This window comes from Allostigmatella hybrida (assembly GCF_020103775.1).
Classification (GTDB): Bacteria; Myxococcota; Myxococcia; order Myxococcales; family Myxococcaceae; genus Hyalangium; species Hyalangium aurantiaca.
On record NZ_JAHXBH010000007.1, the window covers coordinates 1 to 227,483 of the forward strand.

192 protein-coding genes, 1 other RNA gene, 3 pseudogenes and 1 riboswitch (1 of these 197 running past the window's edge) are annotated in these 227,483 nt (G+C 69.1%); of the genes and pseudogenes, 122 read left to right on the forward strand and 74 right to left on the reverse strand.

The annotated features are described in order from the left end of the window. From KY661_RS14240 to KY661_RS14265, 6 genes are all read left to right on the forward strand, one after another. A partial coding sequence (locus tag KY661_RS14240; protein WP_225410722.1) for a hypothetical protein occupies positions 1–2,093 on the forward strand: 2,093 nt, incomplete at its 5' end. A gap of 18 nt (positions 2,094–2,111) precedes the next feature. Further along, entirely contained in the window at positions 2,112–3,056 is a 945-nt protein-coding gene (locus KY661_RS14245; protein WP_225410723.1) for an ExeA family protein, read from the forward strand. A gap of 5 nt (positions 3,057–3,061) precedes the next feature. After that, positions 3,062–6,967: a translocation/assembly module TamB domain-containing protein gene (locus KY661_RS14250; RefSeq protein WP_225410724.1), complete on the forward strand. Its 3,906-nt coding sequence runs from the start codon at positions 3,062–3,064 to the stop codon at positions 6,965–6,967. An 8-nt stretch (positions 6,968–6,975) separates the two neighbouring features. Next, on the forward strand, positions 6,976–10,017 hold the full coding sequence (locus KY661_RS14255; RefSeq protein WP_317987259.1) for a POTRA domain-containing protein: 3,042 nt from the start codon (positions 6,976–6,978) through the stop codon (positions 10,015–10,017). 13 nt (positions 10,018–10,030) lie between these two features. Then, a complete protein-coding gene (locus KY661_RS14260; RefSeq protein WP_225410725.1) occupies positions 10,031–10,567 on the forward strand; it encodes a hypothetical protein in 537 nt (178 codons plus the stop codon). Between the two features lie 38 nt (positions 10,568–10,605). Further along, complete coding sequence (locus KY661_RS14265; protein ID WP_225410726.1) at positions 10,606–11,931, forward strand: 1-acyl-sn-glycerol-3-phosphate acyltransferase; 1,326 nt, start codon at positions 10,606–10,608, stop codon at positions 11,929–11,931. On the opposite strand, the gene KY661_RS14270 is transcribed toward KY661_RS14265, so the two are convergent. Both KY661_RS14270 and KY661_RS14275 read right to left on the reverse strand, forming a co-directional pair. Next, complete coding sequence (locus KY661_RS14270) at positions 11,928–12,377, reverse strand: hypothetical protein (protein ID WP_225410727.1); 450 nt, start codon at positions 12,375–12,377, stop codon at positions 11,928–11,930. The genes KY661_RS14265 and KY661_RS14270 overlap by 4 nt on opposite strands. 1 nt (position 12,378) lies before the next feature. Continuing rightward, positions 12,379–14,235 (reverse strand): cytochrome c3 family protein, encoded by a 1,857-nt coding sequence (locus tag KY661_RS14275; protein ID WP_225410728.1) that lies wholly within the window; start codon positions 14,233–14,235, stop codon positions 12,379–12,381. Positions 14,236–14,621: 386 nt separating this feature from the next. Here KY661_RS14275 and KY661_RS14280 point away from each other — a divergent pair, with 386 nt between their 5' ends. Together KY661_RS14280 and KY661_RS14285 are read left to right on the forward strand one after the other, a co-directional pair. Next, on the forward strand, positions 14,622–20,282 hold the full coding sequence (locus KY661_RS14280; protein WP_225410729.1) for a S8 family serine peptidase: 5,661 nt from the start codon (positions 14,622–14,624) through the stop codon (positions 20,280–20,282). A 133-nt stretch (positions 20,283–20,415) separates the two neighbouring features. Then, positions 20,416–20,787 (forward strand): hypothetical protein, encoded by a 372-nt coding sequence (locus KY661_RS14285; RefSeq protein WP_075010570.1) that lies wholly within the window; start codon positions 20,416–20,418, stop codon positions 20,785–20,787. 15 nt (positions 20,788–20,802) lie between these two features. Here the strand turns inward: KY661_RS14285 and KY661_RS14290 are convergent, their stop codons facing one another. The 7 genes from KY661_RS14290 to KY661_RS14320 are packed head-to-tail and all read right to left on the reverse strand — an operon-like array spanning position 20,803 to position 27,451. After that, complete coding sequence (locus KY661_RS14290) at positions 20,803–22,065, reverse strand: spinster family MFS transporter (protein ID WP_225410730.1); 1,263 nt, start codon at positions 22,063–22,065, stop codon at positions 20,803–20,805. Between the two features lie 2 nt (positions 22,066–22,067). Continuing rightward, complete coding sequence (locus KY661_RS14295; protein WP_225410731.1) at positions 22,068–22,991, reverse strand: Ppx/GppA phosphatase family protein; 924 nt, start codon at positions 22,989–22,991, stop codon at positions 22,068–22,070. Between the two features lie 14 nt (positions 22,992–23,005). Continuing rightward, positions 23,006–24,193, reverse strand: a complete 1,188-nt coding sequence (locus KY661_RS14300; protein ID WP_225410732.1) for an aminotransferase class V-fold PLP-dependent enzyme — start codon at positions 24,191–24,193, stop codon at positions 23,006–23,008. Beyond that, entirely contained in the window at positions 24,190–25,464 is a 1,275-nt protein-coding gene (locus KY661_RS14305) for a DPP IV N-terminal domain-containing protein (RefSeq protein ID WP_225410733.1), read from the reverse strand. Before KY661_RS14305 ends, KY661_RS14300 begins: the two co-directional genes overlap by 4 nt. Next, on the reverse strand, positions 25,461–26,240 hold the full coding sequence (locus tag KY661_RS14310; RefSeq protein ID WP_225410734.1) for an energy transducer TonB: 780 nt from the start codon (positions 26,238–26,240) through the stop codon (positions 25,461–25,463). The genes KY661_RS14305 and KY661_RS14310 overlap by 4 nt, the downstream gene beginning before the upstream one ends. Positions 26,241–26,243: 3 nt before the next feature. Next, positions 26,244–26,729, reverse strand: coding sequence for a protein TolR (gene tolR / locus KY661_RS14315; protein ID WP_225410735.1), 486 nt, complete (start codon positions 26,727–26,729; stop codon positions 26,244–26,246). Positions 26,730–26,743: 14 nt separating this feature from the next. Beyond that, positions 26,744–27,451, reverse strand: coding sequence for a MotA/TolQ/ExbB proton channel family protein (locus tag KY661_RS14320; RefSeq protein WP_075010577.1), 708 nt, complete (start codon positions 27,449–27,451; stop codon positions 26,744–26,746). Positions 27,452–27,599: 148 nt separating this feature from the next. On the opposite strand from KY661_RS14320, the gene KY661_RS14325 reads away from it, so the two are divergent. Further along, positions 27,600–28,598: a hypothetical protein gene (locus KY661_RS14325; protein WP_225410736.1), complete on the forward strand. Its 999-nt coding sequence runs from the start codon at positions 27,600–27,602 to the stop codon at positions 28,596–28,598. A gap of 111 nt (positions 28,599–28,709) precedes the next feature. Further along, positions 28,710–29,522: a glutamate racemase gene (gene murI / locus KY661_RS14330; RefSeq protein ID WP_225410737.1), complete on the forward strand. Its 813-nt coding sequence runs from the start codon at positions 28,710–28,712 to the stop codon at positions 29,520–29,522. Here murI and carF read toward each other — a convergent pair. Continuing rightward, the gene (carF, locus tag KY661_RS14335; protein WP_225410738.1) at positions 29,519–30,364 is read right to left on the reverse strand and encodes a plasmanylethanolamine desaturase; all 846 of its coding nucleotides are present in this window, start codon (positions 30,362–30,364) and stop codon (positions 29,519–29,521) included. The two genes, murI and carF, sit on opposite strands and share 4 nt — an antisense overlap. Positions 30,365–30,601: 237 nt before the next feature. Between carF and KY661_RS14340 the strand changes: the two genes are divergently transcribed. The 12 genes from KY661_RS14340 (at position 30,602) to KY661_RS14395 (ending at position 42,844) form a co-directional block, all read left to right on the forward strand. Continuing rightward, positions 30,602–31,150 (forward strand): hypothetical protein, encoded by a 549-nt coding sequence (locus KY661_RS14340; protein ID WP_225410739.1) that lies wholly within the window; start codon positions 30,602–30,604, stop codon positions 31,148–31,150. 117 nt (positions 31,151–31,267) lie between these two features. Beyond that, positions 31,268–31,675 carry a PAS domain-containing protein gene (locus KY661_RS14345; RefSeq protein ID WP_225410740.1) on the forward strand — a complete coding sequence of 136 codons (408 nt, stop codon included), beginning with the start codon at positions 31,268–31,270 and terminating at the stop codon, positions 31,673–31,675. A gap of 95 nt (positions 31,676–31,770) precedes the next feature. Beyond that, on the forward strand, positions 31,771–32,466 hold the full coding sequence (gene ftsE / locus KY661_RS14350) for a cell division ATP-binding protein FtsE (protein WP_225410741.1): 696 nt from the start codon (positions 31,771–31,773) through the stop codon (positions 32,464–32,466). After that, positions 32,463–33,365: a cell division protein FtsX gene (locus KY661_RS14355; protein WP_225410742.1), complete on the forward strand. Its 903-nt coding sequence runs from the start codon at positions 32,463–32,465 to the stop codon at positions 33,363–33,365. The genes ftsE and KY661_RS14355 overlap by 4 nt, the downstream gene beginning before the upstream one ends. Next, on the forward strand, positions 33,362–34,474 hold the full coding sequence (locus KY661_RS14360; protein WP_225410743.1) for a murein hydrolase activator EnvC family protein: 1,113 nt from the start codon (positions 33,362–33,364) through the stop codon (positions 34,472–34,474). The genes KY661_RS14355 and KY661_RS14360 overlap by 4 nt, the downstream gene beginning before the upstream one ends. Before the next feature lie 93 nt (positions 34,475–34,567). Next, on the forward strand, positions 34,568–35,368 hold the full coding sequence (locus tag KY661_RS14365) for an alpha/beta fold hydrolase (RefSeq protein ID WP_225410744.1): 801 nt from the start codon (positions 34,568–34,570) through the stop codon (positions 35,366–35,368). A gap of 63 nt (positions 35,369–35,431) precedes the next feature. Further along, positions 35,432–36,292, forward strand: a complete 861-nt coding sequence (locus KY661_RS14370; RefSeq protein WP_225410745.1) for an alpha/beta fold hydrolase — start codon at positions 35,432–35,434, stop codon at positions 36,290–36,292. A 45-nt stretch (positions 36,293–36,337) separates the two neighbouring features. Then, positions 36,338–37,666, forward strand: coding sequence for a S41 family peptidase (locus tag KY661_RS14375; RefSeq protein WP_225410746.1), 1,329 nt, complete (start codon positions 36,338–36,340; stop codon positions 37,664–37,666). A gap of 65 nt (positions 37,667–37,731) precedes the next feature. Next, on the forward strand, positions 37,732–39,597 hold the full coding sequence (locus tag KY661_RS14380; RefSeq protein ID WP_225410747.1) for a PEGA domain-containing protein: 1,866 nt from the start codon (positions 37,732–37,734) through the stop codon (positions 39,595–39,597). A 2-nt stretch (positions 39,598–39,599) separates the two neighbouring features. Continuing rightward, positions 39,600–39,878, forward strand: coding sequence for a hypothetical protein (locus KY661_RS14385; RefSeq protein ID WP_225410748.1), 279 nt, complete (start codon positions 39,600–39,602; stop codon positions 39,876–39,878). A gap of 189 nt (positions 39,879–40,067) precedes the next feature. Continuing rightward, positions 40,068–41,048, forward strand: a complete 981-nt coding sequence (locus KY661_RS14390; protein WP_225410749.1) for a D-alanine--D-alanine ligase — start codon at positions 40,068–40,070, stop codon at positions 41,046–41,048. Positions 41,049–41,326: 278 nt separating this feature from the next. Then, positions 41,327–42,844, forward strand: a complete 1,518-nt coding sequence (locus KY661_RS14395) for a cellulose synthase family protein (RefSeq protein WP_075010591.1) — start codon at positions 41,327–41,329, stop codon at positions 42,842–42,844. Between the two features lie 9 nt (positions 42,845–42,853). Here the strand turns inward: KY661_RS14395 and KY661_RS14400 are convergent, their stop codons facing one another. Continuing rightward, positions 42,854–43,408 (reverse strand): hypothetical protein, encoded by a 555-nt coding sequence (locus tag KY661_RS14400; protein WP_225410750.1) that lies wholly within the window; start codon positions 43,406–43,408, stop codon positions 42,854–42,856. An 83-nt stretch (positions 43,409–43,491) separates the two neighbouring features. Here KY661_RS14400 and KY661_RS14405 point away from each other — a divergent pair, with 83 nt between their 5' ends. Next, positions 43,492–44,457, forward strand: a complete 966-nt coding sequence (locus tag KY661_RS14405; protein WP_225410751.1) for a PEGA domain-containing protein — start codon at positions 43,492–43,494, stop codon at positions 44,455–44,457. Here KY661_RS14405 and KY661_RS14410 read toward each other — a convergent pair. From KY661_RS14410 to KY661_RS14420, 3 genes are all read right to left on the reverse strand, one after another. Further along, on the reverse strand, positions 44,449–45,669 hold the full coding sequence (locus KY661_RS14410; RefSeq protein ID WP_225410752.1) for an OpgC family protein: 1,221 nt from the start codon (positions 45,667–45,669) through the stop codon (positions 44,449–44,451). The two genes, KY661_RS14405 and KY661_RS14410, sit on opposite strands and share 9 nt — an antisense overlap. Before the next feature lie 170 nt (positions 45,670–45,839). Continuing rightward, on the reverse strand, positions 45,840–46,487 hold the full coding sequence (locus tag KY661_RS14415) for a GNAT family N-acetyltransferase (RefSeq protein ID WP_225410753.1): 648 nt from the start codon (positions 46,485–46,487) through the stop codon (positions 45,840–45,842). A gap of 49 nt (positions 46,488–46,536) precedes the next feature. After that, complete coding sequence (locus KY661_RS14420) at positions 46,537–47,865, reverse strand: sensor histidine kinase (RefSeq protein ID WP_225410754.1); 1,329 nt, start codon at positions 47,863–47,865, stop codon at positions 46,537–46,539. Between the two features lie 184 nt (positions 47,866–48,049). Here KY661_RS14420 and KY661_RS14425 point away from each other — a divergent pair, with 184 nt between their 5' ends. From KY661_RS14425 to KY661_RS14450, 6 genes are all read left to right on the forward strand, one after another. Continuing rightward, positions 48,050–48,916, forward strand: a complete 867-nt coding sequence (locus tag KY661_RS14425; RefSeq protein WP_225410755.1) for a MaoC family dehydratase — start codon at positions 48,050–48,052, stop codon at positions 48,914–48,916. A 40-nt stretch (positions 48,917–48,956) separates the two neighbouring features. After that, on the forward strand, positions 48,957–49,622 hold the full coding sequence (locus KY661_RS14430; protein ID WP_225410756.1) for a GNAT family N-acetyltransferase: 666 nt from the start codon (positions 48,957–48,959) through the stop codon (positions 49,620–49,622). A gap of 107 nt (positions 49,623–49,729) precedes the next feature. Further along, complete coding sequence (locus KY661_RS14435; protein WP_225410757.1) at positions 49,730–50,980, forward strand: putative DNA modification/repair radical SAM protein; 1,251 nt, start codon at positions 49,730–49,732, stop codon at positions 50,978–50,980. Further along, positions 50,980–52,401 carry a UdgX family uracil-DNA binding protein gene (locus tag KY661_RS14440; protein ID WP_225410758.1) on the forward strand — a complete coding sequence of 474 codons (1,422 nt, stop codon included), beginning with the start codon at positions 50,980–50,982 and terminating at the stop codon, positions 52,399–52,401. Before KY661_RS14435 ends, KY661_RS14440 begins: the two co-directional genes overlap by 1 nt. Further along, positions 52,391–53,212, forward strand: a complete 822-nt coding sequence (locus tag KY661_RS14445) for a phytanoyl-CoA dioxygenase family protein (RefSeq protein ID WP_225410759.1) — start codon at positions 52,391–52,393, stop codon at positions 53,210–53,212. The genes KY661_RS14440 and KY661_RS14445 overlap by 11 nt, the downstream gene beginning before the upstream one ends. Before the next feature lie 113 nt (positions 53,213–53,325). Continuing rightward, positions 53,326–57,252 (forward strand): Dyp-type peroxidase, encoded by a 3,927-nt coding sequence (locus KY661_RS14450; RefSeq protein ID WP_225410760.1) that lies wholly within the window; start codon positions 53,326–53,328, stop codon positions 57,250–57,252. A 26-nt stretch (positions 57,253–57,278) separates the two neighbouring features. On the opposite strand, the gene KY661_RS14455 is transcribed toward KY661_RS14450, so the two are convergent. After that, entirely contained in the window at positions 57,279–58,103 is an 825-nt protein-coding gene (locus tag KY661_RS14455) for a LysR family transcriptional regulator (protein ID WP_225410761.1), read from the reverse strand. A 298-nt stretch (positions 58,104–58,401) separates the two neighbouring features. Between KY661_RS14455 and KY661_RS14460 the strand changes: the two genes are divergently transcribed. Beyond that, complete coding sequence (locus tag KY661_RS14460; RefSeq protein ID WP_225410762.1) at positions 58,402–59,718, forward strand: SBBP repeat-containing protein; 1,317 nt, start codon at positions 58,402–58,404, stop codon at positions 59,716–59,718. A 127-nt stretch (positions 59,719–59,845) separates the two neighbouring features. After that, positions 59,846–62,773 (forward strand): CHAT domain-containing tetratricopeptide repeat protein, encoded by a 2,928-nt coding sequence (locus KY661_RS14465; RefSeq protein WP_225410763.1) that lies wholly within the window; start codon positions 59,846–59,848, stop codon positions 62,771–62,773. Here KY661_RS14465 and KY661_RS14470 read toward each other — a convergent pair. Beyond that, a complete protein-coding gene (locus KY661_RS14470; protein ID WP_225410764.1) occupies positions 62,745–63,119 on the reverse strand; it encodes a VOC family protein in 375 nt (124 codons plus the stop codon). The two genes, KY661_RS14465 and KY661_RS14470, sit on opposite strands and share 29 nt — an antisense overlap. 81 nt (positions 63,120–63,200) lie before the next feature. Between KY661_RS14470 and KY661_RS14475 the strand changes: the two genes are divergently transcribed. Continuing rightward, on the forward strand, positions 63,201–63,974 hold the full coding sequence (locus KY661_RS14475; protein ID WP_225410765.1) for a tyrosine-protein phosphatase: 774 nt from the start codon (positions 63,201–63,203) through the stop codon (positions 63,972–63,974). A 98-nt stretch (positions 63,975–64,072) separates the two neighbouring features. Here the strand turns inward: KY661_RS14475 and KY661_RS14480 are convergent, their stop codons facing one another. From KY661_RS14480 to KY661_RS14505, 6 genes and pseudogenes are all read right to left on the reverse strand, one after another. Beyond that, positions 64,073–64,795, reverse strand: coding sequence for an immunity 52 family protein (locus KY661_RS14480; protein ID WP_225410766.1), 723 nt, complete (start codon positions 64,793–64,795; stop codon positions 64,073–64,075). Between the two features lie 7 nt (positions 64,796–64,802). After that, positions 64,803–65,373, reverse strand: a pseudogene (locus KY661_RS14485) (AHH domain-containing protein); the annotation flags it as partial. Positions 65,374–65,574: 201 nt separating this feature from the next. Then, positions 65,575–67,815, reverse strand: a complete 2,241-nt coding sequence (locus tag KY661_RS14490; protein ID WP_317987260.1) for an RCC1 domain-containing protein — start codon at positions 67,813–67,815, stop codon at positions 65,575–65,577. 955 nt (positions 67,816–68,770) lie between these two features. Then, a pseudogene (locus KY661_RS14495) lies at positions 68,771–70,160 on the reverse strand (IS1380 family transposase). 95 nt (positions 70,161–70,255) lie between these two features. Then, on the reverse strand, positions 70,256–70,825 hold the full coding sequence (locus tag KY661_RS14500; RefSeq protein WP_225410968.1) for a hypothetical protein: 570 nt from the start codon (positions 70,823–70,825) through the stop codon (positions 70,256–70,258). A 19-nt stretch (positions 70,826–70,844) separates the two neighbouring features. Next, positions 70,845–72,197 carry an AHH domain-containing protein gene (locus KY661_RS14505; RefSeq protein ID WP_225410767.1) on the reverse strand — a complete coding sequence of 451 codons (1,353 nt, stop codon included), beginning with the start codon at positions 72,195–72,197 and terminating at the stop codon, positions 70,845–70,847. A gap of 786 nt (positions 72,198–72,983) precedes the next feature. On the opposite strand from KY661_RS14505, the gene KY661_RS14510 reads away from it, so the two are divergent. Next, entirely contained in the window at positions 72,984–74,171 is a 1,188-nt protein-coding gene (locus KY661_RS14510; protein WP_225410768.1) for an exo-beta-N-acetylmuramidase NamZ family protein, read from the forward strand. A gap of 76 nt (positions 74,172–74,247) precedes the next feature. Here KY661_RS14510 and KY661_RS14515 read toward each other — a convergent pair whose 3' ends face one another. Continuing rightward, positions 74,248–76,389: a hypothetical protein gene (locus KY661_RS14515; RefSeq protein WP_225410769.1), complete on the reverse strand. Its 2,142-nt coding sequence runs from the start codon at positions 76,387–76,389 to the stop codon at positions 74,248–74,250. A 207-nt stretch (positions 76,390–76,596) separates the two neighbouring features. On the opposite strand from KY661_RS14515, the gene KY661_RS14520 reads away from it, so the two are divergent. The 3 genes from KY661_RS14520 (at position 76,597) to KY661_RS14530 (ending at position 81,943) form a co-directional block, all read left to right on the forward strand. Continuing rightward, positions 76,597–77,616 (forward strand): Rieske 2Fe-2S domain-containing protein, encoded by a 1,020-nt coding sequence (locus tag KY661_RS14520; RefSeq protein WP_225410770.1) that lies wholly within the window; start codon positions 76,597–76,599, stop codon positions 77,614–77,616. Between the two features lie 83 nt (positions 77,617–77,699). Beyond that, positions 77,700–78,491 carry an SDR family NAD(P)-dependent oxidoreductase gene (locus KY661_RS14525; RefSeq protein WP_225410771.1) on the forward strand — a complete coding sequence of 264 codons (792 nt, stop codon included), beginning with the start codon at positions 77,700–77,702 and terminating at the stop codon, positions 78,489–78,491. A gap of 74 nt (positions 78,492–78,565) precedes the next feature. After that, on the forward strand, positions 78,566–81,943 hold the full coding sequence (locus KY661_RS14530; RefSeq protein WP_225410772.1) for a ferritin-like domain-containing protein: 3,378 nt from the start codon (positions 78,566–78,568) through the stop codon (positions 81,941–81,943). 50 nt (positions 81,944–81,993) lie between these two features. On the opposite strand, the gene KY661_RS14535 is transcribed toward KY661_RS14530, so the two are convergent. Both KY661_RS14535 and KY661_RS37560 read right to left on the reverse strand, forming a co-directional pair. After that, positions 81,994–83,802, reverse strand: coding sequence for an SMP-30/gluconolactonase/LRE family protein (locus KY661_RS14535; RefSeq protein WP_225410773.1), 1,809 nt, complete (start codon positions 83,800–83,802; stop codon positions 81,994–81,996). A gap of 40 nt (positions 83,803–83,842) precedes the next feature. After that, the gene (locus tag KY661_RS37560) at positions 83,843–84,655 is read right to left on the reverse strand and encodes an Fpg/Nei family DNA glycosylase (RefSeq protein ID WP_225410774.1); all 813 of its coding nucleotides are present in this window, start codon (positions 84,653–84,655) and stop codon (positions 83,843–83,845) included. A gap of 213 nt (positions 84,656–84,868) precedes the next feature. Here KY661_RS37560 and KY661_RS14545 point away from each other — a divergent pair, with 213 nt between their 5' ends. Both KY661_RS14545 and KY661_RS14550 read left to right on the forward strand, forming a co-directional pair. Beyond that, positions 84,869–85,807 (forward strand): DMT family transporter, encoded by a 939-nt coding sequence (locus tag KY661_RS14545; RefSeq protein WP_225410775.1) that lies wholly within the window; start codon positions 84,869–84,871, stop codon positions 85,805–85,807. A gap of 32 nt (positions 85,808–85,839) precedes the next feature. Next, positions 85,840–86,511, forward strand: coding sequence for a DUF2231 domain-containing protein (locus tag KY661_RS14550; protein ID WP_225410776.1), 672 nt, complete (start codon positions 85,840–85,842; stop codon positions 86,509–86,511). Between the two features lie 21 nt (positions 86,512–86,532). On the opposite strand, the gene KY661_RS14555 is transcribed toward KY661_RS14550, so the two are convergent. Together KY661_RS14555 and KY661_RS14560 are read right to left on the reverse strand one after the other, a co-directional pair. Next, positions 86,533–87,318 (reverse strand): class I SAM-dependent methyltransferase, encoded by a 786-nt coding sequence (locus tag KY661_RS14555; protein ID WP_225410777.1) that lies wholly within the window; start codon positions 87,316–87,318, stop codon positions 86,533–86,535. A gap of 46 nt (positions 87,319–87,364) precedes the next feature. Then, positions 87,365–88,849 carry a hypothetical protein gene (locus tag KY661_RS14560; RefSeq protein WP_225410778.1) on the reverse strand — a complete coding sequence of 495 codons (1,485 nt, stop codon included), beginning with the start codon at positions 88,847–88,849 and terminating at the stop codon, positions 87,365–87,367. 160 nt (positions 88,850–89,009) lie between these two features. Here KY661_RS14560 and KY661_RS14565 point away from each other — a divergent pair, with 160 nt between their 5' ends. Continuing rightward, positions 89,010–90,113 carry a GspE/PulE/PilB domain-containing protein gene (locus tag KY661_RS14565; protein WP_225410779.1) on the forward strand — a complete coding sequence of 368 codons (1,104 nt, stop codon included), beginning with the start codon at positions 89,010–89,012 and terminating at the stop codon, positions 90,111–90,113. A gap of 14 nt (positions 90,114–90,127) precedes the next feature. On the opposite strand, the gene KY661_RS14570 is transcribed toward KY661_RS14565, so the two are convergent. Continuing rightward, a complete protein-coding gene (locus KY661_RS14570) occupies positions 90,128–90,715 on the reverse strand; it encodes a hypothetical protein (RefSeq protein WP_225410780.1) in 588 nt (195 codons plus the stop codon). Between the two features lie 53 nt (positions 90,716–90,768). Here KY661_RS14570 and KY661_RS14575 point away from each other — a divergent pair, with 53 nt between their 5' ends. Next, positions 90,769–92,535 carry a M1 family aminopeptidase gene (locus tag KY661_RS14575; RefSeq protein ID WP_225410781.1) on the forward strand — a complete coding sequence of 589 codons (1,767 nt, stop codon included), beginning with the start codon at positions 90,769–90,771 and terminating at the stop codon, positions 92,533–92,535. Positions 92,536–92,567: 32 nt separating this feature from the next. Here KY661_RS14575 and KY661_RS14580 read toward each other — a convergent pair whose 3' ends face one another. The 3 genes from KY661_RS14580 to ftsY all read right to left on the reverse strand — a co-directional run bounded on the left by KY661_RS14580 (position 92,568) and on the right by ftsY (position 97,147). Next, a complete protein-coding gene (locus tag KY661_RS14580; protein WP_225410782.1) occupies positions 92,568–93,491 on the reverse strand; it encodes a DUF2381 family protein in 924 nt (307 codons plus the stop codon). A gap of 104 nt (positions 93,492–93,595) precedes the next feature. Continuing rightward, positions 93,596–95,458: a serine/threonine protein kinase gene (locus KY661_RS14585; RefSeq protein ID WP_225410783.1), complete on the reverse strand. Its 1,863-nt coding sequence runs from the start codon at positions 95,456–95,458 to the stop codon at positions 93,596–93,598. A gap of 111 nt (positions 95,459–95,569) precedes the next feature. Next, on the reverse strand, positions 95,570–97,147 hold the full coding sequence (gene ftsY / locus KY661_RS14590) for a signal recognition particle-docking protein FtsY (RefSeq protein WP_225410784.1): 1,578 nt from the start codon (positions 97,145–97,147) through the stop codon (positions 95,570–95,572). Positions 97,148–97,216: 69 nt separating this feature from the next. On the opposite strand from ftsY, the gene KY661_RS14595 reads away from it, so the two are divergent. Next, positions 97,217–97,768 (forward strand): hypothetical protein, encoded by a 552-nt coding sequence (locus KY661_RS14595; RefSeq protein ID WP_225410785.1) that lies wholly within the window; start codon positions 97,217–97,219, stop codon positions 97,766–97,768. 4 nt (positions 97,769–97,772) lie between these two features. Here the strand turns inward: KY661_RS14595 and rnpB are convergent. Further along, positions 97,773–98,168, reverse strand: an RNA gene (gene rnpB / locus KY661_RS14600) — RNase P RNA component class A. 261 nt (positions 98,169–98,429) lie between these two features. On the opposite strand from rnpB, the gene hsdR reads away from it, so the two are divergent. The 6 genes from hsdR (at position 98,430) to KY661_RS14630 (ending at position 107,984) form a co-directional block, all read left to right on the forward strand. Then, complete coding sequence (hsdR, locus tag KY661_RS14605) at positions 98,430–101,819, forward strand: type I restriction-modification system endonuclease (RefSeq protein ID WP_225410786.1); 3,390 nt, start codon at positions 98,430–98,432, stop codon at positions 101,817–101,819. Then, on the forward strand, positions 101,816–103,252 hold the full coding sequence (locus tag KY661_RS14610; RefSeq protein WP_225410787.1) for a class I SAM-dependent DNA methyltransferase: 1,437 nt from the start codon (positions 101,816–101,818) through the stop codon (positions 103,250–103,252). Before hsdR ends, KY661_RS14610 begins: the two co-directional genes overlap by 4 nt. Then, positions 103,249–104,853, forward strand: a complete 1,605-nt coding sequence (locus KY661_RS14615; protein ID WP_225410788.1) for a restriction endonuclease subunit S — start codon at positions 103,249–103,251, stop codon at positions 104,851–104,853. Before KY661_RS14610 ends, KY661_RS14615 begins: the two co-directional genes overlap by 4 nt. Before the next feature lie 2 nt (positions 104,854–104,855). Further along, positions 104,856–105,773 (forward strand): restriction endonuclease, encoded by a 918-nt coding sequence (locus KY661_RS14620; protein WP_225410789.1) that lies wholly within the window; start codon positions 104,856–104,858, stop codon positions 105,771–105,773. Between the two features lie 276 nt (positions 105,774–106,049). Beyond that, entirely contained in the window at positions 106,050–107,411 is a 1,362-nt protein-coding gene (locus KY661_RS14625) for an AHH domain-containing protein (protein ID WP_225410790.1), read from the forward strand. A 9-nt stretch (positions 107,412–107,420) separates the two neighbouring features. Next, the gene (locus KY661_RS14630; RefSeq protein ID WP_225410791.1) at positions 107,421–107,984 is read left to right on the forward strand and encodes an imm11 family protein; all 564 of its coding nucleotides are present in this window, start codon (positions 107,421–107,423) and stop codon (positions 107,982–107,984) included. Positions 107,985–108,067: 83 nt separating this feature from the next. Here KY661_RS14630 and KY661_RS14635 read toward each other — a convergent pair whose 3' ends face one another. Together KY661_RS14635 and KY661_RS14640 are read right to left on the reverse strand one after the other, a co-directional pair. After that, positions 108,068–108,694 (reverse strand): ribonuclease HI family protein, encoded by a 627-nt coding sequence (locus tag KY661_RS14635; RefSeq protein WP_225410792.1) that lies wholly within the window; start codon positions 108,692–108,694, stop codon positions 108,068–108,070. 4 nt (positions 108,695–108,698) lie between these two features. Beyond that, entirely contained in the window at positions 108,699–109,427 is a 729-nt protein-coding gene (locus KY661_RS14640) for a zinc ribbon domain-containing protein (protein WP_075007012.1), read from the reverse strand. A gap of 165 nt (positions 109,428–109,592) precedes the next feature. On the opposite strand from KY661_RS14640, the gene KY661_RS14645 reads away from it, so the two are divergent. Both KY661_RS14645 and KY661_RS14650 read left to right on the forward strand, forming a co-directional pair. Next, positions 109,593–110,366: a cupredoxin domain-containing protein gene (locus KY661_RS14645; RefSeq protein WP_225410793.1), complete on the forward strand. Its 774-nt coding sequence runs from the start codon at positions 109,593–109,595 to the stop codon at positions 110,364–110,366. Between the two features lie 184 nt (positions 110,367–110,550). Beyond that, complete coding sequence (locus tag KY661_RS14650) at positions 110,551–110,718, forward strand: hypothetical protein (protein WP_225410794.1); 168 nt, start codon at positions 110,551–110,553, stop codon at positions 110,716–110,718. A gap of 88 nt (positions 110,719–110,806) precedes the next feature. On the opposite strand, the gene KY661_RS14655 is transcribed toward KY661_RS14650, so the two are convergent. Continuing rightward, positions 110,807–111,094 carry an FYDLN acid domain-containing protein gene (locus KY661_RS14655; RefSeq protein ID WP_225410795.1) on the reverse strand — a complete coding sequence of 96 codons (288 nt, stop codon included), beginning with the start codon at positions 111,092–111,094 and terminating at the stop codon, positions 110,807–110,809. Positions 111,095–111,250: 156 nt separating this feature from the next. Here KY661_RS14655 and KY661_RS14660 point away from each other — a divergent pair, with 156 nt between their 5' ends. Beyond that, positions 111,251–113,008, forward strand: a complete 1,758-nt coding sequence (locus KY661_RS14660; RefSeq protein ID WP_225410796.1) for an AgmX/PglI C-terminal domain-containing protein — start codon at positions 111,251–111,253, stop codon at positions 113,006–113,008. Here KY661_RS14660 and KY661_RS14665 read toward each other — a convergent pair. The 3 genes from KY661_RS14665 to KY661_RS14675 are packed head-to-tail and all read right to left on the reverse strand — an operon-like array spanning position 113,005 to position 115,701. Further along, entirely contained in the window at positions 113,005–113,241 is a 237-nt protein-coding gene (locus KY661_RS14665; protein WP_225410797.1) for a DUF3006 domain-containing protein, read from the reverse strand. The genes KY661_RS14660 and KY661_RS14665 overlap by 4 nt on opposite strands. Before the next feature lie 19 nt (positions 113,242–113,260). Beyond that, complete coding sequence (locus KY661_RS14670; protein ID WP_225410798.1) at positions 113,261–114,601, reverse strand: ComEC/Rec2 family competence protein; 1,341 nt, start codon at positions 114,599–114,601, stop codon at positions 113,261–113,263. Next, positions 114,598–115,701, reverse strand: a complete 1,104-nt coding sequence (locus KY661_RS14675; protein ID WP_225410799.1) for a ComEC/Rec2 family competence protein — start codon at positions 115,699–115,701, stop codon at positions 114,598–114,600. The genes KY661_RS14670 and KY661_RS14675 overlap by 4 nt, the downstream gene beginning before the upstream one ends. Before the next feature lie 145 nt (positions 115,702–115,846). On the opposite strand from KY661_RS14675, the gene deoC reads away from it, so the two are divergent. From deoC to KY661_RS14695, 4 genes are all read left to right on the forward strand, one after another. After that, positions 115,847–116,641 carry a deoxyribose-phosphate aldolase gene (gene deoC / locus KY661_RS14680; protein WP_225410800.1) on the forward strand — a complete coding sequence of 265 codons (795 nt, stop codon included), beginning with the start codon at positions 115,847–115,849 and terminating at the stop codon, positions 116,639–116,641. A gap of 48 nt (positions 116,642–116,689) precedes the next feature. Continuing rightward, positions 116,690–117,058: a TraR/DksA family transcriptional regulator gene (locus tag KY661_RS14685; protein ID WP_075007006.1), complete on the forward strand. Its 369-nt coding sequence runs from the start codon at positions 116,690–116,692 to the stop codon at positions 117,056–117,058. Between the two features lie 48 nt (positions 117,059–117,106). Then, the gene (locus KY661_RS14690) at positions 117,107–118,834 is read left to right on the forward strand and encodes a phospho-sugar mutase (protein WP_225410801.1); all 1,728 of its coding nucleotides are present in this window, start codon (positions 117,107–117,109) and stop codon (positions 118,832–118,834) included. 77 nt (positions 118,835–118,911) lie between these two features. Then, on the forward strand, positions 118,912–119,568 hold the full coding sequence (locus tag KY661_RS14695; protein WP_225410802.1) for a hypothetical protein: 657 nt from the start codon (positions 118,912–118,914) through the stop codon (positions 119,566–119,568). A gap of 6 nt (positions 119,569–119,574) precedes the next feature. Here the strand turns inward: KY661_RS14695 and KY661_RS14700 are convergent, their stop codons facing one another. The 5 genes from KY661_RS14700 to KY661_RS14720 form a co-directional block, all read right to left on the reverse strand. Further along, the gene (locus KY661_RS14700) at positions 119,575–120,141 is read right to left on the reverse strand and encodes a sensor histidine kinase (RefSeq protein ID WP_225410803.1); all 567 of its coding nucleotides are present in this window, start codon (positions 120,139–120,141) and stop codon (positions 119,575–119,577) included. 275 nt (positions 120,142–120,416) lie between these two features. Next, positions 120,417–121,346, reverse strand: a complete 930-nt coding sequence (locus KY661_RS14705; protein ID WP_225410804.1) for an ABC transporter permease — start codon at positions 121,344–121,346, stop codon at positions 120,417–120,419. After that, entirely contained in the window at positions 121,339–122,451 is a 1,113-nt protein-coding gene (locus tag KY661_RS14710) for an ABC transporter permease (RefSeq protein ID WP_225410805.1), read from the reverse strand. The genes KY661_RS14705 and KY661_RS14710 overlap by 8 nt, the downstream gene beginning before the upstream one ends. After that, positions 122,444–123,895 (reverse strand): ABC transporter ATP-binding protein, encoded by a 1,452-nt coding sequence (locus KY661_RS14715; RefSeq protein WP_225410806.1) that lies wholly within the window; start codon positions 123,893–123,895, stop codon positions 122,444–122,446. The genes KY661_RS14710 and KY661_RS14715 overlap by 8 nt, the downstream gene beginning before the upstream one ends. Before the next feature lie 53 nt (positions 123,896–123,948). Then, positions 123,949–125,160: a BMP family lipoprotein gene (locus tag KY661_RS14720; protein ID WP_225410807.1), complete on the reverse strand. Its 1,212-nt coding sequence runs from the start codon at positions 125,158–125,160 to the stop codon at positions 123,949–123,951. A gap of 92 nt (positions 125,161–125,252) precedes the next feature. Between KY661_RS14720 and KY661_RS14725 the strand changes: the two genes are divergently transcribed. The 9 genes from KY661_RS14725 to KY661_RS14765 all read left to right on the forward strand — a co-directional run bounded on the left by KY661_RS14725 (position 125,253) and on the right by KY661_RS14765 (position 133,568). Continuing rightward, positions 125,253–126,557, forward strand: a complete 1,305-nt coding sequence (locus tag KY661_RS14725) for a thymidine phosphorylase (RefSeq protein ID WP_075006999.1) — start codon at positions 125,253–125,255, stop codon at positions 126,555–126,557. Between the two features lie 83 nt (positions 126,558–126,640). After that, positions 126,641–127,507, forward strand: a complete 867-nt coding sequence (locus KY661_RS14730; RefSeq protein WP_075006998.1) for a hypothetical protein — start codon at positions 126,641–126,643, stop codon at positions 127,505–127,507. A 64-nt stretch (positions 127,508–127,571) separates the two neighbouring features. After that, entirely contained in the window at positions 127,572–128,402 is an 831-nt protein-coding gene (locus tag KY661_RS14735; protein WP_225410808.1) for a purine-nucleoside phosphorylase, read from the forward strand. A gap of 17 nt (positions 128,403–128,419) precedes the next feature. Next, positions 128,420–128,785 carry a PilZ domain-containing protein gene (locus KY661_RS14740; RefSeq protein WP_225410809.1) on the forward strand — a complete coding sequence of 122 codons (366 nt, stop codon included), beginning with the start codon at positions 128,420–128,422 and terminating at the stop codon, positions 128,783–128,785. A gap of 30 nt (positions 128,786–128,815) precedes the next feature. After that, on the forward strand, positions 128,816–129,220 hold the full coding sequence (locus KY661_RS14745; protein ID WP_225410810.1) for a cytidine deaminase: 405 nt from the start codon (positions 128,816–128,818) through the stop codon (positions 129,218–129,220). A gap of 32 nt (positions 129,221–129,252) precedes the next feature. Further along, complete coding sequence (locus tag KY661_RS14750) at positions 129,253–130,584, forward strand: 5'-deoxyadenosine deaminase (RefSeq protein WP_225410969.1); 1,332 nt, start codon at positions 129,253–129,255, stop codon at positions 130,582–130,584. 196 nt (positions 130,585–130,780) lie between these two features. Beyond that, positions 130,781–131,515 carry a PspA/IM30 family protein gene (locus KY661_RS14755; RefSeq protein WP_225410811.1) on the forward strand — a complete coding sequence of 245 codons (735 nt, stop codon included), beginning with the start codon at positions 130,781–130,783 and terminating at the stop codon, positions 131,513–131,515. Positions 131,516–131,542: 27 nt separating this feature from the next. After that, on the forward strand, positions 131,543–132,730 hold the full coding sequence (locus tag KY661_RS14760; protein WP_075006992.1) for an ABC transporter substrate-binding protein: 1,188 nt from the start codon (positions 131,543–131,545) through the stop codon (positions 132,728–132,730). A gap of 28 nt (positions 132,731–132,758) precedes the next feature. Beyond that, a complete protein-coding gene (locus KY661_RS14765; RefSeq protein ID WP_075007064.1) occupies positions 132,759–133,568 on the forward strand; it encodes a hypothetical protein in 810 nt (269 codons plus the stop codon). Positions 133,569–133,575: 7 nt separating this feature from the next. Here the strand turns inward: KY661_RS14765 and KY661_RS14770 are convergent, their stop codons facing one another. Then, positions 133,576–133,794 carry a hypothetical protein gene (locus KY661_RS14770; RefSeq protein WP_075006991.1) on the reverse strand — a complete coding sequence of 73 codons (219 nt, stop codon included), beginning with the start codon at positions 133,792–133,794 and terminating at the stop codon, positions 133,576–133,578. Positions 133,795–133,913: 119 nt separating this feature from the next. Between KY661_RS14770 and KY661_RS14775 the strand changes: the two genes are divergently transcribed. From KY661_RS14775 to KY661_RS14800, 6 genes are all read left to right on the forward strand, one after another. Continuing rightward, positions 133,914–135,551, forward strand: coding sequence for a hypothetical protein (locus KY661_RS14775; RefSeq protein WP_225410812.1), 1,638 nt, complete (start codon positions 133,914–133,916; stop codon positions 135,549–135,551). Continuing rightward, entirely contained in the window at positions 135,548–136,249 is a 702-nt protein-coding gene (locus KY661_RS14780; RefSeq protein WP_075006989.1) for an ABC transporter ATP-binding protein, read from the forward strand. Before KY661_RS14775 ends, KY661_RS14780 begins: the two co-directional genes overlap by 4 nt. After that, complete coding sequence (locus tag KY661_RS14785; RefSeq protein ID WP_225410813.1) at positions 136,246–137,526, forward strand: ABC transporter permease; 1,281 nt, start codon at positions 136,246–136,248, stop codon at positions 137,524–137,526. Before KY661_RS14780 ends, KY661_RS14785 begins: the two co-directional genes overlap by 4 nt. After that, complete coding sequence (locus KY661_RS14790) at positions 137,523–138,281, forward strand: hypothetical protein (RefSeq protein ID WP_225410814.1); 759 nt, start codon at positions 137,523–137,525, stop codon at positions 138,279–138,281. Before KY661_RS14785 ends, KY661_RS14790 begins: the two co-directional genes overlap by 4 nt. A 107-nt stretch (positions 138,282–138,388) precedes the next feature. Beyond that, positions 138,389–140,863 carry a protein kinase domain-containing protein gene (locus tag KY661_RS14795; RefSeq protein WP_225410815.1) on the forward strand — a complete coding sequence of 825 codons (2,475 nt, stop codon included), beginning with the start codon at positions 138,389–138,391 and terminating at the stop codon, positions 140,861–140,863. 64 nt (positions 140,864–140,927) lie between these two features. Further along, positions 140,928–142,685, forward strand: a complete 1,758-nt coding sequence (locus KY661_RS14800; protein WP_225410816.1) for an ATP-binding protein — start codon at positions 140,928–140,930, stop codon at positions 142,683–142,685. A 19-nt stretch (positions 142,686–142,704) separates the two neighbouring features. Here KY661_RS14800 and KY661_RS14805 read toward each other — a convergent pair whose 3' ends face one another. The 3 genes from KY661_RS14805 to KY661_RS14815 form a co-directional block, all read right to left on the reverse strand. Next, positions 142,705–144,633 carry a LysM peptidoglycan-binding domain-containing protein gene (locus KY661_RS14805; RefSeq protein ID WP_225410817.1) on the reverse strand — a complete coding sequence of 643 codons (1,929 nt, stop codon included), beginning with the start codon at positions 144,631–144,633 and terminating at the stop codon, positions 142,705–142,707. A 152-nt stretch (positions 144,634–144,785) separates the two neighbouring features. Beyond that, entirely contained in the window at positions 144,786–146,309 is a 1,524-nt protein-coding gene (locus tag KY661_RS14810; protein ID WP_225410970.1) for a multiheme c-type cytochrome, read from the reverse strand. After that, positions 146,309–146,692, reverse strand: a complete 384-nt coding sequence (locus KY661_RS14815) for a response regulator (RefSeq protein WP_002612280.1) — start codon at positions 146,690–146,692, stop codon at positions 146,309–146,311. The genes KY661_RS14810 and KY661_RS14815 overlap by 1 nt, the downstream gene beginning before the upstream one ends. Positions 146,693–146,869: 177 nt before the next feature. Here KY661_RS14815 and KY661_RS14820 point away from each other — a divergent pair, with 177 nt between their 5' ends. From KY661_RS14820 to KY661_RS14850, 7 genes are all read left to right on the forward strand, one after another. Further along, positions 146,870–148,483: a mechanosensitive ion channel family protein gene (locus tag KY661_RS14820; RefSeq protein ID WP_225410818.1), complete on the forward strand. Its 1,614-nt coding sequence runs from the start codon at positions 146,870–146,872 to the stop codon at positions 148,481–148,483. Positions 148,484–148,593: 110 nt separating this feature from the next. Next, entirely contained in the window at positions 148,594–149,160 is a 567-nt protein-coding gene (locus KY661_RS14825; protein ID WP_225410819.1) for a hypothetical protein, read from the forward strand. A 2-nt stretch (positions 149,161–149,162) separates the two neighbouring features. Next, the gene (locus tag KY661_RS14830; protein WP_225410820.1) at positions 149,163–149,987 is read left to right on the forward strand and encodes a hypothetical protein; all 825 of its coding nucleotides are present in this window, start codon (positions 149,163–149,165) and stop codon (positions 149,985–149,987) included. A 22-nt stretch (positions 149,988–150,009) separates the two neighbouring features. Continuing rightward, entirely contained in the window at positions 150,010–150,615 is a 606-nt protein-coding gene (lpoB, locus tag KY661_RS14835) for a penicillin-binding protein activator LpoB (protein ID WP_093516606.1), read from the forward strand. A 29-nt stretch (positions 150,616–150,644) separates the two neighbouring features. After that, positions 150,645–151,898 carry a COG3014 family protein gene (locus tag KY661_RS14840; protein ID WP_225410821.1) on the forward strand — a complete coding sequence of 418 codons (1,254 nt, stop codon included), beginning with the start codon at positions 150,645–150,647 and terminating at the stop codon, positions 151,896–151,898. 59 nt (positions 151,899–151,957) lie between these two features. Continuing rightward, positions 151,958–152,704: a ZIP family metal transporter gene (locus KY661_RS14845; RefSeq protein WP_225410822.1), complete on the forward strand. Its 747-nt coding sequence runs from the start codon at positions 151,958–151,960 to the stop codon at positions 152,702–152,704. Positions 152,705–152,717: 13 nt separating this feature from the next. After that, entirely contained in the window at positions 152,718–153,503 is a 786-nt protein-coding gene (locus KY661_RS14850; protein WP_225410823.1) for a class I SAM-dependent methyltransferase, read from the forward strand. 257 nt (positions 153,504–153,760) lie between these two features. Here KY661_RS14850 and KY661_RS14855 read toward each other — a convergent pair whose 3' ends face one another. After that, positions 153,761–154,681, reverse strand: coding sequence for an alpha/beta fold hydrolase (locus KY661_RS14855; protein WP_225410824.1), 921 nt, complete (start codon positions 154,679–154,681; stop codon positions 153,761–153,763). Between the two features lie 118 nt (positions 154,682–154,799). Here KY661_RS14855 and KY661_RS14860 point away from each other — a divergent pair, with 118 nt between their 5' ends. From KY661_RS14860 to KY661_RS14900, 9 genes are read left to right on the forward strand one after another with little or no spacing between them, the layout of a single operon-like run. Continuing rightward, complete coding sequence (locus KY661_RS14860) at positions 154,800–155,789, forward strand: AAA family ATPase (RefSeq protein WP_225410825.1); 990 nt, start codon at positions 154,800–154,802, stop codon at positions 155,787–155,789. 33 nt (positions 155,790–155,822) lie between these two features. Beyond that, complete coding sequence (locus KY661_RS14865; protein WP_075006973.1) at positions 155,823–156,704, forward strand: DUF58 domain-containing protein; 882 nt, start codon at positions 155,823–155,825, stop codon at positions 156,702–156,704. Then, on the forward strand, positions 156,701–157,729 hold the full coding sequence (locus KY661_RS14870) for a hypothetical protein (protein WP_225410826.1): 1,029 nt from the start codon (positions 156,701–156,703) through the stop codon (positions 157,727–157,729). Before KY661_RS14865 ends, KY661_RS14870 begins: the two co-directional genes overlap by 4 nt. Next, positions 157,704–158,714, forward strand: a complete 1,011-nt coding sequence (locus tag KY661_RS14875) for a vWA domain-containing protein (RefSeq protein ID WP_225410827.1) — start codon at positions 157,704–157,706, stop codon at positions 158,712–158,714. Before KY661_RS14870 ends, KY661_RS14875 begins: the two co-directional genes overlap by 26 nt. Further along, on the forward strand, positions 158,714–159,772 hold the full coding sequence (locus KY661_RS14880; protein WP_225410828.1) for a VWA domain-containing protein: 1,059 nt from the start codon (positions 158,714–158,716) through the stop codon (positions 159,770–159,772). Before KY661_RS14875 ends, KY661_RS14880 begins: the two co-directional genes overlap by 1 nt. Next, the gene (locus KY661_RS14885) at positions 159,769–160,788 is read left to right on the forward strand and encodes a tetratricopeptide repeat protein (protein ID WP_225410829.1); all 1,020 of its coding nucleotides are present in this window, start codon (positions 159,769–159,771) and stop codon (positions 160,786–160,788) included. The genes KY661_RS14880 and KY661_RS14885 overlap by 4 nt, the downstream gene beginning before the upstream one ends. Then, positions 160,772–162,634, forward strand: a complete 1,863-nt coding sequence (locus KY661_RS14890; protein ID WP_225410830.1) for a BatD family protein — start codon at positions 160,772–160,774, stop codon at positions 162,632–162,634. Before KY661_RS14885 ends, KY661_RS14890 begins: the two co-directional genes overlap by 17 nt. After that, positions 162,631–163,380: a tol-pal system YbgF family protein gene (locus KY661_RS14895; protein ID WP_225410831.1), complete on the forward strand. Its 750-nt coding sequence runs from the start codon at positions 162,631–162,633 to the stop codon at positions 163,378–163,380. Before KY661_RS14890 ends, KY661_RS14895 begins: the two co-directional genes overlap by 4 nt. Positions 163,381–163,425: 45 nt before the next feature. Beyond that, the gene (locus KY661_RS14900) at positions 163,426–163,824 is read left to right on the forward strand and encodes a response regulator (RefSeq protein ID WP_225410832.1); all 399 of its coding nucleotides are present in this window, start codon (positions 163,426–163,428) and stop codon (positions 163,822–163,824) included. Between the two features lie 12 nt (positions 163,825–163,836). On the opposite strand, the gene KY661_RS14905 is transcribed toward KY661_RS14900, so the two are convergent. Next, a complete protein-coding gene (locus tag KY661_RS14905; RefSeq protein ID WP_075006966.1) occupies positions 163,837–164,163 on the reverse strand; it encodes a PilZ domain-containing protein in 327 nt (108 codons plus the stop codon). Positions 164,164–164,382: 219 nt separating this feature from the next. On the opposite strand from KY661_RS14905, the gene KY661_RS14910 reads away from it, so the two are divergent. The 11 genes from KY661_RS14910 to KY661_RS14960 are packed head-to-tail and all read left to right on the forward strand — an operon-like array spanning position 164,383 to position 173,019. Beyond that, positions 164,383–164,826 carry a hypothetical protein gene (locus KY661_RS14910; RefSeq protein WP_225410833.1) on the forward strand — a complete coding sequence of 148 codons (444 nt, stop codon included), beginning with the start codon at positions 164,383–164,385 and terminating at the stop codon, positions 164,824–164,826. Positions 164,827–164,838: 12 nt separating this feature from the next. Further along, positions 164,839–165,231: a type III secretion apparatus protein gene (locus KY661_RS14915; protein ID WP_225410834.1), complete on the forward strand. Its 393-nt coding sequence runs from the start codon at positions 164,839–164,841 to the stop codon at positions 165,229–165,231. Between the two features lie 11 nt (positions 165,232–165,242). Then, a complete protein-coding gene (locus KY661_RS14920) occupies positions 165,243–166,046 on the forward strand; it encodes a flagellar M-ring protein FliF (RefSeq protein ID WP_225410835.1) in 804 nt (267 codons plus the stop codon). 17 nt (positions 166,047–166,063) lie between these two features. Continuing rightward, the gene (locus KY661_RS14925) at positions 166,064–166,606 is read left to right on the forward strand and encodes a hypothetical protein (protein ID WP_225410836.1); all 543 of its coding nucleotides are present in this window, start codon (positions 166,064–166,066) and stop codon (positions 166,604–166,606) included. A gap of 30 nt (positions 166,607–166,636) precedes the next feature. Further along, positions 166,637–167,740 carry a FliM/FliN family flagellar motor switch protein gene (locus KY661_RS14930; RefSeq protein WP_225410971.1) on the forward strand — a complete coding sequence of 368 codons (1,104 nt, stop codon included), beginning with the start codon at positions 166,637–166,639 and terminating at the stop codon, positions 167,738–167,740. Between the two features lie 17 nt (positions 167,741–167,757). Continuing rightward, positions 167,758–168,159, forward strand: a complete 402-nt coding sequence (locus tag KY661_RS14935; protein WP_225410837.1) for an MFS transporter — start codon at positions 167,758–167,760, stop codon at positions 168,157–168,159. Next, positions 168,156–168,851, forward strand: coding sequence for a type III secretion system export apparatus subunit SctR (sctR, locus tag KY661_RS14940; protein ID WP_225410838.1), 696 nt, complete (start codon positions 168,156–168,158; stop codon positions 168,849–168,851). Before KY661_RS14935 ends, sctR begins: the two co-directional genes overlap by 4 nt. Positions 168,852–168,855: 4 nt before the next feature. Further along, the gene (locus tag KY661_RS14945) at positions 168,856–169,125 is read left to right on the forward strand and encodes a flagellar biosynthetic protein FliQ (protein ID WP_225410839.1); all 270 of its coding nucleotides are present in this window, start codon (positions 168,856–168,858) and stop codon (positions 169,123–169,125) included. Beyond that, positions 169,122–169,916 (forward strand): EscT/YscT/HrcT family type III secretion system export apparatus protein, encoded by a 795-nt coding sequence (locus KY661_RS14950; protein ID WP_225410840.1) that lies wholly within the window; start codon positions 169,122–169,124, stop codon positions 169,914–169,916. Before KY661_RS14945 ends, KY661_RS14950 begins: the two co-directional genes overlap by 4 nt. Next, positions 169,913–170,935 carry an EscU/YscU/HrcU family type III secretion system export apparatus switch protein gene (locus KY661_RS14955; protein ID WP_225410841.1) on the forward strand — a complete coding sequence of 341 codons (1,023 nt, stop codon included), beginning with the start codon at positions 169,913–169,915 and terminating at the stop codon, positions 170,933–170,935. The genes KY661_RS14950 and KY661_RS14955 overlap by 4 nt, the downstream gene beginning before the upstream one ends. Further along, the gene (locus tag KY661_RS14960; protein ID WP_225410842.1) at positions 170,932–173,019 is read left to right on the forward strand and encodes a flagellar biosynthesis protein FlhA; all 2,088 of its coding nucleotides are present in this window, start codon (positions 170,932–170,934) and stop codon (positions 173,017–173,019) included. Before KY661_RS14955 ends, KY661_RS14960 begins: the two co-directional genes overlap by 4 nt. A gap of 7 nt (positions 173,020–173,026) precedes the next feature. Here the strand turns inward: KY661_RS14960 and KY661_RS14965 are convergent, their stop codons facing one another. The 6 genes from KY661_RS14965 to ligA all read right to left on the reverse strand — a co-directional run bounded on the left by KY661_RS14965 (position 173,027) and on the right by ligA (position 180,978). Continuing rightward, positions 173,027–173,368, reverse strand: a complete 342-nt coding sequence (locus KY661_RS14965) for an HU family DNA-binding protein (protein WP_075006955.1) — start codon at positions 173,366–173,368, stop codon at positions 173,027–173,029. Positions 173,369–173,510: 142 nt separating this feature from the next. Next, positions 173,511–174,881, reverse strand: a complete 1,371-nt coding sequence (locus KY661_RS14970) for a YhjD/YihY/BrkB family envelope integrity protein (protein WP_225410843.1) — start codon at positions 174,879–174,881, stop codon at positions 173,511–173,513. 108 nt (positions 174,882–174,989) lie between these two features. After that, positions 174,990–177,692 (reverse strand): Rne/Rng family ribonuclease, encoded by a 2,703-nt coding sequence (locus KY661_RS14975; protein WP_225410844.1) that lies wholly within the window; start codon positions 177,690–177,692, stop codon positions 174,990–174,992. A gap of 528 nt (positions 177,693–178,220) precedes the next feature. Beyond that, a complete protein-coding gene (locus tag KY661_RS14980) occupies positions 178,221–178,667 on the reverse strand; it encodes a DUF3052 family protein (RefSeq protein WP_002619878.1) in 447 nt (148 codons plus the stop codon). Further along, a complete protein-coding gene (locus tag KY661_RS14985; RefSeq protein ID WP_225410845.1) occupies positions 178,664–178,960 on the reverse strand; it encodes an acylphosphatase in 297 nt (98 codons plus the stop codon). Before KY661_RS14985 ends, KY661_RS14980 begins: the two co-directional genes overlap by 4 nt. Before the next feature lie 2 nt (positions 178,961–178,962). Then, positions 178,963–180,978 (reverse strand): NAD-dependent DNA ligase LigA, encoded by a 2,016-nt coding sequence (ligA, locus tag KY661_RS14990; RefSeq protein ID WP_225410972.1) that lies wholly within the window; start codon positions 180,976–180,978, stop codon positions 178,963–178,965. 606 nt (positions 180,979–181,584) lie between these two features. Here ligA and rho point away from each other — a divergent pair. Then, a complete protein-coding gene (rho, locus tag KY661_RS14995; RefSeq protein WP_075006950.1) occupies positions 181,585–183,204 on the forward strand; it encodes a transcription termination factor Rho in 1,620 nt (539 codons plus the stop codon). A 10-nt stretch (positions 183,205–183,214) separates the two neighbouring features. Further along, complete coding sequence (locus tag KY661_RS15000; protein WP_225410846.1) at positions 183,215–183,520, forward strand: hypothetical protein; 306 nt, start codon at positions 183,215–183,217, stop codon at positions 183,518–183,520. 6 nt (positions 183,521–183,526) lie between these two features. Here KY661_RS15000 and KY661_RS15005 read toward each other — a convergent pair whose 3' ends face one another. Continuing rightward, the gene (locus tag KY661_RS15005; RefSeq protein WP_225410847.1) at positions 183,527–184,714 is read right to left on the reverse strand and encodes an AI-2E family transporter; all 1,188 of its coding nucleotides are present in this window, start codon (positions 184,712–184,714) and stop codon (positions 183,527–183,529) included. 287 nt (positions 184,715–185,001) lie between these two features. Here KY661_RS15005 and KY661_RS15010 point away from each other — a divergent pair, with 287 nt between their 5' ends. The 3 genes from KY661_RS15010 to KY661_RS15020 all read left to right on the forward strand — a co-directional run bounded on the left by KY661_RS15010 (position 185,002) and on the right by KY661_RS15020 (position 190,989). Next, entirely contained in the window at positions 185,002–188,418 is a 3,417-nt protein-coding gene (locus KY661_RS15010) for a kelch repeat-containing protein (protein WP_225410848.1), read from the forward strand. Then, complete coding sequence (locus KY661_RS15015; RefSeq protein ID WP_225410849.1) at positions 188,415–189,893, forward strand: OmpA family protein; 1,479 nt, start codon at positions 188,415–188,417, stop codon at positions 189,891–189,893. Before KY661_RS15010 ends, KY661_RS15015 begins: the two co-directional genes overlap by 4 nt. A 103-nt stretch (positions 189,894–189,996) precedes the next feature. Beyond that, positions 189,997–190,989, forward strand: a complete 993-nt coding sequence (locus tag KY661_RS15020) for an SDR family oxidoreductase (protein WP_225410850.1) — start codon at positions 189,997–189,999, stop codon at positions 190,987–190,989. Between the two features lie 40 nt (positions 190,990–191,029). Here the strand turns inward: KY661_RS15020 and KY661_RS15025 are convergent, their stop codons facing one another. Then, on the reverse strand, positions 191,030–191,173 hold the full coding sequence (locus KY661_RS15025; RefSeq protein ID WP_225410851.1) for a hypothetical protein: 144 nt from the start codon (positions 191,171–191,173) through the stop codon (positions 191,030–191,032). 453 nt (positions 191,174–191,626) lie between these two features. Between KY661_RS15025 and sitA5 the strand changes: the two genes are divergently transcribed. Both sitA5 and KY661_RS15035 read left to right on the forward strand, forming a co-directional pair. After that, the gene (sitA5, locus tag KY661_RS15030) at positions 191,627–193,060 is read left to right on the forward strand and encodes a SitA5 family polymorphic toxin (RefSeq protein WP_225410852.1); all 1,434 of its coding nucleotides are present in this window, start codon (positions 191,627–191,629) and stop codon (positions 193,058–193,060) included. Between the two features lie 14 nt (positions 193,061–193,074). Further along, positions 193,075–193,797 carry an immunity 52 family protein gene (locus KY661_RS15035; protein WP_225410853.1) on the forward strand — a complete coding sequence of 241 codons (723 nt, stop codon included), beginning with the start codon at positions 193,075–193,077 and terminating at the stop codon, positions 193,795–193,797. 17 nt (positions 193,798–193,814) lie between these two features. On the opposite strand, the pseudogene KY661_RS15040 reads toward KY661_RS15035, so the two are convergent. Further along, a pseudogene (locus KY661_RS15040) lies at positions 193,815–194,609 on the reverse strand (IS5 family transposase). A 232-nt stretch (positions 194,610–194,841) separates the two neighbouring features. Between KY661_RS15040 and KY661_RS15045 the strand changes: the two are divergent. Both KY661_RS15045 and KY661_RS15050 read left to right on the forward strand, forming a co-directional pair. Beyond that, positions 194,842–195,024 carry a hypothetical protein gene (locus KY661_RS15045; RefSeq protein ID WP_225410854.1) on the forward strand — a complete coding sequence of 61 codons (183 nt, stop codon included), beginning with the start codon at positions 194,842–194,844 and terminating at the stop codon, positions 195,022–195,024. Next, complete coding sequence (locus KY661_RS15050) at positions 195,014–195,712, forward strand: hypothetical protein (RefSeq protein ID WP_225410855.1); 699 nt, start codon at positions 195,014–195,016, stop codon at positions 195,710–195,712. Before KY661_RS15045 ends, KY661_RS15050 begins: the two co-directional genes overlap by 11 nt. 184 nt (positions 195,713–195,896) lie before the next feature. Here KY661_RS15050 and KY661_RS15055 read toward each other — a convergent pair whose 3' ends face one another. The 3 genes from KY661_RS15055 to KY661_RS15065 are packed head-to-tail and all read right to left on the reverse strand — an operon-like array spanning position 195,897 to position 197,663. Beyond that, positions 195,897–196,367, reverse strand: a complete 471-nt coding sequence (locus tag KY661_RS15055; RefSeq protein ID WP_225410856.1) for a hypothetical protein — start codon at positions 196,365–196,367, stop codon at positions 195,897–195,899. 53 nt (positions 196,368–196,420) lie between these two features. Then, the gene (locus KY661_RS15060; protein WP_225410857.1) at positions 196,421–196,867 is read right to left on the reverse strand and encodes a hypothetical protein; all 447 of its coding nucleotides are present in this window, start codon (positions 196,865–196,867) and stop codon (positions 196,421–196,423) included. Positions 196,868–196,883: 16 nt separating this feature from the next. Further along, entirely contained in the window at positions 196,884–197,663 is a 780-nt protein-coding gene (locus KY661_RS15065) for a glutamine amidotransferase (RefSeq protein WP_225410858.1), read from the reverse strand. A 145-nt stretch (positions 197,664–197,808) separates the two neighbouring features. On the opposite strand from KY661_RS15065, the gene KY661_RS15070 reads away from it, so the two are divergent. Both KY661_RS15070 and KY661_RS15075 read left to right on the forward strand, forming a co-directional pair. Further along, positions 197,809–199,266 (forward strand): glutamine synthetase family protein, encoded by a 1,458-nt coding sequence (locus KY661_RS15070; RefSeq protein WP_225410859.1) that lies wholly within the window; start codon positions 197,809–197,811, stop codon positions 199,264–199,266. 33 nt (positions 199,267–199,299) lie between these two features. Continuing rightward, positions 199,300–200,484, forward strand: coding sequence for an iron-containing alcohol dehydrogenase (locus KY661_RS15075; protein ID WP_225410860.1), 1,185 nt, complete (start codon positions 199,300–199,302; stop codon positions 200,482–200,484). Positions 200,485–200,579: 95 nt separating this feature from the next. On the opposite strand, the gene KY661_RS15080 is transcribed toward KY661_RS15075, so the two are convergent. Continuing rightward, positions 200,580–201,011, reverse strand: coding sequence for a CBS domain-containing protein (locus tag KY661_RS15080; protein WP_225410861.1), 432 nt, complete (start codon positions 201,009–201,011; stop codon positions 200,580–200,582). A gap of 191 nt (positions 201,012–201,202) precedes the next feature. On the opposite strand from KY661_RS15080, the gene KY661_RS15085 reads away from it, so the two are divergent. The 6 genes from KY661_RS15085 (at position 201,203) to KY661_RS15110 (ending at position 206,299) form a co-directional block, all read left to right on the forward strand. Further along, positions 201,203–201,739 carry a WbuC family cupin fold metalloprotein gene (locus tag KY661_RS15085; RefSeq protein WP_225410862.1) on the forward strand — a complete coding sequence of 179 codons (537 nt, stop codon included), beginning with the start codon at positions 201,203–201,205 and terminating at the stop codon, positions 201,737–201,739. After that, positions 201,723–202,508 carry a SitI6 family double-CXXCG motif immunity protein gene (gene sitI6 / locus KY661_RS15090; RefSeq protein ID WP_225410863.1) on the forward strand — a complete coding sequence of 262 codons (786 nt, stop codon included), beginning with the start codon at positions 201,723–201,725 and terminating at the stop codon, positions 202,506–202,508. Before KY661_RS15085 ends, sitI6 begins: the two co-directional genes overlap by 17 nt. Before the next feature lie 119 nt (positions 202,509–202,627). After that, on the forward strand, positions 202,628–203,311 hold the full coding sequence (locus KY661_RS15095; protein WP_225410864.1) for an HAD family hydrolase: 684 nt from the start codon (positions 202,628–202,630) through the stop codon (positions 203,309–203,311). Next, positions 203,302–204,111, forward strand: coding sequence for an STM4013/SEN3800 family hydrolase (locus KY661_RS15100; RefSeq protein WP_225410865.1), 810 nt, complete (start codon positions 203,302–203,304; stop codon positions 204,109–204,111). The genes KY661_RS15095 and KY661_RS15100 overlap by 10 nt, the downstream gene beginning before the upstream one ends. Further along, positions 204,108–205,424: an STM4012 family radical SAM protein gene (locus KY661_RS15105; protein ID WP_225410866.1), complete on the forward strand. Its 1,317-nt coding sequence runs from the start codon at positions 204,108–204,110 to the stop codon at positions 205,422–205,424. Before KY661_RS15100 ends, KY661_RS15105 begins: the two co-directional genes overlap by 4 nt. Then, on the forward strand, positions 205,421–206,299 hold the full coding sequence (locus tag KY661_RS15110; RefSeq protein ID WP_225410867.1) for an STM4011 family radical SAM protein: 879 nt from the start codon (positions 205,421–205,423) through the stop codon (positions 206,297–206,299). The genes KY661_RS15105 and KY661_RS15110 overlap by 4 nt, the downstream gene beginning before the upstream one ends. A 4-nt stretch (positions 206,300–206,303) precedes the next feature. On the opposite strand, the gene KY661_RS15115 is transcribed toward KY661_RS15110, so the two are convergent. Both KY661_RS15115 and KY661_RS15120 read right to left on the reverse strand, forming a co-directional pair. After that, the gene (locus KY661_RS15115; protein ID WP_225410868.1) at positions 206,304–207,437 is read right to left on the reverse strand and encodes an STM4014 family protein; all 1,134 of its coding nucleotides are present in this window, start codon (positions 207,435–207,437) and stop codon (positions 206,304–206,306) included. Between the two features lie 6 nt (positions 207,438–207,443). Next, complete coding sequence (locus KY661_RS15120) at positions 207,444–208,796, reverse strand: WGR domain-containing protein (RefSeq protein ID WP_225410869.1); 1,353 nt, start codon at positions 208,794–208,796, stop codon at positions 207,444–207,446. Between the two features lie 174 nt (positions 208,797–208,970). Here KY661_RS15120 and KY661_RS15125 point away from each other — a divergent pair, with 174 nt between their 5' ends. Next, a complete protein-coding gene (locus KY661_RS15125) occupies positions 208,971–209,819 on the forward strand; it encodes a hypothetical protein (protein WP_225410870.1) in 849 nt (282 codons plus the stop codon). A 42-nt stretch (positions 209,820–209,861) separates the two neighbouring features. On the opposite strand, the gene KY661_RS15130 is transcribed toward KY661_RS15125, so the two are convergent. From KY661_RS15130 to KY661_RS15170, 9 genes are all read right to left on the reverse strand, one after another. Then, positions 209,862–210,446, reverse strand: a complete 585-nt coding sequence (locus KY661_RS15130) for a protease (RefSeq protein WP_225410871.1) — start codon at positions 210,444–210,446, stop codon at positions 209,862–209,864. A gap of 98 nt (positions 210,447–210,544) precedes the next feature. Continuing rightward, positions 210,545–211,645: a M35 family metallo-endopeptidase gene (locus KY661_RS15135; protein WP_225410872.1), complete on the reverse strand. Its 1,101-nt coding sequence runs from the start codon at positions 211,643–211,645 to the stop codon at positions 210,545–210,547. 440 nt (positions 211,646–212,085) lie between these two features. Then, positions 212,086–213,501: an adenosylhomocysteinase gene (ahcY, locus tag KY661_RS15140; protein WP_225410873.1), complete on the reverse strand. Its 1,416-nt coding sequence runs from the start codon at positions 213,499–213,501 to the stop codon at positions 212,086–212,088. A gap of 70 nt (positions 213,502–213,571) precedes the next feature. Continuing rightward, a riboswitch (S-adenosyl-L-homocysteine riboswitch) is annotated at positions 213,572–213,639 on the reverse strand. Between the two features lie 95 nt (positions 213,640–213,734). Further along, entirely contained in the window at positions 213,735–214,292 is a 558-nt protein-coding gene (locus KY661_RS15145; RefSeq protein WP_225410874.1) for a hypothetical protein, read from the reverse strand. Positions 214,293–214,399: 107 nt separating this feature from the next. Continuing rightward, a complete protein-coding gene (locus tag KY661_RS15150; protein ID WP_225410973.1) occupies positions 214,400–216,238 on the reverse strand; it encodes an ArnT family glycosyltransferase in 1,839 nt (612 codons plus the stop codon). Then, entirely contained in the window at positions 216,238–217,188 is a 951-nt protein-coding gene (locus KY661_RS15155) for a hypothetical protein (protein ID WP_225410875.1), read from the reverse strand. The genes KY661_RS15150 and KY661_RS15155 overlap by 1 nt, the downstream gene beginning before the upstream one ends. After that, positions 217,175–217,687, reverse strand: coding sequence for a hypothetical protein (locus KY661_RS15160; RefSeq protein ID WP_225410876.1), 513 nt, complete (start codon positions 217,685–217,687; stop codon positions 217,175–217,177). The genes KY661_RS15155 and KY661_RS15160 overlap by 14 nt, the downstream gene beginning before the upstream one ends. A 20-nt stretch (positions 217,688–217,707) precedes the next feature. Further along, positions 217,708–218,628, reverse strand: a complete 921-nt coding sequence (locus KY661_RS15165) for a CarD family transcriptional regulator (RefSeq protein ID WP_225410877.1) — start codon at positions 218,626–218,628, stop codon at positions 217,708–217,710. 73 nt (positions 218,629–218,701) lie between these two features. Continuing rightward, a complete protein-coding gene (locus KY661_RS15170; protein WP_225410878.1) occupies positions 218,702–218,905 on the reverse strand; it encodes a hypothetical protein in 204 nt (67 codons plus the stop codon). 119 nt (positions 218,906–219,024) lie between these two features. Here KY661_RS15170 and KY661_RS15175 point away from each other — a divergent pair, with 119 nt between their 5' ends. Next, a complete protein-coding gene (locus KY661_RS15175) occupies positions 219,025–220,032 on the forward strand; it encodes an App1 family protein (RefSeq protein WP_225410879.1) in 1,008 nt (335 codons plus the stop codon). Continuing rightward, a complete protein-coding gene (locus KY661_RS15180) occupies positions 220,029–220,820 on the forward strand; it encodes a hypothetical protein (protein ID WP_225410880.1) in 792 nt (263 codons plus the stop codon). Before KY661_RS15175 ends, KY661_RS15180 begins: the two co-directional genes overlap by 4 nt. A gap of 3 nt (positions 220,821–220,823) precedes the next feature. Here KY661_RS15180 and KY661_RS15185 read toward each other — a convergent pair whose 3' ends face one another. Beyond that, on the reverse strand, positions 220,824–221,543 hold the full coding sequence (locus KY661_RS15185) for a PilZ domain-containing protein (RefSeq protein ID WP_075006915.1): 720 nt from the start codon (positions 221,541–221,543) through the stop codon (positions 220,824–220,826). Between the two features lie 306 nt (positions 221,544–221,849). On the opposite strand from KY661_RS15185, the gene mraZ reads away from it, so the two are divergent. The 6 genes in view from mraZ to KY661_RS15215 are tightly spaced (at most 50 nt apart) and all read left to right on the forward strand, a layout consistent with a single transcriptional unit that may run on beyond the window. Next, entirely contained in the window at positions 221,850–222,299 is a 450-nt protein-coding gene (gene mraZ / locus KY661_RS15190; protein WP_075006914.1) for a division/cell wall cluster transcriptional repressor MraZ, read from the forward strand. A gap of 46 nt (positions 222,300–222,345) precedes the next feature. Continuing rightward, complete coding sequence (locus tag KY661_RS15195; protein WP_225410881.1) at positions 222,346–222,729, forward strand: STAS domain-containing protein; 384 nt, start codon at positions 222,346–222,348, stop codon at positions 222,727–222,729. 15 nt (positions 222,730–222,744) lie between these two features. Further along, entirely contained in the window at positions 222,745–223,650 is a 906-nt protein-coding gene (rsmH, locus tag KY661_RS15200; protein WP_225410882.1) for a 16S rRNA (cytosine(1402)-N(4))-methyltransferase RsmH, read from the forward strand. Beyond that, entirely contained in the window at positions 223,647–224,045 is a 399-nt protein-coding gene (gene ftsL, locus KY661_RS15205) for a cell division protein FtsL (protein WP_225410883.1), read from the forward strand. Before rsmH ends, ftsL begins: the two co-directional genes overlap by 4 nt. After that, positions 224,042–226,057, forward strand: coding sequence for a penicillin-binding protein (locus KY661_RS15210; protein ID WP_225410884.1), 2,016 nt, complete (start codon positions 224,042–224,044; stop codon positions 226,055–226,057). Before ftsL ends, KY661_RS15210 begins: the two co-directional genes overlap by 4 nt. A gap of 50 nt (positions 226,058–226,107) precedes the next feature. Next, on the forward strand, positions 226,108–227,483 hold the 5' portion of the coding sequence (locus KY661_RS15215; protein ID WP_225410885.1) for a UDP-N-acetylmuramoyl-L-alanyl-D-glutamate--2,6-diaminopimelate ligase. Its footprint extends 148 nt past the window's final position; 1,376 of the gene's 1,524 nt are visible here — the first part of the coding sequence; it begins with the start codon at positions 226,108–226,110; the stop codon falls past the right edge of the window.

Here is a 227,483-nt window from a genome sequence, read left to right on the forward strand (position 1 = left end):
GCCCCCGGGCGGCCCCCGCGCCCCCACCAACCCCCGCGACCCCGGCCCCCGTGCCACGGCCTGCCCCCGCCGCGGCGGCCCCGGCAACCCCGGCCCCCGTGGGGCTCACCCGGGATCAGCTCGCCAAGCTGCTCACGGAGACCGACGTCTACGTCAAGTACGGGCTCCACGACAAAGCGCTCGAGCACCTGCGGAAGATCTTCGCCGTCGATCCCGAGAACCTCGACGCGCACGAGAAGGCGTACAACATCTACGTCGCCGCGGGGAACACCGCGCAGTCCTCCGAGCAGCTCCTCAACGTGCTGCGGCTGTGCACGCGCCGCGCGGACGTGCAGCGCGCGCAGCCCTACCTGGCCACCATCCTCCAGCAGAACCCCTCGCACCCCGAGGTGCCCGCGTTCCTCGTGGTGCTCCGGCTGGAGCCGCAGGAAGTGCAGCAGGCGGCCCACGTGGAGTCCGTGGGCGAGGACGCCATCCTGGTCGAGTCCAACGACGAGGAGATCGTCGTCGCGGATCCGCCGGATGACGCGCTCGCGCAGCCTCCTGGGGACGATCTGGCGCTGGCCACCCTGTCGGGGGTGGACTCCGACGAGATCGTCGACGAGGGCCACGAGTCCACGATCATCAGCGACGAGGCGCTGGTGGGCGAGACCATCGTCACGGGAGAGGACTCCTTCTACGGCTCCGATGACGAGATGCTGTCCCCCGACGCCAGCGACGAGACGCTGGCCGGTGGGGTGGTGGTGGACGACGAGCCGTCGTCCACCTTCGTGGATGAGCCCCTCGTAGAGGGCAGTGAGGACGACACCTCCTTCGCCGACGTGAGGCCCGAGTCCTCCGAGTACCTGGTGGAGGAGCCCGCCGAGGACGATGAGCCCATCGTCTCCGAGACGGGCCTGGAGGGCATGGCCCTCGGCGATGAGGACGAGCCGCCCCCCACGCGTCCATCCATGCCGTCGGCCGATCTGCTCCAGCATGCCTCCGGGCAGCCCCTGCTGGGGGATGACGACGAGGAGCTGCCCACCCGCGTCGCGGCGCGTCCGCTGGACGACGAGCCGTTCGACAGCGAGCCCGAGGTCTCCGTCTCCACCGGCCTGGACTACCCGGACGAGCCGGAAGAGGCCACCACCGTCGTGGGCGCCGTGCTGGCCATGGAGCCGCCCGCGGACGAGCCCTTCGCTCCGGAGGACGAGGCGCCTGCCGCCGAGCCCGTGGCGGAGGACGAGCCTGCGTCCGAGGAGTGCGACGAGGCGAGCTTCTTCCTGGATCAGGGGCTGACCGAGGAGGCGCGGGAGATCCTCGAGACGGTGATGATCGCCTTCCCGGGCCACGCGCGCGCCAGCGAGTTGATGGCGCGGCTGGAGGCGCTGGAGGCGGGCGGCGAGGCCTCGACGACGCAGGAGACCGAGACGGCCGAGTCGGCGGTGCCCGCCGTGCAGCCGCTGGGCGAGGAGTCCGAGGGGCGCGACGCGTTCGACCTGGCGGCGGAGCTGGCCGGGGAGATCGACAACCTGGGCGGGACGCCCGCCCCGGCGGCGGAGGACGACTTCCAGTACTCGGTCGAAGAGGTGTTCGCCGAGTTCAAGAAGGGCCTGGAGAAGGTGGTGAAGCCCGAGGACGTGGACACCCACTACGATCTGGGCATCGCCTACAAGGAAATGGGGCTCTCCGACGACGCGCTCGGGGAGTTCCGCGTGGCGCGCCAGGGCTGCGTGGGCAAGAAGCGCGAGCTGGACTGCATCACCATGCTCGGCATGCTCCACGGCATGCGGGGCGAGCACGTCGAGGCGGTGGAGATCTTCCGCGAGGGCCTGGCCCATCCGCACGCCACGGGCGAGGCCGCGAAGGCGCTGGGCTTCGAGCTGGCCACGGCCTACGAGGGCACGGGAGAGAACGGCAAGGCGCTCTACCACTACCAGCACGTGGCCGCGCTCGACCCGAAGTACCGTGATGTCTCCTCCCAGGTGGCGCGTCTGGCGGAGCTGACCGAGCCCGAGGAGGACCCCCTGACGCCGGCTCCGGCCGCCGTCCCCCCGCGAGCGGCCACTTCCGGGGTGGGCGCCCCCAAGGCGCGCAAAGTAGGCTACGTTTAGTTCAGTCCGGCGGAGCCTATGACGACCTACATCGATTTCTTCGAGCTCACGACGGAGCCGTTCTCCAACGCGCCGGTGAGCCGGTTCTATTACAACTCCGTCCAGCACTCGCAGGCCCTCACCCGGCTGATGCACGCCGTCAGCTACATGAAGGGCCTGTCCATCCTCGTCGGCGACATTGGCGCGGGGAAGACGACGCTGGCGCGGCGGATGCTCGATTCGCTGCCGGAGGCCGAGTACGAGGCGGCGCTGCTCGTCATCATCCACTCGGGCATCACCGCCAACTGGCTCCTGCGCCGCATTGCCCTCCAGCTCGGCGTGGAGAACCCCGCCCAGGAGAAGCTGGCGCTCCTGTCCCAGCTCTACCAGCGGCTCCTGCAGATCTACGAGTCCGGCAAGAAGGCCGTCGTCCTCATCGACGAGGCGCAGATGCTGGAAACCCGCGAGCTGATGGAGGAGTTCCGGGGGCTGCTGAATCTGGAAGTGCCCGAGCGCAAGCTCATCTCCTTCGTGTTCTTCGGGCTGCCGGAGATCGAGAAGAACCTCAAGCTGGACCCGCCGCTCGCCCAGCGGGTGGCCTTCCGCTACAAGCTGGAGCCGTTCACCGCCGAGTCCACCGAGGCCTACATCAAGCACCGGTTGCGGCTCGCGGGCTGCCCCCGCATGCCCTTTACACCGGAGGCCCTGCTGGCGGTCCATCAGGCCTCGGGGGGCACCCCCCGCGTCATCAACACCCTGTGCGACAACGCGCTCTTCGAGGCGTTCCTGTCGCGCCAGGAGTCCATCTCCGAGGAGTTGATTCGCCGGGTGGCGGACAATCTGGGCCTTCAGGGCTCGGTCAGTCCGGCCACGGAGGGGGTGTCGAAGCCCACCGCCTCCCTGGCGCCAAGCAGCCGGCCAAGCGGCTCCAAGGTGGACCTCGCGGAGATCGACCGCTACCTCGAGGGTCTCGGTAAGCTGTAGCGGTTTTGGCCACTCCGAGCCGTCAGGGCGCGCGCAAGGCGCTGCTGGGGATCCTCCTGCTCTTGCTGGGGGCCGTCCTGGTGCTGCGCACGTCCATGGCCTGGGATGCGGCGTGCACGCTCGCGCGGCGGCAGTTGCCCGCGCTGCTCGGGCTGGATGTCGGCATTGGCCAGTGCGAGTTGGACCCGCTGGGCCAGCGGGTCATCCTGCGGGGCCTGTCCCTCTTCACCCCCGGCACGGACACGCCGCTGTTCGCCGCGGACATGGCCGAGGTGCGGCTGGGGTTCATCCGCCCCCTGTCCGGCAAGCTGAACCTGGAGCTGGTCCGCGTGCAGCGGCCGCGGGTGGCGCTGGATCTCTCCCGTTCCTCGGACGGGCCGAAGGAGGCGTCCTCATGCGGCCTGGGCCCCCTGGGGCGGCTGCGCATCTCCCGGCTGGCGCTCACGGGCGCCCAGGTCCGGCTGGCCCTGCCCGGCGGCAAGCGGGTGGAGGTGACGGACCTGGATGTGGAGTGGCGGGACCGCTGGGGCGTCGCCGAGTTCGACGTGGAGGCGCAGCGGGGCAAGGTGTGGCTGGGGCCGGACAGCGGGGAAGTGCCCCTCCGGCGCCTGGTGCTGTCCGGCGGCCTGGATGTGGACTCGGAGCTGGTGGAGTTCAACCGCGCCGAGGTGGCCCTGGATGAAGTCAGCGTGAACCTCTCGGGCCGCGTGGAGTCGTTCTGCGAGCCGCAGCTCGCGCTGGACGCGCAGGTGTTCTTGCCGCTGAGCGCGCTGTCGCGCACGGGCGTGTTGCCGCAGCCCGCCTCGGGGCACCTCTGGTCCCGGCTCACGGTGAATGGGCCCCCGGCGGCGCCCCACGTGAGCATGGAGCTGTCGGCGAGCAACCTCGCCTATGACCGGTTCGGGCCCTCCTCGCTCTCGGCCCGGCTGCTCTATTCGGGGGAGCAGCTCCGGGTGGAGCAGCTGACGGTGCCCGTGGGCAATGGGCGGGCCGAGATTCGTGGCCTGGTGCGGCTCGTGCCGGGCTTCCCCGTGCAGGTGGAGGTGGCGACGTATGACGCGTCGCTGGGCCGCATCCTGGCGCAGGCGGGGCTCAAGGGCTCCTGGGTGGACTTCCCGGCCACCGCCAGTGGGAAGCTGTCGGGCTCCCTGTTTCCCCGCTTCCAGCTCGCGGGGGACATGGATGTGCGCACCGGGCGCTTCGTGCTGGCCACACATGCCTTCGATGCTCCGGAGCGCGACGGGCTCACGCTGCTGGCGTTCGAGAAGGGCAGCGTGCAGACCCAGCTCAAGATCCTCCCGGACCGCGTGTCCTTCACCGGGGCCCAGGTGGAGTCAGGCCACTCCCGGCTGAACGCGGACGTGACGCTCTTCTACGACACGTCGCGGGGGCTGGAGGTCCGCGGGCAAGGGGAGGTGGACCTGTCGGACTACGGGGCCATCGCCGAGCTGGCCTGGGCGGGCAAGGGGACGGCGGGCTTCTCGGTGGTGGGGCCGTACAACGACGTGCGCGTGGATGCGAACCTCTCCCTGCGCGACCTCACCTTCTGGGGCTTCGGGCTGGGCGTGGTGCAGGGCAAGGTGACGTACGAGGACGGGGTCCTCGGCTTCCCGTCGCTGTCCGGGCAGAAGGGGCGCACGCCGTACTTTGGCAAGGCGGCGCTGACCTTTGGCACGTCGCTGCACGCCCGGGCCGAGGTGAACGTGCCGCAGGGGCGGACCGAGGACCTGCTCGACATCATCGCGGGCCTGCACCCGAACATGGCCCTCTTGCAGGGCACGCTCGCGGGCGCGGCCTCGGGGCGGGTGGAGCTCGACAGCCCGGTGGATCGCTTCGAGGGGCTGGTGGCGCTCGATTTCAAGGACACCACCTACTACGGGCGCCGGGTGGGGGATGGCTCCACCCGGCTGCGCTTCGTGGATGGCAAGGCGATGGTGCTGGAGCGCACCGTGCTGGAGGGGCCGCTCGGGCGGAGCTGGGCCGAGGGCACCTTCACCTTCGCGGGAGATTTGGACTACCGCTTCGGGATTGAGAACCTCTCGCTGGCGGAGATGGTGGGGCCGGAGCTGGCGGCGCAGATGGGCATGCAGGGCGTGCTCACGCTGGAGGGCCGGGTGGAGGGCAACTCCGAGCTGCCGGTGACGGTGGCCTCCCTGCACAGCCCCCGCGTGACGTTCGCGGACCGGGACCTCGGCGAGCTGTTCCTGGAGGGCAAGCTGGAGGGCCGGGAGCTGGAGATCTCCGGCAAGCCCTTCCAGGACGCCAGCGGCGTGCTGGCGATGAAGGTCAAGGAGCCGTTCCCCTTCGAGGCCTCGGTGACGCTGGCGCTGCCGGAGATCCGCCCCCTGCTGCCCCAGCGGGTGGTGGCCCAGGGCGTGTCCGGCGCGCTCTCGGCGTACCTCAGCGCGCAGGGCAACCTGCGCAACCTGGAGGCCATGCAGGTGAGCGGCACGGTGGACAAGCTCTCCCTGTCCCAGGGGCCCTTGGGCGGCCAGAACGAGGGCCCCATCATCCTGAGCTACGCGGGCGGCCGGCTGGAGGTGCAGTCCTTTGCCTTCCGGGGCCCGGACACGGAGCTGTCGGCCTCGGGTTGGATGGGGCCGCGCGCGATGGACCTCAACCTGCGCGGCGCGGTGGACTTGCGGCTGATCGAAGCGGTGAGCCCCGAGCTGGAGCGCACCGCGGGCAAGATGGCCTTCCAGCTCCAGGCCACGGGCCCCCTGGAGAAGCCCTCCCTCGCGGGAGACGCGGAGCTCACCGACGTGCGGCTCTCCCTGCGGGGCCGGCCGCTGACGCTGCGCAACGTGTCCGGCCGGGCCACGTTCACGGACCAGTGGGTGCTGCTCAAGGGCTTCCGCGGCATGCTCAACGAGGGGACCATCACCGCCAGCGGCGAGCTCGTCCTCAAGCAGCTCCAGCTCGACAAGGTGTCGCTGGTAGCGGAGCTGGAGAACGCCACATACCGCGTCCTGGACGACCTGCCCGTCACGCTGTCCGGCGCGCTGCAGCTCACCGGCACGCCCGACGCGCTGCTGCTCGCGGGAGATGTGGACGTGCTGCGGCTGCGCTACCAGAAGGGGCTGGACCTGGATGGCCTCCTCAAGAACGCCGGGCGGCGCAGCGTGCTGCCCACCTCGGCGGAGAAGCCCCGGGAGTTCCTCTCCTTCGATGTGCGCACGCACCTGAAGGACGTGCGGGTGGACAACAACCTGGCGCGGGCGCGGCTCCTGGGAGACTTGCGGCTGACGGGCACCAACGTGCGGCCGGGGCTCCTGGGCCGGGTGGAGGCCGCCGAGGGCAGCCAGGTGTTCTTCCGCAACAACCAGTTCGCCCTGAGCGAGGGGCAGGTCGAGTTCCGGGAGCGCTACGGCATCGACATGGTCTTCGACGTCCGGGCGCAGACCCTGGTGCGCGAGTACACCGTCAAGGTCCACGCTTTCGGCCGGCCCGCGGACCCCCAGGTGCTCTTCTCCTCGGAGCCCTCGCTGGCCGAGGGGGATGTGCTCTCGCTGCTCACCCTGGGCGTGACGAGCACGGACAAGGAGACCGCGGCCTCGGCCAGCGCGGGCCTGGCCGCGGAGGCGCTCTTCAATGCCTCGGGGCTGGACCGGCAAGTGAAGCGCTTTTTGCCCAGCAACTCCATCTTGAAGGACCTGTCCTTCCAGATCTCCACCACCTACAACGACGCCACCCGTCAGGCGGAGCCGACCGCACAACTGGAGTCGAAGATCCTCAGTGACCAGCTTAAGATCGGTGTGACACAACCGGTCAGCGGGCGCGGGACGCGCGCCCGTGCCGAGTATCGCTTCGACAACCGCCTCTCCGCGCAGGCTCAGTGGGACAACGAGAACAACGAAGCCGCCCTGGGCAACCTCGGTCTCGAGCTCAAATTGAGCTGGGAGGTCGATTAGCGCTCGCGGTGTGCCTGCTCGCCGCCTGTGGGGCCCTGGCGAGCCCTCCCGTCCCCGGGGAGGCGTTCGCAGCTCCCCCCAACGTGGTGGCGGTGGAGCTGGTGTTGCCCGAGGGCTCGGACACGCAGGGGCTGGCGGGGCTGGTGGAGGTGCGGCGCGGCCAGGTGCTCTCGCCCCGGGCGGTGCGCCAGAGCGTGGAGGGGCTGTGGAACACCGGCCGCTTCACCGACGTGGTGGCCCGGACGGTGGAGGTGCCCGGAGGGGTGAGGCTGGTGTTCCACCTCACGCCGGTCCAGCGGCTCACGCGGCTGGTCATCGAGGGGAACGTCGTCCTGAGCGACGAGGAGATTCGCGAGGCCAGCGGCCTGCAAGAGGGCACCCCGCTGGATCCCGATGCGCTGGATGCGGCCAAGGAGGCCATCGTCGCGGCCTACCGCCACAAGGGCTACCACCAGGCGCGGGTGGAGGACACCCAGGAGTCCGTGCTGGAGGGGGTCGTCCTGGTGTTCACGCTGGAGGAGGGCGAGCCGCTGCGCATCGGCCGGGTGACGTTCACGGGAAGCCCCGGCCTGGCCCTGCCCCGGCTGATGGAGTCCCTGGGGCTGGAGCTGGGCATGGTGTTCGACCAGGCGCGGCTGGAGGCCAGCCTGGAGCGGCTGCGGCGGCTGCTGCGGGAGCAGCGCTACTACCGCGCACGGGTGGGCGCCCTCCAGGTGACGCAGGAGGACGGCCGCGCGGCGGTGACGGTGCCCCTGTCTGCGGGCCCGCGCTACGCCTTCCACTTCCATGGCAACCACCACTTCCCCTCCCGGGTGCTGGAGCGGGTGCTGGCATATGACGGCTCGGAGCCGCTGGACCTGGGGATGACGGAGCAGCTCGCGTGGCGGGTGGCGAACTTCTACCGCTACCGGGGCTACCACTTCGTGCGCGTCACGCCCCGGGAGGTGCGCAGGCCCGACCAGGAAGAGGCCGTGCTGGCCTTCGACATCGAGGAGGGCCAGCGCCTGGCCGTGAAGGAGGTGCGCTTCCACGGCAACCGGGCCCTGCCGAGCGGCGTGTTGCGCGAGGTGCTCGCCGAGCGCGTCCGCGCGAACGAGCCCGTCCCCGACCTGGAGCTGCCCCTGCAGGACGACCCCCTGCGCATCGACGGGCGGGAGGAGCTGGGGCTGGGCACCGTCCCGCCGGTGCCGGATCCGCACACCGTCTTCGTGGAGGAGGCCTACCTGGACGCGGCCGAGGTGCTGACGGAGGCCTACCGCGAGCGCGGCTTCCCGGATGCGCGGGTGAGCTTCCTGCGCCTGACGCTGGAGGAGACGGGCCAGACGGCGGTGGCCGAGTTCGAGGTGGTGGAGGGCCAGGAGCGGCGGGTGGGCGACGTGGAGGTCGACGGGATGCCCCCCGAGGTGTCCTCCGAGGACGTGGAGCTCTACCCCGGGGACTCGCTGAGCGAGGAGGCCGTCGATCGGGCCCGGCGGGCGCTGGAGCTGAAGCTGGCGAGGGCGGGGTACCTGTTCGCTCGCGTCGAGATGGAGGCCACCGCCGGTGAGGAGGACCCGAGGGACATGCTCGTGCGCCTGCACGTGGAGCCCGGCCCCCGGGTCCGCGTGGGCCGCATCATCCTCCAGGGCCAGGTCCGCACGGATGAGCGCACGGTGCGCGGCCACCTGGACGTGGAAGTCGGCCAGGTGATGGACCTGGAGAAGCTGGCGGAGGGGCGGCGCCGCCTGGCGCGCCTCAACATCTTCCGGCAGGTGGAGGTGCAGCTCCGCGAGCCGGGCCGGCGGGAGGAAATCAAGGACGTCCTGGTGACCATCCAGGAGCGGCCGCGCCTGGACGGGGAGGTGTCCGGTGGGTACTTCCTGGTGGATGGGCCCCGGCTCACGCTGGATACGGCCTTCCCGAACGTCAACGGCCGTGGGCTCAACGTGCTGGCGCGCGGGAAGATCAACTACGTGGGCCTGAGCGCGGATGCGTTCTCCGGGCGGTACTCGGAGGAGAACGAGGAGGACAGCGCGCTCTATGGCTGGGCGGGGCTCGGCGGACGGGGCAGCGTGTCCTTCACCTATCCGCGCCTCAACACCTGGTTGTCCCGGGAGGTGGGCGCGCGGCTGGACTTCATCGGCGAGCGCGTGCACCGTCCCTCCTACCTCTCCACGCGGTTCGCGGCGGTCGCGGGGCTCGACTGGGCGGCGACGAAGTGGCTGAGCGTGTCGCTCCAGTACGAGCTGGAGCACAACCGGCTCCGCTCGCGCGGCGGCGTGCTGAGCGAGCTGAACCGGGCGGACCAGGAGCGGCTGCGCTTTCCGTACGGCGTGTTCTCGCTGCACTCGCTGCGGCCCGCCGTCACGCTGGACTTCCGGGACGATCCCACCAACCCCCGCCGGGGCCTGTGGGTGTCCGCGAGCACGGAGTTCACCCGGGACTTGAGCGTGTCGCCCACCGATGCGCGGGGCACGCCGGTGCCGGACTTTCCCATCGACGGGGTGAAGCTGGCCGCCAACGTGACGGTGTACGCGCCCCTGGGACGCCGGGCGAGCCTGGCCCTGTCGGCCCGGGGCGGCACCATCCTGCCCCTGTCCGAGGGGGCGCAGTCGATTGGCTCCAAGCTCTTCTACCTGGGCGGCTCGTCGAGCCTGCGCGGCTTCCGGGAGGATGGGGTGCTGCCGCAAGACCAGCGCACCGCCGTCCGGCCCCAGCTCCAGTCCTGCCGCTCCCTCGTCAATCCGGCGGCCTGTCCGCCCGAGCTGAGGGCGCTCCTGGATGGGCAGGCGCCCATCAGCCCGGGCGGCGAGCTGTTCACGCTGGGCAAGGCGGAGCTGCGCCTGCCGGTGTTCAGCTCGTTGGACCTGGGCCTCTTCTTCGAGGCGGGCAACCTGTGGGGAAACCGGGCGAACTTCGAGCTGGGGGCGCTGCGGTACACCTCCGGGGTGGGCCTGCGCTATGTCACGCCCGTGGGGCCGCTGGCCTTCGATGTGGGCTACAACCTGGACCGGGACGACGACTTCAACGAGCCCACCACCCAGTTCCACTTCAGCATCGGTGTCTTCTGAGGAGGCCGCACGCATGTCCGGGGGCCGTCACATCGGGCTGATTCTGGTGGCCGCCGGGGGGCTGGGCCTGGGGTGCGCCGGCAAGCCGGCCGTGGTGGCCGAGTCCCAGCGTCCCTCCTGGATGCCCCCGGAGATGAAGTGTCCGCAGGAGGCCTCCGAGCAGATGAAGAAGATGGGGCTGGTGCTGGGAGACCGCATCCCCGTCGTCGTGGACGAGACGCAGAACCGGCCCGGCTCGGCCCGCTACAAGAGCCGCTTCGTGATGTCGGTGCCCAAGGTGGACGAGGGCGAGCTCAAGGACGTGAGCATCGCGGGCTACCTGTACGTGGCCAACCACCGCGTCTTCGGGCGGTATGACCGCGCCTACGTCCGGTACTACGAGGACGGCAAGGTCCGCGACTTCTACGAGGTGCCCTTCTGCGGGGTGCTGCTGGATCCGCGCTGGGACAAGGACGGCGAGGGAATCGTCTCCTATCCGGGGCCGGAGCGGGGCACGGCCGTGGTGCAGGATGCCCGGGGCATCATCCTGGTGGTGGATCGCTTTCCCTGAGCCCGGCGTGGCCGGCGGGACGGTGTAGAGTCCCGCCCGTGTTCTACGCGTTCATCCATGGTCTGGTGTCCCTGGCGCTGCGGCTCTTCTACCGGGTGAAGGTGCAGGCGCCGGCCGATGGGTTCGACGGGCCGCTCATGTTCGTGGGCAACCACCCCAACAGCCTCATTGATCCGGCGCTCGTCTTCATCCTCACCCGGCGCCACGTCACCTTCCTGGCCAAGGAGCCGCTCTTCCGGATGCCCGTCATCGGGTGGATCCTCAAGGGGCTGGACGCCTTGCCCATCTACCGCAAGCAGGACCATCCCTCGCAGATGACGAAGAACGAGGGGACGCTGGATGCGGCGCGGGCGGCGCTCGCCGAGGGGCGGGCCATCACCCTGTTTCCCGAGGGGCGCAGCCACTCGGAGCCCTCGCTGGGGGAGCTGAAGACGGGGGCCGCGCGGATCGCCCTGGGCGCCGCGCGCCAGGGGGCCCCCGTGCGCATCATTCCGGTGGGCTTCACCTATGAGGAGAAGAACGTCTTCCGCAGCGAGGCCCTCGTGGAGGTGGGCCCCGCCATCGAGGTCCTGCCCTTCCTGCGGGGAGAAGGGGAGGAGGCGGAGCGGGAGGCCGTGCGCGCGTTGACGGCGCGCATCGCGGCGGAGCTCAAGGCCCTCACCGTCAACCTGGACCGGTGGGAAGATCTGCCGGTCATCCAGCTCGCGGAGCGGCTCTACGCCTTTCGCCAGGGCGAGAAGGTGGGCTCCGAGCGTCTGAAGCACTGGGCGCGCGGACTGCAACTCCTGCAGGCCGGGCAGCCGGAGCAGTTCGAGCAGGTGCGCTCGGCGCTGATGTCGTACCACCGGCGGCTCGCGGTGGTGCAGGCCACCCCGGAGGATGTGGCGCTCACCTACCATCCCCGGGGGGTGTTCACCTTCATCGTGAAGAACCTCGCAGTGGTGTGCCTGGGGCTGCCCCTGTTCCTGGCGGGGCTCGTGCTCTTCGGACTGCCGTACCAGGTGCCGCCGCTGGTGGCCCGTAAGAGTGAGCTGGACCTTCAGGGCACGGTGAAGTTCCTGGTGTCGCTGGTCCTGGTCTTCGTGTGGTGGCCCGGCCTGGTGGCGGTGTTCTGGGCGCTGGGCGGATGGGGCTGGGGCGTGGGGGCCCTGCTGGGCCTGCCGCCGCTGGCGCTCTTCACCCTGTACTTCTCCGAGCGGTGGAGCGTGCTGTGGCATGACATCACCGTGTTCTTCGCGCTCGGCAACCGCTCCCGGTTGAAGGCCCTGCTGCAGGCGGATGGGGCGCAGCTGGCCGCCGAGCTGGAGCAACTGGCCAGTGAGTACAGGGGCCAGCTGGAACGGTCCTCCGCCTCCGGGGCCTAAGCGGGGCCGCGCCAGGCCGCGTAGGTCTGCGCGGCGACGGTGTAGAGCACGAGCAAGGCCCCCAGGGGCGCCAGGAAGATTGCCAGGGACGGATCTCCCTCCGGGTGGGCAATGCCTCCCAGCAGGAAGCCCAGGGGCAGGGCGGTGCTGCCCATCAGGAGGGAGTGGGAGGCGCGCCGCCGGGCCGCCTCGCCGAGCGCCCGCGGGTTCTCCCACCGGACGTAGACGAGGTTGAGCAACCCGAGCGCGGCCCCATGGAAATGGGCGAGCGCCCACAGCCGGTGCTTCAAGACATCCGACATCAGGGGGGCCCAGCGGAACGCCTCCAGCGCTTCGAGGAGGGTCCCAAACGTCAGGGAGACGAGCAGCAGGGTCCATCCGAAACGGGCGTGGGCTCGGGCCGGGCCTGCTTCCGGGGCTGCCGGTGTTTTCGGGTGCGTGCTCACATCACTCGCCGATCTGGATGGGAGGTTGGGTGGCGCGCCGCCGCAGGAGGTGCTCGATGGCGGGTTCGAGCGGCTCCATCGCGGCATCCAGGGGAACCTCCGGGCCAGGCCGGGGAATATCACCCGTGGCCGTGGCCGCCCACCACTGCCGCCACTGCCGCGCCACCCGGTGGCGTTCCTCCTCCGGAGCCTGGAAGTCGAAGCGGGGGAGGCGCTGGGCGGACGCCGCGAGCCCGGGCCGGACCTGGCCCGCGCGGGCCACGAGCGACTCGAGCGAGCGCCACGAGAGGCGCCGGATGGAAGGGTAGTTGTCGTCGAGGGCCCGCAGGAGGAACGGCACGGCCCACAGCCGCGCAAGCGGCTCGGACAGGGCGCTGCGCTCGTCGCCCAGCGCCGCGGCGGCCACGGCGCGCTGCACCACATCGCCCGAGAGCAGGCTGCGCACGCTCTCGGCCAGCGCGAAGTCCGGGTCCTCGGGCAGCTCCCCGGAGGGGGGCAGGCCCTGCTGCTGACGCAGGGTCTGCGCGGCCCAGCGCGCGCTGCGGTCGGTGTGGCAGAGCGTGCAGGCCTCGGGCATCTCGTGGCGCCAGGCGCGGGAAGGGTCGGGGTTCTGAATGTGGTGCGTGGGGTGCACCGTCCCGATGCCGTAGGTGATTTTGGGCATGTGGCAGGCGTAGCAGTCGGTCCCCGCCGAGCCCTCCCGGTGCCGGCTGTGTCCGGCCGCGCGGGCCACGAGGGCCGGGTGGCAGCCCTGGCACGCGGCGGGCCCGCGCATGGCCTGGGTAATCATCCCCTTGGGGTCCCCCCCGTGCATGGAATGGCAGTGCTGGCACGTCAGCCCGCCGCGCTGGAAGTCCTTGGACATCAGCAGCCCCTGGTACTCGTAGGCGCTGAGGCGGGGCGTCCCGTCCTTCCAGAAGCGCAAGGACACGTCCACGCCCGCCAGGTGGCTGTCGCGCTGGAGCGGCTGGGTGTACGCGGAGAGGTTCTCGCCCGCGGTGTAGGGGTCTCCCTCGGAGAGAAATTGGCGGATGCGGCCGATGGGCTCTGGCAGGCGCTGGCCATGGCAGTGGCCGCAGATCTGCACCTGCTGAAGCGCCCCCAGGCGCGAGGGATTGACGATCGACGGATCCGCCCGGTCCGAGTAGTGCAGGAGGTAGCGCCGCAGGGGCTGGGTGTTGCGCGCCACGTGCTCGGTGCCCGGGCCATGGCAGGCCTCGCAGGCCACCCCCAGCTCCGCCACGTGGCTGTCGAACCGGGCCTGGTCCCAGTCGTAGCCGGGACGGGCTTTGACGTTGTGGCAGAAGATGCAGTTGGCATCCCAGACGGCGCGGTGGGCGTTGAAGTCCGTGCCGTCGGGATCCAGGAACCCGCCGGTGAGGTGGAACCAGCGCCGCTCCTCGATGTTCCAGGCCACGGGCAGGCGGATGTACCGGTCTCCTTCCCGCACGAGGTACTGCTGCACGCGCCGCGAGCCCACGGTGCGCGCCACCGTCTGCCGGCGCAGGCGGCCTTGCCCATCCAGCGTCTCGATGACGAAGTGCGCGCCCTCGCGCAGGAAGCGGGAGGTGACGCCCGCGTAGGTGAAGCTCGCACCGCCGAAGTCCCCCTGCACCGCGTCCGCGGAGGCCTCCTGCGTCATCGTCCGGTGGAAGGTGCGCCGCCAGCTCGCGGAATGATCCGGATGGCAGGCCTGGCAGGACGCGGAGCCCGTGTAGGCCACGGGGGCCAGGACCACGGGTGTGGCCACCTCGGCCGCGGTGGCCCGGAGCGCCAGGCCCACGGCGCCCCCCAACACCAGCAGCCCCACGGCCCATGCGAGCAACGGGCGGGGAGGGCGCGGGCCAGCGGACTTCATGCCCTCTCCATAAAGGGTCCGCCGGTCCGCGTCGATGCCTGGCTTTCGAGGAATGCTTGCCTGGATGCTACGGGCCGGTGCAACACGTGTGTTCCCGTACGTCTGGTTTAACGGCCAAGACCCGTTATTCCAATTTCAAGCATCACGGATTATTGGTGACGATTTGAAAACAGAGGGCCGGTCGTGCTACCCCTAGTGAACCGGCCAGCGTGACGACTCTTCAACAGAAGCGAAGTCACATGGCTGGTTCTACATCGAGCGCCTTCTGGGCCCTCCCTGGAAGCGCGCTCGTTTCTCGGGGCTAAACGATGACGAAATCAGTAACCCGTCCGCTCGGAACGGGCATTCGTGCGCGCAGCGCGAAGACCCTCGGAGCGGTATGGATCATGGCTGCTCTGGCTTGTGAAGGGCCGGGCACCTCCTCCACCTCCCAGCAGACCGATGGCTATCAGGCCAACACCGCGGCCCACAAGGTGCAGCTCAGCGCGGCGCAGGTTGCCCAGCTGGAGAAGAGCGGCGCCAAGTTCCAGGTGATTGGCGACTACGGCTCCTTCAAGCTCGTGCAGGCCGATGATCAGGCCCTGTCGGCGCTGCCCGCTTCGTCCGTGGAGCTCCGCGACAACTACAACGAGATCCTGCTGAACGCCGGTGTCATCCACACCGCGACGGAGCACGGCCAGTCCCTGCGCGGCATGCGCCCGCTGGCCTTCAGCAAGGGCCTGCACATCGTGCAGTTCGCCGGTCCCGTGAAGCCCGAGTGGTACAAGGAGCTCGAGAAGACGGGCGTCCGGATCGTCACCTACATCCCCAACAACGCGTACATCGTCTACGGGGACGCGGCGGCGCTCAGCAAGCTGGACTCGCACGTGCGTGCCTCGCGCGTCATCCAGTGGAACGGCGACTACCTCAACGACTACAAGCTGGATCCGACCGCGTACAAGTCCGAGACGCCGACGTTCGCCATCCAGCTCGTGAAGGACGCCGAGGTCAACCAGGCCACGCTGGCGCTCATCAACAAGCTGCAGTCGCGTGATGGGAAGATCCGCGAGAGCCAGGGCTACGTGAACGTCGTGGCCCACCTGACGCGCGAGAACCTGTTCGCCCTCGCCGAGCGGCCGGACGTCATCTCCATCCAGCCGTACTTCACGCCGCGCAAGTTCGACGAGCGGCAGAACATGATCGTCAGCGGGAACCTGTCCGGCAACGGCATCACCGGCCCGGGTTACCTGCAGTGGCTGCAGTCCAAGGGCTTCAACACGAACCAGATCGCCGACTTCGGCGTGGACGTGTCGGACAGCGGCCTGGACAACGGCTCGCAGACGCCCAACCACTTCGCGCTCTACGCCGGTGGCAGCGTCTCCAACACCAGCCGCGTCGTCTACAACCGCCTGGAAGGCTCGCCGAACTCCGGCAGCACCATTCAGGGCTGTGACGGCCACGGTACGGTGAACTCGCACATCGTCGGCGGCTACGCCGCGCTGTCCGGTGCGCCGCACACGGACGCGTCGGGCTATGCCTACGGCCTGGGCGTGGCGCCCTTCGTGAAGCTGGGCTCGTCGGTGGTCTTCGACCCGGGCTCGTTCACGGACCCCGTGTACGAGGACCTGCAGTCGCGCGCCTACAACGATGGCATGCGCGTCAGCAGCAACAGCTGGGGCGCCAGCTCCAACGCGTACAACGTCGACGCGCAGGCGTACGACGCGCTGGTGCGTGACGCGCAGCCCGAGGGCTCCGCGCAGGCCAACCCAGGCAACCAGGAGATGGTCATCCTGTTCGCCGCAGGCAACAGCGGCTCGGGGGCCAACACGGTCGGCACGCCGGGCACCGCGAAGAACATCATCACGGTCGGCGCCTCCGAGAACGTCCACCCCTTCGGTGGTCCGGATGCGTGCTCCACGGGTGACAACGAGGCGGACTCCGCGAACGACATCGTGGGCTTCTCCAGCCGCGGCCCGACCTCCGACGGCCGCAAGAAGCCGGACATCGTGGCGCCGGGTACCCACGTCTCGGGCGGTATGGCCCAGACCGAGGGCCAGCGCAGCGGCACCCCGGCCAATCCGCTGGGTGACGCGCTGCCGTGCTTCGACGCCTCGGGCGTGTGCGCGGGCTACAACAGCGACTTCCACCCGCCGGGCCAGGAGTGGTACTCGGCCTCCTCCGGCACCAGCCACTCGACCCCGGCCGTGGCCGGCGGCGCGGCGCTGGTCCGCCAGTACTTCATCAACAAGGCCCTCACGCCCCCCAGCGCGGCGATGACCAAGGCCTACCTGATGAACTCCGCCCACTACATGACGGGCACGGGCGCCAACGACAACCTGTTCTCGAACAACCAGGGCATGGGTCTCATGGACCTGGGCTTCGCGTTCGATGGGACGCCGCGTCTGCTCAACGACCAGACCGAGGCGAACCTCTTCACCGCGACGGGCCAGACCCGCACCTTCGAGGGCACGCTCGCCGACACCACCAAGCCCTTCCGCGTCACGCTGGCGTGGACGGACGCGCCGGGTGCCACGAGCGGCAGCGCCTGGAAGAACAACCTGGACCTGTCGGTCACCATCGGCGGCGTCACCTACAAGGGCAACGTCTTCGACAAGGGCGCCTCCATGGCCGGCGGTACGGCCGATGAGCGCAACAACGCCGAGAGCGTGTTCGTGCCGGCCGGCGTGACGGGCAACTACACCGTCACGGTCACGGCGACCAACATCAACTCGGACGGCGTGCCGGCCAACAGCACGGCGCTGGACCAGGACTTCGCGCTCGTCGTCTACAACAGCTGCGACGACGCGGGCGAGGTTCCCACCGGTGTGACGGCCACCGTCTCGGGCGACAACAAGATCGACGTGGCGTGGACGACCAACAGCTCCGCCAGCTACGCCATCTACCGTGCCACCACCGCGGGCGGCCCCTACACCCGCGTGGCCACGGCGACGTCCTCTCCCTACACCGACACCACCGTCTCCGGTGGCACCACGTACTACTACGTCGTTCGCGGCGTGGAGTGCGCTGAGTCGGCCAACTCCAACGAGTCCTCGGCCACCGCCACCGGCGTGTGCACGCTGCTGCCCACGTTCGCGGGCGTCACCTCGGTGACCAACGCGGCGGAGGCCACGTGCGGCACCACGGTGAACTGGGCCGCGGGCAGCGCCTCGTGCGGCGGTACCCTGAGCTACAACGTCTACCGCAGCACCACGGCGAACTTCACCCCGTCCGAGGCCAACCGCATCGCCACGGGCGTCACCGGCACCAGCTTCTCCGACACCCTGAACCTGACCCAGGGCACCACCTACCACTACGTGGTGCGCGCCGCTGAGTCCGGCATCGCCCCCACCCCGGTCGAGGAGCAGAACACCGTCCAGAAGTCCGCCGCCCCCACGGGTGTCATCACCCCGGGCCTGAACTTCTTCGACGACCTGGACGGCAACCGTCCGGCGACCCCGGCCGCGTACTGGATCGCCACGGCCACGGCCGGCAACGCGAACACGATCAACCTCGTGTCGGGCTGCCACTACCAGTCGGCGACCACCGCGTACCGCTTCGGCGCGCCGAACACCTCGTGCGGCGGCACCTACCCCATCAGCACGGACGCCACCCTGTCGCTGGGCGGCAACGGCTCGGTCTCGCCCTCCATCAATGGCTTCACCATCGATGCGTCGGCCACCGAGGCGAAGATGACCTTCAACCTCTGGTACAACTTCGAGAAGGACTACGACGGCGCCTACCTCGCCTACAGCACCACCGCGGCGACGGGCCCCTGGACGGCCATCTCGGACGTTGTGTCCGCCACCCAGCCGTACGTCTCGGCGGGCGGCTATGACGGCGCGCTCAAGAGCAGCACGACCACCCGCATCTGGACGACCCAGAACCAGGGTGCGAACGGCTCGCTCAAGGCGGTCACCGTCGACCTGAAGGCGCTGGCGGGCAAGAAGGTGTGGTTCGCGTTCCGCTTCTACGCCGACAACCTCTACAACTACGAGGGTGTCTACATCGATGACGTCCGCCTCAAGGCCGACAACATCGCCGCCTGCACCACCAACACGCCTCCTCCGGGCCCGGCGGTGGGCTACAAGATCACCGACCTGCCGGCCTCCGCGATGGCGGGCTCCCCGGTCACCTTCACGGTCACGGCGCTGGATGCCGTGGGCCAGACGGCGACGGGCTACACGGGCAGCGCGTCCTTCACCAGCTCGGATCCCCAGGCGGTGCTGCCGGCTCCCGCGGCCTTCACGGCCGGTGTGGCCAGCAACGTGAGCATCACCTTCAAGACGCTGGGCAAGCAGACCGTGACCGCCAAGGACACGGTGACGGCCTCCATCATGGGCACCGGTAGCACCACGGTGACCCCGGGTGCCCCCGCGGGCATCGCCTTCACCGTGCAGCCGGCCACCGTCGGCGCGGGCGTGTCCATCGTGCCGGCCGTCAAGGTCGGTCTGGTGGATCAGTTCGGCAACCCGGTCACCACGGGCACGAACAAGATCACCGTGGCCCTGGGCAACAACCCGACGGGCGCCACGCTCGGCGGTACGCTCACGGTGACGGCGGTCAACGGCGTCGCCACCTTCAGCAACCTGACCCTGGACAAGGTCGGCACCGGCTACACGCTGGTGGCCACCGCCGAGGGCATCACGGGCGTCACCGCCACCAGCGCGGCGTTCACGGTGACCGCGGGTCCTGCGGCCAAGCTGGCCTTCATCAAGCAGCCGTCCAACGGCCCCGTGGGCATCCTCAACGAGGTCCAGGTCGCGGTGCAGGACAAGTTCGGCAACATCAACACCACCTCCACGGCGGAAGTCACCCTCGCGCTGGATGCCAATCCGGCTGGCGGCACGCTGACCGGCACCACCAAGGTGGCGGCGGTGGCGGGTGTGGCCACGTTCAAGAACCTGCGGATCACCAAGCTCGGCACCGGCTACACGCTGGCGGCGACCTCGGGCACGCTGACCAAGGCGGTCAGCAGCCCGTTCGATCTCGGCGCGGCGCCTCCGTTCCGGGCGCGCTTCACCACCCAGCCGAGCAACACCACCGCGGGCACGCCGATCAGCCCGGCCGTGCAGGTCACCCTGTACGACGAGTTCGACAACGTCTCCACGGGTGCGACGACCCCCGTGTCCATCGCCCTGGCCAGCAACCCGAGCGGCGCCTCGCTGAACGGCGTCACGACGGTCATCCCGGTCAACGGCATCGCGGTCTTCGACGACCTCGAGGTGGATCGCGCCGGTTCGAACTACACCCTGGTGGCGGGCGCCAGCGGCCTCTACCCGGACACGAGCAAGGGCTTCAACGTGGCCCCGGGCTCGGGCACGTCGGTGACCAAGCTGGTCTTCCGCGCGGCCCCCACCTCCGTGGTGGCTGGCGAGACGCTGGCTGAGGTCCAGGTGGAGCTGCAGGACTCGCAGGGTCGCGTCATCACCAACGGCACGCACACTGTGACGCTGTACCTGGGCACCAACCCGACGGGGGCGTCGCTGCTGGGCGCCACCTCGGCCTCCACGGTCAACGGCGTGGCGACGTTCACCGACCTGTCGGTTCGCAAGGCGGGCGAGGGCTACACGCTGCGCGCGAGCGCTCCGACGTTCCAGAGCGCGGTGAGCGCGGCGTTCACGGTGACGCCGGCCGCGGCGGCCTCCTACAAGCTGGCGCTCCCCGCGAGCGTTCCGGCCGGTACGGAAGTGACGCTCACGGCCACGGCCTACGATGCGTTCCGCAACGTGGCCACCCCGTACGCGGGTGCGGCCAAGGTGACCAGCTCGGATGCGGCGGCGACGTTCCCCGCGACCGTGCAGTTCGCCGGCGGCAAGGCCAGCTTCACGGTGAAGTTCGCCACGGGTGGTCTCAACACCATCACCGTGACGGATGCCACCACGGAGAGCCTGTCCGCGTCGATCCAGACCAACACCACGACGTCCTCCGGCGACGGTGGCGGCGACGACGATGACGACGATTCTGGCTGCAGCGCCACGTCCGGCACTGACGCCAGCATCTACCTGGGCCTCCTGGTCCTGGCGAAGTACGCGCTGGGCCGGAAGCGCCGCGGGCAGCTCGCGGCCTAAGGGCTGACGCAGCCCCAGGCGCCCCTCGCGGGGGGCCTGGGGTGTGCCGGGCGCAGCCGCCTGGCGGATGAATGAACGCGCTGGTGGGAACGTCTCCCGCCAGCGCGTTTTCTTTTTGGGAAGGAGCGTCCCGATGGTGCTGGCAGGCCGTGTGTGGGTGGCCCTCATGCTGGTGGCGAGCCCGGCGAAGCCGGCGTCCACCGAGGCCCTGAAGCAGAAGGCGGAGCGGCTCGAGGCCGAGGCGCGGGCGCTGGTGAACCCGGAGGGTTGCTCGAAGGTGGAGGAGTGCGAGCTGGCGGGGCTTGGCCAGAAGGCCTGCGGCGGGCCGCGCACCTTCGTCGTCTACTGCTCCCGGACGACGGATGCGAAGGCCCTGCAGACCAAGCTCGAGGCCCTGCTGAAGGCCGAGCGGGAGTGGCAGGAGGCCGCGGGCATCATGTCCAACTGTGCCCTGACGCGGCGGCCGCGCCCCCAGTGGGTGGAGGGCGTCTGCCGCATCCGGTAGGCCCCGCGGGACGGCTCAGCGCGGCGCGGGCGCCGCCACGCGGAAGAGCTTGGCGCCCACGAGCAGGGCGAAGCCGCCGAACAGCACCGGCAGCGCGTTCCACTCGATGGCGGCGCTCAGACTGGACATGTCGGCCACGATGCCGATGAGCGTGGGGGAGATGGCGTCGCCCAGCATGTGAATGCAGAGCACGTTGAGCCCCATGGCGAAGGCGCGGAAGGCGGGCGGCACGCAGTTGACGATGGCCGCGTTGATGGGGCCGCTGTTGAGGAAGATGAAGAACTGCGCCAGGGCGATGGTGGCGAACATCGCCGGCTCCGACTCCAGGTTGACCGCCACGAACATGCACGGCGCGGCGATCAGCAGCCCCACGCCGGACATCCCCAGGCCGCCGCCCTCGCGCTTGCGGTCCAGCCGGTCTCCCAGCCAGCCTCCCGCCAAGGTGCCCAGCAGGCCCGCGGTGGCGGTGATGGCGCCGAAGATGAAGCTGGCCCGGTCCCCGGGCATGCCCCGGGCCTTCTCCATATAGGTGGGCATCCAGAAGCCCAGGCCGCCAATGGAGAACGTCATCAACGTGTAGCCCAGCGTGGTGGCCCAGAAGGCCTTGTTGCTGGCCAGGCCCGCCAGGCCCTCCTTGAAGGGCATCTTCGTCCGGGCGCCCGGCTCGTCCATGGCCCCGCGCTGGGGCTCGGGCATGAAGAAGGCCAGGGCGCCCAGGAGCAGGCCGGGCACGCCGCCCGCGTAGAAGGCCACGTGCCAGGAGTAGCTCGCCGTAAGCCAGCCGCCCAGGCCGTAGCCCATCGCCGCGCCCACGGGGATGGCGATGTAGAAGAACGAGAGCATCCGCGTGCGCTGCTCGCGGGGGTAGAGGTCCGAGATGATGGAGGGGGCCACGGCCCCGTACCCCGCCTCGCCGATGCCGATGAAGGCGCGCGCCACGAGCAGGGCCGTGAAGGACGAGGCCAGGCCCGAGGCGCCCGTGGCGAGGCTCCACAGCAGCACGCCCCCGGCCACCAGCAGCTTCCGGGGCACCCGGTCTCCCAGGTAGCCCCCCAGCGGGGAGGCCAGCATGAACACCACGATGAAGACGGTGCCCAGCAGGCCCGACTGGGTGTTGTTGATGCCGAACTCCGACTGAATGGCGGGCAGCGCGCTGGAGACGATGTACCGGTCGAGGTAGTTGACCAGGTTGATGAGCGTGAGGACGAAGAGGGCGTAGCCCGCGCGGACCGGGGGGGCCGGTGCGGCGGGAGGGACCACCACCGAGGGGAGGCTCATGGTCAGGCGGCTCCGAACCGGTGCGCCAGCAGCCCCCAGCGCAGGCCGCGGTCGCTCACGCGGCAGCCGCTGGCCTTCAGGGCGCGCATCGCCTCCAGCAGGATGAGCGCGCCCGCGGGGATGACGTCGGCGCGCTTGGGTTGCAGCCCCGGCAGGGCCCGGCGCTCCGCCAGCGGCAGCCCGCAGAGCCGGTCCGCGAGCCCCTCCACCTCGGAGCGCGTCAGCGTGCCGCCCTGGACGCGCTGGGCGTCATAGGGCTCGATGCGGTTCTGCACCGTGAAGAGGGTGGTCACCGTGCCGGCCACGCCCACCAGCGTCGAGCCCGGGGGCGGCGGGGGCAGGGAGGCGAAGGTGGAGCGCAGGAAGGCGGTGAGCTGCTCGCGCTCCCCGGCGGCGAGCGGATCCGCGTGGAGGAAGCGCTCGGTGAGGCGCACCGCGCCCACGTCGTAGCTGTGGCGGAAGTCCACCTGGCCCGCCGGGTTGCCGTAGATGAACTCGGTGGAGCCGCCGCCAATGTCGATGACCATCAGGGGGCCTGCCGCCTCGTGGGCGAAGTCCATGTGGACCGAGGCGAACGAGAGCTGGGCCTCCAGCGCCCCGGAGATGATCTCCACCGAGACGCCCGCGCGCTGCTGGGCGGCCTCCAGGAACTCGTGGCCATTCTGGGCATCCCGCGCGGCGCTGGTGGCGGACACGGCGATGCCCTGGGCGCCCAGGGCGCGGGCCTCCTGGGCAAAGGCGGTGAGGACCTCCAGCGTGGCCTCCATGCCCTCGGGGGACAGGCGGCGGCTCTGGTCGACGCCGCGGCCCAGCCGGGTGATTTCGGCACGCTCGAGCACGGCCTCGAAGCGGCCTTCCGGGGTGCGTTCCGCCACGAGGAGAAGAACGGAGTTGGTGCCCACATCAATGGTGGCAAAGCGAGGCATTGCCACCACACTACTCAACGCAAGAGCGCTTCCAAAGCCTCCGCGAGGCGCTGGTACTCCGTGTGGGTGTTGTAGAGCTGCGCGGACAGGCGCAGGTGGCGCTGGGGCGCCTGGGGCCAGGGGATGATGGGCACCTCGATGTGGTGCTCGGTGATGAGCCGGTCCTGGAGCGGATCCCGGTAGTAGGGGGGCGGGGGCGAGGTGGGGTAGCCGTCCGGCAGGGCCACGGTGGCCATCGAGCCCACCATCTCGTCCGGACAGTGGGGCTGTACGCCGAGCCGCTCGCACAGCAGCTTCCGGGCGGCGAGGGCCTTGGCGTGGTTGTCGGCCATGATCGCGGGCCAGCCGCCGGGCAGCATTCGCTCCAGGGTGCGCAGGGCATGGGGAACGCAGAGCGCGGGGGTGGGGTCCGCCGTTCCGGTCCAGTCAAAGTCCAGCCGGAAGCGCGAGCGGTCCTGGCGCGTCGAGTTGTGGCCGTGGCTCACCGACAGGGGCTTGAGGTCCTCCTGGAGATCCCTGCGGACGTGGAGGAAGGCGGCGCCCTTGGGGGCACACAGCCACTTGTGGCAGTTGCCGGTGTAGTAGCCGGCGTTCAGGGTCCGCAGGGACAGGGGCACCTGCCCGGGGGCATGGGCGCCATCGACCAGCGTCTCCACGCCCCGCGCGCGCAGGGCCTGGACGAGCTCCTGCAGGGGAAGGAGGAGCGCCGTCTGGCTGGTGATGTGGTCGACGAGGAACAGCCGGGTGCGGGGCGTCACGCGCGCGAGCACGGCCTCCACCACGGCTGCGGGGGTGGGCGAGGGCCAGGGCAGCGCCGCGGTTACCACCTGGGCGCCGGAGCGGCTGGCCACCCAGTCCAGCGCGTTGCGGGAGGCGTTGTACTCGTGGTCGGTGGTGAGCAGCTCGTCCCCGGGGGCGAAGCGCAGCGAGCGCAGCACCGCGTTCACCCCGGAGGTGGCGTTGCTCACGAAGCTGAGGTCATCCGGGTCCGCGTCCAGGAAGGAGGCCAGGGCGGTGCGGGCCTCATCGAGCCGCCCCTCGTACTCCCGGACGAAGAAGCGCATGGGCGAGGCTTCCAGGTGCGCGCGCAGCTCGGATTGCACCTGGAGCACGGCGGTGGGGCAGGCCCCATACGCGCCGTGGTTGAGGTAGACGATTTCGGGGGCGAGGGACCAGTGGGCGCGGAAGGGCGAGACGCTCATGGCGCCCAGTCTGGGGTGAGTCCGCCTCCTTTTTCCATGGGAAGCGCGAGCGGATTGTTGCCCTCGGCCGTCATCACGAAGAGCTGGCCCGCCCCGTTGCGCGTGGAGCTGAAGAGGATGAGGCGCCCGTTGGGGGAGAAGACCGGCTCCTCGTTGTTGCCCTGGTCCTGCGTCAGCCGGGAAATCTTGCCCGTGTCCACGTTCACCGTGAACAGGTCGAAGGCGTTGCGCTCATCGCGCGCGGTGAAGGCGATGAGATCGCCCCGCGGAGACCAGTCCGGGGTCTGGTTGTAGTTGCCCTGGAAGGTCAACCGGCGGGCGTTCGTCCCATCCGCGTTCATCACGTAGATCTGCGGCGAGCCGCCCCGGTTGGACACGAAGGCGATGCGCTTGCCGTCCGGCGACCAGGTGGGGCTGGAGTTGATGCCGTAGGGGGTGTCGGTGATGCGCTTGGGCTCGCTCCCGTCCACGTTGGCCAGGTAGATCTGCGTGCTCTCGCCCTGCGCCTGCGCGTAGGCGATGCGCTTGCCATCCGGGGAGAACGCCACGCCGGTGGCCATCTGCCCGTTCTGGACGATGGCCTGGGCCTGGCCCCCGGTCTTCTGGAGGTAGAGGTCCGGTTGGCCCTTGCGGTACGAGGTGTAGGCCACGGTGCCGTCGGTGCCCAGGGCGGGCAGCAGGTTGATGCCGCCGCTGGTGAGGGCGCGCGCGTTGTGGCCATCCCAGTCGGCCGTCCACACGTCCCGGTTGTCGCGCGCCTTGCGCACGAACACGATGCGGGACAGGAAGGGGCTCGGCTCCCGGGTGAGGTGGCGGTAGAGGGCATCGGCCAGGAAGTGCGCGAGCTGCCGGGGCTCGGAGGCGGGCACGGCGTGGCTGGCCTTGAAGTCCTCCCGGCCGGAGCCCACGTTGAACAGGCGCAGCTCGCCGCGCAGCGTGCCGCCCTCGGCGCCGAGCTGCACCTTCACGAGCGACTCGGCGCCCACGTCCGCCCAGCGCGCGAAGTTGATGCTGCCCGCGGTGATGCCCTCCTTGGCATCCGCGGTGAAGCTGGCGCGGTCCAGCACCTGGAACAGGCCCGAGGCCCGGAGGTCGAACAGGAACGGGGCGTCGAAGTCCGCGGTGGCCTTCTTGCCCCCGTCATCCACGGACTGGGGGGCGGGGTAGGCGAGCGGCAGGGGGCGGAAGTTGGCGCCGGAGATTTGAATGACCGGGGCCTGGGCGAAGGCCGCCAGGGGCAGGAGCAGCAGCGACAGCAGCAGGGCTTTCATGGACGGAACTCCAGGACGACGCCCTGTTTCTGGAGCGCGTCACGCAGATGGGCGGGGGGCGGCGAGAACGGAGAGGCCTTCTTCACCGCGGCCAGTACGGAGGAATCGAAGAGATCATTCCCGCTGGAGGCCACCAAGCGCGTCTCCAGCACCTCCCCGGTACGGCCCAGGCGCATCTGCACCTGGGCCTTGAGGTGGAGGCGCTCGGACTCGGGGATGGTGTCCGCGACGTTGTAGTTGCGGCGCACCTGGGTGGACAGGAGCGCGTAGTAGCGCTCGCCCTCGGCGATGGCCGAGTCGCCATCCGGGTCGCCATCCTCGGCGCCCTCCAGCTCCTCGGGCTCGGTGGGCTTCTGGGCGGTCTTGTCGAAGGCGCCGAAGAGCCGCTTGCGCCGGTCCTCGCCCGTGGCCTCGCCCTTCTGGGGCGCGGGGGGCGGCGTGGCGGGCTTCAGCCCAGGCACGGGCACGGCCACCTTCTCCACGGGCGGGGGAGGGGCGGGGGTTGGCGCGGGCGGCGCTTTGACTTCCTTGGGCGGCGGCGGGGGCTGCTCCTTGCGGGGCAGCAGCTTGGGGTCGCGCGGCTTGCCCTGGCGCACCAGCGTGGCGCGGATGACCGGAGGGTTGGGGGCCACCTTCGGCTGGGCCGTCAGGTGCGTGTAGAGGGCCGCGACGGCCAGCAGCAGGACGTGGCCTCCCACGGACAGCCCGATGAACAGTCCTGCCCGCGACGGGCGGGCCGCAAGCATGCTCTGGGAGACGGCCGGGTGCAGGGTCATGGGCTAGCGCTTCGCTTCCTTCTTTCCCCCTTTGGACGCCGGGGGCGGGGGCGCCGGGTCCGTGCGGTTGCCCTTGGCGGAGGGGTCGGTGATCATCCCCACGTTGGTGATGCCCGCGCGCTGGGCGGCGGCCATGACCTCCACGACGACGCCGTAGGGCACGTCGCGGTCCGCGTGCAGGTAGACTTCCTTCTCGGCCTGCGCCTTGGCGTTGGCGGCCAGCTTCGTCTCCAGCTCCTCCAGGAGCACCTCCGCATCCCCGATGAAGACGCGCCGGCCGGCGTCGATGGAGAGCACGAGCTTCTTCTCGGCGGCCTCCACCGGGGCGGCCTTCGCCTCGGGCAGGTTGACCTTGACGCCCTGCTGGATGAGCGGCGCGGTCACCATGAAGATGATGAGCAGCACCAGCATCACGTCCACCATGGGCGTGACGTTGATCTCGCTCATGGTGACGCGGCCCTGGCCCTTGTTGCCTCCACCCATGCCCATGGCGCGCCCGGCTCCTACTTGAAGAAGTGCCGCTTGATGATGTTCAGGAAGTCGGCGGAGAAGTTGGACATCTCCGTGTCGAAGATCTTGATGCGGCTGACGAACGAGTTGTAGGCGACCACCGCGGGAATCGCGGCGAAGAGGCCCGCGGCCGTGGCGAACAGCGCGTTGCCCACGGGGGCGGCCACCGTGGACAGCGTGGCGTTGCCCTTGTCGGCGATTTCATTGAAGGCGTTGAGGATGCCCACCACCGTGCCGAACAGCCCCACGAAGGGGGCCGCGGCGCCCACGGTGCCCAAAAACGGCACGCGCGCCTCCAGTTCGGTGATTTGCGCCGTGGCGGCCCGGTGCAGCGCCCGCTCCACGTTCTCGATGCCCCCGAGCTTGTCGCTCATGGCCCCCTCGGGGCCTTCCTTGGCCTGGGCCAGCTTGGACAGCTCCTCGTAGCCCGCGCAGAACACCTTCGACAGCGGCGAGCCCTCCAGCCCCCGCGCCGTCTGGTAGATGCCCTCCAGCCGCGTGGCCTTCCAGAAGGTGTCTAGAAAGGTAAGCGACTGTGTGCGGGCCCGGGAGAGCTGGGTGGCCTTCATGACGATGAGGCCCCAGGACGCCACGGAGACGCCCATGAGCAGGATGAGCACGGCCAGCTCGATGAAGGACGCGCCGCGGAGAATCTCCACGTAGTTCATGGCGCCGAGCGCCAGGGGCAGGCGGAACATCATGGGTGCAGGCCGTAGCACTCCGATCCGGGGTGGTCAAACAAAGCAAAGGGGCTCGTCAGGCTGCCTGAATAAAACGCGGGGGGCGGCGTCCGAGAAGACACAACGGCCTGAACGCCCGGCCGCCTCTTCGAACGCCTGGACGCACCCCATGAACTCCCGACTGCTGCTCGCATTCCTCTGTCTCGCCTCCTTCTCCACGGGCTGTATCGTCGTCGACGATGACGATCGCGGGTACCCGGGGGATGTCTCGTTCCTGTGGACCTTCCAGGGGCTGCGCTGCGATCAGGCCCGCGACGTGTTCGGCGTGAACGTGGAGATTCCGGGCGAGCGCCTGCACAACGGGGGGCGCTTCGCCTGCAACACGGGCGGCGTGGATGGCATCACCCTGCACGACTTCCGGGCCGGTACGTACCCCTTCGTCCTTCGGGCCGTGGATGTGCACAACGTGGTGATTTACGAGGCCCAGGGCACCTTCCGCATCGACGGTAACACGACGGTGCGGGCCGACCTGATGGGCCAGGGGGACCCGGCCTCCTACGCGCTGCTGAACTGGACGTTCCCGGGCAACGCGAGCTGCGGCCAGGCCGGCGTGGCCTCGGTGGACATCACCCTGGATGAGCGGGATCCGGTGAACTTCCCCTGCATCGAGGGCCAGCGCTCGCCGGGCCTGGAGACGCCGGAACTGGAGCCGGGCTCGCACTTCATCGAGTTCATCGCCCGGGACTACGACGGCAACCCCCTCTACTACTTCAATGGGGAGCTGGTGACGCAGGCCTACAACCCGGTCTCCGCCTCCTTCAACCTGTACGCGGTGGGCGGGGCGGCCATCTCGTGGAAGTTCTCGGACGGCTCGGTGACGATGGACTGCAACCAGATCGACCCGTCGGGCTCGCTGGAGGTGAACGTCAACTTCCAGGACACGGCGACGGGCGAGTGGGTGTACGGGGCGCTGGGAGACTGGCAGGAGTGCCGCGCCAAGCCCATCACCTACAGCTTCCTGCGGCCGGGCTCCTACAAGGTCTCCCTGTACGCGAAGAAGGGCACTACCGAGTACCGCTCCAACAGCAACATGGCCCCCATCCTGGTCCGCGCCCACCAGTTCCCGCCCCCCAACCAGGCGCTCGAGGTGACGATGTTCCGCCGCTAACGGGCCGCCGGGCGGAGGGAAGAGGCGGGAGGGCTGGGGCGCAATCCCCGGCCCTCTTCGCTTTGCGGGGGAGGGTGGGGGTTGGCATCAAACGTGATAGGGAGCCCGGACATGCGGCAAAGCAGCCACGGTCCCATCGGGGTGTTCGACTCGGGCGTCGGAGGACTCACCGTCCTCAAGGCGCTGATGGAGCGCCTCCCTCACGAGAGCACCCTCTACCTGGGCGACACGGCGCGCGTGCCCTACGGCACCAAATCCGGCGAGGTGGTGACGCGCTACTCGCTCAAGAACGCGCAGTTCCTCCTGGAGAAGGGCATCAAGCTGCTGGTGGTGGCCTGCAACACGGCCTCCGCGGTGGCCCTGCCCGCGCTGGCGGCGGCGCTGCCGGTGCCGGTGATGGGCGTCATCGCGCCGGGGGCCCAGGCGGCCCTGCGCCGGACGAAGGGCGGCGGCGTGGGCGTCATCGGCACGCCGGGCACCATCCGCTCCGGGGCCTACCAGCGGGAGCTGCAGCGGGCGGACCCCCACGTGCCGGTGAAGGCGCGGGCCTGTCCGCTCTTCGTGCCCCTGGCCGAGGAGGGGTGGACGCAGGGAGACGTGCCGGCGCTGGTGGCGCGCGAGTACCTGGCGGACTTCGCCCGGGAGGGCGTGGACACCCTGGTGCTCGGGTGTACTCACTACCCGCTGCTCAAGGACGTCATCGCCCAGGTGGTGGGCCCGCGCGTGGCCCTGGTGGACTCGGCGGAGGCCACGGCGGAGGCGGTGGCCGCGCTGCTGGAGCGCACCCAGGAACTGGCACCGCCGGGTGGGGTGCCCGCTCACGGCTACTTCGTGACGGATGTGCCCGAGCGCTTCGTGGAGGTGGGGGCCCGCTTCCTGGGGCGCCCCATCGCCTCGGCCGAGCAGGTGGACCTGAGCTTCTAGCGGGGCAGGGCGCCGGGGGCGATCTGCTCCGGCTTCTCGGTGCTCTCCAGCAGGGCCTTGGCGGCCTGGACGACGGAGGCCTCCGCGTCCGTGGTCTTCAGCACGGCCTTGGCCGCCTCCGTGCCGATGTCGTCCTGGCGCGGCAGCATGCCGGTGGTCCACGTGACGAGCCGCTCCAGCGTGGGGAAGAAGCGGATCATCGTCAGCGGCTTGTTCAGCCAGCCCACGGTGATGCAGTAATACTTGTGGAAGGGCGCGGTGTGGTGGATGCCGTGGTGCGCGGGCGGCAGGATGAGGTGCACGCGCTGCAGGAAGCTCACCACCGGGCCCGGCGTGTCCAGGTGCGACCACTTGTGGAACTGGTTGGTCGCCATCACCCAGAAGATCATCGAGCCCAGGAACGCCGCGAGGAACACCCACGCCGGGCTGCTGTGCGGCATCACCAGCGTGGCGATGCCCACGGGGATGGAGATGGCACAGTTGTTGCCATTCGTCTCGATGAAGTCGTGACGGGTGATGGCCTTCTGGTCCACGTGGTGCTCACGGAAGGGCCGCACGAAGGCCTTGCCCAGCACGGGCATGGTGGTGGAGCCCCAGGTGTCCGCCATCCAGTGCACGAAGCCCGAGACGAAGTCCGCCGCCAGGTACCCCAGGAGGATGGCGCTCAGCAGCAGCCAGGGGCCCACGTGGGGGTTGCCCCACAGCAGGTACGCCAGCGTGAGCTCCAGTGCGAAGAAGATGGCGATGCTGCCGATGTCCATCAGGCGGATGGCGCGCGAGTAGCCCTGGGCCAGCGCATGAGCGTCCTGCTGACGCAGTTGATTTTGGAGGTTGTTCTTCATCGGACACCCAAGGCGCGGTCAACGCAGGAGGACACCACTGTTCACGGCCAGACGTACGTAGCCCAGGGGCCTTCAGGTTTTCAAGAACGTGCCCGGGGCTCGGACGCTCGGCGGGGGGGCACGGTTCCCATGCCCTGGAGGGCGGAAATCCGTCGTCCGGGGAGGGTAATGCGCACGAACTGTGTGACGCTAACTTGTCTCCCCGGGGGGGCGCTGCTAGCTTCCGCCGCCTTCGGCATGTCGAAAACCTTCGAGAAAGCCGTCACCGGCTTCAACCACAACATCAAGCACAAGGGGAAGGTTTACCACGTCCAGACCGAGGATTCGGGCGTGAACAATCCCCACATCATCACCCACCTGTTCGTGGGTGGGAACATCCTCGCCTCGAAGAAGACCTCCTACGCCGACATCCTCAACGCCGAGAATCTCGCCGAGGTCGTCCGTGAGCTGATGGAGGAGCAGCACAAGGAGATGCTGCGCAACCTCATCAACGGCGTGTACGACAGCTACGAGGCGGGTGCGCGCCACTACCAGCCCGGGCAGCTCGCCACCGATGACCCTCCCCCGGTGAAGGCCCCCGCCCAGGTGGCCCCGGTGGCCAAGCCGCCCCCACCGGCCGCCGCCGCCGCCCTGCCACCGGAAGTGGCCGCCGCCCGCGCGATGAAGATCCAGCCGAAGATCAACGAGGTGGGGGTAGAGACCCTCTTCGGCGAGGATCTCATCTCCGAGAAAAGCCTCGACGAGGTCATCCTCAGCTACCTGGCCGGCGAGGGCGATCCCCCGTAAGGCCCCTGCCTCTGCCCCGCAGGGCGGAGGCGTGACAAGCCCTGAACAGACTCTGTACAATTTCAGGGTGGTCATCCCGTCCCCGGCGGAGGGAGGCCCGTGGGGGGGGCTCGCCGCATGCGGCATCTGGTTCTGAGCGCGGAGTCTTTATCGGAAGAGCGTCTGAGCCGGCTGTCGCCCGAGGAGTTCGATGCGCTGCCGTTCGGGGCCATCAAGCTGGACGCCCAGGGGCAGGTGCTGGCCTACAACGCCGCGGAGTCCGCGTTCTCCCGGCGGACGGCGCCGTCCGTGCTGGGGCGGCGCTTCTTCGAGGACATCGCTCCGTGCACCAACGTGGCCGACTTCCGGGGGCGCTTCGATGCGCTCGTCGAGCGCGGGCGGGGCACGGAGAGCTTTGACTTCCAGTTCCGCTTCCGGTGGGGAACCCGCCATGTGCGCATCCGGCTGATGTTGCTGGGAGACGGCTCCCGCTGGGTGTTCGTCACCTCGCTGCTGGCCCCGATGTTCCTGCCCATGGAGGGGTAAGCGGGCCTCGGGCTCGGGCTCCCGTGCCCGGGGGCAGGCAGGGGAGCGCCACGGAGTGGAGCCAGGGGCCAGTTGGGGCCACAATCCCCGGGCCGATGATCCAGATCTTCCATGTGTACAAGTCGTATCCGGGGGACCCGCCGGTGCTCTCGGACGTCAACCTGCACGTCGAGAAGGGCGAGTTCATCTTCCTGACGGGCCCCTCGGGCGCGGGGAAGACCACGCTGCTGAAGCTCCTGTTCTGCGCGGAGAAGGCCACCAAGGGGCAGATCCTCGTGGGGGGCAAGAACATCGCGCGCATCCGCGAGTCGGCGGTGCCCTACCTGCGGCGCAACATCGGCGTGGTGTTCCAGGACTTCAAGCTGCTGCCCCACCGCACGGTGGAGGACAACGTCGCCTTCACCCTGGATGTGCTGGGCGTGCCCCGGGACGAGGCGCGCGACAAGGTCCACCGCATGCTCAAGCGGGTGGGGCTCGAGCACAAGGCCCGCTCGTACCCGCTGCGCCTGTCCGGTGGAGAGCAGCAGCGCGTCGTCATCGCGCGCGCGCTCGTCAATGATCCGACCATCCTCCTGGCCGACGAGCCCACGGGCAACCTGGACCCGGCGCTCACCGTGGAGATCATGGACCTGCTCAACCAGGTGAACATCCGCGGCACCACCGTGATGGTGGCCACGCACGACAGCACGCTGCTGGCGCGCTACCAGAAGCGCACCGTGCGGCTGGAGCGCGGCTTCATCGTCTCGGATGAGGACGGGGTGAAGGCGGCCCGGCGGATGGCGGCGGTATGACCGCGCTGGCCAAGGTCTCCTACTTCTGGCGCTCGGCGGCCGGAGGGCTGAAGCACTCCCCGTTCGTCCACTTCATCGCCATCACCACCATCGCCATCGCGCTGTTCGCCGCGGGGCTGACCCGCACCGCGGGCCATGCCCTGGATGGGCTGCTCGCCTCGCTGGGCGGGGAGGTGGAGGTGACGGTGTACCTGGCGCCCGAGCTGGCCCCGGAGCAGGTGGAGGCCATGCGCGGGACGCTGGAGGCCGCCAGTGGCGGCCGTGCCGTGCTGGTGAAGCCGGACGAGGCCCTGGACCGGCTGGCGCGGGAGCTGGGGGACCTGGGCGGGGCGCTCGCGCAGCTTCCCGAGAACCCGCTGCCGCCCTCCCTGGAACTGGCGGTGGCGCCCGAGCGCCGCACGCCCGAGGGGCTGGAGGCGCTCGCCCAGCAGGTCCGCACGCTGCCGGGAGTCACCGGCGTGGACTATGGCCAGGAGGCGGTGGAGCGGCTGACGGCCATCGCCCGGGCGCTGCGGTACGGCGGGGTGGTGGCCTTCGCGGTGGTGCTCTTCGCCACCATCATCATCGTGTCCGCCACGCTCCAGCTCGCCATCTACGCGCGGCGCGAGGAGATCGAAATCCAGAAGCTCGTGGGCGCCACGGACCGCTTCGTGAAGGCCCCGTTCCTCATTGAAGGGCTCCTTCAGGGGCTCCTGGGCGCCGGGGTCGCGCTCGCGGGGCTGTGGCTCTTCAGCCAGCTCGTGGGGCCCTCGTTGGCGTCGCTGTTCTCCTTCCTGCTGGGGCCTGCCTCGGGCGAGCCGCTGGTGAGCCCAGGGCTGGCGCTGGAGCTGGTGGCGGCCGGTGGCGGGCTGGGGCTGGTGGGCAGCTTCATCGCGGTGGGGCGCTTCCTGCGGGTATGAGCCGGGCACTTCTTCTCCTGCTGCTCCTGTCCCTTCCCGCGCTCGCCCAGGACGAGGCCGTGGAGCGGGCCACCGTGCGCGAGCAGCTCGCCGCGCAGCGGGCCACCGTGGCCCTCATCGAGTCCAAGCGCGTCTCCGTGCTGGAGGGCGTGGAGCTGCTGGAGCAGATGGTGAGCCTGTCGCGCCGGCGCGTGCAGGTGCTGGAGAAGGACCTGGCCGTCTTCCGCAAGCGCGTGGCGGTGGCCGAGCGCGAGGAGGCGGTGGCGCGCGAGGTGCTCCGGCAGCAGCTCCACCGGCTCTCGCCCCGCCTGCGCGCCATGTACCGGCTCACGCGCCGCGAGCCCCTGGAGGTGCTGCTGTCCTCGCGGGACTTCTCCTCGCTCGTCTGGCGCGCGCGGACGCTGGAGGCGACGATGAAGAGCGACCTGGAGCTGCTGCGCGCCGTGCAGCACGTGGCGCGGCTCCAGGGCCGGGCCCTGCGGGAGCTCAAGCGGCTCCAGGCCTCACTCACCTCGCGCATGGCCTTCATCAAGGAGCAGTCCGCGCTGGCCGAGCGGCAGCAGGAGTCCCTGCAAGAGGTGGTGGCCAACCTCGCGGGCGAGGCCGAGCTGGCCCGGCGCGTGGTGCGCGAGCTGGAGCAGGCGGACGCGGACCTGACGCGCATCATCGACGACATGGAGGCGGGGATTCCGGCCACCGGCTTCCGCTCGTTGCGCGGCAAGCTGCCCTTTCCCACCCCGGGCCTGGTGGAGGTGGGGTTCGGCCGGGTGGTGAACCCCCGCTTCAACACCGTCACCGTGCAGAAGGGGCTGGACATCCGGGCCCCCGCGGGCGCCCCGGTGCGCGCCGTGGCGGCCGGCAAGGTGGTCTACGCGGGCTGGCTGCGCGGCTATGGCAACCTGCTCATCCTCGACCACGGGGGCGGCTACCACTCGCTCATGGCCCACCTGGAGAACGTCTCGCCCGAGGTGGGCGCGGAGCTTCAGCCCGGGGATGAGGTGGGCACCGTGGGCGACACGGGTTCCTTGAAGGGGGCCTACCTCTACTTCGAGATTCGTCAGGACGGGCGGGCCGTGGACCCGAAGCCGTGGCTGCTTCCGGCCCCCTGAGAGGGAGCGTGGGGAGTTTCGGTTGTTGTGGAGGGGCACGGCGGTTACTCACGCCGGCGTGTTCACCCCGCACTGTCCTCACAGGGATGTCCCATGAATCGCGAGGGGCTTGTCGATACCGGCACTGGACCGGCCGTCGTGTTGCTGCACGGCTTCCCGCACACGCCGCGGCTGTGGGACGCGGTGCTGCCCCGGCTCGCCCAGACCCACCGGGTGATCGCGCCCAACCTGGTCGCTGGCGGCGATGGGCAGGCCCTCGCGGCCGCTGTCGCAGACCTCCTCGACGGACTGGGCATTGAGCGGGCCGACGTCGTCGGCATCGACGCAGGCGCACCGCCATCCTTCATCCTGGCCCTCTCACGGCCGGAGCGGGTGCGGCGGCTCGTGCTGATGGAGTCGTTGCTGGGACGGCTTCCGGGCGCGGAATCCTTCCTCGCCAACGGCCCGCCGTGGTGGTTCGGCTTCCATCAGGCACCCGGCTTGGCCGAGACGGTGCTGGAGGGGCACGAGCGGGAGTACATTGAGTGGTTCCTCCGCGCTGGCACCCACGGTGGCCGGGGCGTGGCGCCGGAGATTCGTCATGCCTTTGTCTCCGCCTACACCGGACGCACGGCACTGGCCAGCGCCTTCGCGCATTACCGCGCGCTGCCCGTCACGGCGGCGCAGATCGCCTCGCTCGTCGTCGAACAGGGCAGACGGCTGTCGATGCCGGTGCTGGCGATCGGCGCGCATCCCATCGGTCCTGCGCTCGCGGCCCAGTTGCGGCCCGTCGCCAGCAATCTGACCGAGGTGCAGCTGGAGAACTGCGGGCACATCATCCCGCTCGATGCGCCGGGGCCGCTGCTGGAGGTGTTGGTGCCGTTCCTGCTCACGCCCGGACTCAAAGATTCTTAACGCGCTGCGCAAATCCACGGCCGCCATTATCCTGGCGGTACAGCTTTCCCAGGAGCGAGCACCGTGGACTTGATGGGTGGAGTGCAGAAGATGACGCGCCAGATGCTGGTGGCGCGCGGGGCGAAGTCGGTGGTGCGCAGCGTGGCGGGCCGGTCGGTGCACTCCTACGAGCTGAAGGGGCAGGGCAAGGGGCCTCCGGTGGTGCTGGTGCACGGGCTGGGCGGCTCGGCCAATGGCTTCTCCCGGGTCCTCTTCCCGCTGGGCAAGCGCTTCTCGCGGGTGCTGGCGCCGGACCTGCCGGGGCACGGCTTCTCCAGCGACTTTTGTGCGGGGCCCGGGTGTGTCCAGGGACAGTTCGACACGCTGCGCGCCTGGGTGGAGCAGGTGGTGGGCGAGCCTGCCTTCGTGGTGGGCAACTCCCTGGGCGGGGCCATGTCCGTCAACCTGGCCGCCGAGGCGCCTGCCCTGGTCCGGGCCCTGGGGCTGGTGGCCCCCGCCGGGGCAGCCCTGCCGGAGGAGGTGTTCAATGCGCTGCTGTCCTCCTTCGCCGTCGAGACGGCCGAGCAGGCACGCGCGCTCACCCGGCGCCTCTTCCACAAGGCGCCGTTGCCCCTGCTGCTGCTCTCCCAGGAGATGCGGAAGTTCTATGCCACCCCGGCCGTGCAGGCCCTGACGGAGGATGCCCGGGCCACGCGCGCCTGCCTGGCGCCGGGGGCGCTCCAGGGGCTCACCATGCCGGTGCTCCTCCTGTGGGGGGGCAGCGAGCGGCTGTTGCCCTCCGAGACGCTGGACTACTTCCGGACCCACCTGCCCGCCCATGCCCAGGTCCAGGTGGTGAAGGGCTTCGGGCACGTGCCCCAGATGGAGCGGCCGGACGAGCTGGTCGCCCGCCTGGTGAGCTTCGCCGACAAGGCAGGGTTGTAGGCCTGGGTGTAGAGTGTCCGGGTAACTCGGGAAAGGACGCTCGACGTGAACCACCAGCCCTCCTCGTGGCGCACGGCGCTCGCGGTGGCCCTGTGGCTCGCCGCCCCCGCCGCGCTCGCGGACCGCGAGGACGACACCTATAAGAACCTGGAGGTGTTCGCCCGGGTGCTCTCCTACGTGGAGAACAACTACGTGGAGCCGGTGGACAACACCCGGCTCCTGCAGGGCGCCATCAAGGGGATGCTCGAGACGTTGGATCCCCACACGCTCTACATGCCGCCCGAGGTCTTCAAGGAGATGAAGATCGACACCTCGGGGGAGTTCGGGGGGCTGGGCATCGAGATCGCCCGCAAGGGCGAGCGCATCATCGTCGTGGCCCCCATCGATGACACGCCGGCCGCGCGGGCGGGCCTGCGCGCGGGCGATGAGATTCTGCGCATCGACGAGCAGAGCATCCAGGGGTTGGATGTGGCCGCGGTGCTCCAGAAGATGCGGGGCCCCGCGGGCAAGCGCGTGCTGCTCACCCTCATGCGCGAGGGCTTCAGCGCCCCCCGGGACATCGCCATCATCCGGGACCACATCCGCATCGTGGCCGTGGAGGGCGCGCTCTACGGGGGCATCGGGCACGTGAAGGTGAAGAACTTCCAGGACCGCACGGACCTGTACCTGCGCAAGGAGCTGGACCGGCTGCGGGGCCTCAACGGGGGCAAGGAGCTGAGCGGGCTGGTGCTGGACTTGCGCAACAACCCCGGTGGCCTGCTGGACCAGTCGGTGGCGATGAGCGACCGGTTCCTGCCGGGCAATCTCCCCATCGTTAGCACGCGCGGGCGCAACGGGCGCAACGCCACCGAGGAGCGCAGCAAGGACCGCGACACCGAGCCCAACTACCCCATGGTGGTGCTGGTGAACTCCGGCAGCGCGTCGGCCTCGGAGATCGTGGCCGGGGCGCTCCAGGACCACGGGCGCGCGGTCATCATGGGCGCGCAGACTTTCGGCAAGGGCAGCGTGCAGACCGTCATCGAGCTGGAGGATGGCTCGGGGCTGAAGCTGACGATTGCCCGGTACTACACGCCCCTGGGCCGCAGCATCCAGGAGCGGGGCATCACCCCGGACTTCCTCGTGCCCGATGAGCCCGGCACCAAGCCCGGCCCGGAGGCGCCGCGCGAGAAGGACCTGAAGCGGCACTTCAAGGCGGAGCCCGGGGTGGCGGCGGCCTCCGGGCAGAGTGCCGGGGCACGCACACTGCCAGCGAACCTCACCCCCTGGGACGTCACCGCGAAGCTCAAGGACTACCCGCTCAAGGTGGCCCTGGACTACCTCCACTCGGTGGGAGGAGCCCCGGAACGCCCTTCGGCGGGGGCGGGACCGCAGTAGTTGCGTTCCCAACTGGCTTTTCGCCGGGCAGTCCGGGTAATGCTCGTTGAATGGCAGCAAGAGTGATGCGACGACCCTGGATCCGCGTCCTGGACGCGGCGCTGAGTGGCCTGCTGGTGGGCCTGCTCGCCGCCGGTCCTGCGTTCGCGCAGCAGCCCCCGCTGCGACTGCTCCCCCGAGCGCTTCCGGCCGCGGCCGCCCCCCGCCTCACCGTGGTGGTGGTGCCGCTGGACGCGGCGGCCCGGACACAAGTGCCCCGCCTGACGTACCTGGCCGAGCAGGCCGCGGCGGGCACGGGCCGCTTTGAGGTGGTGCGCCTGGCCGATGCGCTGGAGGCCGATGCCGCGCGGGCCCGCGAGGAGAAGGCGGCCCAGGCAGCCACCGCGTTCGCCGAGGGCCAGAAGGCCTACGATGAGCTGGACACCCAGAAGGCGCTCCAGCAGTTCGACGCGGCGGTGCAGGCCTACGAGGCCAGCGACCTGTCCCGGCACTTCACGGACATGAGCCGGGCGCGGGTGATGAAGATCGCCTCGCACGTGGCCAACGGTGACAACAAGGCCGCGGCGCGGGAAATCTCGGACGTCCTGGCCCGGAACCCCCAGGCGGAGTTCTCCCCCAACTACTTCCCCGCGGACGAGCGCAACCTGGTGGAGAAGACGCGCAAGTCCGTGCTGGCCCAGGCGGACAAGACCCTGGAGGTCAAGACCCAGCCCGTGATGGCCCAGGTCTTCCTGGATGGGCAGTTCCAGGGCAGCTCCCCCTTGCAGCTCTCCGGCCTGTCGCGCGCGGACCACTTCATCACCCTGGTGGCGCCGGGCTATGCGCAGGAGCAGCAGCGGGTGAGCGGCGCCGAGGTGGCCTTCACCCTGCAGCCCACGGTCCACGCCCCTCGCCTGCGGGAGCTGGTGGAGCGCATCGAGGATGGGCCCGAGTCGAAGGGCCGGGACGAGGCGCTCAAGGCGCTGGGCACGCTCGCGGGCACCCAGCAGGTGCTGGCGCTGCTCATCCGGGGAACGCCGGGCGCGGGGGCGCAAGATGCCATCGTGCTCCGGCTGGAGACGCGTGACGGCCACAACCTGGGCTACGCGGCGGGGCCGGTGACCGCCTCGGGCGAGGCGATGGAGGCGGGCGTCCAGTCGCTCCTGGCCAACGTGCTGACGGGGGATGCGCCGCGCAAGGGAAGCAAGCCGGTGAACCACTTCAGCGCCGGTGCGCCCAGCGCCAACCGCCGGACGGCGGGGTATGTGCTGCTCGCCACGGGGGCCGCGTTGCTCGCGGGCGGAATCTATTTCGGCCTGGAGGCCTCCTCGAAGTCGGATCAGTTCAAGGAGACGCCCCAGACGTCCGCGCGCGGCGAGGCGCTGAAGTCCGATGGCAAGACGTTCGCGCTCATCGCGGACCTCGGCGTCCTGGCCGGACTGGCCTCCGCGGGCGCGGGGGCCTGGCTGGCCTTCTCCGAGGGCGGAGGCGGCGGGCAGAAGGCGGCCCCCGCGAGCCGTACGCCCGAGCCCCCCGCCGAGGCCGCGCCCACGGAAGCGCCCGCAGAAGCGCCCGCGCCCGCGCCGGAGCCTGGGGTGGCCCCGCCAGAGAAGGCCGTGGAGCCGGCCCCGGAGAAGCTGTCCCCGAAGAAGCGGGCCGAGGAGGAGCGGCGTGCCCGGGAGGAGGCGGCCAAGCAGGAGCGTCAGGCCCGCGAAGAAGCCACGAAGCAGGAGCGGCGCAACCGCGAAGAGGCGGCCAAGAAGGAGCGCGAGCGCGAGGAGGCCGAGCGGCGCGAGCGTGAGGATGCGGCGCGGCGCGAGCGCGAAGAGGCCGAGCGGCGCAAGCGTCAGGAAGAGGAGCAGCGCAAGCGCGAGGAGGCCGAGCGGCGCAAGCGCGAAGAAGAGCGGAAGAAACGGCCTGCACTCGACGAAGACGATCTCCGGAACTACTGACCATGCGCTTCCTTCGCACTCTCTGGTTGCCCGCGGCCCTGGCGCTGACCGCGTGCAGCCTGCTCGTTGATTTCGACGCCGAAGGGCAGCCCTGCGACGCGCAGAACCAGTGCCTGGAGGGCTACGTCTGCGAGAACGGCTCCTGTGTCTCGGGGCAGGCCCCCCCTCGCGCGGATGGCGGGCTCCCGGATGGTGGCCCGGACGCGGGGGATGGGGACGCGGGGCAGGAGCCGGACCCGGATGGGGGCACCGATGGTGGCCTCCCGCTCGATGGCGGGTAGGTGAGCAGGCGGCGGTGCGGCGCGTGGCTGTCCGCCCGCGCCGTGGCCCGTGAGCCACGGGAGGGTCCCCCGTAGCCCCGTGAAATGACAGGGTTACGGGCACTCCCGGCGGCAGTTTTCGTGACCTGTAGCACAAGTGGTGTTGGCATCCGGCGTGCTGAGGGACTGACCCAGGAGGAGTTGACCAACATGGGCAAGCGCGTCGGAGTGCTGATGGGTGGGTGGGGCGAGGAGCGGGAGGTGTCGTTGAAGACCGGTGAGGCCGCCGTGGCCGCGCTGGAGGCGGAGGGCCACACCGTCACCCGCGTCTTCGCCGGACCGGGGCTGGACCGGGTGCTGCGCACCGCGGAGCTGGACGTGGCGTTCGTCGCGCTGCACGGGCGGATGGGCGAGGACGGCAAGGTGCAGGGGCTGCTGGAGCTGCTGGAGCTGCCGTACACGGGCTCCGGGGTGCTCGCCTCCGCGCTGGCGATGAACAAGCCCTTCGCCAAGAAGCTCTTCCGGCTGCACAACCTGCCCACGCCCCAGGGCTACCGGATTGGCCGGGAGGAGCTCGCGCTGCTCCAGGAGCGCCACGGGGACCTGGGCTTTCCGTGCGTGGTGAAGCCTGCCTGTGGCGGCTCGTCCCTGGGCCTGGCCCTGGTGCACGATGCCGAGGCCCTGGCCCCCGCGGTGTCCAATGCCTGCCGTTACGGTGGTGAGGCGTTGGTGGAGCGCTTCGTGAGCGGCCGTGAGGTGACGGTGGGCATCCTCGGCGGCGAGGTGCTCGGCAGCTGCGAGATCGCCACGCCCCGGGAGGGCTTCGACTACGACGCCAAGTACAAGGGGGGCACGAACTACTTCCTGCCCCCGCGGCTGTCCGCCACGCGCCTGGCCAACGTGGAGTCGCTGGCGCTGGCCGCCTGGCGCGCCCTGGGCTGCCGCGGCTATGGCCGGGTGGACCTCATCTGCACCGAGGAGCAGAACGACTTCGTCCTCGAGGTGAACACGCTGCCGGGGCTCACCCCCACGAGCCTGCTGCCGAAGATCGCCGCGCAGCGGGGCATCAGCTTCTCCCAACTCGTCGAGCGCATCCTCGGCCTGGCCACGCGGGACGAGGCAGGGGTGGCGGAGCTGCCCGCCCTGGCCTCTCCCGCGCAGCCCACGCAGCGCCGCGCCGTCGTCGGCTGACACGGGCGGAGGCTGCCTCCGTTCTTACGTAGACATACAAGCGCCCAGGACCGCCCCGGGAGGGCCTCTTCCCGGGGGGTTTTGTTTGACAGGCCCTTGACGCCTCCCTATTGTCCGGCGCCATTGGGTGCCATTGCTGTAAAAAGACAGTAATTCCGGGCACATACGTGGCGGGGGCTCAGCGGATCCGGTAGCGGCGGTCAGCGTGAGTCGCAGTTTCTCGGCCGCGCATGGAAGGACCGCGAGGCGGAACTCGCGGTAGGGGTTGAGCGTCACCGATGACCACTGTCGAGATCATCTTCTTGGGGGTGTACTTCACCGTCCTGTGCGTGCTGGCCGTCTATGGCTCACACCGGTACCGGATGGCGTACCTGTACTACCGCCACAAGTTCAAGCTGCCCACGCCCAAGGGCGTGCTGCCCGCTTTGCCCCGCGTCACCATCCAGCTGCCCATCTTCAACGAGATGTACGTGGTGGAGCGGCTGGTGGACTCGGTCTGCCGCATCGACTACCCCCGGGAGCTGCTGGAGATCCAGGTGCTGGACGACTCCACCGACGAGACGTGCGGCATTGCTCGCGCGTGCGTGGAGCGCCACCGCAACAAGGGCCTCAACATCGTCTACATCCACCGGACGAACCGGCAGGGCTTCAAGGCGGGCGCGCTGGAGCACGGGCTGAAGGTGGCCTCGGGTGAGTTCGTGGCGGTGTTCGACGCGGACTTCGTGCCCAGCCCGGACTTCCTGCAGCGCACGGTGCCGTTCTTCTCGGACGCGAAGGTGGGCATGGTGCAGGTGCGCTGGGGCCACCTCAACCGCGAGTTCTCCATCCTGACGCAGGCCCAGAGCATCTTCCTGGATGGGCACTTCATCATCGAGCACACGGCGCGCAACCGCTCCGGGTGCTTCTTCAACTTCAATGGCACGGCGGGCATCTGGCGCCGGAGCACCATCGAGGACGCGGGCGGCTGGCAGCACGACACGCTCACCGAGGACCTGGACCTGAGCTACCGCGCGCAGCTCAAGGGCTGGCAGTTCATCTTCCTGCCCGAGGTCATCTCCCCGGCGGAAGTGCCGGTGGACATGAACGCCTTCAAGAGCCAGCAGCACCGCTGGGCCAAGGGCTCCATCCAGACGGCGAAGAAGCTCCTGCCCACCATCCTCAAGAGCGACTTGCCGTTCGTGGTGAAGCGCGAGGCGTTCTTCCACCTCACCAACAACATGGCGTACCTGTTGATGGTGCTCCTGTCGGTGCTGATGCCGCTGTCCATGGTGGTGCGCTTCCACCACGGGCTCTACGGGACGCTGTTCCTGGATCTGCCCTTCTTCGTCACCGCCACCGCCAGCGTGTGCGTCTTCTACGTGGCCACCCAGCGCGAGCAGGGCGTGAGCGGCTGGGCGCGGCTGAAGTACCTGCCGTTCCTGATGAGCCTGGGCATTGGCCTGGCCATCAACAACGCCAAGGCGGTGCTGGAGGCGCTGCTCAACCAGCAGTCGGGGTTCGCGCGGACGCCGAAGACGGGCTCCGAGGGCAAGAGCATCAAGCGCATCCAGAAGAGCTACCTGGGCACCAAGACGCTGATGCCCCTCGTGGAGCTGCTCTTCGCGGCGTACTTCACCGGGGCGCTCTGGTTCGCCATCGACGCGCGCATCTACACCTCGGTGCCCTTCATCATCCTGTTCCAGGCGGGCTTCCTGTACGTGGGGCTCTCCAGCCTGCTCCGGGGCCGGCTGAAGTCCACCGCGGCCTCGGCCGCGGCGCTCAAGCCCCCCGAGGAGCAAGCCCGCCGGGTGGCCTGAGCCTTCCGCTCACGTCCCCGCGTCGGGCGTGCCCGCATCCGGCGCGCCCGGGCTGGGCGCGGCCCGGCGCAGCACGTGCTCCACCCGCTGGGGCACTGGGCCGCTCGAGGGCGGCTGGCAGGCCTCGTCGATGGCGGTGCTGGACACCGTGCGCAGCGTGAGGCTGCCGCTGTCGCAGGCGGTGAGCTCCGTGGGGAATGTGACGGGGCAGGGTGTGCCGGAGACGTTGAAGCCCGTGGCATGGGTCTGCCCCCGGAAACCGTCCGGGGTCCGGTTCAACACCAGGGAGATGGCCCCGGGATCGGGCGCCTGCTCCACGCCGCCATCCGCGCGGGTCCGCAGCAGGGTGAGTGACAGCGTGCGCCCGTCATCCTGGGCCAGGTAATGGAACGCGGCGTTGGCCGCGTGGTGGTACTCGCCCGACAGGTTCTGGGCGCAGCCCGGGGGAATGCGCACGGGAGGCTCGGTGGGAGCCGTGGGAGTGGGAGGGTGGGAAGGGCAGGCGGCGAGGCCCGACAGGGCCAGGGCGCCGAGCACCAGGGCCGGGGAAGCGGTTCGAGACATGGGGGGCGCATCTTTCACCACGCCCGGCCGGGGCGGTACGGTGTTTGACCCTCCAATTACGACTCTCTAACCTTCTGTTCCTCATGGTCCATCGCCGCTTCGCCGTCCTCGCCGTCCTGGCCACCCTGCTGGCACCTGGGGCCTATGCCCAGGACGATCTCTTCGTGCCGCTGGAGCCGGCCAAGCCCGCCGCCAAGCCCAAGCCGAAGCCGGCCAAGCGGCGTGCCAAGAAGCCGCCGGCGAAGAAGCCCGTGGCGGCCCCGGCCCCCGAGGCGGACGACGATCTCGCCGTCCCCATGGTGGAGCAGAAGGGCCGGCTGCTGGTGAAGCTGGGGGGCGGCATCAAGGGCGCGCGCCTCTTCGTGGACAGCACCGAGGTGGGCGCGCTGCCGGTGGACGCGCTGGAGGTGACTGCCGGCGAGCACACGGTGGCGGTGCGCAGGCCCGGGTATGCGGACTTCGTCCGCCGCATCCCCGTCGCCGTGGGAAAAACGGCCGAGGTGACGGTCTCGTTGACGCCCGTGGCGGGCGTGGTGGCGGTGAACTCGGATGTGGCCTCTGCCCAGGTGTCCATCGACGGGCAGCCCCGGGGCCCGGTGCCGCTGACCGGCATCGTGCTCAAGCCGGGCTCCCACGAGATTGTCGTCAGCCGCGAGGGCTTCGAGCCGGACAAGCAGCGCATCGCCGTGAGGGCGGGCAAGGACTACACGGTGACCGCCAACCTGCGGCCCCTGCCGGGTACGGCGAGCGCGTCCGTGGCCCGCACGGACACCCCCAAGGAGACGAACCTCTTGCCGCCTGAGCCTGCCGTCACGGCGAACCCCTCGCCGCTGGCGCCCCTGCCCACGGAGACGGAGGCGAGCGCGTCCCGTCCCTGGTTCAAGCGCTGGTATGTCTGGGCGGGTGTTGGCGCCGTGGCGACCGCCGCGGCGGTGGGGGCGGTGATGGCGACGCAGGGCTCGGGTGGGGATCCGCTGGATCCAGGCACCGTGTGCGGCGGCCAGGGGTGCGACGCCGTCATCAACGCGGGCCGTGCCCGTTCATTCTGAGGCGCGCGAGGGACCTTCCGGAAGCGGGGGCGAGGCCCCCACGGCGGCCTCCGGGGCAGACCTGGATTCCTGAAGCAGGGCAGGGAGGGCAAGGGACGCAACGGCCGCGACGGCGATGGCGGTCTTGGTCAGCTCGTTGAAAGGCCCGTGGTGGTAGTCCACCGCCTTCAACAAGTAGATGACGAGCACGTGCCACACGTAGGCCTGAAGGGAATGCCTGCCAATCCGCCGCAGGAAGGGCAGGGTGAAGAGGGCGCGCAGTCCCTCCCCGGCCCGGCGGACGAAGCGGGACTCCGAGCGCTCCCCCGCCACGAGGAGCCAGCCCACCAGATAGGCCATGGCCGCGAAGTTCAGCAGGAACATCAGGCTGAACTCGGCCCGGATCTCCACGGCCCGCACGCGCGCCTGCATGGCCTCGGGGAGCAGCCCCCAGGTCATGCCGAGCCGGCAGAGCATGAAGAAGCCGGTGATGCAGAGCGCCGCCTGAACGAGCCCCCTGCGGGAGGGATCGAAGACGCGCTGCCAGTTCAGCTGGCCGGTCGAGGCCAGGCATCCCAGGACCATCCCCGCAGTGAAGACGAGCTGCCAGGCGAGCACGTTGAAGTGCGCGCGCAGGACGAGCCCGGAGTGCAAGGCGCCCATCACGGCGTCGATGGCACTGGCCAGGGGCAGGTGGACGCCGAACTGCACGCCGAGCCAGAGCATCATCGAGCCGAGCGCCACCGGCACCCAGCGGCCCGTCACGCATAGCCACACGAGCGGGGGCGACAGCGCGAGGTAGACGATGTACTGGGGCAGGATGTCCAGATACGTCGGCTGGTAGAGCAGCGCCGCCGCGGCCAGCGCGAAGCCCCAGTCATTGCGCGCCAACTGCCAGAGCCACGGCTCCCAGTACACGGAGGACTCGGACAGCAGGAAGCCCAGGCCGATGATGGCCAGGAGGCAGCCCACGGTGTACCGGTAGAGCTCGAAGACGCGCTGGTAGATGCGCGAGGCGCCGGCGCGGTAGCCCTGCTTCTTCATGCGCGTGCCGTGGACCTGGCCCATGAGCAGGCCGGACAGAAACACGAACCCGGGAGCGTCTTGGACGTAGCCCAGCTCGCCATGGTTGAGCTTCACGAGCAGGTAGCCGCCCTCGAAGCTCAGGTGGTTCAGCACCATGAACACGAGGAAGTAGCCCCTCAGTCCGTCGAGAACTTCCAGCCGTCGCATCTCCCACCGGGCCTCAGCCGGGGAGGTGTCCCCTGCGTCCGTCTGGCCGGGAGCAAGGCACATGCCTTCCTGGCGCTGCCCCGGAACGGCCGGTGCGCGCGGGCAGGACCGTGGCAGAACGCCACGCGGAGCCGCGCGAATTGCCACACCGCCCGGGAGTCACCCGAGCGTCAGGGGAGGGGCTGCCCGAGGAAGTCGAAGCACTGAAGGGGAAGCTGGCGCGCGGGGGAGTGGGGATATTCGGAAGCCAGGAGGGTGAAACACAGCAGGTCCCCCCTCTCGTGGTAGGGCGCGAGCTGCCGGTCGCGCAGCCGCCCTTCAAAGGTGAACCCCAGGCGGCGGGCCACCGCGGCGCTGCGCACGTTGTCCGGCGTGCACATCACATCCATGCGCTTCACCTGATCGCGCTCGAAGGCGGTCTTGACCAGGGCAGAGGCCATCTCGGTGGCGAAGCCTTGACCGGCCGCATCCCGGCGCAGCCAGTAGGACAGCTCCAGGGCCCCGATGCCGGCGCGCCGGAGCAGGCCGGTCTCGCCCAGCATGCGCCCGGTGCTGGGCTCGAAGACGCCGTAGAAGCGGTCTTGATCCAGATCGAAGCTGCCGCGGCTCTTCCGCACGGCCGCGACGTGGGTCTCCAGGGGAATCGGGCGGCCGTCGGGGCGGCGAAACATGAAGTCCAGGTGCGCCCCGCTGGAGTCCACCGCCTCCTGGCGACGGACGGCATCCTCCGGCTCCAGGCACCGCAGGACGAGCCGGGACGTTCGCACCAAGTAAGGGGGAGAAGGGGCTGCGGCGGGACTGGGGGCACTGGCGCTCATAAGGCAGGTCTACACCTGGGGCCGGAAGGGCGGCAACGAATGCCAGGGCTCAGGCGGCTGCCTCGGAGGCCGAGGCCCGGGGCAGCCACAGGATGAAGCGGGCGCCCCCCTCGGCGCGGTTCTCCGCGTGCAGGGTGCCGCCAGCCCGCGTGACGTAATCCTTGCACAGGGCGAGTCCCAACCCCGTGCCCTTGCCGGGAGGTTTGGTGGTGAAGAAGGACTCGAAGATCCGGGGCAGCACCTCGGGGGGAATGCCCGGTCCGTTGTCCTCCACCCACAAGCTCACGCCCCCCTCCTCCCGCCGTGCCCGCACCGAGATCTGGGGCTGGCGGGGGGGCTGTGCTTGCTCCACCGCGTCCGTGGCGTTGAGCAGCAGGTTCACCATCACCTGCACCACATGCCGCTGGCTCAGCCTCACCTCGGGCAAGCCGGGGTCGAGCACCAGCTCCACGTGACCGCTCCCTCCCAGCCGCACGGAGGCCAGGCGGCTCGCCTCGCGCAAGGCCTCCTCCAGCGGCCCCCGCTTCTCGTCGTCCAGGACCCCTGCCCGCGAGAAGTCCTTCAGGTCCTTGATGATCTGCTGGATGCGCAGCAGCCCCTCTTGCGTCTCGCGCAGCACGCTCTTGAGCTCCTCCCGGTCCAGGGGAGGGCCCTGGCGGCCCGTCTGCCGCTCCAGGAAGCTCAGGTTGGCCATCACGAAGGCCAGGGGATTGTTCACCTCGTGAGCAACCCCGGCGGCCAACTGCCCCATGAGCACCAGGCGCTCCACCTCGGCGCGCTCCCGCTCGGCGCGGCCCCGCAGCCGCTCGCTCTCCGCGAGCTGCTCCACCGCCTGGAGCCGTGCCTGGTGGGCCTCGCTCTGCGCGTGGATGAAGCGCTGGTACACGCGGGAGCCGGAGAACGCCAACGCCAGGACCACCAGGCTCGAGAAGGCCTGGAGCACCATCTGCCGGGGCGGCATGCCGCTGAGCGCACTCACGAGCGACAACGAGAGGAGCGAGGCCCCTCCACTCACGAGCGTGGGCTGGCTGCTGCCCGGGGTGAACAGGGCCAACATGAAGGGCAGGGCGCCGAGCATGTGAATGTATGGGCTGAGCGGTCCGCCGCTCCAGTGAATGAAGAGCACGGCGGCCACCAGGCCCAGACATCCCCCAATCACTCCCACGTGAACGGGGGAAAACCCCTTCACGCCAATGCTGATGCCCAGCAGGACGAAGAGCCCCGCGAGGACGAGTTCGCTCACCACGAGCCCGGGAGGCCACGTCCCCGACACCAGGCAGTGGAAAGCCAGACCACAGAGCAAGTAAACCGCCCCGGTGAGATAGCTCCGCTTCTGAACCTGGATCAGGGTCTTCGCGCCGGAAGGGTCGAGAGCCATTGTTGGGGGATCCTACCTGCCCTCTGGCAGGGCAGGCGCGAAGTCCGGGCGGCTGCCGCGAACTGGACATCCGGACTCAAGCCATCCGGCCCTGCCGCGATGCAGCAAGACATGGAGCACCCGCGGATGCTTACTGGGCTCTTTCCATGCGAGCGGGGCCCTCATCCTTGATAAGGGCTGCGGCATGTCTCTGCCCGTCTCGCTCGAACTCGACGCATTGCCCTCGCTCGGTGTTCAGCTGGTGCGCGCCGCCGTGGCCCGGAAACCCGCCCGGGCCGCCGAGGTGCCCCGGCTGGAAGTGCGCGTGCGGCACGTGGTGGCCGAGCCCCAGCGGCTCGCGCGCTATCGCGCCGTCTGTGGCTTCGAGGCCGATGGCTTCTTGCCCGCCACCTATCCCCAGGTGCTGGCCACGCCCCTGCACATGGCCCTGCTCAACCGCCCGGAGTTTCCCTACCGGTTGCTGGGGATGATTCACATCCGCAACGTCATCCGGCAGCTGCGCCGGTTGCCAGACGATGCGCCGCTGGCGATCTCCTGCTTCCTGGAAGGGCAGCGCGAGGTGCGCCTCGGCCGGGAACTCGATTTGTCGACCCACGTGGACGTGGACGGAGTACGGGTCTGGGAAGCCGTCACCACCATGCTTCGCCGGCTGCCGGGAGGGGAGTCCTCGCGCAAGGGCCGAAAGGCCCCCGAGGAGGAGGGAACCGCGTTTCGAGACAGCCGGCCCGCCCGCTGGACGGTGCCCGCAGGCATGGGGCGGCGTTATGCCCGGGCCTCGGGGGACTACAACCCCATCCACCTCTCGGCGCTTGCCGCGCGCCCCTTCGGGTTCCCGCGTGCCATCGCCCATGGCATGTGGACGCTGAGCCGGTGCCTGGCGGAGATGGGGGAGGCTGGGGAGGCACCTGCCCTCACGCTGACCTGCGAGTTCCGGCGTCCCCTGTACCTGCCCTCGCGGGTGCGGTTCCAGACCGCACGGCAGGAGGAGGCCATCGCCTTCCGCGTCTCCGCGGAGGAGGGCGAGGTCCACCTGGAGGGCTCCTTGCGTTGAGCATTGTCCCGGCTGCCCGGGCGGTTCAGACTCGCCGTCCATGACGGCTCACGAAGCCTCCCTGCGTGCCGATCCCGCGCTCGTCGAGATCTGGGTGAACGGCTGGACCCTGACGCGGGGCACGCCTCCGCCCGTGCGTGAGGGAGAGTCGCTGCGGGTCGATGTTGGTCTGCCTGACCAGCGGGTGCGCTACGTGTACGCGCGGTGGTCCGAGGAGGTGACGCGGCGGGCCCAGGAGATCGACGCGCCCTGGTGCTTCCTGAAGGTCTGTGCTCCCGCGGAGGTGGTGCGTCCTGGGCTGCCGCCGGCATGGGAGATCCGCCCGCCGGGTTTCATGATGCGCTGTGACGGGCCCATGCGGGGTAACGCCCCGCTCCCCGCGGGCTATGCGCTGGAACTGGCCGGTGGTGCGCCAACGACGGTGGCGCGGATCACCACCGCCGATGGCCAGGAGGCGGCCTGCGGCCGGATGGTCTGTGTGGGCGACGTCATCATTTATGACCGGATCGCCACGGAGCCCGGGCATCGCCGCCGGGGCCTGGCGCGGGCCCTGCTCCTGGCCCTGGAAGCCGCCGCGCGGGCCCAGGGAGGCCGTCAAGGCCTGCTGGTGGCCACGACGGATGGACGCGCCCTTTACGAGACGCTCGGTTGGAGCCTGCACTCGCTCTACACCACCGCCGTCATTCCTGGCCCGGAAGGCGGATGACTGGCTCGCCGGGCTGCGGTCCGTCACGCCACCGGATGTCCGCCTGCCTGCTGATCCACGCGCCGCGCGTGCTCTCCGGAGTCAGGGACGGTGCGTAGGATCCGCCCATGGACGTGCGCAAGAAGCTGGAGATTCTCGCCGATGCGGCCAAGTACGACGCCTCGTGTTCGAGCAGCGGCGGCAAGCGCAAGGCTTCAAAGGAGGGACTCGGCAGCGTCGAGGGCATGGGTATCTGCCACAGCTACACGCCGGATGGCCGGTGCGTGTCGTTGCTGAAGATCCTGCTCACCAACCTCTGCATCTACGATTGCCAGTACTGCATCAACCGCATCTCCAGTGACACGGCCCGTGCGCGCTTCACCCCGGCGGAGGTGGTGCTGCTCACGCTCGACTTCTACAAGCGCAACTACATCGAGGGCCTGTTCCTGAGCTCCGGGGTCATCAAGAGCCCGGACTACACGATGGAGCAGCTCATCGAGGTGGCGCGCTCCCTGCGCGAGGTGCACCTGTTCCAGGGCTACATCCACCTCAAGGCGGTGCCGGGCGCGTCCAAGGAGCTGATCGACGAGGCAGGCCGGTACGCGGACCGGCTGAGCGCCAACATCGAGCTGCCGACGGACGGGGACCTGCGCAAGCTCGCGCCGGAGAAGAGCTTCGCCGTCACGGGCGAGACGATGAAGGAGATCTCCACGCGGGTGGAGCAGTCGAAGGCCGAGCGGAAGGAGAGCCCCAAGGCCCCGAAGTTCGCCCCGGCGGGACAGAGCACGCAGATGATCGTCGGCGCCACGCCCACGCCGGATGCCACCATCCTCGACACCGCGAGCCGACTCTATTCGCGCTTCGGGCTCAAGCGCGTGTACTACTCGGCCTACAGCCCCATTCCCATCGTGGACGCGCGGCTGCCCGCGAAGTCCCCGCCGCTCGTGCGCGAGCACCGGCTGTACCAGGCGGACTGGCTCCTGCGCTTCTATGGCTTCCGTGTGGACGAGCTCGCGCCGTCCGAGGCTCCGGACCTGTCGCTGGAGATGGATCCCAAGCTGGCCTGGGCGTTGCGCCGGCGCGAGCTGTTCCCGGTGGATGTGAACCGGGCACCGCGTGAGATCTTGCTCAGGGTGCCGGGGATGGGGGTGCGCACGGTGGACCGGCTGCTCCGCATCCGTCGGTGGCACCGCGTGACGCTCGCGGACCTGGCGCGGCTGCGGGTGCCGCTCACGCGCGTGAAGCCCTTCATCCAGACGGCGGACCACCGGCCCACGGGGCTGTTGGACTCGGCGTATCTCTCCGAGCGGGTGAAGGCGCCCGCCACGCAGCTCTCCCTGTTCACCTCCGCGCAAGAGGCGCTCACGGGAGAACTCTGATGCGGGTGGAGGTGGGCGGGGACCTGGAGTCCTTCCGCGCGGCGGCACGGGGGCTGCTCGCGCGGGGCATTCCCCCCGGGCAGGTCCACTTCACGGAGGAGCAGGGGCGGCAGGGCTCTCTGCTTGCGCCCGAGGCGGTGCCGGCGAGCGCTCCCGGGACGGGGCTAACCGTGCCTCCAGCGTTCCTGGAACTCGCGGAGCGGGCCGCCTGCCACCGCTCGCCCGACCGCTGGAGCCTGCTCTACCGGGTGCTGTGGCGGCTCACCCACGGCGAGCGCAAGCTCTTGGAGGTGGAGAGCGACCCGGATGTGTACCCGGTGCTCATGCTCTCCAAGGCGGTGCAGCGCGACGCGCACAAGATGAAGGCGTTCGTGCGCTTCCGGAGGGTGGAGCGGGAGGGCGAGGAGTACTTCATCGCGTGGCACCGGCCGGAGCACCTCATCGTCCGGTACGTGGCGCCCTTCTTCGCGCGGCGCTTTCCCGCCATGCGCTGGAGCATCCTCACGCCGGAAGCGAGCGTGTCCTGGGACCTGGAGCGGCTCACGTTTGGGCCGGGAGTTCCACGCTCGGAGGCGCCCGAGGCGGACGTCCTGGAGGAGATGTGGGGGACGTATTACGCCTCGGTCTTCAATCCCGCGCGGCTTAACGTGAGGGCCATGCGCGCGGAGATGCCGAAGAAGCACTGGGCGACGCTGCCCGAGGCCCGGCTCATTCCAGAGCTGGTGCGCCAGGCGCCGGAGCGCACGGAGCGCATGGTCCAGCCGCGCATCGAGGTGTCCGCCGCCAGCCTCTTTCTGCCCGGACAGCGAGACCTCGCCTCCCTGGCCCAGGCCGCGCAGGGGTGCCGGGCCTGTCCCCTGCACGAGCGGGCCACGCGCACGGTGTTCGGCGAAGGGCGCGTGGGGGCGCGGCTGATGCTCGTGGGCGAGCAGCCGGGGGACACGGAGGACCGGGAGGGAAAGCCGTTCCTCGGTCCGGCGGGCCAGCTCCTGGACGAGGTGCTCGCAGGGGTAGGGCTGAAGCGCGAGGAGCTCTACGTCACCAACGCGGTGAAGCACTTCGGGTGGACGGGGGACGAGAAGCAACGGCTGCACGCGAAACCCGGCCGGCGCGAGGTGCTCGCGTGCAAGGCTTGGCTGGACGCGGAGGTGGCGCAGGTGAAGCCGAAGATGATCGTCTGCCTGGGAGCCACGGCGGCCCAGTCCTTCCTGGGGCCGGGCTTCCGCATTAACCTGAGCCGGGGACAGATTTTCGAGACGCCCTGGGCGAAGGCGTGGATGGCGACGTTCCATCCCTCGGCGCTCCTGCGCATGCCGGATGAGCGGGCCCGGGCTCAGGCCCGCGTCCATTTCGAGGAGGACCTGCGCAAGGCTGCGGCCACCGTGCGGGGGCTCGTGGAGGGAGGAGCACATGCCGAATGATGGCAAGAAGCCGGGAACTCTGACCGGCGAGCAAATCGAGCGGTTCATTCAGGAAGGGTTCGTCCGGGTGGACCATGCCTTTCCGAGCCACTTGGCGGACGAGGCGCGGGCGATCCTCTGGCGGGACACGCGTTGCGATCCCACCCAGCCAAGCACCTGGAACCGGCCGGTCATCCGGCTGGGCATGTATACGCAGCAGCCCTTCATGGATGCCGCCAGCACGGCGGTCTTGCATGCGGCGTTTGATCAGCTCGTGGGAGAAGGCCGCTGGCTGCCTTGCCGCAGCATGGGGACGTTTCCCGTGCGCTTTCCCTCTCCGGACGATCCGGGAGATGCGGGCTGGCACATCGATGTGAGCTTCGGATGGGAGAACCCGGACTTCATGTCGTGGCGGGCGAACGTCACGTCCAAAGGGCGTGCGCTGTTGATGCTGTTCTTGTTCTCGGATGTGAGCGAGGCCGATGCGCCCACCCGCCTCCGGGTGGGCTCGCACCTTCACACGGCCCGCATGCTGGCGCCTGCGGGAGAGGACGGCCTCTCGTTGCGAGAGTTGGCCGCGAATGGGTTCAATGAAACCGCCGGGTGCCCGGAAGCACTGGCCACGGGGGAGGCGGGCACGGTCTATCTTTGCCACCCATTCCTCGTTCATTCCGCGCAGCCCCATCGCGGCTCACAACCGCGGTTCATGGCCCAGCCCCCCCTCCTTCCCCGGCATCCTCTGGACCTATCCCGGAAGGACGGCGGCGCTTCCCCTGTCGAGGTGGCCATCCAGCGTGCCCTGGGGCTTCCTGGAGGGGCTTCGGCGTTCTAGATGTCTGGCTTTCGAGCCTGGGCGGTGACACTGCGGGTGAAAATCTGGTAGAAGGGGAGCCAGGGGGGGGCTTGACAGCGTTCAGGCCCCACGTGTCCATCCGTGAGGCCTACATGAGAACGCCGTCTGTCTTGGCTCAAGCGCACCAGTCCGCGAAGTCTCTGTCCACCCGTCAGGGAAACCAGCTCAGCCATGATCTCTGGTCATTGGTTCAGCGGGGCTTGGTTTATCCCTCGCCGTATGCCGTCTTCGCCACGTTCTGGCGCGTGCCCCAGGGAACCGGCAAGCCGGTGACCAAGGCGGTGCTCCAGCGGTTGATGAAAGACGTCCGCGAGGAGATCCATACCCATTATGGGAGCGCCAACACCTCCGCCATCGTGGGGGTGGGCTTCCGGCTCTGGCAGGAGTGGTGCGCCGAGGAGGGCACCGAGCCGCCCGAGGGGATGAAGCTGGCCTTCCCCGCGCCGGAGTCCCCGGCCTCCCGGTCCGCTGTGTTCGCGCGCTCGCATGGGACATTCGTCGATTCCCAGGGCGACCTCTGGTTTCACATCAAGTCCGACGAAGAGACCCACTGCGATGCGGTCTTCGCCTTCATCCGCAAGCGGCTGGAGGACGAGGAGCAGTGCATGCGCTCTGGCCCGATGGACCACCAGAAGGCCGCGACCAAGTCCACGCGCCCGGACAAGCGCGGCGGCAAGGTGCTCGGCTGCCGCTTCTCCGAGAACCTCAACAACCCGTCGGACCCCGTCTCCATTCAAGAGCAGACGCTCGTCGGGTTCGAGGACCCCGTGCACATGGGCGCCTCGTTCGTCATCGCGCAGCGCTTCGAGATCAACTGGGAGCACATTCTCGACATGAGCCCCCAGCAGGTCGAGGACCTCGTGGGGCGCACCACGGCGGACATCCTCATTCCCACGCAGGACAGCCGCAGCCACATCAAGAGCGCCCGTGTCCAGGACGAGCAGGGCAACACCCAGCAGGTGCTCCGGCTGGGATTGCCCTTCGGCCACGCGAACACGGTGGAGAGCGCGGAGCTGCGCGCCAAGGGCGCCAACCTCCGCGATGAGGCGGGCATCTACTTCGCCGGGTATGCGCGGAGCGTCCGCGCGCTCGAAACCATCATGATGCAGCAGATTGGCGACAAGCCCGGCTTTATGCGGGACCGGCTCCTCTCGGAGGTCCGCTCCAACCTGGGTGGCTTCTATTACATCCCCAGCCAGACGGACCTCAACCTGGAGCCCGTGCCGCTCCAGTCCCACGAGACGCAGAACTGGAAGCGCTTCCCGGGTGTGGACTGGACCCGCCTGGACCGGCACTTCGACGTGTCCTCGTCCAACGGGTACATGCATTACAACCACAAGAACTACCTGTTCCAGATGGCCACGATGAGCGGCGAGAAGCGCCGGACGCACCTGCCCCCGTCCAACCGGGTGCTGCAGCTGCTCTCGGACGCCTTCGCCCGGTGGCAGGACAACTGGTACTTCAGCCGGGCGCAGCAGGAGCTGGAGCACCTGTGTGCCTACGTGGCGCGCCAGTATGGGCCCGCGAAGGCCCGGGAGGTGATGGGGCTCTCCGTCGTCGAGCGCATGGGGTGGGCCATCAAGGTCAGCCTGGGGAGCGTCTTCGCCAGCGAGGCCTATGGTTTCCGGGGCCGGCGCCAGGACGCGCAGGGCAACTGGATCAACGGCGCGGACACCTACCGCATCCACCCCGTGGAGCTCATTGTCGGCGCGCTGCCCAACCTGGGGCTCGGCCAGGGCCGCTACGTCATCGACTACGCCCGGCAGGAGGAGCAGATCGGCAACTTCTTCGCCGGGCTGAGCCATGCCTCCGGCGTGGGCCACCTGGTGCCCGGCTTCCAGCGGGCGCTGGACAGCGGCCTCGGCGGCCTGATGGCCGAGGTGCAGGCCCGCCACGACACAGCCACCGGCGAGACCAAGCGCCAGTTCTACCGGGGGGTCCTGCTCGCGCTCGAAGGTGTCCGGGACCACTGCGTGGCCTACGCGGCCCTCGCGGGCAAGCTGGCCGAAGGCCTGCCGTCCGGGCAGCGCCCCGAGCGGGACAACCTGCTGAAGATCCAGGAGCGGATGAAGCGGCTGTCCACCGAGCGGCCCCAGACGCTGCTCGAGGCCACCCAGCTCCTCTTCACGCTGCACTCGTGCCTGCACCTGGTGGGGGAGCCCACCGCCATTGGCCGGCTGGATCAGATGCTCTTCCCCTTCTACGAGCGGGATGTGGCCGCGGGCACCCTCGATGACGAGCAGGCGCAGGAGATCATCGACTGCTTCTGGATCAAGCTGGGCGAGAAGGTGCAGCTCAACCGCCAGTTCGTCGAGGACCACCAGCCCTTCGGCAACCTGGCCATGGGGGGTATGAGCGGCAATTACCCCCAGGGCGCCGCGAACAACCAGTGGATCCAGCAGGTGACGGTGGGCGGCACCGTGGCGGACGGCTCTCCCGGCGAGGGCAAGCCCGCGTACAACAAAATCACGCTGTTCTGCCTGCGCGCGGCCCGGCGGCTGCCGCTCAACGCGCCGTGCCTCTCGTTGCGCGTGCGCAAGGACATCCCCGCCGAGTACCTGCACGAGGCGGCGCTCGCCCTGCTCAGCGGTGGAGCCCACCCGATTCTGCTCAGCGACGAGAAGATCATCCCCGGGCTGCTCCACAGCGGGGATGGCGTGGGGCAGGGCACCCAGCTCACGGCCTTCACGCCCGTGGCGCAGAAGGCCGGACGCGCGTGGCGCAGCGAGGTGGTGCTCCAGGCTGCCCGCGACTACGCGTGCGATGGTTGCTACGAGCCGCAGATCGTCGGCCAGAACTGGTTCACCCTGGGGGGGATGACGGCCGTCACGCCGCTGGAGGCCGCGCTCAACCAGGGCAAGAGCTGGAGCACGGCGGGCCCCATGTACTTCCGCGGCCAGCGGGTGTCCTTCACCTCGCCCCCGCCCACGGAGATCCGCAGCTTCGAGCAGCTCCAGGAGATCTTCTTCCAGCACCTGAGCTGGATGTACGCCAAGCAGGTGGACGGGCTGGTGGCCGTGTTCGGCACGATGAGTGCCGTGTGCCCCTCCCCGCTGCTGTCGATGTTCATCGACGACTGCATCGACAAGGGGTTGGACCTCTACGAAGGCGGTGCGCGCTACAACATGGTCGCCCCGTGCTTCACGGGCCTGTCCACGGTGATCAACTCGCTGTACGCCATCCGGAAGATGGTGTTCGAGCCGGACACCGCGGTGACGTCGCTCCCGGAGCTGGTGGAGGCGCTCATCTGTGACTGGGGCTTCACGATGGACGAGCCCTTCATCAGCACCCTGGCGGGGCAGGCCCGCATCGAGGCCAAGTCCGAGCGCTTCCAGGAGCTGCGCCGGGTGGCCCTGGCGCTGCCCCGGTACGGCCGCGGCAATGAAGAGGTGGATCGCTTCGGCAGCGACCTCCTCCAGCGTGTGGCGGAGACGGCGGTGCGGGTCTTCACCGAGCCGGCCGAGCCGACGGCCGCGAAGATGGTAGCCCTGGCCCAGCGGCTCGGGACGCCGGAGAAGCCTTTTGGCGGCTTCCAGGTGCAGCCCGGCGCGGGGACCTTCGAGAACTACGTCGAGTTCGGCGCCACCTGCGGGGCCTCTGCGGATGGCCGGCGGCTCGGGGAGACGCTGGCCTCGGACCTGAGCCCCTCGCCCAGCTTCGCGGACCAGCCCGTGAACCATCAGGAGGTGGCCATGCTCCAGGCGCTCTCCGGCTACACGGGGAAGGGCGTCGAGTCCTACACGAGCGGCGCCCCCACGGACTTCAACATCCGCGAGGACTTCCCGGTGGAATCGCTGGAGCGGGTGCTGGCCGCGTTCGCCCAGGGGCACGGCTCCAACGTCCTCACCATCACCTGCGCCAATCCCGAGACGTTCAAGCAGGCGGCGCTGGAGCCGGAGAAGTACGACGTGGTCCGGGTGCGCATGGGAGGCTGGTCGGAGTTCTTCGTGGCCATGTTCCCGCAGCACCAGGCCCAGCACCAGCGGCGGCCGCTCAGCACCCCTGGCGCCGAAGGCTGAGTGCCCCGGGAAACGGACGCGCGGCGCTACCTGGAGCGGCCCGGGCTGCGGAATTCCTGGGCCATGAAGTCGCGGAACGCGCGGATCCTGGCGGGGACCAGGGGGGCAGCCGGATGCAGCAGATACAAGGCAAACCGGTGCCCACTGTCCTGCTCTGGCATCAGCCGGACCAGCCGGCCCTGTTCCAGGTCCGGCTCGGCCACGGCCAGGGGGAGGAAGGCAATCCCCGTTCCCGCCAAGGCCAGGGAACGGAGGAACGCACCGTCTTGCGCCACGACGCTTGGCGTGAGGCGAATGCCGCCGGGACCGTTGTCGTGACGCATCATCAGGACGCGATGCTTCGCGAGGTCCGCCAGGTGGCGCGGAGAGCCCTCCCGTTCGAGGTACGCCGGGGAGGCGACAAAGCCCATCCGCACATCGAGAAGCCGATGGGCGATCAGCGAAGAGTCGCGAAGGGCCGGGGCCATTCGAAGCGCGACATCCAATTGATGTGCATCAAAATCGAGCTCCCGGTCGGTCAGCAGCAACTCCAGGGTGTTGGCGAAGTCTGGCGGAGCCGTGACGCGAATCCGCCCGCGCGGGTGCCCCCGTGTTTCGATGAGTGCATCCGTTGCGTCCTCGAGCAGTTCGAGCGCCTGCCCGACACGCTGCCGGTAGAGGACGCCATCCTCCGTAAGTTGCACGAGCCGGGGGCTGCGGCGGACCAGCGAAACACCGAGGCTTGATTCCAGGCGGGTGAGTCTCCGGCTCACCGAGCCCTTGGTCTCACGGAGCAGCCGCGCCGTGGCGGTGAGCGAGCCGTGGTCCACGGCCAGACAGAAGGCACGAAGGTCGCGCAGGTCCGCTGGCATGCGAGGCCAACAGCCAGTACCTGAAGGATCTGGTGAAGGCGGGCCTCAACCCCAGCGACGCTAGCACCTTCCCGCCGGACATGCTTCAGCCGAAGTCTTGAGCGAGGCGCGTCTGCACATCCTCCGTTTTCGTGGATGTGTCCGGAATTCCGGTTTGTTCAAAAGCCTATAAATTCTCTGCATCATTTTCTGGCGCGGCGGCTCCTCACTGGCGGTGCGAGTTCCTCTTTCTCGCCAGCCAAGGAGACGTATGTTTCGGTCGCCAGTTGCTTTGAATCTTTTTGCTGTGGTTGCACTGATGTCTGGCTGCGCGGGTGAAGACACCGGCACCTACGACTTGCTCCCCACGGAGCATGGGACGCTCCACCAGGTGCGGGACAGCCAGCTGGCCACGGCGAAGCAGCGGATCGCGAGCCTTGGGTACTCGACGTATCTGGGGTTCTCCGGCGAGGAGTTCGGCAACGCGATCGCCGTGGACACCGCGGGCAATTCCTATATCACGGGGACGACCACCACCTTCGGTGGGGTCCCCAACGTCTTCGTCGCGAAGATGAGCCCCACGGGCACCAACCTGTACTTCACGTACATTCCTGGCACGCAGAGCCGGGGCATCGCCGTGGACAGCGCGGGCAATGCCTATGTGGTGGGAACCCTGAGCGCAGGGCCGGCCCTCTTCAAGGTGAACCCGGCGGGGAACGCGCTGGTCTACTCCGTCACCCTCGGCTGGGATGAGCTTTCGGGCGTTGCCGTGGACACCGCGGGCAACGCGTATGTGACCGGAAGCGTCAACAATGGTATTCCGGGCATCGATGTGGCCGTGGGGAAGATCAACCCCACGGGCACGGCGTTCATCTACGCCCTGGCCTTTGGCGGCACGGGGGTCGACCGGGCCCATGGCATCGCCATCGACAGGTCTGGCAATGCCTACGTCACGGGCACCACCGATTCGGCCAACTTCCCGATCGCCAGCGCCTTCCAGGCCTTCCTGAAGGGCCCCCAGGATGCCTTCATCACGAAGCTGAACGCGACGGGCTCCGCCCTGGTCTATTCGACGTATCTGGGTGGGAATACGTTTGATTCTGGCAATGCCATCGCCGTGGACCCCTCGGGCAATGCCTACGTCACCGGCTCCACGGCCGCGCTCAATGGCATCCAGAGCTTCCCGGTTACCACCAGCGCTGTCCAGTTCGCGCCGGGAGGCGCGGGAGATGCCTTCGCGGTGAAGTTCGGCACCACGGGCGCCCGCATCTACGCCACGTACATCGGCGGAAACGCCGCAGAGTCCGGCGCGGCCATCGCGGTGAGCAGCACGGGCGTCGCCTACATCACCGGCTACACCTCCTCGGCCAACTTCCCCACGACGAACCTCGCCTACCAGCGGTTTGCCCCGCCGGATTCCAACGCCTTCGTGGTGCAGTTGACCGCGACGTTCAATGCCTACACGTATTCGACCTATCTGGGCGGGAACAGCTCGGACGTGGGCTCGGGCATCGCGGTGAACACGTCGGGCGCGGCGTTCGTGACGGGCAGCACCTACTCGGCCGACTTCCCGGCGAACGTCTACGGTCCGGGCGGGGGACACGACGCGTTCGTGACGAAGTTCAACGGCCCGTGAGTTGAGCGCAGCATGCTCATCCCAGGAGTCCCTTCTGGGGTGAGCGCCTCCCACCGAAAGGAGCAGTGTCCGCAGCATGCGCCGGCACAGAGACTGTGAATGGCAGGTTTCCCGATGGATGCGGTGGATGACGGTGGCACTCCTGTGTTGCTCCGTTGGAGCAGCGGCCGGGGAGGGGACACCCTCCGATGCGCGGTTGCAGGAGTCGCAGACGGCCTATGACGGGGCGAAAGCGCTCCAGGCGGCAGGCAAATACGCCGAGGCCGCCGTGCAAGCAGCGCGTGCCCTCGCGCTGAGGGAGGCGCTGCTCGGAGGTCTGCACCCCGAGACCGCCAATGCCCTGAACCTGCTCGGCGAGTTGCACCAGGTGCAGGGGGACTTTGTCCGGGCCGAGCCACTGCTCCAGCGGGGGCTCGCCATCCAAGAAGCGGCCCTCGGCAAGCACCATCTCAGCGTTGCCCAGTCGCTCAACGCCCTGGCGACCCTCTACAAGGTTCAAGGGTTCTATGACCGGGCGGCGCCGCTCTGCGAGCGTGGGCTCGCCATCCGGGAGGCGGCCCTCGGCAAGAACCATCTCGACGTGGCCCAATCACTCAATACCCTGGCCAACCTCTTCCGGGCCCAGGGGATGTACGGCCGGGCCGAGCCGCTGTATGTCCGCGCGATTGCCATCCGGGAAGAGGTCCTTGGCGGGAGCCATCCCGCCACTGCCGCCTTGCTCAATAACCTCGCATCCCTCTATTTCGAGCAGGGGATGTATGGCCGGGCGGGGCCCCTGTACGAGCGCGCACTCGCCGTGGCGGAAGAGGTTCTTGGCAAGCATCACCGCACCACGGGCCAGTTCCTTAACAACCTTGCCAATGTCTACAAATCCCAAGGGTTGTACAGCCAGGCCGAACTCCTGTACGCGCGTGCGCTCGCCATCATGGAAGAGACCTTTGGCGGGAATCATCTCAACGTTGCCCAGGCGCTCAGCAACCTGGCTTCGCTCTTCTGGGAGCAGGGGATGTATGACCGGGCAGAGCCGCTGTGCCAACGCGCGCTCGCCGTGGCGGAAGCGGCCCTTGGCAAGAATCATCCCGAGGTGGCCGCCTCGCTCAACATCCTCGCCAGCATCTACCGGGAGCAGGGCCGGTATGACCAGGCCGAGTCCCTGTTCGAGCGCTCACTCGCCATTCAGGAAAAAGCCCTTGGCAAGGGCCATCCCGAGGTGGCCTCCTCCCTCAATGATCTCGCTGTGCTCAAGCTGGCTCAGCGCCGTGTGAGTGTGGCCGTTCCCCTTTTCGCGCGCGCGTTCGCCATCTCCGAATTGCGCCTGCGCAATGAGGCACTCGACTTTTCCGAAGCGCGCCTGGCCAGCTTTCTCCAGTATCTGCGCATCAACGAGGAGCGGCTCTATTCGTTGGTACGCGCCTATCCAGACAATGCTCAAGTGAGGGAGCTGGCCCTGGGTGCGGCCCTGCTGCTCAAGGGACGTTCCGCGGAGGAGACGGCCGGTATTTCCCGTGCCGTCTACCGGAGCCTGGGCCCTGAGGAACAGGGGACCTTCTCGCGGCTGCGAGGGCTGCGCAATCAGCTGGCCACCCTCTCGCTTCACGGTCCTGGCTCGCTCTCGTCTACGGCCTACCAACGCCGGCTCCAGGAACTCGCCGGGCAGGGCAATGCCCTCGAAGCCGAGCTGGCCAAGCGCTCCGCCCCCCTGCGCGCGCTGGCCGCGCTGCCACCGCTTTCCCGCATCACCGGCCGCGTCGCCGCGGCCTTGCCCCAGGAGGGGGCCCTCATCGAGTTCATTGCCTATGAGGACCGCCCGCTCGTGCCCAAGTCCGGCATCTCCATGAGCCAACAGGCCCACCCGATGCGCTACCTGGCTTTGGTGCTCTTGCCGGACGCCACCATCCGGGTCTGTGATCTGGGACCCGCCGGGCCCATTGACTCCGTTGCTGCTCGCCTGCGGGATGCCCTGGCGAGCCGGGATGCGGACTTTCAACCGCATGCCCAGGCGCTCTACCAGCTTGTGTTCCAGCCGCTGTTGCCGTTGCTGGGAAAGGCGCACCGTCTTTTCCTCTCACCGGATGGCCAGCTGGGATTGGTGCCTTTCGCCGCCTTGCACGATGGCCACCGGTTCTTGGTGGACGCCTTCGACTTTACCTCCGTCACCTCCGGGAAGGATCTGCTGCCCCGTCCCCAGAAGACGGCCCCGGCCACTTCCATCGTTGTCCTGGCGGATCCGGATTTCAGTGCCGCGCCTTCCGCCCAGCCCTTCTCCGTGGCAGGGGCTTCCGCACAGACCGAGCGTTCTGGCGCGCGGGGGGTGGCGCTCGGCCCACTGCCCGGCACCCGCCAGGAAGCGGAGGCCATCCAGCGGCTGCTTCCCCATGCCAAGCTCTTCCTGGGCCCCGAGGCCACCAAGGAACGCCTGCTGCACCTGCCGGAGGCCCCCGGCATTCTCCACCTGGCGACCCATGGCTTCTTCTTGGAAGATGTCTCCGGGCCTTCACAGTCCCGCGCCGTGGGCCACTTTGGCGCTTTGGGCGAAGACGTGTTCGCCGAGAGCCCGCCGGATCCGCTGCTGCGCTCCGGTCTCTTCTTCGCGGGGGCAAGCGCTCCGGTGTCTGGCGCCTCCAGCGGAATCCCCTCTCCGTTGGACAGCTCGCTCGTGACCGCGCTGGAACTGGCGGGCCTCAACCTGTGGGGCACGCAGCTGGTCGTCCTGTCCGCCTGTGACACGGGCCGGGGCGACGTCCGGCTGGGGCAGGGGGTCTACGGGCTGCGCCGCGCCTTCATCGTGGCGGGGGCGGAGACCGTGGTGATGAGCTTGTGGAAGGTGAACGACGACTCCACCCAGCAGCTGATGGAGGCCTACTACCGCAACCTGCTGGCGGGGCGGGGACGGGCCACCGCCATGCGCGAGGCCATGCGCGGGCTGCGTGCCACCCAGCCCCATCCCTACCATTGGGCGCCCTTTATCGTCTTGGGCCGGGATGCTCCGCTGCGCGGGTGGGAGCCCCGTCCACGGGAGCCATCGCTCACGAGCCCATCGGCTCGGCGACGATGACCTCGATGCCCGTCGGATCGACAAGGCGGGCAATGCGCTCGCCCCAGGGCTGGTTCTCGGGAGGGGCGGTCACGGGGGCTCCCACGGCGATGGCCTTCTGGACGGTCTCATCGACACTGTCGACGTAGAACCACAGGGAGACCTGGCTCGGGCCACGGGGAGGGTTGGCGTGAGTGCCCAGCCCCAGCTCCGCGGCCCCGATGCGCAACGAGAGATAGGCCGGTTGCTCCTCCGGAAACTGGTAGACCACCTCGCCGCCCAGCACGTCACGATAGAACGCCAGCACGGGGGGGAGTTCGCGGACGGCCAGGATGGGAAATCCCGTGCGCGGTTTCGTCTGTTCCATGCCTCGCCTTTCGAGCGCCGTTTCAGCGCACTCTACCAAGTCCACTTGTCTCCCCTGGGCGTTGATGGGAGACGGGGGGCCATGGTTGTTCATCCCTTCCAGAGGCTGTCGAATTTCCGCGACGTTGGCGGCCTGAAGACGGCGGACGGACGGACGTTGCGAACCGGTGTGCTGTTCCGCTCGGACGAGCTGTCCCGCCTGAACGCGGAAGACTGGGTCAAGCTGCGCGGGCTCGGCATCCAGCTGATCTGCGATCTGCGTTCTCCCGGGGAGCGCCAGAAGCGGCGGCTGCGCCTTCCGGACGAGTCGATCCGGGTGGTCAACATCCCGCTCCACGAGCAGGCGACCCAGGACGGCAGCCGCAGGAAGCTGCTCGGCTTCCTGTTCGGGAAGACCGGCGGCGAGCGGTTCCGGGAGTTCAGCAGAGCCTATTACCACCACATCGCATTCGAGCAGACAGCCCGCATTCGCGAGGTCTTCACCTTGCTTGCCGAGGAGCAGAACCTCCCGGCGGTGATCCACTGCACTGCGGGCAAGGACCGTACTGGCTTCTTGGCGGCCCTGATTCAGTGGCTGGCAGGCGTCCGCTACGAGGAGGTGATGGAGGGCTACCTGCGGACCAATGACTACTTTGCGCCTCGCCTGGAGAAGTTCCTCAAGGTGATGCGGGTCTTGACGCTGGCTCAAGTCTCGTCGGAGCGCATGCGGTTGATCCTGATGGCGCACCCCGATTTCCTGGAGGAGGTGCACGGCACCCTCATGAAGCGGCATGGCTCGGTCGAGACCTACCTCCGCGAAGCCTGCGGGATTGAGCAAGACACGTTGCGGAAGCTCAAGGATCGTCTCCTGGCGTAAGCCCACGAGTACAGTGAGGGGGCTGTCACTTGGAGAATGGGGAGGAGGAGTGGCGGCGGGCACTGACGAGCGGGATCGACAGCCCTACGGCCATGCAGTCACCCTGCTGGCCAGGGCTGCGACTTCCGCAGCAGCCCGGCCGAGTCCAGCAGCTCGTGGACGCGTGCGGCCAGCGCGACGTGCTCTGAGTTGGACGCGGTGAACCGCTCGGGAGTGAGGATGACGATGGGGCCCTTGTCCTCCAAGGGCTCGATACGCACGGGAGCAGGCAGTGGAGGCACCGTGCCGCGCAGCCGCGAGAAGTACATCACCCAGCCCATCGAGGTGCCTGCGGGCATGACCTGCTCTGAGATGAGGCTGTCGTACTGGTGTGAGGTGACCACTCCCCACTCTGGCTCCCAGGTCAGGGCCATGGCGCGCAGCACCTCGGTCATGACAGGAGCGGTCAGCACCCTCTCGCTGATCGGCCCCTCATCGTAAGGCTTGAGCACGCAGGTGGACGGAAGGTGGAGGGAGGAATGGCCGCAATTGCCATCAACGAGGGAGGTCTCCTCCAGATTATCACCCGTCCACAGGTGGAATGAGAAGCCAGCAGCGACCTGGTTCTCTCTCTGTGCAAACAGCTTCTGGAAGCTCGCGGCGTCCATGGCGAACTGAAGTTTGCGCGCCTCCTCGAAGGAATCTGCCTTCTCATACCAGCAGCTCCACGCCGGGTCGCAGCGACCCAGGAGTTGGAAGAAACGCTCCGCGCGTCGTGCACATGCCTCAGCGGATTCACGCCGGGCGAGCCAGTAGGCGCCCGCGTAATAGGTCTCGATCATCGAACCTCTACTCCTCACGGAGTTGGGGAACAGGGGGAACAGGGACGACCTCAATCGGGAGGCGCGCATCCCGGAACATCTTCTTGAGTGCACCTGCGAGTTTCTCTTCAGCGACGATCCACCGGATAGGCGCTCCATTGGCGGCTGCGAACTGGTGCTGCGCCTGAGCAAGCAGCTTTGACGCGGTAGGCGTAGCCCTTGGGCGCCCCCGTCCTCTGGGCTTGATAGGTCCGGGCGCTCTCGGACATGGACTCGTTCGCCTCAACCCATTCACCCGGCCCACCGGAGCTGGGCAGCGCAGCCTGCGCGCCCGCCTTGCCGCCCGAGTTATCGCGTGCCGCCATGGCGACTGCGTTGGGGGCCAGCGCGATGGTAACGCCCTCGGCATTGATGGCGACCGATCCCACCTGAGCCAGAGCTGGGGCCGTGAAACGGATGCCCAGCTGTGCTTCGGCTACCACCGCCGCCTGCCCGGCTCCCGGCAACTTGGGCAGCGCCGCCGCCATGCCCGTCGCCGTGTTGCCCGTCGCTACCATCGCCAGCATGACGAAGGCTCGGGCCGCCTTCTCCCCCATCGTTCCATTCACCTCCCGCGCACGTATCAGTGCCCCTGTCCCTCCTATGCGTTTGCGTTTGGCGAGCACCACCAGACGCCCCAGTATCGCTCCTGCACGAAAACCTACTGGCGAGGTGTGCCAGCCGAGAGCCGGTCACTGTCACGGAGTTCCTCAGGGGTCCTCGGACAATGACCAGTTCTCCGTGTTTGAACCCGCGCCGCGTCAGTAGAGAAAGGAGCGAAGTGGAAAGGTCGAATACTGGGCAGGTCCATGCCCGAATTGACCGTCGGAGTTGGAGCCCCATGCCCACACGGTGCCGTCTGAGCGCACCATCAGCGAGTAGCCATAACCCGAACCGATGGCGGCCACCTCACTCACACCTTGCGTTTGCACCGGTGAAAGACGCCTCGCCGTGGTTCCATCCCCCAAGTGACCGTAGGAATTATCGCCCCAGGCCCACAGGGTACCGTCGGAGCGCAGTGCGAACGACTGAGAGGTGCCCGCACCCATGGACACAGTGTCACTCAATACTTGAACGGGTTGCGTGCGTTTCGTTGTGGCTCCATCACCCAACTGGCCAGCGCCGTTCTCGCCCCAGGACCACAGGGTGCCATCAGAGCGCAATGCCAACGAGTGGGAATAGCCTGCTTCAATGTCAACGACTCCGGTGAGCACTGACACCTGCAGAGGCGTGGCACTTCCATTCAAAGTTCCGTTTCCGAGCTGGGCGGAGTGATTGTTGCCCCAGGCCCATACGGTTCCACCTGAACGCAGTGCCAGCTGGTGAGAGCCTCCAGTGGCAATGGCCAAGACGCCACTGAGCCCTTGCACCTGGACTGGCGTGGATTGCGTGTGGCCTTGATAGCCATCCGGTCCGGTGTCTTTGTCAAAGATAGCACCCCAGACCCAGACGGTGCCATTGGAGCGCAATGCTGTCGATTGAGAACCACCTGCAGTGATGGCAACGACTTCAGTCAAACCCAAGACCCGGACGGGGGCGGTGCGGATATTCTGGGTTCCATCTCCAAGCGCGCCATCCGTGTTCCCACCCCAAGCCCATACCGTACCGTCATAGCGCAACGCAAGCGAGTGGCTTGAAGCGGCGGCCACGGCAACGACCCCGTCGAGCCCTTGCACCCGCGTCGGCTCGGTTCGATTGTTTCGAGTGCCATCTCCCAACTGACCGTGGTAGTTCTGGCCCGAGGCCCAGACGGTTCCGTCGTAGCGAAGGAAGAGGGCGTGGTTCAAGCCCGCTGCCACCGCCGTGATTCCCTCCAATGCTTGAGTTTGCTCGGGTGTGGAACGAGCGCTCGTGGTCCCATCGCCCAGTTGGCCATAGCGATTGTCGCCCATGGCCCAAAGAGTACCATCAGAGCGCAGAGCGAGCGAATGGCCATAATTTGTCGCGATGGCCACGACTCCACCAAGTCCTACGATTGGAGCCGGCGTGAATTGGCCCACCCTCGCTCCAGTTCCGAGCTGACCCGAGGAATTCCTTCCCCAACCCCAGACGGTACCATCGGAGCGCAGCGCCAGTGTATGGTCTCCGCTCACTGCAATCGCCGTCACTTCGCTCACGCCTAATACCTGCGTGGGGGTGGTCTGCACGATAGTGGAGATACTGCTCAAATCGTACTCTCCGACGACGGATCGTCCCCAGATCCAGACAGTGCCGTCGGAGCGCAGCGCCGCCGACTTGGCGCTGCCTGCGGATATGGCCACGACTCCACTCAACCCCTGGATCTGTACTGGTGTGGTGTGTCCAACCTTTGTCCCGTCTCCCAATTGGCCGGAAGTGTTGTCTCCCCAAGACCAGACAGTGCCATCTGAGCGCAGCGCCAGCGAATGTCCGCTGCCCGCGCTGATGGCCAGAACGCCACTGAGTCCTTGCACCTGCACGGGTGTGGTCCGGTTGATGGTAGAGCCATCCCCGAGTTCGGCGGAGCTGTTCATACCCCAAGCCCAGACCGTGCCGTTCGAACGCAATGCCAACGAATGGTAGCTTGCGGATGCTATGGCCGTGACTCCGGTAATGCCTTGCACTTGCGCTGGAGTCGACCGGCTGCCAGAACTGGTTCCTAGCTGTCCGTAGCTATTGCTTCCAGTCGTCCAGACCGTGCCATCATAGCGCAGCGCCAATGAATGGCTGTAGCCCGCTGCGACGGAGACCACGCCACTGAGTCCCTGCATCGGCACCGGCGCCGTGCGAGAAGTCGTGGACCCATCACCGAGCTGACCATAAGCGTTGTAGCCCGTAGCCCAGACAGTACCATCGGCGCGTACGGCCAGGGAATAGTTTGAGCCTACTGCGACACGGCTTCTTGCTTGTTGAGCGCCCAGTGCGGAATCGCGCGAGGCGGATGGAGTTTCCCACTCAGTGGCTTTTCCGCAGCCGACCAGAATCAATGCGCCCAGCCAAACCCGCAGAATTAATTCCATTCTCAGTCGTGTGTCTCTGTTCAATTCGTTTCTCCTGTGTCTGTCCCATGGCCTAAGCCAGTGGAGGCAAGTGTGGTCAGGGGGCTGTTCGGCGGAGCACCGATTTCTCGGCTTCAGCGACGCTGCCCCCTGACAGAACTTACTTCCCTCGGCTTAGAAACACTCATGCGTTTGTCTCCTCGGATCGTGCGCTTGGAGTTCCTCACCAGGCAAGTCCACCAGCGAAGATGAAGGAGCGCGGGTTTCCTACCGCTGTGCTGCAACCGGACTGGAGCCTCTGTCGATGCGCCTCGCCTTTGAATGGCGCAATTCGCAGCATCTCAAAGCGATGCACTCTGTCCTGCGAGAGTCTTGTCAAACTCGTCTCTCATTCCGAGTGAATATTGTCAAGTGCAACATCGCCCTGATGCGTCAGCCTGCAAACGCTATGAAGAGGGTGTACTCCGCGAGCGGGTCCTCGGTGGTGTGAGCTTCCTTCTTGTGGGACTGAGCGGTGTGGCGGGCTTTGGCGTACGTGAAGGAGCTATTAGCGCAGAACGACTATTTCGATGTGAACATGGGTGCGGTCGGACCCAAGGGAGAGGCCGGGACGCGAGGTCCTCAGGGCGCGCTGGGACCGCAAGGCCTCAAGGGAGACATCGGAGCGCCGAGGCACAAGGGGGACACCGGACCGCAAGGGCCTCAAGGCGTGCAGGGCCCGCCAGGGCCCAAGAGGGCCACCGGTCCTCAAGGCATCCAGGGCATTCAGGGCGTGCCGGGCCTGGCCAAGGCGCTGTCCTGCCGTTATCCGGTCGGGGCATCGGTGAACAGCTAACCCGGATCGGTCACACCGGGCACGGCCATTGAGCTGGCGTCGCAGCGTAGCCTGCTGGTGGCCTCGTGCTTGGTCTCGCGCTGGTTCTGACTTCGGCAACGGCAAAGCTCGGCCATCTCCGGCCGGAGATGGGACCCGCGCGAGGGTGTCAAAGAGCAGCGGACGTCAGGATGGAGCGGAGGCAGTGCGCAGTTGCTCCGCGATGCGCACGAAAAGGTCTCGCACCGGGGCGGCGGCACTCAGTGACTGAACGACTCGGCGGACGCTCACACGGACGAGGGCGGCGACCTTCAGCAACTTGAGCCGAAGGGTGCCCGTTTGGGCACGCTCAAGCTCCGTGCCTTTCAGGCCGAAGTGCCGCAGCAGGTTGAGCAGCACGTAGGCCACGGAGGCGAACCACAGGCGCAGCTGGTTGGCACGCATCGTGTGGGCGCTGGTCGGGTCAGCGAACAAGCCCAGCTGCTGTTCCTTGATTCGGTTCTCCATGTCACCGCGTGCGCAGTAGAGCTCCTCGTAGAGCGCCTGGGAGGGGTGCTGCTCCTCGGAGAAGGAGGTGACAACGAAGCGAGGGTTGTGCTTGTCGCCCAGCCACTCGGCCTTGGCCACCACGCGGCGCTCGCGCGTCCAGGAGTCACGTGTCCGGTAGCGCAGTTCCCGGTAGGCACGCGTCGGTACGCCGTCGCGCTCCTCCCGCGACACTGCTCGCCCCAGCTCTATGTCCGTGGCAATCATCTGCTGCAGCCGCTTGCTGCGGGCCAAACCAAAGACGTAGTCAACGCCGTTCTCCTCGCACCACGTCATGAGACCATCGCGTGCGAAACCCGAGTCGGCACGCACCACAATACGAATGGCAGGCCAGCGCGCGCGGAGGCGAGCTACAATCCGCTGGACCTCCTCCAGCGCGCCCGCAGCCGCGTCGATGTCGGAGGTGCGCAGCCTGGCGACCAGCAGGAAGTCACCCGCGACGATGTAGAGCGGCAGGTAGCAGTAGTTGCCGTAGTAGCCGTGGAAGAAGCGGCCTTCCTGGGTGCCGTGGATGGGCTCGTCGGTGGCGTCCAGGTCCAGCACCACCTCGCGCAGCGGTCGGCGGTGCGCATCAAGGAGGGCGTCGACGAAGAAGGCTTCCACCGCCTGCGCGTCGTAGACGACCTTGCGGTAACGCGCGTCACAGGTGGCCTTCGCTGGCGTCAGCTCCAGCCGATTGAGCGTGCTCGGGCTGGCCAACTGCTGCGCCGGGTCTGCCTTGCCGACCACTGCCGCGAGCAGTGGGTCATTGCGCAATGTGGCATGGTCCACAAAGTCCTCGTAGTCGCAGGCGAGGGCGAAGACGCGCTGGCGCACCAGTTCCTCCAGGGAGTGGTGGATGAGGTCCGGGGCGCGAAGGTCGCGAAAACAGGCGGCGAACTTGCGCATCAGCCCGAATCTCCGGCCGGTCCGGTGCAGCAGAATCAGTCCGCCGTCCGAGGAGATGTGGTCCGCATCGAACGTGACCACCAACTTCCGCCCCCCCGACGCCGTCGAACTCCAGCTGATTCGGGGTACACTCTGTTTTCACCGCGTAGCTCCTGTCGATAGGTGGAAAGCCTTGAGAACTCTCCAGTTATCGGTCGGTCGCTACGCGGTGTCCCCTCTACCCGTGATCGATCCGGGCTAAACCTCTTCAAACTTCATTCCCGTGGCGCCCAGGCGCTCTAGCGCATCGCGGATTTCCTCACGGACGATCAATGCGATGTGCCATCCCCAGGTACGGAACACCTTAGCGTCGCCCACCTTGGAGGTGTCAATGCGCAAGCCCCATATATCCCGGTACTGTCCGACCTTCTCAGGTCGCCCATCCTCTGGCGTCCATACCTGGACCTCTTCGCAAGCCCCGTCATCAATGCAGCGAATCAACTTGTTGGCCACGAGGACACAGAACAGCTCGGGTTGGCCCTCAATCCCCACAGGGAAGAGCTGTACGTCCTCGGGAGCGAGCTGAGCGAAGACGGACGCGACCCTGGGATGTACCACCGGAGTAGCGATGCCCCCGTAACTGAAGTCCACCGCCCTTCCCGGGTTGGTAACGGGAAGCGTCAAGCGTCCCGGGTCAGGAAGGGGTCTTCCATCCGTGAACGCCCACGGGTCGTTCACCTCCTGGCCCCGGAACTCAGCGAGCATTCCGAGCGACCAACGCGCCTTAACAGACATGTCGACGGCAAGCTTGAAGTACCGCTTAGGCATGTTGACCATTGTGGCCCTACTAGGTTCTCGTCACCAGCCTGTTGAATCTGGTGCCTGGAGTGGCGATTTCCTGCCCCAACTTGCGGAGTTCCGCTGTCAGCGCATCGCGGCATTGCTGCATGGTGCGGCACCCTCGTGTCGCATCAGTCAGCCGCTCGAAAACTCGCTCATGATACTCCGTCGGGTGAGGCCCCTTGTGGCCCTTGACGCGAACGATGTTGGAAGAGTCGTCCAGCGACATGCCTGCCTTGTCGAAAATCTTCTGAAACTCGGGCGACCACGGGCCGTCATTGTGGGTGGACTTCCACCACTTGTTCGTCGCGATGTGGTGGTCATGGCCCTCCGCGTCCACCGGGGCGGCAGTCGCGCCCCCCATGGCCTGTGCCAACATGGCCACCGCGTTAGGCGCCAGCGCCACGGTGACAGCCTCGCCCGACACAACCACCGCGCCCACTTCTCCTACGGCGACAAGGCGGATGCCCGCTCGGCCCCCAGCCAGTGCCGCCGCCTGGGCGGAGCCAGGCAGCGTGGGCACCGTGCTGGCGAATCCCGTCGCCGTGTGGCCCACGGCCACCGTCGCCAGCAGCGCGAAGGCTCGCGCCGCGTTCCGGCCCATGACCTTTCCGTAACGCTCGCCCGCGTCGCGCAGTTCGTCAAACGTGGTGGCCCGGTCGGCTGCTTCCACCAACCGTTTGAAGCCCGCTATCAGCGTCCAAAAGGTGTCCACCCCCAGGTAGACGATGGCTGTTGCCGTCATGACGGCAGCCAGGCCCTTGCTCACCGGCTCGGGTACCGACCAGATGACCAGGTAGATCGTCATGGTCCACAGCGCCGCCGATAGCGCCGCGTGCGGGTCGGCCATGTCTCGGAAGGCATCCAGCATCTCTTCGCGGACGATGCCTTGAGCCAGGGCCATGGCCAGCGTGTAGCGCCCGTCTCCGGTGACGCCGGGGCTATCCACCAACAGGCGCAGACAGTCGCCCTTGCGCCCGGTGCGCTCGCACCAGCGCAGGTACGCCCGCGTCAGTTCCACCTCCGCTGGCGGCATGTCGGAGGCCACCAATGCAGTCCCGTCCAGCGGCGTGAGCTGCCGGGTCCGCTGGTTGAAGAAGTACGCACCGCCTCGGGCATCCGCTCCCATCAGGTGCCGCGCGGCTTGCTGGGGATTGGCTGGGGGCCGCATGTCCCGCGCCAGCCGCGCTACGGCTTCCTTGAACTCGCGCCGCTCCACCTCCACCGGCTCGGCATCGCCGCTGTCAGGCGTGAAGACGACTGGCGGCCCCCGGCCCGTCTCCAAGCGCACCACGCGCCCCGAGGCACAACCTGTCACCAAAGCCAGCAGCAGCAGCGCGGCAGCGCGATGCACCCTCATCAAGCCCCCCGGTGGGAATGGGGGCCATTCTCCGGGGCGCGGACGGCCCACGGCCAGGACTCAGCGGATTGGGCTTTCCCATACGCCACCTCGGGACGTGGCGCCTCCTCCGAGCGCGGCGGCAGCCAGCACCCGTGCCGAGCACCACCTCGGCGCCGTGGAGTCCTCCAGGTACGTGGTGACCGCGCGTCCGTGCCGCGCACCGCCTCGGGCCGTGGCGCCTTCCCGCGCCCAGCACCGCCTCGGCGGCGTGAATAGCTGGGACCACCGCGCTCGCTTCTTCCGCGTGCTGGGCCGCATGTTCGCCGCCCCCCATGCCAGCGCTCGTACTGCACGAGGATGGAGGAAGAACACACGCCGCATGAGGCGGCGCACCTTCGGCACACCGACGTGGCCTTGGGTTCTCCGGCACTCGTCAGCAGCCCTCCTCTGCCTCTCTGCCCTCGCCCGTTCCCTTCAACTCTGCCCCTCTCCTTCTGATGCGCTATATCAGGCCATCATTTCCAACTCATTCACCTCGGCTGCCTTTCCCTCTCTCGACTCCATCGAGCCTGGCATTGGCACCGTGTCCTGGTGCGTCTTGTCGGCGCTCTGGCCGCCGACTACCCTCCCGGCGAAAATCGAAACTGGAGAGGTGTTATGGAGAGAGTTCCTGGACGGCTGAGCCGCCGAAGCGTTCTCGCCCTGGGCGGTGGGGCCGCCGTCAGCGCCATCGCCTGTGGTGATACGGACGTCGACAGGGAGAGCCCCGCGCCGGAAGAACCCAGCCTGCGACCCCGATTTCCGGTGCGCACCGGCCTGGATCGCCTGGTCGAGGGCGGTTTCGCGGCGCTCGCCGGTCAGCGGATCGGCATCATCTCCAACCCGACCGGCGTGAACGGCAGGTACAGCCACCTGGTCGACCTGCTGCATGCGCACGCCCAGGGCACCGGGGGGCTGACCATTGGAGGCGTCTTTGGTCCCGAGCACGGCTTCCGCGGCTCCGCGCAGGCCGGCGACACCGAGGGCACGGGGACCGATGCACGCACCGGGCTGACCGTCTACGACGCGTACAACGCCAGCCAGGCCACCTGGGAGGGCCTCTACGAGCGGGCCGGCGCGCAAACCCTCGTCTTCGACATCCAGGACGTCGGCAGCCGGTTCTACACCTATATCTGGACGCTCTACGACTCGATGGCCGCCGCCGCCCGGCGCGGGCTGCGCTACGTCGTGCTCGACCGGCCCAATCCGGTGGGCGGCAAGGCGTACGGGCCGATGATGACCCCCCGCTTCACCACCGCCGTCGGCAAGAAGGAGATCGTCCAGCAGCACGGGATGACCATCGGAGAGCTGGCCCGCTTCTTCAACGGCGAGTTCCTGCCGGCCGAGGCCGGGCGCCCGGTCGAGCTGGAGGTCATCGAGTGCAGCGGATGGGCGGCGGACATGATGGGCGGCGACACGGACGTTCCGTGGGTCATGCCGAGCCCCAACATGCCGACCCAGGACACCGCGCTGCTGTACCCCGGCACCGGCATGTTCGAGGGGGTGTCGAGCCTGTCCGAGGGGCGCGGCACCACGCGTCCGTTCGAGCTCATCGGCGGGCCCGGGTTCGACTACCACTGGAGTGACCGGCTCAACGCCGCGAACCTGCCCGGGGTGTCCTTCCGGGAGGCCTACTTCACGCCGACGTTCAACAAGTTCGTCAACACGCTGTGCGCGGGCGTCGAGGTGAAGGTGACCCACCCCCAGGTCTTCGATCCCATCCGGACGGCCGTCGCGATGCTGGTGGAGGCGCGCAAGTACCCCGCCTTCGCCTGGCGGGCCGACGCCTGGGATTCCGCGCGGCCGCACTGGATTGACAAGCTGAGCGGGTCCGAGCGGCTGCGCACGATGATCGACGCCGGGGCGTCCACGGACGACATCATCGGCGCGTGGCAGGAAGAGCTGGCGGCGTTCGACGCCCAGCGCCGCCCCTACCTGCTCTACCCACGCTGACGGGCCTCGGTCTGGCGCCGCATCCCCCCCGAGGAGCGCTGCTCGAGGGGGATGTGCCGGGCCTGCGCGGCGTGTGCTACCGCTCGCGCACGGCCGCGAGGTACGCGCTCAGACCGCCGCCCCGGAGCTGCGCGAGCGCTTCATCGAGGGGAACGCTTCGGTTCTGCCGCAGCGACTCGAGGATGCGCACGATCGACACGGCGACCTCGGCGGCGGCCTCGTCCCCCTGGGCCTTCTTCTCGGCGACGAAGGGGAGCACCTCGAACAGGACCGCGTTGGCCTCGGCATAGGTGATGGGCTCGCGCTCGCCGTGCAGCTTCTTCCATCCGCCGTTCATGAGCATGTCATTGACGTGCAGTTGGATCAGATAGGTCGCGCGTCCAATCAGCTTGAGATTCGTCGGGCTGACGTTGGTCATGGTGTTGCCGACGATCTTGCCCAACCGGCCCATGATGGCGGTGGAGTGCGCGTTGAGCAGGATCTTCAGCGCGATCTGCTGATCCACCCCGAATGGATCGGCCATCTTCGCGATCCGCAAGTGGACGAACGGCGCGCCGGAAGCGGAACCCCGCCAGTCCGGCGTTGGGCCACCGCTCACCAGCACGAGCCCCAGCTTCGCGCCCCGCTCCTGGAACAGGGTGGCGAAGCGCTCGTAGTCGGACGAGGCGTCCGCGAGGAGCGCGGCCTCGGTCTCCAGGGCGATCATCACGCCGAGATCGTTGGCCTTGGGCCCGACCCGCTGGACGTTCGCGCCGGAGAACGAGAAGTCATAGAGGTTCTGTTGCTCGTTGCCCGCCTTGTCCAGGCTCGTGAGCGCGGCCTTGCGGAGGAACTCGTCCTGGATCTGGGTCGAGAACGGCTCGCGGTAGAGCTCCGGCTGGAGCCCGCGGAACGGACGCCCGAGGAAGGTCTGCCACGCGGCCTGGCGATCCGTCGCGGACGTCCAGACCTGGAACAGCGCCTTGCGCGCGGGCTCGTCGACCGTGTCCAGGGGGAAGAGGCGGAAGGTGGGGCTGCGCTCCGTGCCGTCGGTGAAGGTGGTGATCAGGCCGATGTTCGCGAAGTACGTGGAGAAGTGACCGGCCGCGTACGTGTCCGCCTCCAGCCGTGTGAGCTTGGCCAGCTCGGGGACCGCCTTCTTGACCTCGGTGAGCACGGGGGCGAACCGGGAGAGGCGCTGCTCGAGCGTCACGTCCTCCGCGAAGCCGAGCTGGGCCAGGTCCCCGGCGGTGAGGATCTGCTGGGCGGCGAGTCCCTTGAAGACGCGGCCGAGCGCGTCCTCGACCGCATGCGCCAGGACGAACGTCTCGATGGTGGTCGCCTGCATGCGCGTGGAGCCGGTGATGGCCTGCGGACCGGTCGTCAGGTTGACCTTGGTGATGCCGGCCTCCTGGATGACCGACCGGCTGCGCTCGAACGGCAGCAGGACCTCGTCCGGGTTGTTGTAGACGAAGAAGAGGTGCTTGCTGGCCTCGGCCACGTCGTAGCCCCCGGCCTCCTTCCATTGATCATGGGCGCCGAGGATGGTGCCGATGCCCGCGGAGGTCTCGCCCCCCTCGGTGACCTCGATCACCACGTCGCCCTTGCGGATGCCCCGCTCCTTCAACTGGAGCCGGCCAATGAGCTGCAGGTCCTCGAAGCCCTCCAGGGAGCTGATGAGGGCGCGGTCGGCGCCGGTCATCTCGCCGATCAGCGACTCCTCCAGTGCGCCGCCGAGGTGCGGCTCGAGCTTGGACTTGAGCGCGTTGTCGACGCCACGCCAGTACGGGCGCCAGAAGGCGCTCTCCATCTGCTTGGCGAGCCGGCCCGTGGCACCGGTCCCGTAGACGTAGATCTTCCGGCGCTCCAGCAGCGCCTTCTCGATCGCCGCCGAGAGCGTGCGCACCGGTCCGGGGTCCTGGGAGAGCGCGGCGAGCCGGGCCGCGACGTCCTCGTCCACGGAGAACAGCATGTCGAGCCCGGCGGAGGTCTCCTCGACGACCTTCTCGCTCAGCGTCCAGGTGCGCGGGTGGCGCTGCTCGGTGGTCAGCGTGTGGAGTTGGAACTGGGTCTTCTCCTGGACGTAGTCGGAGGACTCCGCCGAGGGGGAGATCGCCAGGAACTCGAGGAGGTTCTGGGAAGCGGGGGGAGGGGGATTGTTCTTGCCGCCGCACGCGCTGGAGACGAACACGCCGCACACGAGCAGCATCCCGAAGGGGTTTCGGAGCACGCTATACATTTGGATTATTCCCGTCGCACTGGAGTTGGACTGTACCGCCAGGTGACACCCATCAAAACGCAGCGCGCGGGTAGCGTGACGCGCGAGAGGTGTCAATCTCAGACGGGCTTTCCGTTCAGCCCGTCAATCGGGGAGGCAGAGGGGGCTGGTCTTTTCCGGGCCTCTTTTTGCGATTATCCTGAATTCCTTCGATTACAGGAGGACGTCGTGAAAGAACTCGACTTCTGGCATCCCGTGCTGGCCAGTGACGAATTGAAAAACAAGCCCCTGGCCATCACCGTGGCAGGGCGTCAGATCGCCCTGTTTCGGACCGCTGACGGGCAGATCGGTGCGTTGGAAGATCGCTGTCCCCACCGGCGGATGCGGCTGAGCAAGGGCCGGGTGGAGGGCAACCGCCTGGTGTGTCCCTACCACGGGTGGAGCATCGATCGGGGGGGCGAGGTCCGGGCGCCCATCCATGACAACGAGCCCATGCGCTCCTGCGCCACGCACTATTCCGCCACGGAGTTGCATGGGGCCATCTGGGTCAAGAATGCCGGCTCAGAGGCGAGCATGCCCGAATTCCACAACCCCGAGAACCGCTGTGCCTTCGTTCTGCGTCACCGGATGGAGGTGCCCCTGGAGGTGGTGCTCGACAACTTCGCAGAGCTGGACCACAGCATCACGACCCACTTGCTCTTCGGCTTCGAGAACGTGGCCCAGGCCACCTCCGAGGCGTCGATAGAGGAGGACGTCCTGCGCATCTTCCACCGGGGCCCCCAGAAGCAGGTCTCGCTTCCGCTGAGGCTCATCTTCGGGATCCGGCGGGGAGACTGGGTCGAGATGCCCACCCAGATGCGCTTCGCCCCGCCCCACATGCTCTCCGAGCAGCGGTGGTGGAACGACAAAGCGCCCGGCAAGATCCGGACCTCTGGCATCCAGATGAGCATCTTCTTCACCCCGGTGACGGAACAGGTCACGGACGTGCTGTCGTTCGCCTTCCTCTCGCCCGCGATGGCCAGGACGTTGAAGCGCCTGCCCATCATCGGATTCAAGCTGCTCCGAGGCATCGTCGACTACGAGACCCGATTGGACCAGCGGATGCTGAGTCAATTGGCGGACAAGAGCCCAGATCTGCGCGGGATGAAGCTCGCCCGTCTCGACAAGCCCCTGGGACAGGTCCGGGCGATGGTCAACCGCGTCTACCGCGGCCAACTCCAGCCCGTTCGCGCCGTCGAATCGGCCTGAGGTGGGCCCGAGGCCGGTTGCCATTGGCGTCCCTGCGAGGGGGAGGATAGGGTCCCCTCGGTTCTTCCCATTTCGAGGTTTCCATGACCCCCCGTCCCCGCGCGCTGATCACGGGTGCTTCTGCTGGTATCGGGCGCAGCTATGCCGAGCAGCTCGCCAGAACCGGCCATTCCCTTGTGTTGGTCGCCCGCCGGGCGGACCGGCTGAATGCGCTCGCCGATGAGCTGCGGCGGGGCCATGGCGTTGAGGTAGAAGTGCTCCCGGCGGACCTTTCGACCGCCGAGGGTGTGGGTGTGGTCGCCGCACGGATCGGCGGCGAGCCGCCCATCGACGTTCTCGTCAACAATGCGGGCTACGCGGCGCGCGGCCGGGTCGCGGAGCTGAACGCGGACGCGCTCGAAGAGATGCTGCGCGTCAACATCATTGCCCTCAGCCGCCTCTCCGTGGCTGCGATGAAGCACATGGTGGAGCTGGGACGCGGCCGGATCATCAACGTGGCGTCGGGGACCGTGTTCATGCAGTTGCCCGGCAATGCCGGCTACGGCGCGTCCAAGAACTACGTCATGGGCTTCACCCGGACGATGCAGGCGGAGGCCCAAGGCACTGGCGTGCAGGTGCAGCTCCTGATTCCAGGTGTGATCGCCACCGATTTCCACGAGATTGCTGGCAACCGCCTCTCCAACTTTCCGCCGGAGCGGGTCATGCAAGCCGGCGACCTGGTCGCAGCCTCGCTGCGTGCGTTGGAGATGAACGAGCCTGTCTGCATCCCCTCGTTGCCCGACATCAAGGATTGGGACGCTTATGTCGCCGCCGAGCGTACCCTCAACCCTCAGGTCTCACGTGACCGCGTGGCGCCCCGCTATCAAGGCGCTTGAGAACGCGCGATCGGTACGGCCCCTTCCATCCCAGGCGCAGCAGTTTTCTTCCCGTTGCAAAGGAGCACCATTCCATGGCTGAGAGCGATCCGAACCGGCAACTGCTCGTGGACATGCTGCAGGAAGCCGCGCAACTCGAACACAGCCTGCTGGACTCGTATCTTTATGCCGCGTGCTCACTGAAGAGCACGCCTCAGGAGTTCGCGCAGCTCAGCGGCAAGCCCAACCTGCGCCGGGGCATTCAGTTCGAGCGGGTGAGGCGCTGGAAGCAGGCCCTCCTGACGGTGGCTCACGAGGAGATGCTTCACCTCCACTTCGTAGAGTGCATGCTCCGTGCGCTGGGAGAGCGGCCCTACTTCGGGTTGCCGAACCGCAACGCAAAGGGCGCCTGGGTCATTCCCAATTGGCAGGCCCGCATGGGGGCAAAGGCCGCCGATCCGGAAGGCACTGAGGTACCCATCTCTCCGCTGACGCCAGAGTACGCGAAAAGCTTGGTGATGTTCGAGTCGAGCGACTCGCTTCAGCTCGAGGATCCATTTGGTCCGCAGACGATGAAGTTGATGACGTCCCTCCACGCGTTCGAGATGCAGCTCCAAGTGGAAGGGACCGTGAGCAAGGTGCAAGACCCAGCCCAGGCTCAGCAACTGCGCCAGTCGCTGCTCGAACTTTACACCACCACCCCGGCCGTGCTCGAGGAGCAGCCCCTCGACCTGATTGTGCAGGCAGGGCTCGCGGCCCCTCAGTTGCCGCCGCTCGAGAAGCTGCACTTTCCCTCGATCGCGGACTTCTACGAGAAGGGCATTCTGCCGCTCTATGAGCAGGCTTTCGCCTTCGGCTGGGTGACGAACACCAATTTCGAGCTGTTGAATGAACAGCAGGATCCGAACTATGGCGCAGAGGGTTTTCTGCCCATCCCGATCCCCCCGCGCTCCGACCACTCATTCCAGCGGAACAAATCCAACACGCTGAAGCCGTATACGGCCTTCAAGCACGTGCGCGACATCGTCGAAGAAATCGTGGAGCAAGGAGAGGGGGTCAAGCGCTTCTTCCGCCGGGCCGTAGCGATGATGGAGAAGGTCGAGGAACTCGGTGGCGCCGCCCAGTACCTGGCTGCGGTGAACAGCGATCTGTCTCAGATCGAGACGCCAGACTACGAGACGCCGGAGTGGCTTGCCGATGCCCAACTGCTGCGCGGGTCGCACCTCTATCAGTTCGCCATGATCCAGGTGGAGTTCGCGCAAGAGCGTGAGCTGGCTGCCCGGTCCGGCGTGCAGTTCGTGCCGGCGCGTGAGCCGGAGCCGCTGAACAACAGTGGAGTGCTGACTCAGCTCACGCAGGAACTCCCAGGGCAGTTCAATGCCTGCTACCTCGTCATGCTGGCGTGGCTCTCGCGCATGTACGAGATCAAGGACTGGGCTGCGGACCAGCGCGAGCGCAGGCCCATCGAGTCGCTGGCCACCTGGCCGCTGATGTCCATGGCGATCCGGCCCATGCTGGAGCTGGCCTCGTGCCTGCCGATCAATCCGGTGCAGCTGTTCCAAACGGGAACCGATGCGCTGCCGGTGCTGCCTGTCCTGGCCCAGCAGTTGCGTGTCCTCTACGAGGGGACGGAGCGGTCCGAGAAGATCAACGGCCGGATGGATTACCTCGCGCTGAGAGTGCTGACCAGCGTGGCCGGCTGGGCGCAAGAGCAATTCCTGTCGATCCAGGAGGCGGGCCTCCCGTCTGGGGTGGAGACGCTCGTGCTGGACCGGTTGCGCTCACTCATGATGCTGTCTGACTTCGAGAAGCAGTTCAGCTTCCGGGTGCATGGAGGCTATTCGTCGAATCAGCCCGACGAGGAGTACCAACGCACCCACCAGGACAGGGAAGACTACGTCGAGGACCCCACGTTCTTCGATCCCCAAAAAAATCATCCACCTTTGTACCAGGACTCGCTGGTGCTGAGGATGCGGTTCTGTGGTTGGGGGCTCGTCCAACTCGCCACGGATCCCGATCCGCCGAACGATGAAGTGGGATGCACGGGCACGCTGATGTTCCATCCAGCGGATGGTAATCGCCGCTTCGACCGGGCGCTGGTCTGGCAGCCGCGAGACCCGGCGCGGGACATCGTGCGAGAGCCCAAGGATGCGCTTCCCCCTCTTGGGGTGCAGGTGGTGGACCTGACGGTGATGGCCGCCAACAGGGGCGGAGCCACGGCCGGCTATGTGCCAGTTTCGGTGATGAGTTCGCTGGGCGCCGTTCAGGCTCAGGGGGCCCAGATGGATCTCCGGGTGCTGAACCTGGCCCCCGTCTTCAGATTGACTCCCAAGGAACTCCTGGGCAGCTCCAAGAAATTGTTGATGAACCTTGAGGAGAAGAACGGCATCAGACCGTTCCTGAACGGAAACAACCATCTGACGTGGCGCGATGGTGAGCCGATTGATCCCTTCATCCTGTCGGTGCTTGAGGATTCAGGGGACGGACTGCCATCGCTCCTGTTCCAACGGGAAGTTTTCAATGGAAAATTGTCTTTGATGGAGATGTCGCCGATTCAGCGAGCCATGTCCATGCGGGGCCCTGTGGGGTTCGACAGCGTGAACAACTTGCCCAAATGGGCTGTGTCCAGCGCAATGCGCCAGATGTTCAACCAGCCTGATTACCCTCGCAGCTATCTCTCCGATCGCGCCAACGCATTGGCTGCCTGTCTCGTCCAAGTGCTGCGGGAGGCACGGACCCAAGAGAGCGTCGACGCGGCGGTCTCCTTCGCGGAGCGAATGTATTGGGTCTCGCAGCCGAAAGGGACCACCCTCGGGTGGAGCAAGGCCACGCTGCACTACGGCCACACGGTCAGTGGCCCATTGTCCGCCGGCCAGGGGCCCAACACGCTTCTCGACAACCTGGGGCAGCGCCTGGGGCTCCAACTGGGGCTGGCCGATGGGAAGGACCGGAAGGCCGCCGACTCGCGCTGGCTCGCCCACTACACACTGGGGCCCATGGACACGGACGCGCTCTCGCACTTCATCAGCGGCGAGATCTTCGTGCCGCTCACGGTGGTCTTCAGCGGCAATCCGCTGAGCACTTCCCAGGAGTGGCGCTTCCCGGCCTTCTTGCGCGAAGCGCTGGCCGAGTATGCGCTGCGCTTCGACAAGCCCTTCTGGGCACCCTTTAAGGTGGAAGGCAACACGCGAACACTCGACGTTTCTGGGATGTACACCCTCGTCGAGACCCTCTCGGGTCCGAAGACCGGTCAGTCCTACCACTACACGATCGAGGGAATCCCTGGCGTATCCGACTGCTCGGGTTTCCTCGGACTGGAGCCCGTGGAGGGGGAGCCTGGGGAGATCAAGCTGGTCTGGGCCTGTAGGTTCCAGGCGGAGGGCATGGGCGCCGCCGTATCGGCGTTTGCGCTCTTGGCAAACACCGCACAGGGAATGTCGGAGGAGCTCTCCAGGGCTTTCGCGCCGCGCTGACCTTCAAGGGGCAGGTCCGGCTCCGGCTCATGAGGCAGGTGGATGGTCTTTTAATGCGAGAGCCGGACTTGGAGCAGGCCATGGCCGTAGATGCTGGCCAGGTACAGCGCGCCCTTCGATTCGGTGACACCGGTGGCGCCGTAGAAGTCGTCACGCTGCGTTTGAAGGTCCGCGAGGAGGCGCCCTTGCTCATCGAACGCCAGGGCCCAGACGGTCTTGACGGGCCCAGGCTGGAGCGCATTGGGAACCCGCCACAACGCCTTCCGAATCCAGCCTGGGGTGGTTCCCAAGCGGTCCAGCAGCGGGTTCCGGGGCGTCACGAGGGCCACCCAGAACTTTCCGTCCCGGCTTCTCGAGAGGTTGTCCGGGAAGCCGGGCAGGTTGTCGGCGAGGATGTCCCGCTGTCCTCGCTTCGGCCCCTTCAGCCAGTAGCGCGACAGCCGGTAGCCGTCGGTCTCGGCGAAGATCAGCGCGGATTCGTCCTCCGTCAGGGTGACGCCGTTCGCGAAGAACAGGTCTTCGAGCACGGTCTCCACATGGCCGTCCGGGTCACGGCGGAACAGCCGCCCCGACGGGCGATGCTCGTACATCGCGCCCACGAAGTGCTCGAAGTCGAAGCGGTGCGTTGACTCGGTGAACCAGAGTGTCCCATCACGCGCCGCGGTCACGTTCGAACAGAATCGCAGGGGGGTATCCCCGACGAATTGCACCAGGGGTTCGATGGACGCGGTGCGCGGGTCGAGCTTCAGCAACCCGCGATGGGCGTCGCAGACGAGCACCGTCCCATCCGGGAGCAGCTCCAGGCCGAGGGGGCGTCCGCCCGTGTTGCCCAGCACCTCTTCCTTTCCGGTGACAGGGTCGAGCCGGAGGATCCGGCCGCCTCTTACCCCGCACACCAGCCGTCCCTCACCGTCCGCCACGACATCTTCCGGGGACTCCCCGCTCAAGGGGAACAGCCGCGCCTCGGGAAAGGGATGGGGCCCGGCCGTCCGGGCGGCCCGGGGGGGCGGCGCGGGAAGGACACGTTTGAGGGGCGCGAGGGAAGGCTTCCGCTCCGGTTTGACCTGAGGCAGCGCCGGGCGCCCCTCCACCACATAGGTATAGGTGTGTGAGATCCGGTAGGCATGGATGGCGGTGCAGTGATGCCTCAGTTCCTCCGCCAGGCCGCTGACCTGCGGTGAGGCGAAGAACGCCCCCAGGGCCTCCTCGCTGGCAAAGCCCAACACGAGCAGGGCATCGAAGCGCTCCTCGGGCGGGTGGTCATGGGCCCCTCCCGGGGGGGGCCAGCGTGCCTTCAGCCACGGCAGGAGCACCTGGCTGCGCAGCTCCTTCACCTGAGGAAGCCCGGCGAGAGAAGGCCCCAGCGTGTGGTTCACGAACTGGCGGAACGCGAGACGGCGGAGACCGGGCCTGCGCCGCAACAGCACCGCGCACCGGCAGCCCACCCTGTCGCCGTTGCCGCTGCCGTACCAGCGGCCTCCACCCGGTCCGCTCAGGGAGCGGAGGGTGCGCTGGAACACGTTCGCTTCGTCCCGGTGCGCCCGCCTGTTCTGCCTGGCGCCCCTCAGCGGTCCCAGCGTCCCGGTAAAGGTGAGCTCCTGCATGCCGTCGATGCGTCTTGTCTCGGGAAGGGTGGTCTCGACCTCCGGAATGCCGGGCCACAGGCCCTGGCCCCCGGCGGCGAAGGGGTGCTGCCGGTACTCGAACAGGCCCGGCGTTCTTGCCACCTGTTGCGCGTGGGGGCCTCGCCAGTATTCCAAAGCCGATTCGCGTGAGAGCTCCGGGCGCAGCCACAGCAGGACGGACGCAGAAGAGACGGCCTGGGCCATCGGCTTGGGCGCCTGGGTGGGTTCATTCATGGGGTTTTGTCTCCTGTCTGGAGCCCCATGATGGGGGAACTCAGCGCTTCTTGCCGCGAGGCGCCTGACAGGACGGGCAAAAGAACAGTCCACGCCCGGAGAGCGCCAGGCGGACAATGGGGGTGGCGCACCGGGGGCAGGGCTGTCCCTCGCGGTCATAGACGGTGAACCGGTCCTCGCGCCGCTTGCCGGGAAGGGTGAGGGCGGTGGGCGGTGCATGGGGAGTGACGATGCGGCCATCGCGCGCCGCGTCCTCCAGCAGCAGGCGGAGCGCCGCCCACAGGCGCTCGAAGTCCTCGGGCCGCAGCTCGGAGGCAAGGAGCTGGGGCGGCAGGTGCGCCAGGAAGAGCGCCTCGGCACGCAGGATGTTGCCCACGCCCGAGATGCGCTCCTGGTCCAGCAGCACGGTGGCCAGCGGCGCACGGCTCCGGCGCAGCGCCTCGAAGGCGCGTGCCGGGGATGCCTCGGGCCGCAGCGGATCCTCCCCCAGCCGGGCGCGCAGGGCCCGCTCGGCCTCCGGGCTCAACAGCTCACAGGACTGGGGACCCGAGAGGTGAAGGGTGGCATGGGGGGACGCCAGCCGCAGCCGGCACGCGGCGGAAGGGGGCGGGGCCCCGGCGCGGAAGTGCCGGATGTTGCCGAAGAGCCCCAGGTGCAGATGGAGGTGCACGCCCCCTTCGAAGTGGTGGAAGAGGTGTTTGCCGTGCGCCTCCACGGCCAGCAGCGTCCGCCCCGACAGCCGCCGGGCGTCCTGGGAGAAGCGCCCCTGGGGCGAGTCGGCGGTGAACTGGCGGCCCGCCAGCCAGCGATGGTGGACGCGCGCGAGCCGGTGGATGATGTTTCCTTCGGGCACCCCGAGGAGTTAATGCGGTGGGAGCCAACCTGCCACGTTCGATGGGGGGCGCGTGACGTGGCGGAGCGGAAGCCGCGTGGGCAAGGCGGGCCGCAGGGGAGGCAGGAGGCCGTGCGCCAGCGTGCGTTGACGGAGGGGGGTGTTTGGGAGAGAAGCCGCCCTCGTGACTCCCGCTTTCCCCCGTCCCGTCCCGTCCGTTGAGGCCATCCGTCCATGAGCGCTCTCCGGCGGGGGGCCGATGCCTTCCTGTTTCAGGTGATGCTCGGCCTGTGCACCTTCTGGGGCGTGCAGCAGGTGGCCATCAAGGCCGCGGCACCCGACATCGTGCCGATGATGCAGGCCATGGCCCGCTCCGGCATCGCCGCCTTGCTGGTGGGGCTCGTGATGAGCTGGCGCGGGGACTGGAGGCGCGCCGCGGGCACGGTGCCCGCGGGACTGCTGACCGGCGGGTTGTTCGCCCTCGAGTTCCTCTGCATCGCGCTGGGCCTGCAGTACACCCTGGCGTCGCACATCTCGGTGTTCCTCTACACCTCGCCCATCTTCTCCGCGCTCGGTCTGCACCTGCTCTTGCCCAGCGAGCGCCTGCGGCGGTTGCAATGGATGGGCATCGCCCTGTGCTTTGGCGGCATCGCGTTGGCCTTTAGCGGCGGGGTGTCGCTGGCGCAGATGGATGCGCGGATGCTCCTCGGGGATGCGCTGGGCATTCTGGGGGGCGCGGCCTGGGGCGCCACCACCGTGACCATCCGGGCCTCCCGGTTGTCCGAGGCTCCGCCCACCCTGACGCTGTTCTACCAGTTGGCCATCGCCTTCGTGGGGCTGCTGGGCCTCGCCGCCGTGAGCGGGCAGATCCACCAGGTGACGCTCACCCCCCTGGGCGTGGGCAGCGTGCTGTTCCAAGGCGTGCTGGTGTCGTTCGCCAGCTACCTCATCTGGTTCTGGCTGATGCGCCGCTACCTCGCGTCGCACCTGGCGGTGTTCTCCTTCATGACGCCCCTGTTCGGCGTCACCTTCGGCGTGGTGTTGCTGGATGAGCCGCTCAGCCTGAACTTCGTCGCCGGCGCCGTGCTGGTGTTGCTGGGCATCTTCCTCGTCAACTCGGAGCCGTGGATCCGCCGGCTACTCGGGAGGGCCGAGCAAGGAAGCGAGCCGTGAACGCTGGGACACAGCGTGCATAGCCTTCTGGCATGAAGATGCTCCTTCACGAACTGCATCCTTCCGTGGTCCATGCCCCCCTGGCCCTGTTGCCCACGGCGGCGGTGGCGGACCTGATCGCGGTCACGAGCGGGGACCGGGCCTGGGCCAAAGTGGGCCGCCGGTTGTGGATAGCCGGCTCCCTGAGTGGCCTCTTCGCGGGGCTGGCGGGGCTGGCTGCCTCCCAGGAGGTCAAGCTCGATGAGCCCCGGGCGCGCGACATGGTGTTCCTCCATGGGCTGGGCAATGCCTTCATCCTGGCGGGAGCCGTGGGCGTGACGCTGTGGCGGTTGCGCCGCCCGCCGTCGACTGGCCAGGTTGTGCTCGCGCTGCTCGCCAATACGGCGGCGCTCTACACCGCCACGCTCGGAGGGAAGATGGTCTACGAGCTGGGCGTGGGCATCAACCCGATGCCCGTGGACGCGGTGTCGGGGACGTCGAAGGGGCCCGCGCTTCTGTCCAAGGAAGCGCCCCGGGCGCTCGTGAGCGACGCGCTCCAGGGCGTGCGCTGGCTGTTCGGCAGGGCGAAGCGCCTCATCGCGGGGACACAGCCGCTGGAGCCCGGCGCCCAGGGCTTTGGCCCAGGGTACGAGGGCCCCTCGGTGGGCCTTGAGGCTTTGTCGCAGAAGGCGTCCGTCCAGAACTTCGAGATCGTCCGGTCCTAAAGCGTCTGATGCAGCACCGTGTCAGTGGGCCAGGAACTCCACGATCCGTCCAATGCAGGCCCGGCGGATCACCAGCAGGTTGAGCCTCCCGGGGGGCATTCGCTGAAGGTCCACGGGGGCCAGGGCGGGGCGCAGGCGCACGTGGGTCCGGGAGGGCCGTTCGCTCACCTGGAAGTGGGCATACTCTTTCAAGGGGAAGTGCGGCACCAGAAGTCCGGCCGGGACGGCGCCGGGCCCCACCTCGGTGAGCAGGGCCTGGATGCGGTGCGAGCCGAACAGCTCCGGCGCATTCTCGAACACCTGGGGTGCCCATTCCGCTCCCTCTACCCTGAGCAGCTCGATGGGCGCCGAGCCCTGCGCTTCGTGCAGGGCCTCCAGGGGGTGGACGACCGTCACCTGGGGCAGCTCGCGCGTATGCGCCAGGAGCCGCTCGCGGTCAGGGGCGGAGGGCTCGAAGGCGGTGACCCGGCCTTGAGGGCCCACGCGTGCCGCCATCAGCACGGTGTACAGGCCGATGTGCGCCCCCAGGTCGATGCCATGCCCTCCGGGCGTCAGCAACCGGGAGGCGAGGAGCAGCCCATTCTGCTCCGCGCCCTGGTACATCCGCCGCTCGGCCTGGGTCTCCAGGTTCAAGCGCAGGGGGAGCCGCTCGTGGATGAGCAGGCCGGCGGCGCCAGGCGCTGGGGTCAACGCCTGGGCGAGCTTCCAGTACACCTGGGAGTGATTGAGGCCCCAGCTCGCCAGCTCATGAACGAAACGGTGGAGCCGGGGGGCATCGGAGGACAGCCGGGTCAGGGGGCGGCGCATGGCGGCTGAACGATGCCATGCGCCCCGGAGACCGCCGAGGTTTTCCCTACGGGGCGATCTTCCAGCGGCCTTCCACGTCGCGGTCCGTGAAGTTCAGCCAGACGTCCTCGTTGCCAATCCGCTCCCGCAGCTTCCGGTTCTCGTAGCCGTTTTGCGGCACGCCGAAGGCGTAGCCCTGGGGGCAGGCCGTCAGCCCGGCGGACCAGACGCCCGCGGAGGACGACAGGGTCCAGTAGTCCGAGGGGCACGAGGCCGCGTCACACGTGGTGTCCTTCTTCTTGCACGCATGGCGGCGAGAGGCGCCGCCACAGGACAGGTCGTTCCAGCGGCCGTCCGGCCGCATCTGCGCGCAATCCTCGTCGCCGCCCGCGTCGTTGGGCTCTCCCTCGGCGAAGCTCCAGATGGCCTGCTTCAGGGTGCGGGAGTAGTAGTCGTACCCCTGGCCCTTGTAGCCCGGGTCTCCCTCGGCCTGGTCCATCGCCACGCTGAAGCCGCAGTCCACGGCGGCTTTGACGTCGAGCCGCTTGCTGAAGAGGCTCGTGTCATACAGGCCCGAGCACGTCTCGAAGTGATCGCAGATCTTCAGCTCCTCGAACTGGGTGAACTGGAGCCCCAGGGGCTGCACGTTGCCCGCGCCGTCCCGGATGTCCGCCGAGCCGCAGCGCGCCCCGTCGAACGAGGGCGCGAAGTTGGCGCTGTACCAGGGGTATTGCACCGAGGGATAGCCCACGCTGTTGACCGAGAAGAGCCAGTCCTTCATGGGGCCCGCGTAGCCCTCGGCGCTCAGGGACACCTCGTACTTCGAGCGGTCCTTGACGGCGATGACGATGCGCTTGCCCTGCTGGACCAGCTCCGCTGGGGTGGGCCACCGGGACGGGAACAGGCGCTCCTTGTCCACGGGGCGGAAAATCAAGTCTCCCGAGGTGGTGCTCACCGGCGCGCCGGGCGCGTAGTCCCGGTCGAGGCGGTACCGGAGCTCGCTGAAGAACCGGCGCTTGTTGGCGTCGTCGTTGAAGTAGTCCTCCAGGATGAGGAACAGCACCTCGTCCTGGTTCTGCGGCGCGTTGAGCCACTGGGCGATCTCGTCCTCAAGCGACACGCTCCACTGGACGAACTGCTCGCCCTCGTGGCCAAAGCACACGCTCCAGCCCCACTGGCAGCCATGGTCGTAGACGTCCAGCATCAGGGTCCGGATGCCCATGTCGAGCTGGGCCGAGAGGCTCCGGTGCTGGTTGGCGCGCGCGTAGTAGCAGAGCCCCGCGCCGCACTTCGTGTACGGGGTGCTGACGTGGGAGTTGTGGGTGCCCAGCCGCTGCCAGCGGTTGAGCGGGACGTTGGACTGGAGATCCCGCTGCTGGATGCGCGCGGCCTTCGCGGCCCAGGTGTCCGCCAGCGCCAGGGGCTGCTCCTGGAGGCCGAGCGAGGACAGCTCGGCCTCGCCCGTCACCCCACAGGCGCCGAGCACGAGAAGGGCCGTGAGGCCGGGCAGGAGCCGCGCAAACCGCTCCGGACGGGGACTGGACGTTGCCATGGAGACCTCCCTGGGAAAGGGACGGCGCTTAGCATGGCTCCCCAAAAGAGCTTTCACGGCATTCTTGGGAAAAAGGGTGGTGACGGCTGTCACCACACTGTAGGCAACAGTCACCACCCTGGGTGCTTGAGGGGGGATGTAAACCCTTGAGCGCTGGTGTATGAAGAGCGCCCAGCGCTGGCACGTGGCGCGCAATGGCGTGCCCGCGGCGGTAGCACCCGAGGGCACGGTCATGCGGAAGAAACGGCTGGGAGATCTGCTTCAGGCGGTGGGGCTCGTGGACGAGCTGCAGCTTCGCGCGGCCCTGGGGTTCCACCACAAGTGGGGCACGCCGCTGGGCCAGGTGGTGGTGGACCTGGGGTTCTGCACCGCGCAGCAGGTGCTCGAGGTGCTGGCCGATCAGGCGCAGCTTCCCTCCGTGGACCTGGAGGCCGAGCCGCTGGATTCCCAGCTCATCGAGGTGCTGCCGGTGTGGGCCGCCGAAAACTACCGCGTCATCCCCCTGCGCCAGGAAGGGCCGCGGGACTCGGTGCTGGTGGTGGCCACCGCGGCGCCCGGCCACCCGGACGCCCTGGACGAGGTGGCCCGGCTCACGGGCAAGGCGCGCGTGGTGTCGCTGCTGGCGACCGATGCGGCCATCGCCCAGGCCATCGAGCGGCTCTATTACCCGCACCTGGACGGCGCGCATCGCCCGGTGGAGCCCATTCCGCTTCCCGAGGCCGACGAGGCGCTGCCGCTGGTGACCGAGCGCGCGGAGTGCCTGATGCTCGATGGGCTCCTGCGGCGCCGGGACTCGGCGTACACCTTCAAGAACGGGCTGCCCGTGATGAAGCCCCTGACGGAGGAGCTGCCCGTGGCCGCCCGCACCACCGAGCGCGAGGTGCCGGTGGTGACGCGGGTCCTCAAGCCCGCGAAGCCGGCCGAGCCCGAGGTGTGGGTGTATGGCTGGGGCCGCCAGGCCACGCAGGGGCTGATGGAGCTGCTGGAGCACGCGGGCGTGCGCGCCCAGGTGGCGCGCACCGAGGATGTGCGCAAGGCGAGCGCGCACACGGTGGTGCTGGCGCCGGTGCAGTCCGTGGAGAGCGTGAAGCGGCGCGGCGTCCAGGCCCGGCTGCTGCTGGCGGGCCGCTCGCGCGAAGCGGACCGGGCGTGGGCCCTGGGGGCCCAGGAGTACCTGTCCGGTCCCCTGCGCGCCGACTGCTTGATTGACGCGGTCCACGAGCAGCTTCGCGCCGGCCGCGAGTCCCTGCGCCAGGTGGGCTGAGGCGCTGCGGGGAGTCAGTGGCCGCGCAGGTCGTCCTCGACGCCCGGGCCGCGGGGCTCGAGCCGCAGGAAGACGGGGCTCACCCGGCCCACGCCGGAGTAGTCCAGCACCGTGGCGCGCAGCTTGAACGGCAGGCTCTCGGGCAGCAGGGAGGTGAGGTCCACCTCTCCGGGCTCGAAGGCGAAGGACATCCGCCCCACGCTGTCCACCTGCTCCTTGCCGATGTGCACGCTGTCGGTGAAGCCCACCGCGCCCCGGTTCAGCACCTGGCCGCGCTCGTCGAGCACCTCCAGCAGGATGAAGTTGTCCACCGAGAAGCCCACCGTGCCCGCCGCGTCACCCGCCAGGCGCGCCCGGGAGCCCTCCAGGCGCAGCAGCGGCGTCTCCCCCGTGGCCACCACGCGCGGGGTGCGGTCGAAGTTGCGCGTGTCGATCTCCACGTCCTCGCGCCGCTGCGCGAGCTGCTCGGTCTCTTGCTCCGGCGTCTCCGCCAGCAAGGGCACCGCCTGGACGCTGGAGCGTGTAGGCGGAACGGGCACCTGCTTCACGCAGGCGAGGAATGATGCAGCGGTGATGGCCAGAAAGAGTCGGCGAGGCAGCATGCGCCTCTGGGTTGTAGCGAGCGGCTCGTGCGGGGGTCAACTAGCATGGCCTCATGGCAATCGCTCCCCGGTGGTTGGTCCTGGTCCCGCTGCTCCTGGTGGCTCCCGCGCTGGCGGCCACCCCGCCCGAGGTGCAGCTGTGCGTGCAGCACCTCAAGCCCGCCGAGAGGGAGCGGGCCGTCAAGTTGCTCGGGCCCCTGGAGGAGCTGCCGCTGTACCGGGTGCAGCTCGACGCGGACCCCGCCAAGCGCGAGGTGAAGGGCAAGGTGCAGGTGGAGCTGACGGTGAAGGGGCGCACCCGCTCCGAGCTGTTCCTGCGCGCGACGCCCAATGCGCAGGGGCGGCAGGTGACGCTCTCGGAGGCGAAGTTCAACGGCGAGCCGGTGAAGCTGGAGCGGCCCGAGCCGACGCTGTTCCGGATTCCCCTGGAGCCCCCCGCGGAGCCCGGCACCGTGGTGCGCATCGAGGTGGCGCTCCAGGCCAGGCTGCCGCAGGGCAAGAAGAACGCGAGCTCACTGCTGGGGGCCCTTGGCGCCTCCGGGCCCGCGGGGGACTACGGGGCCTTCGCCGCGTCGCCGGACTTCCTGAGCCTGGTGGGCGTGGTGCCGATGATGCCCCCGCTGAATGAGGACGGCCAGCCGTGGGCGGGCCCCTCGGGCATTGGAGACCTGGCGCTCTATGAGCCCTCGAACGTGCTGGGCTCCATCGGGGTGCCGTCCGGGTGGCAGGTGCACGCCACGGGCGAGGCGCTGGGCGAGGTGCCCGGGAAGGATGGCCGGCCGCGCTACTCGTTCGCCGCGGCGCTGGTGCGCGACTTCCCCGTGTTCGTCTCGCGCGGGTACCAGATGGCCTCCACGTCCGTGAATGGCATCACCATCGAGAGTATCTACGCGGCCCAGGACGCGGCGGTGGGCAAGCGTGTGCTGAAGTACACCGCCTCGGCGCTCTCGGAGTTCGAGCAGCGGCTCGGGCCACTGCCCTACCGGTCCTTCCGCGTCCTGGAGGCGCCGCTGTCCGATGGCGCCGGCGGCATGGAGTTCCAGGGCCTCATCACCGTGGCCACCTCGCTGTACCGGGGCGTCACGGACCCGAACAGCATCCTGGCCGGGGTGCAGGGCATGGAGATGCTCCAGGAGATGATGAAGGGGCTGTCCGCGCAGGGCATGGGGGACATGGGCGGCGGGCCGTTCGCGAACCTGGCGAAGACGCTGGAGCGCACGGTGGAGTTCACCGTGGCGCACGAGGTGGGGCACCAGTACTTCGCGGGCTTGGTGGGCTCGGACCCCATCCAGGACCCGGTGGCCGACGAGGCGCTCACCCAGTACGCGGCGGTGCTCTACTTCGAGTGGGCCCACGGCAAGGCCGCCGCCGAGGCCTTGAAGGCGGAGGCGCTGGTGTCTGCCTACCACCTGTACCGGATGTCCGGGGGCGAGGATGGCCCGGCGCACCGGCCCACCGAGCAGTTCTCCAGCTCCATGGAGTACGGCGCCATCGTCTACGGCAAGGCGCCGTTGATGTTCGATGCGGCGCGCAAGCGGGTGGGGGAGGAGACGTTCCAGCGCGCGCTGCGCACGTACGTGGACACCTACCGCTACAAATGGGCCCGCGCGGATGGGTTCCTGCGCGAGCTGAGCAAGGCGGCCCCCGCGCACGCGCGGGAACTGGCGCGGCTCCAGGCGCGCTGGTGGGAGGAGGCGCACGGGGACGAGGACCTGGGCAAGCCGAGCCTGGGGGCCCTGATGGGGGGCATGGATGCGTCTCAGCTCGACAAGGAGACGCTGAAGCTGCTGGAGGACTTCCTGGGCCCGATGTCTCCGTAGGGCCGCACCCGCGTGCGCGAAGGCACAGCAGCCTACGGAAACTGGATGCCGCTGAGGGTGACGGGGCGGGCGCCACCCGTGTCCCACAGCTTCAGCGTGAAGGTTCCCTCCGTCACATCCGGAGCTGTTTCCGCCTCCACGAACACGCCTCCTTCCCGCAGACCGGGAGCGAAGGGCTCCGGCGGCCAGACCGTCACCACGTTCAGCTCGGCCCCTTTCCTTCCCTGGCGCGTGAGCGTCGCGCTCTCAGGTTTCCAGGTTGGAGCGTCCTCCGGGAGTACCAGGAACACCTCGACCGCCACGCGACTTGCAGCCTGGTACGAAGTGGCTCCCTTCATGCTGAGCGTGTTCGCAGAGGCTTCGGTGATGCTTCGGGTGATGTCGCGGGACGAAACGCCGTTTCTGCCCATGAGCCCCGACGCACGCAGCCCAATGAGTCCACCCGGTCTACCTTGCTCGTCGCGGAGCCGTTCGTTGTCCGCCCGGCATAGCTGAAGTGCAGCCTCCTTCTCCCTCAGCTCGCGCTGGCATGACGCCACCGTGCGCTTCTCGCGATGTACCTCGACATAGGGGGTGGCCTGAACGGCATGCACCACCAGCGTCATGGCCGCACCGGCCGGTGCATCACCGTCCTTGAATCGCACCGTCAACTTCAGCCTCTCCCCGGGCACCAGCCGTTCCGAGGGCACCAACTTCACGGTGCTCTCGCTGACGTGCTCCTTGGAGAACTTCTCCCGGCCCTCCATCGCCAGCGACTCGCGCACGAAGTCCGAATCGAAGTTCAGGGTCGTGGCCTGTCCTGGACTCACGCAAACCGTGGGCACCTCGCCCGTGAGCGTTGCCGGTAGCTCGACGTGCTGAACTCCCGTTTGGCACGTGGCGGCATTCGGCTGTGCAACGGGGGGCCCATTCAGGAGAACCAGCGCAAGAAGAGCGAAGGAGGGCGAGGCGATCACGGCGAGAAGACCTCACGGGATAGAACGCAACGGGGAGACCCGCCGCGTTGGATCTACCATGTCCCGAGCCGGAGTTCGCACGCTGCGGGCCCGCCCGGACGGCTTCACTTGAATCGGGCCACCGCCTTCACGGTGACGCTGCTGAAAACCTTGACAGTGCCGGCGCTGCCGTTCGGCTCACGAACGAGGCCCCTCACACGTTCTGTCAGGTCCTCCAGCTCGAAGCAGACCGGAAAGGTACGGCCGTCCACCTTGGCCTCCGTGAGGCGGCCAAAGACCCGGTCCCCGAAAATGAGCCGGCCCGACAGCGCCGTCGAGCTGGGCAATTTCCCGAAAGCACCGGCGAGGTACACTGTGATCTGGCCTTCGCTCACGGTGATAACGCGGGCGCTGCCCCGGGTGGGAAACGTCGCGAGGTTACTGTTGTTGGGGATGATTTTCCACGTCGCCATCGTCTCCACCGCTCCCGGCGGGCACTCCTCGGCCGGAGGTGCCGGACGCACTTGGGCACCTGGGCACCCCGTCAGAGCGGAGCAGGTGATGGCTGCGCCCGCCAGCTTCCGGGCGGCTCGGAGCGCGGTGGAGGGCTGCTTGGATTGCTCGTTCACAAGAGTCTTCACGGGAGTCGAGTCCTTGGGAGTCATCGTGCCGGATGCGGTGATCGCAGGAGTGGGCGCCGCCTCGGAGGATGCTGTGGCGGCCCTAGCTTCTGGCGAGTCCCGCGGGCTGGCCAATTTCCCGCTGGGCCCCTCCTGCTCCCATGGCGTGGAGGCGTGCAACCACCACGCGAGCGTCACCACGCTTGCCACAAGCGCCATGGCCATGGCGGCGCCAAGCAGGGGACGGCGAACACGCGCCCAAGTCCAGAGGACCTTCGTGTGCCGCACGGGCACGGTGTTCATGCGCGCGAAGACTTCTTCGGTGGGAGGCGCATCCGTCGAGTCCTTCTTGCTCGGTTCGAAGGCGCGGCGGGCTCGCTCCTCCATCTCGCGTTCGTGGACCTCCTCTTCTGTCATCGGCGCTGGGCCGCTCTCGGGAAGGTCCAGCGGAACCTTCCATTCGCGGGACGCTCTCTCTTTGTTGGCTTCCCAGAGGGCTTGGTAGAGGGTCTCCGCGCTGTCGAAGCGGTCCTCGGGGCGCTTCGACAGGAGCCGCATGGTGATGGCGCTCAGACTCTTCGGGGCCTTCGGATTCACCCGATGCGGCGCGCGGGGCATGCGCAAGGTGATGGCGGCCAACAAGCGTTCGGGTGGCAACTCGGGGTTGAACGGATACCCGTCGGTGAGCGCCTGATACATCAGAACGCCGATGCCATAGAGATCGGCGGACGGGCCTCCCCGGAACCTTGCATCTTCGCCGTTCAGGCGTGCGTGCTCGAAGGCCTCGGGCGGAACCACGGAAAGATTCACGGGAGGAATCCCCTGCGTGAGCGTCCGCGCTCCAGGAAGCGACACGCTTCCAAAGTCCAGGAGGACCGGACTGCCGTTGTCCTTCCGGATGAGGACGTTCTGCGCGTTCAGGTCACGGTGCTGAATGCCCGCCTTGTGCAAGTCCGCCAGCGTCCGCACCAGAGGGAGCATCACGTCCACGAGCTGAGCAGCGCCCGGATGCGTCTCGAATCGCCAATCGGTAAAGCGCAGGCCGTCCACGTACTCCATGACGACAAACAAGAACCCCGATTCCGGATCCGGCCAACGGCCCACGGAGAACACACGGGGGATGTTCGGGTGCGGAGAGCGGCCCATCATCGCCGTGGCCTCGCGCATGCACCATCCGTCCAGGTCCTCTTCGCCCGGCATCTTTTGTCCGGGCAACCGCACCGCCATTTTCAGCGCATAGACCTTGCCCTCGCTCTCGGCCTTGAAGACGCGGCCGAGCCCTCCGGCGCCAAGCACTTCGAGGATCTTCCAGGATCCAACGAAGTCGCCCGGAGCGAGCCGGTCGGGATGCGGGATGTTGGTGCTCATGCGGCGGCGCCCTGCGGGTTGGGACGAAGGAAGGTGACTCTCTGGGTTCCCTCTTAGCAGAGTCCGGAACTGCACGGCTTCTCAGGCCGGAGCCTCCTCCCAGCTTGGCCCTCAGTCGAACAGGGCCTTGACGAAGTCGCGCGGCTCGAAGCGGCGCAGGTCGGCGATCTTCTCGCCGACGCCCACCCACACCACGGGCAGCTTCAGCTCGTCGCAGATGCCGATGATGACGCCGCCCTTGGCGGTGCCATCCAGCTTGGTGAGCGCGATGGCGCTGATGCCCACCGCCTCGTGGAATTGCTTGGCCTGCTGGATGGCGTTCTGGCCGTTGGTGGCGTCGAGCACCAGCAGCACCTCGTGGGGGGCGCCCTCCAGGGCCTTGCCCAGCACGCGCTTGACCTTCTTGAGCTCCTCCATGAGCGGCGCTTGGGTGTGGAGCCGTCCCGCCGTGTCCGCGATGACGACGCTGGCGCCCACCTCCTGGGCCCGCTTCACCGCGTTGAACACCACCGCCCCGGGGTCACCACCGTCCGCGCCCTGGACCAGCTCGGCCCCGGCGCGCTGGGCCCACACATCGAGCTGCTCGGTGGCGGCGGCGCGGAAGGTGTCGCCCGCGGCGAGCACCACCTTCTTGCCCTGGCCGGTGAGCTGGGCGGCCAGCTTGCCGATGGTGGTGGTCTTTCCGGCGCCGTTGACGCCCACCACCATCACCACGTGCGGCGGCCCACCGCCCTCCAGCGAGCGCGGCACGGGCAGATCGACGATGCGGGCCACCTCGTCGCGGATGAGGGCCTTGATGCGCTCGGGGTTGCTCAGCTCGTTGCGCTTGAGCTTCTCGCGCGCCAGTTCCACCAGGTTCGAGGCGGTGCGCACCCCGATGTCCGCGGTGAAGAGGATCTCCTCCAGCTCCGCCAGCACGGACTCGTCCACCTGGCGGTTCTGGCCGAACAGGCCGTTGAGGCGGGCCATGAAGCCCTGGCTCCGGGTCTTGTCCAGGCCCTGCGCGAGCGTGCGGCCCGCCTCGGCCTGAATCTTCGCGCGCTCGGCGGCCTCCACGGCGCGCCGGGCCTCCTCGGCCTCGGCGGCCTCGCGGGCCTTCTGCTCCGCCACGAGCCGCTCGGCCTCTTCGCGCTCGCGCTTGCGGCGCTCCCGGGCTTCCTCCTCGGCGGCCTTCTTGGCGCGGTACTCGGCGCGCTTCTCCTCTTCCTCCCGCTGCTTGAGGGCCTCGGCCTCGGCCTCCAGGCGGGTGCGCTCGGTGGCGTCCCGGGCCTGCCGGGCCGCGCGGGTGGCCTCCTCGCGCTGGCGGGCCAGCGCCTGGACCCGGGCGTGGGCCTCATCGGCCTCGCGGAGCCGGGCCAGCTCCGCCTCGGAGGGGGGCAGCTCCACGCGGAGCTGGGGTGCCTGCTCGGGCAGGGCGGGCTTTTCCGGCACCGGCGTGGGTTTGCTGGGAAGCTCCGGGGCCCGGGCGGGCTTGAAGAGGAGCTTGCGCATCGCCAGCAGCATCAGCAGGACGAAGAGCCCGATGACGCCGTAGCCCACCACCGTACTCACGGGGCTGGCCTCGGGGGCTGGGGGCACTCCGGTCTCGGTGCCGGGGGGCGTGCCCGGCGTCGCGTTCGGCGGCGGGGGCAGGGGAGAGGGGGCAGGCACCTGCGCGGCGAGGACGTCCAGGAGCGGCGGAGTCGTCATAGGGCGCACCGCTTATAACAATCCGCCGGTGGATGCAGCGCCCGAGGACCGGTAAAAACCCCCTTCACCATGCGCGTCCCGCTCCCGTTCCGACTCTCGCCGCTGTTTCTGCTCTGCGCCTGCATCGTCGAGGCGCCCGGGGGCGCCACCGAGAACGAGCGCCGGCAGGCCACGGTGTCCCAGGTGCCCGCGGTGTCCATCAAGAGCGGGGCGAACCTGGGCGGGAAGGTGGAGATTGTGGGCGCCTCGGTGCAGCCCGGCCGGGTGAAGCCCGGCGAGCAGGCCCGCATCACCGTCTTCTTCAAGGTGCTGGCGCCCATTGACGAGGACTACATCGTCTTCGTGCACGTGGAGGACCCGGCGGGCCGCATGGAGCGGATGAACCTGGACCACAAGCCCGCGAGCGGCCTGTACGCCACCACCCAGTGGAAGCCGGGCGAGACGGTGAAGGACGAGTTCTCGCTCTTCCTGCCGCCGGGCCTGTCCTCTCCGCAGGTCAACCTGTGGATGGGCCTGTGGGAGCCCCGGGGGGACAAGCGCATGACGCTCACCAACCCGGAGGCGGTGCGCAACGACGGGCAGAGCCGCATCCTGCTGGCGCAGATTCCCGTGGGTTCGTGAAAAAAGCCGGAGCGGCCCTGTAAGCCGAGTTTTGTCCCCACCCCTTTCGAGGTGGGCGATGAACATTCGTCTAGGGCCCTGGTTGCCCAGGGGCCTCATCAGCGAGCAACCCGAGCGCAGCGGACGGGCCATCCTTGTCCCCCGGACAGCGGGGACGCGCTCCTATTGGCTCTTGCTCCAGGTGGGGTTTACCGTGCCGCCCGGGTCACCCCGGGCGCGGTGCGCTCTTACCGCACCGTTTCACCCTTACCCGCCCCTTGTGGAACGGGCGGTTTATTTTCTGTGGCACTGTCCTGCGAGTCACCTCGACTGGCCGTTAGCCAGCACCCTGCCCTGTGGAGCTCGGACTTTCCTCCCGCCACCCCGTCCTACAGTGGCCAGCGTTCACCCAGGCCGCTCCGGCACCCGCCTCTTACAACAGTGGGGAAGCCAGGGCCACTCCGGCTTCGCTCCAGGCGCTCGTCTGGGACCTCAACGCGCTCGCCTCGGAGAAAGGGTGGCAAGTCGAGCGGAATTCATCAGTAAATTCAGGCTTTACGTTCATTGGGTGTAGGCGGCCGAGCATCGCCTATAGGGGGAGGAGGCGCCGAACCGGCCCGAGTCCCCCGGTTTTGGAACCTTCGAGAGCCTCGGAAACGTTACGCACGAGTAGAGTCGCCGAGTGTCCACTTCCCAACCGCGCTCCGCAAACTTCGAGTTCCTGCGGTCCCACGACCCGCTCTTGGTCGCTCTAGGGGCACAAGCAGAGCGCTACTTCGTGGAAGATCCCACGACCTGCCTGATGAAGCTCCGGCAGTTCGCGGAAGTCCTCGCACAGCGAGCCGCCGCGAGCCTCGGCCTGTTCGCTTCCGCAGACCAGAGCCAGGTGGACCTCATCCGGGCCCTGGACTCGCAGGGGGCGCTGACCGTTGAGGTCCGGCAGGTTCTCCATGACCTTCGCCGAGCCGGAAACGTCGCCGCGCATGAGGCTCGCGGGACGCACAGCCAAGCCCTCCACGGACTGAAGCTCGCCCGTGTGCTGGCGATCTGGTTCCACCGGAGCTTCGGCCCCGAGCGCAACTTCAGCCCCGGACCCTTCATCCCGCCTCCCGATCCGGCGCAGGAAACCAAAGCGCTCGCGCAGGAGCTGGAACGGCTCCGGAGCGAACTTGCGCAGGCCAAGCTCAGTGCCGAGGCAGCCCAAGCCGCTTCCGATGAGGAAGCCCGGCGGCGCCTCACAGCAGAAGAGCGGGCCCGGAAGGACGCCGAAGATCGCGAGGTGTGGCAGGCGCTCGCCGAGGAGGCCGAGGCGAAGCTCAAGGCCCGCCTCGATGCGGTGCAGCTCCAAGCAGAGGCGAAGCCCGCCCAGCAGCTCCACCTCATGGTCCAGCAGGCGCAGGCCGCCGGCGCCGAACTGGACCTGGACGAAACCGACACGCGGCGGCTCATCGACGAGCAGCTTCGCCAGGCGGGGTGGGAGGCTGACTCTCAGGCCCTGACCTTCGGGGCCGGTGCCAGGCCCCAACGAGGTCGCAACCTGGCCATCGCCGAGTGGCCGACCGCGAGCGGCCCGGCGGACTACGTGCTCTTCGCCGGCCTCGATGTCCTGGCCGTGGTCGAGGCCAAGCGTCGCCGCAAGGATGTGGCCGGCGCCATCCAGCAGGCGAAGCGGTACAGCGAGGGCTACCAGCGCCAAGGCGAAGAGGTCCTCCCCGGAGGACCCTGGGGCAGGTACCTGGTGCCATTCCTCTTCGCGACGAACGGCAGGCCGTACCTGCGCCAGCTTGAGCTGAAGAGCGGCATTCACTTCCTCGACGCGCGGCGCCCGGCCAACCACCCCCGGGCCCTCACCGGCTGGTACTCGCCGGTTGGCCTCCGGGAGCTGCTCCAGCAGGACCGGGATGCGTCCGAGACGGCTCTCCGCGCGGAGCCGACCGAGTACCTCGGCCTGCGCGACTACCAAATCAAGGCCATCCAGGCCGTCGAAGCGGCCCTGGAGAAGGGGAGCCGCGACTGCCTGATCGCCATGGCCACGGGCACTGGGAAGACACGCACATTCATTGGGCTCGTCTACCGGCTCGTGAAGACCAGGCGCTTTCGCCGGGTGCTCTTCCTCGTGGACCGGAGCGCCCTCGGGGAACAGGCCATCAACGCCTTCAAGCACGCACGCCTGGAGAGCCTTCAGACCTTCACGGACATCTTCAACGTGAAGGGCCTGGAGGATGTTCGGCCGGACCCCGAGACCAAGCTCCACTTCGCCACGGCCCAGGGAATGGTGAAGCGCATCCTCTACAGCGACGAGGGCGGCGAGCGGCCGACGGTGGACGACTACGACTGCATCGTCGTCGATGAGTGCCATCGCGGCTACACGCTCGACCGGGAGATGAGCGACTCGGAGCTGAGCTTCCGAAGCCAGGACGACTACATCAGCACATACCGCCGGGTCCTTGATCACTTCGATGCCGTGAAGATTGGCCTCACGGCGACGCCAGCGCTGCACACGACCCAGATCTTCGGCGATCCGGTCTACACCTACAGCTACCCGGAGGCGGTCATCGACGGGTGGCTCGTGGACCACGAGCCACCGATCCGCATCAACACGGAGCTGTCCGAGGGAGGCATCCGATGGGCCGTTGGCGAGGCGGTCCCGACCTACAACACCCGGACCCAGCAGCTCGATCTCATCCACATGCAGGACGAGCTGTCCTTCGACGTGGAGTCGTTCAACACACGGGTCGTCACCGAGAACTTCAACCGCGTCGTCTGCGAGGAACTGGCTCGGCAGATTGACCCTGCCGCTGACGGGAAGACCCTCATCTTCTGCGCCACGGACCAGCACGCGGATATCGTGGTCGCAGCGTTGAAGAAGGCTTTGGATGCGCAGTACGGGAGTGTGGACGACGACGCCGTGATGAAGATCACCGGCAGCTCGGACAAGCCGCTCCAGCTCATTCGCCGCTTCAAGAACGAGAAGCAGCCGAGCATCGCCGTCACCGTGGACCTGCTCACCACGGGCATCGACGTTCCGCCCATCGTGAACCTCGTGTTCCTGAGGAGAGTGAAGAGCCGCATCCTCTACGAGCAGATGCTTGGCCGGGGAACTCGCCGCTGCGACGACATCGGCAAGGAGGTCTTCCGCATCTTCGATGCCGTGGACCTCTACGCCGCGCTGGAGCCCTTCACGTCGATGAGGCCGGTGGTCGCGAACCCCTTCTTCACGTTCTCGCAGCTCACGGAGGAACTGTTGAGCCTCAAGGACGCGGAGGCACAGCAGCAGGTCATCGACCAGCTTGTGGTGAAGCTGCGGCGAAAGCGACGGGTCCTGGAGGACAAGTCGGCCGAGCCTTTCGAGGCGGCAGCAGGGATGCCCGTCGGCGGCCTGCTGACCTTCCTCCGGGAAAAGTCCCTGGCGGAGGTCGCGGCTTGGTTCTCGACCCACAAGCAGATCGGCGAGGTCCTCGACACCGCCACGGGCCCGGGTCCGGTCATGTACGTCAGCGGCCACGCGGACAAGCTGAAGTCCGTGGAGCGCGGCTACGGGCCCGGCCGCGTGCGGCCCAAGGACTACCTGGACGAGTTCGGGACCTTCATCCGGCAGAACCAGAACGTGCTGCCGGCGCTGATGGTGGTCTGTCAGCGGCCTCGCGAGCTGACGCGGCAGCAGCTCAAGGAGCTGAAGCTGGCGCTCGACAGGGCCGGCTACAACGAGACTTCGCTCCAGACGGCCTGGCGGGACATGACCAATCAGGACATCGCCGCCTCCATCATCGGCTTCATCCGCCAGCGGGCCCTGGGCGAGGCGCTGGTCCCGTACTCCGAGCGCGTGGATCGCGCCCTCCGAAGGGTCCTGGAGGCGAACGCCTGGACACCACCGCAACGGAAGTGGCTGGAGCGGATCGCCAAGCAGCTCAAGGTCGAGACCGTCATGGACAAGGACGCCCTCAACCGGGGCCAGTTCGAGGCCAGCGGCGGCTTCACGCACATCAACAAGGTCTTCGAGGGTCGGCTGGAGCAGGTACTTGCTGACCTGAGCGACGCCCTCTGGCAACAAGGTGGCAAGGCAACGGGATGAACACGAACGCGAACGATCTCGTACAGAAGCTCTGGAACCTCTGCTCCCTCCTCCGTGAGGACGGGGTGACCTACCACCAGTACGTCGCCGAGCTGGCTTTCGTGCTGTTCTTGAAGATGGCGAAGGAGACCAAGCGTGAGGACCAGCTCCCCAAGGGCTACCGCTGGGACGACCTTGCCAAGCGCGAGGGCATGGAACAGCTCCGGTTCTACCGGGAGCTGCTCCTCCACCTCGGCACCCACGGTAGCAAGCGCGTCCAGGACATCTACGCGAACGCCAGCACGTCGCTCCGGCATCCAAAGAACCTGAACGCGCTCGTCAGGGCTCTCGATGCGCTCGATTGGTACGGGGTGGACCGGGAGAACCTCGGTGATCTCTATGAGGGACTCCTGGAGAGGAACGCTACGGAGGTGAAGTCCGGGGCAGGCCAGTACTTCACGCCCAGGCCCCTGGTGGACGCGATCATCTCCGTGGTGAAGCCTCAGCCCGGTGAGACCGTACAGGACCCTGCCACTGGCACGGGCGGGTTCCTCATCGCCGCCGACAGGTATGTCCGCGCCCAGACCGACAATTACTTCGACCTCACGGAGAAGCAGCAGGAGTTCCAGCGCCGGAAGGCGTTCTACGGCGTGGAGCTGGTTCCAGAGACTCGTCGTCTGGCCCTGATGAACATGGCCCTGCACGACCTGGAGGGGGAGCTGATCCTCGGCGACACGCTCTCGCCTGCCGGGCGCGACTTGCCGAAGGCGGACATCATCATCACGAACCCGCCGTTCGGGACCAAGAAGGGCGGCGGCAAGCCCGAGCGCGACGACTTCACGTTCCCGACCTCGAACAAGCAGCTCGCGTTCCTGGAGCACGTCTACCGGGGCCTGAAGCCCGGTGGTCGCGCGGCCATTGTCGTTCCGGACAACGTGCTCTTCGAGGAGAACGTCGGTCAGGACATTCGTGCCGACCTCATGGACAAGTGTGACCTGCACACGGTCCTGCGGCTGCCAACAGGCATCTTCTACGCGCAGGGGGTGAAGACCAACGTACTGTTCTTCACGCGGGGGCAGATAGACAAGAGCAACACGAAGGCCGTCTGGTTCTACGACATGCGGACCAACGCTCCCGCCTACGGGAAGCGAACGCCGTTCCTGCGCGAGCACTTCGCCGACTTCGAGAAGGCGTTCGGGGACGATGCCTTCGGCAAAAGTAGGCGCAAAGACCAGGGCGCCGAAGGTCGGTTCCGGAAGTTCAACCGCGAGGAGATCAAGGTCCGGGGCGATAACCTGGATGTGCTCTGGCTCAAGGATAAGGGCGATGAGGGTGGTGACGACCTTCCTGAGCCCGAAGTCATCGCCGCCGAGATCCGCGACCAGCTTCAGGTTGCACTTAGCGAGATCGAGGCACTTGCTGGAATTCTGCAGGATGAGGCTGTGACCCCATGAGAGGGACTCGGCGAGCAGTCGCAGACCTCCACCATGCCCATGCTGACCTTCAGACACCGCCAGGCTGGATTCGGTGCGCTGTCGCCGACATCGCCAACCTCCAGCCTGGATATGCGTTCAAGAGCGAGTGGTTCACCAAGGCAGGAATTAAGCTTCTGCGCGGAATCAACATCGAGCCTGGTCGCACTCGTTGGGACGAAACGGTTCATCTCTCTGCGGAGCGCGCTACCGAGTTCTCAGCGTACCAGTTGAAGGCTAGCGACATCGTGATTGCGATGGACCGCCCAGTTATTTCATCGGGGCTCAAGATCGCTCTCATCGTTGAGAAGGACCTTCCAGCGCTCCTTCTTCAGCGCGTCGGTCGCTTTCAGCTCTGCGGAGCGGTCGAGCAGTCCTATTTCTATCGCTTTCTGTCGACCCCTCACTTCTTACGTCATATCGGCGTGCTCGCCACGGGGACTCAGCTTCCCCACATCAGCAAGACTGACATCGAGTCTGCCCCGTTCCTTCTTCCTCCCATTGCCGAACAGCGCCGCATCGTCGCCAAGCTCGAAGCACTCCTGGTCCGCCGCCGCCGCGCGAAGAAAGCCCTGGACGCCATCCCGGCGCTGCTGGAACGATTCCGGCAGTCGGTGCTCTCAGCCGCGTTTCGAGGTGACCTAACGCGAGACTGGCGCGCTGCCAACCCGGACGTGGAGCACGCCTCAAAGCTGTTGGAGCGAATCCGCTTGGAGAGGCGCCACCGCTGGGAAAAGGCCGAGTTGGAGCGGATGCGGGCCAAGGGCAAGGTACTCAAGGACGAGAAGTGGAAGGCTGAGTACCAAGAGCCCGAGTGCAACGATGAGGCGGAAGCCTTTGGTCCTGTCTCTGACCTCGGGTGGGTCGTGGCGCCTGTCGAGGGCCTGTGCGATCCGAATCGAGGCGTGCCCTACGGCATTGTTCAGACGGGCGATGAGACGGTAGATGGAGTGCCGACGGTTCGCTGCGGTGACCTCAAGGACTTCAGCATCGACCTCGCGTTGCTCAAGAGAGTTGCTCCTTCGATTGAGCATCAATACGCACGCACCCGGCTGGTCGGTGGTGAGGTCCTGCTTGCGATTCGTGGCACCGTCGGCGGTGTGGCCGTGACATCCGAAGAGATGCGCGGGATGAACATCAGTCGCGAAGTCGCGATGCTTCCCGTGCTGCCGGGCGTGGACCCCCGGTTCGTCATGTACCTTTTGGCATCGCCAGTCGCGACCGCGCTCCTCGCTGGTCGGACCAAAGGGGTTGCGCAGCAAGGGGTGAACCTCTCTGACTTGAGAAGTTTCCCCGTTCCCCTGCCTTCTCTCGCCGAGCAAGCGCAGATCGTTTGCAGGGTTGATGCGGCCATGTCTCGGGCTCGGGCCATAGCTCGTGCCTGCGAAGAGGCCGTCTCCCGAACGCCATCTTTGGAGGCGGCCGTTCTTGCGAAGGCGTTCCGGGGTGAGCTTGTACCCCAGGACCCCGCAGACGAGCCCGCATCGGCCCTCCTCCATCGGATCCGAGAGGAACGGGACAAGCCTGCTGACAACGAGCCTAGCCCGTCTCCGAAGCGGCGCCGCGAAACCAAGGTCGCCTAACCATGCCCATCCCCGACTTCCAGAGTGTAATGCTACCGGTGCTCCGGCTTGCCCAAGACGGCAAGGACCACACGCTCCGCGAGGCCGTGGAGGCCATCGCCGTGGAGTTCAAGGTCACCGAGGAGGAGCGCAACGAGTTGCTCCCCAGTGGCCGCCAGCGGCGGCTCCATAACCGAGTCGGCTGGGCGAAGACCTACTTGCAGAAGGCCGGCCTTGTGGAGCCAAACGGGCGCGGGCGTTTCCGCATCACCGCCCGTGGACGGGAGGTGCTCCAGGGCAGGCCGAGCCGCATCGACATGAAGTTTCTGGAGCAATTCCCGGAGTACAACGCCTTCGCAGCTCTCCGGCATGATGCCGCTGAAGCGGAGCCCACCGCGCCGGAGCTTCCGTCAGCCACAGAGACTCCAGAGGAGATCCTCGAAGAGAGCTACCAGGAACTGCGGAGGCGCCTCGCGGATGAGCTGCTTGACCGCATCAAGGGTTGTGACCCGAAGTTCTTTGAGAAGCTGGTTGTCGATCTCCTCGTGACCATGGGCTACGGCGGTTCGCGCAAGGACGCCGGGCAGGCCGTCGGGCAGAGCGGCGACGAAGGCATCGACGGCATCATCAAGGAAGACCGCCTTGGGCTCGATGTCGTCTACATCCAGGCGAAGCGGTGGACCAACACGGTCGGCAGGCCCGTGGTTCAGGCGTTTGCCGGCAGCCTTGAGGGACAACGGGCCCGTAAGGGCGTGCTCATCACGACCTCGGACTTCAGCCGGGAGGCCAGGGACTACGTGCGGCATATCGAGAAGAAGATCGTCCTCATCGATGGCGGCGAGCTGGCCAAACTGATGATCGACCATGGGGTTGGGGTCACCGAGGTTGTCACCTACACCGTCAAGAAGCTGGACCTCGACTACTTCGGCGATGAGGAGTGAGCGCCTCCCAGCCCGCTCGGCAAAGATCGCCGCGTTCAAGAAGCTGAGCGCCACGCTTCCTGCCGCGCGGCGGGTTCCGAGGTCCGGGGCATCGCTCTCGTCGTAGGTGGGCCGAAGCAGCAGTCTGTTCCAATGGACACGGCGAGTTTTGAGCCAGCGTCGGGGAGAGCATCACCCGCAGGATGGGCGTGGAGGAGAAAGAGGTGCCACCTGGCGCCTCCTGCTCTTCCCGGTGGCAGCTCTCTAACATGCTCTCTTCACATGAAGGGGCGACACATGATTCCGCGGGCTCTCTGGAGGCTCAACGCACTGATCCTTGCGTTTCTCGTGGCGTGCAGTGGCGTCCCGAGGGTCCCTGTTGTGGAGGACAACGGCAAGGGGAGGGCCATCGTCCATATGCCCCGCACGGCTGACCTCGCTCCCGTCGTGTTGGAGGAAGGGGAGTTTCAGCAGGCCATGAGGCAACTGGCGCGCGAAGTCCGGTTGGCAGGCACGCCGCGCCAGACGGTGGAGCGGATGTTTCAGATCGATCCCCAGAGTGGTCACTACCTCTACCTGCCGAGGGATCGGAAGCTGGTGCCAGTGGAGCCGGGCCAGTTCCTGGAAGGGACGTTGACGAAAGAGGACCTGGAGGTGGCGGAGCGTTACCGAATCTGGTGCCAGCGCGTGTACAGCTCCTACGGGGACTGTCTCGGAGGCGCGCTGGTGGGTGGGCGCTACCTGGACATGCAGGGCCGCTATGTCTGGGCGCTCGCCCTGAGCAAGAGCCCGGTGCTGGACGAGATGAAGAAGGCGCTGGGCGAGATGGTGGAGTTCCGGACGCTCATGAGTGCAGCCCTCTTCACGTTCGGCTCCATGCTGTTGATCCTGGCGCTCAATCCCGTGGCTCCGGCGCTGGTTGCGGTGATGGGCCTCGGGATGATCCTGTACGTGGGTTTCGATACGATCCGTAGCCTCGTAACAGGCTGGCTCGAACTGATGGATGCGGTGAGGGCTGCCACGGCCTTCGAGCAGATCCGCGAGGCGGGCGAGCGCTTCGGGAAAATCATCGGGCGTGAGTCGGCACGCGCGCTCGCCATGCTGCTGGTGGCGGCGATTGGACGAACGGCGCATGAATTCGCGGCAAGGGTGCCGACGCTGCCTGGTTCCGCACAGGTGGCCATGCAGGCCGAGGGGCAGGCCGGCATTCGTCTGCCAGCGCTGGGGGCGGTGGAGGAGATCGCGCTGACGGCCGAGGGCGTGAGCGTCACGATGCCCGCGAACGCGGTGGCGATGGCGGTGCGGGGCAGTGGCGGCAAGGCCCCCTGTGTCGAGAGACACCACATCGCCACCATCTGTAACGACAAGTCCACCGCACGCGGTGGCCAGTGGACGCCGAGATTCCGGGAGATCTTCTCCAAGGCCGGGATGACGCTGGATGACCCGGCGAACAAGATGCCGCTGGAGGGGCACTACGGGCCGCACCCCGAGCGGTATCATCAAATCGTCCTGAAGGAACTCGCCGATGCAACGGCGACCTGTCGCAGCGTCGTCGAGTGCCGGGTGGCATTGACCGGGCAACTGCGGAAACTGGCCAAGCAGATCGCCACCCCAGGTGCAGAACTGAACCGACTCGTCACCCGGCAGCCACCGCGCTAAATGGCGCCCATGATCAAGCGCTTTTTCGAACTGGCCGACGACGTGAATGTGCCGCACCGCTGGCATCTCGCGATGCCCAAGGACCGTCAGGGCCTCAAAGTGGATGACGGGCAGTTCAGGCTTGGGTTCCCCGTCCTCCTCAAGGAGCGCTTGAGAATCCCCATCGAGATCGCGGGCACACCTCTGGACTACACAGAGGCGGGCATCATGATCCCGGTGGTCCATGTCCGGGTCGCGTCCATGTTCTCAGAACTGGCCCCGGATGATGTGCAATTGCTCCCCGTGGACGTGGAGGGCCACCCCGATCAGTACCTCATCCTCGTGGCCACACGCCGCATCCGCTGTATCGACGAACAGGCGTCCCGGATCGAACTCTGGACGCATGAAGACGGAGTGCCCCACAAGGTGGGGCAGTATTCCTCCGTGCGTGACATGCGCATCGACAAGGCGAAGGTGGGAAGCGCCCAAGTGTTCCGGTGTGAGGGGTGGACGGGCTCGCTGATCGTCTCCAGGGAGATCAAGGACGCCTTGGCGGCCATGGGCGCCACAGGCACGAGGTTCGAGGAGGTCTAGTCAAGGCACGAAGGGGCAGCGCGCGCATCGAACGCCCGGCCGCTCGGCTTGAGATGGCCGCACCGAGCAACGCATCGTAAAACTTAGAGACGCTCGTCGATGGCACGGTTGCTCATCTCGTCGGCCTCGGCGTTCATTTCGCGGGGCACGTGGACGAGCTTCACACGGGAGAAGTCGTTGAGCAGCTTCACCGCCTCCTCATACAGAGGACGCAGGATGGGGCTCTTCACCTGGTAGCGCCCGCCCAACTGGCGGATGAGCAGCTCGCTGTCGGCGAAGATTTCAATCTCCTTCGTCCCCAGGCTCCGCGCGTGCTTGAGGCCAATCAGCAGCCCCATGTACTCGGCGTAGTTGTTCGTCTGCTGGCCGAGGAACTTGCCGATCCGCGCCACCACCTGGCCGCCGGGCTCGATGAGCACCGCGCCGGCCCCGGCAGGCCCTGGATTGCCCCGGGCCGCGCCATCCGAGTACAGCCGCAGGCGGGGAACCGTCCCCTTCGCCTCGTCGGTGGCGGGCGTTCCCGGGGACTCGGAGGACCCTGTGGCCGCCGCGGCGGCCGGGGGCGCGGAGGGCGCCAATTGCTCGGCGGCCTGCTCCAGGAGCTGCCCCAGACGCTCGCGCGTCATGCCCCGGAAGGCACGGACGGTCGCCGTCAGAGGCTCCTCCCGCGCGATGTGGCGAAGGATTTCGGCCTCGGTGGGCGTCGGCATGAGGCTATTTCGACGCCGTCGGGTCGGCGAGTGCTTCGACCGCATAGATGATGCGGTTGCACGAAGGGCACACGTCGGTTCCCAGCGAGGTCCTCAGCTGGTTGTAGAGCTGAGGGGGCACGTTCATGTTGCAGCCCTGGCAGGTGCCGGCCACCACGCCCACCAGCGCAGGAAGCTTCTTCTTGCGGATGGCCTCGTAGCGGCGCAGCAGGTTGGAGTCCACGCCCTCGGCCACGTTGGAGCGCTGGCCTTCCAGCTGCTTCACCTGGGTCTCGGACTCGGCCAGCTTGGCGCGCAGCTCGCTCATGCGTGCGCCGAGCTGCTGCTGCCGGGTGGCGAACTCGCCCTCCTTGCCCTTCACCGTCTCGCGCGCGGCGCCGAGCGTCTTGGTCAGCTCGACCAGCTCATCCGCCATCGTGAGGTTCGCCTTCTTGGCGATGTCGATTTCACGGGCCAGGGCGGAGTACTCGCGGGTGGAGCGCTGCTCTGCCAGGCGCGCCTCCCACTTCTTCACCTTGTCCTTGTCGTCGGTGATGTTCTGCTCGAGCTGCGCCTTCTGGCGCTCGATGTCCGCGACCCGGCTGCGTTCGGCTTCGATCGCGCTGCGAGCGGCACCCAGCTCACGCTCCAACTCGGCGATCTGCTTGGGATGGACATCCGCGGCCTTACGCAGGGCGGCCGCCTCCATGTCCACCTTTTGGAGGTTCGCCAGCGCCTTCAGTTTCTCCCGCAAAGTTGCTGCCTCCCACGAGGACCACATCGGCGTGTGGTCCAGCGCACCTCTACCAATAAAATGCATTGGGGTCCAACGCCCAAAGTGCCCCCATCTCTATCCTTTATGGGAGCCGCTGGGTGGGCGCCATTTGAAACGCTCCCGCAGACCCATTAGAGGGGGCTCGTGCGCAAGCTCTTGCCCCTTGGTGCTCTCCTGCTCGGCGTGGCCCTTCCTGACTGCCGGCCCTCTTCGGCCCCGGGCCCCGTGCCGCCTGCTTCCCCTCCCGCCAAGGCGGGAGCCGCCGCCCCGCCGGCCGGACGCGGCCTCCTCACCGGCCAGGTCCGGCTCACCGGCACGCCGCCTCCGCCCCAGATGCGGGAGACCACGGCCTCGGTGGCCGCGGTGTGTGGGGACACGGTGCCCGACCGTTCCCTCGCCGTGGGCGAGGAGGGAGCCCTGGCCCATGTGGTGGTGGCGCTCGTGGAGGGTGCCTCGCTGCCCGAGGAGGGGCTCACGCCGCCACCCCCGGTGCTGGACCAGCGCAAGTGTGCCTACGAGCCTCCCATCCTCGCCGCGCGGGTGGGCGCCACCCTGGAGGTGCGCAACTCGGACCCGGTGATGCACAACGTGCGCGCGGCCGCCGGCGCCCAGCCGCTCTTCAATGTGGCCATGCCGCTGGAGGGCACCAGCTTGCGCAGGCCCTTGCCGGCCGCCCCCGGGGTGCTGCAGGTGAAGTGCGATGTCCACCCGTGGATGCGGGCCGTGATTCGCACGTTCGACCATCCCTACTTCACGACGACGGACGAGAAGGGCCGCTTCCGCCTGGAGGTGCCCGAGGGCACCCACACGGTGCTCTTCTGGCACCCCCGGCTGCCCGACGCCACGCGCTCCTTCACCCTCAAGGAGGGGCAGACGCAGCAGGCCGACCAGGCCTGGCCCGTGAGCGCGCTGCATTGAGCCGCCTGGGTCACAAATGACGAAAAAGAGACCTTCTGGGACACAGTTGTTCCCAGTGCGGCTCCCGGGCCGCGCCCGCGGGCCGCGCAAGTGGCTGAAATGTTGGGTAGGCAAAAAAAAGAACAGGCGTGGCGACAAAATTGCTACGTCCGGGTTTGCAACGTCAGACAGGAGGTGACTGCCGATGCACACCAAGAAGCGAGTCCAGGGGATGGTTGACGTCCGCCCTGCCAGCCCGAAGCCGGCCGCGCGCCCCGTGGGGATGCAGACCATGGGGCCCACGCTCTACGAGCAGATCCGCCAGACCGTGGCCGCGCTGGAAGTCGAGGTGAAGCTCGTCGCAGGGAACTGAAGGGCCCGCAAAGGAGAAGGGACCTCGCGCCCATGAGCGGAGGCCCCTTCGGCTGGGTGGAAAGCGACCCACCCGGTGCTGCCGGTGCTTAAATCTCCTCTTCTTGTTCGGCCTCGACGGGCTCCTCGTCGAAGGAGTCCAAGTCCTCCTCCTCCTCGGCCTCGGCGGCCTCTGGCTCCTCGGGCTCAATGGGCTCGATGACCTTCGGGGTGGAGGCCAAGCGGCCCCGGCGCCCTTCCGTAGCCGGCTTGAGAGCCGGGCTCTCGCGCTGATCCGCTCCGCACTTGGGGCAGAGGGGATCCGGCTTCTTCATGTCGTAGAACTTCGTGCTGCACTTGAAGCAGACGTACTTGTTCCCGAGGTCCTTCGCCGGCATCGCGCCACCTTTCGGGGGAGACGAGGGAAAGCTGAATCCTAACTGAGGCGCGGGTGCATAGTTGGCTCGTGGCTAGGAGTCAACGGGACGTTTTGCGCTCGAAGCGTATAGGGGTAGATTCCGGGCCGTGTTTCTCACGCGCTATCGATCGTCCCCTTGAACTTCTCCTGTGACAAGTGTCAGCGGCGGTACTCCATCGCGGATGAAAAGGTCCGTGGGAAGACCGTCAAGGTCCGTTGCAAAAACTGCCAGAACGTCATCTCCGTCCAGGGGCCTCCCCAGGAGCTGGAAGAGAGCACCCGCGTGGTGTCGCTCGCGGACGTGGAGCGGCTCCGGGAGCAGGAGCGCTCCCTGGCGGCCTCCCAATCCGCGGCCCCCGCCGCCTCGGAAGCGCCCTGGGGCGAGGAGGAGCCTACCCGCGCCGCGCCCGGCCGCTCGTCGGGCGTGCAGTGGTTCGTGATGGTGAAGAGCAAGCAGGAAGGCCCGCTGGATGAGGCGGGGCTGAGCGCGCTCGTCGCCAGCGGTGCCGTCTCCGCGCGCAGCTTCTTCTGGCAGCAGGGCATGGCCGACTGGAAGCGGGGCTCGGACGTCCCGGAGCTCGCGGGCATCTTCGCCCCGCCGCCCGCGCCGGCGCCCGTGCCTGTGCCCACGCCCGCGCCCCTCCTGTCCTCGGAGCCTGTCACGACGCAGGCCCGTGGGAACCGGGGTGGGGCCGCGTCCCGGGCACAACCCGAGCCCGCCCCTCAGGCGGATCCGCCCTGGGAGGAGGCCCCCGCTCCGGCCGCCGCCGAGGGGGGCCGCGCGCCGTGGGATCTGGATCCGCCCGCGGAGGCCGAGCCCCAGCACGCCCGGTTCGAGCCGGAGCCCGAGCCCGCCGCGCAGGCCCAGGCCCCCTGGGACGATGCGCCCGCCGCGGAGTCCTCGTCCGACTGGAACGAGCCGGAGCAGCCCGAGCAGCCCGAGCAGCCCGAGCAGCCCTGGAGCGACGAGGCCGAGCAGCCCACCGCCCCGCAGCGCAAGGACGCGGGCATGGGGGATCTGTTCTCCGACCTGGACCTGCCGCTCAAGGGCGATGGGGACGAGACGGGCCCCTATCCCCCGGAGGGCGACGCGGACCCGCTGGCCGGCGTGCCGGGCGGCCAGGGCAAGGATGGAAAGCCCGTCGAGGACACGCGCCACTTCATGGTGCAGTCGGGCGTCACCCGGCGCAATCCCATCTGGAAGGTGGCGCTCTTCATCCTGGTGCCGGTGGGGCTGGTGGTCGGCGGCGTCTTCGCCGCGGACCGATTGAACTTCGTGCCCAAGGTGAAGGTGGTGAACGCCAAGGGCGAGACCGTCGAGAAGTCCCTGTTCTTCTCGGGCGAGGGCGTCAGCGAGCTGAGGGACCGGCTCCTGGGCCGCAAGCCCCCGGCCGCCCCCGTGCCCCCCGCGGAGAAGAAGCCCCAGGGGGCGCAGAAGCCGGAGGCGGCCCCGCCGCCCGCCAACCCGGAGACGGGCAAGGCCACCGGAGGGCTGGAGGCCATCTATGCGGACTCCGAGAAGGAGGATGAGGGGCCCGCCGTCCGGGAGGACGCGGCCGCCGCGGCCAAGGGCGCCGCGGGCAAGGCAGGGCCTCCGCAGGACGAGGTGAAGCGGGTGGTGGAGAGCTCCCAGGGCGCCATCCAGGGGTGTGTGGAGCGCGAGCTCCGCAAGAACCCCTCGTTCCGCGGCGGCAAGGTGATGCTCACGGCCACCGTGGGCACCTCGGGCACCGTGAAGAAGGCCTCGCTGGACCGCAAGGAGCTGGACAAGTCCCCGGTGGGCGACTGCATCAAGAAGAGCGCCAAGCGGATGGTCTTCCCCCCCTTCGAGGCCGGGGAGGATGTGGACCTGGAGATTCCGCTCGTTCTGTCCTCCGGGGCGATGTCGCCCTAGAGCTCGAAGTCTCCGGGGGGAGGCGGCTTGCGGCTCGCGCGCTTGCGGGCCTGACGCACCTCCTCCCGCAGGGCCTCGGTGGCCTTCGCGTCCACCTGGCCCGTGGCCAGGTCGATGACGTCTCCCTCGCGCACGCCTGGGGCCAGCCCGGCCCGGGGACGCGTCACCTCGCGGCCGTCCACGATGAGCACGGCGAGGTCCTCTTCGAAGCGATCCACGGTGGCTTGGCTCATGGCGCGGCCCTTGGCTTTCCTAGGGGTTGCAGTCCCGGGCGGGCCGGCGCTCTTTGGCGGCCTCTTCGCGGGTGCGGAACGTGATGAGGTTTTCCGGCGAGATTCGCTTGGCATTGCGGCACTCCGGGACATGGAAGACGTCACTCTTGCGGCTGGCCACATACCGCTCCATCGCCGCGGTGGCCTTGGGCTTCGAGGGCTGCCGCGAGGTGCGCTCCGCCTTGGGCAGCTGATCGATGTCCACCACCTGCCCGAAGCGGGAGAGGTCCTCGGTCTCGCGTGTCTTCAAGGCGACGGCCCGGGCGGGGGGCGGGGGGCTCTTCGCGGGCTCCGGCTTGGAGGGCGCGACGAGCGGCACGGCCAGGGGGTCCTCCTCCTCCTCGGGCACGAAGACGTGCTCGGTGAGGGCGCTCTTCCCAGGGGGGAGCCGCTGCGGGGTGAGGACGAACTGCTTGCCGTCGCTCACCGCGTGAATCTCCCCGTCCTTGTCCGTGCGGAACACGGTGGCCTTGGCGGCCTCCAGCCTCGCCAGCGTGTCCGGCGCGGGCAGGTCCGGGGGGCCCCCGGTGCCCAGGCTCAGGATGGCGGCCTGGGGGCGGACCTCCTGGAGGAACTCCGCGCTCGTGGCGAGCGCCGCGCCGTGCGCGCCCACCTTGAGGAGCATGGCGCGCAGGGGCTCCTGGCGCTTGAGCAGCAGGGCCTCCGTCTCGGCGCGGGCATCGCCCATGAAGAGCACCGACGTCTCCCCATAGGTGAGCCGCAGGACGATGGAGTTGGCGGCGTGCCCGGCGCCCTCCACGGCCAGCAGGGGCTCGGTGGGGGCGCGCGGCCAGAGGACGGTCAGCTCCGCGCCCCCGCCGAGCGGCAGGCGCATCGGCTCGTTGGGGTGGCTGGGGTTGGGGGCCGGGGAGAAAATCTCCACGCCCCGGGTGCCCAGGGCCGTGAGCAGGGCGTCGTACTCCGGGGCCGTCCCGGGCAGCTGCGGCTCGAGCAGCCGGCGCATGTCCGCCACCTTCTGCACTGCATCGAGCGCGCCGTAGTGGTCCGGGGCGGGGTGGGTGAGGATGGCGAGATCCAACCGGGTGGCGAGCAGCTCCGGCAGCCGGTTGACCAGGTAGTTGAGCGAGGCGGCCGGGCCCGTGTCGATGAGGACGGTGTGCCCCTCGGGCGAGACGATGAGCGCGGCGTCCCCGGCGCCCACGTCCAGGAAGTAGACGTGGAGCTTCCCATCCGCGGGCTTCGCGAAGTAGCGCTTCGCGGCGGGGGGCGGGGGGGCCGGCGGCGGGGCAGGGGGCGCGGGCGGCTCCTGGCACGCGGTGGCAAGGAGCAGGGCCAGCAGGGGCAGCAGGCGCGCGTTCATGGGTGGCAGTCCTCGGCGGCCCGGCGTTCCCGGAGGGCGTCCGCGCGGCGGGTATAGATTTTCCGCTCCTTCGTCTTCGCCCGCTTGAGCGTGGCGCAGTCCTCCCGGTGGAAGACCTGGCTGCCCTTGAGGCTGATGTAGCGCGGGGCCTCCGGGGCGGTGGTGGTGGAGGGGCGCTCCGGAGGGGGCGCGGGCTTGGTGGGGGGCGCCTCGCGCCGGGTCTGGAAGGTGACGGTGGTGCCATCGCTGGTGGCCTGGATGTCCCCCTGTAAGTCCGTCCGGAGGATGCGCGCGCCCACGCCCTGCAGGCGCTCCAGCGCCTCGGGGTTGGGGTGGCCGTACTCGTTGTTCGCGCCGCAGGAGATGACGGCCGCCTGGGGGTTCACCGCGGCCAGGAAGGGCGCCGTGGAGGAGTGTCTCCCGCCATGGTGCGCCACCTTCAGCACGGTGGAGGCCAGGGGGAGGTTCCTCTGGAGCAAGGCCTGCTCGGTGTCCGGCTCCGCGTCGCCGGTGAAGAGGAAGGACGTCTTTCCGTAGGAGAGCCGGGCGACGATGGAGTTGGAGTTCGCATCGGACCGGGTGTCCTTCAGGAAGGGCTCCAGCGGGTGGCGGGGCCAGTAGAGGGTCAGCTGCACGCCCTCGCCCAGCCCGATGGTGAGGAACGTGCTGGGGGCCTTCGGGTTGGGGCTGGCGGTCATCATCTGGCCCACCTCCTGGCCCACGAACTCCAGCAGGTCCCGGTACGCGGCGCTCGGATGGTCAAACGCCGGGTCCATGAAGCGCCGCGCCCCCACGGCCTGAATGGCGTCCCGCATGCTCCCCAGGTGGTCCAGGTGCGGGTGGGTCAGGATGACGAGATCCAACGGGGCGTGGACGAGCTGGCGCAGCCGCTCCACCAGCCGCAGGCCGGCCTCCGGGGGCCCCCCATCGATGAGGACCGTCTTGCCGGTGGGCGAGATGACGAGCGCGGCGTCCCCCTGGCCCACGTCGAAGAAGTGCACGGTGAGGGGTTTGCCCGGGGGCGCGGGCACGGGGGCCGCCAGCCCCACCGAGGCCAGCAGGAGGATGAAAAGCAGACAGAGCCGCGGTGGGAGGGCCATCACCCGGCGACTCTACTGCCTGCCCCGGGTGTGCGGCACTGGGCGCATGGGGCCCGGGCCTCGTCCGGGCGCTTCCCGAGGGGGGCCCATCTAGGCTACATCCGCCGCCATGGCCGAGGCTGACACCATCTCCGCGCGGGCAGGCATGAACGAAGTCCCTCTCACCCCTCCAGGCGCTCCCTCGGACGGCGGGCGGACTTCACTCCCGGGCGAAGGCCCCGGGCCTTCGGTGAAGGTGGCCACGGCCCGGGTATCCCCGGAGTCCCTGCGCACGGGCGGGGACCTGGCGCCGTACATCGACCACACGCTGCTCAAGCCCGAGGCCAGCCGCGAGGAGCTCCTCAAGGTGGCCGAGGAGGCCCGGCAGCACGGCTTCGCCACGGTGTGCGTGAACTCGTCCAACGTGGCGCTGGTGGCGCGCGTGCTGGAGGGCTCGAAGACGGTGCCCATCGCCGTGGTGGGCTTCCCGCTGGGCGCCGCGCTCTCCAGCGCCAAGGCCTTCGAGGCGCGCGAGGCCATCCGCGCCGGGGCGCGGGAGATCGACATGGTCATCAACCTCGGGGCGCTCAAGTCCCGGGACTACGCCCGGGTGCACCAGGACATCGCCCAGGTGGTGGACGCGAGCCGCCCGTACCCGGTGAAGGTCATCCTGGAGACGAGCCAGCTCACGCGCGAGGAGAAGATCATCGGCTGCGTGCTCTCCAAGGCCGCGGGGGCCGCCTTCGTGAAGACCTCCACGGGCTTCAGCGCCAGCGGGGCCACGGTGGAGGACGTGGCGCTCATGCGCGAGGTGGTGGGCGACGAGGTGGGTGTGAAGGCCTCCGGCGGGGTGCGCTCCGCCGAGGACGCAATGAAGATGATTCAGGCCGGCGCCAACCGTCTGGGCGCGTCCGCCTCGGTGGCCATCGTCAGCGGCCAGAAGTCCACCGCGAAGTACTGAACCCAGCGAGCCCTGGGAGCGCTTGTGACGGATGCTCAGCGAGAGGAAATGCGGACCCTGCTGCTGGCCCTGCATGCGGAGTTGACGGGCAAGGTGCCGTTGAAGATCGAACCCAACCGCACCGACGATGCGCGCATTGGCGGGGATGAGGACGAGCAGCCCCTCAACGAGATGATGCAGGCCATCGCCTCCAGCCGGAACCGGAACACGGATGGGATGCTGGCGCGCGTGGTGAAGGCGCTGGGGAAGCTGCGAAACGATCCGGACAGCTTCGGCGAGTGCGAGGAGTGCGGGGACGAGCTGCCCTATGGCCGGCTCAAGGCCGTGCCCTACGTGGAGTTCTGCGTGGACTGCCAGGGCAACAAGGACAAGCCCAAGGGCGGGCCCACGCGGCGCAAGCTCACCGATTACACCTGAACGCGTGGCGCACGGTACGCGTGCGCCACGGGGGGAGCGGAGGGGCATATGAGCACCATCGGACTGAGAGAGCAGGCAGAGGCGTGGCGCAAGGCGGACCCGGACCCCGCGACGGCCGAGGAGCTGGGCCGGGTGCTGGCCCAGGAGGACACGGCGGACCTGGCCGACCGCTTCGCGGGCAACCTGGAGTTCGGCACCGCGGGCCTGCGGGGCGTGCTGGGCGCGGGCCCCAACCGGATGAACCGGGCCGTGGTGCGCCGCACCTCGGCGGGGCTGGCGCGCTACCTCAAGGCCCAGGTGCCGGATGCCGCCTCCCGCGGCGTTGTCATCGGCCGGGACGGGCGCCGGATGAGCGCCGAGTTCGCCGAGGACACCGCCTGCGTGCTGGCCGCCGAGGGCATTCCCGCGCTCGTGTTTCCGGGGCTCGTGCCCACGCCCCTGACGGCGTTCGCCACGCTGCGCCTGGGCGCGTGTGCCGCGGTGATGGTCACCGCCAGCCACAACCCCCCCGAGTACAACGGCTACAAGGTCTACTGGGGCAACGGCGCGCAGATTGTCCCGCCGCATGATCTGGGCATCGCCGCCGCCATCGACGCGGTGGAGCCTGCCAACCAGGTGCGGCTGCTCCGCCCCGCCGAGGCCCGGGAGCGGGGGCTCTGGCGCGACATCCCCGAGTCGATGGGCGAGGCGTACCTCCAGGCACTGCTCGGGCTGCGCGTGTTCGGCAAGGGGGCAGACGCGCTCTCTATCGTCTACACCGCCATGCACGGGGTGGGCGGGGAGTGGATGGAGCGGGTGATGAAGGCCGCGGGGTTCTCGCGCTTCCACCCGGTGACCGAGCAGCAGCGGCCGGACGGCACCTTTCCCACCGTGCGCTTCCCCAACCCCGAGGAGCCGGGCGCGATGGACCTGTCCATCGCCGCCGCCGAGCGGCACAAGGCGGACCTCGTGCTCGCCAATGATCCGGACGCGGACCGGCTGGCGGTGATGGCGCGGGACAAGGATGGGACGTTGCGCATGTTCACCGGCAACGAGATCGGCGTGCTGCTGGGGCACTACCTGCTCACCCAGGGGCCCCAGCACGCCAAGCCCCACGTGGCCACCACCATCGTCTCGTCCGTGCAGCTCGGGCAGATTGCCCGCGACCTGGGCGTGGCGTTCGACGAGGTGCTCACCGGCTTCAAGTGGATCGCCAACCGAGCGCTGGAGCGCGAGCGCGACGAGGGCACGCAGTTCGTCTTCGGCTACGAGGAGGCCCTGGGCTACACGGTGGGCCCGGTGGTGCGGGACAAGGACGGCGTGAGCGCGGCGCTGGTGTTCGCGGACCTGGCCGCCTGGTGCCAGTCCCGCGGGGTGTCGGTGCCCGGCTACCTGGAAGAGATTCAGCGCCGCCATGGCCTGTTCGTCGGGGCCCAGCGCAACTTTACGTTCCCGGGCGCCGAGGGGGCCCAGACCATCGCGCGCATCATGGACGGCTTCCGGAAGCAGCCGCCCTCGCGGGTCGGCGCCTACGCCGTCCAGAACGCCAAGGACTACAAGAAGGGCGTGCAGGGGCTTCCACCCTCGAACGTCATCGCCTTCGAGCTGGAGGGCGGGGGGCGGGTCACCCTGCGGCCCTCGGGCACCGAACCGAAGATCAAATACTACTTCGAGCTGAAGGAGGCCCCCGCCGGAGGCGAGCCGCTGGTGCAGGCCCGCGCGCGGGCCGAGGCGCACCTGCGCACCTTCATCGACGCCTTCGTGGCGCTCGCGCGGGAGCGGGGCCAGCCCGCTTAGGCATCCTGTGTCTTCCCACCGGCCGCGCCCATCGCGCGGCCCTTTTCGCAGAGGGCTTCGTGAAGCGGTTTGCTCCCATGTTGGTTCTTGGTTGTGTCCTGGCTTCGTCCGTCTCGCTCGCGCAGGAGGCCGTCTCCTATGGCCGGGGCCAGGGGTGGTCCGCGCTCGCCGCGGACACCGTGGGCGAGGGCAACACCGTGTTCTCCGGGCAGGCCGGCTGGCCCGGGCTGTCGCTGGCGGTGCTCCGGGGCATGTCGCCCAACGTGGACCTGGGCGGCCGGTTCACCTTCAACTATGGCCAGGAGGGCCTCGTCGAAGTCGTCGAGCCGGGCCTCAAGTTCCAGGGCTCCTCGCGGCTGAAGCTGCTGCAGCTCGACACCGTGGCCCTGGCGGCCACCTTCCAGCCGGGGCTGCTCTTCTACTTCCACGAGGGCGACACCCAGGTGGGGCTGACGCTGCCGGTGGGGCTCGTGGTGGGCGTTCCCGTGGGCAACACCCTGATGGTCAACGTGGGGCTGGATGTGCCCTTCCACGTCTACTTTGGCGAGGGAGGCGGGGCGGTGGTGCCCGTGCTGGTGGGCGGCGGGCTGGAGTACTTCTTCGACCGCAACCTCGCGGTGACGGCCAACGTCCGCATGGGCCCTTCCCTGGTACCGGGGGAGGGAAGGGGCCTGGGCGGTGAGGAGGCCTACTTCACCCTGGAGACGCTGCTGGGCGTGGCGGTGAAGTTCTAACGGCGGCTACCAGGAAGCGAGCTCCTCGGGCGGCATCTCCACCACGAAGATGTTCCCACCCGAGGGCCGGTTCTTCACCGTCAGCTTCGCGCCGAGCTTCTCCACGCGCTCGGCCACCGCCTCGAGCGTGGCGGCGGGGACGGCCTCGCCGGTGTCCTGCAGCCGCAGGCGCGGGCCGTAGTCACCGAACGCATCCGCCGCCTCGATGATGACGCGCAGCACGTGGGGCTTGCCGGCCACGCCGAGCATCGCCTGGGCGGAGGCGGCCACGAGCAGCTCCACCACCTGCTCGAACGGGCGCCGGGGCAGCTCCACCTGCACGGGCTCCTCGGCCAGGTGGTAGAGCACCTCGATGCCCGCCAGGCGGCCCTCGCCCGCCATCTGCCCGATGACTTCCTCGGCCACGCGGCCCAGCTCCACCGGCAGGGACTCGCGCAGGTAGGCTTCCAGGGAAACCACGTTGTTGGTGGCCTCCCCGCCTTCCACCGGGAAGGACCTCATGCGGTGGAGCGCCTGGGAATCCACCGACAGGGCTTTGCGAGGGGTTGCCGTCGTTGCCGTCGTCGCCATCATCTCGCACCCCCTTGAAGGGACCCAGGTCGGTCGAAGTTCCGTGAGGAATCATCCCACCTGCGAGATGCGTGCCTAGTTTTCAGCGACTTAATTTTTTCCCAAGTTTTGAAGCGAGGGAAGAGATTCCCAAGCAACGGCAGAGGGTTGGGAAAGTCACTTATTCTTAGAATTTGAAAATGGCATGAAAGGTAGGCAAAAGCGCAGGGGTCAAAGCAAACCCTTGGGCTCAAAAGACCCAGGTCGGCTCGACCCCAACGCCAGGGGAGGGGCTGCTTTCAGCGCGACTCTTGCTCGTAGGGGGTGCCCAGGGCCGCGGGCGCGCTGCTGCGTTGTCCCTGGACGGCCAGGAGAATCAGCGTGAGCAGGTAGGGCAGGGCGAGCAGGAAGCCTTGGGGGATGACGTCGAGCAGGCCCGGGGCGCTGGAGGCCAGGCCGATGCGCAGGGCGTTGCCGAAGGAGAAGAACAGGGCGGCGGCGAAGGCCCCCAGGGGGGTCCACCGGCCAAACACCACGGCCGCCAGGGCCATGAAGCCCAGTCCCGCGGGGGTGTGCTGCTCGAAGCGGTCCAGCACGGCGGTGGAGAGCACCGCGCCGCCCAGGCCGGCGAGCAAGCCCCCGCCCACCACCGCGCCCCAGCGCAGGGCCGCCACGCTCAGCCCCAGGGTGGCCACCGCGTGCGGCTTCTCGCCCACGGCGCGCAGCCGCAGGCCCACGGGGGTGTGGTGCAGCACGGCATGGAAGACGAAGGGCAGCAGCAGCGCCAGGTACGCCAGGCTCGGGTGGTTCGAGAGGGCGCGCAAGAGCGGCACCTCGGCGAGCCCCGGCAGGTTCCAGCGCGGCAACTGCGCGATGGGCGGCGTGCCGTTGGGGCTGTAGAGCGCCTCCAGGAGGAAGGTGCCCCCCGCCATGGCCACCAGGTTGATGGCCATGCCGGACACCACCTGATCCGAGCGCCACCGGATGCTCAGGTAGCCATGCACCGAGGCCAGGCCCGCGCCGGCCACCATGCCCACCATCACCGCCAGGGGGGTGGGCATCGACAGGGCCGCCACCGCCGCGCAGAACGCACCCACGCGCATCTGGCCTTCCAGCCCCACGTTCACCACGCCGGCGCGCTCGGAGAGCACCCCCCCGAGCGCCGCGAAGATGAGCGCGGGCGCCGCGTCCAGGGTGGAGAACAGCAGGGCCTCGAGCAGCTCAAGCACGGGGCACCTCGGTGGAAGCGGACACGGCGCGGCGCTTGCGCAGCAGGCTCAGCCACACCAGCCGGCCCGCGACGAACAGCAGCGCGAGCCCCTGGATGAGCTCCGGGAAGCTCTTGTGGACGCCCAGGAGCTGCATCCGCGTGCCGCCCGCGCGCAGGATGCCGAAGAACAGGGCCGACAGGGTGACGCCCACCGGGTGGCTGTTGCCGATGAGGGCGATAGCGATGCCGTCGAAGCCGTAGGGGGCCCCCAGCGAGCCGGGGTAGCGGAACTCGGTGCCCAGCACCAGCAGCGCGCCCGCCAGGCCCGCCAGCGCGCCCGCCAGGCCCATGGCCTCCGCCGTGCGCTGCTTCACGGCGATGCCCGCCGTCCGGGCCGCGTCGGCCCCCAGGCCCGCCGCGCGGATCTCGAAGCCCCGGCGCGTCCGGAACAGCCCCACCCACACGAGCAGGGCGATGAGGAGCGCCAGCACGAAGCCCAGGTTGAGCCGCGACAAGTCCCCGAGCATCCGGGGCAGCTGCGCGCTGGGGAGGATTTCCGCCGTGCCGGAGATGGAGTGGCCCCCGCTGACGGCCGCCCGCAGGGGGCCCACGGCCAGCCAGTTGTCCACCAGGCTCACCGCCACCCAGTTGAGCATGATGGTGCTGATGACCTCGTGGACGCCGCGCATCAGCTTGAGCGCCGCGGCGATGAGGGCCCAGGCCGCGCCGGCCACCGCCGCGGCCAGCAGCGCCACGGGCACGTGCAGCACCGAGGGCAGGGAGAGGTGCGCGCCGGCCAGGGCCGCCATGAGCGCGCCCAGCAGCATCTGGCCCTGGGCTCCGATGTTGAACAGGCCCGCCTTGAAGGCCACCGCCACCGACAGGCCCGTCAGCAGCAGGATGGCGGCCTTGATGGCCGCTTCGCCCAGGGGCCGGGTGAGGGTGCCCACGTCCCCGGTCTCCAGGAACCGGGGCCACTGGCCCAGGCCGCCGTAGAGCATCTGCAGGTAGGCCTCGCCCGCCACCTCCGCGTCCCGCGTGAGCGCGATGGCCACCCAGCACACCCCCAGGGCGAGCACCACGGAGAGCAGGGACGGTACCGCCGAGCGCCAGCGCTCACCCATGGTCCGCTCCCATCATGCGCCGGCCCATCTCCTGTTCGTCGAACTCGGGCCGGGTGAAGCTTCCCGTCACGCGCCCCTCGAAGAGCACGTAGACGCGGTCCGACAGGGCCAGCACCTCTTCCAGGTCCAGCGAGATGAGCAGCACGCCCGCGCCCAGGGCCCGCTCCTCGCGCAGCCGGGCCTGCACCTGGGCCACCGCGCTGATGTCCAGCCCGCGCGTGGGCTGCACCGCCACCACCAGCTTCGGCCGGGTGTCCAGCTCGCGCGCCACCACCACCTTCTGCTGGTTGCCGCCCGACAGCCCCTGGATGGCCACCTGGGGATCCTGGGGCCGCACGTCGTAGGTGGACAGCAGGGCCCGCGTGCGCTCGCGCCGCCCGGCGAAGTCCAGCCAGAGGCCTCGCGTGAAGGGCGGCTGGTCCTGCCGGCCCAGCGACACGTTCTCCTCCACGCTCATGCCTTTGACGACCGCGCGCTTGAGCCGGTCCTCCGGGATGTGGCCCACCCCCCGGCGCCGGGCCTCGGCGGGCGTGAGGTGTTGCAGCGGCTTGCCCAACAGCGTGCCCTGGCCGCCCTCCAGGGGGCGCAGGCCGGTGAGCACCTCGGCCAGCTCGCTCTGGCCGTTGCCGTCCACGCCGGCGATGCCGACGATTTCCCCGGCGTGCACCTCGAGCGTCACCCCTTGCAGCGCCGGGCGCCCCTCGTCCGTGCGCGCCGTGAGCCCCTGCACCGAGACCACCACGCCGCCGGTGGGCGGGTGGTAGGGCTCGGTCACCGAGGGCCCGGTGCGGCCTTCGCCCACCATGAGGTTCGCCAGGACGCTCGCCGAAGTCTCCGCCGCCTTCACCTCGGCGACGAGCTTGCCGCGCCGCATCACCGCGATGCGCTCGGCCACGCTGAGCACCTCGCGCAGCTTGTGGCTGATGAAGACCACCGTGTGGCCCTGGGCCGCCAGGCCCCGCGCCACGCGGAACAGGTCCTCGGACTCCTGGGGCGTCAGCACCGCGGTGGGCTCGTCCAGGATGAGCACCTTGGCGCCGCGGTGCAGCGCCTTGACGATCTCCACCTTCTGCTGCGAGCCCACGCTGAGCGAGTCCACGCGGGCGCGCGGATCCAACTGGAACCCGAAGCGCTGGCACGTGGCGGCCACCTCGGCGCACGCGCGCTCCGGGTCCATGCGCCCCCAGCGCGAGGGCTCGCGGCCGAGCACCACGTTCTCGGCCACCGTCAACGTGGGCACCAGCATGAAGTGCTGGTGCACCATGCCGATGCCCCGGGCGATGGCGTCCCGGGGGCTCTTGAAGCGGACCGGCTTGCCGTCGAGCAGGATGTCGCCCGCGTCCGGGTGGTAGAGCCCGTACAGGACGTTCATCAGGCTGGACTTGCCCGCGCCGTTCTCACCGACCAGCGCGAGCAGCTCCCCCGCGCGGATCTCGAGCGACACGTCGTCCAGCGCGGCGACGCCACCGAACTGCTTGTGGATGTGGCGAAGGGAGATCAGGGCGAGACTTGGAAGGAGGAGACTTCGTCCACGGATGCGGGGACCTTCAGGTCTCCCGAGACGATGCGCTGGCGCAGCGCTTCCACCTTCTGCAGGGCCTCGGCCTTGCCGGGGAAGTCCACGCGCACCTCGGCGTAGCCCACGCCGCCCTCCTTGAGGCCCAGCAGCTGGTCACCCGGGGTGAACTTGCCCGCGGCCAGGTCCTTGGCCGCCTCGTACACGGCCAGGTCCACGTGCTTGAGCATGGAGGTCAGCACCGCCTCGGGGGCCAGGTGCGACTGATCCGAGTCCACGCCGATGGCGTAGACGGACTTGCCCGCGGCGCGCGCCTCCTCCACCGCCTTGATGACGCCCAGCCCGTCGGCGCCCGCGGCGTGGTAGATGACGTCCGCGCCCTTGGAGATGAGGTCCTGCGCCACCTGCTTGCCGGCCGCCACGTTGTCGAAGCTGCCCGAGTAGACGGCCAGCAGTGACTCGGAGGCCTTCGGCTGGGTGGCCTTCACGCCCGCGCGGTAGCCCGCCTCGAAGCGCTTGATGAGGGGCACCTCCATGCCGCCCACGAAGCCCACCTTGCCCGTCTTCGTCACCAGGCCCGCCAGCGCGCCGACCAGGAAGCTGCCCTCGTGCTCCTTGAACGTGACGGTGCGCACGTTGGGCAGCGTGTAGGGCTTGTTGCCCGCGGACGCGTCCAGCAGGGGGCTGTCGATGAGCAGGAACTGGGAGTTGGGGTTGCGCTTGGCGATGGTCTCCACCGCCGTCTCCAGCATGAAGCCGTTGCCCACGGACAGGTCGGCGCCCTGGTCCACCAGGAGCTGGAGGTTGGGCTCGTAGTCTTCCGGGGACTTGCTCTGGATGACCAGCGGCTCGATGGGCTGCGGGGCGATGGGGGACTGGAGCGCGCGCAGGTCCGGGGTGAGGGTCTTCTGGATGTCCTCCGGCGAGGCGGTGACGTACTTGCCGCCCTCGTACTTCTTGCCCGAGGCCCAGAGCTCCAGGCCGCGCAACCCGGCGTCATTGAAGGAGTTGTCGCCGCGGCCGCCCACATCGGTGATGAGGCCCACCTTGCGGGTCTTCGCGGCGGGGGGAGCGGCCTGGCCCTGCGCCTGCTGCTGTCCGGCGGCAGGGGCGGGGGCGGCGGGCTGTTCCTTCTTGCACGCGCCCAGGATCGCGGCGACGGCCAGGACGGAGAGTCGGAGGGTTCGGGTCATGGGGCTCGTATCTACCAGATGACGGACGTGAGGGAAGAGATTGGCTCGTGATGGGTACCCCACCGCCCGGGTTCCTGCTATGGCCAGGACCCGTGAGACCCTACGAGCTCATCAAGGCCAAGCGCGACGGCCACCCCCTGCCCCCCGGGAGCATCCGGGAATTCATCGCCGCCTACACCCGGGGTGATGTTCCGGATTACCAGATGTCCGCGCTGTGCATGGCGGTCGTCTTCCGGGGGCTGAATGCCCAGGAGCTGGGTGCCTGGACGCAGGCCATGCTCGAGTCCGGCGAGGTGCTGGACTTGTCCGAGACGCCGGGCGTCAAGGTGGACAAGCACTCCACCGGCGGGGTGGGGGACAAGGTGTCCCTGAGCCTGGCGCCGCTGGCGGCCGCCTGTGGGGTGCCCGTGCCGATGATCTCCGGACGGGGACTGGGGCACACCGGGGGCACCCTGGACAAGCTGGAGTCCATCCCCGGGTTCCGGGTGGACCTGTCCGTGGCGGACTACCGGCGGCTGGTGCGGGACGTGGGCGTGTGCCTCATCGGCCAGACGGCGACGCTGGCCCCCGCGGACAAGAAGCTCTACGCGCTCCGGGACGTGACGGCCACGGTGGACTGCCTGCCGCTCATCGCCAGCTCCATCATGAGCAAGAAGCTGGCCGAGGGCATCGACGCGCTCGTGCTGGACGTGAAGGTGGGCAGCGGGGCCTTCATGAAGCGCCTGGAGGATGCGCGGGCCCTGGCGCGGACGATGATTGCCCTGGGCACGGCGATGAACCGCAAGGTGACGGCGCTCCTGACGGACATGGACCAGCCGCTGGGGCGCGCGGTGGGCAACGCGCTGGAGGTGGTGGAGGCGGTGGAGATGCTGCACGGGCGGGCGCCGGAGGACTACACCGAGGTGACGCTGGCGCTCACCGCGGAGATGCTGGTGCTCGGCGGGAAGGCCGCCACGCCGGAGCAGGCCCGCGAATTGCTGCAGCGCGCCGTGGCGGATGGCAGCGCCCTGCGCAAGCTGAAGGAGATTGTCCAGGCGCAGGGCGGGGACCCCCGCGCCATCGACGATTACTCCCGCCTGCCGCAGGCCCGGGCCACGAGCGACGTGCCGGCCCCCGTGGACGGCTTCGTCACCGCCATCGACACCGAGGCGGTGGGGCTGGCGGCGGTGGCCCTGGGGGCCGGGCGGCAGCGGGTGGACAGCCTCATTGATCCGGCGGTGGGCTTCACCCTGCTGCGCAAGGTGGGCGAGCCCGTGAAGGCCGGTGAGCCCGTGGTGCGCGTGCACTACAACAATGAAGGGCCCCTGAAGGACGTGCAGGAGCGCCTGCTGGCCGCGTATTCGTTTGGGGCGCACATTCCCGCGCCCCGGCCGCTCGTCGTGGAACGGCTGGAATAAAGTCCTTTCCAAACTGTCCGTCACATTTCTTGAAGACCTGACGGGTCTCGTGCGAGATCGGGGGGCCACCGGGAGGCCCCTCCATGTTTCGCAGCGCTCTACTCGCCGCCACGCTCTTCGCCGTCTTCCTGTCCCCGCTCAACGCCCACGCGGGCGTCTGGTTCGAACTGCTGCGCGCTCCCTGCCTGACGGGCAACGGGGACGACATCAAGCAGGACAACGGCGTGATTGGCCGCTACCGGGGCTCCATCGACTGCTTCAACAAGGACTTCAACGGGGATGGCTCCCGCACCATCCTGTCCATCAAGGCGTTCCAGGCGTGGGAGTACGGGACGATGTTCCTGTATTACGACATCACCGGGCCCTTCAACAGCCCCGCCGCGAGCGATCTCATCCCCAACGAGCGGGGCGGCTTCTTCGGCGGCATCACCGTGACGCTGTCGCCCAAGAAGATCGCCGAGAAGGCCACGGGCCGTCAGTTCCAGTGGGGGCTGCTGTCGGACGTGTCCCTCAAGTACGAGGCCGAGCACGTGGCGAAGTTCGGCATGCTCAGCTACTACGGCCTGCAGTGGGATTTGGCGGTGCCGGTGCTGGACTTCATGAACGTGACGACGGTGATTCGCGATGACGCCGCGTTCGAGGGCATCGACTTCCAGGTGGGCGCGGCCTTCCAGAAGTCCTTCTCCATCCTCAGCCAGGACTTCATCCTCTCGGGCTTCTTCCAGACGGGCCTGTTCGGCGAGGGCGCCGGCAAGGGCGCCAACGCGGGCAGCGAGGGCAACCAGTTCTTCCTCGCCCAGCCGCAGTTCCTGTGGGACTTCGGCAAGCCCCTGCACTTCACCCCCGGCAAGCTCTACGCGGGCTTCGAGTGGCAGGTGGCCTGGAACCGCTACCTCATCGAGGGCAAGACCGAGAACGTGCTCCAGGGCATGGTCCGCTGGAACATCTGATCGGCACGCGCCGCTGAAGGGCGGCTGCCCGGCCCCCCGCCCGCTGGGGTATGCTGGCGGGGGAATGGGACTTTACGAGCAAATCCAGGAGACGGTGCAGGCGGTCCGGCAGCGCGCGGGCGGCCTCGTGCCCCAGGTGGGCCTCATCCTGGGCAGTGGCCTGGGGGCGTTCGCCGAGAGCTTCGCGCGCAAGGTGGTCATCCCCTACGCGGAGCTGCCCCACTTTCCCCACTCCTCGGTGCCCGGCCACGCGGGCCGGCTGGTGCTCGGCGAGGTGGGAGGCGCCCCGGTGGTGGCGATGCAGGGCCGCGTGCATGCCTACGAGGGGTATTCGCCCGCGCAGGTGGCCTTGCCCGCGCGGGTGCTGTGCTCGCTGGGCATCCGCGCCCTGGTGGTGACGAACGCCGCGGGGGGCATCCACCCCCAGTTCGCCCCTGGGGATTTGATGGTCATCACCGACCACATCAACCTCTCCGGGTGGAACGTGCTGGCGGGGCCCAACGAGGACCGCTGGGGCACGCGCTTTCCGGACATGTCCCAGGCGTACGCCCCGGCGCTCCGGGCGCACCTGCTGGAGTCCTCCCGCAGGGTGGCCGTGCCCCTGCGCGAGGGGGTGTACGCCATGGTGGCGGGCCCCTCCTATGAGACGCCCGCGGAGATTCGCATGCTGCGCACCCTGGGGGCCGACGCGGTGGGCATGAGCACGGTGCCCGAGGTGGTGGCCGCCCGCCACATGGGCGTGCCCGTGGTGGGCATCAGCTGCATCACCAACCTGGCGGCGGGGGTGGGCACCGCGCTGCTCACGCACGACGAGGTGGCCGAGACGGCCCAGCGCGTAGCGGGTATCTTTTCCCGGCTGCTCACGGATTTTCTTCCCGGAGTGGCACGCACCTGAGCAAGGATTCGACTGCGATGGCGGAGAGCAAGATTTCCCCGGTATCCGGGGCAGAAGAGCGGCGAGAGTCTCCCCGGGTTCCCATGCGCTTCCTCGTGCGGCGCGCCGGGAGCGAGGCGGGGTTCGAGGCCTATGAGGGAGACTTGTCGCTGGGAGGGTGCGCCCTTCGCGGCGGCACGCTGGAGGGCGGTGCCCAGGTGGAGCTGCGGCTGCTGCTGCCCTCCGCCCCGGATGAGCTGAAGGTGAAGGGCGAGGTGCTCCCGGTGACGCAGGGTGAGCCCAGCGGGGCGGCGCGGGTGCGCTTCCTCAACCTCTCCGTCGAGGAGGAGCTGGCCATCGCGCGGCACCTGGATGACCTGGAGCTGAACCGGTCCCCGCGTTAAGCCTGAGCGTTGAACCCGAATGGAGGGCGCATGGCCACGGACATTCCCTGGGAGTCGCTGTTCCAGCAGGCGGCGAAGGTGCGCGAGCGCGCCCATGTGCCCTACTCTCGCTTTCCGGTGGGGGCGGCCGTCCTCTTCGCGGACGGCTCGGTGGTGGCGGGCTGTAACGTAGAGAACGCCACCTACGGACTCACGGTGTGTGCCGAGCGCAACGCCTTCGCGGCGGCGGTGGCGCAGGGGCACTCCCGGCCGGTGGCGGTGGCCATCGTGGTGGACACTCCCACCCCGTGCCCCCCGTGTGGCATGTGCCGGCAGGTGATGGCGGAGTTCGCAGGGCCGGAGCTGCCCATCCGCAGCCGGACTTTGCAGGACCAGGAGGCCAGCTACAGCCTCCGGGAGCTGCTGCCGTACGCGTTCACGCGCGACTTCCTCTGAGTCAGGCGGGCCCTGTGGTAAAGCCCGCCGACGTGGATCTGCTCCTCACCAATGGCACCGTCGTGACGATGAACCGCGAGCGCGAGGTGCTCGTGGGGGCGGACGTATTCATCCAGGACGGCCGCATCGCCCGCATCGGCCGGGGGTTGAAGGTGGGAGGGGTGGCGCGGCGCACCCTGGATGTGACGGGGCAGGTGGTGATGCCCGGCCTCATCCACGGCCACATCCATGCCTGCCAGACGCTGTTCCGCAACCACGCGGATGGGATGGAGCTGCTGGACTGGCTTCGCGAGCGCATCTGGCCCTTCGAGGCGGCGCATGACGCGGACTCGATGCGGGCCTCGGCGGACCTGACGTTCGCGGAGCTCATCCAGTCGGGGGCCACGGCGGCGCTCGACATGGGCTCGGTGCGCCACTACGACGCCGTGTTCGAGTCCGCCCGGGACTGCGGCTTCCGGCTCACCGGCGGCAAGGCGATGATGGACGCGGGGCAGGGGCTGCCCGCGGGGCTTCGCGAGACGACGAAGGCCTCCCTCGCCGAGAGCGTGGCCCTGCTGGAGCGCTGGCACGGCACGCACGGGGACCGGCTGCGCTACGCCTTCGCCCCCCGCTTCGTGCTGTCCTGCTCTGAGCCGCTGCTCAAGCAGGTGGCGCACCTGGCGCGGGAGAAGGGCGTGCGCGTGCACACGCACGCCAGCGAGAACGCCACCGAGTGCGACGTGGTGCGCCAGCGCGTGGGCCAGGACAACGTGGCCTACTTCCACTCGCTGGGGCTCACCGGGCCCCATGTGACGCTGGCCCACTGCGTGTGGCTGACCGCGGAGGAGCAGCGGCTGTTGCGCGAGACGGGCACCGTGGTGTGCCACTGCCCCAGCTCCAACCTCAAGCTGGCCTCCGGCATCGCCAAGGTGCCCGAGCTGATGGATGCCGGGGTGCACGTGTGCCTGGGGGCCGATGGCGCTCCGTGCAACAACAACCTGGATCTCTTCGTGGAGATGCGCCTGGCGGCCCTGCTGCACAAGCCGCGGGTGGGGCCCCTGGCCATGCCCGCCCTGCGCGTGCTGGAGATGGCCACCCTGGAGGGCGCCCGGGCGCTGGGGCTGGAGGCCGAGGTGGGCTCCCTGGAGGTGGGCAAGCGCGCGGATGTCACCGTGGTGGACCTGCGCGGCCTGCACGTCACCCCGGTGCCCCGCGACGTGATGGGCGCGCTGGTGCATGCCGCCCGCTCCACCGACGTCTCCCACGTCGTCATCGACGGCCGGCTGGTGCTCAAGGACGGAAAGCTCCTCACCCTGGACCCCGCCGAAGTCGCGGACAACGCCCGCAGGCATGCCAGCCGCATCGTCGAGCAGGTGAACCCCTGAGCGGGGGGTTCCCGGCCATGTGCGCCAAGGTCTGACACGGCAGGTTCCCCCGCGTCCGGGCACCCGGGCGGAAAGGGGTGGGGGAGGCAATCCTTCCTGTCCGGCATGCGTAGAACGAGAGCGTTGGACAGCGCTTCGCGTTGCTGGGATCGTGTAAGGTCAAAGCAAGGAATCCTTGGAGGAGGTAGCAGCCGCCATGTGGCAACGGTTCAAGAGAGCAATGCGCAGCTTCGGGGGCTTCTTTGTCTCCTCCATCGAGGATCCGGAGCTCATCCTCGAGCAGAACGTGCGGGACCTGAACGATCAGGTTCCGAAGATGAACGAGTCCATCGCCATGGTGCGGGCGAACGTGACGCTGCTGGAGAAGGAGAACACCAAGTACCAGCAGGACGTGCGCGAGCTGACCGCCAAGGTGAAGGCCGCCATCCAGGCGGGCCGCGATGACCTGGCGGCCCAGTACGCCACACGCCTGCAGATGGAGAAGCAGGCGCTCGAGCGCAACCAGGTCCAGCTCGATACCGCGAAGCTGGCGTACGAGAAGGCGCTGAACCTCAAGAAGGCGTTCATGCGCGAGAAGGAGCGCAAGACCCAGGAGGCGATGACCGCCATCCGGGACGCGCGCCGCGCCAAGTGGCAGTCCAAGGTGGCCGACACCATGGAGAGCTTCACCGTCGCGGGCATCGACGCCACGCACGATGAGATGATCTCCAAGGTGAACGAGCGCGCCGCCGTGAACGAGGCGCGCATGCAGATGGCGCTCGAGTCGGTGGACCACCAGGCGCTGTCCATCGAGGAAGAGGCCGAGAAGATCCAGGCCAACGAGCTGGTCAAGCAGTTCAAGATGGAGATGGGCCTGGACAGCCCCGCGCCCGTGTCCGACGTGGGCGGCGGGCAGGAGAAGACCATCGGCAAGAAGGTGGAGGTGAAGTAGCCCTCCCCCCGGGAAGAGGCCACTCCCATGAAGCTGCATCGCGGGCCCGGCCTCTTCCTGTTTCTGCTCCTGTGCCTGTCCGGTGTGGGCTACACGCTCGCGTCGCGGATGGGCTACTTGAACCGCCTCCAGGCGCGCTTCTTTCCCTCCGCCAAGGAGGCGGTGCGCCTGTCCCCCGGGGACTTCCCCGCGGGGGTGGCGGCCCCGGTGGCGGATGTGGCCTCGGTGCCGCTGCGGCCCGTGCTCGTGGGCTTCTCCCCGAGGGGCTCGGCCGCCGCCCTGCTGCTCGCCACCGGAGGGGCCACCACCCTGGATGCGCCGGGCGCCCCGCCGGGCGCGGCCCAGGGCTTGCTCAAGACGGCCTACGCGCTGGATGCCCGGGCGGTGCTCTTCGCCCGGGACGAGGAGCTGCGCCATGCGCTGGCCATCGGCGCGGAGAACGGGGGCGTGGACATGGCGGCCCTCTCCGTGGACCGGCTGGCGGACTGGACCCCGTCGCTGCGGGACGCGGCGCCCCGCACGGTGATGCTGGTGGGCCGGAGCCGGGGGCAGGAGGCGCTCGCGGCGGTGGGGGTGCCGGACCTGGCGTCCCTGCGCGGCAAGCGCCTGGGCGTCTATCCGGCGAGCGCCTCGCACTACTTCGCGCTGTGGCTGCTGTCGCGCATCGGCCTGCGGATGTCGGATGTGACGTGGGTGGAGCTGCCCTCCACGCTGGATGCGGGCCGCGCGCTGCGCGAGGGCCGGGCCGACGCGGTGGTGGGGCTGTGGGGCGACGTGGAGCTGGCGGCCCGGGACCGGGGCGGCGCGGTGCTGGCCACCACCGCGGATGCGCCCCACCTGCTGGCCACGGTGCTGGTGGCCCGCGGGGACTTCGCCGCGCGCTACCCGGACGCCGTGCGGCGGGTGCTTCGCGGCCTGCTGGATGCCGGGCAGGCCGTGCAGAAGGACCCGGCCCAGGCGGCGCGGCTGCTGGGGGACGTGGCGCCCTACCTGGGAGACCCCACGGAGGCCATCCGCTCTGCCCCGCCGGCGACACTGGCGGACAATCGCTCCTTCTTCGGCCTTTCCGGGGAGGCGCCCGTCACCTATGACGAGCTCTTCCAGAGCGCCTCGGCGCTCTTCCAGAAGCTCCGCAAGCGCGCCCCGGCGCCCCCTGCGGAGGACACGCGGGACCTGGGGGCGTTGAAGTACGTCTCGGAGGCCCGCGGTCCCTGACGCCCCTTCGAGGGCAGGAGTGGATGCCGTGGCGGAGTCTCCCAGCTACCTCAAGGCCGCCTTCTTGTTGCCCGCGAACCTCGTGGGCCTGCTCACGGCCGGGGCCTCGGCGCTGATGACGGGCGAGCCGCTGCCGGCGCTGGTGGCGCTCGGGGTGGAGGGGCTCTACCTGGGCATCGTCCCGTCCATGAAGCGCTTCCAGCGGGCCATCCGCGCCAACCACGCGGCCGAGGAGGCCCCGGAGGCGGGCCGCAAGGAAGTGGAGGCGCTGCTCGCGGAGCTGGCGCCCTCCCAGCGCGAGCACTACCAGTCGCTCGTGGGGCTCAAGGAGAAGATCCTCGAGAACTACCGCCGGCTGCCTGCCGGCAAGATGCTGTCCACCGACAGCGAGCCGCGGCTGGACGCGCTGCTCACCTCGTTCCTGCGGCTGGTGTCCGCGCTCAACCACCACCGCTCCTACCTGAACAGCGCCGACCGCCAGCCGCTGGAGAAGGAGCTGCGCGAGCTGGAGGCCGAGGTGGCCCAGGAGGCGAACCCCCGGCTGAAGGACGTGAAGGAGAAGCGGCTGGAGATTCTGCGCAAGCGCCTCTCGCGCTTCGAGCAGGCCGGGGAGAGCCGCGAGGTGGTGAGCCATCAGCTCGCGGGCATCGAGGACCTGATGCGGCTGACGCACGAGCAGTCCATCACCATTCGAGATCCGGAGACGGTGAACCGGCAGCTCGACGTGGTGAGCGCCGAGGTGGAGGCCACGGACGAGACGGTGCGCGAGATGGAGCGCCTGCTGGACTTCCAGGAGGAAGTGGGCAGGCCCCTGCCGCACGGCACCCGGGTGCGGTGAGCCGGGCCTACTTCTGCTCGGAGCGCATCAGCGTCTCCAGCCGCTCCATGATTTGCATCTTGTAGACCTGCGAGCTGCACACGACGCACTCCCCCTGGGGGATGTTCGTGAGCACCACGGTCCGCTGCGCCACGGCCAGCTCCACCTCGATGAGGTGCTGAGCGTATTGCCCGGTGCAGGGGCAACGGCCGTAGTCGTACTCGGAGCCTCCGGTGGGGTCGCTCATGGGCCGCGAGGATAGCACGTGACGGGCCTGCCCGGCCCCCGGGGGGCCGCTGTCCACTCCCGACCGCTTGCGCAGGAAGAAATTGACTCTCGGCACGCGTCCGTCTGCACTCCGCCCCCATGGTCCGCCGCGCCTCTCCCTGGCTTCTCCTGCTGCTCGCCGCGCTCGCTGGTTGCTCCCGCTGTGGAAAGGACGAGGGCGCCGCGGGCCCATCCGGCAAGGCGGCCAGCGTCAGCCGCTACCTTCCCCGGGATGCCCAGGCCGCCATCGTCGTGAAGGATCTCGGCGAGCTGGGGGAGAAGCTCGCCCGGTTCCAGAACCTCAAGATTGCCTCCTTCCTCGCCCAGCTCCAGAACGCCCAGTCCGCCGAGGCGCTCGTCTCCGCGGTGATGCGGCAGGTGGGGGTGGACCTGCGCAGCCGCACGGCCATGGAGGCCGCGGGCATTGCGCCAGGCAAGGGGGCAGGCGCCGCGTTCCTGTCCGGCAACCAGGCCTTCACCGTGCTCGGCGTGAAGGACGCGAAGACGCTGGAGGAGACCTTCGCCACGCTGGCCCGCAACCGGCTCGGGGCCTCCGAGCGCAAGGAGGAGAAGGTGGCGGGCGGCACCCTCGTCACCTTCAGCCGCAAGGGCGCCGAGGTGCCGGCGCTGGGGCTGCTCTTCGTGGGGGACTTCGTGCTGCTGGCCCCGGGCGCCGCGGTGGCCCGGCTGCCCGGGCTGGCCTCGCTGCCCGTGGAGAAGTCCGTGGCCGAGGAGCCCGTGCTGGCCGCGTCGCTCTCCCGCCTCCCGAAGGACCCGGACTTCCACGTCTACTTCCCGGGCGGCACCGGGCTGCTTCCGGCGGGCACGGTGCAGGCGGTGACGCTCACCGGCCGCATCGAGGAGAAGTCGGTGACGGTGCACGCCGATGCGCCGTGGCCCGACACGGAGGCGGCGCTGGCGCCGTTCGTGCCCCAGAAGGGGCCCGAGCTGCTGGGGTATCTGACCGCGGACAGCTTCCTGGTGGCGCGCTATGGCGGGGACCCCGCCACGCTCGGCGCCGTGTGGCCGTACCTCGCGGGCCCCCGGCTCACCCGCGCGTTTCAGGAGAGCGGGTTCGACCCGAAGACGGAGCTGCTGGACAACCTGCAGAGCGGGATTGTGGCCGGGGTGGCGCTGGCGCCCACAGCGCAGCTTGGCGCGGGCGTGCCCTCCCTGGACATCCGGCGCACCAACCCCTTCCGCTTCGTGCACCTGGTGTCGGTGGGCGAGGCGAAGGATGCGGCCAAGGCCCGCACCACGCTGGAGAAGGTGCCCGGGATGGCGGCCAGCTTCGGGGCCCAGGTGGCCCCCGAGGACGTGGGGGGCCAGCGTGCCTACCTGACGTCGTACCGGGCGGGGGAGGGGGCGCACTTCGCGGAGGTGGGCGGCAAGCTGGTGCTGGCGGCGCCGCGGGCCCGGCTGGAGGCGGCGCTCACGGCCCTGGCGGGCTCGCCCGGGAAGAGCCCCGTGGCGGAGGAGCTTCAGGACGCGGTGAAGGAGCCCGTGCTCGGCGTGGTGCTGGACCTGCGCAAGATGTCCGAGGCGATCAAGAACCTGCCCTCCTCGGCCTGGGGCGTCGGCGGCTTCGCCATCCGCGCCACGGCCCTGCGGTGGCTGGAGGCCACCGATGACTTGCGCGCGGTGACGCTGGGCCTGTCGCGCAAGGACAAGGCGCTCCAGGCCCAGCTGTCGCTCCAGCTGACGCCCCCTCCGGCACCTTCGAGCGAGGCGCCGTGATTCGCGCGCGGGACATCGTCAAGGAGTACGTGGACGGGGACGGCTCGCGGGTGAAGGTGCTCGATGGCCTGTCGCTGGAGGTGGAGGCCGGAGACTTCGTCGCCGTGGTGGGCTCCTCGGGCAGCGGCAAGTCCACGCTGCTGCACCTGCTGGGCGGGCTGGATGTGCACTACACGGGCGAGGTGGAGGTGGCCGGGGTGAAGCTGCGCGGGCTGAAGGACCGCCAGCTGGCGCGCTTCCGCAACCTCCACGTGGGCTTCGTCTTCCAGTCCTTCCACCTCATCCCCAACCTGTCCGCGGTGGAGAACGTGCTCTTGCCCTCGCACTTCGGGAGCGTGACGGCCGAGGGCCGCAAGCGCGCCGAGTTCCTGCTGGACCGCGTGGGGCTCCTGGCCAAGAAGAACCGCGAGCCGGTGCGCCTGTCGGGCGGCGAGCGGCAGCGCGTGGCGATTGCCCGGGCGCTCTTCACCGGCCCGAAGGTGCTCCTGTGCGATGAGCCCACCGGCAACCTCGACGCGGCCACCGGCGACGGCGTCATCCAGCTCTTCCAGGAGCTTCACCGCGACGGGCTCACCGTGCTGGCCGTCACCCACGAGGAGCGGATGCGCGATGCCGCGCGCCGGGTGGTGCGCCTGAAGGAAGGCCGGCTCCTCGAGGAGTCCCTCGTGGAGCGCCCGTCCGTGGGAGGTGCCCCGTGAGGCTCGCGGCGCTGTCCCGGCTGGTCCGGCTGAGCCTGGCCCGCGACCGCAGGGGGGCCTTCTTCTCCGCGTTCGGCGTGGCCATGGGCGTGGGTGCCCTCGTCTTCTTCGTGAGCCTGGGGCTGGGCGTGGGCCGCGTCATCCGCGAGAAGGTGTTCCCCTCGGATGCCCGGCTGGTGGATGTGGTGCCCCCGGCGGTGTCGCTCGGCTCGCTGCTGGGCGGCGGCAAGCTGGACGCGGCGGCGGTGGAGCGCCTGAGCGCGCTGGACGGGGTGGAGCGCGTCTACCGGAAGATGAACGTGCGCGTGCCCGCCGTCAGCCGCTACGAGGGCGCCTTCTTCGGCTCCCGGCTGCGCATGGGCATGGAGGTGCTGGCGGTGGGCGTGGAGCCGGACTTCGTCCAGGCCGACGTGAAGCTGGGCGCTTTCCAGGACATGCCGCCCGACCAGCCCATCCCCGTGGTCATCTCCTCGCGGCTCCTGGAGATCTACAACAAGACGTTCGCCCCGGCGCGCAAGCTGCCCCAGCTCTCCGCGCAGATGCTGCTGGGCTTCGGCTTTCCGGTGGAGTTCAACCGCTCGTACGTGGCCCAGGCCGCGCCGGGCCCCACCTTTCCCGTGCAGGCCCAGGTGGTGGGGGCCTCGGACCGGGCCCTGCTGGCCGGCATCACCATCCCCCTGGACACCGCCATTCGCCTCAACCGCGCCGCGGGCGTGGACGCGGAGACCTTCAGCGCCGTGACGCTGGTGGCCAAGGATCCCTCCCAGGTGCCCGTGCTCATGGACGCGGTGAAGGAAATGGGCCTGGAAATCGATGACCAGGAGCGGCGCATGGCCGAGAACGCCGGCGCGGCCGTGGCGCTCACCACCTCCGCGCTCGCGCTGCTGTCCATCCTCATCTGTGTGCTGGCCGCGGTGAACATCGCCCACGCCCTGTCCGCCTCCGTGCGCGCCCGCGCGCGGGAGATCGGCGTCATGCAGGCGGTGGGGGCCTCGCGCGCGGATGTGCGCAACATCGTCCTGGCCGAGGCGTGCGTGCTGGGGCTCGCGGGGGGCGCGGTGGGCACGGCGGTGGCCATGGCGCTCGCGCTGGCGGTGGACCGGTTCGCCGCCGGGGCCCTGCCCACCTTCCCCTTCAAGCCCGACAGCTTCTTCGCCTTCCCGTGGCCCGTGGTGCTCGGGGGCGTGCTGCTGGGGCTCGTGGCGGCGCTCGCGGGCGCCTACTTCCCCAGCCGCCGCGCCGCCGCCACCGACCCGGCCCGAACCCTCGCCGGATGAAGGGCCCCTCGCGCAAGACGATGCTGGCCAATGGGGCCGCGCTGGTGCTGCTGGCCTGGCTCTATGGCGGGGACCTGGCCGATGCCCTGCGCGCCCGCAGCGCGGAGACCGCCGCCTTCGCCCAGCTGCCCCCGCTCCTGCTGCCCGTGGCGGTGCTGGCCGTGGCCGCCGGGGCGCTGGGTGGGGCGGTGTGGGGCCTGCTGCGCCGCCGGGGCGAGGACTACAAGGGCTACCGGCTGCTGCCGCTGGTCCTGGTGGGGGCGCTGTTCGTGGACTTGGTCAGCGCCGAGCGCCGGGTGCCCCTGGGCTCCTGGGACATGGCGAGCCTCGCCTTGCAGCACTTCGCGGGGCAGGCCCAGGCGCAGGCCACCGCTGGGAACGTTCCCGCGGATCCCCGCGTCCTCGGCGCCCTGCTGAAGGACCTGGGCGCGCCCCCCTACCTCGTCCGGGGGGAGCCCGTGCCCGCGTACACCCTCCAGGTGCGCGAGAACTGCGAGGGCCCGGTCCGTTCCGCCTCCGGCCTGCTGCCCGGGACGCTCCTCTACTGCGTCGCCCCGCAGGGCCAGGGGGCCTGGGTCACCCTCGTGGGGCTGCCGGCCGAGCGGCGCTTCGGCGCGCCCGAGGTGCTCTCCCAGGCCGGTGAAACACGGTTTTTACTGGTTCAACCCGTAAAACAAGATGAGCCGGAGACCCTTGAGCGCGGGGGGGCCTTTCGCGAGGGCGCCGGGGCTGAACCCGGGAAGCGAGCGCCCTAGCTGCAAGCTGGCTTGCCTTGTTCGGGAAGGGGTGGCCCCATGGTTGACCCTATGGAGGCGCGGTCGATAGGCTCGCCTCCTTCTAAACCCCGAGACCCTCGAATCTCGTGACGACAAGCCAACCCAAGCGCCAACCCATCCCATTTGGGAAGTACCTGCTTCTTGACCGCATCAACATCGGCGGCATGGCGGAGGTGTGGCGTGGCAAGCAATTCGGAGCCAGTGGCTTCGAGCGGCTCGTGGCCATCAAGCGCATCCTCCCGAACATCGCCGAGGACGACGAGTTCATCTCGATGTTCATCGATGAGGCGAAGATCAGCGTCCAGCTGACGCACGCCAACATCGGACAGATCTTCGAGCTGGGGCAGATCTCCAGCAGCTACTTCATCGCGATGGAGTACATCCCCGGCAAGGACATGCGGGCCATCTTCGACCGCTGCCGCAAGAAGGGCGAGCCGGCGCCGATTCCGCTCGTGGCCTACTGCGTGTCGAAGATGTGCGAGGGGCTGGACTACGCCCACCGGAAGAAGGACGGGATGGGGCGGGACATGAACATCGTCCACCGCGACATCTCGCCGCAGAACATCCTCGTGTCCTACGAGGGTGAGGTGAAGGTCATCGACTTTGGCATCGCCAAGGCCGCGGGCAAGGCGACCAAGACGCAGGCCGGCATCCTCAAGGGCAAGTTCGGCTACATGAGCCCGGAGCAGATCCGCGGCCTGCCCCTGGACCGCCGCTCGGACGTGTTCGCCATCGGCGTGTGCCTCTACGAGATGCTCACCGGCGAGCGCCTGTTCGTGGGCGAGAGCGACTTCTCGGTGCTGGAGAAGGTGCGCAAGGCGGAGGTGGCCCCGCCGTCCACCTACAACCGCCGCATCCCGGAGACGCTGGAGAAGATCGTCCTCAAGGCGCTCGCCCGGGACGTGGACGAGCGCTACCAGTACGCCAGCGAGCTGGGCGACGACCTGCAGCGCTTTCTCATCACCAGCGAGACCATCTTCGGCCGCAAGGACCTCATGCAGTACATGAAGTCCACCTTCGCCGAAGAGGTGGAGCGCGAGAAGCAGCGGCTCACGGAGTACGCCTCCATCAAGCCGCCCGACGGCATGCTGTCCGCCATCGAGGCGGGCTTCGCCGGGTCCGCGCCCGTGGCCGCGCCCGTGGTGCCCCCTGCGCCCATCGCGCCGCCGAGCCTCGCGCCGTTAGAGCCCCCCAAGGCCGCCAACCCCCCGTCGAACCCGAACCTCACGGCCGCCGGAGGCATCCGCCGCACCGCCTCGCTCACCTCGCTGCCCAAGCTGACCGCTGCCGCGGCGGTGCCCGCGCCCAAGGACGACGAGGGCGTGGCGACAATGCTGGTGTCGCCCGGGGAGTACTTCGACGACGCCGAGGAGCCCACCACGATGCCGGGCGCCGTGGGGCGCGCCATCACGCCGCTGGAGACCCCCGCGGCCCAGCGGCTGGGCGAGGGCGAGGAGCCCAGCACCGGCAAGACGGCCGTCATCGGGCCGCCGCCGTCCACGCATCCGCCGATGCCGCGCGCGCCCTCGATGCCGAACATCCCCTCGGTGTCCTCGCCACCCAGCGTGCAGGTGCGTGCCTCCATGATTGGCATGCCCCTGGTGACGCCGCCCGGCCATGAGCCCCCGCCGCCCGCGCGTCACGGCCGGGGCTCGGATGGGCTGCCGCGCATTGCCCGGGGCGAGCCTCCCATGCTGGGGTCGGCGGGCCACGCGCCCCGGCCCGCGCCGGCGCTGCCCCCCGAGCCCAAGTCGGCGGAGCACTCCACGGACCTCAACACCATGGGCGGCAACCGCAAGGTGCTGTTCCTGGGCGTGGGGGGCGCGGCGGTCGCGCTGATCCTCCTGGCGGTGGTGCTGCTGATGCCGTCCAAGCCCGCCCTGGGCTTCATCATGGTGGAGCTGCCCGCCGCGGTGCGCGCCACGGCCAAGGTGTCCCTCAACGGCGAGGCGGTGGCCTCCACCACCGGGGACATCCTCCAGCAGATGCCGGCAGGGCCCGTGGTGGTGATGGTCAGCGCGGAGGGCTACAAGGCCTTCACCCAGACGGTGACGGTCAACGAGGGCACGCAGGTGACGCGCGTGGCCGCGGCGCTCGAGGCGATGGAGCGCAAGGGGTTCCTGGTGCTCTCCACCCAGCCGCGGGACGCGGAGGTGAAGGTGAACGGCAAGGTGCTGCGCCCGCACGGCAGCACCGCGCTGTCGTTCGAGATGACCTTCAACGGTCCCCTGTCCATCGAGGTGAGCGCCCCGGGCCACGAGCCCTTGACGCAATCCAAGCAGCCGCCGGAGGGCTCCAACCTCCTGGAGGTGACCGCGCAGCTCAAGTCCCAAGCGGTGAATGTCCGGGTGGAGTCCGAGCCACCGGGGGCCACCATCTGGGTTGGCGGCAAGCCGGTGGGAAGCACGCCCGCGGACATCGAACTGCCCCCCAACATCAAGCAGGTGATGCTGCGCCTGCGCTGCTTCCAAGACACCCCCGTGCCGGTGACCGCGCCGGCCGCGGGCGAGTCCCAGGCACTGTTGAAGGGGACCCTGAGGAAGCAAGCGAATTGCAGGTAGCCACGCCCATCCGTTCCCGGTGGGCGTGGGGGCCCCACTCCGTGGGGCGGAGGGACATTCGTCCGTGACGACCAAAACACGCAAGAGCAGCAAGGCGGATCCACTCGCGGATCTGCCGCGCTGGGCCCAGAAGCTCGCCCAGAAGTACTACACGAAGACGGTCTGCACCTTCCTGCTCTACGGCTCGGTGCGGGACTTGCAGCCCCTCACCGCGGCGGAGGGCGGCCGGGAGTTCGGCACGCTCAAGACGTTCCTCTCCGAGGAGCTGTTCGGTGGACGGGACCACGTCATCTTCTATGACCGGTCCTCGGGCATCCGCGCCGCCGCGCCGGAGACGCAGAAGGACCTGCAGCGGGCCATGGCGGGCTACGACGCGCTCTATGGCACCGACTACGCCAAGTCGCTGCCGAGGGATCCCGGCCGGGCGCTGCAGATTCTGGAGAACTTCCTGCGGCTGCGCCTGGGCGAGGGCAAGTCCATGGCGCTCATCATCGACTTCGCCGAGACGCTGGTGCCCGGCGGGGAGATGAGCCACCTGTCCACGGAGGACCGGTTCGTGGTGGCCACGCTGGACAAGTGGGCGCATGACCCGCAGTTCCTGGCCAACGACATCTCCGTGGTGCTGCTGGCGGAGAACCTCTCGGACATCTCCCCGCGGATTGCCCGCAACCCGTACGTGGCGCCCATCGAGCTGCCGCTGCCCCTGGAAGAGGAGCGGCTGGACTACGTGCGCTCGAAGCTGGAGGGCAAGCGCCTCCAGTCCATCTCGGACGTGGCGCTGCCGGCGCTGGCGAAGATGACCGCGGGCCTGTCGCGCATCAACCTGGACCGGGTGCTCACCGAGGCGCTGGAGCGCGAGGTGCGCATCACCCCGGAGCTGCTCAAGGAGAAGAAGAAGGAGCTCATCCAGGCGGAGTGCCACGGGCTCCTGGAGTTCATCGAGCCTGCGCACACGCTGGATGCGGTGGCCGGGCACGCCAAGGCGAAGGACATGCTGCGCGCGGCGGCCAACGCGCTGAAGAAGGGCCGCAACGAGGTGATGCCCATGGGCTACCTCATCAGCGGCCCGGTGGGCACGGGCAAGACGTTCCTGGTGTCGTGCTTCGCCGGGGAGATCGGCATCCCCGTGGTGAAGTTCCTCAACTTCCGCAGCCAGTGGCAGGGCGTGACGGAGTCGAACCTGGAGCGCATCTTCACGCTGCTCAAGGCGCTGTGGCCCGTGGCGGTGATGGTGGACGAGGCGGACACGTTCCTGGGCAACCGCGACTCCGGCGGGGACTCGGGCACGAGCAGCCGCGTGTTCGGCTCCATCGCGTCCTTCATGGGCAACACGCAGTACCGCGGGAAGATTGTCTGGTTCCTGATGACGGCCCGCCCGGACCTGCTGCCCATCGATCTCAAGCGGCAGGGGCGCGCCGAGGAGCACCTGGCGCTCTTCTATCCGTCCACCGAGGCCGAGCGGGACGAGCTGTTCCAGGTGATGCAGAAGAAGACGGGCGTCAGCGTGCCGGTGGCCTCCTTCTCGAAGCTGCTGCCAGAGCACGCGAGCCAGCTCAGCGGCGCGGACATCGAGGCGGTGATGGTGCGCTCGAAGTTCCGCGCGCTCACGGCCGGCCGGGAAGAGGTGACGGAGGAGGACCTGAAGGCGGTGCTGGCGGACTTCGTGCCGCCCAGCTACCCGCTGGAAATCGAGCTCCAGAACCTGGTGGCGGTGCAGGAGTGCACCAGCCGCGAGCTGCTGCCCGAGCCGTTCCGCCAGCTCGACCGCGACAGCATCACCCGCCGGGTGCGCGAGCTGAAGATGCTGCTCGAGGAGCAGTGACGGGCCGGGAGGCCGCGCCTCAGGGCGCGGCCACCTGGAGCTGCTTGCCGGCGGGAACGGCGCGGTGGTCCTTGATGTGGTTCCACCGCTTGATGTCCTCCACGCTGACGCCGTAGCGCTGGGCCACGGACCAGAGCGTTTCTCCGGCCGCCAGGGTGTGCACGCCAGGGCGGGAGGCCGGCGTCTGGGACACGGTGTGGGTGGCCACCACCGTGCCCGCGCGCTCCTGGACCTGGGCGGGCGGGGTGCCGGGGAACACCTGGATGACGGTGCCCACCTGGAGCCCGCGCTTGCGCCGGGGCAGCTCGTTCCACGCGCGCAGGTCCTCCACGGTGACGTGGAAGCGCTGGGCGATGGCCCACAGGTTGTCGCCGGACTGCACGCCGTAGGTGACGCGGGTGCGGCCGTTGATGACTTCCGTCTTGATGGGGCCGGTGGCCACGGGGGCGGTGGGGGTACCGGCGGGAATCTCCTCCTCGGGGCGCAGGGCCTTCACGCCGCTGCGGCGCGCCTGCACCACGTGGCGCTCCAGCGCCGTGGCGCTGCCGCGCCCGCCGGGCACGGGGATGGCCAGCTCGCCGTTGACGCGCAGGGCGCGCGCGTTCTTCAGGCGGTTGAACTGGAGGATGGCCTCCGGCGCGCTGCCGTAGGCCTGGGCGATGCGGGAGAGCGTGTCGCCGCGCCGGATTTTGTGGATGCGGAAGGTGAGCCGCTCGTTGGGGGAGAGCGCCTTGAAGTTCTCGGCGAACTTCGGCCCGGTGCCCTGGGGCAGCCGCAGCAGGTAGGGCGCCCGCTCGGTGGCCGGCGGGGTGCACCAGCGCTTCAGCTCCGGGTTCAAGTCGTACACGTCCTTGACGGGCACCCCGGCGGCGCGGGCCACGGCGTCCAGGTCCGTGGCATCCACCAGCGGCACCTCGTCGTAGGCCAGGGGCGGCTCGTACTCGAACTCCTCCTCGCGGAAGCCGAAGGCGGCCGGGTGCTTGGCGATGAGCGCCGCGGCGATGAGCTTGGGCACGTAGTGCTTCGTCTCCTGGGCGAAGCCGCGGCCCTCGGCCAGCGTCCAGAAGTCGGAGGTGCCATGGCGCTCCATGAGCCGCCGCACGCGCCCGCCGCCGGTGTTGTAGCCCGCCCAGGCGAGGTACCAGTGGCCCAGCTCGCGGTGCAGCTGCTTGAGGTACGCGGCGGCCGCGTGGGTGGCCTTGATGGGGTCCCTCCGCTCATCCACCCAGAAGTCCTGGCGCAGGCCGTACTGCTTGCCGGTGCTGGAGATGAACTGCCAGGGCCCGGCGGCGTGCGCCCAGGAGTAGGCGTGCGCGGAGAAGCCGCTTTCGATCATCGCCAGGTACACCGTGTCGCGCGGCAGCCCCTTCTGCTCCAGGATGGGCTGCATGATGGGCAGGTAGCGCGTGGAGCGGGACACCCACTTGCGGAACCACTTGCGCCCCGGGCCCTGGAAGAACTGGATGTACTGGGCCACCAGCGGCTGCATCTCCACGGGGATGTCGTACCGGTCGCGGATCTGCCCCACGTCGAAGCTGGCCAGGTCCGTGATGAGGGGAATCTCCGGCAGGGCATCGTCCTCGCGGAAGGTGGTCTCCTCCATCGCGTCGAGCATGCGCTGGCGCAGCGGGTTGGCCAGGCCCAGGCGGCGCAGGGACTGGAACACCTCCGCGTTGGGGCGGGCGGCCGGGTCCAGCTCGGCGCCCTCCAGCGCGCGCAGCTCCTCGAGCTCGGCGGACTCGGCCTCGACCTCTTCACTGGCCTCCTCCGGCTCCTCGGCGGCGCCGGGCTTCTCGGCGGCGCCGGGCGCGTCGTCACCGTCCAGCGCCTGCGGGCGGGCCTCGGCGGCCACGAGCCGCATCCCCGTGGGCGGCGGCGGCATCGGCAACGCCGTGGGCGAGGGAGGAACCGAGGCGAGGGTGACCAGCAGCAGGCAGAAAGACGGCATGGCGGCTCGGCGGGCGCAGGCCCGGAATCAGGAAGGGGCCAGTATTCGCGATATTTCTTGACAGTCAAACAAGCAGACCAACCGCTTGTTCCCTCGGCCAGCACTCGGGGGAGCCGATTCGCGCTGGAGGACAGGGGTGACTGACGGCTTTCTCACGGAGACGGCTTCGCCGCGGCCTGCCCGTGGCCCGGGCCCAGCACCTTGGGCAGGTAGGTGGCGAAGTCGAAGTGGGGCGAGTTCTCCGGGTTGTGGCAGGTGACGCACAGCTCGCGTCCGGGCTTGGCCACGACGTTCTCGGGCGTGGGGTCCTCCGCGTGCAGCGAGCCGGGGCCGTGGCAGCTCTCGCAGCCAACGTCCTCGCGGCCGGAGACCTTGTCCAGGCGGCACACGCCCCCGGGCTGCTCGTAGCCGGTGACGTGGCAGCCCACGCAGTTGAGGTGGAACTGCTTGCCCACGTCCACGAGCGTCTGCCAGGCGTGGTGGTGCTTGGACTTCTCCCAGACGGGGAAGGCCTCCGCGTGGCACTCCTGGCAGGAGCCATTGCCCACGAAGGCGGCCTCGCCCTTCTTCGGGGGCGGGCAGTCCTGGCCGTGCTCCTTCGCCCAGGCGAGGTTCAGCGTCCCCACGTCCCGGTCATACGCCGTCACCAGGGCCTTCACGGTGGGCGAGTCCGGAAGGGTGGCCTCCAGCGGGAGGAACCGCAGCGTGAAGCCGGGCGTCCCCTGGGCGGCGGCCACCGGGGCGGTGAGCAGTTGCTGCTTGCGCGCCACCAGCTCCTCCAGCTTGCCCTGCTGGAGCTGCTTGCGGGCGGGGACCGCGTCCGGGAGGTTGATTTCCTTGTTGAGCAGGGCCATGCGCTGGTCCAGCAGGGCCACCTCGCGGTCCGCGTCCTCCTGGGACTTCTGGAGGCTCAGCCGGCCTTTCGGGGGGCCGAAGGCGAGGTCCACCCGGAGCAGCGACCGGCCCTTGTTCTGGAGTCCCACCACGGGGACGGTGCCGCGCACCAGCCGGTTCTCCTCGCCGCTGAACTCGGTCTCGGTGTGGGTGGACAGCAGGAGGTCGGCCTCGACGCCGGGCGTGGCCACCGCCGCCTGGGCGGCCTCCACCGTGCCGTGGAAGAGCGCCACCACGAAGTCCGCGCCGGCCTTGCGCGCCTGGGCGCTGGCCTGGACGAGCTGGGCCGCGTCCTGCACGGCCACCACGCCCACCTGCCGGTCCCCAGCGGGCAGCAGCTTCATCCCGCCGGCCGGCAGCTCTGGCAGGCCCAGGCCCTGGAGAAAGGCCTGGCCCCGCACCTGGTCCAGCTCCCCGGTGGCGCGCACCGCCACGCCCATGCGCTTCATCGCCTCCGCGAGCGTCTTCGCCTTGAGCTCCTCCTGGGGCACCTCGGAGGGGCTGAGCGTGGCGTGGCCAAAGAGGCTGTCGCCCCCATCGATATAAAGGAGGGGCAGGGCGCCCTTCCGGGCCTCCTCCACCTGCCACGCGGCGCGGGCGATGCCGCCGCGCATGTTCTCGCTGCACCCGCAGGGGGCCAGGTACCCGCGCGTGTCGGCGGAGAAGAGGAGGATGGCGCCCGGGGCCGCCTGCGTGGAGGCCTGCTCGGGGCGGGGCTCCTGGCTGCGCTTGCACCCCGTGAGGCCGCAGGCCAGCACCGCCAGGAGCGCGACGAGCCGCATCACCAGAGGATGCTCTGCACCAGCTCGTCGACGCGCTCGCCCATGGCCTCCAGGCCGTTCACCTTGGAGAGCGAACCATCGGCGCCCACCTGCTCGGCCAGCTTGGCCAGCTCGTCGTCCGGGAGGCTGGAGAAGAGGATGATGGGGATGTCCTGCGTGCCGTACTCGTTCTTCAGGGTGCGGCAGATGTCGGTGCCCTTCGCCTCGGGCATGTGGATGTCGGTGAGGATGAGGTCCGGCCGCCAGGTCCGGAGCGTCTTCTCGAACTCCATGAGCGTCGAGGTGGCGATGACCTCATAGCCGCGCGCTTCCAGCACGGCCTTCTCCATGGCGAGGGTGATCTCGCTGTCGTCGATGAGGAGGATCTTTCGCTTCTCTTGCACGGCGCCCTTCCCTTGGAGTTCCGTTCTAACTTATCCGCCTCCCGAGGTACCACGGCTTTCCTCCCGGTGGGGGGCCCGTGAGGCCACTTCCAGGTGTCCACGGGCGTACGGTCGAGGGGCCAACGTCCGAAACGAAGGTTGTGGCGGTCCCCGGGCAACCGAGTAAGGAAAGCGCCCATGTCTCGAGCCTTTCTGGCCGTTTGCGCGGCGCTCCTCGCCAGCCTCCCCGCCTGGGCCCTCAATACGGGTCTGGGAGCACCTCCACCCACCGTGGACCGGCTGACCCCTCAAGCCACGGTGAAAGGCTTCCTGGCCGAGGCGCACGCGGGCAACTACGCCCTGGCGGCCCACTACCTGGACCTGGACTACCTGCCGCGTGACAAGCAGGCGGACGCCGGGGCCCAGCTGGCCCGCCGGTTGAAGTTCGTCCTGGACCGCAAGCTGCCCGTGGACCTGTCCCTGCTGAGCGCCGAGCCGGAGGGCGACCCCAAGGAGGCGCGCTTTGATCAGATTGGCACCATCCCCCTGGCGGGGGCCGAGGTGCCCATCCGCGTCCAGCGCGTGGTGGACAATGGGGGTGCGCTGGTGTGGGTCTTCAATGAGTCCACGGTGAAGGAGGTGGACCGGCTGTTCGGCGCCTACGGGCCGGTGCTCACGGAGGTGCTGCCGGACTTCTTGTTCAAGCGCACGGTGCTGGGGCTGGAGGCGTGGCAGTGGCTGGGGCTGCTCGTGGTGCTCGTGGGGGGCTGGGCGCTGTCGCTGCTGCTGGAGCGGCTGACGCTGGGCTTCACCCAGCGGCTGGCGAAGTGGACGAAGTTCACCTGGGACGATGCGCTGGTGGGGGCCGGAAGGGGCCCGCTGCGGCTGCCGTACTTCGCGCTGCTGCTGGCGGTGGGGACCTCCCTGCTGCTGCTGCCCCAGCCGGTCCAGGCCGTCTTCGCGCGCCTGAGCTATTCGCTCACCATCATCGCCCTGGCGTGGTTCATCCTGCGCTTCCTGGGGGTGTCCTCCGCCTATGTGCAGGAGCAGGTGGCCTCCAAGAACCCGGACAACGGGGACCGCATCCGGGGCCTGAACACCCAGCTCACGGTGATGCGGCACGTGCTGGAGGTGGCCACCTATGTCATCGCCGCGGCGCTGCTGCTCATGCAGTTCGAGGTGGTGCGCAACGTGGGCGTCTCGTTGCTGGCCTCCGCCGGTATCGCAGGCCTCGTCATCGGTCTGGCGGCCCAGAAGTCCATCTCCACGCTGCTGGCGGGCATCCAGCTGTCCATCACCCAGCCCATCCGCATGGGGGACCAGGTGGTGGTGGAGGGGGAGTTCGGCACCATCGAGGAGATCTCCCTCACCTATGTGGTGGTGCGCATCTGGGACAACCGGAGGCTCGTCATCCCCATCACCCAGTTCCTGGACAAGCCCTTCCAGAACTGGAGCCGCTCGCGCTCGGAGATGCTCGGGGAGGTGATTCTCCAGGTGGACTACTTCTGCGACATCGACGTGCTGCGCGCCGAGCTCAAGCGCATCCTGGAGAACGAGGGGCGCGAGCTGTGGGACGGCAAGGTGCAGACCGTGGTGGTCCTGAATGTCCTGGACAAGACACTGTCCGTCCGGGCGCTGGTGAGCGCACCCGCGAGCAAGCTGTTCGACTTGCGGTGCCTCGTCCGGGAGCGGCTCGTCGTCTTCCTGCGGGGCCGGCCCGGCTGGCTGCCCACGGTGCGCAGCGAGACCCGGCCCGTCACGGTGGTGACGGATTCCCCGTCGCCGGAGCAGGGACAGGCGCCCCGGGCCTGAGCGGCAGGCGACAGGCGGCTTGCGAGCGGGCCAGGGCCCCGTGAATATGCGGCGCGCCGGAGCGTCGTGGCTCCGGGAAGTATCCACCTGCGCCGCCGGAGTCCGCCGTGATGAAGCGCCATGCCACGTTGTGGGGAGCCGTCACCCTGCTCGCCGCCTTGCCTGCCCTGGCCCAGGAGCGGGGCCGTACCGATGGGCCCGAAGGGTCCGAGTACGGGAAGGGCGGTTACGAAGATCTCCGCGGGGGCCGGTTCTCGCTGGAGTTCAACTGGGGTGCGGCCGTCAACGCGGAGGAGCCGCCCTTGGGGGCTCCCGAGGGACCGCCCCTGTTCCTGGGCCTCACCGCCTCGTTCTGGGGGGATGACTGGTACCAGCTCGACTTCAGCGGCTCCTACGTGCTGGACGGCGGGCGGCTGAACCTGATGGTGGGCCCGCGCTTCCGCACGTACGGCTACCCGCTGAGCTTCCACCTGGGCATCCGGGCTGGGGCCATCCACATGCCGGAAATTGGCATGCGCTTCGGCCTGTCGCCCATCATCGGCGCGGACGTGCTGGTGGGCCGGGGGGACAACCTCCTGCTCGGCCTGTCCTACTCGCCGGACATCCCCCTGCCCATCGAGAACGATGGAGAGAACCTCAGCCACCGGGTGTTCATGAGCGTCGGGTATAGGTTCTAATCATGATCGCACACGCCCTCATCGCCACGCTTGCCCTCGTCGCCGGCCAGACGGCGCCCCGGATCTCCACGTCCCGGGGCACCACCGTCCCTGTCTTTCCGCAGGGCGAGGTGCAGACCATCAACCTCATCGAGTGGAACTCCAACCAGTTCCCCCGCATCTACGAGCGCTCGGATCAGCTGCCGCTGACGGACGCGGAGGTGGCCAAGCTCGCCAAGGCGGGCTTCACCTCCGCGCAGCTCATCAAGATGATCGAAGAGCGCCGCTGCGCTTGCGATGCGAGCGCCGATGGCCTCATCCGGCTGAAGCAGGAGGGCGTGCCCCAGGAGGTGCTGTCGGCCATCTCCCTGCATGGCCTGGCGCCCAACCGCGCCCTCAACCTGCTGGTGACGCTGGACTTCACCGGAGAGAGCCGCAGCGCGCGCGAGGCCTTCCTCTACTTCTTCGTGGAGGACGGGGACATCACCCGCGTGCTGACCCTCAACATCCCGGACCTGCTCCAGAACCGCAACGCGCACGAGTCCATGGTGGACCGCAGCGACATCCTCCGGGCGCGGCTGGTGCGGCGCATCGAGCTGCCGGGCCAGGTGACGCTCACGAAGTACGGCCCGCACCGGGTGCTGGTGGCCGCCAGCGCCAGCCCCACGCTGACGCACCCCTCGCAGCTCACCGAGCTGGAGCGGTCCAAGGCGCAGGTCTACACCTTTGACTATCCGCGCGCCTCGCTGCAGAACCTCTGCCGGTTGACGGCGGGGTACCGCCAGGACGCGGTCCTGGCCTACAAGTGGCGCTTCGAAGGCAGCCGCTTCGAATGCGAATGGAACTAGCCGTCCCTGGAGTGCACGCCCCATGAATAGCCGTCTTCTCGTCTCTGCCTGCCTTGCCGCCTCGCTCACCGCCGCCTGCGGGGGGCCGCGCGCGTTCACCCGCGGCTCCTACGAGGACCCGAACACCATCGAGATGCTGTCGGACCGTTTCAACGAGAACGACCTGCAGCTCATCGCCAAGAAGATGGCGGAGTCGCTGGCCAGCGCGCCGCGCTTCGCCCAGGCCACCGCGCAGCCGCTGCCCATCGTGCTGGTGGGCAAGCTGAAGAACAGCACCTCCGAGCACGTGGACATGCGCTCGCTGGCCGACAAGATCCAGACGGCGCTGGCGCAGACGGGCCGCTTCGCCCTGGTGGACCAGGGGGCGCGCCAGGACATCGCCGAGGAGTATGAGTACCAGCAGTCCGGCTACGTGGATCCGAACGCGGCCAAGGGCCCCGGGCAGCAGGTCTCCGTGGACTTCCTGATGACGGGCGATCTGGCCTCCATCATCCAGGAAGTCGGCAACGACAAGCTCGTCTATTACAAGATGACGGCGAAGCTGAACAACGTGCGCACCGGCCTCATCGAGTGGACCGACGAGAAGCAGATCCGCAAGAAGTTCGAGAAGCGCACCGTCGGCTGGTGACGGGCCGCCGCCTTCAGGATGTGAGCCCCATGTTCCGTCGTGCTCCAAGCCCGCGTCCGCCCGGCTGGGCCCTGCTCCTGGTGCTGGGGCCCCTGCTGTGGGCGGGGTGCGCGGGGGACTACGTGGCCCGCACCCGCGGGGTGCGCCAGGCCTACGAGCAGGAGAACTACCCGCGCGCCCTGGAGGAGCTGTCCTCGCTGGAGAAGGACGGCAACGCCAAGGACACGCTGCTCGTGCTGCTGGACAAGGGCATGGTGCTGCACGCCGCGGGGCGCTGGGAGGAGAGCATCCAGGTGCTGGCGGAGGCGGACCGGATGTCCGCGGAGCTGGATGCCATCTCCATCACGGAGGAGGCCGGGGCGCTCTTGAGCAGCGAGCGCCAGCGGGCCTACCGGGGCGAGGACTTCGAGAAGCTGATGATCACCGTGCTCCAGGCGCTCAACTACGCGCAGCTGGGCAAGGACGAGGACGCCCTCGTCGAGGTCCGCCGCGTCAACGAGCGGCTGGAGAAGATGATCGTCGATGAGAAGAAGCCCTACGAGCAGCTCGCCATCGCGCGCTACTTGGGCGGCGTCCTCTACGAAGATCAACGCGAGTGGGACTCGGCCTACATCGACTACGCGAAGGCGCTCGAGCTGGCGCCGGGCCTGGGCCCCCTGGCCGAGCCGCTGCTGCGGCTGGCGAAGAAGACGGGCCGCGAGGACCTCTATGCCCAGCTTCGCGAGCGCTTTCCGGACGTGCCCCACGAGCCCCTGAGCCCTCAGGAGGGACAGGTGGTGGTGGTGGTCGAAGCCGGACTGGCGCCCGAGAAGGAGTCCGCGAACCAGCATTACCGGGAATCCGTGGAGCTGATCACCGTGCCGGTCTACGTGGACCGGGGGCGCACGCCGGCCGCGCGGGTGCGGGTGGCGGACGCCTCGGCGCTGGCGGTGACGGTGACGTCCCTGGACCAGGTGGCCAAGGTGCACCTCAACGACCGGGTGGGGCGGATGCTGGCCAAGCAGCTCGCGGGCACGGTGCTCAAGGCGGGCGTGGCCGCGGGGGTGGGGGCCGCCACCAAGAGCAAGGAGCTGGGCTACCTCACGTTCCTGCTGTTGAACCTGGCCAACCAGCCCGACCTGCGCTCCTGGCTGTCGCTGCCCGCGGAGTTCCAGCTCGCGCGCTTCCGGCTGCCGCCCGGGCCGCACACCATCGAGGTGGAGTTCCGGGGGCGGCTCACCACGCAGCAGGTCGAGGTGAAGCCCGGGCGCGTCGCGCTCGTGGTGATGCGGCGGTACTACTGAGGGCGGCGGGCGGCGGAAGAGTGTCGCGGCCAGCCCATCTGATGTAGGGTCCGCGCCCCATGTCGCCGGTCGTGGCCGCCGTCGCCGCCTACTCGTTCGTCATCATCCTGGGAGCCCTGGCGGGCGCGCTGGTCGTGGTGTTCACCCGGCGGCCGACGCAGCTGGTGACGTTCCTGGCCTTCGCGGCCGGCGTCATGCTCGGCGCGGCCTTCTTCCACATGCTGCCGGAGGCCTTCCACGGCGGCGGCTACCGCTCCTTCACGCTGGTGCCCGCGGGCTTCGTGTTCCTGCTCGTGCTGGAGCGCTTCGTGCTGACGCACACGTGCGAGGAGCCGCTCGACTGCACCGAGCACAAGCACCACGGGCTGGGGTTCACGGCCTTCATCGGCCTGTCCGTGCACACGCTGGTGGATGGGATTGCCCTGGGCTCGGCGGTGATGGAGGGGGTGGGGATGATGGCCTTCATCGCCATCACCGCGCACAAGGTGCCCTCGTCGCTGTCGCTCGCCTCCATCCTCAAGGCGGAAGGGCGGAGCACGGGGACGCTGCTCGCCTATGCGCTCTTCTATGGGCTCATGGTGCCGGTGGGCGCGGCGCTCTACCTGGCCTTCGACGCGGCGCTGAGCTTCGAGAAGTTCTCGCCCTGGGCGCTGGCCTTCTCCGCGGGCACGTTCCTCTACATCGCCGTGTCGGACCTGCTGCCCCACGTGAACCGGCATGGCAAGGACCGGCGGGGCAGCAACCTGCTGGTGCTCGGGGTGGGGCTGCTGCTCATGCTCGCGCTGGCGCAGTTCGCGGACCACTGAGGGGAGGGCCTCCATGGAAAGACGCTCCGACTGGTACGACCACCCCGAGTACTACGAGGCCATCTTCGGCACCGACACGGAGAAGGAGATGGACTTCCTTCTTCAGGTCCACCAGCACCACGGCACCGGGGGCTCGCTCTGGCTGGAGCCCGCGTGCGGGGCGGGGCGCCTGGTGGCCGAGGCCGCGCGCCGGGGGCTGGACGTGGTGGGCTATGACATCTCCGAGCCGATGCTCGCGCACGCCCGCCGCCGGCTGAAGCCCTCCTGGCGCCGCCGGGTGCAGCTGCACCAAGCCCGGATGGAGTCCTTCGCCGTGCCCGGGCTGATGGGGCAGGTGGACCTGGCCTTCAACCTCGTCTCCACGTTCCGCTACCTGGACAGCGAGGCGGCGGCGCGCGCGCACCTGGAGTCCACCCGGCGCCTGCTCAAGCCCGGCGGCCTCTACGTGCTCGGCTTCCACCTCACCGACTATGCGCGCACCACGCCCGAGCGGGAGCGCTGGGTGGGGCATGTGGGCGAGGACACCGTCGTCTGCAACACCCAAGAGGGGCTGCCGGACCGCCGCCTCCGCCGCTCGCCCATGCGCAACCGCCTGCGAATCACCGGCGAGGACAAGGACCTGCTCATCGAGACGGAGTGGTTCTTCCGCACCTACGACTTGGCCCAGGTCCGGCGCCTCTTCCGCTCGGCGGGGATGCACGTGCGGGCCATGTACGACTTTGACTACCGGTTGGACGCTCCCTTGGGACGCGGTAGCCTTCGGCTGGATCGCCTCTTTGTCCTCCAAGGACAGGGCTGACCGGGAGGCTGTTGCGTCCAATCCGGACGCATGCGTCCCAAAAAGAAGCGCCTGCGTCCACTTCAGACGCAGCTTGCGTTCCGAAGACGTTTCAAAACCCCGTTTGGGCGTGAATCCTCCCCTGTTTTGGCGTGGCATGGCCCATGCACAAGAGTCCCTGCGTACCCGATTCAAGGGTGCACGCAGACTTGGGGGGGATGAAGCGCGGAAGGAGGGGCCGCTCCTTCCGCGCTTTCTCTTTTTCTTCCCAAGTCGCCTCACGCCCCTTCGGGCGCGGTGTCAGCCCCCGGAACCCCGGACGGAGCGTCACCCAGAAACGCCTTGAGCGCAGGCAGCACCACCTCGGGCCGTTCCAGGTGCGGGCTGTGCCCGGCCATTACCCGCAGCAGCCGCGCCTCGGGAAACCGCTCGGCGGCCTCCACCGCCAGGGACACGGGCAGCATCTCCTCGCGCTCCCCCCAGACGAGCAGGACGGGCTGGGGCACGGAGGCGAGCTGCTCGCGCCGGTGGAACACCCCGCCCACCACGGGCACCAGGGTGTTGAAGGCGCGCGTGGCCTGGGCGCGGCCCTCTGGCACCGCGAGCAGCTCGTGGCTGAGCAGGCCCAGCCGGCGGCCCAGCGGCGTCTCCGGGGGCGGCATCAGCCGCTCGAAGAGCGGGGCTCTCAGCGTCCGGGCCAGCCGCTCGGGCCCCGCGCGGAAGAACAGGCGTGCCTGGGGCGTCATCGTGGGGCCCAGCCCCATGGCGTCGATGAGCACCAGCCGCTCCACGGGCACCTTCCCGCGCAGCACGAGCTCCAGCGCCACCAGGCCCCCGAGCGAGTGGCCCACGAGCGCCACCGGCCCCGGGGCGAGCACCTGGAGCAGCTCCTCCACCGGCCCGGTGAAGAAGCGCGCCCCGTCCTCCCCCGTGCGCAGGCGCTGCTCGGGACAGGAGGAGAGGCCAAAGCCGGGCAGGTCCACCGCCAGCACCCGCCGCCCCCGGGCCAGCACCGTGAGGTAGGAGAACCACATGGACGCGGCGTGGCCACGCCCGTGCAGCAGCACCACCGGGGGGCCGCTGCCGCCTTCCAGCACCCGGACCGAGCCGCCTCCGGGCAGCCAGTGCGCGCGGGGCGCCACCACCGGGGCGAGTTGCCCGAGCAGGTGCGACTCGATGGGGCCGGCCGTCAAGGGCATGGGGGAGGACTCCAGCGGGAGGGGGGCACACGTTATCGGAATGTCCCCCCTTCTGCGGTGTTGAGCCGGATACCCTGGAAACCCTAGGCTGGCCGGCCGTTTGAGGCCCAGAGGGGACATGAACACGGACATCCGAGCCCTTACCGAGAGGGTGCAGCAGGAAAGCAGCTTCGTCGAAGCCCTCAACCAGGAGACCGGCAAGGTCATCGTGGGGCAGCGCTACATGCTGGAGCGCATCCTCATTGGCCTGCTCTGCAATGGCCACGTGCTCCTGGAGGGCGTGCCGGGCCTGGCCAAGACGCTCACGGTGCGCACCATCGCGGACACGCTGAGCGCCACCTTCATGCGCGTCCAGTTCACCCCGGACCTGCTGCCGGCGGACCTGGTGGGCACGATGATCTACAACCAGCAGGCGGCGAACTTCACCGTCCGCAAGGGGCCCATCTTCGCCAACGTGGTGCTCGCGGACGAAATCAACCGCGCCCCGGCCAAGGTGCAGTCCGCGCTGCTGGAGGCCATGGCCGAGCGCCAGGTGACGATCGGCGACCAGACCTTCCCGCTGCCCGCGCCATTCCTGGTGCTCGCCACGCAGAACCCCATCGAGCAGGAGGGCACCTATCCGCTGCCCGAGGCGCAGGTGGACCGCTTCATGCTCAAGGTGAAGGTGGGCTACCCCACGCGGGACGAGGAGAAGGTCATCATGGACCGCATGTCCGGGGGCTCCTCGCCCCGGGCGAACAAGATCATCGGCCTGGAGCACATCGCGCGGGCGCGCGAGCTCGTTCACCTCATCTATATGGATGAGAAGGTGAAGGAGTACATCCTCAACGTGGTGTTCGCCACGCGCGAGCCCAACAAGTACGGCCTCAAGGACTTGGCGGACTACATCCAGTTCGGGGCGAGCCCCCGCGCCACCATCGCGCTGGCGCAGGCGGCGCGCGCGCACGCGTTCCTGCGGCACCGGGGCTTCGTCACGCCGGAGGATGTGAAGGCCGTGGCGTATGATGTGCTACGCCACCGCGTGGCGGTCACCTACGAGGCCGAGGCCGAGGAGCTGACCTCGGAGAAGATCATCCAGCGCGTGTTCGATCGCGTCGAAGTGCCGTAACGCCCCCTCTCAGACTGGACCCCCGAGCGCCCCGTGCTCCCGAAGGACCTCATCCGCCGCATCCGCAAGCTGGAGATCCGGACCCGCAAGGTGGTCTCGGACATGCTGGCGGGCCAGTACCACTCGGTCTTCAAGGGCCGGGGCATGGCCTTCTCCGAGGTGCGCCAGTACCAGCCCGGTGATGAAATCCGCATCATCGACTGGAACGTCACCGCGCGCATGAACGAGGCCTACGTCAAGGTCTTCACCGAGGAGCGCGAGCTGACGGTGATGCTTCTCGTGGACGTGTCGGCCTCGAAGGAGTTCGGCTCGCACGAGCGCAGCAAGGCGGAGATCGCCGCCGAGGCGGCCGCGCAGATCGCCTTCTCGGCCATCGCCAACAACGACCGGGTGGGGCTCATCCTGTTCTCGGACCGGGTGGAGAAGGTGGTGCCGCCGCGCAAGGGCCGCACGCACGTGCTGCGGCTCATCAGCGACATCCTCACCTTCAAGCCGAAGGGCACGGGCACGGACCTGGGCGTGGGGCTCATGTACCTGCGCCAGGTGGCCAAGCGCAAAGCGGTGACGTTCCTCATCTCCGACTTCCTGGCGCGCGACTACGAGAAGCCGCTGCGGCTGGTGGGGCGCAAGCACGACCTGGTCCCCGTCGTCATCGCCGACCCGCTGGAGGTGGAGTTCCCCAAGCTGGGCCTGGTGGAGATGGAGGACCCAGAGACGGGCGAGCGCTTCGTGGTGGACACCGCGGATCCGCGCGTGCGCGGCCGGTTCGCCCGGGCCATGCAGGCCCAGCGCCTGGAGCGCCAGCGCCTGTTCAAGAAGCTGGAGCTGGACCACGTGGAGCTGCGCGGCGGCAATGACCATGGCAAGGCGCTCGCGCAGTTCTTCCGCGCGCGGGCCCGGAGGCTGGCGGCATGAGGCGGCTTCTGCTGGTGGTGCTGCTCGGCCTGGCGGCCTGTGGGCGCTCCTCGGGCCCGGGCGGGGACCCGGAGCTGCAACCCCTCACCGCCCAGGTGCTGGATGGGGGCGTGGCCGAGGGGATGGCGCCCTGGGACGTGTCCGGGCGCGTGCTGCCCCCGCAGGTGATGCTGGGGGAGACCTTCACGCACGAGCTCGTCTTCACCCACGCGAAGGACCAGCGCTTCGAGCTGGTGATGCCCAAGGAGCTGGAGGAGCTCGAGGTGCTGGAGCAGACGCGCCAGCGCCAGGACGGGCCGGACCGCTCCGTCACCACGTTCCGGCTGAAGCTCTCCGCCTTCTCGCTGGGCACGGTGAAGCTGCCCGAGCTGCGCTTCGAGCTGTACGCCCCGGCGGGCACGCAGAGCGTGAGCGTGCCCGGCCTGGACGTCGAGGTGACGCCCACGCTGCCCCAGGACGCGGACGCGAAGGGCGCGGAGCTGCTCGACTACCAGCCGCCTACTGAAATTCCCATCCGCTCCTGGCGGCTGGTCTGGGTGGCGCTGGGCCTGTTCGTGGCGGGCCTGCTCGCCTACGGCGTGGTGAAGTGGCTGCGAAGGCCCCGCTCGCACGCGGCGGCGGCGAAGCCCAAGGCCCCCCTGGATATCCGCACCCGGCAGGCGCTGGATGCGCTCCGGAAGGAGAACCTGCACGGCCAGGGCCGGGTGAAGGACTTCTACTTCCGGCTCTCGGAAATCATCCGCGGCTACCTCGGCGAGCGCTACGGCTTCGAGGCCCTGGAGTGCACGAGCCCCGAGCTGCTCGCCTCGCTGCGCAAGCTGCACACCCCGGGGCTGCCCGAGGACAAGCTCATGCGCTTCGTCTCCGAGTCGGACATGGTGAAGTACGCGCGCGCCGACGCCACCCCGGACTCGTGCGAGGCCTCGCTCGCGTTCGGCTACGAGCTGGTCGAGAAGACGTATACCCCGCCGGCGCCTCCCCCCCCCGAGCCCCCCGCCCATGTTTCCGGACCTCGCGTTCCATAGCCCTCAGGTGCTCTGGGGATTGCTGCTCGTGCCCGTCCTGCTCTTCCAGGCCTGGCGGGAGCGGCGCCAGCGTGCCGCGCTGCGCTTCTCGGGCGCCCACGTCTTCGCCCGCCAGGGCCGGGGCTTCCGCTCCTACCTGCTGCCGGTGCTGCCCGGGGTGCGTGCCCTGGCCGTGGTGGCGGCGCTCCTCGCCCTGGCCCGGCCCCAGTCGCGCGATGCGCGGGTGAGGGACTTGAGCGTGGAGGGCATCGACATCGTGGTGGCGCTGGACCTGTCCACCTCCATGGAGGCCGGGGACTTCCGGCCGCAGAACCGCCTGCACGTGGCCAAGGAGGTGCTCGCCGAGTTCATCTCCAACCGCGTGAATGACCGCATCGGGCTGGTGGTCTTCGCCGGCGCCGCCTACACCCAGGCCCCGCTGACGCTGGACTACGGCGTGCTGCGCGAGGTGCTCAAGCAGATCCGCACGCGCGTGCTGGAGGACGGCACCGCCATCGGCGATGCGCTGGCCACCTCGCTCAACCGCCTGCGCGACTCCGAGGCGAAGAGCCGCGTGGTGGTGCTCATCACCGATGGTGACAACAACGCGGGGAAGATTTCCCCGCTGGACGCGGCCTCCATGGCCGAGTCGCTCAAGATTCCCGTGTACACCATCCTGGTGGGCAAGGGCGGCAAGGTGCCCTTCCCGCAGGGGCAGGATCTCTTCGGCAACGTCGTGTGGCGGGAGACGGAGATTCCCATCAACCCCGAGCTGCTGCAGGACATCGCCTCGCGCACGGGCGGCGAGTACTACCGCGCCACGGACCCCGAGGGGCTCAAGCAGGGGCTCCAGAAGGTGCTCGACGCGCTGGAGCGCTCGAAGCTGGTGGAGGGCGGCGCGTCGGCCACCTACCGCGAGGACTTCCACCCGTACCTGCTGGCGGCCTTCGGCCTCGCCGCGCTGGAGCTGTTCCTGCGCGCCACCTTCCTGAGGGTGTTTCCGTGATGCCGCATGTGGAACCCTGGCGCTTCACCGTGCTCGGCTATCAGGCGGGGCTGGCGCAGCCCATTTTCCTGCTGCTGTGCGCGGTGGGCCTGTTCCTGGGCCTGCTGGCGCTGGTGCTGGCGCTGAGGCGGCGCGCGCGCGTGCGGGCGCTGCTCGCCGAGCGGCTGGTGGACCGGCTGGCGCCGGGCGTGTCCCAGTGGCGCCCGGCGGTGCAGGGCAGCTTCTACGGGCTGGGGCTGGCGCTGCTGGGGGTGGCCCTGGCGCAGCCCCAGTGCGGCAGCAAGAGCGAGATGACGAAGCGCAAGGGCATCGACGTGGTGGTGGTGCTGGACGCCTCCAAGTCCATGCTCGCGCGGGACGTGCAGCCCAGCCGCCTGGAGCGGGCCAAGCTGGAGCTGAACACGCTGCTGGACGAGCTGAAGGGGGACCGGGTGGGGCTGGTCGTCTTCGCGGGCGATGCCTTCATCCAGTCGCCGCTCACCTCGGACTACTCGGCGGTGAAGCTGTTCCTCCGGGCGGTGGACCCTGACCAGATGCCGCAAGGGGGCAGCAACATCGGCGCGGCGCTGAAGCTGGCGAGCCAGGTGCTGAGCAACGCGGACCGGGGGGCCAAGGAGCGGGCCGTGGTCCTGCTGTCGGATGGCGAGGACCTGTTCGGCGAAGTCGGGGAGGCCACCGAGGCGCTCAAGGACGGAGGCGTGCAGGTGCTGTCGGTGGGCGTGGGCTCGGAGACGGGGGAGCCCATCCCCGTCTTCAACCGGCGGGGCGAGTTCGTGGACTACAAGAAGGACGCGGCCGGGGAGACGGTCATCACCCGGCTGGACCGCGGAGGGCTGACGGCCATCGCGGAGGCCACCGGGGGCGCCTTCTTCTACCAGCCGCGCGGCGTGGCCATGGGGCAGGTGGTGGAGCGCATCGACAAGATGCAGAAGAGCGAGCTCGAGAGCCGCGTGACGGTGCGGTACGACGAGCGCTTCCAGTACTACGCGGCGCCGGGCCTGGCGCTGCTCGTGGCGGGGATGCTGCTGCTGCCCTCCGCGCGCCGGAGGGCCTCGTGAGGCGGCCGGGGCGGGCAGGGCGGGCGCTGGCGTGGCTGCTGGTGGCGGGCCTGGCGGGGCCGGTGTGGGCCGCGGGGCCGCTGGAGGTGGACCACCCGCTCGCGGCGCAGGGGCGCGAGGCGTATGACGCGCGCCAGTACGAGAAGGCGCTGGAGGCCTTCGAGGCGGTCCGCAAGGAGCGGCCGGATGATCCCGCGGTGGAGTTCAACCGGGGCGACGCGCTGGCGCAGCTCGGGCGGGCGGAGGAGGCCAAGGCGGCCTTCCAGCGGGTGGCGGAGTCCAACCGGCCCGACCTGCAACAGAAGGCCTGGTACAACCTGGGCAACCTCGCCGCCTCGAAGGGCGAGCGCAAGGAAGCGCTCCAGGCCTACCGGCGGGCCCTGCGGCTGGATCCGAGCGACGCCATGGCGCGCCACAACTACGAGGTGGTGCTGCGCAACCTTCCGCCGCCCCAGCAGGACGGGCAGGACGGGGGCACCGACGGCGGCGCGGACGGGGGCGAGGATGGCGGCTCCGATGCGGGTAAGCCCGACGCGGGCCAGGACGGCGGCCAGAAGGCCGACGGTGGCCAGCCCCAGGATGGCGGGATGGACGGCGGCGATGGTGGCTCCGACGCGGGCCAGGACGGCGGCGCGGACGGCGGCGCGGATGGAGGGGCCGACGCGGGCGCGGACGGTGGCGCGGATGGCGGGGCCGACGGAGGCGAGGACGGCGGGGATGGGGGCGCGGACGCGGGTACGCAGGACGAGGGGCAGGGGGATGGTGGCGAGGACGGCGGGGCCGATGGCGGCTCGAACGAGGGGGAGGGCGAGGAGAGCGACGGCGGCAGCGAGGAGGGCAGCCAAGGGGAGGCCCAGGAGCGATCCGGGGCGGACGCGGGGGCCAGCCAGGCGGACATCGACCGGCAGGAAGCGGAGCGGCTGCTGGATGCGATGAAGCAGAACGAGAAGAATCTCCAGCTGTGGCGTTTCCAGCAGAAGAAGAAGCAGAGGGCACCGAATGAGAAGGACTGGTAGCGGCTGGCGGGTGTTGCTCGCCGGGCTGGCCGTGCTGGCCTCGGCGCCAGCGTGGGCGGCCATCGAGTTCTATCAATCGGTGGACCGGCCCGAGGTGGGCACCGAGGACGCCTTCCGCCTCACCGTGGTGGTGGTGGACGCGCCCCCCTCGGCGCAGGTGCAGTTCCCCGCGCCCAAGGACATCGAGGTCATCTCCTCGTCCCGCAGCAGCCAGCGCTCCATCCAGTTGTCGGGCGGCGGCCCGGCGGTCATCCAGGACGTCACCAAGCACACCCTCGTCATGCGGGCGCTGCGCCCGGGCCGGCTCATCATTCCGCCCGCGGTGCTCCAGACGGCGGGCCGCACCTACCGCACCGAGCCGGTGGAGATCACCGTGAGCCCGGGAAGGCTCGGGCCTCCGTCCGGGCAGGCCAGCCGTCCCAGCCGGCTGCCGGATCCGTTCCGGAACTTTCCCACCCCGGGGCAGAGCCCCTTGGGCGGTGACGCGGAGGACGAGGACACCATCATCCCCCGGGGAGACTCGGACCTGTTCCTGCGGGCGAGCCTGGACCGGGATGACGTGTACGTGGGCGAGCAGGTGACGCTGTCGCTCTACATCTACTCGCGGGTGGACCTGTCCAGCGTGGACGCGGTGACCATGCCCAAGCTGGAGGGCTTCTGGAGCGAGGAGGTGGAGAGCCCCACGCAGCTCTCCGGCGAGCGGCGCACCGTCAACGGCATTCCCTACCGCGCCTACCTGCTGCGCCGCCGGGCCCTGTTCCCGGTCAAGGCGGGCTCGCTGACCATCACCGCCGCGGAGGCGGACATCACCACGGGCTTCCTGTTCGCCGGGCACCGGGTGCACCGGGTGGCCAACGTGCTCAAGGTGCGCGTCAAGCCGCTGCCTCCGGGCGCGCCGCCGGGCATGGCCAATGCCCACGTGGGCGACTGGCAGCTCACCCTGGACGTGTCACCCACGAGCGTGGAGCTGGGCCAGCCCATCACCGTGAGGGTGACCCTCGAGGGCTCGGGCAACGTGAAGAACGTCACCCCGCCGAAGCTGAACGCCCCCTCGGCGCTGAAGGTCTATGATCCGTCCACCTCGGACCGGCTCAGCCCCGTGCGCAACCGCATCCAGGGCCAGCGGGTGCAAGAGTACCTGGTGATGCCGCAGCGCACGGGCACCTTCACCCTGCCGGCGCTGGAGTTCCCCTACTTCGACCCGGGCCGCCGCGCGTACGACGTGGCGCGCACGGACCCCGTCACCGTGACGGTGGAGGCGGGCTCGGGCGGGGCCACGTCCCTGGGCAGCACGCCCACGCCCGTGGCGGATGCGGCCAACGCGCCGAAGAACGTCCTGACCGTGGGCGGCCTGCGTCCCCCGCGCCACCAGGCGCGCTTCGTGGCCCCGGCGGCGCCGCTCTGGGAGCGGGCCTTCTTCCTGCCTACGGTGCTGGCCCCGGTGGGGCTGCTGCTCGGCGTGGCGCTGCTGGGCCAGATGCGCGGGAAGCTCTTCTCGCAGACGGAGGTGGGGCGCACCCACCAGAAGGCGAAGGCGGCCCGCAGGCGGCTGGAGGCGGCGGAGAAGCTCAAGGGCCAGGGCAGCGCCAGCGCCTTCTACGCGGAGGTGGAGAAGGCGCTGATGGGCTTCCTGGAGGCCCGGCTGCGCACGCCCGTGGTGGGGCTCACCCGCGAGGCCCTGGGTGAGAAGATGGCCCAGGCGGGGGTGGCGCCCACGCACCGCTCGCGGGTGCTCTACGTGCTGGAGGCGTGTGATGTGGGGCGCTTTGGCGGGGGCGCGGAGCCCTCCGAGCGCAACCGCATCCTGGATGCGGCGGAGGCCGTGATGGAGAAGTGGGAGAAATGAGCGCCCTCACCGCCATGCTCACCGCCGTGTTGCTGAGCCAGGGCTACTACACGCCCGAGGAGGCGGAGACGCTCTTCTCCCAGGCCAATGACGCCTACTCCCGCGAGGACTACACCGCGGCGCGCGAGGGCTACGAGAAGCTGCTGTCCCATGGCCAGGGCGGCCCGGACGTCCTCTACAACCTGGGCACCGTGTACCTGGCGCAGGGAGACCTGGGCCGGGCGACGCTGGCGCTGGAGCGGGCCTGGAAGCAGGGCGGACGCGCCCCGGACCTGGAGGCGAACCTGGCCATTGCCCGGGCCCGGCAGGTGGACAAGGTGGTGGGCACCGCGCTGGAGGAGGACTTCCTCACCCGGCTGGTGCTGGCCACGCCCGAGGCCCCGGTGGCCTGGGGCTTCCTGGCCGCCTGGTGCGTGGGCTTCGGCGCGCTGGTGCTCTTCCGGTTCCTGCGGCCCGGCCGCCGCACCTGGGCGGCGGTGCTCGGCGGGGTGGCCCTGACGCTCGCGCTGCCCCTGGGCGGCCTGCTCGCGGCCCACATCTGGGTACAGCGGACGGTGCACGAGGCGGTGGTGCTGTCACCGAAGCTGGTGGCCCGCGAGTTTCCTCGCGGCGAGGCCAAGACGCTCTTCGAGGTCCACGCCGGGCTGAAGGTCCGCCTGCTGGAGGACGCGGGGAAGTATGTGCGCATCCGCCTCCCCAACGGGCTGGAAGGTTGGACAGAGCGCGAAGGCGTGTCGGAGATATAGAGCGTGCGCCCTTCCGGGGCTACATTGCCCGTGCTCCCACCACCCATGTCCGCCGAAGCCCAAGTCCCCTTTCACATCCTGCTCGTCGAGGACGAGCCGGTCATCCGCGAGCTGGTCCGCTCGATGCTGAGCGACGGGGCGGTGGACGTGGTGTGCGCGGCGGACGGGATGGAGGGGCTGAAGCTGGCCAAGAGCCACCTGTTCCACCTCATCCTGATGGACGTGGTGTTGCCGCAGCTCGACGGCGTCTCGGTGTGCCGCATCCTCAAGAGCGACCCGGTGACGGCCAGCGTGCCGCTCTACATGCTCACGGCGAAGGCGAAGAAGTCGGATGTGGAGAGCGCCACGCAGGCGGGGGCGGACGGCTACATCCACAAGCCCTTCCGGGGCACGGAGCTGATGGCCCTGGTGGAGCGGCTGCGCCTGGAGGCCGCCGCGCCCTGAGCCCTCGGCGGCTCACGGAAGCCGCGGGTGAAGGAAGCGCGCCAGGGCCAGGAAGTCGTCCCAGTCGAGCGTGCCGAACTCGAGCGCCACGCCGTGCGCGGTGCGGCGGCGGATGGAGCACGTGGTGGTGATCTCCCGGTCATCCGGCAGGGGGATGGAGAGCGTGAGCTCGCGCAGCGTGTCCGCGGGGTGGGCCTGGAGGAAGAGGCCCGCCATGGACAGGTCTCGGGCCTTGGCACCGACGACGCGGCCGGGCAGCAGGACCTTGACCATCAGGTTGGCTTCCACGCGGGGGTGAAAGCGGTCAGCGGCGGGACGGGCACTGGGGGAGGGGATCATGTCCAGGAGCTCTCTTCGGGTGCAACAGGGTGCGACAAGTGTGGGGCAGCCCGGCGAGGACGCAAATTTTCGGGCGTCCATCCTGGAGACGGGGGCGGGCAGGAACCGTCCCGTTCCGTGGACTCTCCGGGCGGGCTCTCCGAGCGGACGCCGAGGGGAGCGGGCGTTGGCACGGCGGCTGAAAAGGGCTCTGCGCGAACCCGAATCAGGAGAGTGCCCATGGAGAACGATTCCCGCATTGCCTCGCTGTCCATCACGTCCACGCTGCCGCGCCAGACGCCCCGGAATGAGTTCGGCGCCGTCTTCGCGCGCACCGCGCAGGAAGCCGTCCGGGCGGGAACGGGACTGGCGGGAGGCATGGTGGTGAGCCCGCCGGTGATGAGCGCGGCGGTGTCCAGCGTCCGCTCGACGGTCTCGCTGGCCACCTCGGTGACGGGCGGCGGCGCGGCGCTCCCGGGCGTGGGAGGGGCGGCGGGCAAGGGGGAGGCGTGGGACTTGCTCGAAGCCCAGAAGCTGATGGCCGCCGAGGGACAGAAGTTCAACCTCGAGTACCTCCAGCTCCAGAACGCGATGCAGCAGGAGAGCCGCGAGCACAACGCGGTCTCCAACATCATGAAGGTCCGCCACGACTCGGCGAAGGCCGCCATCAACAACATCCGCTAGCGACCGCGCGCCATGGCCATCGACAAGATCGGTTCGGTTGGAAGTGCGGGCGCCCCGCTCTCGCCGCAGGTGGGCAAGGAGCGGTTCGCGGAGGTGCTGGAGGGGATGAAGGGCCCGGAGAAGGGGCCGGGGGTTGGGGCCACCGGGTGTCCGTCTCCCCCGGTCCCACCGGCGCCGGTGGCGCAGGTGTCACAGGCGGAGCAGATGCTGGAGCGGGTGGGGCACGCGCAGCAGGAGCTGGATCGCATCCTGGTGCAGGCGGAGTCCGGGCGGAGCTTCTCGCCGCTGGAGCTGCTGGCGTTCCAGGCCCGTGTGTACCGGGCCAGCCAGGAGGTGGATCTCGCCGGCAAGGTGCTCGAGAAGGCCACCAGTGGCGTGAAGTTGGTGCTCCAGACGCAGGTGTGAGGGGTGCCGCCATGTCCCATTCTCTTCTGCGCTGTCTCGCGCTCGTGATGTCGCTGGGCGCTACCGCTTGCCGCGAGCGCATCCAGCACGGCCTCGATGAGCGCCAGGCCAACGAACTGCAGACCGTCCTCCTGGAGCGGGGGCTGGAGGCGCGCAAGGTGCCCGAAGGGGGCAAGAAGCCCTCCTGGTCCATCGAAGTCGAGGAGGCCCAGGCGCCGGCCGCGGTGCGCATCCTGGCCGAGCTGGGCCTGCCGAGGCCGGTGGCCGAGACGGGCTGCGATGTCTTCGGCGGGGGAGGGCTGCTCCGGACGCCGCTGGAAGAGCAGCTGTGCCGGACCCGTGTCCTGGAGCGGGGAATCGAGAAGACGCTGCAGGAGATGGAAGGGGTGCTCGTGGCGCGCGTGCACCTGATGGTGCCGCCTCCCGCGAGGCCAGGACATGTCCAGGCGCCCGCCAAGGCGTCAGCGATGTTGCGGACGGCGCCCGGACAGACCGGGCGGCTTCGCCAGGCGCAAGAGCACCTCCAGGCACTCATCGCCGGAGGCGTGGAGGGACTGTCCCCGGAGGCGGTGTCGCTCCTGGTGGACGAGGCCTCCACGCGGGTGGAGCTCGCGCCGGTGAGCAGTCCTCGGCCCCTGCGGTTCCGGGTGGTGCTGGGGGGACTGGGGGCCATGGTCACCGTGCTCGCGGCGGCGCTGGTGTTCCTCACGCTGCGCCTGAGGGCTTCGCAGTCCCGGACGAAGGCAGCCGCTGCCGTGCCTCCCGCCCCCACGCGGCCCGTGGTGGCGGCGAACGCGGGACGCAAGGGGGCGTGAGCCTCGGGAGAATGACCATGAATGCAACGCGCATGATTCGAAGGCCGGCGGGGCGCCGGGGGAACGAGGAGTCCACCCGCATCGTCCGGTTCGCTGTCCCCCCCCAAGCCGCCGAGGCGTCGACCCGCATTGTCCGCAAGCCGGGGATGGGCCCGAAAGCCGCTTCCCTTCCGGCGCGTGCCCGCCCGTGGCTGTTGCCGTTGTCCCGGTTCGCATTGGTGGCGCTCGTGTTGGGGAAGGAACGGGCGCCGGAGCTGCTCGAAGGGTTGGGGGGCCGCGAGGCTGCCCGGGCCAAGGAGCACCTGGCGCTTCTCATGGGACTGTCCTCGGCCGAACGGCAGGCCCGGGTGGCGCTGGAGTTCGGCCAGCGAAGGGACGCCGCGGAGCAACTGCGCGCGGTGATGCAGGAGGCCTCCGAGGCACTGCGGCAGGAGTTCTTCCGGAGGCTCCCGCCGTACCACCAGAGCCTGTTTCCCGCGCGGGCTGCGGGACCCGTGGCCCCAGCGGCTCCCGGGCTGGGTGTGCTCGCGGAGCGGTTGATCCGGGAAGCCACACGCTGAGGCCACGCCATGTCTCTTTCCTCTTCCAAGATGTCCAAATTGTCCCGGCTGGGAGCGCGGCGGTTGACCCGGGCGCATGTCACCCTGGGCGAGCGTCCGCAGCTCTCGCGGATGGGCCAGCAGGCGCTTCACGCCATCTGTGAGTCGCTGGGGCGCGAGCTGGGGTGTCCTGTCTCCGCCTCCGCCCGGCTGGCGGAGGCCACGGTCCTGCCCGCGTCGGGGCTCTCCCATACGGCGGCATTCGTCTTCCTGGAGCTGTCGGCGACGGGGGGCTCGGCGGTGTTGGAGCTGGCGCCGCCGGTGCTGTTCGCGGCGCTGGAACGCCTGGCGGGAGGCCCTTCACAGCCGGGGCCCGTGACACGGCTGACGCGGCTGGAGGAAGCGACGCTGGCCTACTTGATCATGGCCTCACTCGTGGCTTTCCGGACGCAGGGAGAGCTTTATCGCCGGTGGGTCCCCCATCTGTCGGGGGTGACCATGAGCCGGAGGGACGCGCTTGCCCGGCTGGACGGGCGCAGGGCGCACGTGGGCATCGAGCTGGCCCTGACGGTGGGACAGACCACGGCGGGGGCACGGCTGGTGATTCCAGCGGTGGTGCTCGAGTCCCCCTGCAAGGACCTGCCAGTGCAGCGAGCGCCCACGCTGGCGCCCGAGGTGCTCGCGGCGTCTCTCCGGGCGCGGTGCTTCCTGGGCAACCGCGAGCTGCTGCCCAGCGAGCTGAAGACGCTCGCGGTGGGCGATGTCGTCGTCTTCGAGGGGGTCCACTTGCGGGGGGCCCACCTCCTGGGACGCGGACGTCTGGTGACGCGTGGCTTCGAACTCGTGGGGACGTTCTCCCCCGAGGGCTTTTCCCTGATTCGTGCGCGCAATCGCGCGGTGGAGGCAAACATGGTGGCCGTGAACGAGCGGGGCGAGGGGATGCCCCCGTTGCCCGTGGAGGTCGAGATCGAACTGACGCGGTTGTTGTTGCCGTTGTCGGAGCTGGCCGTCTTGAAGCCCGGACAGCTCTTGCCCCTGCGCATCAACGTGAGCGAGCCGGTGGTGCTGCGCGTGGGAGACCGGGGCGTGGCGCGTGCCGAGCTGGTCGACATCGACGGAGAGATCGGCGCGCGGATCCTCTCCCTGTTGCCATGACAGGCCGGAGCCACACCATGTTCACCTCTCTGTCTCTTCGGAACCGGTTGTTGTGGGCGGCGGTCCTTGTCGTGGGACTCGCGGCGGTGGGGCTGCTGGGGCGCATGCCAGGGGCCGAGGCCGCGCGCTGGGGCCTGGGCGCCATGGCCCTGATGGGCTTGGGAATCGGATGGATGCGCCGCAAGTCCTTGGGACCTCGCTTTCTCTTGCCGGAGCGCCTGAGGGTGGTCTCCCGGGCGGGGCTCTCACCGAGGTGTGGCCTGGCGTTGGTAGAGGTGGATGGCCAGAGCTTCCTGGTGGCCTTTGGGGACTCGTTCGCGGAGGTCCACGAGACGCCCCTGACGAAAGCGGGGCGCCATCCATCGCGGCATGGGCTGTCCCAGCGTGCCTCCACGGTCCCAAAGGGGGTGCTGCAATGACGCTGGGATGGGCCGGGGCGGGTGAGCAGACCCTCGCGCAGGCCTCTCACGCGGGTAATCCGCTGACGATGATGGCGGTGCTGGCGGGGCTGTCGCTGCTGCCCTTCGCGGTGATGATGCTCACGAGCTTCTCGAAGATCGCCGTGGTGCTGTCGCTGGCGCGCTCCGCGATGGGAACCCAACAGGCTCCACCGTCCATTGTCCTGACAGGGCTGGCCGCGGTGCTCTCGGCGCACATCATGTCGCCCGTCCTGTCCCGGATGTACGAGGTGGGGCGGGGGGCCTCTGCGGAAGCAGCGTCCGGAGCGCAGATCCTCGCGGCGGTGGAGCGGACGGCCGAGCCGCTGCGCGCCTTTCTCGTCAAGCATGGCAGTGCCGAGGAGCGGAGCCGCTTCGTGGACCTCGCGCGAGAGCTGCGGCCTCCCGAAGAGGCGGAGCAGGTCCAGGAGGGAGACCTCTCCGTAGTCGTTCCCGCGTTCGTCATCACCGAGCTGAAGGAGGCCTTCCAGATCGGCTTCCTCGTCTTCCTCCCCTTCCTGGTGCTGGACATGGTCGTCGCCAACGTCCTGCTCGCGCTGGGCATGCAGAGCCTGTCCCCGAGCCAGGTCAGCCTGCCCTTCAAGATTCTCCTCTTCGTGGCCGTGGATGGCTGGTCGCTGCTCGCGCAGGGGCTCATCCTCGGGTACCGGTGAACCCATGACCCAGGATCTCCTGCTCGCGGTGGGACGCGAGGCATTGCTCCTGATGGTTCTCGCCTCCCTGCCACCGGTGGGGGCGAGCCTGGTGGTGGGCTTCGTGATGAGCCTGTTCCAGGCGACCACCCAGCTTCAGGAGAGCACGCTCTCCGTGGTCCCCAAGCTGGGGGCGGCGGTGATGGCGCTCGTGTTCGCGGGGCCATGGATCGCCGCGCAGCTCACGCTCTTCACGAGGCAACTGCTCACGCTCATCGCCGAGGTGGCCGCATGAGCCTGGAGCTTCTCGGAGGACACCTGGAATCCCTGGGGCTGCACACGGCGGCTGTGGCGCTGTGCGCCGCACGTCTGGTGCCCATCGCCTTTCTCTGCCCACTGCTGGGAGGCCAGGCCGCGCCCAGCACCGTCAAGCTGGCCCTGGTGCTGAGCCTCTCGCTCTTTTTGCACCTCGCTGCGGGGGTGAAGGTGTCTGTGCCCGTGGAGGGGCCTGGGGACCTGATGGCCCTGGTCCTCAAGGAGCTGGCTTATGGGACCGCGGTGGGGCTCCTGGCGGCGCTCCCCTTCGATGCGGCGAGGATGGGGGGCCGGTTCATCGATCTCTTTCGAGGCGCCTCCGCCGAGGCGAGCCTGCCGGTAGCGGGAAGCCGCGAATCCGCGACGGGAGACGTGCTGTACCAGCTGCTCGTGGCGTGGGTGGTGACGGGAGGGCTGTTCCCCATCGTCCTCTCGGGGCTCCTTCGGGGCTTCGGGGTGGTGCCGCTGGGGGCGGCCGTTCCCACCGAGGCCGCGGCGCGGCAGGTCGTGATGCTGGCCGGGGGCGCACTGGCCACGGGGCTGGCGGTGGGCGCCCCCATCGCCGCGGCCTCGATGACCGTGGACTGCTGGGTGGGAATGGCCTCCCGCGCCGCTCCGCAGATGAACCTGCAGGAGTTCGGAGCCCCCTTGCGAATCCTGGGTGGGGGCGCGCTCCTGTGGCTGGGCGTGGGTGTGCTCTGCGAGCGGCTGCTGGCGGAGGTGGCGAACCTGGAAGGGGCGCTGTGGCTCCTGGGGGAGGCGGCCCAGTGAGTGACAAGACGGAGAAACCCACGGCGAAACGTCTGCGGGACGCACGCCGCAAGGGACAGATTCCGCGCAGCCGGCTCCTGTCCTCCAGCGCGGTGACGCTGGGGGGCGTGCTGGGGTTCACGGCATTCGCTCCCGAGGGCTTCGAACCACTGCGGCAATGGACAGCGCACCTGATGCTGGGCGCGGAGACTGCGGGCGCGTGGGAAGAAGGGCTGTGGCTGGCCATCCGGTTGTCCTTCCCTGCGCTGGGGGGCGCCCTCGTGGCGTCGCTCTCCGTCTCGCTGGCCATGGCAGGCCTTGGGCTGAACCTGGAGCACGTGTTCCCCAAGGCCGAGCGCATCAGCCCGCTGGCGGGCTTGAAGCGGCTGTTCAGCGTCCGGTCCGTGCTGGAGGGGCTGAAAGCGCTCCTGGTGGCGGCGGTGCTCGCGGCACTGGTCTGGGACGGGATGGAAGAGGCCGGGCCCGAGGCTTTTCGAACGGTGGGGCTGGGAGGCGCCGAGGCCCTGATGCACCTGATGAAGATGCTGGAGCCGCTCATCCTTCGTCTCGCGGTCTGCCTGGTGGCCCTGGGGGGCGTCGACTACGTGCTGGCGCGGTTCCAGCACTTCAAGGACCTGCGCATGAGCCGCGAGGAGGTGAAGCGGGAGTACCGGGAGAGCGAGGGCGACCCTCGCCACAAAGCCCAGCGCAAGGCGCTCCACCGGCAGCTGGCCCAGGGCGGCCCCGCCCGCGGGGTGCGAAGGGCTTCGGCCGTGGTCGTCAACCCCACGCACATCGCGGTCGCGCTCCGCTACGACCTTCAGGAGTGCGAGGCGCCCTATCTCGTGGCCAAGGCGCAAGAGGAGGAGGCGCTGGCGCTCCGGCGCGAGGCCCAGCGCTGTGGCATCCCGGTGGTCCGGGATGTCCCGCTGGCGCGCAGCCTCATTTCGTATGACGTCGGGGAGCCCATCCCCGAGGAGCTCTACCAGGCGGCCGCGGCGGTTCTCCGCGTGGCCATGGAAGAGCGGGAGACCGCATGAACCCCTTGTTGAAGATGCTCTTGAAGGCCCGGAAGTCCTCGGACGTGGTGCTCGCGGTGGCCATGGCCGCCGTGCTGGGCGCGTTGATTATTCCCCTGCCTCCGTGGCTGCTCGATCTGGGGCTCGCGGTCAACCTGGCGGCGGCGGTGGCGTTGCTCGTCGCGGCGCTCTACGCCCGGGATGCGCTCCAGGTGACGTCCTTCCCCACGCTGCTGCTGTTCACCACGCTCTTCCGGCTCGCGCTCAACGTGTCCTCGACGCGGCTGGCGCTGGCCGAGGGGCACGCGGGAGAAGTCATCCAGGCCTTCGGCGAGTTCGTGGTGCGGGGGGATTACGTCGTGGGCGCGGTTCTCTTCGCCATCCTCACGCTCGTGCAGTTCCTCGTGGTGGCCAAGGGGGCGGAGCGGGTCGCGGAGGTCTCCGCCCGCTTCACGCTGGATGCGATGCCCGGCAAGCAGATGTCCATCGATGCGGACCTGCGGGCAGGAACCATCGATCCGGCGCAAGCCCGCCAGCGCCGGCGCAACCTGGAGCGGGAGTCTCAGATGTTCGGCGCGATGGATGGCGCCATGAAGTTCGTGAAAGGGGACGTCATCGCCGGGCTCGTCATCGTGGCCGTCAACCTCCTGGGAGGCATCGCCATCGGCGTGCTCCAGCAGGGCATGCGCTTGTCCGAAGCCGCCGCGGACTTCGCGCTCATCGCCATCGGAGATGGGCTCGTCTCGCAGATTCCCTCGCTGTGCATCGCGGTGGCGGCGGGGCTCGTCGTCACCCGCGTGGCCTCGGAGCGGGAGGATGGCTCCCTGGGGTCGGAGATTGGCGTCCAGTTCTTCGGGCAGTCCCGCGCGCTCTGGGTGGTCGCGGGGCTGTGCGTGGCACTGGGACTGATTCCCGGAATGCCGCACCTCACCTTCCTGGGCCTGGGAGGCATGTTGGGAGGGCTCGCGCATGTGCTCAAGCACCTGAGGAGCGCGGCCCTGGAGGAAGAGGCGTCCGAGCGGCAAGAGCCCACCCCAGGAGAAGCGCCTGGAAGCGACGGGAAGCCGGGAAGCCCTCCTGCGGCGAGTGTGCCGACGCCCGTGGGCGTTGCTCCGCTGACGGTGGACCTGGCACCGGACCTGACCCCTCTGGCCCAGGATCAGGGCGCGGCGTTCGTTCACCAGCACCTCCAGCAGCTCCGGGAGGACATCTTCCTGGAGCTGGGCGTCCGGGTTCCGGGCATTCGCGTGCGGACGCATGCGGCGTACCTGCCCGAGGGGGGCTACGCCATCCTCCTGGACGATGTGCCCACGGCATCGGGCCAGGTGGTGCCAGGGGCCATCTATGTGCTCTCGCCTCCCGACGAGCTGTCGTTTCTGGAGCTTCGGCTCGAACCGGTGAAGGACCCTGTGTCCGGGGGAACCCTCAGCCGGACGGAGGAGTCAGCGCGTGCCCGGCTCGAGCTGGCGCAGGTGCCCATGCGCCGGCCCGGCGAGCTCATCGTGGACCACTGCCGGGCCGTGCTGCGCACCCAGGCCGTCCACCTGCTGGGAGTCCAGGAGGTGCACGGGCTCCTGGAAGGGTTCGAAGCCCAGGCGCCCACCCTGGTGAAGGAGGCCCTCCAGAAGGTGCCGCTGCCGTTGCTCACGGAGGTGTTGCGCAAGCTCGTCCAGGAACAGGTGAGCATCCGCAACCTGCGCGCCATCCTGGAGGCGCTGGTGTCCCCCTCCTGCGAGGGGGATGCCGCCGCCCTCGCCGAGCGCTGCCGCCAGGCCCTGCACCGCTACCTGAGCCACAAGTTCGCGCCCTCGGGCTCGCTCTATGCGTACCTGGTGGATCCGGAAGTGGAGGAGTCGCTGCGGGGAAGGGGGCCCCGGGGGGCCGCGCCCGATCCCGAGCACATCGCCCAGCTGCTGGAGGGGGTGCGGCGCATCGCCACGGGAGGCCGGGTGGTGCTGCTCACCGCGCCGGATGTCCGGCGGCCCCTGCGGCGGATGATTGAAGGGGCCTTCCCCGACGTGGCGGTGCTGACCTACGGGGAGCTGAACGTGGATCTGCAGATCCGGCCCATGGGCCGGTTGGCCCCCGTGGGGGCCTCTGCGTAGGAGACGCTCAGGTGCCGGTGCCGCTGGTGCCCTTGGTGGGATCCGACAGGTCCGGCTGGGCGGACTGGGCGGCCGGGCGGTTGACCCGGTCCCTCAGCTCCTTGCCCGTGCGGAACAGCAGGCCTCGCTTGGGTTTCACGGGGATGACCTGGCCCGTCTTGGGGTTCCGGCCCTGGTATCCCTGGTAGTTTTTGACGTGAAAGGCCCCCAGGCCGCGGATCTCGATGTTCTCGCCGCGGCAGAGCGCCTCTTTCATCGATTCGAAGATCGTCTCAACAGTGGCCTCGGCCTGTTTCTGCGTCACCCCCCGCTTGGTGACGAGAATGTTGATCAGATCGGACTTGAGCATCGGACGCTCCCGCAAACCGCGTGACCCCTCGGAAAGAGGGCGCTTTGGCCCGTGATCGAATCCTCAAAACATAACAGAACGAGTCGGCGTTGCAAGCCACCTCGGTGTCGAAGCTCTTGGAAATCCTACGGAATTTCACCCTTCAGGATGCTGCCGCCTGGGGTTCGTCCGCCACGGGGGCAGCCAGGCTGGGGCGCGAGGCGATGGCGAGGTCGATCCACCGGGTTTGGCGCAGCACCTCCGCCGTGGCGCAGTCGGCGGCCTGGAACAGCGGCTCCACCTGCTCGAAGCCCGGCGCGCGCGGACCGTTCCAGGTCTCCAGCCCTCCGGCGATGGACACCCCGTGGATGGCGAAGGCCACGTCCGCGAGCGTCAGCTCCGAGGGATCCCTCGCGGGGCAGATGCCGCCCTTGCGGGTGAAGGCCAGGAGCTGGGCCTTCTCCATGCGCTCGATGGCGTCATGGACGAAGGACTCGGGGACGCGCAGCTGGGCGGCGAGCTGGCGGGGCAGGGGCGGGGGAAGCCCGTCCATCCACGCCCGGGTGGCATCGATGGCGGCCCGGGCCGCCACCAGCTCCAGCGCGCGCGGGTGGGTGCCGAAGGCCCAGAGCGAGTCCCGGAAGGCGGCATGCTCCACCGCATAGGACAGGCGCGCCCCGCAGAGGATGATGAGCCAGCTCACGTAGATCCACGCGAAGAACAGGGGCAGGGCGCTCAGGGAGCCGTAGAGGGCGTCGTACCGGAACGTCTGCTCGGCGAACTCCTCATAGAGCTGCTTGGCGAGCACCCACCCCAGTCCGGCCATGAGCCCCCCGGCGAGCGCCGAGCGGACGGCGACCTTGGCGTAGGGCGTGCCGTAATAGAGGAGGGTCAGGCTGGAGACGAGGAGCAGCGCCGTGGTGGCCAGGGCGATCTGCGGTGCGATGGAGAAGCCCGCGTTGACGATGAGGGCGCGCACCGCGCCCGTGCCCGAGAAAGACACGGCCAGGAGGATGGGCCCCAGGAGCAAGAGCCCCAGGTAGATGCACACGCGGGTGAGCAGGGGCCGTTGGCGCCGGATGCCCCAGACTTCGTTCACGGCCCCATCGATGTGGCGCAGCAGGGAGCCCGCCGAGAAGAGCAGGGCGACGAAGCCCACGCTGCCGAGGGCAATCGAGTGGGCGGGGTTGAGAAAGCGGTTGAGGAACTCGGACGATTCCTCGCGGATGCCCGGGGCGAGCGCCAGGTGGATGGCGCTGCGCATGCGCCGCTGGAACCCCTCTTGGTGGAGCGCCTGGAGCAGGGCCAGGCCCACCGTGAGGAGGGGCACGAGCGAGAAGACGCTGATGTAGGTGAGGGCCGCGGCCCGGAGGCTGATGTTCTCGCCCTGGAAGTCCCGGGCAACGGCCCGCGCGCCCAGGAAGATGTCCGTGGCGAAGCGGCCGACGGAAGTCTCTGCGACAGGGGCCCAGCCCTTCCGGGCCCCGTCCAACAGCTTTCCGTACAGGGTGCGTAGCAGGGTCGATCCGGCCATCTAGGGAGGCACGCTAGCCAATCGCACGCCGTGCCGGCCAGCCTCCCCCAGGCCGCGGGTGCATGCTGCCTGGAGGGCGACACTCCCTCCAGGCAGGCAAGCCCGGGGTTACGGCTGTCCGCCGCCCTCGGGCTCCGAGCCCCCGCTCACAGGAGCGGGAGGCGGCGGGGGGCCACCCGACGGGGTGGAAGGCTCCTGACTGGCGGCGGCCTGAGAAGGACGGGAGGACTCGCCCCCCCGGCGCTCTTCGCCGCGGCGGTCGTCTCCCCGGCGCTCCCCGCCTCGGTTCCGGTCTCCACGATCGGGACGCCGGCCCTCGCGCCGGTCGCCGCGCTCACCACCGCCGCGCTCACCACCGCCGCTGCGCTCACCACCGCCGCTGCGCTCGCCCCGGTCGCTGCGCTCACCGCCGCCGCGCTCGTTGCGGTCGCCGCGCTCACCGCCACCGCGCTCGTTGCGGTCGCCCCGGCCGCCACCCCGGCGGCCCTGCTCCTGGCGGTAGCGCTCGCCGTGTCCGCCGTTCTCGGGGCGCCGCTGCATGGACAGCTCCCCATCCCCGGAGCCCGGAGACGAGGCCACCTTGTGCTCGGGGCCCATGCCGGAGCGGCCGTAGATGTCGTACTGCTCGCGGTGGTAGTTCTGCTGGGCCTTGACCTGGATGGACTTGTTGTAGCGGTCCATCAGGTGGCGCAGCTCCTGGCGCTCCTCGCCCTGGAGCTGCCGGGCCACTTCCGCGCTGCAGTTGATGACGAGCGTGGAGTCCTTGTAGGCGGGGGCCTCGCGGCGGATCTCCCGGAAGATTTCGTAGGTGACCGTGGTGGCGGTCTTCACGAAGCCCCGGCCATCGCAGTAGGGGCAGTCCTCGTGGAGCACGCGGCCGATGGACTCGCGGACGCGCTTGCGCGTCATCTCCACCAGGCCCAGCTCGGAGATGCGCAGCACGTTCGTCTTGGCCTTGTCGCGGCCCAGCGCTTCCTGCAGGGACTTGAAGACCTTGTCCCGGTTCTGCGCCTTCTCCATGTCGATGAAGTCGCAGATGATGATGCCGCCGATGTTGCGCAGCCGCAGCTGGTAGACGATCTCCTTGGCCGCCTCGACGTTGATCTTGGTAATGGTCTCCTCGAGGCTCTTCTTGCCGACGTAGCGGCCCGAGTTGACGTCGATGGCGGTGAGCGCCTCGGCCTGGTCGATGATGAGGTAGCCGCCGCTCTTCAGCCACACCTTGCGCTGGGTGGCGCGGTGCATCTCCTGCTCGATGCCGTAGGCGTCGAACACGGGCTCGTCGCCGTCATGGAGCACCACGCGGTCCTTGAGCAGCGAGTCCTGCGCGGTGACGAAGGCGAGGATGCGCTCGTACTCCTCGCGGTCGTCCACGACGAGCTTCTCCACGTCGTGGGCGAACAGGTCGCGCGTGGCGCGCAGGATGAGGTCCAGGTCCGGGTGCAGCAGGCCCGGGCCGCCGCGCTTCTCGTTGCGGCGCACCACCTGGTTCCACACCTCGATGAGGAACCGGATGTCGGTCTCGAGCTTCTCCTGGGGCACGTTCTCCGCGACGGTGCGGACGATGAAGCCCGTTCCGGGCGGGCGCAGCCGGTCCACGATTTCCCGCAGCCGCTTGCGCTCCTTCTCGTTGGAGATGCGCCGGCTGATGCCCACGTGGTCCACGGTGGGCATGAACACCAGGTGGCGGCCGGGGATGGAGATGTGCGAGGTGAGGCGGGCGCCCTTGGTGCCGATGGGGTCCTTGGAGATCTGGACCACCACCTCCTGGCCGACCTTCAGCAGGTCCTCGATGCGCGAGCTCTTGCGGACCTTGGTCTTCTCGTCCTTCTCGCGGCGCGAGTGCTCCTCGCGCGGGCGCCGGGACTTGTCCTTGTCACGCCCCTCGCGCTCCTTCTCGCGGTGGCGGGGCTCCCGGGCCTCGCGGCCCTCGCGGGGCGTGCGGCGCTCGCCGGTGGTGGCCGGGGCGGGCTTGGCGGCGGGGGCCGAGGCCTCGGCGGGCGCGGCGGGAACGGGGATGAGCTCACCCAGCGCGGTGGCGGAGGCCGGAGGCGGCTCGGCCTGGAGCTCCGGGGCGGGGGCCTGGGAAGGCTCCGCGCCCACGGCCGGGGCCTCGGCGGCCGGGGCCTCGGCGGAGACCGGGGCCGGGGCGGCAGGCTCGGCCGTCTCGAACGCGGCCGCCGGCGGCGGGGGCGGCATGACGGACTCGGCCGGGGCGGCAACGGCTTGCGTGCTCTCCACGGCCGTGACGGGGGCCGTCTCCCCGGAAGCGGCGGGCGCCTCGGTGGGGGCCTCGGGGGCCGTCTCCCCGGCGGGAGGCGCTGCCGGGGCGGCGGCGGGGGCCTCGGAGCCCGGGGCCCCGGCGGCCAGGGCCTCGGGCGGCGGGGCAGGGGGCTCGCCCTGGGGCGGGGGCAGCTCGCCGGGGGCGACCTCCTGGACTTCCACCTCCAGCTCGGCCTCTGGCGCGGCGGGGGTGTCGCCAACGGCGGCCTCGGCGGCCTCGGCCTCGGACTCGGTGGGGACCTCGGGGAAGTCCTCGTGCTCGCCCTCGGTCAACTCGAACTGCGCGCGCGCGAAGTCCGGGTCGTAGACGACGTCACTGACGTAGAGGAAGGCGGCCTTCTCCAGGCCGATGTCCACGAAAGCCGCCTGCATGCCGGGGAGCACCCGGACGACACGGCCCTTGTAGATGTTGCCAACGACGCCTTTGTCCTTCTTTCGCTCGAGGTAGAACTCAGCGATGTGCCCGCCCTCAACGAGGGCAACACGGGTCTCCCGACCCGAGGCATTGATAACGAGGATGCTTCCCATCGGGGAATCCTGGACGCGCGTGCGGATGGGCGTGCCCCAGCGGACGGGAGGCGACGAGGCCTCGCGCTTCCGCGCGCGCTGCGAGAGGAGAGGCGCCCTCGAGTCCTCCCGCAGCGGCGGAGCAGGTCTCAGCGCTCGTCGTGCGGGTGGGAATCGAGGAGAACATCGCCTGCACCTCGGAGTTCATGGCGCCTCGCAACCACCGGCACCGTGCCGGACGAGGCTTGCTTCGCGCGTTCCAGGAACCCACATGCGCGTACTGCCCGCTCCTTTTCCACACCCGGTCGATGCCCATCCGCGGGCGCCTTGGGGGGGACGGTCGGAGACTTGGTGCAGCCTACGCGCCCGGGAGTTCTGGGACGCAACCCGTCTCAAAAAGTCACCTGGACTTCCAGCGTGCCGCCCTTGCGGCCTGCTGTACAACCGCCCAGAAACACATGGAGTTTTCCACGCCTCTTGCGGCCATGTAAAGCCGAGAAGTGGAGTTTGTCAGCCGGCGGTCAGAGGCGGGGGGCTCCCCCTCTGGCATCAGGCCTGGGCGGTAGGGGCCTGCTTGCGCGGCTCGGGCTTGTCCAGACGGCCTCGGGGACGGCGCACCAGCCGCAGGCCGGTCCACGTCTCGTCGATGAGGCAAATCTTGTTGTCCACCATGCCGATGTCGAGCGCGGCCTGGCGCACGAAGTCCTCGGACAGCGAGCTCTTCACGCCCTCGCCGCTGGGCCAGCACACCCAGATGCCGCCGGTGAGCGCCATGGCCCGGGAGAGCGCGGGCAGGCGCTGGACGAGCTCCTGGGCCTCCGAGGTGAAGAACAGGATGACGTCCAGGCCGGACTGGGCGGTGATGAGGAACTCCACCCCGTCGGGCAGGGGGTTGAGGCGCTGCACGAAGCCGCGCGGGGGGTTGATGACGGAGACTTTGTTGCCTGCCTTGATGCCCAGCATCGCGGGCAGCGAGGCCATCGCGTACGGCGTCATGACGTGCGCTCCACGGTGAAAGAGGGGAACTCCCCGGTGGGCTCCGCGCGGGCGCAGTCGACGTGCGACACGTGCGCGGTGGAGGGCCCCCGGTGGCACCATTGGATGAAGTCCTCGAGCGCGGCGCCCTCGCCCTCGGCAAGGGCCTCCACGGTGCCGTCGTCCCGGTTGCGGACCCAGCCGGTGAGGCCCAGGCGGGTGGCTTCGATGCGGGCGCTCTCCCGGAAGAAGACGCCCTGCACCTTGCCGTGGATCCGCAAGGCCGCGCGCCGCGTGCTCGTCTGTCCTGGCATCCTCAACTCCGGGCGCCGCCCTGAAGCAGCTTCAGGAACGCCTGCTCATCCAGGACTCTTACCCCGAGTTCCTGGGCCTTCTTCAGCTTGCTGCCCGCATCCTCGCCGGCCACCACGAAATCGGTCTTGCGAGAGACACTTCCGGATACCTTACCTCCTCGCCGCTCGATTTCCTCCTTTGCCTGGTCGCGCGACATGCCCGTCATCCCGCCGGTGAGCACCACCGTCTTGCCCGCGAAGGGGCCCTCGGTGCTGACCTGGGGCGGGGCGGGAGTGACTCCGGCGGCGAGCAGCGCGTCGATGGCGGCGCGGTTCTGCGGCTCCTGGAAGAAGGCGTGGAGCACCTGGGCCATGGTGGGGCCCACGTCCTTCACCCGGGTGAGGGCCTCCATGTCCGCTGTGTAGAGCAGGGGGGCCTCGGGGAAGGCCTCGGCCAGGGCCTTGGCGGTGGCCTCACCCACGTGGCGGATGCCCAGGGCATAGAGGAAGCGGCGCTGGGTGGTCTGCTTGGAGCGCTCGATGGCGGCGAGCAGGTTGTCGGCGCTCTTCTCGCCCATGCGCTCCAGGCTCAGGAGCTGCTCGCGGGTGAGGGCATAGAGGTCCGCGAACGTCTTCACCAGCCCCGAGGCGACGAACTGGGCGGCGAGCTTGTCGCCTACCCCGTCGATGTCCATGGCGGGGCGCGAGGCGAAGTGGCGCACCTTCTCCACGAGCTGCGCGGGGCACGAGGCGCCGGTGCAGCGGATGATGGCGCCCTCCTCGTCCTTCACCGCCTGGGCACCGCACACCGGGCAGTTCTTGGGAAATTCGTAGGGCTGGGAGTCCGCGGGGCGCTGGCTGAGCACCACGGAGACAATCTCGGGGATGACATCGCCCGCGCGGCGCACGAACACGGTGTCGCCCGGGCGCACGTCCTTGCGGCGCAGCTCGTCCTCGTTGTGCAGGGTGGCGCGCGACACGGTGACGCCGCCCACCTTCACGGGCTTCAGGTGGGCCACGGGGGTCAGCGCCCCCGTGCGGCCCACCTGCACGTCGATGGCCTCCACCCGGGTGGACTCCTCCTCGGGCGGGAACTTGTAGGCCACGGCCCAGCGGGGGCTCTTGGACACCTGGCCCAGGCGCCGGCGCTGGTCCTCGCTGTCCACCTTCACCACCATTCCGTCCACCTCGAACTTCAGCGCGTGGCGGCCCTGGAGCGAGGCCTGGTACTGGGCGCGCACGCCCTCCAGCCCCTGCACGCGCTCGTGGCGGTTCACCGGCAGCCCCAGCTGCTGGAGGTACTCGAGCTTGGCGGTGTGGGTCTCGAAGGCGGGCATGCCCTCGGTGGGGACCACCTCGTAGAGGTAGAGCGACAGCGGGCGCGAGGCGGTGACTTTCGGGTCCAGCTGCCGCAGGCTGCCGGCGGCGGCGTTGCGGGGGTTGGCGAAGAGCGGCTCGCCCTCCTCCTCGCGCTTCTCGTTGAGCCGCTTGAAGTCCTCCTTGCGGATGAACACCTCGCCGCGGACCTCCAGCACCGGGGGCACCTTCACCCCTTTCTCGGGCTGCAGCTCCAGCGGCAGGGGGCGCACGGTGCGCAAGTTGCCCGTCACGTCCTCGCCCGTGGTGCCATCCCCGCGCGTGGCGCCCTGGAGGAAGCGGCCCTCCTCGTAGCGCAGGCTGATGGCCAGCCCGTCGAGCTTGGGCTCACAGACATAGGTGACGTCCCCGGGGCCCACCACCTTGCGGATGCGCTCGTCGAACTCGGAGAACTCCTCGTCGTTGAAGACGTTGGCCAGCGAGAGCATGGGCGCCCGGTGGACGACCTTGGCGAACTTCTCGGCGGCCTCGCCCCCCACGCGCTGGGTGGGGGAGTCCGGGGTGGCGAGCGCGGGAAACTGCTCCTCCAGCCCCTGGAGCTCGCGCATCAGCCGGTCGTACCCCGCGTCGGAAATCTCCGGCGCGTCGAGGACGTAATAGCGGTGGTTGTGGTGGGCCAGCTCCCGGCGGAGGGCGCGGGCGCGTGTCTCGGCGGTCTTCAAATCCACGGATGGAAGCCTTGCAGGGGAGGGGAGGGCGGCAGCGCGCTCCCCGGTCCAATCGGGGCGCGAGGATGGCGAGCTTCCCCCGCCCCACGCAAGCAACCGCTGGCCCCCGCAGAGGGCCCTTTCCGGGAGCATCCGCTCCTGCATGCGACGTGGCAGGTTGGCACCCCGGAGGGCCGCACGCAAGCCAAGCCCCGCCGCCACCGGGCCTACCCGTGCCGTCGGGTCATCCGACGTTGGCGCTGACTGGCCCAGAAAGGCCCACATGGGAGGGAACGAATCCGGGAACGGAAGGAACCCCCGTGCTGTTCACGACTCGAAGTCTCCCGCCGCCCAGGGAGGATGGGGAGACAGGCAAGGCGACGATGCCTTGACAGCCCTGGAGGGCGTCAATAACGTGCCCTGCGGTTCAGGGCGTCCGGGTTCCCCGGGTGCCTTATCTTCCCAAACCACTCTTTGACTCCTTCTGGTCCCGAGTACGGACCCGTGTGGGGCCGTCGGTGTCCCCCCGGGTGGTGCTGACCAGCTCCCCGCGGAATCGTGCCTGACAGTCCCGCGCCCCTTATGCCCAGGCGCCCCCCCCCTCCACAACGCAGCCCAACCATGCGCAAAGCCCGTTCCACCAAAGAAAAGGTCGAGTCCGATCCGCTCCCCATCGAGGAGGAGCGCCCCAAGCGCCGCCGCACGGCGGCGGCCAAGGCCAGCGACCGGGAAGAGACCGAGAAGCCCGCACGCCGCCGCACCCGCCGCGTGGACGAGGACGAGGCCCCCGCGGCCGAAGCCAGCGAGCGGGCCGCCGAGGCCCCTCGCCCCGTGCTGACGCCCATCCCGCGCCCCGTGCGCGACGAGGAGTTCCAGGAGGCGCGCGCCGTGGAGGCCGCCGAGGAGCCCGCCGCCGCCCCGGTGTCCGAGTCCTCCGAGTCCCCCGCCATCACCGAGGTGACGCGCGACGGGACCCCCATGCAGGTCATCAAGCTCAATGACCTGAAGCGGATGAAGATCACCGAGCTGGCGAAGATGGCCCACGACTTTGGCATCGAGGGCTACCAGGGTCTGAAGAAGCAGGACCTCATCTTCGCGCTGCTCTCGGGCATCGCCGACAAGCGCTTCGAGGTCCACGCCGAGGGCGTGCTGGAGCTTTTGAGCGACGGCTTCGGCTTCCTGCGCAGCGCCGACAGCGACTACCAGCCGAGCCCCGACGACATCTACGTCTCCCCGTCCCAGGTGCGCCGCTTCAACCTGCGGCCGGGCGACACGGTGACCGGCCCCATCCGCCAGCCCCGCGAGGGCGAGCGCTTCTTCGCGCTGCAGAAGGTGGACCGGGTCAACTTCGCCGACCCCATGTCCGAGGCGGCGCGCGAGCGCATCCTCTTCGACAACCTCACGCCGCTCTACCCCACGCGCAAGCTGAAGCTGGAGCACGAGGGGTCGGAGATGACGACCCGCATCATCGACATGTTCTGCCCCATCGGCCTGGGCCAGCGCTGCCTCATCGTGGCGCCGCCCAAGGCGGGCAAGACGGTGCTGCTGCAGAACATCGCGCACGCCATCGCCAAGAACCACCCGGACGTGTACCTCCTGGTGCTGCTCGTGGACGAGCGCCCCGAGGAAGTCACGGACATGGAGCGCAACGTGCGCGGCGAGGTGGTCTCCTCCACCTTCGACGAGCCGGCCACGCGCCACGTGCAGGTGGCCGAGATGGTCATCGACAAGGCCAAGCGCCTGGTCGAGCAGAAGTACGACGTGTGCATCCTGCTGGACTCCATCACCCGCCTGGCGCGCGCCTACAACACGGTGGTGCCGGCCTCCGGAAAGATTCTCTCCGGCGGTGTGGACGCCAACGCGCTGCACAAGCCCAAGCGCTTCTTCGGCGCCGCGCGCAACATCGAGGAGGGGGGCAGCCTCACCATCATCGGCACCGCGCTCGTGGACACCGGCAGCCGCATGGACGAGGTGATTTTCGAGGAGTTCAAGGGCACCGGTAACTCGGAAATCGTCCTGGACCGCAAGCTCTTCGAGAAGCGCATCTTCCCGTGCCTCGACATCAACAAGTCCGGCACGCGCAAGGAAGAGCTGCTCATCTCCCAGACGGACCTCATCCGCACCACCGCGCTGCGGCAGGTGCTGCACCCGTTCACGCCGATCGACGCGATGGAGTTCGTGCTCAAGCACATGCGCCCCACCGCCTCCAACGTCGAGTTCCTCGGTTCGATGAACCGCTAGGAGACACCCGATGCGCCGCTCCCGCCTCCTGCGTCTGATGGCCCTCATGCTGGGGATGTCCAGTCTGGGGGTGGGGTGCGACGTGGTGGAAGAGGCGGAGCCGCCCCCTCCGGGCGTCTCCGACCGCATCTGCTACAGGGAAAGTGACTGCGTGCCCAATGGCTGCTGTGGCCAGGGCACCAACCCCACGCACGTGCTGGATGGCCCCGATTGCAGCGAGGTGCGCTGCACCGGCGGGTGCCCCGTCAACAGCATCGGGTGTGGGCGCTGCGTGGCCACCTGCCGCGACTCGCGCTGTGTGGCGGCCTGCAGCTGAAGCGCCTCAGGGCGCCGGGGGCTCGGAGGACAGGGCCAGCCGTGGCTGGGCCTTGAGGCGCGCGTAGTCGAAGCACGCCACGAAGAGGGCCGCCACGGGCACGGCGAACAGCGCGCCCACCAGCCCATAGAAGCGCTCGCCGGCGATGAGGCTGAACGCCACGATGACCGGGTGGATGCGCGCTGCCTGACCCATGATCTTCGGGTTGAGGAAGTAGGCCTCCAGCGCGTGGATGCCGATGATCCACAGCAGGATGGCCAGCCCCTTCTGAAAGCCCTCCGCCAGGGCGATGAGCACGATGGGCACCGAGCTGATGATGGTACCGAAGATGGGGATGAGGCTGAAGAGCGTGGCGATGGTGGCCAGCAGGAAGGCGAACTTCACCCCGAACAGCAGGAGCCCGATGGCCGTGAGCGCGCCGTTCACCAGGCAGATGGTGACCTGGCCCCGGACGACCCCCGACAGCGAGCGGTCGATGCGCTCCAGCAGCAGGGCCGCGTCGGTGGCGTAGCTGGCCGGGATGAGGGTGCTGAAGTAGCGAAGGATGGCGTTCGCATCGATGGAAAAGAACGCGGCCACCATCAGGATGAAGAACATCATGAAGACGCCGGCGAGCACCCCGCCGATGATGCTCTTCGAGACGTTGACGATGTTGCCCAGGTTCTCCTGGACGAGCACGGACAGCCGCTCCGCGGCATCCTTGAGGAGCTGGGCCAGGTCCACCTCGAAGCCAAACCCGCCCAGGGAGGCGTCCGCCCCCTCCACGGCGCGGTTGGACAGGGCGATGGGCAGGCCGTAGGTGCCCAGCCACTCCTCGGCGCGGTGCGCGAGCGACTGGACGTACTCGGGCGTGAGCGAGTGGGCGAAGGCCAGCCCGTCCCGGCTGATGCGCGCCAGCTCCCGGTACAGCTGGGGCACCAGCGCGATGAAGAACAGGTACACGCCCAGGAAGAACAGGGCGTAGATGAGCAGGATGGCCACCCAGCGGGGCACGGGCCGGCCCGCCACCTTCCACCGGGTGATGCGGGCCACCAGGGGCTGGACGAGGTAGGCGATGAGCGCCGCGCCCGCGAAGGGCATCACCACCGAGCGGAACGCGAACAACACCCCCGCGATGGCCACCCACAGGCACGCCAGGATGATGAGCCGCCTGCGGGGCTCCGCGGGAGCCACCGCTTCGTCGGGATGCAGCATGGGCGCGGCTTATGACAGACGCGCTCCCCCCTCACAAGTCTTCCTCCCCGGGTGAGCGCGGGGTGGGAAAAGGTCAGATGGGGGCAGGGGCTGTCCGCTCAAAAGATGAGCGGGCCTCGCTCGTGGCGCTGCACGTGGAGCGTCGCTCCCTCCCGAGGGGGCGCGTCAGTCTGGACGCGGAGCCGGGAGAAGCCATGCTACATGCAGGGCCACATGCGGAGGACTTCCGCGTGGGGCGCGCTCCACGGCGCGTCAGCCCATGGCGCGTGCCTGGGGCTGGAGGGTGAATGCAGCCAGGTTGGGTCTCGGGACGCCTCCTCTTCGTGGTGCTCTGCGGTGTCTTCGTCCTCGCATGCGAGGAGACGGGTCCCCTGCCATCGTTGGAAGAACTCGCGCCTGCTTCCGCCGCGCAGGACCCTGCGCTCACGGCCCGGTTCACGGGGAGCGGCTCGCTCACGCTGACGGCGCGCGGGCTGATCACCGAGGTTTCTCTGGAGGGGCTCACCGCGCCGCGGGTGGTGGCTCCCGGCTGGTCGTCGGCGGCCAGCATGGCGAGCGCGAGGGCCCAGCACGCCTCGCTGCTCCTGCCCGACGGCAGCGTCCTGGCCGCGGGCGGCGTCAACCGGAACGGATTCGTGTCTTCCGCCGAGCGCTTCGACCCGGAGAGCGGCACCTGGGCCTCCGCCGGAAGCCCCGGCATCCAGGGCAACATCGCGTCGGGCGTTCTGCTCCCCACGGGGAGGGCGTTCGTCCTGATGGACGGGAGCACGTCGGCACGCCTCTATGATGCCGCGACGAATACCTGGTCCGCCACGGGGGCCATGTCCGCGTCGCGCAGTCTGTCTACCGTCACCCTCCTGCCCTCGGGGCAGGTGCTTGTCGCGGGAGGCTCCAATCTGAGCACGGCGGAGCTCTACGACGCCGCGACGAACACCTTCACCGCCACCGGCTCCATGTCCGCCGTCCGCCGGGCCCATACCGCCACCTTGCTGCGGGACGGCCGGGTGCTGGTGGCCAGCGGTTTCAACAACGTGGGCGAGGTGCCCGTCGCGGAACTCTATGACCCCGCCACCGGGGCCTGGTCGCTGGCGGCGCCTCCCCTGGTTCCCCGGCACTATGCGAGCGCGACGTTGCTCCCCGATGGCCGTGTCCTCTTCGTGGGAGGCTTCACGAACGCCGGGATCACCCAACACGCGGAGCTTTATGATCCGGTGGCCAACACGTGGACCGCCACTGGCGCGCTCATTCATCCGCGAAACGGGCACTCGGCCACCCTGCTGCCCCATGGCAAGGTCCTGGTTCAGGGAGGCTCGGACTCGGCGCGCAACGTGCAGCCTGTGTCGGAGCTGTATGACCCGGCGACGGGGACCTGGGCCGCGTCGAGCACAGCGGCGGTGGCTCGCGAGAATGCCACCGCCACCCTGCTGCCGGACGGTCAGGTGCTGGCCGCCGGTGGCTACAGTTCGAACCCGAGCCTGACCTTCTATTCGAATGTGGAACTCTACGAGGCCTCCAGCGGCCGCTGGGCTCCGGCCGGCAATCTCGTGCAGGGCCGGGGCGCCGCCGCCGTGTTGCTGCCCTCGGGACAGGTGCTGGCCGTAGGGGGACGGGGCGCGGGTGGCGTGCTCGCGACGGCGGAGCGCTACACGCGCGCGAGCAATGCCTGGGCTCCTGCCGCCCCCCTGGCCACCGCGCGTGAGCGCGCCACGCTGAGCCTGCTGCCGTCCGGCCGGGTGCTCGCCACCGGAGGAGGGAATGGCGTGGGGCCGCTGGCCTCGGCGGAGCAGTACGACCCCGGGGCCGATGCCTGGACGCCCGCGGGCGCGATGACGGCCGCCCGGGATGGGCATACCGCGACGGTGCTAGGCTCGGGCCGGGTGCTCGTGGTGGGCGGCGCGAACACGGGGGCCGCGGAGCTGTATGACCCGGCCGCCAATACGTGGCGTTCCGCCGGGACGGCCGCCACGCCCCGCTCTCGGCATGCGGCCGTGCTGCTGCACGACGGCCGGGTGCTGGTCGCGGGGGGAGAGAACGGGGGCGCGCCCCTGGCCTCGGTGGAGCTGTATGACCCGGCCTCCAGCACGTGGGCCCCTGCGGCGGGCCTCTCGCAAGCCCGGGCCTCCTTCACCCTGACGGTGCTGCCCTCGGGCCGGGTCCTGGCGGTGGCGGGGACCTCATCCTCGACCGAGCTGGCGTCGGCGGAGGTGTATGACCCGGTCTCCAACACCTGGGCCCCGGCGGGGGCACTGGCCGGACCGCGCGCATTTCACTCGGCCTCCCTGCTGCCCTCGGGCCGGGTGCTCGTCTCGGGAGGCCAAGGGCCGGGGGGAACGGTGCTCGCCACCGCGGAGCTGTACGACGGTGCGACCCACACCTGGAAGCCCGCGCCGGGCCTCGCTGCCCAGCGGCTGCGCTTTCACATGGCCGTGCTGCCCTCGAACGAGGTGCTCGCGGTGGGAGGGCAGGGCGCCGGGGGCGTGTGGCTGGCCAGTGCCGAGCTGTACGAGGACACCGGGGCGCAGCCGGCGTGGCGTCCGGGGGTGACGGGGCCCAGCGAGGTTCTGCGCGCCTGCACGGCTCGAATCACCGGCACCCTGTTCCGGGGCATCTCCGGAGCCAGCTCGGGAGACTTCAAGGACTCCACGACGAGCTTCCCGCTGGTGCGGTTGCAGGCGGCCGAGGGGCACCGGCTCTGGACGTTGCCGGGCACCGAGATGTCCGCCAACGGCGTGACGGTGTCCATTCCCGCCAGCGTCACGCCGGGCACCTATGCGCTCTCCGTCTTCGCCAACGCGATCGGCGGCGGGCGGATGGTGACGGTGGTGCAGAACACCGCGCCGGTGGCGCAGGACCTGACGGTCTCCACGCCGGAGGGCGTCCCCGTGAACCTGTCGCTGGTGGCGACGGATGCCGAGGCGGGGCCTCCGTTGGCTTTCGTCATCGTCACCCCGCCGGCGCATGGGACGCTGAGCGGTACGCCGCCCTCCGTCACCTACACGCCCGAGCCGGGCTACCTGGGGCCAGACAGCTTCACCTTCCGGGCGCGGGACTGCAGCCTGGACAGCAACGTCGCCACCGTGACGCTCAACGTGACCGTCCCGAGGCCTCCGGACATCACCTGCCCGGCGGACGTCGTGGTGGAGGCGACAGGGCCCGAGGGGGCTCCGGTGACGTATCCCCCCGCCACCGCGACCGACGGCATCACCGGGAATCCCACGGTGACGTATTCGCCGCCGTCTGGGAGCACCCTGCCGCTGGGGAACACCTCGGTGACCGCGACGGCGGAGGATGCGAGGGGCCATCAGGCGGCGTGTACGTTCCAGGTGACGGTGCGGGACACGACGCCCCCGGCGCTGAGCTGTCCGGAGGACGTGCAGGTGCGCTTGGACGAGCCGGGGGACACCCCCGTGCCGTATGCGCTGCCGGAACCGGTGGACCTCGTCTCCTCCTCCACGGTCATTGCTTCGCCGGAGTCCGGCTCCCGCTTTCCCAAGGGGGTGACCCGCGTCACCGTCACCGCGACGGATGCCGCCGGAAACTCCGCGCAGTGCGCGTTCAACGTCGCCGTTCAGGCCCGGGTGGTGTCGATTGCCGGCGGTAGCTGCCAGGCCGCCGGTGGTGGTGCGAGCGCGGCGCTGGCCGTGCTGTCGGTCCTCGCCACCTGGGCAGGGCGCCGGCGCCGCCGGGAGCGTGGCACCCCGTGAGCTTCCCGAACTTCCTCATTCGACGCTTCAGCGCGAAGGACCTTCCCTTGCGTGAATTGGCACGGACCTGTGTGCTCGCCGCGGCCTTGGTAGCCACCCGCGCCGCGGGTCAGACGCTCTCCAGCCCGCTGGTGGCGTTCGACGCGGAGCGCCTGCAGCTCAGCACCGCCGCGACGGACTCGCTGCTGGTGGACTCGGGGCGGCTGCTCGCCGAGGGAGGCTATCGCCTCAGCCTCCTGGCCAACTACGAGCGGGGCATTCTGGTGCTGGAGGGCAGTGATGGGGAGAGCCGGTCCATCCTGCACTACCGGACGTCGGCCTGGCTCATGGGGGCCTGGTCTCCGGTGGAGCGCTTGGAGCTGTCCGCCCGGCTTTCGGTCATCCTCTCCCAGGGCGGCCATGGCGCGGAGACGCTGGAAGGTGTCGCCGAGCCTGCGTCCTCGGGGTTGGGGACGCCGGAGGTGGGAGGGCGCTACGCGCTGCTCCGGCGCGAGGAAGGGGCGCCGGTGTCCCTCGCGGTGGGGCTCGGCGTGGGACTTCCCGGAGGACGGGCGAGTGCGTTCGGACGCCAGGCGCATTGGGCTGGATTCCAGCTCTCGCCCCGCGTCTCGCTGGGACGCGAGGTGGGAATGTTCGCGGTGGGGGCCAGCGTGGGCGCGCGGGTGAGGTCGAAGGAGGTAGAGCCGGGGCGCGACGTGGGCACCGAACTGGAGCAGGGGCTGATGGTGGCCACCCGGGGGAACGGTCTTCGTGGCGAGCTGGCGCTGCAGGTGGCGGAGTCGCTGGTACACCCGGACGTGGCGGTCGAGCTGCTCGGGGGAGTGCGGCTACCCCTCGGACATGGTTTCGAGCTGAACGCGCTTGCCGGGCATGGCTTCACCGACATCCCGGGGACGCCCTCGTGGCGGGCAGGGGTGGGAATCGCCTGGGCTCACAGCCCTCCACCCGGGGACGTCAGCCAGGGCGGGCGGAAGCACACGCCCGCTCAGAGCCCTGGCAACGATGATGACGGTGACTCCGTTGATTCGGACGGCGATGGCGTGCCGGACGTCACGGACCAGTGCCCGAAGGAACCGGGAGTGCCGAGCCGGCAGGGATGCCCCGATTCCGTCTCGCCTCAGGTGAGGGAGGAGCGGCTCTCTCTGGCGGACCGGAAGATCGTCTTCAAGGTGGGACTCGCCGAGATTCAGGGCGATGGCGCGCGCATCTTGGATGAGGTGGCCGAGCTGCTGAAATCGCGGCCCCATGTCTCGCTCCGCATCGAGGGACATACGGATAACACCGGACCGGAACAGCTCAATCGCTCACTGAGCCAGGATCGCGCGGAGGCGGTACGGGCCTACCTTATCCAGCGTGGCATCGCGGGCGCTCGCCTTGAGGCCCGAGGCTACGGTCCTTCGCGTCCCGTCGCATCGAACGGCACGCCGGAAGGCCAAAGCGAGAACCGCCGCGTGGAGTTCATCATCACGAAGTGACTCTGAGTTGCTCAAGGCGTCTTGCCTGAGTGAGCAGTCCCATGTGCAGCAAAACGGATCGTGCGCTACGGGCCTGCCAGCCACCGGTGCTAGGATGAGGGTCATGAGGACCTGCTTTGTCACGGGGGGCACCGGCTTCGTCGGGCGCAATCTGATTGAGGAGCTCATCTCGGACGGCTGGCACGTCGTGGCGCTCCACCGCTCCACCACCAAGGCAGAACCGCTCAGCGCCCTGGGGGTCGAGCTCCGCCCCGGCGACGTCACCGATAGAGATTCGGTGCTCGCGGCATTACCCAGCGGCGTCGAGGCCGTGTTCCACGTCGCCGCGAACACCAGCTTGTGGGCCGGCAGCCACAGCGCCCAGTACCGCACCAATGTCGACGGGACGCGCATCGTCCTCGAGGCAGCCCTGGCGCGAAAGGCGCGCCGCTTCATCCATACATCGAGCGGAGCGGCCTGGGGGCTGGTCGATGAGACCATCACCGAGAGCACGCCTTCGCGCGCGCCGGACTGTCCCATCCGCTACTGCCGCACGAAGTGGCTGGCGGAGCAGGAGGTGCGCAAGGCGCTGGCGGCGGGACTGGACGCGGTCATCCTCAATCCCTCGAACGTGATTGGCCGCTATGACTACCAGGGCTGGTCGAGAATGATTCGCCTCGTCGCGACCGGGAAGTTGCCCGGGGTTCCTCCTGGCAAAGGTTCGTTCTGTGGGGTGCGCCAGGTGGCCAGGGCGCACATCGCGGCCGTGGAGCGGGGCCGCACCGGGGAGAACTACCTGCTCGCCGGGGCGGATGCTTCGCTCCAGGAGATGGTCTCCCTGATTGGCAAGCTGTTGGAGAAGCCGGTTCCGAGGAAGCCCACCCCCGCCTGGCTGCTTCACCTCGCCGGGCGGACCTCGGACCTTGTCTCCCGGTTCACTGGACGGGAGCCGCCGCTGACGGCGGATGCCGCCACCCTCGTGTGCGCCAGCACGATCTGCTCCTCGGACAAGGCGCAGCGCGAACTTCGCTATGAGCCCATCTCGCTGCAAGCGATGCTGGAGGACTGCACGCGCTGGCTGCGAGACGAGAACCTGCTCTTCACTCGCCCCCGCTGACCTCCCGGAGCATAGGAGAATGGCGCGCACCCGGGTGCCGTCACGTATGCCAGCACCCGGCTCCACCCTCCACGCGCAGGAAGAGGGTGAGGAAGTCCGAGAGCAGTCTTAAGTCCTTGAGCAGCACCCACCGGACCCGGTGCGGAAAGGACAGCGTCCACTGCGGGTAGGGCACGTGCGGCACAGTCCCCTCCGGCTGCCTTCGCCGGTACGCCCACCCGTGCGTTCCCGCGAGGGAGGCGGCGGGTTCGATTCCCGCCGCCTCCCCTGTCTTACTCAGCAGTTATAAATGGTTCGACGCTGGCTCCATCCGTGTTGCACCTATGTCGCACGCCGGAGCAGAAGGGCCTGCTGGACGTGAGGTGCCTATGCTGCCGGTGTGGCAGGAGGAACCCGGCACCTCCGGGGAGGAGCACGTTTCGTCATGGTGGAGGCCGAGGCATTGCGCGGCGAGGCATAAGAGACCTTCACGCTCAAACTCTGCGATAGAGGCGGCACGCGCACCGTGACCCTCGACGGGGTGATGCTCCCTCCGCTCCTGGTGTCCGCGAGCCCCGTGATTGATGGGCCTGTCATGGTTCTCCTGTAATCTCGGGTGGTGTTCCCAGCGCTCGGGGCCACGGCCAGGAGGCTCCACATGCGGTGCTGGGCGATTGTCCTGCTGTTCGCGTTCCTCTCAGGATGCAGCGCCGCAATGACGGGCGTCGTCCGCTTGGACACAGGCCAGGGCGAGCCCATCGTCCACACTCCGGGCCGCGACGTGGAGCCGGCGGCGGTGAGCGAAAAGGAATTCAAGAAGGCCATCGCGCAACATGCCCCCACTGTGTCTGTGGTGGAGCGGCCTCTGGAGCACGCCAGGCAGCTGTTTGGAGTGCCCAAGCGAAGCGGCTGGTACAGGTACGAGAGGAGGGGCCAGCGCCTCATTGCTTCGGAGCCGGGGAGTACCAGGAACCTACGCTTGTTACCCGAGGACGAGGAGCTCAAGCGCCGCTACCTGCTGTGGTGCGAGCACACGTGGGGAGGCGGAGATTGCCTGCGCCTGCTGGTAGACAAGCCCTTCCTGGATGGCGATGCCAAATACGCGCTCGCCATGGCGATTGCTCACAGCAAAGTACTGGGGGCCATGAAGGAGGAACTTGCCCGGATGGTGAGCCCTCAGGCGGTGGTAGCCACAGTGGTGGGCGGCCTGACCATGTATGCCATTCTGCTCGCACTACCCGAACCGGTGAGTAAGGGCATCGCCGCGCTGATGACGCTGGGGGCCATGGCGTACCTGGGCTGGGACACGGTGTGGCGCCTGATCGACGGGTGGCTGGTGCTGATGAAGGAAGTGGATAAGGCCACCACCTTCGACGGCCTCTACTCCTCCGGAGAGAAGTTCGGGGACACGATGGGAGAGAAGGCGGCCCGAGCCTTCGTCATGCTGAGCACGGTGGCCCTGGGGAATACGGCTTCGGGGATGGCGGCGACGCTGCCGAAGTTGCCGGGAGCCGGGCAGGCGGCGGTGGTGGCCGAGACGCAGCTGAACATCCGCTTCACGGCCCCTGCTCTGGCTCAGGTGGAATCGGTTGCCATCAGTGCCGAGGGCGTCACTATCGCGTTGGCCCCCAACGCAGTCGCCATGACAGCGCGCGGCAGCTCAGGCGGCAAGGCTGGCGCGAAGGCTGCGCCGCCCAGCTCGGGTGGCCCGGGGCAATGGGTCAAGGCGAAAGAGGGCATGCCCGAGCAGGCGCGCCGCTATCAGGCGCAGGTGACGGGCGCCCCCGAAGGCTATGTCTACCGCGTCGAGCAGGGCGGTAAGTACGTGAAATTCGACGGCTTCGACCAGGGGGTTCTGATCGAAACCAAGGCCACCGGCTACGCGCAGTGGATCAATAAGAAGCTGGAGTTTTTCGGAAACTTTCAGGGGCGCGACCAGATGCTTGATCAGGCGCAGCGCCAAGTCGCAGCCGCCAATGGAACGCCCATCCGGTGGATCGTCGCCGAAGAGAAACTCGCGGGTGTGCTCAGGAAGATGTTCACGAACGAGCAACTCCCGATTGAGGTCATCCATATTCCCGCAGCTCCGTAAGGAGTAGCCGCTCGATGATAGAGACCTATTATGCTGGCTCCTATTGGCTGGCCCGGCCCGAATCCGCCGAGGCTTGCGCACGACGCGCGGGGCGTTTCTTCCGCAGCCTGGGGCGCTGCGACCCGGCGTGGAACCGCTGGTATCAGCCGGCTAGCTCCTTCGAGGAGGCTCGCAAACGCCCATTCACGACAGATGAAACGAGCTTCCAGAAGCTGTTCGCACATGAGAAGCATCAGATCTTTGACGGTGTCAAGTTCCGGTTGTGGACGGGTGACAACCAGGAGGAAACGTCCTCCGCCGGAGGATCGTGCGGTTCATCCTCCCTCCAGCTTCCATCCAACTGCGTGCTTGAACCCTTCGATGAAGGTCTTGTCGGGGAACGGATCCTGACCGCTTCCGTCATGGCCGAGGTGTTGCGCACCATGGCCATAGCCTGGGACCCGGAGTGGGGAGTGGCTACCTCGCACCAGCACTTGGAGACGGCGGTGAAGGGGTTCCCGTACGCAGGCACCTTCGTGGGCTGGGTGATGTACTTCTCGCGGCTTCGCGGCACGGTGCCCCCGCTGCCTGCGCCCGTGCGTATTGCGCCCGTGGAGGATAAAGGCACCCTCGTCATCCTTACCCCCGAGAGGTTCACCGCCGCCAATCCGGAGCACGTCGCGCTGGCCGCACGTGTCCACGAGTTGCTGGACCGAGCTGGGCTGCTACGGCCGTTGCAGCCCTGGCCGACAGGTTGACTGCATGGCCTAAGAGACTATCTCAGTAGGAAGTGGAACCAAGTGATGAGGCCCAGGGCCAGGTGAATCATGGCCAGAAAGGTATCCTCGCGCTTCTCCCAGCGCACCAGCAGCCTGCGGAAGCGGTTCATCCACGAGTGAGTGCGTTCCACCACCCAACGGCGTGCCTTCTTCCGGCGGCTCTTCTTCGCAGGCGTCGCCGGGAGTCGGCGTGGGCGAATGTGCAATTGAAGGTGGAACTTGTCCCCCCACTGACGCACCGCTTGGCAGTCGTAGCCTGCATCCAGGCACAGATGCTGCGGAGTGCCTTTGGCAGGCTCCGGTCTTCTCACCGGCACCGAATCAAACGTTTCCTCCACCAACTTGTGATCGTTGACGTTGGCACCGGCCACCACCACGCCCAGCGGCGTGCCTCGTCCATCCGTCAGCAGGCTCCTCTTGGTGCCCTTCTTGGCCCGGTCCGTTGGGTTGGGGCCGGTCTTCTGCCCTCCCAGCGGGGCCTTGGTCATCGCTCCGTCTAGGCTCATCCACTTCCAATCGATGCCCCTCATCTGGTCATAGGCCACAAGCCCCAAGCGCCAGAACTCGCGGAACACTCCGGCCTCGGCCTATTCCCGGAACCTTCGGTAGGCCGAAGACGGGTGGCAGATTCCGGTGGCCTTGAGCGCCTGCCACTGCATCCCCGTGCGCAACACCAAGAGGATGGCCTCCATGGCCTTTCTGTCGGGCACTCGCGGATTGTGACAACCCAGCGGATGCTCGGGCCGAGGCGGCAACAGGGGCTCCAGCTTGGCCCACACCTCCTCCGGCATCCTTCAACCCTCGTCGTGCTTGGCTACTCCCATTCCACTTTTCCCTCCTACCTGGATAACCCCACAGGTAGGAGGCTTTCTTCCCTACTGAGATAGTCTCTTAGCGGATGCTCCGCCCGAGCCTCCCGACTGCAAGGGCCAGGATCACCACATCATCTCCCGGCCTATCGCCAAGAAGCTGGAGGGCCATCTGACACTCGCTGGCCTTTACAAGCCTCGTGACAAGCACTTCGTGGCCAAGGCGAAGGATGAGAGTTCGCACTGCGGCTACCAGGAATGGCACCGCAAGGTGGACAAGGAGGTCATCGACTGGCTCGACAAGTATCCTCAGGCCACCCCGGAGCAGTTCATGAGGTTTCTGCGAGAGATCTACAAGCGTCCGGACATGCTCAAGAGGTTTCCCCGTGGCTTCTGAACAGTCCCCGGCCTCGCGCTTCTACGTCCTCGACGATGAGATGTCTGGGGCCCATGAAACCCAGTCCCTCGCGGCAGATCCCGTGCGCTATGGGGATGCCCCCCGGTGTCACGGGTGCAACGCTGGGCTCGCCATGAGGACTTGGCTGCCCCCCTACCGCGTCGAGCTGGAGCTGTATGGCCAGAGCCTCGGTGACTTCGTCAAAGGGCCCGGCAACAGCTTTCTTCTCTCCGGGCGAATGGCGAAGGCGTTTGAGGCGGAAGGGCTTACGGGGCTGAGCGGCTTCAACTTGGCCGAGGTGGTGCGCGTGCGTAGGAGGGGGAAGGGCCCCAAGCCCAGTGCCGTGCCCCCCTACTTGGTGGTGACGCCCTCATTCAGCCGCGCCGCAGTGGATGTGACGTGCAGCCGCCTGCGGTACGGCGAGCCCATCACGTGCGAGGAGTGCCGCTCTGCAGGCCTGGACACGGTCCATGGCTTTGCCTTGGAGCCGGGTACCTGGCAGGGCGAGGATGTCTTCCGGGCCCGGGGACTTCCGGGGACGAACATTGTCTCCGAGCGCTTTGCCCAGTTCGTCGCGCGCCATGGGCTGACGAACATGAAGCTGCTCCCGGCTGAGGAGTACACCTGGGATCCGCTCCATCTGGGGCCCTCGGCCACAGGCCCGACAGGCTCGGTCCACCGCCATTGAAGCCCGCTCAGTCCCACCCCTTTCAAGAGGCGCTGTTGGCTCAGGCGCTCAGCCGCATCGCAGAGCTGGAGCGGCAGGTGGGGCTGAAGGGGGGGGCCCCGCAGGGCACACCCTCTTCGAGGGACGTGCATAGAGACGCCTTTTATGCCGCTGAACCCAAGACAGTCATGTCAGACCATGCCGCTCAGAAGAGGAGGCCGGAGGGGGAGGGCGGGGCCTGACGCAGCTTGGTTTCGACCTTGCCGAGAATCAGCCGCATCATCGGCCGCGTTACCCGGCCCTCGGTGCCCTCGCCCAGGCCCAGCATCTGCTCGACGAGCCAGCGGTTGAGGAAGAGCAGGGACAGCCGGTCCGTGGGGGCCAGGCCCCGCTCCAGGTACCGCTTGTTGCGCATGTAGTCGTCGTAGGCGTCGAACTCCCGCGCAATCTCCCACTGCGACAGCCGCAGCGCCTCGGCGTAGACGGCCGGGGCGGGGCGCGCCGAGGGCTCCAGGAACAGGGGCGCGAAGGTCCCTCCCGTGTCCAGGTCCACCTCCTGCACTGGGGGAGGCCAGTTGCCCAGATCCTTGACCAGCAGCTTGGAGACTTCCTCCAGCAGGTGGTCGATGAGGGGGATGGGCTTCGTCTCGAAGAGGTAGTCCCAGCGCGAGGGCATTGTTCGGACCTGGAGAGGGGGAAAGAGAAGGAGACGGGGGCGGGGACCCTACCTCAGGGGCCCCCATCCGGGGAGCCGCCATCCGGAACCCCGCCATCCGCCGGGGCCGCCCCGCTGCAGCACGCGATGTCCTGGAAATAGAGGACGGCCTGGGAGCACGAGGCGAGGATGACGCGCTTGTACTCGCTGCACCCCCGGATGAGGCCATCGCCCAGGCACACGGGCGGCCTCGCGGTGGTGGGGTCGCACGAGGCGGACCCCTCCTCCACGCACAGCGCGCGGGAGCGGAAGAAGCGGGGCGATGCGAGGTCGCCCGGCACGATGGTGCAGGCGGCCTCCTCGCCGCAGGACAGGATGCTGGGGCCTGTCGAGCACGGGCCCACGGGGCACGAGGGCTCACAGTTGATGGCACGGCCCTCCTCGCACAGCGGGGCCTCGGTACACAGGTCCCGGTCGGAGCAGGCCAGCAGCAGCAGGGGGAGCCACAGGAGGCGGTTCACGGCAAAGGGCCCCGGGTCAGGAGAAGCGTTCGAGGAAGTTCGCCAGGATGCGCGGCCCGGCCGGGGTGGGCGCCACGCCCGCCAGCAGCCGGGGCACGCGCTCCCCGGCGGGCTGGCCCCGGGCGAGGGCCTCGGCCTCCAGCCCCTCGGACCGGGCCTGGATGAGGGCACGCATCGTGTCCACCTGGACCTCCGGGTGGAACTGCACGCCCCGCACGTGGGGCCGGAAGGCGAGCGCCTGGACGGCGGTGTTGGCGTTGCCCGCGAGCACCGTGGCCCCCGTGGGGGCCTCCACGACGATGTCCTCGTGGGTGGCCTGAACGGCAAGGCGCTCGGGCAGCCCGTGAAAGAGCGCATCCTCCCGCCCCTGCTTCGTCAGCTGCACCTCCACGGTGCCAATCTCCCGGCCCTGGGGATTGCGGCCCACGCGTCCGCCATAGGCATGCGCCAGGAGCTGGTGCCCGAAGCACACCCCGAGCACGGGCAGGCCCCGGTCCGCCGCGTTCACCATGAACTCCGCCGCGCGCTCCATCCAGGGCTCCAGCCGGGTGACGGACAGGGGCGAGCCCGTCATCATCACCGCGTCATAGCCCGAGAGGTCCTCCGGCAGCTTCGCGCCCTGGTGGGCAGGGAGAATGTCGAATCGATAACCGGACAGTCCCAGGGTCTGAAGGAACCAGCGGTCGTAGTCCCCGGCGGAGCGCCGGACCGCGGTGGCCGCATCCCCTGCTTTCAGCAAGACAACATTCTTCACCGCCCACCTCCCTGATCCCGGGTTGCCGCCCTGGGGGGCCATCCCTACCGTCAGCGCATGAAATGGTCAGTCTGTGAACCCGGCGGAAGGGGGGAACAGGCGCTTTTGAATCCAGGGCCGTGCCAACGCCGTTGTCCCGGGTCTCTCCATTTCTCCTCTCTCCGACGGAACGCAAGGACGCTCACCGATGGCCACCCGCCCCAAGAAGAAGGTCTTCTCCCAACCGGCCCTGGCCCGCAATGCACGCGCCAAGCCAAAGGGCGAGCGCCTGAGCCCCGTGAAGCGTGAGCCCTCCGGGGTAGACGCCCTGCACCAGTGGTTCGAGCAGAAGGGCGTCCGCAAGGTGAAGGTGGGCGCGGTGGACATCGACGGGGTGTGGCGCGGCAAGTACATCTCGAAGGACAAGTTCTTCTCGGCGGCCAAGAGCAACCTGGGCTTCTGTGACGTCGTCTTCGGGTGGGACCTCGCCGACGAGCTGCTCGACAACACGAAGGTGACGGGCTGGCACACGGGCTATCCGGACGCGTGCGCACATGTGGACGTGTCCTCGGGCCGCATCATCCCCTGGGAGCCGGACACCGCGGCGTTCCTGCTCGACTTCGTCAACGCGGACGGCTCCCCGTATGGGCCGAGCCCCCGTCAGCTGCTGCACAAGATTGGCAGCCGGGCGCGGGACATGGGCTTTCTGCCCAAGTTCGGCGCCGAGTACGAGTTCTTCATCTTCAAGGAGACGCCTCAGTCCCTGAAGGAGAAGGGCTTCCAGAACCTGACGCCGCTCACGCCGGGCATGTTCGGCTACTCGTGGCTGCGCACCTCGATGAACTCGGGGCTGGTGCACGCCATCATCGATGGGTGCAACGCGTTCGGGCTGGACATCGAGGGCTTCCACACCGAGACGGGGCCGGGCGTGTTCGAGGCGGCCATCCGCTATGACGACCTGGAGAAGTCCGCGGACAAGGCGGTGCTCTTCAAGACGGTGGTGAAGGAGATCTGCGCGCGCCACGGCCTCACGGCGTGCTTCATGGCCAAGGTGAACGCGAAGCTGCCGGGGTGCTCGGGGCACGTGCACCAGTCGCTGTGGACGCTCAAGGGCGACCGGAACACCTTCTATGACGCGAACGGGCAGCACGGCATGAGCCAGACGATGCGGCACTACCTGGGCGGCCAGGTGGCGCTGATGCCGGAGCTGACGGCGCTCTACTGGCCCACCGTCAACAGCTACAAGCGCAGCGTGGAGAACACGTGGGCGCCTACCACGGCGACGTGGGGCCGGGAGAACCGCACCACCGCCATCCGTGTCATTGGCGACAACCCCAAGGCCATGCGCCTGGAGTACCGCCAGCTGGGAGCAGACATGAACGCCTACATCGGCATGGCGGCCAGCCTGGCCGCGGGACTCTGGGGAATCGAGAACGAAGTGGAGCCGCCGCCGGTGTGTGCGGGCAATGGCTACGAGGCCACCGCTCAACCGCTGCCGCGCAGCCTCAAGGAGGCCGTGGCGCTGCTGTCGTCCTCTGAACGGGCGCGCGAACTGTTGGGTGAAGACTTCGTGGACCACTATGTCCGCACGCGCCAGTGGGAGGTGCGCCAGTATGAGCGCGCCGTCACGAACTGGGAGCTCGAGCGCTACATGGAACTCATCTAGCGAGCTCGTTTAAGGAAGGACCGAGGTCATCCGATGCAGCCGTTCGATATGCCGTCCGAAGCCCGTGTCACGGAGATGTCCTGGCCCACGAAGATTGTCTTCGGGGTGGGCGCACTCCAGCGGCTGCCCGCGCAGGTGGCGCGGCTGAAGATGCAGCGCCCGCTGGTGGTGACGGACGCGGGCGTGGTGAAGGCCGGTCTGGCCCAGCGCGTGTTCGATGTCCTGAAGGGCGCCGGGGTGGCGTACGCGGTGTTCGACCGCGTGGAGCCCAACCCCACCGAGAAGGACGTCTTCGCCGGGCTGGAGGCGTACCGCCACCACCAGTGTGATGGCATCGTGGCGCTGGGAGGCGGCAGCCCCCTGGACGCCGCCAAGCTGGTGCAGCTCTTGACCACGCACGAGCCGCCGCTGTCGCGCTACGACGACGCGAAGGGCGGGGACCAGTACGTGCGGGACGACCTGCCGCCGCTCATCGCCATTCCCACCACGGCGGGAACCGGCTCCGAGGTGAGCCGCTCGGGCGTGGCGACGCTGGAGGACACGGGGCGCAAGACGGTCATCTTCAGCCCGCACCTGTTGCCCCGGGTGGCCATCTGCGACCCGGAGCTGACGCTCGGGCTGCCGCCGGGACCCACGGCGGCCACGGGCATGGATGCCTTCACGCACTGCCTGGAGGCCTATGTGTCCAATGGCTTCCACCCGCTGGCGGACGCGGTGGCCATTGATGGCATTGCCCGGGTGGGGCGCTCGCTCATCACCGCCGTGAAGGAGGGCAGCAACGTCGCGGCCCGGGCCGACATGATGGTGGCGGCGATGCAGGGCGCGATGGCCTTCCAGAAGGGGCTGGGGGCCTGCCACGCGCTGGCGCATGCCCTCACGCCCATCTCGAACCTGCACCACGGGCTGGCCAACGCCATCGTGCTGCCGGTGGTGATGGAGTTCAACCGGCCCACCTGCACGGCGCGGCTGGCCCGCGTGGCGGTGGCCATGGGGGAGTTCTCCAACGTGCGTGAGGACGTGCTCGCGGCCAACCTCATCGAGCGCATCCGCAAGCTCAACGCCGCCATCGGCATTCCCGCGCGGCTGCGGGACGTGGGCGTGCAGGAGAAGGATCTGGCGCGCATCGCCTCCAAGGCCTTCGAGGATGCCTCGCACCTGGGTAATCCGCGCAAGTGCACCGAGGAGGATCTGCTGGCGTTGGCGCGCGAGGCCTTCTAGGCACGAGGGAGCCGGGCAGGGGAGCGCCGGACTGGACTGCGGCCCGAGCCTCCTCCGTCAGGAGCCCAGCGCAGCCTGGGCTCCCGCGGCCTGCCTCAGGCGTGGCTCGCGGGCTCGGAGATGCCCTCCAGCGTCTTGCCCACGCGCTGGCCGCTCTCCTCGCCCGCCAGGTCTCCCAGCGCCACGATGCCGACGAGGTTCTTGTTGCGGTCCACCACGATGAAGCGGCGGAGCTGCTGTTCTTCCATGCGCTCGAGGACCTCCTCGGCCTCATCGTCATCGAAGCAGTACTGGATCCCCTTGGTCATGATGTCGGCCACGCGCGTCTGGGCGGGATCCATCCCCTCGGCGATGGCGCGCACCACGATGTCGCGGTCGGTGATCATGCCCTGCACGCGCTGCCCGTCACAGACGGGGATGGGACCTACGTCCAGGTCGCGCATCTTCTGAGCGGCCTCGCGCACGGTGTCGGACGGACGGACGACCCCCACATCGCGGGTCATGACCTCACGGATCAGCTTCGCCATGGCGGTTCTCCTGCAAGGCCTGGGTACGGGCCTTGTCGTGTTCAAGCCAACGGTGGGTGCCCCTCCGTTTGACAACCAGTGTCAGGCCACGTGCCGCCTGGAGGGCAGCCAGGCGGAAAGCTCAAAGCAAGCATCTTCGGGCGTCAGGAAGGGCTGGCTGCGAGGAAGGCGCTGTGGTCGGCTCCTTGCCCATGAGCGCTTCGTTCCGCCGTGCCCTGGACGCCCCTGAAGGCGAACTCGTCGTTCTGTCACGGAGCCTGGTCGACGAGGTCGCGGAGGCGTCCCGGGAAAGCCCGCGCCGGCGCATCATCCTGCCCTTCCACAAGGGAGAGTCGGAGCTGCTGCACCGGATGCTCAACGTCGTCCAGCCGGACAGCTACGTGCGCCCGCACCGTCACCTGGATCCGCCCAAGGCCGAGGCCTGGGTGGTGCTCCGGGGGGCGCTGGCCTTCTTTACCTTCGAGGAGGATGGGCGGGTGAGGGACTGCCTCGCGTTGGATGCCACGGGGGAGCGTTTCGGAGTGGATCTCGCGCCCGGCATCTTCCATGGCCTCATAGCCTTGGCGCCGGACACCGTGCTCTTCGAAGTGAAGAATGGGCCTTACGCTCCAGCGAATGACAAGTCCTTCGCTCCCTGGGCACCCGCGGAGGGTACCCCGGAGGCGATGGGCTACATGCAGCAACTGCGCGACGAGTTCCGGCGGCGTCACGTTGAAGCATCGCCATGAACTTCCTCATTCGCGCATTGTCATTGAGAAAGGCAGCGCTGTGCGGTTCTACGCAGTGAAAAAGGCTTCAGGCAAAGCACTCACGGGAGACATGCAAGTGGTGTCGAAGTGGCTGCTTCCCGGGGTGAAGTGTTCCCAATGCGGAGCAACCTGGGCCGAAGCCGGGATGTCCTATCCCTGCGTGGACCTCTCGAACCATCCGCAGCAGGCTGAGTTCACCAAGCCTCGTGCCGAACCGATCGAGGAGTTCGAGCGCTTGCGTGAGAGTGTTCGCCCTTTGCTTCCCAAAGGGGCCTTGCTTCCACCTGGGACGAGCCTGGGCCCTTCGGTGGGGACCGCCCAAGGTGAGTTTGGTGCATTCTTTTTCGAGCAGCCTTGGGTGTTGTTCGTGAGCCAAGAGGCCATGGCGTCGCTGGCGAAAGCAGGCGTGAAAGGCCTGAACGGATGCAGACCCGAGCTGACATTTCGCCGGAAGACCCACCTGCCCGAACTGGTCGAACTCCAACTCGAACCATTAGGACGGTTGTACGAGGAATGTTTGCCTGCGCGTCCTCCTCCATGCTCGCGGTGTGGACGCACGGGCCATGCTCTTCCGGAAGCGCCTTTGCTCGATGCGGAATCTCTGCCTCGCCAGAGTGATTTGTTTCGATTGGCCAATTTTTCCACTGTGTTGGTGGGGACCGAGCGGTTCAAAGATGCCGTCCAGAGCCTGGGCCTTGAGGGCATCTTCTTCCACGAGCTACCCCAAAAGGGCCACTCAGGGGGCTGAGCCAGAGGGGACATGTGTCCGCTCAGGGCTCTTCGAGCGGACTCTGCCAGGGGAGGGGACGGCCCTGGCTCACCTGGGCTGGGCGGCATATCCTGTCCTCCCTTGGGAGGAATGCCCGGATGCGGCCCCGGGCCGTCTTCTTCGACCTGGATGACACGCTGATCGACCGTGCGGGCGCCTTCGCGCGCTACGTGGACGGCCTCATCGCGCGTTACCCCGCCGCCTTCCCCCCGTCCCGCCGGGCCGCGCTGGTGTCGGACATTCACGCCTGGGACCGCCGGGGCGGCTCCGACCGGAGCGTGTTCTGCCACCAGGTGACGGCCGCGTGTCCGGGGTTGGGGCTCACCCCCGAGGCACTCTGGGAGGACATGTCCTCCCGGCTGCCGCGGCTGGTCGTCCCCGATGACGGGGTGTGTGCGTGGCTGAGCACGTTCACGGCCGGGCGGCCCGTGGCCGTGGTATCGAACGGCTCCGGCCGGGTGCAGCGCACGAAGCTGGCCCAGGCCCGGCTCGTGGAACTGTTGCCGGACGTCTTTCTCTCCGGGGAGGTGGGGGCGGAGAAGCCGGACCCCCGTATCTTCCAGGCGGCGCTTGCCCGGGTGGACCGCGCTCCCGGCGAGGTGCTTCACGTGGGAGACGACCCCGAGCGGGACATCGCCGGAGCGGCCCGCCTGGGGCTGGCGACCTGCTGGGTGTCCCATGGCCGCGAGTGGCCGCGGGAGCTGCCGCCACCCATGTTCACCGTGGAGCGCATGACCGCTCGCATCGAGGACTTCGCGGAGGTGCTCGCCCGATGGACATGACGACCGTGGTCGGCTCGCACGACCTGCTCCTGCTGACCCTGGACACCCTGCGCTACGACGTGGCCGAGGAACTCGCCGCGCGGGGAAGGACGCCGGTCCTCACCGCGCTGCTGCCGGGGGGCCGCTGGGAGCAGCGCCACTCACCCGCGAGCTTCACCTATGCCGCGCATCACGCCTTCTTCGCCGGGTTCCTGCCGACGCCGGTGGCCCCGGGGCTTCACCCCCGGTTGTTCGCCATGCGCTTCGAGGGCAGTGAGACGACAGCCCCGGGGACGTGCGTCTTCGATGCACCCGACCTCGTCACGGGGCTGGCCGGCCGGGGCTACCACACGCTCTGTATTGGAGGCGTGGGCTTCTTCAACAAGCTCAATCCCCTGGGCCGTGTGCTTCCCGGGCTCTTCGCGGAGAGTCACTGGCATCCTGAATTGGGCGTGAGAGAGCCTCACTCCACCCAGCATCAGGTGTCCCTGGCCGTGAGCCGCCTGGAGGCCCTGCCTCGCGAGCAGCGGGTCTTTCTCTTCCTGAACGTGTCGGCGCTGCACCAGCCCAACCGCCACTACCTGCCCGGCGCCACGCAGGACTCGCGGGCCTCGCATGCCGCAGCACTGGAGTATGTCGACGCCCAGCTCCCGCCCCTCTTCGCCGCCCTGCGGCGCCGGGGGCCCACCTTCTGTATCGTCTGCTCGGACCATGGCACCGCCTATGGGGAGGACGGCCATACCGGCCACCGCCTGGGCCACCCCGTCGTGTGGACGGTGCCCTATGCTGAGTTTCTGCTGCCTCGAGAGACCCCCCCATGACGCGCCTGGAGCAGATGCTGGAGGAGACGCCCTACGTGGCGTACCTCTATGGCTACCCGCACAAGACGGCCTACCGGCCGTTCTCGCCCGCGCTCCCGCTGGAGTCCGTCTGGGCGGAGGAGCGGCGCGAGGCGCTGTTCCTCTATCTGCATGTGCCTTTCTGCGAGATGCGCTGCGGCTTCTGTAACCTCTTCACCGCCGCAGGGCCGAGGCAGGACGTCGTGGAGGGGTACCTCGCCGCGCTGGGCCGCGAGACACGCCGGGTGAAGGAAGCCCTCGGGCCTGCCACCTTTGCCCGTGCCGCCCTCGGCGGGGGCACGCCCACGTTGCTGGATGTGGCCGGCCTGCACACGGTGTTCGACCTGGCCGAAGGGGTCATGGGCGCGGACCTGAGGAACATCCCCGTCTCCGTGGAGGTCTCTCCGGAGACCCTCGATGCCGGGAAGCTCCAGGCGCTGCACTCCCGGGGCGTGGACCGGGTGAGCATCGGCGTGCAGAGCTTCCTTGAGGCGGAGGTGGCGGCGGTGAAGCGGCCCCAGAAGACCGCCCAGGTGGAGGCCGCGCTGGAGCTCATCCGGAGCCTTCACTTTCCCACGCTCAACATCGATCTCATCTACGGCATGGAAGGGCAGACGGTGGACAGCCTGCTCTTCTCGCTGCGGGCCGCCCTGCGCTTCGCGCCCGAGGAGCTCTACCTCTATCCCCTGTACGTCCGGCCGCTCACCTTCCTGGGCAAGAAGGGCCGGGCGTGGGACGACCTGCGCCTGTCGCTCTACCGGGCCGGCCGCGATTTCCTGCTGTCGCAGGGCTACGCCCAGGTCTCCATGCGCATGTTCCGGGCGCGCCATGCGCCGGATTCACAGGGCCCCGTGTACCGGTGCCAGGAGGACGGCATGGTGGGGCTCGGGTGCGGGGCGCGCTCGTATACGCAGGGCGTGCACTACTCGTCCGAGTACGCGGTGGGCTCTCGCGAGGTGCGCTCCATCATCGCCGCGTACAGCGAGCGGACCGAGGCCTCCTTCGGCGAGGTGGGCTACGGCTTCCAGCTGGATGCCGGGGAGCAGCGCCGGAGGTACATGCTCCTGTCCCTGCTGGCGGACGGCGTGGACCTGGCGGTCTACCAGGAGCGCTTCCGGGCCAGCGCATGGGAGGACTTCCCGGAGCTGGCGGAGCTGGAGGCGCACGGCCTGGCCCGGCGGGGGGAGGGCAGGGTCCTGCTCACGCCGGAAGGGGTGGAGCGCTCGGACCTCATCGGCCCCTGGCTGCACTCGGGCGGGGTGCGCGAGCGGATGCAGGAGTACTCCTGGCGATGAAGCTCACCGTGCTCTACCGGGGCCCGCTGTCCAGCTGCAACTACGGCTGCGAGTACTGCCCCTTCGGCAAGTGGAAGCACACCGAGGAGGAACTGGCCCGGGACCGGGCGGACCTGGAGCGCTTCCTGGCCTGGGCGGAGTCGCGCACCCAGGACACGCTGGCCGTGTTCTTCACGCCCTGGGGCGAGGCCCTCATCTGGCCCTGGTATCAGGAGGCGCTCGCCCGGCTCACGCACCTGCCCCACGTGGAGCGGGCCGCGATTCAGACGAACCTCTCCTGCAAGCTGGACTGGGTCCCGCGCTGCAAGACGGAGAAGCTGGGCATCTGGGCTACCTATCACCCGGAGTGGGGCAAGCGCCGCCGCTTCGTTGCCCAGTGCGAGGCGCTGTCCGCGCTCGGTGTGCGTCACAGCGCGGGCATGGTGGGGTTCGTCCGCTTCGCCGAGGAGGCCGAGGCCCTGCGCCGCGAGCTACCGCCGGACACGTACCTGTGGATCAACGCCGTGAAGGACGGGAAGGAGAAGCCCTACACGCCCGAGGAGGTGGCCCGCTTCAGCCAGGTGGATCCGCTCTTCCCGGTGAATAACACGCGCCACCCCAGCCTGGGCCGCGCCTGCCGGGGAGGGGAGTCCGTCATCTCCGTGGACGGGGAGGGCACCGCGCGCCGGTGTCACTTCATCCCCGAGCCCATCGGCAACATCTATGCGCCGGACTTCGATGCGGCGTTGCAGCCCCGGCCCTGCTCGAAGCAGACCTGTGGGTGCCACATCGGTTACGTGCACCTGGAGTACCTGGAGCTGGACCGCGTCTTCGGCTCCGGCATCCTGGAGCGTGTCCCCACGGCGCCGCTCTGGAGGGCCCCGGCGGCCCCCTGAGGGCTCAGGCTCCGCGCAGGGCCTCGCGGATCTCCCACTCGTACACGCTGAGGCCGTCGCGCCACAGCCGGGGCAGCAGGTCTCCGAAGGCGTTGGCCTCCAGCACGCGGTGCCCCGTGAAGTGCTCCTCGTACATGAGGTCGATGCCCACGTGCAGGCAGCCGTGCGCGCGCGCCACGGTGCGGCAGCTCTCCATCGCATCCGCGAGCCGGTTCGGGGGCACCGCCGCGTGGAAGTCCTCCAGGTCGCCGCGCCAGCCGCCCAGGTGCAGGTTGGTGATGGGCCGGTGGCTCTGGCGCACCACCGTGAAGGCCGGCTCGCCGCGCACCATCAGCACCCGGCAGTCGAAGAAGTCTCCGCCCAGCCGGGCCTTGGGAATCGAGCGCTCGACCTGGGAGCCCTCGCGCAGCAGGAACGTCAGCACCTCGTCCACGCGCCGGGGCTCCTGAATACGGCGCACTTTCAACGAGTTGTACCAGCCCGTCTCCGCCTGCTCGATGGTGGTGACCAGCGACTCCGTGGAGCGCCCTCGCCGGAAGATGGCCAGGCACGAGGCGGACGAGCCGCACGACACCTTCACGAACACCTCGCGGCAGCCGGCCTCGTGCATCCGGGCCCGGAGGGACGCCACGTCCGTGACGCCTTCCAACGGTTCGGGCACGGGCACGCCCAGGGCCGCGTAGCGGCGCGAGGTGATGCGCTTGTCGAAGAGGTCCGCGATGGCCGCCGGAGGCTGGAGCACGCGCCAGCGGGGGCGCCGCGCGAAGAGGGCTTCCAGTTGCGCCAGGACCCGTAGGAAGCCCAGGTGGTGCTGCCGGGGACAGAGGATGCGCCCCAGGTCCAGGGGCAGGGCGTCCACCTCCTCCGGCGTCAGGACGGAGCACCCGTGCTCCAGCGCGTCCGCGTAGCCGCGCTTCAGCAGGGCCTTCTCCACCTCCCAGCTCTCTCCCGCCGAGTCGATGCGGACCATCGCCTCGGTGTCCGGGAGTTCCTCGAGCCGCCCTTCACGGGAGAGCAGCTCGCTCCAGGAGACCACGTGGGCTGGGGGGAGGCCCTGGCCCGCCAAGGCTTCCTGGAAGAGGGTGACCCGGCGGTTCTCCGCGTTGCCGATGAGGATGAACGGAGGGGCCACCGCCATCGCGGGCTACTCGCCTACCGCCGCATAGCGGTATTCCTCGTCGTACTCGCGCTGGTTGCCCGCGCTGACGGTGCCTGCCAGCTTCGCGACGAGCTTCTGCCCCGCCGGGGTGAGGGTGTTCTCCGTGACGTCCAGCTCCCGCAGGTGGGAGAAGGCCGCCGCGTGCTCCGCCAGGACACCTGCGCCCTTGTCGGACATGGTCCCCATGGACAGGTCCAGCGTTTCCAGCTGCGGGAGCACCTTCGCCGTGGGCAGCACCTCGCACAGCGCGTCCGTGAACTCCGAGTTGCGCAGGCCCAGCCGCTTCAGGTTCGGCACGCCCTTGCCTTCGAGCAGGGGCCGGATGTCCTTCACGCCCCCTTCCGCGCCGTAGTTCTCGCTGCCAAACCAGATCTCCAGCCGCTCCAGCTTGGGCCACTTCGCCGTGACGATGGACTTCACCGCGGACAGGGGCAGGCCACCGGTCTCCACGGTGAACTCACGCAGCTCGGGCAGGTGGAGCTTCCCCAGCTCCAGCGAAGCGCCCCGCAGCCGCAGCGTGCGCAGGGCCGGCAACACCTGGAGCAGGGGCGACACGTCGTTCAGGTGGGACCAGGAGATCTCCATCTCGTCCGGGTACTGGAAGTCTCCGATGAACAGATCCTGGATCGTCTTCGAGCCACCGGCCTCGGCGAGCTTCTCGATGACGCTGTCGTAGACGTTCTCACCATCGAACTCCGCCATGCCGATGGTGAGCCCCCGGAGGAACTTCGCCGAGGGGTGCGTGAGCAGCTCCAGCGCGGTGTCGGGAATGTCCCGGGTGGAGTCGTAGTCCTTCTTGGCCACGCGCGCGGAGCGGATGAAGCCCAGGTACCACTCCACCGAGAGCTCCTCATCCTCCACCGCCTCCGCCAGCTCCCCCAGAAAGTGCTCCTGGTGGGTCTTGAGGTGCACGGTGATCTTTCGCTTGAGGTTGCTGGCCTCCGTGCCGCTCGCCTGGGACAGCGCGTGCTGCAGGGCGATGAGCTCGCCCCGCGGATCGCCTTGCTCGCTCAGCCAGGTGCCGTAGGCGAGATACGCCTCGACGTTGTCTGGATCCGCGAGGATCGCGGCCTCCAGCGCCGGGTTGGTGGCGGACGGGGTGGCCTCGCCGTCACCGGCCTCCGCTCCGGCGTCCCCCGCAAGCTCGTAGCCCTTCTTTTCCTTCTCGCGGATGAGCTTGTCGTGCTCCTTTCGCGCCTCCGCTGAAGAGTCGAAGTGCTGGGTCTTCTCCTGCCCCTCGGTGCCGATGCGGCCCCAGCGGGTGGTGAAGGCGCTGCCGGAGAGGGTGATCTCCCAGAACTTGCTGGAACTGCCTTCCTTGAACTCGTACCGCGGCATGGGACGTCCTCGGGCCGTTGTGCCACGAGGACGCTAACCCGCCTTCTTTCGGAGCGGGGACGCTCTCTTCTCCCGTGCGCATCCCCGTGAAGGCGCCGCCTTAGGTTGACACGGCTGTAATTTTCGCGTATCACGGTCGTGAATAGCTGTTTTAAACAGGAAAAGAGGCGAATCATGGCCATTCGTCAGTGCTGGCTTCCCGTTGTTTTGACTGCCCTCTCGTGGGTGGGCTGTGGCGTGGTGGAGGAGGCGGAGGCCCCAGCCGAGGCGGCGCTTGCCACCGCTACGCAAGCCGCCAGCAGCAATGACTACCCAGGACCGTGTCAATCGGAGACGACGGTACCGGGCATGCCCCAATACCTGTCCTCGGACTACCACGGCCGAAACCCAGACACGCGCGTGGTCTACCTGCCGGACACGGGCCGCTTCCGCCTGGGCATCTCCTGCGTGGGAACCGGGTTCATCGTCATCCGGATTGGCCCCGACTCGGCCCTGTGCCAGAACCTGGGCAAGTGTGAGCAGTGGCAGCTCGCCACCCTCACCGAGTGGGATGTGAACTGGGTGCAGAGCAACTTCCCCGCCCAGGTTCCCTTCAAGCACATCTGCACGAAGCACGGCTTCGGCTGGTATGACGCCCTGGGCGTGCCGCAGGGGACGTACCTAGCGGTGGCGCGTTCGGACAGTGGGCTCTTCGGCGCCGTCGATGGCCATGGGACCATGGACACGTACGCCTACACGGGCAATGGCGGCGCTTACCAGCCGGTGAACTGCGCGCGTCCGACGGTCTGTGGGGACGGTATCTGCAACTGGTGGAACGAGAGCTGTGACTCGTGCTCCCAGGACTGTGGCACCTGTTCGGTCTGCGGAGATGGCATCTGCGGCCAGAACGAGAGCTGCTTCTCGTGCACCGAGGACTGCGGCTTCTGCCCGGATCCCGGTGGCTGCCTCGAGCCTTTCCCCACGGGGAAGGATGCGAGCCTCCGGCCGCCGGACTGCTACCCGACGGCCCAGTCCCAGAAGTGATTCAGCAGGGGCGCGCGGACTTCGGACGCGCCCCGTTTCTTCTCAGCCGGCGGTGAGCACCGTCTCGACCGCCGGGCAGCGGATCTCGACGGACTGGAACGCGTCCATCTTCCGGGGCACGTCCGCCTGGGACGTGACCAGGTCCATCAAGGTGCCCCGGAACGCGATGCGGTACGTGCCGGGCTGCGTGAAGTCATACGCCAGCGACACATCGACCTGCGCCTCCTGGGAGCCGCCCGGGGCGAGGGGGGCGTAGGCCTCCGCGCTGGGGTCCGCGCGCTTCACCATCGGCCCCTGGTAGGGAACCTCGGTCCCGTCGCGGCTCACCTCCAGGAAGTTGTTGCGCAGCCCTTCCAGCGGCGTGTGCCACTTCAGCGCGTACACGGTCTGGGCTGTGGGGTTGATCAGCTTGAAGCGGAGCTCCACGGGGACGCCCACCTTGAGCCGGGGGGGCACGCTCATCTCGCACGTCAGGGAAGGGGCCACGGGGGTTCCTTGGGGCTCAGCGGCCGCCGTCTGCTGGGGAGGGGGGGGCGTGGGGGTGGTCTCCTCCTTGCGTGAGGCACACGCGCCCGCGCCGAACGCCAGGCAGGACAGGGCGAGCCAAGGGACATGTCTCCGGTTCATCGCGTCTCCAGGGGGCCCGGGGAGGGCCACCCGCGAAAAAGAAAAACGGGGGCGTTTCCGCCCCCGTTGCTCACTACCCGAGAACCGCCGCTTGCGCGTCAGTTCTGTGCGGGAGTGTTCTCGGCGAAGTACTCGTGGCTGTCGGCGTTATCCAGGGCGTTCTTGGGGTTGGTGGTCGCCAGGCGCTTGGCGGCGGTGTGGCCGTAGGCGTGGTCGTCGGTACCGGCCACCACGTTGAAGTGGCTCATCTCGTGGACCAGCGTGCCGCCCTTGGAGTCCGTGCCCGTCATCGGCGCGCCCCAGAACGCGTTGCACACGTAAATCTTGTAGGGCTGGGAGGGGTACACGTAGGCGTAGGCGCTGTCCGTGCAGCCGCAGTCGACCACCACCGACTTGGTGTCGAAGGCGCTCTTGATGGCGCTGAAGTGCGACTTGGCCGTGTTCCAGTTGGTGCTGCTGTAGGCACCGAACCAGGTGGTGTAGCGCGGGGTGCCGCCGGGCGTGGTGTTGGTGAGGTAGCTGAGCGAGTTGTTCGCCATCGACTGGGCCGCGGAGAACGCGCTGGTGATGTCCGTCTTCCGGGAGGCGCTGCAGTTGGTCGAGGTCGTCAGGCCCTGGGCGCGGATATCCTGCGCCTCGTAGCCGTTCTCGCGGCCCGGACGGCCTTCGATCCACAGGGAGACGCTGTTGGAGGCGAAGGAGTCGTGGAGCGCGGGGCTCTCGGCGTGGTGCGAGCCGGAGAAGCTCACGGCGTAGTTGCCGCTGCGGGACAGGTCATACGCGTCCGACAGGCCCACCGTGCGGGTGAGGCTCTCGCCGGGGGCCAGCGTGAGGAAGTCCTCGGCGCGGGGGGCCGCGCGCTTGTAGTGGCGGCCGGTGTACTCCACGGGGGCGCCGTTGAGCGTCACCTCGAGCAGGTCGTCCTTGAGGCCATCCACCGGCGTGTGCCAGGACAGCAGGCTCACCGCGCGGTGGGAGACGTTGGTGAGGGTGATGGTGACGCTCACCTCGCTCTGGGCGCCGAAGGAAGACGTCCCGGCGGACAGCCGCGCGGAGATGTCACCCGCGGTGGCCTCCGGAGCGCTGAGCTCCGTGGACTCTCCGGCCGTCTCCTGCGGGGCGCCACAGGCACCCAGCAGCGACAGACCGGTCACCGCACCCACCAGCCACTGACGACGACCACCCAGGCTCTTGCTCATGTCGGACTTCCTTTCGGGGGATACACTGCGACGCGGAGCGGCTCTCGCGTTCCGCGGAAACAGAAGGAAAATGCATGTATTCTGAGAAAGCAATATTTATTATTGTTACGGTCAGAACGTCGAATGCTGTTTGAAGCGCAAGTGGTGAAGGCCTGGGCGATGTCTGACTTCTGGCTTGCTCATCGCGGACTTTCTTTCCGGCGGGACGCGGCGAAGGGGCGTCCCCCACGCCTCTCGTTGTGCCTATCCGGGAAATTCAATGAAAGTGGGAGAGCTGCGCTTTCTCGGCTTGTTGGTGGGTTCTCGATGTTGCCGTGAGCGCAAGCCTGCCCGGAGGGGACAGGGCGGTGTCCGCCGGTCAAAAGCCGCCGGAGGAAATGAAAAAGCCCCCACCCCGGCGCAGAGCGGGGAGGGGGCCTGAAGGCGAAACGGGGAGCGGCTTAGTACCGGTAGTGGTCGCTCTTGTAGGGACCGCTCTTGGCCACGCCGATGTACTTGGCCTGGTCATCGGTGAGGTCGGTCAGCATGGCGCCCAGCTTCTGGAGCTGCAGGCGGGCCACCTTCTCATCCAGGTGCCGCGGCAGCATGTACACGCCCGGCTTGTACTTGCCCTTGTTGGCGAAGATCTCCACCTGCGCCAGCACCTGGTTGGCGAAGGACGAGCTCATCACGTAGCTGGGGTGGCCGGTGCCGCAGCCCAGGTTCACCAGCCGGCCCTCGGCCAGCAGGATGATGCGCTTGTTGTCCGGGAAGATGATGTGGTCGACCTGCGGCTTGATGTTCTCCCACTTGTACTGCTTGAGCTCGGCGATCTCGATCTCGTTGTCGAAGTGGCCGATGTTGCACACGATGGCGTTGTGCTTCATCCGCTTCATGTGCTCGTGGGTGATGACGCGGTAGTTGCCGGTGGCCGTGACGAAGATGTCGGCCTTGTCCGCCGCGTAGTCCATGGTGACGACGCGGTAGCCCTCCATCGCCGCCTGGAGCGCGCAGATGGGATCGATCTCCGTCACCCACACCTGGGCCTGGAGGCCGCGCAGCGCCTGCGCCGAGCCCTTGCCCACCTCGCCGTAGCCGGCCACCACGGCCACCTTGCCGGCGATCATCACGTCCGTGGCGCGCTTGATGCCGTCCACCAGCGACTCGCGGCAGCCATAGATGTTGTCGAACTTGGACTTGGTGACCGAGTCGTTGACGTTGATGGCCGGGAACTTCAGGCGGCCTTCCTTCGCCATCTGGTAGAGGCGATGCACGCCCGTGGTGGTCTCCTCGGTGACGCCCTGGATGCTCTGGGCCGTCTTCGAGTACCAGCCCGGGTGGGTCTCCAGGCGCTTCTTGATGGCGGCGAAGAGAACCGTCTCCTCCTCGCTGCCCGGGTTGGCCAGGACCGACGGATCCTTCTCGGCCTGCGCGCCCAGGTGGACGAGCAGCGTCGCGTCGCCGCCGTCATCGAGGATCATGTTGGGCGAGCCGCCGTCGGCCCACTCGAAGATGCGGTGGGTGTAGTCCCAGTACTCCTCCAGCGACTCGCCCTTGTAGGCGAACACCGGCGTGCCGTTGGCGGCGATGGCCGCCGCGGCATGGTCCTGCGTGGAGAAGATGTTGCAGGAGGCCCAGCGGACCTCCGCGCCGATGGCCTCCAGCGTCTGGATGAGCACCGCGGTCTGGATGGTCATGTGCAGCGAGCCCGCGACGCGCGCGCCCTTGAGGGGCTGCGTCTTGGCGAACTCGTCGCGGATGGCCATCAGACCGGGCATCTCGGTCTCGGCGATGGCGATCTCCTTGCGGCCCCAGTCCGCCAGCGAGATGTCGGCGACCTTGTAGTCGGTGAACTTCTTGTCCGTGACGACCCTCATGTATTGCTCCTGAATAGGACGGAGCTGGGGCTTTTGAGGGGTGGGCTCGCCACCCGGGCCACCAGCCACGAGTCAGCGAGCGCCGTTACATGAACCTGAGCCTGGCGGGAAGTCCCCGTTGCAGCGCTCCTCAGGTTGGAAGGCAACCCTAGCGCAAGCGGGTCCATTTCTCCAGAGGCGCCTGAGGCGGGGGAGCGTCCCTGCGCCCGGTGCCAGGGACTCCCCCGGAGGGCTCAGGTGCCGCCGTCTTCCGGCGGGGCCGCCTCGAGGGCGTCCGGGGGCGGGGCCTCCGTGCCGTCGGTCACCTCGCCCTGCTGTCCGACGACGCCCCCCGTGACGGGCGCGACATCGTCCTCCGGGGTGAACTCGAGCTGCTCGACGAAGGCCTGGCCGTGGAGGCGGAAGTCCATGCCGGACACGTTGGGCCGGTCCCGGAGCTCATAGAGCTGCTGGGCCACGGAGCCCGCGGGGATGCGCTGGTCCGAGAAGATGACGTAGAGCTTCACCGGCCCTTCCTGCGCCGGGATGCGGAAGCTCGTGTTGGCGATGGGGCGCCCCGTCTCGCATTTGATGGAGCGGTTCTCGCGCGTCATCGTGAGCTGCCGGATGACGCCCTTCTGGGAGACCGTGTAGAGCAGGCAGTAGGGAAGCTGCCCGTCGTGGGGAATCACCTCCAGGGTCGAGCCGCTCACGCGCCGGAGCTCCGCCCGGGCCGTGGAGCCCTCCTTTCCCTCCCGGTTGCAGCCCACTGCCAGTACCAACACCGCCGCGGCCCATGGCCATCGCGTCATGTGTCCCCTCCCTGTGAGGCCAATGTATGTCCGCGGGGGCCTTCTCCCCGCAAAGGCCGTGATTCGGAGCAGGGGGGCCGTTTCCTGGCGAACTTTGATACGCCGCGTCAGGCGCCCGGCCGTTGGTAGACGATGATGTGCGGCGTCTCGTCCACGTAGAGCCCGGTGACGGGCGTCCGCGTGCCGAAGGCCTGCCAGATCTCGAACTCCTGGTAGCGGAACTCCTGGTGGTATTGGTACGCGACGAGGTCCGCCTCGAAGGGGCTCCACACCGCCTGGATGTCGGGCCGCAGCATGCCGTTGCGCTGGTAGTCACGCACCGAGTAGCCCGTCACCTCGTGGAAGTAGACCCGCGCCCCGGGCTTCGCGTTCGCGTTGATCCACGGCAGCACGCCCGTCACGTGGCTGGACCAGAACTGGCGCTGCATGCCCAGCGAGGCCGCCCCGGGCACGCCCCCCGCGAGCTCCGAGTAGAAGCCCGTGCCGTAGGGGAACACCCGCACGAGCCCCACGAGCGCCGGCAGCATCAGCAGGGCGAACACGGGCGCCTGGAGCGCCCAGGCGGGCAGGGTGGGGCGGTGGGCCCGGAGCCGCTCGAGCAGGGCGTTGCAGCCGCGCACCACCGCGGCCCCCGCCAGCAGCCCGAGGAACGCCATGGAGGGAATCCAGTGCTTCACCCCGCCGAAGTGGGGCACCTGGGGGTGGCTGATGATGAGGAGGGAGGCCACCGCGTTCACGGCCACCAGGGCCTCGGACAGGGACGGCGGCTGCACCCAGGCGCGCGTGCGGGACGACAGGCTCAGCAGGGCCCGGCCCACCACCGCGAGCCAGCCCGTCACCATGGGGGCAAAGAGGCTCGTGGGCACGGTGAGCGCCGTCTTCACCAGCACGTACGCCAGGGGGAAGGGTGGCGCGCGGAGCAGCTCGCCCAGGTAGAACCACGGGTAGTGCTCGTGATGGGCGTGGAAGGCGAGGTACCAGGCCGCGCGCTCCACCGGGTGGTGCCAGAGGTAGGGCCAGTGCAGGTAGAAGAGCACGGGCCCCGCCACCGCGAAGGCGGCGAGGGGCAGCAGCGCCCGGGCCGTGGGCGCGTGGGTGCGGTACAGCCCGAGGAGCACCCAGGCCGCGCCCCCGCCCATGGCCACGAAGAGCAGCACGTGGGGGCTTAGCAGGAAGAACTTCCGCACGAAGCCCTCGGGCCCCAGCGCCACGAAGAGCAGGCCATAGAGCAGCGCGGTGGCGGAGAACACGCCCACGAAGCGCCCGAGCCCCTCGCGGGCCGCGGGTTCATGCGCGCTCTCCGTCCATGCGCGCCAGAGCGCGAAGGGGGCCAGGACGAAGGGCAGGAAGAGCGCGTTGTGCTTGGTGGCGAGCGCCAGCCCGAAGAGGAGGCCGCTCCAGAAGCCCCAGCGCACATCCTCCAGGGCGCGCCAGAAGGCGTAGACCACGAGCAGCCACATGGCCACCACGGGCAGGTCGAAGCACGCCAGCTCCGCGTTGAACGCATGGCGGGGAACGAGCAGGAAGCTGAGGGCGGCGAAGAGCCCCGCGGCGCGCCCGTAGAGCGCGCTGCCCAGCAGGAACAGGAGCGAGGGCACCGAGGCCGACAGGAGCAGGGCGGGCAGGCGGAGGGCGGTGGCGGGCCGCAGCCACCCCAGCGTCTCGTGGAAGAGCAGCTGCGAGAGCCCGAAGAGCTGCTTCATGAGCACCGGGTGCTCGTGGTTGATGTCGTACGCGCGGACGATGGCCGTGTCCGTGAGCGCCGTGGTGGGCGCGTGGAAGAGCAGGCGGAACCAGTTCGCGTAGCTCTCCGCGGCGGCGAAGTAGATGCCCTCGTCCCGCACGAAGCCCACCGCGCGCTCGGCCAGCAGCAGGGCCACGAACGCCAGCAGCCCCAGGCCCCAGGCCAGGCGCCGCTCCTCGCGTGTCGGAGCCCGTCCGAGCATCACGTCCCGCCTCCCGCGGGCCCCAGCGCGGACACGTCCAGGCACACCTGCCGGCTCTCCGCGCGGGTGGCCTGGGTCCAGACCTTCACGGTGCGCGGCGCACCCGGGGGCAGGGTCCGCTCCGCCTGCTGCACGCCTTCCAGTCCGGGCGGCAGGGCGATCTCCAGCAGCCGCTCGCGGGTTTGCGCGTCGTCCACGCCCATCCGCGTGGGGGAGAGGGCTGGGGATTTGCGCACGGCGGCCTCGGCGATGAGGCCTCCTTCCAGCCGGAGCCCCGTGCCCCCGGGCACCCCGTCGAACTCCGCCACCAGCCGCCCGGCCCCGCCCGGCGGGTGCATCCACAGGCAGCGGCGGGGGGCGTAGTGGAACTCATGCCACTCGGGCGCCATATAAAGGTAGGGCGCTCCCGGGCAGCGGTAGGCCTGGCCGTTGAAGGGGCACGGCTGGCGCTGGCCCTCCGGGGACTCCAGGTAGACGCGGGCGGTGGCGAAGGCCTGGAGGGCGCTCCAGCGCCGCGGCCGGTACCGGCCATTCGTGTAGGGCGTCAGCGTGAGCGGGCCGGCCTGGAAGCGTTCGCCCGCCACGGTGCGGCCCGGCAGGAACGCCTCCTGAAAGGCCGCTGCATCCGCCCGGGGCAGCTCCGGCTGGGCCAGCACCCAGATGCGCGGATGGTCTTTCAGGTCCTCACGGTCCGAGCCCCAGTGGCCGTACACGGGGACTTCCGGAAGCACGAACAGCCGGGCGCGCTCCGTCCACCCAGGGAAGAGCAGCACGGCGTCCCCGGGGCGCAGCTGGGCCTGGAGGTGCTCGCGCACGGCGCGGTGGTCCGCCTCCGTGGGGAGCCGTCCGGGAAGCCGCAGCTGGAAGACGAGGCACAGCACCGCCACGAGCAGCAGCCCTCCCAGCTCCACCCGGGGGAGGGCGCGCAGGGTGCGGCTAGGACTTGGCAAGGCGGATCTTCTGCTCACTTTTCTCGCGGCAGAAGGTACAGAAGCTCGCTTCGCCCGCGGAGAACGACGGCGTCCAGGGCGGGTACATGGCGCAGCGCGGATCCAGGCAGTGGTGCAGCTCCCACAGGTGCCCCAGCTGGTGCAGCGCGTGCCGGGAGACGGCCTTGAGGCCCGCCTCCAGGTCCTTGTGGCCGTGGGTGGAGATGATCGCCCGGTCCTTGCCGAACCGCGCGAAGCCGTGCGTGGGCGCCGTCCCGCTGGGCAGCTGCCGGTCCTTCAGCTTGCGCGAGGTGAGGACCAGGACCTTGTCGTCCTTGTAGGCCCGCACGCCCTTGAGCTGCTCCAGCACCTTCTCGGCATCCAAGGGATCGGACTGGCCGGAGGGCAGCTCCACGCTGCCCGAGTTCTCGCTGCCCACGCCGAACGCCGTGTAGAGCGTGCGGCTGAACTTGGCCAGCAGCTTGTCATCGAAGGGGTCCAGCGTCACCACGCGAATCACGGGCAATCACCTCGGCGGAACTACTCGGTTTCACCCTCGGGCTTCTTCTTGGGCGGACGGCCCCGCTTCTTGGGCGCGGCGGGCGCGGCGGCCTCGCCCTCCGGCTTGGGCTTGGGCGGGCGGCCCCGCTTCTTGGGCGCGGCGGCCTCGGCGGCCTCGCCCTCCGGCTTGGGCTTGGGGGGACGGCCCCGCTTGCGCTTCGGGGGCTCGCCCTCCGCGCCCTCTTCCGCGGCGGGAGCGGCCTTCTTGGGGGCGCCCTCCTCGTCCTCGTCTCCGGCGGCTTCCTCGGACTCGGAGGACTCCTCCTCGGGCGGGGCCTCTTCCTCCTCGGCGGGCAGGTCCAGGTCGCCTTCGAGCCCCAGCAGGTCGCCTTCGAGCCCCAGGTCCTCGTCGTCCTCGCCGCGCGTCTTGAACTCCGCCGCGGTGCGCTTGGGGCGCTCCTTGCCCGGCGGGAACAGGACGATGTCGATGGAGTCCTCGGCGTTGACCTCGGGAATGCTCAGCGCGGCGGCCACCTCGCTGACGAGCAGGTGCCGGGCGTTGTCGTAGAGCTCCCGCTCCTTGGTGGGCAGCGGCCGCAGCTCGCTGAGCACCTGGAGCCCCTTGACGACCTCGGCCAGGCCGAGGATGCCGCCCTGGGTCATCCGGTCCAGGTTGGTGCGGGCGCGCTGCTTCCAGTCCAGGTCGGCCTTGTCACTGTCCGACCGGAGGAAGGCGTAGATCTGCTCGACCTCTTCAGGGCCAGCCACTTTGCGCACGCCAATGGCCTGTACCTTGGCCTGGGGCACCATCACCACCGCGCCGTCCTCTTCCCGGCGCATGGTGACGAACGTGAGCTTCTGACCGGCCACCTCTTTCACTTCGATGGCCGAGATGAGGCACACCCCCTGGTTGGGGTACACCACTCGGTCACCGACGGAGAGCTGGAGTCCTTCTGGCATGTCCCCTCGTTAGGGTAAGGGCAACGGGCTCAAGCGGCGGTCGTACCACCGAGCGCCGCGGGATGCCACGAGATTACCGGAGGATTGCCGCCGTGCGCGCATCCGCTTGCTGGGCCGCCAAGTGGGTGTGAAGCACCTCACGCAGGCGCGCATCCACCCGGGCCTCCACCTCGGCGGCGCTGGGGCCTGTCTCGGGGGCGGCGGTGACCCGGGAAGACATCGCTCCAGCCGCCGTCGCCACGGTACCCAGCGCCAGGATGGTCAGCCACTTCCTCATGACAGCTCTCCCCTCGCATGCCCGCCGTGGGCACGGTCTGCATGCGCGACAGGGTAGGGAAGACGCCCCGGCGATCAATTTTTTGGCTACAGGATGCTCCATTCCGCTACAGGAGGCGGGTGCGTTCTCTTTGGGCCCTTCCCGTGCGCTTCAGCCACCTGCTCCTCGCCGTGCTGCTCCTTGTCTCCGTGCCCGCGTCCGCGGGGCCCGCGGTGCTGCTCTATCCGGCCCTGGGCCGGGCCCGGGGGGTGGTGCTCCAGGGGCGCGTCTTGAAGGAGGCGCCCTCGGCGGGAAGCTCCGTGCTGTCGCGCAACCTGCGCCGCCTCACCGCCCCGGCCTGGGAAGGGGCCCGGGTGGAGGTCTCCTTCCTGGGGGCCACCGCCACGGTGACCAGCGGATGCGAGGGGCACTTCGAGGTGAACCTGCCGCCGCCGGAGGGGACGTCCTTTGCCACCGGGTTCGCCCTGGCGCAGGCGAAGGCGGGCGGGGCGGAGGCCACCGTGGGCGTGGAGATCGTCGCGGACGAGACCCCCTTTCTCGTCATCTCGGACTTCGATGACACGCTGGCGGTCAGCCATGTCACCAAGCCCGCGAAGCTGGTGGAGTCGGCCCTGCTGCGCGATGCGGACTCGCAGGAGGTGGTCCCCGGCATGGCGGACTTCTATGGGTGCCTCCGGGCCCCGGCGGCCCCGGCCTTCGCGCTGGTGAGCGGCTCGCCCGTGCAGTACGTGCCGCGGGTGGCCTCCTTCCTGGGGCGCCACCGGTTTCCCCCGTTCGGGCTGTACCTGAGGAACCTCGGCCCGGGCACGCTCTCCAACTACAAGCAGCCCACCCTCCGCCGGTTGCTGCGCGAGTTTCCCCAGCCGGTGGTGCTGGTGGGGGACTCGGGCGAGAAGGATCCCGAAATCTACGCGCAGATCCGCGAGGAGTTTCCCGGCCGCGTGAAGGCCATCTACATCCGCGACGCGGGCCGCACCAGCAACGCCAGCCGCTTCCAGGACATGGTCCTCTTTCGCGAGGCGCGGGAGGCGGCCGGGCATGCCGCGACGCACGGACTGGCCGATGCGGCCTGCGTCCTCGAGGCGTTTCCCCCAGAGGCGCCCACCGCCGGGAACACCGTGCCATGAAGGGCCGGGCGCTGGCGGCGCTGGCCGTGCTGGCGTGGGGGGCGGGGTGCCGGGAGGAGAAGCCCGCGGCGCCCCTCGCCACCCTGGCGCCCGCGCCGCTGCCCACGCTGGCCGCCCCGGGGCGGGATGGAGGCGGGGAAGACCCCGGGCTCCAGCCCGCGCCGGCGGAGGTGTTCGGCGAGGCGCTCCCGGAGAAGGCCTTGCGGCTGGAGCTCGCGGGGGAGACCGTCCGGCTCGACGGGGAGACGTTCTCGCCCCGCGTGCCGGCGGAGGCGTCCCGGCTGGCCGGGCGCGTGCGGGGCAAGGCCGTGCTCCTCGTGCCCGGCGCGGACACCTTCCTGGCTCAGGCTTCCGAGCTGCTGGCGGTGCTGCGCCAGGCCGCCGAGGCGGTGTGGCTCCGTCACCCGGACGCGGACGTGGCGTACCGGCTCGTCCTGCGGGACGAGGTGGGCTTCCGGGAGTGGCTCGCGGAGGTGGCGCCCGGCAAGCTGCGCATCATCCAGCGCGCGGATGGCTTCGAGCTGTCCACGAGCGTGGGCAAGCTGCCCGGGGGCGACCCCAACGGGCCCTCCGTCCCCGTGCGCGGCGGCAAGCAGGACATCGCCACGCTGCGCCGGGGGCTGGGCTTGCTCAAGGGCCGCTTCAAGACGGCCGAGGACCTCTGCCTGGTGCCCTCGTTTGGCACGGAGCTGGCGCAGGCGGCGCGGGCGCTGAGCGGGGTGTACACCGCGCCGGGAGAGCCCCTCTTCGAGACGCTCTGCCTGGTGTACCCCACGCCTGCCCCATGAGGCTCAGGTGAGCCGGGACAGGGCCTCCTGGCCAAAGGAGACGCGGGCCCACCAGGGGCCAGGGGGCAGCGACTCCAGCGTCAAGAGCGCCTCCAGCCGGTCCGCGGTCTCCTGCGGCAGCGGCTTGAAGTGGATGCCGAAGATGGGGGTGACGGGCGAGTGGGCCCGGAAGGCCGTCGAGGTCCACACCACCTCGCCGGGCAGCAGCAGCGGGCCGGGCGCCAGCTCCATCTCCAGGAGGAAGGGCGCGCCCACGCGCACCATGGGCGGCAGCGAGGCGGCATCCACCTCCATGCCGACGCCGCCGCGGGAGATGTCCCGCACGTAGAAGGCCGGGGAGAAGGGCGTGGACTCGATGGCGCGCACGTTCAGCGGGATGCGCGGGTAGCGCCGCAGCTTCTCCTGCTCCTGGGCGAAGATGCGCTGGAGCACCGCGTCGAGCGCGGCCCGGTCCGTGCTCATGCCGTAGCGCACGGTCAGGTGGTAGCGGCCGCCCGGCCGGGGCGTCACGTGGACGACTTCGCCCACCACCTCCACCGGACGGTCCACCCCTTCGGCCTGCATCTCGAAGACGAAGCGCGTGCCGCGCGTCAGGCTGCGCCGCGTCTCCAGGGTGACACTGCCCTGGCTGACGCTCCGGGTGTACTCGTCAATGAGGGCCTCGGGCGTCTTGTAGGACACCTTGAGGCGGACGCTGGACTCGTTCTCCGGAGAGTTCTGCATGCTCACCCACCCACTCTCTGGCGTGCTGCCCGAAAACACAAGGCCAGGCCTCCCCGGGCGAGGCCTCCGTTCCGGGGAGCACTGTCAGGCCTGATTGATCCCGCTTTGCGGTTGTCCGCGGTCAACACTTCGGGCCCGAAGCATTCAACACCGCGTTCCAGGCAGATCCATGCCTGTTGCATTTCTTGACCGGGTGGGAAGCCACGCGTATTTTCCGCGGCCCGGTGGCAAAGGGTGGGAAGAAGTGGTGAGAAGTCCCTGTCGGTGGTGAAGTGGGTGGAACGTTCCTGAGGGGAAGCGCTCCGCGTGTTCCGTGGCGTCTATGAGCACCAAGTTGACGCAAAGGGGCGGACGAGCCTCCCGGCGAGGCTTCGCGAAACGCTGGTGGGCGCCTACGACGAGCGGCTCATCCTCACCACGGCGTTGGACCCGTGCCTGCACGCGTACCCGGTGCGCGAGTGGGAGGCGCTGGAGACAGCGCTGGGCCGGCGCAGCCCCATGGAGCCAGGGGTGAAGACGTTGATGCGGCTGTACGTGGCGAGCGCGCAGGAGTGTCCGCTCGACAAGCTGGGGCGGATCCTCATCCCGCCCTCGCTGCGGGCCCACGCGAAGCTGGAGAAGGACCTGGTGTGGGTGGGGATGGTGAAGGTCATCGAGCTGTGGAGCCGCGACGGCTGGGCCAAGGCCCAGGAAGAGGCGCGGGCCGCGGCGGACTCGGCCGATGTGGCGCGGGTGCTCGCGGAGCTGAAGCAGTAGCCGATTTCTCGACGGAAGACGGGAAACCCGAGAGGGTGGAGAGCGTATGAACTGGGCATCGGAGTCGAGGCAGTCCATCCCGGCGGGCGCGGTGAGCGGGCGCGTGGAGACGCTGTGCCTGGAAGGGGAGCTGAGCGAGCAGGACCTCTTGCAGGTGTCCGAGGACCTGCTGCGCCGGCTCCAGCGCGGGCTGCGCCAGGCGGTGGTCGACTTCAGCGAGGTGGGCCACCTGGACTACCGCGGCGTGAAGGCGCTGGTGGCGCGCGTGGAGGGCTACCGCCGCGCCGGCGGGGACATCAAGCTGTCGGGGCTCTCGCCGTACCTGGCCGCCATCTTCCGCGCCGCGGGCGCCTACGGCGCATTCGAAGTCTACCCCCACATGAATGATGCCCGGGCCGCGTTCGCGCTCTCGCGGGCTCCCTTCGTCTAACCAAGGCGTCCTTCTTTGGCCTTCAGCCATCAGACCGTGCTCCTCACGGAGGCGGTGGACTTGCTGCAACCGGGAGCGGGCAAGGTGATCCTCGACGGAACCCTGGGCGGCGGTGGCCACACGGAGGCGCTCCTCGTCCGGGGCGCCACCGTGATTGGCGTCGACCGGGATCCGGTGGCGCTCGCCGCGGCCACGGCCCGGCTGGCGGGCCATGCCCACTTCCAGGCCCGCGCGGGCAACTTCGGGCAGCTGCTCCAGGTGGCCGCGGACGTGCTGCCCGTGGACGGCGTGCTCGTGGACCTGGGCGTGTCCTCGCCCCAGCTCGATGTCGCCGAGCGCGGCTTCTCCTTCAATCACGATGGGCCGCTGGACATGCGCATGGGCGCCGAGGGGCGCACCGCCGCGGAGCTGATCGCCGAGGAGGACGAGCGGGAGCTGGCGCGCATCATCTATGAGCTGGGCGAGGAGTCCTTCTCGCGGCCCATCGCCCGGGAGCTCAAGCGGGCGCTGCCCACGCGCACCCTGGAGGCCGCCGAGGCCGTGAAGCGCGCGGTGCCGCGCAAGGCCTGGCCCCAGCGCATTCATGTCGCGACCAAGACGTTCCAGGCCCTGCGCATGGCCGTCAACGGGGAGCTGGAGGCGCTGGATGCGCTGCTCTCCGCGCTGCCCCGGCTGCTCAAGGTGGGCGGGCGCGCGGCGGTCATCGCGTTCCACTCCCTGGAGGACCGCAAGGTGAAGGAGGCATTCCGCGACCTCGTGGGCAGGTGCAAGTGCCCCCCGGGCCTGCCGGTGTGCGTGTGCGGCGGCGAGGGTGACTTTGCCCCGGTGACGAAGAAGGCCATCTCCGCCTCGGAGCACGAGGTGGAGCTCAACCCCCGCTCTCGCAGCGCGCACTTGCGCGCGGTGGAGAAGATTCGATGAGTCCGGTGAGTTCCCGCAACGGTGCCTCGGTGGGCCGGGTGCTCCTGCACCTGTTTCCCGCGGTGCTCCTCTTCGCCCTGCTGGCCGCCGTGGGCATCCTCCACGTGACGAGCCGGGTGATGGTGGTGGACATGGGCTACCGGATGTCGCGCGCGGAGGCCGAGGGGCGCTCGCTGACGCGCGAGAATGACCGGCTGAAGCTGGAGCTGGCCACGCTCCGGGCGCCCTCCCGGCTCGAGCGCGCGGCGCGCGAGCAGCTCGGCATGGCCATGCCCTCGGGCTCGGCGGTGGTGGCGCTGTCGCCGGAGCTGCCAGGGACCCAGCGCGCCGCGGTGCGCGCCGAGGCCCGGATGGTGCCAGGCGTGCGCGTGGCGGGCCGGGGGGATGCCCGGTGAGAGACCTGAAGGCCTCGCGGTCCGTGGAGCCTCATGCGCGCTGGCTCAAGCTGCGCGTGACGTTGCTGGGAGGGCTCTTCCTGAGCCTGCTCGCGGTGGCCTTCGGCCGTGCCGTCTTCCTGCAGGTCTACGAGCGCGACAAGCTGCACGGCATGGCGAAGGACCAGTACGTGCGCCAGATCGAGATTCCCGCCCGGCGCGGGGACATCTTCGACCGGCGCGGCGCGCCGCTGGCCCAGAGCGTGGAGGTGGACTCCATCTGGATTGACCCCTCCCTGCTGGAGGACGAGCGCAAAGCGGCGCGCGCGCTGGCCAAGGCGCTGAAGCTGGACGCCGAGGAGCTGCACGCCCGGCTGGCGCGTGGCAAGCGCTTCGTGTGGGTGAAGCGCCAGGCGAAGCCCCAGGAGGTGGAGGCGGTGAAGGCCCTGGGGCTGCCCGGGCTGGGGTTCATGAAGGAGCCCAAGCGCTTCTACCCCCAGCGCGAGCTGGCCGCGCAGGTGGTGGGCGTGGTGGGCACGGACGGGCGGGGCCTGGAGGGGCTGGAGCTGGGCTTCGATGACGAGCTGTCCGGCCAGAACTCGCGCCTGTCGGGGCTCCGGGATGCAAAGGGGCGCAAGCTGCTCATGCAGGGCGGCGCGTTGGACCCCATGGAGCGCCAGGGCGCCACCGTCACGCTGACGCTGGACCGCCACCTCCAATACGTGGCGGAGAAGGCCCTGTCGCGCGCCGCGGAGGACGCCAAGGCCGTGGGCGGCATGGCGGTGGTGCTGGACCCGAAGACGGGGGAGATTCTCGCGCTGGCCAACTACCCGCGCTTCAACCCCAACACCCCCGAGCAGCTGGACCGCAGCACGCTGCGCAACCGGGCCGCGCTGGACACCTTCGAGCCCGGCTCGACGATGAAGTCCTTCGTCGTGGCCGCCGCGCTGGAGACGCGCGCCATCAAGACCGACGAGCTCTTCTATTGCGAGAACGGCTCGTGGCGCATCGGCCGCCACACCATCAACGACACCCACCCGAACGGCTGGCTCACCGCCGAGGGCATCCTCCAGAACTCCTCCAACATCTGCACCGCCAAGGTGGCGCAGGCGCTGGGGCGCGAGAGGCTGGTGCGCTACTACCAGGAGTTCGGCTTCGCGGCGCGCTCGGGCCTGGCGCTGCCGGGCGAGGGCAAGGGCGTCATCCCCTTTCCCAAGGCCGAGGTGGCGCTGGCCACCCAGTCCTTCGGCCAGGGCATGACGGCCACCGCGGTGCAGCTCGCCGCCGCCTACGGGGCGCTGGCCAATGACGGGGTGCTGATGCGGCCCTACCTGGTCTCCAAGGTGGTGGACCCCGACGGGGTGGTGCTCCTGGAGAACCGGCCCCTGGAAGTACGCCGCGTCGTGTCATCCCAGACGGCCCGCCGCGTCGTGAACATGCTCGAAAGCGTGGTGACCAAGGAAGGGTCCGCCGTCCGGGCCGCCATGGAAGAATACCGGGTTGCCGGAAAGACGGGCACCGCCCAGAAGGCCGACCCGGTGGCCAGGGGGTACTCGGACAAGCGCATCGCCTCCTTCGCTGGCGTGGTGCCGGCCGAGAATCCTCGTGCCGTCATACTCGTAGTGGTGGACGAGCCGAAGACGGACGTGTACGGGGGACGCGTGGCTGCCCCCGCCTTCAAGGAAATCGCAACCGCCGCCATGGCGCACCTGGCCGTGCCGCCTTCGCGCACGGCCGCGCCGGCGGTTGCGGAAGCACCGGTCGCGCCTCCGGTGGCGGTGAAATCCCCTCTGAGCCCCAAGCCTCTTCCCGAGAAGCCCGCCGTGGCCGAACAGGAAGTGCAGGGGGACGGCACGGTGCGTGTACCGGACGTGCAGGGGCAGGCAGGGCGCGAGGCCGTGGTGAAACTGCTCGCCGCGGCGCTGGAGCCACAACTGTTGGGCAGTGGACGCGTGGTATCGCAAACCCCCGCCGCCGGTTCGCTGGTGGAAAAGGGGGCTCGGGTGACGCTGGATCTGGCGATGCGGCCCTGAGGCCGCACCAGACTGGGGCCCGTGCTTGTAGTGCGTGTGAAGGGGAAAAGATGAAGCTGACGGATGTCCTCGCAGGGTGTGGTGCCGAGCAGGTGTCAGGCGGCCGTTCCTCGGTCGATGTGACGGGGGTGACGCAGGATTCCCGCCGCGTGAAGCCTGGCGACCTCTTCGTGGCGGTTCCGGGCACGAAGGAAGACGGCGCCCAGTACGTGGGCGAGGCGGTCTCCCGCGGCGCGGTGGCGGTGGTGTCCGAGAAGCCGGTGGGCTCCTCGCAGGTGCCCTTCTTCAAGGTCAGCAGCGCGCGCAAGGCCCTGGCCCTCATCGCGGCCAACTTCTACGGCCGGCCCGCGCAGCAGCTCACCCTGCTGGGCGTCACCGGCACCAACGGCAAGACGACGACGGCGTACCTGCTGGAGGCCATCAGCACCGCGGCGTACGCCTCCACGGGCGTCATCGGCACGCTGGGCTACAAGATTGGCGGCAAGGTGGTGGAGACGGCCAACACCACGCCGGACCCGCTGGAGCTGCACCGCATCTTCCGCGAGATGGTGGATGCCGGCGTGGAGACGGTGGTGATGGAGGTGTCCAGCCACGCCCTGGTGCAGGAGCGCGTGCACGGGCTGACCTTCAAGGCCGCGGCCTTCACCAACCTGTCGCGCGACCACCTCGACTACCACAAGGACCTCGAGGAGTACTTCCAGGCCAAGCGCCGCCTCTTCGGCGAGAACCTCTCGGCCACCGGCGTCGCCGTGGTGAACGGGGACGACACCTACGCCTCGCGCGTCTACAACGAGCTGCGCGGCCAGAAGCGCATGGCGTGGAAGTTCAGCCGCCAGGGCGCCGGGGAGATTTCCGCCGCGGATGTCTCCTTCTCGCTGCAGGGCATCAAGGCCACGCTGAAGACGCCCGCGGGGGACATCTCCATCAAGAGCCGTCTGGTGGGGCCGCACAACCTGGAGAACATCCTCGCGGCGGCCGGTGTGGCGCTGGGCGCGGGAATCGCCCGCGCGGATGTGAAGCTGGGCATCGAGCGCATGGGCGGCCTGCCGGGCCGCATGGAGCGCGTGGAGAACTACATGCCCGGGCCCGCGCCGGCGGTGCTCGTGGACTACGCGCACACGGATGATGCGCTCAAGCGCGCGCTGGAGGCTTCGCGCACGCTGGCCAAGGGCCGCGTCATCGTCGTGTTCGGCTGCGGCGGGGACCGTGACAAGGGCAAGCGCCCGCTGATGGGCACCGCGGCGGCCGAGGGCGCCGACCTGGTGGTCGTCACGAGCGACAACCCGCGCACGGAGGACCCCGAGGAGATCATCGCCCAGGTGACGCCGGGCCTCGAGAAGGGCGGCCTGCGCCGCATCTCCGCGGGCAAGGCCAAGAGCGGCGAGAAGGGCTACCTGGTGGACGTGGACCGCCGCGCCGCCATCGA

What these genes read in the sequence shown, in the direction of transcription:
- KY661_RS14360 (WP_225410743.1), top strand. Translation starts at nt 33,362, where the DNA reads ATGAGCCGGGCACTTCTTCTCCTGCTGCTCCTGTCCCTTCCCGCGCTC.
- KY661_RS14740 (WP_225410809.1), top strand. Translation starts at nt 128,420, where the DNA reads ATGGCGGAGAGCAAGATTTCCCCGGTATCCGGGGCAGAAGAGCGGCGA.
- KY661_RS14820 (WP_225410818.1), top strand. Translation starts at nt 146,870, where the DNA reads ATGTCTCGAGCCTTTCTGGCCGTTTGCGCGGCGCTCCTCGCCAGCCTC.
- KY661_RS14535 (WP_225410773.1), bottom strand. Translation starts at nt 83,802, where the DNA reads ATGAATGAACCCACCCAGGCGCCCAAGCCGATGGCCCAGGCCGTCTCT.
- KY661_RS15105 (WP_225410866.1), top strand. Translation starts at nt 204,108, where the DNA reads ATGACGCGCCTGGAGCAGATGCTGGAGGAGACGCCCTACGTGGCGTAC.
- KY661_RS14890 (WP_225410830.1), top strand. Translation starts at nt 160,772, where the DNA reads ATGAGAAGGACTGGTAGCGGCTGGCGGGTGTTGCTCGCCGGGCTGGCC.
- KY661_RS14920 (WP_225410835.1), top strand. Translation starts at nt 165,243, where the DNA reads ATGTCCCATTCTCTTCTGCGCTGTCTCGCGCTCGTGATGTCGCTGGGC.
- KY661_RS14930 (WP_225410971.1), top strand. Translation starts at nt 166,637, where the DNA reads ATGTCCAAATTGTCCCGGCTGGGAGCGCGGCGGTTGACCCGGGCGCAT.
- KY661_RS14585 (WP_225410783.1), bottom strand. Translation starts at nt 95,458, where the DNA reads ATGAGCACCAACATCCCGCATCCCGACCGGCTCGCTCCGGGCGACTTC.
- KY661_RS14650 (WP_225410794.1), top strand. Translation starts at nt 110,551, where the DNA reads ATGCACACCAAGAAGCGAGTCCAGGGGATGGTTGACGTCCGCCCTGCC.
- KY661_RS14555 (WP_225410777.1), bottom strand. Translation starts at nt 87,318, where the DNA reads ATGCGCCGCCCCCTGACCCGGCTGTCCTCCGATGCCCCCCGGCTCCAC.
- ftsY (WP_225410784.1), bottom strand. Translation starts at nt 97,147, where the DNA reads ATGACGACTCCGCCGCTCCTGGACGTCCTCGCCGCGCAGGTGCCTGCC.
- KY661_RS14245 (WP_225410723.1), top strand. Translation starts at nt 2,112, where the DNA reads ATGACGACCTACATCGATTTCTTCGAGCTCACGACGGAGCCGTTCTCC.
- KY661_RS14870 (WP_225410826.1), top strand. Translation starts at nt 156,701, where the DNA reads ATGAGGCGGCTTCTGCTGGTGGTGCTGCTCGGCCTGGCGGCCTGTGGG.
- KY661_RS14450 (WP_225410760.1), top strand. Translation starts at nt 53,326, where the DNA reads ATGAGAACGCCGTCTGTCTTGGCTCAAGCGCACCAGTCCGCGAAGTCT.
- KY661_RS14845 (WP_225410822.1), top strand. Translation starts at nt 151,958, where the DNA reads ATGTCGCCGGTCGTGGCCGCCGTCGCCGCCTACTCGTTCGTCATCATC.
- KY661_RS14895 (WP_225410831.1), top strand. Translation starts at nt 162,631, where the DNA reads ATGAGCGCCCTCACCGCCATGCTCACCGCCGTGTTGCTGAGCCAGGGC.
- KY661_RS14620 (WP_225410789.1), top strand. Translation starts at nt 104,856, where the DNA reads ATGCCCATCCCCGACTTCCAGAGTGTAATGCTACCGGTGCTCCGGCTT.
- carF (WP_225410738.1), bottom strand. Translation starts at nt 30,364, where the DNA reads ATGAAGAACAACCTCCAAAATCAACTGCGTCAGCAGGACGCTCATGCG.
- KY661_RS14440 (WP_225410758.1), top strand. Translation starts at nt 50,980, where the DNA reads ATGCGGGTGGAGGTGGGCGGGGACCTGGAGTCCTTCCGCGCGGCGGCA.
- KY661_RS14775 (WP_225410812.1), top strand. Translation starts at nt 133,914, where the DNA reads ATGGTCCGCCGCGCCTCTCCCTGGCTTCTCCTGCTGCTCGCCGCGCTC.
- KY661_RS14530 (WP_225410772.1), top strand. Translation starts at nt 78,566, where the DNA reads ATGGCTGAGAGCGATCCGAACCGGCAACTGCTCGTGGACATGCTGCAG.
- KY661_RS14950 (WP_225410840.1), top strand. Translation starts at nt 169,122, where the DNA reads ATGAGCCTGGAGCTTCTCGGAGGACACCTGGAATCCCTGGGGCTGCAC.
- KY661_RS14700 (WP_225410803.1), bottom strand. Translation starts at nt 120,141, where the DNA reads ATGATGGCGACGACGGCAACGACGGCAACCCCTCGCAAAGCCCTGTCG.
- KY661_RS15020 (WP_225410850.1), top strand. Translation starts at nt 189,997, where the DNA reads ATGAGGACCTGCTTTGTCACGGGGGGCACCGGCTTCGTCGGGCGCAAT.
- sitA5 (WP_225410852.1), top strand. Translation starts at nt 191,627, where the DNA reads ATGCGGTGCTGGGCGATTGTCCTGCTGTTCGCGTTCCTCTCAGGATGC.
- KY661_RS14980 (WP_002619878.1), bottom strand. Translation starts at nt 178,667, where the DNA reads ATGACGCCGTACGCGATGGCCTCGCTGCCCGCGATGCTGGGCATCAAG.
- KY661_RS14900 (WP_225410832.1), top strand. Translation starts at nt 163,426, where the DNA reads ATGTCCGCCGAAGCCCAAGTCCCCTTTCACATCCTGCTCGTCGAGGAC.
- KY661_RS14340 (WP_225410739.1), top strand. Translation starts at nt 30,602, where the DNA reads ATGTCGAAAACCTTCGAGAAAGCCGTCACCGGCTTCAACCACAACATC.
- KY661_RS14345 (WP_225410740.1), top strand. Translation starts at nt 31,268, where the DNA reads ATGCGGCATCTGGTTCTGAGCGCGGAGTCTTTATCGGAAGAGCGTCTG.
- KY661_RS15000 (WP_225410846.1), top strand. Translation starts at nt 183,215, where the DNA reads ATGCGCCGCTCCCGCCTCCTGCGTCTGATGGCCCTCATGCTGGGGATG.
- KY661_RS14615 (WP_225410788.1), top strand. Translation starts at nt 103,249, where the DNA reads ATGAGAGGGACTCGGCGAGCAGTCGCAGACCTCCACCATGCCCATGCT.
- KY661_RS15035 (WP_225410853.1), top strand. Translation starts at nt 193,075, where the DNA reads ATGATAGAGACCTATTATGCTGGCTCCTATTGGCTGGCCCGGCCCGAA.
- KY661_RS15130 (WP_225410871.1), bottom strand. Translation starts at nt 210,446, where the DNA reads ATGAACCGGAGACATGTCCCTTGGCTCGCCCTGTCCTGCCTGGCGTTC.
- KY661_RS14805 (WP_225410817.1), bottom strand. Translation starts at nt 144,633, where the DNA reads ATGCCGTCTTTCTGCCTGCTGCTGGTCACCCTCGCCTCGGTTCCTCCC.
- murI (WP_225410737.1), top strand. Translation starts at nt 28,710, where the DNA reads ATGCGGCAAAGCAGCCACGGTCCCATCGGGGTGTTCGACTCGGGCGTC.
- KY661_RS15110 (WP_225410867.1), top strand. Translation starts at nt 205,421, where the DNA reads ATGAAGCTCACCGTGCTCTACCGGGGCCCGCTGTCCAGCTGCAACTAC.
- KY661_RS14550 (WP_225410776.1), top strand. Translation starts at nt 85,840, where the DNA reads ATGAAGATGCTCCTTCACGAACTGCATCCTTCCGTGGTCCATGCCCCC.
- KY661_RS14480 (WP_225410766.1), bottom strand. Translation starts at nt 64,795, where the DNA reads ATGATCGAGACCTATTACGCGGGCGCCTACTGGCTCGCCCGGCGTGAA.
- KY661_RS14415 (WP_225410753.1), bottom strand. Translation starts at nt 46,487, where the DNA reads ATGAGCGCCAGTGCCCCCAGTCCCGCCGCAGCCCCTTCTCCCCCTTAC.
- KY661_RS14915 (WP_225410834.1), top strand. Translation starts at nt 164,839, where the DNA reads ATGGCCATCGACAAGATCGGTTCGGTTGGAAGTGCGGGCGCCCCGCTC.
- KY661_RS14810 (WP_225410970.1), bottom strand. Translation starts at nt 146,309, where the DNA reads ATGCGGCTCGTCGCGCTCCTGGCGGTGCTGGCCTGCGGCCTCACGGGG.
- KY661_RS14685 (WP_075007006.1), top strand. Translation starts at nt 116,690, where the DNA reads ATGCGGACCCTGCTGCTGGCCCTGCATGCGGAGTTGACGGGCAAGGTG.
- KY661_RS14965 (WP_075006955.1), bottom strand. Translation starts at nt 173,368, where the DNA reads ATGCTCAAGTCCGATCTGATCAACATTCTCGTCACCAAGCGGGGGGTG.
- KY661_RS14625 (WP_225410790.1), top strand. Translation starts at nt 106,050, where the DNA reads ATGATTCCGCGGGCTCTCTGGAGGCTCAACGCACTGATCCTTGCGTTT.
- KY661_RS14260 (WP_225410725.1), top strand. Translation starts at nt 10,031, where the DNA reads ATGTCCGGGGGCCGTCACATCGGGCTGATTCTGGTGGCCGCCGGGGGG.
- KY661_RS14430 (WP_225410756.1), top strand. Translation starts at nt 48,957, where the DNA reads ATGACGGCTCACGAAGCCTCCCTGCGTGCCGATCCCGCGCTCGTCGAG.
- KY661_RS14790 (WP_225410814.1), top strand. Translation starts at nt 137,523, where the DNA reads ATGAAGGGCCCCTCGCGCAAGACGATGCTGGCCAATGGGGCCGCGCTG.
- KY661_RS14755 (WP_225410811.1), top strand. Translation starts at nt 130,781, where the DNA reads ATGTGGCAACGGTTCAAGAGAGCAATGCGCAGCTTCGGGGGCTTCTTT.
- tolR (WP_225410735.1), bottom strand. Translation starts at nt 26,729, where the DNA reads ATGGGCATGGGTGGAGGCAACAAGGGCCAGGGCCGCGTCACCATGAGC.
- KY661_RS15095 (WP_225410864.1), top strand. Translation starts at nt 202,628, where the DNA reads ATGCGGCCCCGGGCCGTCTTCTTCGACCTGGATGACACGCTGATCGAC.
- KY661_RS14565 (WP_225410779.1), top strand. Translation starts at nt 89,010, where the DNA reads ATGAAGAGCGCCCAGCGCTGGCACGTGGCGCGCAATGGCGTGCCCGCG.
- KY661_RS14310 (WP_225410734.1), bottom strand. Translation starts at nt 26,240, where the DNA reads ATGACCCTGCACCCGGCCGTCTCCCAGAGCATGCTTGCGGCCCGCCCG.
- KY661_RS14875 (WP_225410827.1), top strand. Translation starts at nt 157,704, where the DNA reads ATGTTTCCGGACCTCGCGTTCCATAGCCCTCAGGTGCTCTGGGGATTG.
- KY661_RS14425 (WP_225410755.1), top strand. Translation starts at nt 48,050, where the DNA reads ATGTCTCTGCCCGTCTCGCTCGAACTCGACGCATTGCCCTCGCTCGGT.
- KY661_RS15170 (WP_225410878.1), bottom strand. Translation starts at nt 218,905, where the DNA reads ATGAGGAAGTGGCTGACCATCCTGGCGCTGGGTACCGTGGCGACGGCG.
- KY661_RS14300 (WP_225410732.1), bottom strand. Translation starts at nt 24,193, where the DNA reads ATGAGCGTCTCGCCCTTCCGCGCCCACTGGTCCCTCGCCCCCGAAATC.
- KY661_RS15135 (WP_225410872.1), bottom strand. Translation starts at nt 211,645, where the DNA reads ATGAGCAAGAGCCTGGGTGGTCGTCGTCAGTGGCTGGTGGGTGCGGTG.
- KY661_RS14825 (WP_225410819.1), top strand. Translation starts at nt 148,594, where the DNA reads ATGAAGCGCCATGCCACGTTGTGGGGAGCCGTCACCCTGCTCGCCGCC.
- KY661_RS14475 (WP_225410765.1), top strand. Translation starts at nt 63,201, where the DNA reads ATGGTTGTTCATCCCTTCCAGAGGCTGTCGAATTTCCGCGACGTTGGC.
- KY661_RS14905 (WP_075006966.1), bottom strand. Translation starts at nt 164,163, where the DNA reads ATGATCCCCTCCCCCAGTGCCCGTCCCGCCGCTGACCGCTTTCACCCC.
- KY661_RS15085 (WP_225410862.1), top strand. Translation starts at nt 201,203, where the DNA reads ATGAGCGCTTCGTTCCGCCGTGCCCTGGACGCCCCTGAAGGCGAACTC.
- KY661_RS15180 (WP_225410880.1), top strand. Translation starts at nt 220,029, where the DNA reads ATGAAGGGCCGGGCGCTGGCGGCGCTGGCCGTGCTGGCGTGGGGGGCG.
- KY661_RS14985 (WP_225410845.1), bottom strand. Translation starts at nt 178,960, where the DNA reads ATGCCAGGACAGACGAGCACGCGGCGCGCGGCCTTGCGGATCCACGGC.
- KY661_RS14395 (WP_075010591.1), top strand. Translation starts at nt 41,327, where the DNA reads ATGACCACTGTCGAGATCATCTTCTTGGGGGTGTACTTCACCGTCCTG.
- KY661_RS14405 (WP_225410751.1), top strand. Translation starts at nt 43,492, where the DNA reads ATGGTCCATCGCCGCTTCGCCGTCCTCGCCGTCCTGGCCACCCTGCTG.
- lpoB (WP_093516606.1), top strand. Translation starts at nt 150,010, where the DNA reads ATGAATAGCCGTCTTCTCGTCTCTGCCTGCCTTGCCGCCTCGCTCACC.
- KY661_RS14355 (WP_225410742.1), top strand. Translation starts at nt 32,463, where the DNA reads ATGACCGCGCTGGCCAAGGTCTCCTACTTCTGGCGCTCGGCGGCCGGA.
- KY661_RS15195 (WP_225410881.1), top strand. Translation starts at nt 222,346, where the DNA reads ATGAACTGGGCATCGGAGTCGAGGCAGTCCATCCCGGCGGGCGCGGTG.
- KY661_RS14500 (WP_225410968.1), bottom strand. Translation starts at nt 70,825, where the DNA reads ATGCCTAAGCGGTACTTCAAGCTTGCCGTCGACATGTCTGTTAAGGCG.
- KY661_RS14275 (WP_225410728.1), bottom strand. Translation starts at nt 14,235, where the DNA reads ATGAAGTCCGCTGGCCCGCGCCCTCCCCGCCCGTTGCTCGCATGGGCC.
- KY661_RS15070 (WP_225410859.1), top strand. Translation starts at nt 197,809, where the DNA reads ATGGCCACCCGCCCCAAGAAGAAGGTCTTCTCCCAACCGGCCCTGGCC.
- KY661_RS14935 (WP_225410837.1), top strand. Translation starts at nt 167,758, where the DNA reads ATGTTCACCTCTCTGTCTCTTCGGAACCGGTTGTTGTGGGCGGCGGTC.
- KY661_RS14970 (WP_225410843.1), bottom strand. Translation starts at nt 174,881, where the DNA reads ATGGCCGGATCGACCCTGCTACGCACCCTGTACGGAAAGCTGTTGGAC.
- KY661_RS14455 (WP_225410761.1), bottom strand. Translation starts at nt 58,103, where the DNA reads ATGCCAGCGGACCTGCGCGACCTTCGTGCCTTCTGTCTGGCCGTGGAC.
- KY661_RS14675 (WP_225410799.1), bottom strand. Translation starts at nt 115,701, where the DNA reads ATGGCCCTCCCACCGCGGCTCTGTCTGCTTTTCATCCTCCTGCTGGCC.
- KY661_RS14760 (WP_075006992.1), top strand. Translation starts at nt 131,543, where the DNA reads ATGAAGCTGCATCGCGGGCCCGGCCTCTTCCTGTTTCTGCTCCTGTGC.
- KY661_RS15165 (WP_225410877.1), bottom strand. Translation starts at nt 218,628, where the DNA reads ATGCCAGAAGGACTCCAGCTCTCCGTCGGTGACCGAGTGGTGTACCCC.
- KY661_RS15120 (WP_225410869.1), bottom strand. Translation starts at nt 208,796, where the DNA reads ATGCCGCGGTACGAGTTCAAGGAAGGCAGTTCCAGCAAGTTCTGGGAG.
- KY661_RS14460 (WP_225410762.1), top strand. Translation starts at nt 58,402, where the DNA reads ATGTCTGGCTGCGCGGGTGAAGACACCGGCACCTACGACTTGCTCCCC.
- KY661_RS14630 (WP_225410791.1), top strand. Translation starts at nt 107,421, where the DNA reads ATGATCAAGCGCTTTTTCGAACTGGCCGACGACGTGAATGTGCCGCAC.
- KY661_RS14745 (WP_225410810.1), top strand. Translation starts at nt 128,816, where the DNA reads ATGGCCACGGACATTCCCTGGGAGTCGCTGTTCCAGCAGGCGGCGAAG.
- KY661_RS14545 (WP_225410775.1), top strand. Translation starts at nt 84,869, where the DNA reads ATGAGCGCTCTCCGGCGGGGGGCCGATGCCTTCCTGTTTCAGGTGATG.
- KY661_RS14850 (WP_225410823.1), top strand. Translation starts at nt 152,718, where the DNA reads ATGGAAAGACGCTCCGACTGGTACGACCACCCCGAGTACTACGAGGCC.
- KY661_RS14655 (WP_225410795.1), bottom strand. Translation starts at nt 111,094, where the DNA reads ATGCCGGCGAAGGACCTCGGGAACAAGTACGTCTGCTTCAAGTGCAGC.
- KY661_RS14365 (WP_225410744.1), top strand. Translation starts at nt 34,568, where the DNA reads ATGAATCGCGAGGGGCTTGTCGATACCGGCACTGGACCGGCCGTCGTG.
- KY661_RS14285 (WP_075010570.1), top strand. Translation starts at nt 20,416, where the DNA reads ATGGTGCTGGCAGGCCGTGTGTGGGTGGCCCTCATGCTGGTGGCGAGC.
- KY661_RS14840 (WP_225410821.1), top strand. Translation starts at nt 150,645, where the DNA reads ATGTTCCGTCGTGCTCCAAGCCCGCGTCCGCCCGGCTGGGCCCTGCTC.
- KY661_RS14560 (WP_225410778.1), bottom strand. Translation starts at nt 88,849, where the DNA reads ATGGCAACGTCCAGTCCCCGTCCGGAGCGGTTTGCGCGGCTCCTGCCC.
- KY661_RS14695 (WP_225410802.1), top strand. Translation starts at nt 118,912, where the DNA reads ATGTTGGTTCTTGGTTGTGTCCTGGCTTCGTCCGTCTCGCTCGCGCAG.
- KY661_RS15145 (WP_225410874.1), bottom strand. Translation starts at nt 214,292, where the DNA reads ATGACGCGATGGCCATGGGCCGCGGCGGTGTTGGTACTGGCAGTGGGC.
- KY661_RS14515 (WP_225410769.1), bottom strand. Translation starts at nt 76,389, where the DNA reads ATGTATAGCGTGCTCCGAAACCCCTTCGGGATGCTGCTCGTGTGCGGC.
- KY661_RS14505 (WP_225410767.1), bottom strand. Translation starts at nt 72,197, where the DNA reads ATGAGGGTGCATCGCGCTGCCGCGCTGCTGCTGCTGGCTTTGGTGACA.
- KY661_RS14385 (WP_225410748.1), top strand. Translation starts at nt 39,600, where the DNA reads ATGCGCTTCCTTCGCACTCTCTGGTTGCCCGCGGCCCTGGCGCTGACC.
- KY661_RS14610 (WP_225410787.1), top strand. Translation starts at nt 101,816, where the DNA reads ATGAACACGAACGCGAACGATCTCGTACAGAAGCTCTGGAACCTCTGC.
- KY661_RS14570 (WP_225410780.1), bottom strand. Translation starts at nt 90,715, where the DNA reads ATGCTGCCTCGCCGACTCTTTCTGGCCATCACCGCTGCATCATTCCTC.
- KY661_RS14280 (WP_225410729.1), top strand. Translation starts at nt 14,622, where the DNA reads ATGGCTGCTCTGGCTTGTGAAGGGCCGGGCACCTCCTCCACCTCCCAG.
- KY661_RS15065 (WP_225410858.1), bottom strand. Translation starts at nt 197,663, where the DNA reads ATGGCCCCCCAGGGCGGCAACCCGGGATCAGGGAGGTGGGCGGTGAAG.
- KY661_RS14910 (WP_225410833.1), top strand. Translation starts at nt 164,383, where the DNA reads ATGGAGAACGATTCCCGCATTGCCTCGCTGTCCATCACGTCCACGCTG.
- ftsL (WP_225410883.1), top strand. Translation starts at nt 223,647, where the DNA reads ATGAGTCCGGTGAGTTCCCGCAACGGTGCCTCGGTGGGCCGGGTGCTC.
- KY661_RS14390 (WP_225410749.1), top strand. Translation starts at nt 40,068, where the DNA reads ATGGGCAAGCGCGTCGGAGTGCTGATGGGTGGGTGGGGCGAGGAGCGG.
- KY661_RS14325 (WP_225410736.1), top strand. Translation starts at nt 27,600, where the DNA reads ATGAACTCCCGACTGCTGCTCGCATTCCTCTGTCTCGCCTCCTTCTCC.
- KY661_RS14470 (WP_225410764.1), bottom strand. Translation starts at nt 63,119, where the DNA reads ATGGAACAGACGAAACCGCGCACGGGATTTCCCATCCTGGCCGTCCGC.
- KY661_RS15115 (WP_225410868.1), bottom strand. Translation starts at nt 207,437, where the DNA reads ATGGCGGTGGCCCCTCCGTTCATCCTCATCGGCAACGCGGAGAACCGC.
- KY661_RS14975 (WP_225410844.1), bottom strand. Translation starts at nt 177,692, where the DNA reads ATGGGAAGCATCCTCGTTATCAATGCCTCGGGTCGGGAGACCCGTGTT.
- KY661_RS14525 (WP_225410771.1), top strand. Translation starts at nt 77,700, where the DNA reads ATGACCCCCCGTCCCCGCGCGCTGATCACGGGTGCTTCTGCTGGTATC.
- KY661_RS14720 (WP_225410807.1), bottom strand. Translation starts at nt 125,160, where the DNA reads ATGACCCGAACCCTCCGACTCTCCGTCCTGGCCGTCGCCGCGATCCTG.
- KY661_RS14860 (WP_225410825.1), top strand. Translation starts at nt 154,800, where the DNA reads ATGAACACGGACATCCGAGCCCTTACCGAGAGGGTGCAGCAGGAAAGC.
- KY661_RS14290 (WP_225410730.1), bottom strand. Translation starts at nt 22,065, where the DNA reads ATGAGCCTCCCCTCGGTGGTGGTCCCTCCCGCCGCACCGGCCCCCCCG.
- KY661_RS15010 (WP_225410848.1), top strand. Translation starts at nt 185,002, where the DNA reads ATGCAGCCAGGTTGGGTCTCGGGACGCCTCCTCTTCGTGGTGCTCTGC.
- KY661_RS15080 (WP_225410861.1), bottom strand. Translation starts at nt 201,011, where the DNA reads ATGGCGAAGCTGATCCGTGAGGTCATGACCCGCGATGTGGGGGTCGTC.
- KY661_RS15185 (WP_075006915.1), bottom strand. Translation starts at nt 221,543, where the DNA reads ATGCAGAACTCTCCGGAGAACGAGTCCAGCGTCCGCCTCAAGGTGTCC.
- KY661_RS14710 (WP_225410805.1), bottom strand. Translation starts at nt 122,451, where the DNA reads ATGGGTGAGCGCTGGCGCTCGGCGGTACCGTCCCTGCTCTCCGTGGTG.
- KY661_RS14380 (WP_225410747.1), top strand. Translation starts at nt 37,732, where the DNA reads ATGCGACGACCCTGGATCCGCGTCCTGGACGCGGCGCTGAGTGGCCTG.
- KY661_RS14925 (WP_225410836.1), top strand. Translation starts at nt 166,064, where the DNA reads ATGAATGCAACGCGCATGATTCGAAGGCCGGCGGGGCGCCGGGGGAAC.
- ahcY (WP_225410873.1), bottom strand. Translation starts at nt 213,501, where the DNA reads ATGAGGGTCGTCACGGACAAGAAGTTCACCGACTACAAGGTCGCCGAC.
- ftsE (WP_225410741.1), top strand. Translation starts at nt 31,771, where the DNA reads ATGATCCAGATCTTCCATGTGTACAAGTCGTATCCGGGGGACCCGCCG.
- KY661_RS14730 (WP_075006998.1), top strand. Translation starts at nt 126,641, where the DNA reads ATGTTTCGCAGCGCTCTACTCGCCGCCACGCTCTTCGCCGTCTTCCTG.
- deoC (WP_225410800.1), top strand. Translation starts at nt 115,847, where the DNA reads ATGAACGAAGTCCCTCTCACCCCTCCAGGCGCTCCCTCGGACGGCGGG.
- KY661_RS15075 (WP_225410860.1), top strand. Translation starts at nt 199,300, where the DNA reads ATGCAGCCGTTCGATATGCCGTCCGAAGCCCGTGTCACGGAGATGTCC.
- KY661_RS14400 (WP_225410750.1), bottom strand. Translation starts at nt 43,408, where the DNA reads ATGTCTCGAACCGCTTCCCCGGCCCTGGTGCTCGGCGCCCTGGCCCTG.
- KY661_RS14635 (WP_225410792.1), bottom strand. Translation starts at nt 108,694, where the DNA reads ATGCCGACGCCCACCGAGGCCGAAATCCTTCGCCACATCGCGCGGGAG.
- KY661_RS15100 (WP_225410865.1), top strand. Translation starts at nt 203,302, where the DNA reads ATGGACATGACGACCGTGGTCGGCTCGCACGACCTGCTCCTGCTGACC.
- KY661_RS14960 (WP_225410842.1), top strand. Translation starts at nt 170,932, where the DNA reads ATGAACCCCTTGTTGAAGATGCTCTTGAAGGCCCGGAAGTCCTCGGAC.
- KY661_RS14305 (WP_225410733.1), bottom strand. Translation starts at nt 25,464, where the DNA reads ATGAAAGCCCTGCTGCTGTCGCTGCTGCTCCTGCCCCTGGCGGCCTTC.
- KY661_RS14435 (WP_225410757.1), top strand. Translation starts at nt 49,730, where the DNA reads ATGGACGTGCGCAAGAAGCTGGAGATTCTCGCCGATGCGGCCAAGTAC.
- KY661_RS14830 (WP_225410820.1), top strand. Translation starts at nt 149,163, where the DNA reads ATGATCGCACACGCCCTCATCGCCACGCTTGCCCTCGTCGCCGGCCAG.
- KY661_RS14465 (WP_225410763.1), top strand. Translation starts at nt 59,846, where the DNA reads ATGACGGTGGCACTCCTGTGTTGCTCCGTTGGAGCAGCGGCCGGGGAG.
- KY661_RS14595 (WP_225410785.1), top strand. Translation starts at nt 97,217, where the DNA reads ATGCGCGTCCCGCTCCCGTTCCGACTCTCGCCGCTGTTTCTGCTCTGC.
- sctR (WP_225410838.1), top strand. Translation starts at nt 168,156, where the DNA reads ATGACGCTGGGATGGGCCGGGGCGGGTGAGCAGACCCTCGCGCAGGCC.
- KY661_RS14410 (WP_225410752.1), bottom strand. Translation starts at nt 45,669, where the DNA reads ATGCGACGGCTGGAAGTTCTCGACGGACTGAGGGGCTACTTCCTCGTG.
- KY661_RS14670 (WP_225410798.1), bottom strand. Translation starts at nt 114,601, where the DNA reads ATGAACGCGCGCCTGCTGCCCCTGCTGGCCCTGCTCCTTGCCACCGCG.
- KY661_RS14770 (WP_075006991.1), bottom strand. Translation starts at nt 133,794, where the DNA reads ATGAGCGACCCCACCGGAGGCTCCGAGTACGACTACGGCCGTTGCCCC.
- KY661_RS14445 (WP_225410759.1), top strand. Translation starts at nt 52,391, where the DNA reads ATGCCGAATGATGGCAAGAAGCCGGGAACTCTGACCGGCGAGCAAATC.
- KY661_RS14420 (WP_225410754.1), bottom strand. Translation starts at nt 47,865, where the DNA reads ATGGCTCTCGACCCTTCCGGCGCGAAGACCCTGATCCAGGTTCAGAAG.
- KY661_RS14320 (WP_075010577.1), bottom strand. Translation starts at nt 27,451, where the DNA reads ATGATGTTCCGCCTGCCCCTGGCGCTCGGCGCCATGAACTACGTGGAG.
- KY661_RS14575 (WP_225410781.1), top strand. Translation starts at nt 90,769, where the DNA reads ATGGCAATCGCTCCCCGGTGGTTGGTCCTGGTCCCGCTGCTCCTGGTG.
- KY661_RS14855 (WP_225410824.1), bottom strand. Translation starts at nt 154,681, where the DNA reads ATGCCCTTGACGGCCGGCCCCATCGAGTCGCACCTGCTCGGGCAACTC.
- KY661_RS15055 (WP_225410856.1), bottom strand. Translation starts at nt 196,367, where the DNA reads ATGCCCTCGCGCTGGGACTACCTCTTCGAGACGAAGCCCATCCCCCTC.
- KY661_RS15150 (WP_225410973.1), bottom strand. Translation starts at nt 216,238, where the DNA reads ATGCTCGGACGGGCTCCGACACGCGAGGAGCGGCGCCTGGCCTGGGGC.
- KY661_RS14295 (WP_225410731.1), bottom strand. Translation starts at nt 22,991, where the DNA reads ATGCCTCGCTTTGCCACCATTGATGTGGGCACCAACTCCGTTCTTCTC.
- KY661_RS15125 (WP_225410870.1), top strand. Translation starts at nt 208,971, where the DNA reads ATGGCCATTCGTCAGTGCTGGCTTCCCGTTGTTTTGACTGCCCTCTCG.
- KY661_RS14945 (WP_225410839.1), top strand. Translation starts at nt 168,856, where the DNA reads ATGACCCAGGATCTCCTGCTCGCGGTGGGACGCGAGGCATTGCTCCTG.
- KY661_RS14665 (WP_225410797.1), bottom strand. Translation starts at nt 113,241, where the DNA reads ATGAGCCAAGCCACCGTGGATCGCTTCGAAGAGGACCTCGCCGTGCTC.
- rho (WP_075006950.1), top strand. Translation starts at nt 181,585, where the DNA reads ATGCGCAAAGCCCGTTCCACCAAAGAAAAGGTCGAGTCCGATCCGCTC.
- KY661_RS15005 (WP_225410847.1), bottom strand. Translation starts at nt 184,714, where the DNA reads ATGCTGCATCCCGACGAAGCGGTGGCTCCCGCGGAGCCCCGCAGGCGG.
- KY661_RS14880 (WP_225410828.1), top strand. Translation starts at nt 158,714, where the DNA reads ATGCCGCATGTGGAACCCTGGCGCTTCACCGTGCTCGGCTATCAGGCG.
- KY661_RS14690 (WP_225410801.1), top strand. Translation starts at nt 117,107, where the DNA reads ATGAGCACCATCGGACTGAGAGAGCAGGCAGAGGCGTGGCGCAAGGCG.
- KY661_RS14735 (WP_225410808.1), top strand. Translation starts at nt 127,572, where the DNA reads ATGGGACTTTACGAGCAAATCCAGGAGACGGTGCAGGCGGTCCGGCAG.